General features: G+C 60.8%; 204 protein-coding genes and 2 pseudogenes. 88 read left to right on the forward strand and 118 right to left on the reverse strand.

Annotation, left to right across the window (positions count from 1 at the left end):
- Positions 1-117 precede the first annotated feature (117 nt).
- Entirely contained in the window at positions 118-1,782 is a 1,665-nt protein-coding gene (gene ettA, locus PseAD21_RS03200; protein WP_102354473.1) for an energy-dependent translational throttle protein EttA, read from the reverse strand.
- A 286-nt stretch (positions 1,783-2,068) separates the two neighbouring features.
- On the opposite strand from ettA, the gene morA reads away from it, so the two are divergent.
- The 5 genes from morA (at position 2,069) to PseAD21_RS03225 (ending at position 10,491) form a co-directional block, all read left to right on the forward strand.
- A complete protein-coding gene (gene morA, locus PseAD21_RS03205; RefSeq protein WP_102354474.1) occupies positions 2,069-5,917 on the forward strand; it encodes a cyclic di-GMP receptor MorA in 3,849 nt (1,282 codons plus the stop codon).
- Positions 5,918-6,158: 241 nt separating this feature from the next.
- Complete coding sequence (gene glyA / locus PseAD21_RS03210; RefSeq protein ID WP_007963781.1) at positions 6,159-7,412, forward strand: serine hydroxymethyltransferase; 1,254 nt, start codon at positions 6,159-6,161, stop codon at positions 7,410-7,412.
- Between the two features lie 276 nt (positions 7,413-7,688).
- Complete coding sequence (locus PseAD21_RS03215) at positions 7,689-9,002, forward strand: C4-dicarboxylate transporter DctA (protein ID WP_102354475.1); 1,314 nt, start codon at positions 7,689-7,691, stop codon at positions 9,000-9,002.
- Positions 9,003-9,051: 49 nt separating this feature from the next.
- Positions 9,052-9,756 (forward strand): FadR/GntR family transcriptional regulator, encoded by a 705-nt coding sequence (locus PseAD21_RS03220; RefSeq protein WP_025108765.1) that lies wholly within the window; start codon positions 9,052-9,054, stop codon positions 9,754-9,756.
- A 24-nt stretch (positions 9,757-9,780) separates the two neighbouring features.
- On the forward strand, positions 9,781-10,491 hold the full coding sequence (locus tag PseAD21_RS03225) for a GntR family transcriptional regulator (RefSeq protein WP_102354476.1): 711 nt from the start codon (positions 9,781-9,783) through the stop codon (positions 10,489-10,491).
- A gap of 113 nt (positions 10,492-10,604) precedes the next feature.
- Here PseAD21_RS03225 and yjiA read toward each other — a convergent pair whose 3' ends face one another.
- From yjiA to PseAD21_RS03245, 3 genes are all read right to left on the reverse strand, one after another.
- Positions 10,605-11,582 (reverse strand): GTPase, encoded by a 978-nt coding sequence (gene yjiA / locus PseAD21_RS03230; RefSeq protein ID WP_102354477.1) that lies wholly within the window; start codon positions 11,580-11,582, stop codon positions 10,605-10,607.
- Between the two features lie 153 nt (positions 11,583-11,735).
- Positions 11,736-11,933, reverse strand: a complete 198-nt coding sequence (locus tag PseAD21_RS03240) for a YbdD/YjiX family protein (RefSeq protein ID WP_003228401.1) — start codon at positions 11,931-11,933, stop codon at positions 11,736-11,738.
- Between the two features lie 15 nt (positions 11,934-11,948).
- Positions 11,949-14,015 (reverse strand): carbon starvation CstA family protein, encoded by a 2,067-nt coding sequence (locus tag PseAD21_RS03245; protein WP_025108762.1) that lies wholly within the window; start codon positions 14,013-14,015, stop codon positions 11,949-11,951.
- A gap of 159 nt (positions 14,016-14,174) precedes the next feature.
- Between PseAD21_RS03245 and PseAD21_RS03250 the strand changes: the two genes are divergently transcribed.
- The gene (locus tag PseAD21_RS03250) at positions 14,175-14,543 is read left to right on the forward strand and encodes a PilZ domain-containing protein (RefSeq protein ID WP_102354478.1); all 369 of its coding nucleotides are present in this window, start codon (positions 14,175-14,177) and stop codon (positions 14,541-14,543) included.
- 156 nt (positions 14,544-14,699) lie between these two features.
- Here the strand turns inward: PseAD21_RS03250 and radA are convergent, their stop codons facing one another.
- Genes radA through katB form a run of 3 tightly spaced genes read right to left on the reverse strand, consistent with a single transcriptional unit; the run spans position 14,700 to position 18,249 of the window.
- The gene (gene radA, locus PseAD21_RS03255) at positions 14,700-16,067 is read right to left on the reverse strand and encodes a DNA repair protein RadA (RefSeq protein WP_095181861.1); all 1,368 of its coding nucleotides are present in this window, start codon (positions 16,065-16,067) and stop codon (positions 14,700-14,702) included.
- Positions 16,068-16,110: 43 nt separating this feature from the next.
- Positions 16,111-16,647 carry an ankyrin repeat domain-containing protein gene (locus PseAD21_RS03260; protein WP_102354479.1) on the reverse strand — a complete coding sequence of 179 codons (537 nt, stop codon included), beginning with the start codon at positions 16,645-16,647 and terminating at the stop codon, positions 16,111-16,113.
- Between the two features lie 60 nt (positions 16,648-16,707).
- A complete protein-coding gene (katB, locus tag PseAD21_RS03265; RefSeq protein ID WP_102354480.1) occupies positions 16,708-18,249 on the reverse strand; it encodes a catalase KatB in 1,542 nt (513 codons plus the stop codon).
- Between the two features lie 286 nt (positions 18,250-18,535).
- Here katB and mscL point away from each other — a divergent pair, with 286 nt between their 5' ends.
- The gene (mscL, locus tag PseAD21_RS03270; RefSeq protein WP_102354481.1) at positions 18,536-18,949 is read left to right on the forward strand and encodes a large-conductance mechanosensitive channel protein MscL; all 414 of its coding nucleotides are present in this window, start codon (positions 18,536-18,538) and stop codon (positions 18,947-18,949) included.
- Positions 18,950-18,992: 43 nt separating this feature from the next.
- Here the strand turns inward: mscL and PseAD21_RS03275 are convergent, their stop codons facing one another.
- Entirely contained in the window at positions 18,993-19,769 is a 777-nt protein-coding gene (locus PseAD21_RS03275) for a ferredoxin--NADP reductase (protein WP_102354482.1), read from the reverse strand.
- A 323-nt stretch (positions 19,770-20,092) separates the two neighbouring features.
- Between PseAD21_RS03275 and PseAD21_RS03280 the strand changes: the two genes are divergently transcribed.
- Both PseAD21_RS03280 and PseAD21_RS03285 read left to right on the forward strand, forming a co-directional pair.
- A complete protein-coding gene (locus tag PseAD21_RS03280; RefSeq protein ID WP_102354483.1) occupies positions 20,093-20,821 on the forward strand; it encodes an autoinducer binding domain-containing protein in 729 nt (242 codons plus the stop codon).
- A gap of 146 nt (positions 20,822-20,967) precedes the next feature.
- Positions 20,968-22,092: a class I SAM-dependent methyltransferase gene (locus PseAD21_RS03285; protein WP_102354484.1), complete on the forward strand. Its 1,125-nt coding sequence runs from the start codon at positions 20,968-20,970 to the stop codon at positions 22,090-22,092.
- Positions 22,093-22,166: 74 nt separating this feature from the next.
- On the opposite strand, the gene PseAD21_RS03290 is transcribed toward PseAD21_RS03285, so the two are convergent.
- The 3 genes from PseAD21_RS03290 to PseAD21_RS03300 form a co-directional block, all read right to left on the reverse strand.
- Positions 22,167-22,334, reverse strand: coding sequence for a DUF2474 domain-containing protein (locus PseAD21_RS03290; protein ID WP_102354485.1), 168 nt, complete (start codon positions 22,332-22,334; stop codon positions 22,167-22,169).
- An 84-nt stretch (positions 22,335-22,418) separates the two neighbouring features.
- Positions 22,419-23,426, reverse strand: coding sequence for a cytochrome d ubiquinol oxidase subunit II (cydB, locus tag PseAD21_RS03295; RefSeq protein ID WP_102354486.1), 1,008 nt, complete (start codon positions 23,424-23,426; stop codon positions 22,419-22,421).
- Positions 23,427-23,429: 3 nt separating this feature from the next.
- Positions 23,430-24,872, reverse strand: coding sequence for a cytochrome ubiquinol oxidase subunit I (locus PseAD21_RS03300; RefSeq protein WP_102354487.1), 1,443 nt, complete (start codon positions 24,870-24,872; stop codon positions 23,430-23,432).
- A 545-nt stretch (positions 24,873-25,417) separates the two neighbouring features.
- On the opposite strand from PseAD21_RS03300, the gene PseAD21_RS03305 reads away from it, so the two are divergent.
- Entirely contained in the window at positions 25,418-26,656 is a 1,239-nt protein-coding gene (locus PseAD21_RS03305; RefSeq protein ID WP_102354488.1) for an MFS transporter, read from the forward strand.
- 97 nt (positions 26,657-26,753) lie between these two features.
- Here PseAD21_RS03305 and PseAD21_RS03310 read toward each other — a convergent pair whose 3' ends face one another.
- Together PseAD21_RS03310 and PseAD21_RS03315 are read right to left on the reverse strand one after the other, a co-directional pair.
- Entirely contained in the window at positions 26,754-27,305 is a 552-nt protein-coding gene (locus PseAD21_RS03310; protein WP_102354613.1) for a DJ-1 family glyoxalase III, read from the reverse strand.
- A gap of 67 nt (positions 27,306-27,372) precedes the next feature.
- Complete coding sequence (locus PseAD21_RS03315) at positions 27,373-27,822, reverse strand: DUF4879 domain-containing protein (RefSeq protein WP_102354489.1); 450 nt, start codon at positions 27,820-27,822, stop codon at positions 27,373-27,375.
- 222 nt (positions 27,823-28,044) lie between these two features.
- Between PseAD21_RS03315 and PseAD21_RS03320 the strand changes: the two genes are divergently transcribed.
- On the forward strand, positions 28,045-29,340 hold the full coding sequence (locus tag PseAD21_RS03320; protein ID WP_102354490.1) for an NCS2 family permease: 1,296 nt from the start codon (positions 28,045-28,047) through the stop codon (positions 29,338-29,340).
- Positions 29,337-30,416, forward strand: a complete 1,080-nt coding sequence (gene trmA, locus PseAD21_RS03325) for a tRNA (uridine(54)-C5)-methyltransferase TrmA (protein WP_102354491.1) — start codon at positions 29,337-29,339, stop codon at positions 30,414-30,416. The genes PseAD21_RS03320 and trmA overlap by 4 nt, the downstream gene beginning before the upstream one ends.
- A gap of 56 nt (positions 30,417-30,472) precedes the next feature.
- Here the strand turns inward: trmA and PseAD21_RS03330 are convergent, their stop codons facing one another.
- Both PseAD21_RS03330 and PseAD21_RS03335 read right to left on the reverse strand, forming a co-directional pair.
- The gene (locus PseAD21_RS03330) at positions 30,473-30,919 is read right to left on the reverse strand and encodes a DUF2442 domain-containing protein (RefSeq protein ID WP_102354492.1); all 447 of its coding nucleotides are present in this window, start codon (positions 30,917-30,919) and stop codon (positions 30,473-30,475) included.
- Positions 30,916-31,344, reverse strand: a complete 429-nt coding sequence (locus PseAD21_RS03335) for a DUF4160 domain-containing protein (RefSeq protein WP_102354493.1) — start codon at positions 31,342-31,344, stop codon at positions 30,916-30,918. Before PseAD21_RS03335 ends, PseAD21_RS03330 begins: the two co-directional genes overlap by 4 nt.
- A 331-nt stretch (positions 31,345-31,675) precedes the next feature.
- On the opposite strand from PseAD21_RS03335, the gene aroQ reads away from it, so the two are divergent.
- Positions 31,676-32,125: a type II 3-dehydroquinate dehydratase gene (gene aroQ, locus PseAD21_RS03340; RefSeq protein WP_102354494.1), complete on the forward strand. Its 450-nt coding sequence runs from the start codon at positions 31,676-31,678 to the stop codon at positions 32,123-32,125.
- On the forward strand, positions 32,122-32,976 hold the full coding sequence (locus tag PseAD21_RS03345) for a shikimate dehydrogenase (RefSeq protein ID WP_102354495.1): 855 nt from the start codon (positions 32,122-32,124) through the stop codon (positions 32,974-32,976). Before aroQ ends, PseAD21_RS03345 begins: the two co-directional genes overlap by 4 nt.
- Before the next feature lie 110 nt (positions 32,977-33,086).
- Here the strand turns inward: PseAD21_RS03345 and PseAD21_RS03350 are convergent, their stop codons facing one another.
- Both PseAD21_RS03350 and quiC read right to left on the reverse strand, forming a co-directional pair.
- The gene (locus tag PseAD21_RS03350) at positions 33,087-33,764 is read right to left on the reverse strand and encodes a TetR family transcriptional regulator (protein ID WP_102354496.1); all 678 of its coding nucleotides are present in this window, start codon (positions 33,762-33,764) and stop codon (positions 33,087-33,089) included.
- A 102-nt stretch (positions 33,765-33,866) separates the two neighbouring features.
- Positions 33,867-35,768 (reverse strand): 3-dehydroshikimate dehydratase QuiC, encoded by a 1,902-nt coding sequence (quiC, locus tag PseAD21_RS03355; protein WP_102354497.1) that lies wholly within the window; start codon positions 35,766-35,768, stop codon positions 33,867-33,869.
- A 263-nt stretch (positions 35,769-36,031) separates the two neighbouring features.
- Here quiC and PseAD21_RS03360 point away from each other — a divergent pair, with 263 nt between their 5' ends.
- Complete coding sequence (locus tag PseAD21_RS03360) at positions 36,032-37,369, forward strand: MFS transporter (protein ID WP_102354498.1); 1,338 nt, start codon at positions 36,032-36,034, stop codon at positions 37,367-37,369.
- 127 nt (positions 37,370-37,496) lie between these two features.
- Here the strand turns inward: PseAD21_RS03360 and PseAD21_RS03370 are convergent, their stop codons facing one another.
- A complete protein-coding gene (locus PseAD21_RS03370; protein ID WP_102354499.1) occupies positions 37,497-38,375 on the reverse strand; it encodes a DMT family transporter in 879 nt (292 codons plus the stop codon).
- A 340-nt stretch (positions 38,376-38,715) separates the two neighbouring features.
- On the opposite strand from PseAD21_RS03370, the gene PseAD21_RS03375 reads away from it, so the two are divergent.
- The 3 genes from PseAD21_RS03375 to PseAD21_RS03385 all read left to right on the forward strand — a co-directional run bounded on the left by PseAD21_RS03375 (position 38,716) and on the right by PseAD21_RS03385 (position 41,559).
- On the forward strand, positions 38,716-39,567 hold the full coding sequence (locus PseAD21_RS03375) for a neutral zinc metallopeptidase (RefSeq protein WP_102354500.1): 852 nt from the start codon (positions 38,716-38,718) through the stop codon (positions 39,565-39,567).
- Positions 39,568-39,705: 138 nt separating this feature from the next.
- Entirely contained in the window at positions 39,706-40,605 is a 900-nt protein-coding gene (locus PseAD21_RS03380) for a neutral zinc metallopeptidase (RefSeq protein WP_102354501.1), read from the forward strand.
- Positions 40,606-41,559 (forward strand): alpha/beta hydrolase family protein, encoded by a 954-nt coding sequence (locus PseAD21_RS03385; RefSeq protein ID WP_102354502.1) that lies wholly within the window; start codon positions 40,606-40,608, stop codon positions 41,557-41,559. It begins immediately after the preceding gene.
- Positions 41,560-41,695: 136 nt separating this feature from the next.
- Here PseAD21_RS03385 and PseAD21_RS03390 read toward each other — a convergent pair whose 3' ends face one another.
- The 3 genes from PseAD21_RS03390 to PseAD21_RS03400 all read right to left on the reverse strand — a co-directional run bounded on the left by PseAD21_RS03390 (position 41,696) and on the right by PseAD21_RS03400 (position 43,830).
- Positions 41,696-42,289, reverse strand: a complete 594-nt coding sequence (locus PseAD21_RS03390; protein ID WP_102354503.1) for an HAD family hydrolase — start codon at positions 42,287-42,289, stop codon at positions 41,696-41,698.
- Positions 42,286-43,155, reverse strand: a complete 870-nt coding sequence (tesB, locus tag PseAD21_RS03395; protein WP_025108735.1) for an acyl-CoA thioesterase II — start codon at positions 43,153-43,155, stop codon at positions 42,286-42,288. The genes PseAD21_RS03390 and tesB overlap by 4 nt, the downstream gene beginning before the upstream one ends.
- Before the next feature lie 105 nt (positions 43,156-43,260).
- Positions 43,261-43,830 carry a GNAT family N-acetyltransferase gene (locus PseAD21_RS03400; protein ID WP_102354504.1) on the reverse strand — a complete coding sequence of 190 codons (570 nt, stop codon included), beginning with the start codon at positions 43,828-43,830 and terminating at the stop codon, positions 43,261-43,263.
- 96 nt (positions 43,831-43,926) lie between these two features.
- Here PseAD21_RS03400 and PseAD21_RS03405 point away from each other — a divergent pair, with 96 nt between their 5' ends.
- Positions 43,927-44,847, forward strand: a complete 921-nt coding sequence (locus PseAD21_RS03405) for a histone deacetylase (protein WP_102354505.1) — start codon at positions 43,927-43,929, stop codon at positions 44,845-44,847.
- A 281-nt stretch (positions 44,848-45,128) separates the two neighbouring features.
- Complete coding sequence (locus PseAD21_RS03410; RefSeq protein ID WP_102354506.1) at positions 45,129-46,370, forward strand: TIGR03862 family flavoprotein; 1,242 nt, start codon at positions 45,129-45,131, stop codon at positions 46,368-46,370.
- Positions 46,371-46,476: 106 nt separating this feature from the next.
- On the opposite strand, the gene PseAD21_RS03415 is transcribed toward PseAD21_RS03410, so the two are convergent.
- Both PseAD21_RS03415 and yedA read right to left on the reverse strand, forming a co-directional pair.
- Positions 46,477-47,817 (reverse strand): DEAD/DEAH box helicase, encoded by a 1,341-nt coding sequence (locus PseAD21_RS03415; protein ID WP_102354507.1) that lies wholly within the window; start codon positions 47,815-47,817, stop codon positions 46,477-46,479.
- Positions 47,818-47,882: 65 nt separating this feature from the next.
- Complete coding sequence (gene yedA / locus PseAD21_RS03420) at positions 47,883-48,824, reverse strand: drug/metabolite exporter YedA (RefSeq protein WP_102354508.1); 942 nt, start codon at positions 48,822-48,824, stop codon at positions 47,883-47,885.
- A gap of 163 nt (positions 48,825-48,987) precedes the next feature.
- Between yedA and PseAD21_RS03425 the strand changes: the two genes are divergently transcribed.
- Positions 48,988-49,440, forward strand: a complete 453-nt coding sequence (locus tag PseAD21_RS03425) for an Lrp/AsnC family transcriptional regulator (protein WP_102354509.1) — start codon at positions 48,988-48,990, stop codon at positions 49,438-49,440.
- Between the two features lie 135 nt (positions 49,441-49,575).
- Here the strand turns inward: PseAD21_RS03425 and PseAD21_RS03430 are convergent, their stop codons facing one another.
- From PseAD21_RS03430 to PseAD21_RS03440, 3 genes are all read right to left on the reverse strand, one after another.
- Positions 49,576-50,181 (reverse strand): PolC-type DNA polymerase III, encoded by a 606-nt coding sequence (locus PseAD21_RS03430; protein WP_102354510.1) that lies wholly within the window; start codon positions 50,179-50,181, stop codon positions 49,576-49,578.
- A 41-nt stretch (positions 50,182-50,222) separates the two neighbouring features.
- Positions 50,223-50,702: an NYN domain-containing protein gene (locus PseAD21_RS03435; protein ID WP_102354511.1), complete on the reverse strand. Its 480-nt coding sequence runs from the start codon at positions 50,700-50,702 to the stop codon at positions 50,223-50,225.
- Positions 50,703-50,883: 181 nt separating this feature from the next.
- The gene (locus PseAD21_RS03440) at positions 50,884-51,639 is read right to left on the reverse strand and encodes a DUF2076 domain-containing protein (RefSeq protein ID WP_102354512.1); all 756 of its coding nucleotides are present in this window, start codon (positions 51,637-51,639) and stop codon (positions 50,884-50,886) included.
- Between the two features lie 178 nt (positions 51,640-51,817).
- Here PseAD21_RS03440 and PseAD21_RS03445 point away from each other — a divergent pair, with 178 nt between their 5' ends.
- Both PseAD21_RS03445 and PseAD21_RS03450 read left to right on the forward strand, forming a co-directional pair.
- Positions 51,818-52,492 (forward strand): YciC family protein, encoded by a 675-nt coding sequence (locus tag PseAD21_RS03445; RefSeq protein WP_102354513.1) that lies wholly within the window; start codon positions 51,818-51,820, stop codon positions 52,490-52,492.
- A gap of 74 nt (positions 52,493-52,566) precedes the next feature.
- Positions 52,567-53,646: an endonuclease/exonuclease/phosphatase family protein gene (locus tag PseAD21_RS03450; RefSeq protein ID WP_102354514.1), complete on the forward strand. Its 1,080-nt coding sequence runs from the start codon at positions 52,567-52,569 to the stop codon at positions 53,644-53,646.
- 126 nt (positions 53,647-53,772) lie between these two features.
- Here the strand turns inward: PseAD21_RS03450 and PseAD21_RS03455 are convergent, their stop codons facing one another.
- The 4 genes from PseAD21_RS03455 to PseAD21_RS03470 form a co-directional block, all read right to left on the reverse strand.
- Positions 53,773-54,609 carry an ABC transporter ATP-binding protein gene (locus PseAD21_RS03455; protein WP_102354515.1) on the reverse strand — a complete coding sequence of 279 codons (837 nt, stop codon included), beginning with the start codon at positions 54,607-54,609 and terminating at the stop codon, positions 53,773-53,775.
- Positions 54,597-55,400 (reverse strand): ABC transporter permease, encoded by an 804-nt coding sequence (locus tag PseAD21_RS03460; protein WP_047602568.1) that lies wholly within the window; start codon positions 55,398-55,400, stop codon positions 54,597-54,599. Before PseAD21_RS03460 ends, PseAD21_RS03455 begins: the two co-directional genes overlap by 13 nt.
- 9 nt (positions 55,401-55,409) lie before the next feature.
- On the reverse strand, positions 55,410-56,396 hold the full coding sequence (locus tag PseAD21_RS03465) for an ABC transporter substrate-binding protein (protein WP_102354516.1): 987 nt from the start codon (positions 56,394-56,396) through the stop codon (positions 55,410-55,412).
- Between the two features lie 363 nt (positions 56,397-56,759).
- On the reverse strand, positions 56,760-58,250 hold the full coding sequence (locus PseAD21_RS03470; RefSeq protein ID WP_102354517.1) for an aldehyde dehydrogenase: 1,491 nt from the start codon (positions 58,248-58,250) through the stop codon (positions 56,760-56,762).
- Between the two features lie 222 nt (positions 58,251-58,472).
- Here PseAD21_RS03470 and PseAD21_RS03475 point away from each other — a divergent pair, with 222 nt between their 5' ends.
- Positions 58,473-59,387, forward strand: coding sequence for a LysR family transcriptional regulator (locus PseAD21_RS03475; protein WP_102354518.1), 915 nt, complete (start codon positions 58,473-58,475; stop codon positions 59,385-59,387).
- Positions 59,388-59,484: 97 nt separating this feature from the next.
- On the opposite strand, the gene hrpB is transcribed toward PseAD21_RS03475, so the two are convergent.
- Positions 59,485-62,004: an ATP-dependent helicase HrpB gene (hrpB, locus tag PseAD21_RS03480; protein ID WP_102354519.1), complete on the reverse strand. Its 2,520-nt coding sequence runs from the start codon at positions 62,002-62,004 to the stop codon at positions 59,485-59,487.
- 363 nt (positions 62,005-62,367) lie between these two features.
- Between hrpB and PseAD21_RS03485 the strand changes: the two genes are divergently transcribed.
- Entirely contained in the window at positions 62,368-62,787 is a 420-nt protein-coding gene (locus PseAD21_RS03485) for a hypothetical protein (RefSeq protein WP_025108718.1), read from the forward strand.
- 15 nt (positions 62,788-62,802) lie between these two features.
- Complete coding sequence (locus PseAD21_RS03490; protein WP_102354520.1) at positions 62,803-63,711, forward strand: cation diffusion facilitator family transporter; 909 nt, start codon at positions 62,803-62,805, stop codon at positions 63,709-63,711.
- Here PseAD21_RS03490 and PseAD21_RS03495 read toward each other — a convergent pair.
- Complete coding sequence (locus PseAD21_RS03495; RefSeq protein WP_102354521.1) at positions 63,705-64,772, reverse strand: DUF6515 family protein; 1,068 nt, start codon at positions 64,770-64,772, stop codon at positions 63,705-63,707. The two genes, PseAD21_RS03490 and PseAD21_RS03495, sit on opposite strands and share 7 nt — an antisense overlap.
- Positions 64,773-65,227: 455 nt before the next feature.
- Here PseAD21_RS03495 and PseAD21_RS03500 point away from each other — a divergent pair, with 455 nt between their 5' ends.
- Together PseAD21_RS03500 and PseAD21_RS03505 are read left to right on the forward strand one after the other, a co-directional pair.
- On the forward strand, positions 65,228-65,707 hold the full coding sequence (locus tag PseAD21_RS03500) for an Lrp/AsnC family transcriptional regulator (protein ID WP_007909658.1): 480 nt from the start codon (positions 65,228-65,230) through the stop codon (positions 65,705-65,707).
- Positions 65,708-65,924: 217 nt separating this feature from the next.
- On the forward strand, positions 65,925-66,134 hold the full coding sequence (locus PseAD21_RS03505) for a DUF2788 domain-containing protein (protein WP_003228500.1): 210 nt from the start codon (positions 65,925-65,927) through the stop codon (positions 66,132-66,134).
- On the opposite strand, the gene PseAD21_RS03510 is transcribed toward PseAD21_RS03505, so the two are convergent.
- The 4 genes from PseAD21_RS03510 to PseAD21_RS03530 form a co-directional block, all read right to left on the reverse strand.
- Positions 66,129-66,764: a pseudouridine synthase gene (locus tag PseAD21_RS03510; protein ID WP_102354522.1), complete on the reverse strand. Its 636-nt coding sequence runs from the start codon at positions 66,762-66,764 to the stop codon at positions 66,129-66,131. The two genes, PseAD21_RS03505 and PseAD21_RS03510, sit on opposite strands and share 6 nt — an antisense overlap.
- A gap of 72 nt (positions 66,765-66,836) precedes the next feature.
- The gene (gene amn / locus PseAD21_RS03515; protein WP_178082085.1) at positions 66,837-68,336 is read right to left on the reverse strand and encodes an AMP nucleosidase; all 1,500 of its coding nucleotides are present in this window, start codon (positions 68,334-68,336) and stop codon (positions 66,837-66,839) included.
- 182 nt (positions 68,337-68,518) lie between these two features.
- Complete coding sequence (locus PseAD21_RS03525; protein WP_102354523.1) at positions 68,519-70,168, reverse strand: acyl-CoA dehydrogenase family protein; 1,650 nt, start codon at positions 70,166-70,168, stop codon at positions 68,519-68,521.
- Between the two features lie 97 nt (positions 70,169-70,265).
- Positions 70,266-72,614: a hybrid sensor histidine kinase/response regulator gene (locus PseAD21_RS03530; RefSeq protein ID WP_102354524.1), complete on the reverse strand. Its 2,349-nt coding sequence runs from the start codon at positions 72,612-72,614 to the stop codon at positions 70,266-70,268.
- A gap of 487 nt (positions 72,615-73,101) precedes the next feature.
- Between PseAD21_RS03530 and PseAD21_RS03535 the strand changes: the two genes are divergently transcribed.
- The 4 genes from PseAD21_RS03535 (at position 73,102) to PseAD21_RS03550 (ending at position 76,638) form a co-directional block, all read left to right on the forward strand.
- On the forward strand, positions 73,102-73,899 hold the full coding sequence (locus PseAD21_RS03535; RefSeq protein ID WP_102354615.1) for a hydroxymethylpyrimidine/phosphomethylpyrimidine kinase: 798 nt from the start codon (positions 73,102-73,104) through the stop codon (positions 73,897-73,899).
- A gap of 18 nt (positions 73,900-73,917) precedes the next feature.
- Entirely contained in the window at positions 73,918-74,541 is a 624-nt protein-coding gene (gene thiE, locus PseAD21_RS03540) for a thiamine phosphate synthase (protein ID WP_102354525.1), read from the forward strand.
- A gap of 33 nt (positions 74,542-74,574) precedes the next feature.
- Positions 74,575-75,858: a glutamate-1-semialdehyde 2,1-aminomutase gene (hemL, locus tag PseAD21_RS03545; protein WP_102354526.1), complete on the forward strand. Its 1,284-nt coding sequence runs from the start codon at positions 74,575-74,577 to the stop codon at positions 75,856-75,858.
- Positions 75,859-76,083: 225 nt separating this feature from the next.
- Positions 76,084-76,638, forward strand: a complete 555-nt coding sequence (locus tag PseAD21_RS03550) for a tetratricopeptide repeat protein (protein ID WP_003228518.1) — start codon at positions 76,084-76,086, stop codon at positions 76,636-76,638.
- Positions 76,639-76,759: 121 nt separating this feature from the next.
- On the opposite strand, the gene PseAD21_RS03555 is transcribed toward PseAD21_RS03550, so the two are convergent.
- Positions 76,760-77,089, reverse strand: coding sequence for a DUF1820 family protein (locus PseAD21_RS03555; protein ID WP_003185742.1), 330 nt, complete (start codon positions 77,087-77,089; stop codon positions 76,760-76,762).
- Between the two features lie 133 nt (positions 77,090-77,222).
- Between PseAD21_RS03555 and miaB the strand changes: the two genes are divergently transcribed.
- The 5 genes from miaB to lnt all read left to right on the forward strand — a co-directional run bounded on the left by miaB (position 77,223) and on the right by lnt (position 82,702).
- Positions 77,223-78,551 (forward strand): tRNA (N6-isopentenyl adenosine(37)-C2)-methylthiotransferase MiaB, encoded by a 1,329-nt coding sequence (gene miaB, locus PseAD21_RS03560; RefSeq protein WP_102354527.1) that lies wholly within the window; start codon positions 77,223-77,225, stop codon positions 78,549-78,551.
- Between the two features lie 281 nt (positions 78,552-78,832).
- Positions 78,833-79,831, forward strand: a complete 999-nt coding sequence (locus PseAD21_RS03565; RefSeq protein ID WP_102354528.1) for a PhoH family protein — start codon at positions 78,833-78,835, stop codon at positions 79,829-79,831.
- On the forward strand, positions 79,824-80,318 hold the full coding sequence (ybeY, locus tag PseAD21_RS03570) for an rRNA maturation RNase YbeY (RefSeq protein WP_102354529.1): 495 nt from the start codon (positions 79,824-79,826) through the stop codon (positions 80,316-80,318). Before PseAD21_RS03565 ends, ybeY begins: the two co-directional genes overlap by 8 nt.
- Before the next feature lie 5 nt (positions 80,319-80,323).
- Positions 80,324-81,163: an HlyC/CorC family transporter gene (locus PseAD21_RS03575; protein ID WP_102354530.1), complete on the forward strand. Its 840-nt coding sequence runs from the start codon at positions 80,324-80,326 to the stop codon at positions 81,161-81,163.
- A 15-nt stretch (positions 81,164-81,178) separates the two neighbouring features.
- A complete protein-coding gene (lnt, locus tag PseAD21_RS03580) occupies positions 81,179-82,702 on the forward strand; it encodes an apolipoprotein N-acyltransferase (RefSeq protein ID WP_102354531.1) in 1,524 nt (507 codons plus the stop codon).
- Positions 82,703-82,825: 123 nt separating this feature from the next.
- On the opposite strand, the gene PseAD21_RS03585 is transcribed toward lnt, so the two are convergent.
- The gene (locus PseAD21_RS03585) at positions 82,826-83,593 is read right to left on the reverse strand and encodes a YdcF family protein (RefSeq protein WP_102354532.1); all 768 of its coding nucleotides are present in this window, start codon (positions 83,591-83,593) and stop codon (positions 82,826-82,828) included.
- A 106-nt stretch (positions 83,594-83,699) separates the two neighbouring features.
- Entirely contained in the window at positions 83,700-84,023 is a 324-nt protein-coding gene (locus tag PseAD21_RS03590; protein WP_102354533.1) for a hypothetical protein, read from the reverse strand.
- A 255-nt stretch (positions 84,024-84,278) separates the two neighbouring features.
- Between PseAD21_RS03590 and leuS the strand changes: the two genes are divergently transcribed.
- From leuS to arfA, 4 genes are all read left to right on the forward strand, one after another.
- Positions 84,279-86,885 (forward strand): leucine--tRNA ligase, encoded by a 2,607-nt coding sequence (gene leuS, locus PseAD21_RS03595; protein ID WP_102354534.1) that lies wholly within the window; start codon positions 84,279-84,281, stop codon positions 86,883-86,885.
- An 88-nt stretch (positions 86,886-86,973) separates the two neighbouring features.
- The gene (gene lptE / locus PseAD21_RS03600; protein ID WP_102354535.1) at positions 86,974-87,579 is read left to right on the forward strand and encodes an LPS assembly lipoprotein LptE; all 606 of its coding nucleotides are present in this window, start codon (positions 86,974-86,976) and stop codon (positions 87,577-87,579) included.
- Between the two features lie 39 nt (positions 87,580-87,618).
- Complete coding sequence (holA, locus tag PseAD21_RS03605) at positions 87,619-88,656, forward strand: DNA polymerase III subunit delta (RefSeq protein WP_102354536.1); 1,038 nt, start codon at positions 87,619-87,621, stop codon at positions 88,654-88,656.
- A 137-nt stretch (positions 88,657-88,793) separates the two neighbouring features.
- Complete coding sequence (gene arfA, locus PseAD21_RS03610) at positions 88,794-88,958, forward strand: alternative ribosome rescue factor ArfA (RefSeq protein WP_102354537.1); 165 nt, start codon at positions 88,794-88,796, stop codon at positions 88,956-88,958.
- An 11-nt stretch (positions 88,959-88,969) separates the two neighbouring features.
- On the opposite strand, the gene PseAD21_RS03615 is transcribed toward arfA, so the two are convergent.
- Complete coding sequence (locus PseAD21_RS03615; RefSeq protein ID WP_102354538.1) at positions 88,970-89,908, reverse strand: halovibrin HvnA; 939 nt, start codon at positions 89,906-89,908, stop codon at positions 88,970-88,972.
- A gap of 230 nt (positions 89,909-90,138) precedes the next feature.
- Here PseAD21_RS03615 and PseAD21_RS03620 point away from each other — a divergent pair, with 230 nt between their 5' ends.
- Positions 90,139-91,461 (forward strand): lytic murein transglycosylase, encoded by a 1,323-nt coding sequence (locus tag PseAD21_RS03620; RefSeq protein ID WP_102354539.1) that lies wholly within the window; start codon positions 90,139-90,141, stop codon positions 91,459-91,461.
- Between the two features lie 133 nt (positions 91,462-91,594).
- Here the strand turns inward: PseAD21_RS03620 and PseAD21_RS03625 are convergent, their stop codons facing one another.
- From PseAD21_RS03625 to PseAD21_RS03685, 13 genes are all read right to left on the reverse strand, one after another.
- Entirely contained in the window at positions 91,595-92,545 is a 951-nt protein-coding gene (locus PseAD21_RS03625) for an LD-carboxypeptidase (RefSeq protein ID WP_102354540.1), read from the reverse strand.
- A gap of 175 nt (positions 92,546-92,720) precedes the next feature.
- Positions 92,721-93,719 (reverse strand): lipoyl synthase, encoded by a 999-nt coding sequence (gene lipA / locus PseAD21_RS03630; RefSeq protein ID WP_160768663.1) that lies wholly within the window; start codon positions 93,717-93,719, stop codon positions 92,721-92,723.
- Positions 93,720-93,744: 25 nt separating this feature from the next.
- Positions 93,745-94,392, reverse strand: coding sequence for a lipoyl(octanoyl) transferase LipB (lipB, locus tag PseAD21_RS03635; protein WP_102354541.1), 648 nt, complete (start codon positions 94,390-94,392; stop codon positions 93,745-93,747).
- Positions 94,392-94,667 carry a DUF493 domain-containing protein gene (locus PseAD21_RS03640; protein ID WP_025108694.1) on the reverse strand — a complete coding sequence of 92 codons (276 nt, stop codon included), beginning with the start codon at positions 94,665-94,667 and terminating at the stop codon, positions 94,392-94,394. Before PseAD21_RS03640 ends, lipB begins: the two co-directional genes overlap by 1 nt.
- 86 nt (positions 94,668-94,753) lie before the next feature.
- Entirely contained in the window at positions 94,754-95,911 is a 1,158-nt protein-coding gene (locus tag PseAD21_RS03645) for a D-alanyl-D-alanine carboxypeptidase family protein (protein WP_102354542.1), read from the reverse strand.
- 187 nt (positions 95,912-96,098) lie between these two features.
- Positions 96,099-97,109: a septal ring lytic transglycosylase RlpA family protein gene (locus PseAD21_RS03650; RefSeq protein ID WP_025108692.1), complete on the reverse strand. Its 1,011-nt coding sequence runs from the start codon at positions 97,107-97,109 to the stop codon at positions 96,099-96,101.
- Complete coding sequence (gene mltB, locus PseAD21_RS03655) at positions 97,109-98,119, reverse strand: lytic murein transglycosylase B (RefSeq protein ID WP_102354543.1); 1,011 nt, start codon at positions 98,117-98,119, stop codon at positions 97,109-97,111. Before mltB ends, PseAD21_RS03650 begins: the two co-directional genes overlap by 1 nt.
- A 17-nt stretch (positions 98,120-98,136) precedes the next feature.
- Positions 98,137-99,240 (reverse strand): rod shape-determining protein RodA, encoded by a 1,104-nt coding sequence (gene rodA, locus PseAD21_RS03660; protein ID WP_047296919.1) that lies wholly within the window; start codon positions 99,238-99,240, stop codon positions 98,137-98,139.
- Between the two features lie 31 nt (positions 99,241-99,271).
- The gene (gene mrdA, locus PseAD21_RS03665) at positions 99,272-101,167 is read right to left on the reverse strand and encodes a penicillin-binding protein 2 (RefSeq protein ID WP_102354545.1); all 1,896 of its coding nucleotides are present in this window, start codon (positions 101,165-101,167) and stop codon (positions 99,272-99,274) included.
- A gap of 10 nt (positions 101,168-101,177) precedes the next feature.
- Positions 101,178-101,645: a 23S rRNA (pseudouridine(1915)-N(3))-methyltransferase RlmH gene (rlmH, locus tag PseAD21_RS03670; RefSeq protein WP_003185785.1), complete on the reverse strand. Its 468-nt coding sequence runs from the start codon at positions 101,643-101,645 to the stop codon at positions 101,178-101,180.
- Positions 101,646-101,654: 9 nt separating this feature from the next.
- On the reverse strand, positions 101,655-102,149 hold the full coding sequence (rsfS, locus tag PseAD21_RS03675) for a ribosome silencing factor (RefSeq protein ID WP_007960601.1): 495 nt from the start codon (positions 102,147-102,149) through the stop codon (positions 101,655-101,657).
- 72 nt (positions 102,150-102,221) lie between these two features.
- The gene (gene nadD, locus PseAD21_RS03680) at positions 102,222-102,944 is read right to left on the reverse strand and encodes a nicotinate-nucleotide adenylyltransferase (RefSeq protein ID WP_102354546.1); all 723 of its coding nucleotides are present in this window, start codon (positions 102,942-102,944) and stop codon (positions 102,222-102,224) included.
- Entirely contained in the window at positions 102,913-104,184 is a 1,272-nt protein-coding gene (locus tag PseAD21_RS03685; protein WP_102354547.1) for a glutamate-5-semialdehyde dehydrogenase, read from the reverse strand. Before PseAD21_RS03685 ends, nadD begins: the two co-directional genes overlap by 32 nt.
- 177 nt (positions 104,185-104,361) lie before the next feature.
- Between PseAD21_RS03685 and PseAD21_RS03690 the strand changes: the two genes are divergently transcribed.
- Both PseAD21_RS03690 and PseAD21_RS03700 read left to right on the forward strand, forming a co-directional pair.
- Positions 104,362-105,081, forward strand: a complete 720-nt coding sequence (locus tag PseAD21_RS03690; protein ID WP_102354548.1) for a DNA-3-methyladenine glycosylase — start codon at positions 104,362-104,364, stop codon at positions 105,079-105,081.
- Between the two features lie 133 nt (positions 105,082-105,214).
- A complete protein-coding gene (locus PseAD21_RS03700; RefSeq protein ID WP_102354549.1) occupies positions 105,215-106,531 on the forward strand; it encodes a bifunctional DedA family/phosphatase PAP2 family protein in 1,317 nt (438 codons plus the stop codon).
- A gap of 3 nt (positions 106,532-106,534) precedes the next feature.
- Here the strand turns inward: PseAD21_RS03700 and PseAD21_RS03705 are convergent, their stop codons facing one another.
- Genes PseAD21_RS03705 through PseAD21_RS03715 form a run of 3 tightly spaced genes read right to left on the reverse strand, consistent with a single transcriptional unit; the run spans position 106,535 to position 108,214 of the window.
- On the reverse strand, positions 106,535-107,125 hold the full coding sequence (locus tag PseAD21_RS03705; RefSeq protein ID WP_102354550.1) for an LON peptidase substrate-binding domain-containing protein: 591 nt from the start codon (positions 107,123-107,125) through the stop codon (positions 106,535-106,537).
- A 10-nt stretch (positions 107,126-107,135) separates the two neighbouring features.
- A complete protein-coding gene (locus tag PseAD21_RS03710) occupies positions 107,136-107,852 on the reverse strand; it encodes an LrgB family protein (protein WP_007960614.1) in 717 nt (238 codons plus the stop codon).
- On the reverse strand, positions 107,852-108,214 hold the full coding sequence (locus PseAD21_RS03715; RefSeq protein ID WP_102354551.1) for a CidA/LrgA family protein: 363 nt from the start codon (positions 108,212-108,214) through the stop codon (positions 107,852-107,854). The genes PseAD21_RS03710 and PseAD21_RS03715 overlap by 1 nt, the downstream gene beginning before the upstream one ends.
- Before the next feature lie 180 nt (positions 108,215-108,394).
- On the opposite strand from PseAD21_RS03715, the gene PseAD21_RS03720 reads away from it, so the two are divergent.
- The 3 genes from PseAD21_RS03720 to PseAD21_RS03730 all read left to right on the forward strand — a co-directional run bounded on the left by PseAD21_RS03720 (position 108,395) and on the right by PseAD21_RS03730 (position 111,358).
- Complete coding sequence (locus PseAD21_RS03720; RefSeq protein WP_003228575.1) at positions 108,395-108,850, forward strand: MaoC family dehydratase; 456 nt, start codon at positions 108,395-108,397, stop codon at positions 108,848-108,850.
- 111 nt (positions 108,851-108,961) lie between these two features.
- Positions 108,962-110,689: a C13 family peptidase gene (locus PseAD21_RS03725; protein WP_102354552.1), complete on the forward strand. Its 1,728-nt coding sequence runs from the start codon at positions 108,962-108,964 to the stop codon at positions 110,687-110,689.
- Positions 110,690-110,716: 27 nt separating this feature from the next.
- Entirely contained in the window at positions 110,717-111,358 is a 642-nt protein-coding gene (locus PseAD21_RS03730) for an oxidoreductase (protein WP_053124198.1), read from the forward strand.
- 127 nt (positions 111,359-111,485) lie between these two features.
- Here PseAD21_RS03730 and PseAD21_RS03735 read toward each other — a convergent pair whose 3' ends face one another.
- The 4 genes from PseAD21_RS03735 to PseAD21_RS03750 all read right to left on the reverse strand — a co-directional run bounded on the left by PseAD21_RS03735 (position 111,486) and on the right by PseAD21_RS03750 (position 115,823).
- Positions 111,486-111,770 carry a YceK/YidQ family lipoprotein gene (locus tag PseAD21_RS03735; protein ID WP_102354553.1) on the reverse strand — a complete coding sequence of 95 codons (285 nt, stop codon included), beginning with the start codon at positions 111,768-111,770 and terminating at the stop codon, positions 111,486-111,488.
- Entirely contained in the window at positions 111,763-112,410 is a 648-nt protein-coding gene (gene ubiX / locus PseAD21_RS03740) for a flavin prenyltransferase UbiX (RefSeq protein ID WP_102354554.1), read from the reverse strand. The genes PseAD21_RS03735 and ubiX overlap by 8 nt, the downstream gene beginning before the upstream one ends.
- Positions 112,407-113,756: a UDP-N-acetylmuramate:L-alanyl-gamma-D-glutamyl-meso-diaminopimelate ligase gene (gene mpl, locus PseAD21_RS03745; protein ID WP_102354555.1), complete on the reverse strand. Its 1,350-nt coding sequence runs from the start codon at positions 113,754-113,756 to the stop codon at positions 112,407-112,409. The genes ubiX and mpl overlap by 4 nt, the downstream gene beginning before the upstream one ends.
- Positions 113,757-113,915: 159 nt before the next feature.
- The gene (locus PseAD21_RS03750; protein ID WP_102354556.1) at positions 113,916-115,823 is read right to left on the reverse strand and encodes a sigma-54-dependent Fis family transcriptional regulator; all 1,908 of its coding nucleotides are present in this window, start codon (positions 115,821-115,823) and stop codon (positions 113,916-113,918) included.
- Between the two features lie 480 nt (positions 115,824-116,303).
- Between PseAD21_RS03750 and PseAD21_RS03755 the strand changes: the two genes are divergently transcribed.
- The 12 genes from PseAD21_RS03755 to PseAD21_RS03810 all read left to right on the forward strand — a co-directional run bounded on the left by PseAD21_RS03755 (position 116,304) and on the right by PseAD21_RS03810 (position 128,141).
- Positions 116,304-117,824, forward strand: coding sequence for an aldehyde dehydrogenase family protein (locus PseAD21_RS03755; RefSeq protein WP_102354557.1), 1,521 nt, complete (start codon positions 116,304-116,306; stop codon positions 117,822-117,824).
- Positions 117,825-118,130: 306 nt separating this feature from the next.
- On the forward strand, positions 118,131-119,501 hold the full coding sequence (eat, locus tag PseAD21_RS03760) for an ethanolamine permease (protein WP_025108674.1): 1,371 nt from the start codon (positions 118,131-118,133) through the stop codon (positions 119,499-119,501).
- Positions 119,502-119,685: 184 nt separating this feature from the next.
- Positions 119,686-121,080, forward strand: a complete 1,395-nt coding sequence (locus tag PseAD21_RS03765; RefSeq protein WP_102354558.1) for an ethanolamine ammonia-lyase subunit EutB — start codon at positions 119,686-119,688, stop codon at positions 121,078-121,080.
- 5 nt (positions 121,081-121,085) lie between these two features.
- On the forward strand, positions 121,086-121,910 hold the full coding sequence (gene eutC, locus PseAD21_RS03770; protein WP_102354559.1) for an ethanolamine ammonia-lyase subunit EutC: 825 nt from the start codon (positions 121,086-121,088) through the stop codon (positions 121,908-121,910).
- A 115-nt stretch (positions 121,911-122,025) separates the two neighbouring features.
- Complete coding sequence (locus tag PseAD21_RS03775) at positions 122,026-122,487, forward strand: N-acetyltransferase (RefSeq protein ID WP_007958617.1); 462 nt, start codon at positions 122,026-122,028, stop codon at positions 122,485-122,487.
- A 231-nt stretch (positions 122,488-122,718) separates the two neighbouring features.
- Positions 122,719-123,369: a DedA family protein gene (locus tag PseAD21_RS03780; RefSeq protein WP_102354560.1), complete on the forward strand. Its 651-nt coding sequence runs from the start codon at positions 122,719-122,721 to the stop codon at positions 123,367-123,369.
- Positions 123,370-123,373: 4 nt separating this feature from the next.
- The gene (locus PseAD21_RS03785) at positions 123,374-124,186 is read left to right on the forward strand and encodes a zinc-dependent peptidase (RefSeq protein ID WP_102354561.1); all 813 of its coding nucleotides are present in this window, start codon (positions 123,374-123,376) and stop codon (positions 124,184-124,186) included.
- Between the two features lie 112 nt (positions 124,187-124,298).
- Positions 124,299-124,826, forward strand: a complete 528-nt coding sequence (gene ppa / locus PseAD21_RS03790; protein WP_008052339.1) for an inorganic diphosphatase — start codon at positions 124,299-124,301, stop codon at positions 124,824-124,826.
- A 222-nt stretch (positions 124,827-125,048) separates the two neighbouring features.
- Positions 125,049-125,795: a S24 family peptidase gene (locus tag PseAD21_RS03795; protein ID WP_102354562.1), complete on the forward strand. Its 747-nt coding sequence runs from the start codon at positions 125,049-125,051 to the stop codon at positions 125,793-125,795.
- A 433-nt stretch (positions 125,796-126,228) separates the two neighbouring features.
- The gene (locus PseAD21_RS03800) at positions 126,229-126,468 is read left to right on the forward strand and encodes a type II toxin-antitoxin system RelB/DinJ family antitoxin (protein WP_102354563.1); all 240 of its coding nucleotides are present in this window, start codon (positions 126,229-126,231) and stop codon (positions 126,466-126,468) included.
- Positions 126,458-126,754, forward strand: a complete 297-nt coding sequence (locus PseAD21_RS03805; protein WP_102354564.1) for a type II toxin-antitoxin system RelE/ParE family toxin — start codon at positions 126,458-126,460, stop codon at positions 126,752-126,754. The genes PseAD21_RS03800 and PseAD21_RS03805 overlap by 11 nt, the downstream gene beginning before the upstream one ends.
- 211 nt (positions 126,755-126,965) lie before the next feature.
- Positions 126,966-128,141, forward strand: coding sequence for a diguanylate cyclase (locus PseAD21_RS03810; protein ID WP_102354565.1), 1,176 nt, complete (start codon positions 126,966-126,968; stop codon positions 128,139-128,141).
- Here the strand turns inward: PseAD21_RS03810 and PseAD21_RS03815 are convergent.
- Genes PseAD21_RS03815 through PseAD21_RS03840 form a run of 6 tightly spaced genes read right to left on the reverse strand, consistent with a single transcriptional unit; the run spans position 128,128 to position 138,313 of the window.
- Positions 128,128-128,940 carry a YfaP family protein gene (locus PseAD21_RS03815; RefSeq protein WP_102354566.1) on the reverse strand — a complete coding sequence of 271 codons (813 nt, stop codon included), beginning with the start codon at positions 128,938-128,940 and terminating at the stop codon, positions 128,128-128,130. The genes PseAD21_RS03810 and PseAD21_RS03815 overlap by 14 nt on opposite strands.
- A 3-nt stretch (positions 128,941-128,943) precedes the next feature.
- Positions 128,944-130,563 carry a DUF2300 domain-containing protein gene (locus tag PseAD21_RS03820; RefSeq protein WP_102354567.1) on the reverse strand — a complete coding sequence of 540 codons (1,620 nt, stop codon included), beginning with the start codon at positions 130,561-130,563 and terminating at the stop codon, positions 128,944-128,946.
- Between the two features lies 1 nt (position 130,564).
- Positions 130,565-135,139: an alpha-2-macroglobulin gene (locus PseAD21_RS03825; protein ID WP_102354568.1), complete on the reverse strand. Its 4,575-nt coding sequence runs from the start codon at positions 135,137-135,139 to the stop codon at positions 130,565-130,567.
- Positions 135,136-135,786 carry a DUF1175 domain-containing protein gene (locus tag PseAD21_RS03830; protein ID WP_102354569.1) on the reverse strand — a complete coding sequence of 217 codons (651 nt, stop codon included), beginning with the start codon at positions 135,784-135,786 and terminating at the stop codon, positions 135,136-135,138. Before PseAD21_RS03830 ends, PseAD21_RS03825 begins: the two co-directional genes overlap by 4 nt.
- Positions 135,771-137,483, reverse strand: coding sequence for a DUF2138 domain-containing protein (locus PseAD21_RS03835; RefSeq protein ID WP_102354570.1), 1,713 nt, complete (start codon positions 137,481-137,483; stop codon positions 135,771-135,773). Before PseAD21_RS03835 ends, PseAD21_RS03830 begins: the two co-directional genes overlap by 16 nt.
- 38 nt (positions 137,484-137,521) lie before the next feature.
- Positions 137,522-138,313 (reverse strand): YfaP family protein, encoded by a 792-nt coding sequence (locus PseAD21_RS03840; RefSeq protein WP_102354571.1) that lies wholly within the window; start codon positions 138,311-138,313, stop codon positions 137,522-137,524.
- A gap of 278 nt (positions 138,314-138,591) precedes the next feature.
- On the opposite strand from PseAD21_RS03840, the gene PseAD21_RS03845 reads away from it, so the two are divergent.
- The 5 genes from PseAD21_RS03845 (at position 138,592) to PseAD21_RS03865 (ending at position 144,991) form a co-directional block, all read left to right on the forward strand.
- On the forward strand, positions 138,592-139,737 hold the full coding sequence (locus tag PseAD21_RS03845; RefSeq protein WP_102354572.1) for a Fic family protein: 1,146 nt from the start codon (positions 138,592-138,594) through the stop codon (positions 139,735-139,737).
- 112 nt (positions 139,738-139,849) lie between these two features.
- Entirely contained in the window at positions 139,850-140,092 is a 243-nt protein-coding gene (locus PseAD21_RS03850) for an exodeoxyribonuclease VII small subunit (protein WP_003228627.1), read from the forward strand.
- The gene (ispA, locus tag PseAD21_RS03855) at positions 140,089-140,976 is read left to right on the forward strand and encodes a (2E,6E)-farnesyl diphosphate synthase (RefSeq protein WP_102354573.1); all 888 of its coding nucleotides are present in this window, start codon (positions 140,089-140,091) and stop codon (positions 140,974-140,976) included. Before PseAD21_RS03850 ends, ispA begins: the two co-directional genes overlap by 4 nt.
- Positions 140,977-141,067: 91 nt before the next feature.
- Positions 141,068-142,966, forward strand: coding sequence for a 1-deoxy-D-xylulose-5-phosphate synthase (gene dxs, locus PseAD21_RS03860; RefSeq protein WP_102354574.1), 1,899 nt, complete (start codon positions 141,068-141,070; stop codon positions 142,964-142,966).
- A gap of 141 nt (positions 142,967-143,107) precedes the next feature.
- Positions 143,108-144,991, forward strand: a complete 1,884-nt coding sequence (locus tag PseAD21_RS03865; protein ID WP_102354575.1) for a TonB-dependent receptor domain-containing protein — start codon at positions 143,108-143,110, stop codon at positions 144,989-144,991.
- A gap of 138 nt (positions 144,992-145,129) precedes the next feature.
- On the opposite strand, the gene PseAD21_RS03870 is transcribed toward PseAD21_RS03865, so the two are convergent.
- The 12 genes from PseAD21_RS03870 to nrdR all read right to left on the reverse strand — a co-directional run bounded on the left by PseAD21_RS03870 (position 145,130) and on the right by nrdR (position 154,088).
- Positions 145,130-145,930, reverse strand: coding sequence for a cobalamin-binding protein (locus tag PseAD21_RS03870; RefSeq protein WP_102354576.1), 801 nt, complete (start codon positions 145,928-145,930; stop codon positions 145,130-145,132).
- Positions 145,930-146,349: an MFS transporter gene (locus PseAD21_RS03875; protein ID WP_102354577.1), complete on the reverse strand. Its 420-nt coding sequence runs from the start codon at positions 146,347-146,349 to the stop codon at positions 145,930-145,932. The genes PseAD21_RS03870 and PseAD21_RS03875 overlap by 1 nt, the downstream gene beginning before the upstream one ends.
- Positions 146,346-146,963, reverse strand: coding sequence for a GTP cyclohydrolase II (ribA, locus tag PseAD21_RS03880; protein ID WP_102354578.1), 618 nt, complete (start codon positions 146,961-146,963; stop codon positions 146,346-146,348). Before ribA ends, PseAD21_RS03875 begins: the two co-directional genes overlap by 4 nt.
- A 231-nt stretch (positions 146,964-147,194) precedes the next feature.
- Complete coding sequence (locus PseAD21_RS03885; RefSeq protein WP_102354579.1) at positions 147,195-147,932, reverse strand: ABC transporter substrate-binding protein; 738 nt, start codon at positions 147,930-147,932, stop codon at positions 147,195-147,197.
- Between the two features lie 34 nt (positions 147,933-147,966).
- The gene (locus tag PseAD21_RS03890; protein WP_003228639.1) at positions 147,967-148,470 is read right to left on the reverse strand and encodes a phosphatidylglycerophosphatase A; all 504 of its coding nucleotides are present in this window, start codon (positions 148,468-148,470) and stop codon (positions 147,967-147,969) included.
- On the reverse strand, positions 148,467-149,432 hold the full coding sequence (gene thiL, locus PseAD21_RS03895) for a thiamine-phosphate kinase (protein WP_102354580.1): 966 nt from the start codon (positions 149,430-149,432) through the stop codon (positions 148,467-148,469). Before thiL ends, PseAD21_RS03890 begins: the two co-directional genes overlap by 4 nt.
- Before the next feature lie 18 nt (positions 149,433-149,450).
- Positions 149,451-149,951 (reverse strand): transcription antitermination factor NusB, encoded by a 501-nt coding sequence (nusB, locus tag PseAD21_RS03900; RefSeq protein WP_102354581.1) that lies wholly within the window; start codon positions 149,949-149,951, stop codon positions 149,451-149,453.
- Positions 149,948-150,424, reverse strand: a complete 477-nt coding sequence (ribE, locus tag PseAD21_RS03905; RefSeq protein WP_003228649.1) for a 6,7-dimethyl-8-ribityllumazine synthase — start codon at positions 150,422-150,424, stop codon at positions 149,948-149,950. Before ribE ends, nusB begins: the two co-directional genes overlap by 4 nt.
- A 233-nt stretch (positions 150,425-150,657) precedes the next feature.
- Positions 150,658-151,749 (reverse strand): bifunctional 3,4-dihydroxy-2-butanone-4-phosphate synthase/GTP cyclohydrolase II, encoded by a 1,092-nt coding sequence (gene ribBA / locus PseAD21_RS03910; RefSeq protein ID WP_025109536.1) that lies wholly within the window; start codon positions 151,747-151,749, stop codon positions 150,658-150,660.
- A 31-nt stretch (positions 151,750-151,780) separates the two neighbouring features.
- Entirely contained in the window at positions 151,781-152,446 is a 666-nt protein-coding gene (locus PseAD21_RS03915; protein ID WP_102354582.1) for a riboflavin synthase, read from the reverse strand.
- Between the two features lie 47 nt (positions 152,447-152,493).
- Positions 152,494-153,627: a bifunctional diaminohydroxyphosphoribosylaminopyrimidine deaminase/5-amino-6-(5-phosphoribosylamino)uracil reductase RibD gene (gene ribD, locus PseAD21_RS03920; RefSeq protein WP_102354583.1), complete on the reverse strand. Its 1,134-nt coding sequence runs from the start codon at positions 153,625-153,627 to the stop codon at positions 152,494-152,496.
- The gene (nrdR, locus tag PseAD21_RS03925) at positions 153,624-154,088 is read right to left on the reverse strand and encodes a transcriptional regulator NrdR (RefSeq protein ID WP_007910946.1); all 465 of its coding nucleotides are present in this window, start codon (positions 154,086-154,088) and stop codon (positions 153,624-153,626) included. Before nrdR ends, ribD begins: the two co-directional genes overlap by 4 nt.
- A 127-nt stretch (positions 154,089-154,215) precedes the next feature.
- On the opposite strand from nrdR, the gene PseAD21_RS03930 reads away from it, so the two are divergent.
- The 3 genes from PseAD21_RS03930 to trxA all read left to right on the forward strand — a co-directional run bounded on the left by PseAD21_RS03930 (position 154,216) and on the right by trxA (position 156,400).
- Positions 154,216-154,680, forward strand: a complete 465-nt coding sequence (locus tag PseAD21_RS03930; protein ID WP_025109533.1) for a YbaY family lipoprotein — start codon at positions 154,216-154,218, stop codon at positions 154,678-154,680.
- On the forward strand, positions 154,677-155,330 hold the full coding sequence (locus PseAD21_RS03935; protein ID WP_102354585.1) for a methyltransferase: 654 nt from the start codon (positions 154,677-154,679) through the stop codon (positions 155,328-155,330). The genes PseAD21_RS03930 and PseAD21_RS03935 overlap by 4 nt, the downstream gene beginning before the upstream one ends.
- A gap of 197 nt (positions 155,331-155,527) precedes the next feature.
- Positions 155,528-156,400 (forward strand): thioredoxin, encoded by an 873-nt coding sequence (trxA, locus tag PseAD21_RS03940; protein ID WP_102354586.1) that lies wholly within the window; start codon positions 155,528-155,530, stop codon positions 156,398-156,400.
- 4 nt (positions 156,401-156,404) lie between these two features.
- Here trxA and PseAD21_RS03945 read toward each other — a convergent pair whose 3' ends face one another.
- On the reverse strand, positions 156,405-156,764 hold the full coding sequence (locus tag PseAD21_RS03945; protein WP_102354587.1) for a hypothetical protein: 360 nt from the start codon (positions 156,762-156,764) through the stop codon (positions 156,405-156,407).
- A gap of 184 nt (positions 156,765-156,948) precedes the next feature.
- On the opposite strand from PseAD21_RS03945, the gene PseAD21_RS03955 reads away from it, so the two are divergent.
- The 7 genes from PseAD21_RS03955 to PseAD21_RS03985 all read left to right on the forward strand — a co-directional run bounded on the left by PseAD21_RS03955 (position 156,949) and on the right by PseAD21_RS03985 (position 162,765).
- Positions 156,949-157,872: a CHAP domain-containing protein gene (locus tag PseAD21_RS03955; protein WP_102354588.1), complete on the forward strand. Its 924-nt coding sequence runs from the start codon at positions 156,949-156,951 to the stop codon at positions 157,870-157,872.
- A complete protein-coding gene (locus PseAD21_RS03960; RefSeq protein WP_102354589.1) occupies positions 157,869-158,435 on the forward strand; it encodes a hypothetical protein in 567 nt (188 codons plus the stop codon). The genes PseAD21_RS03955 and PseAD21_RS03960 overlap by 4 nt, the downstream gene beginning before the upstream one ends.
- A 158-nt stretch (positions 158,436-158,593) precedes the next feature.
- Positions 158,594-159,196 (forward strand): DUF2796 domain-containing protein, encoded by a 603-nt coding sequence (locus PseAD21_RS03965; protein ID WP_102354590.1) that lies wholly within the window; start codon positions 158,594-158,596, stop codon positions 159,194-159,196.
- A 138-nt stretch (positions 159,197-159,334) separates the two neighbouring features.
- Positions 159,335-160,045, forward strand: a complete 711-nt coding sequence (locus tag PseAD21_RS03970) for an ABC transporter ATP-binding protein (protein ID WP_102354591.1) — start codon at positions 159,335-159,337, stop codon at positions 160,043-160,045.
- A gap of 1 nt (position 160,046) precedes the next feature.
- Positions 160,047-161,312 (forward strand): ABC transporter permease, encoded by a 1,266-nt coding sequence (locus PseAD21_RS03975; RefSeq protein ID WP_102354592.1) that lies wholly within the window; start codon positions 160,047-160,049, stop codon positions 161,310-161,312.
- An 11-nt stretch (positions 161,313-161,323) separates the two neighbouring features.
- Complete coding sequence (locus tag PseAD21_RS03980) at positions 161,324-161,842, forward strand: DUF3299 domain-containing protein (protein WP_102354616.1); 519 nt, start codon at positions 161,324-161,326, stop codon at positions 161,840-161,842.
- 224 nt (positions 161,843-162,066) lie between these two features.
- Positions 162,067-162,765 carry an OmpW family protein gene (locus PseAD21_RS03985; protein ID WP_102354593.1) on the forward strand — a complete coding sequence of 233 codons (699 nt, stop codon included), beginning with the start codon at positions 162,067-162,069 and terminating at the stop codon, positions 162,763-162,765.
- 179 nt (positions 162,766-162,944) lie between these two features.
- On the opposite strand, the gene PseAD21_RS03990 is transcribed toward PseAD21_RS03985, so the two are convergent.
- Positions 162,945-163,874: an NAD-dependent epimerase/dehydratase family protein gene (locus PseAD21_RS03990; RefSeq protein WP_102354594.1), complete on the reverse strand. Its 930-nt coding sequence runs from the start codon at positions 163,872-163,874 to the stop codon at positions 162,945-162,947.
- A complete protein-coding gene (locus PseAD21_RS03995) occupies positions 163,867-164,751 on the reverse strand; it encodes a sugar nucleotide-binding protein (protein WP_102354595.1) in 885 nt (294 codons plus the stop codon). Before PseAD21_RS03995 ends, PseAD21_RS03990 begins: the two co-directional genes overlap by 8 nt.
- A 296-nt stretch (positions 164,752-165,047) precedes the next feature.
- Here PseAD21_RS03995 and PseAD21_RS04000 point away from each other — a divergent pair, with 296 nt between their 5' ends.
- Positions 165,048-169,481, forward strand: a complete 4,434-nt coding sequence (locus PseAD21_RS04000) for a DEAD/DEAH box helicase (protein ID WP_102354596.1) — start codon at positions 165,048-165,050, stop codon at positions 169,479-169,481.
- A 143-nt stretch (positions 169,482-169,624) separates the two neighbouring features.
- Here the strand turns inward: PseAD21_RS04000 and PseAD21_RS04005 are convergent, their stop codons facing one another.
- Complete coding sequence (locus PseAD21_RS04005) at positions 169,625-171,718, reverse strand: mechanosensitive ion channel family protein (RefSeq protein ID WP_102354597.1); 2,094 nt, start codon at positions 171,716-171,718, stop codon at positions 169,625-169,627.
- Positions 171,719-172,120: 402 nt separating this feature from the next.
- Here PseAD21_RS04005 and PseAD21_RS04010 point away from each other — a divergent pair.
- From PseAD21_RS04010 to PseAD21_RS04030, 5 genes and pseudogenes are all read left to right on the forward strand, one after another.
- Positions 172,121-173,313: pseudogene (locus PseAD21_RS04010) on the forward strand (MFS transporter).
- 215 nt (positions 173,314-173,528) lie between these two features.
- The gene (locus PseAD21_RS04015) at positions 173,529-174,455 is read left to right on the forward strand and encodes a DUF72 domain-containing protein (RefSeq protein WP_102354598.1); all 927 of its coding nucleotides are present in this window, start codon (positions 173,529-173,531) and stop codon (positions 174,453-174,455) included.
- The gene (locus tag PseAD21_RS04020) at positions 174,452-175,249 is read left to right on the forward strand and encodes an endonuclease/exonuclease/phosphatase family protein (RefSeq protein WP_102354599.1); all 798 of its coding nucleotides are present in this window, start codon (positions 174,452-174,454) and stop codon (positions 175,247-175,249) included. The genes PseAD21_RS04015 and PseAD21_RS04020 overlap by 4 nt, the downstream gene beginning before the upstream one ends.
- The gene (clsB, locus tag PseAD21_RS04025; RefSeq protein ID WP_102354600.1) at positions 175,246-176,520 is read left to right on the forward strand and encodes a cardiolipin synthase ClsB; all 1,275 of its coding nucleotides are present in this window, start codon (positions 175,246-175,248) and stop codon (positions 176,518-176,520) included. The genes PseAD21_RS04020 and clsB overlap by 4 nt, the downstream gene beginning before the upstream one ends.
- Positions 176,517-177,491: a lysylphosphatidylglycerol synthase domain-containing protein gene (locus PseAD21_RS04030; protein ID WP_102354601.1), complete on the forward strand. Its 975-nt coding sequence runs from the start codon at positions 176,517-176,519 to the stop codon at positions 177,489-177,491. The genes clsB and PseAD21_RS04030 overlap by 4 nt, the downstream gene beginning before the upstream one ends.
- 113 nt (positions 177,492-177,604) lie before the next feature.
- Here PseAD21_RS04030 and PseAD21_RS04040 read toward each other — a convergent pair whose 3' ends face one another.
- From PseAD21_RS04040 to PseAD21_RS04050, 3 genes are all read right to left on the reverse strand, one after another.
- Positions 177,605-178,363: a S9 family peptidase gene (locus tag PseAD21_RS04040; protein ID WP_102354603.1), complete on the reverse strand. Its 759-nt coding sequence runs from the start codon at positions 178,361-178,363 to the stop codon at positions 177,605-177,607.
- Complete coding sequence (locus tag PseAD21_RS04045) at positions 178,353-179,462, reverse strand: DUF3182 family protein (RefSeq protein ID WP_102354604.1); 1,110 nt, start codon at positions 179,460-179,462, stop codon at positions 178,353-178,355. Before PseAD21_RS04045 ends, PseAD21_RS04040 begins: the two co-directional genes overlap by 11 nt.
- A gap of 298 nt (positions 179,463-179,760) precedes the next feature.
- Positions 179,761-180,741, reverse strand: coding sequence for a GlxA family transcriptional regulator (locus tag PseAD21_RS04050; protein ID WP_102354617.1), 981 nt, complete (start codon positions 180,739-180,741; stop codon positions 179,761-179,763).
- A gap of 100 nt (positions 180,742-180,841) precedes the next feature.
- Here PseAD21_RS04050 and PseAD21_RS04055 point away from each other — a divergent pair, with 100 nt between their 5' ends.
- The 7 genes from PseAD21_RS04055 (at position 180,842) to PseAD21_RS04085 (ending at position 186,090) form a co-directional block, all read left to right on the forward strand.
- Entirely contained in the window at positions 180,842-181,390 is a 549-nt protein-coding gene (locus PseAD21_RS04055) for a cysteine hydrolase family protein (RefSeq protein ID WP_102354605.1), read from the forward strand.
- A 151-nt stretch (positions 181,391-181,541) separates the two neighbouring features.
- Positions 181,542-182,210: a YjfI family protein gene (locus PseAD21_RS04060; protein WP_102354606.1), complete on the forward strand. Its 669-nt coding sequence runs from the start codon at positions 181,542-181,544 to the stop codon at positions 182,208-182,210.
- Positions 182,211-182,227: 17 nt separating this feature from the next.
- Entirely contained in the window at positions 182,228-182,926 is a 699-nt protein-coding gene (locus tag PseAD21_RS04065) for a PspA/IM30 family protein (RefSeq protein WP_102354607.1), read from the forward strand.
- Positions 182,927-183,135: 209 nt separating this feature from the next.
- Complete coding sequence (locus PseAD21_RS04070; protein WP_102354608.1) at positions 183,136-183,786, forward strand: DUF2491 family protein; 651 nt, start codon at positions 183,136-183,138, stop codon at positions 183,784-183,786.
- A 14-nt stretch (positions 183,787-183,800) separates the two neighbouring features.
- The gene (locus PseAD21_RS04075; protein WP_025109509.1) at positions 183,801-184,226 is read left to right on the forward strand and encodes a DUF350 domain-containing protein; all 426 of its coding nucleotides are present in this window, start codon (positions 183,801-183,803) and stop codon (positions 184,224-184,226) included.
- Between the two features lie 17 nt (positions 184,227-184,243).
- Complete coding sequence (locus PseAD21_RS04080) at positions 184,244-184,930, forward strand: DUF1190 domain-containing protein (RefSeq protein WP_102354609.1); 687 nt, start codon at positions 184,244-184,246, stop codon at positions 184,928-184,930.
- A 2-nt stretch (positions 184,931-184,932) separates the two neighbouring features.
- Complete coding sequence (locus tag PseAD21_RS04085) at positions 184,933-186,090, forward strand: glutathionylspermidine synthase family protein (protein ID WP_102354610.1); 1,158 nt, start codon at positions 184,933-184,935, stop codon at positions 186,088-186,090.
- Between the two features lie 76 nt (positions 186,091-186,166).
- On the opposite strand, the gene PseAD21_RS04090 is transcribed toward PseAD21_RS04085, so the two are convergent.
- A complete protein-coding gene (locus PseAD21_RS04090) occupies positions 186,167-186,685 on the reverse strand; it encodes a single-stranded DNA-binding protein (RefSeq protein WP_007966163.1) in 519 nt (172 codons plus the stop codon).
- Between the two features lie 9 nt (positions 186,686-186,694).
- Positions 186,695-188,092 (reverse strand): MFS transporter, encoded by a 1,398-nt coding sequence (locus PseAD21_RS04095; protein WP_025109506.1) that lies wholly within the window; start codon positions 188,090-188,092, stop codon positions 186,695-186,697.
- A 191-nt stretch (positions 188,093-188,283) separates the two neighbouring features.
- Here PseAD21_RS04095 and uvrA point away from each other — a divergent pair, with 191 nt between their 5' ends.
- Complete coding sequence (uvrA, locus tag PseAD21_RS04100) at positions 188,284-191,118, forward strand: excinuclease ABC subunit UvrA (RefSeq protein ID WP_025109505.1); 2,835 nt, start codon at positions 188,284-188,286, stop codon at positions 191,116-191,118.
- 63 nt (positions 191,119-191,181) lie between these two features.
- Here the strand turns inward: uvrA and bfr are convergent, their stop codons facing one another.
- The 31 genes and pseudogenes from bfr to PseAD21_RS04255 form a co-directional block, all read right to left on the reverse strand.
- A complete protein-coding gene (bfr, locus tag PseAD21_RS04105; protein ID WP_025109504.1) occupies positions 191,182-191,646 on the reverse strand; it encodes a bacterioferritin in 465 nt (154 codons plus the stop codon).
- Positions 191,647-191,796: 150 nt separating this feature from the next.
- Positions 191,797-193,251: a catalase gene (locus PseAD21_RS04110; RefSeq protein WP_102354611.1), complete on the reverse strand. Its 1,455-nt coding sequence runs from the start codon at positions 193,249-193,251 to the stop codon at positions 191,797-191,799.
- A 240-nt stretch (positions 193,252-193,491) separates the two neighbouring features.
- Positions 193,492-193,878, reverse strand: a complete 387-nt coding sequence (gene rplQ, locus PseAD21_RS04115; RefSeq protein ID WP_003176402.1) for a 50S ribosomal protein L17 — start codon at positions 193,876-193,878, stop codon at positions 193,492-193,494.
- A gap of 42 nt (positions 193,879-193,920) precedes the next feature.
- Positions 193,921-194,922, reverse strand: a complete 1,002-nt coding sequence (rpoA, locus tag PseAD21_RS04120; RefSeq protein WP_003186012.1) for a DNA-directed RNA polymerase subunit alpha — start codon at positions 194,920-194,922, stop codon at positions 193,921-193,923.
- 22 nt (positions 194,923-194,944) lie between these two features.
- Entirely contained in the window at positions 194,945-195,565 is a 621-nt protein-coding gene (rpsD, locus tag PseAD21_RS04125) for a 30S ribosomal protein S4 (RefSeq protein WP_003176404.1), read from the reverse strand.
- A gap of 18 nt (positions 195,566-195,583) precedes the next feature.
- Positions 195,584-195,973 (reverse strand): 30S ribosomal protein S11, encoded by a 390-nt coding sequence (rpsK, locus tag PseAD21_RS04130; RefSeq protein WP_002555466.1) that lies wholly within the window; start codon positions 195,971-195,973, stop codon positions 195,584-195,586.
- A 30-nt stretch (positions 195,974-196,003) separates the two neighbouring features.
- Positions 196,004-196,360: a 30S ribosomal protein S13 gene (gene rpsM / locus PseAD21_RS04135; RefSeq protein ID WP_008374135.1), complete on the reverse strand. Its 357-nt coding sequence runs from the start codon at positions 196,358-196,360 to the stop codon at positions 196,004-196,006.
- Between the two features lie 130 nt (positions 196,361-196,490).
- Positions 196,491-196,607: a 50S ribosomal protein L36 gene (gene rpmJ, locus PseAD21_RS04140; protein WP_002555468.1), complete on the reverse strand. Its 117-nt coding sequence runs from the start codon at positions 196,605-196,607 to the stop codon at positions 196,491-196,493.
- A gap of 27 nt (positions 196,608-196,634) precedes the next feature.
- Positions 196,635-197,963 carry a preprotein translocase subunit SecY gene (secY, locus tag PseAD21_RS04145; RefSeq protein ID WP_003228718.1) on the reverse strand — a complete coding sequence of 443 codons (1,329 nt, stop codon included), beginning with the start codon at positions 197,961-197,963 and terminating at the stop codon, positions 196,635-196,637.
- A complete protein-coding gene (gene rplO, locus PseAD21_RS04150; protein WP_003228720.1) occupies positions 197,964-198,401 on the reverse strand; it encodes a 50S ribosomal protein L15 in 438 nt (145 codons plus the stop codon). It lies immediately after the preceding gene.
- A gap of 3 nt (positions 198,402-198,404) precedes the next feature.
- Positions 198,405-198,581 carry a 50S ribosomal protein L30 gene (gene rpmD / locus PseAD21_RS04155; RefSeq protein WP_003176408.1) on the reverse strand — a complete coding sequence of 59 codons (177 nt, stop codon included), beginning with the start codon at positions 198,579-198,581 and terminating at the stop codon, positions 198,405-198,407.
- 2 nt (positions 198,582-198,583) lie between these two features.
- The gene (rpsE, locus tag PseAD21_RS04160; protein WP_003186035.1) at positions 198,584-199,084 is read right to left on the reverse strand and encodes a 30S ribosomal protein S5; all 501 of its coding nucleotides are present in this window, start codon (positions 199,082-199,084) and stop codon (positions 198,584-198,586) included.
- 3 nt (positions 199,085-199,087) lie between these two features.
- Positions 199,088-199,438: a 50S ribosomal protein L18 gene (rplR, locus tag PseAD21_RS04165; protein ID WP_003186037.1), complete on the reverse strand. Its 351-nt coding sequence runs from the start codon at positions 199,436-199,438 to the stop codon at positions 199,088-199,090.
- Between the two features lie 10 nt (positions 199,439-199,448).
- A complete protein-coding gene (rplF, locus tag PseAD21_RS04170) occupies positions 199,449-199,982 on the reverse strand; it encodes a 50S ribosomal protein L6 (RefSeq protein ID WP_003176412.1) in 534 nt (177 codons plus the stop codon).
- Positions 199,983-199,994: 12 nt separating this feature from the next.
- Positions 199,995-200,387, reverse strand: a complete 393-nt coding sequence (rpsH, locus tag PseAD21_RS04175) for a 30S ribosomal protein S8 (RefSeq protein ID WP_007918458.1) — start codon at positions 200,385-200,387, stop codon at positions 199,995-199,997.
- Between the two features lie 209 nt (positions 200,388-200,596).
- The gene (gene rpsN, locus PseAD21_RS04180; protein WP_003228726.1) at positions 200,597-200,902 is read right to left on the reverse strand and encodes a 30S ribosomal protein S14; all 306 of its coding nucleotides are present in this window, start codon (positions 200,900-200,902) and stop codon (positions 200,597-200,599) included.
- 13 nt (positions 200,903-200,915) lie between these two features.
- A complete protein-coding gene (rplE, locus tag PseAD21_RS04185; RefSeq protein ID WP_003210069.1) occupies positions 200,916-201,455 on the reverse strand; it encodes a 50S ribosomal protein L5 in 540 nt (179 codons plus the stop codon).
- A 20-nt stretch (positions 201,456-201,475) separates the two neighbouring features.
- A complete protein-coding gene (gene rplX, locus PseAD21_RS04190) occupies positions 201,476-201,790 on the reverse strand; it encodes a 50S ribosomal protein L24 (protein ID WP_003186046.1) in 315 nt (104 codons plus the stop codon).
- Between the two features lie 11 nt (positions 201,791-201,801).
- On the reverse strand, positions 201,802-202,170 hold the full coding sequence (rplN, locus tag PseAD21_RS04195) for a 50S ribosomal protein L14 (protein WP_002555479.1): 369 nt from the start codon (positions 202,168-202,170) through the stop codon (positions 201,802-201,804).
- Between the two features lie 23 nt (positions 202,171-202,193).
- Complete coding sequence (rpsQ, locus tag PseAD21_RS04200) at positions 202,194-202,460, reverse strand: 30S ribosomal protein S17 (protein WP_003194644.1); 267 nt, start codon at positions 202,458-202,460, stop codon at positions 202,194-202,196.
- Positions 202,461-202,462: 2 nt separating this feature from the next.
- Positions 202,463-202,654: a 50S ribosomal protein L29 gene (gene rpmC, locus PseAD21_RS04205; protein ID WP_002555481.1), complete on the reverse strand. Its 192-nt coding sequence runs from the start codon at positions 202,652-202,654 to the stop codon at positions 202,463-202,465.
- Entirely contained in the window at positions 202,654-203,067 is a 414-nt protein-coding gene (gene rplP / locus PseAD21_RS04210) for a 50S ribosomal protein L16 (protein WP_003228729.1), read from the reverse strand. The genes rpmC and rplP overlap by 1 nt, the downstream gene beginning before the upstream one ends.
- 12 nt (positions 203,068-203,079) lie before the next feature.
- Entirely contained in the window at positions 203,080-203,766 is a 687-nt protein-coding gene (gene rpsC / locus PseAD21_RS04215) for a 30S ribosomal protein S3 (RefSeq protein ID WP_003176422.1), read from the reverse strand.
- Positions 203,767-203,779: 13 nt separating this feature from the next.
- Positions 203,780-204,112: a 50S ribosomal protein L22 gene (gene rplV / locus PseAD21_RS04220; RefSeq protein WP_003103908.1), complete on the reverse strand. Its 333-nt coding sequence runs from the start codon at positions 204,110-204,112 to the stop codon at positions 203,780-203,782.
- 11 nt (positions 204,113-204,123) lie between these two features.
- On the reverse strand, positions 204,124-204,399 hold the full coding sequence (rpsS, locus tag PseAD21_RS04225; protein ID WP_003228731.1) for a 30S ribosomal protein S19: 276 nt from the start codon (positions 204,397-204,399) through the stop codon (positions 204,124-204,126).
- 16 nt (positions 204,400-204,415) lie between these two features.
- Positions 204,416-205,240 carry a 50S ribosomal protein L2 gene (gene rplB, locus PseAD21_RS04230; RefSeq protein WP_003228734.1) on the reverse strand — a complete coding sequence of 275 codons (825 nt, stop codon included), beginning with the start codon at positions 205,238-205,240 and terminating at the stop codon, positions 204,416-204,418.
- 14 nt (positions 205,241-205,254) lie between these two features.
- The gene (gene rplW, locus PseAD21_RS04235) at positions 205,255-205,554 is read right to left on the reverse strand and encodes a 50S ribosomal protein L23 (RefSeq protein WP_002555488.1); all 300 of its coding nucleotides are present in this window, start codon (positions 205,552-205,554) and stop codon (positions 205,255-205,257) included.
- Positions 205,551-206,153, reverse strand: a complete 603-nt coding sequence (gene rplD, locus PseAD21_RS04240) for a 50S ribosomal protein L4 (protein WP_003228735.1) — start codon at positions 206,151-206,153, stop codon at positions 205,551-205,553. Before rplD ends, rplW begins: the two co-directional genes overlap by 4 nt.
- A 12-nt stretch (positions 206,154-206,165) precedes the next feature.
- Positions 206,166-206,801 (reverse strand): 50S ribosomal protein L3, encoded by a 636-nt coding sequence (gene rplC, locus PseAD21_RS04245; protein WP_102354612.1) that lies wholly within the window; start codon positions 206,799-206,801, stop codon positions 206,166-206,168.
- An 80-nt stretch (positions 206,802-206,881) separates the two neighbouring features.
- Positions 206,882-207,193 (reverse strand): 30S ribosomal protein S10, encoded by a 312-nt coding sequence (gene rpsJ, locus PseAD21_RS04250; protein ID WP_003186070.1) that lies wholly within the window; start codon positions 207,191-207,193, stop codon positions 206,882-206,884.
- 158 nt (positions 207,194-207,351) lie between these two features.
- Positions 207,352-207,420: pseudogene (locus tag PseAD21_RS04255) on the reverse strand (elongation factor Tu); the annotation flags it as partial.

Below are 207,420 nucleotides of genomic sequence, written 5' to 3' on the forward strand. Positions count from 1 at the left end.
GCATTTCAAATGTAGGAGTGAGCCTGCTCGCGATAGCCGCGCCTCGGCCTCACTGAAAAACCCAGGCAAAAAAAAACGGAGCCCGGGGGCTCCGCTTTCTCATGCAACCAACCCGAATCAGGCCAGTTTCTTGTGGCGTACCCGGTGTGGCTGGGCAGCCGCTTCGCCGAGGCGTTTTTTGCGGTCGGCTTCGTACTCGGTGTAGTTACCTTCGAAGAACACTGCTTGCGAGTCGTCTTCGTACGCCAGGATGTGGGTCGCGACGCGATCCAGGAACCAGCGATCGTGAGAGATCACAATGGCGGCGCCAGGGAAGTCCAGCAGGGCTTCTTCCAGCGAACGCAGGGTTTCAACGTCGAGGTCGTTGGACGGTTCGTCGAGCAGCAGGACGTTGCCGCCCTCTTTCAGGGTCAGCGCCAGGTGCAGACGACCGCGCTCACCACCGGACAGGTCCTTGACGAACTTCTGCTGATCGCCGCCCTTGAAGTTGAAGCGACCGACGTAAGTACGCGACGGGATCTCGTAGTTGCCGATGCGGATCTGGTCCGAACCGTCGGAGATCTGCTGGAACACGGTCTTGCTGCCGTCGAGGTCTTCGCGGCTCTGGTCAACGCAGGCCAGTTGCACGGTTTCGCCGACTTCGATGCTGCCGGAATCCGGAGTTTCCTTGCCCATCAGCATGCGGAACAGGGTCGACTTACCGGCACCGTTACCGCCGATCACGCCGACGATCGCGCCTTTTGGCATGGAGAACGACAGGTTGTCGATCAGCACGCGGTCGCCGTAGCCCTTGGTGACGTTCTTGAATTCGATGACCTTGTCGCCCAGGCGAGGACCGGCCGGGATGTAGATCTCGTTGGTTTCCGAACGTTTCTGGAATTCCTGCGACTGCATTTCTTCGAAACGCTGCAGACGTGCCTTGGATTTGGACTGGCGGGCCTTGGCGCCTTTGCGCACCCACTCCAGTTCTTCCTTCATGGCTTTTTCGTGAGCCGACTGCTGCTTGGATTCGGCCGCCAGACGATCGGACTTGGCTTCGAGCCAACCCGAGTAGTTGCCCTCGTAAGGAATGCCCGCGCCGCGGTCGAGTTCCAGAATCCAGCCCGCAACGTTGTCGAGGAAGTAACGGTCGTGCGTGATCGCGACCACGGTGCCCGGGAAGTCGTGCAGGAAGTGCTCCAGCCACGCCACGGAGTCAGCGTCCAAGTGGTTGGTCGGTTCGTCGAGCAGCAGCATGTCCGGAGCGGACAGCAGCAGACGGCACAGGGCCACACGACGTTTTTCACCACCGGAGAGGAATTCAACCTTGGCGTCCCACGCCGGCAGACGCAGGGCGTCGGCGGCGACTTCCAGCTGGCGGTCAAGGTTGTGGCCGTCGCTGGCTTGCAGGATCGCTTCGAGTTTGGCTTGCTCGGCAGCCAGTTTGTCGAAGTCGGCATCTTCTTCAGCGTAAGCCGCGTAGACCTCGTCCAGGCGGGCCTGGGCGTTCTTGATCACGCTGACCGCTTCCTCGACCACTTCACGCACGGTCTTGGTCGGATCCAGTTGCGGCTCTTGCGGCAGATAACCGATGTTCAGGTCCGGCATCGGACGGGCTTCGCCCTCGAACTCGGTGTCGACGCCGGCCATGATTTTCAACAGCGTGGACTTACCCGAACCGTTGAGGCCGAGTACGCCGATCTTGGCGCCGGGGAAGAACGACAACGAAATGTTTTTCAGGATTTCCCGCTTCGGCGGAACAACTTTGCCCAGCCGATGCATGGTGAATACGTATTGAGCCATGGAGAACCTTGGGTCAGTGACAGATGAATGATTGGAGCGCAGGCGATGCCCGGCCAGACCATGCGCGTCGTTCACTTAATGGTGATCAATGCGTGCGCGCTGAAAAAAGTCTGATTCTAGGAGCTGGAACGCTCCCGCGTAACCGGCAAAGCTACCTTAATGACGGAAGGCAGTCCAGCCGAGTGGGGCTGGCACTTCGCCACAACTCAAGGCATGCTAGCCGCCCTTCGGGCGTCCGGCTTATAGTGCACGTCGCGCCAGTCCAGCCAAACCGCAGGATTTCAGCTTGTCCAATGTCTCTCCGCCAGCCTCTGTGAGCAGCACCCAACCGGCGCCCGGCTCGCCCCTGCGCGGAACATTGAAGGGCGCACTGGCGACACTCGTGCTTTTGTTGCTGGCATTGCTGTTCTGGCAACTGCTCGACCAACTGCGCGAGACCCAGAAAAACCAGCGCCAGTACACCATCGATTACACCGCCGACCTCGCCTCGCAGGTCAGCCTGAACATGTCGCTGAATGCGCAAATCGCCCTCAACCTGCTACCGATCGTCGAACAGCCGCAGTCGTCCGACGAACAGCAGGCGCTGTTGCACAAGCTCCAGCAATCGCTGCCAGACCTGCGCAGCCTGGCCCTGCTCAGCCCTTCCGGCAAAATCATCAGCGACAGTGCCGGCGACAGCCACGACGCCGACTACCTCAGCGAACTGGTGCGCCGCAGCCGCGCCCAGGCGCATTACTTCAGCAACGCCGACGACGGTTCGGTGGTGCATCTGTTATTGCATCAGGCCAGCGGCAACACACGCGGCTACTGGGCGCTGCGCCTGACCCCGACGTTCTTCGACTCACTGACCAAACAGGGCGAAACCGGCATCCGTCCGTTGTGGCTGGTGGAAAACCGCCTCAACCATCAGATCATCAGCCGCGACGAAGCACTGTCTTCGGCCCGGCCCGGCGTGCTGAGCCCGGACGACATGACCAACACCGTACTGACTGTGCCACTGAGCAGCAGCGACTGGCAGTTGCGCGGGCTGTTCGATCGCCAGCGCGTGCTCGAAGAACTGCTGCCGGCGTTCATTGGTAAATGTCTGTTGGGCCTGGCGTTCTCGATGTTGCCGGTGATCGCCCTGCTCAACATGCGCCGGCGCCAGCGCCAGTTGCATGAAGGCCGCCGACGTTATCAGGACATCTTCGAAGGCACCGGCGTCGCCCTGTGCGTGCTGGATCTGTCGGGCCTCAAGCAACTGTTCGACAAGGCGCAGATCCAGACCAGCGACCAGCTCAAGGCCTGGCTCGACCAGCCGGCCCAGCGCCAGCAACTGCTGCAAGAGCTGCGTGTCACCGAGGTCAATCAGGTGGCGCTGCAACTGCTCAACGTCAATTCCTGCGAGCACACCTGGCAACTGCTGATCGACGGTCATCCGCACCACCAGTGCGCCATCGGCAATCAGGTGCTCGACGCAGTCCTGCAGCAACAAAAGCAGCTGGAACTGGAAATCAAGCTGCCGGACATCAATGGGCGCGACCAGCACCTGTGGATGGTGCTGCGCCTGCCGCAGGAACAGCACGACTATAAAGCGGTGATCCTCAGCATCAGCGACATCACCAGCCGCAAGCTGATCGAACTGTCGCTGCTGGAGCGCGAAGGCTTCTGGTCGGACGTGGTGCGCACCGTGCCGGATCACCTGTACGTACAGGACGTGATCAGCCAGCGGATGATCTTCAGCAACCACCACCTCGGCCAGACCCTCGGTTACAACCGCACCGAGCTGCACCAGATGGGCGAGTATTTCTGGGAAATCCTCCTGCACCCGGAAGACGCCGACTATTACCACCGTTCGCGGCAGATGCAGCGGCACGCCGGCTACAGCCAGTTGCTGCAATGCCAGTTGCGCTTTCGCCATCGCGACGGCAAGTGGCGGCGCTTCGACATCCGTGAGCAGGCGCTGGCCCGGGACAAGCACGATCAGGTCACGCGAATCATTGGTGTGGCCAAGGACATCACCGAGCAGATCGAGGCCAGCGAATCGCTGCGTGACAGCGAGCAACGCTACCGGATGCTCGCCGAAAGCATCAGCGACGTGATTTTTTCCACCGACAGCAAACTGTCGCTGAACTACGTCAGTCCGTCGGTGCAGGCGGTATTGGGTTACAACGCCGAGTGGATTTTCCAGAACGGCTGGCAATCGACCATTGCCAACCCGCAGCAACTGAGCGGCATCTACACCCTGATGGACCGGGTCAGCAAAGCGCTCGACAAGCCTGAGCAACTGACGCAGCTGCGAAGCCAGGTGCAGACCCAGATGTTCCTGTTCGACTGCCTGCGTGCCGACGGTCGCAAGATTCCGATCGAGCTGCGTCTGGTGCTGGTGTGGGACGAACACGGTGCGTTCGAAGGCGTGCTCGGCGTCGGTCGCGACATCAGCCAGCAGCGCCGCGCGGAGAAAGACTTGCGCATGGCCGCGACGGTTTTCGAGCACTCGACCTCGGCGATCCTGATCACCGACCCGGCCGGCTACATCGTGCAGGCCAACGAGGCGTTCAGCCGGGTCAGCGGTTACGCGGTGGCCGAAGTCCTCGACCAGTTGCCGAACATGCTCACCGTCGACGAACAGCAGGACGCGCACCTGCGCTACGTGCTCAAGCAACTGCATCAGCACAGCACCTGGGAAGGCGAAGTCTGGCTCAAGCGGCGCAATGGCGAGCATTACCCGGCGTGGGTCGGCATTACCGCAGTGCTCGACGATGAAGGCGACCTGGCCAGTTACGTGTGCTTCTTCAGCGACATCAGCGAGCGCAAGGCCAGCGAGCAGCGGATTCACCGCCTCGCCTACTACGACGCCCTGACCCACCTGCCCAACCGCACGCTGTTCCAGGATCGCCTGCACACCGCGCTGCAATCGGCCGAGCGGCAGAAGTCGTGGGTGGTGCTGATGTTCCTCGACCTCGACCGCTTCAAACCGATCAACGACTCACTCGGCCACGCCGCCGGCGACCGCATGCTCAAGGACATGGCCACGCGCCTGCTGGCCTGCGTCGACGATGACGACACTGTGGCGCGCATGGGCGGCGACGAATTCACTCTGCTCCTGCAACACCGCTCCAGCCGCGAGATGGCACTGAACCGAGCGATTCACGTCGCCGAGCAGATTCTCGCCAGTCTGGTGAAACCGTTCGTGCTCGAAAGCCGCGAGTTCTTCGTCACCGCCAGTATCGGCATCGCCCTGAGCCCGCAGGACGGCAACGAACTCAGCCAGTTGATGAAAAACGCCGACACCGCGATGTACCACGCCAAGGAGCGTGGCAAGAACAACTTCCAGTTCTATCAGGCCGACATGAACGCCAGTGCGCTGGAGCGTCTGGAGCTGGAAAGCGACTTGCGCCACGCCCTGGAGCAGAACGAATTCGTCCTGTATTACCAGCCGCAATTCAGTGGCGACGGCAAACGCCTGACCGGTGCCGAAGCCCTGCTGCGCTGGCGTCATCCGCGTCGCGGGCTGGTGCCGCCGGGGGATTTCATTCCGGTGCTGGAAGAGCTCGGTCTGGTGGTCGACGTTGGCGACTGGGTGATCGGCGAGGCGTGTCGCCAGTTGAAAACCTGGCATCAAAACCGCGTGCGCGTGCCGAAGGTGTCGGTGAACATTTCGGCGCGGCAGTTCTCCGATGGCCAACTCGGCACGCGCATCGCCACCATTCTCAGGGAAACCGGTCTGCCGCCGGCGTGCCTGGAACTGGAGCTGACTGAAAGTATCCTGATGCGTGAAGTCAGCGAGGCGATGCAGATTCTCGCCGGGCTGAAGAACCTCGGCCTGAGCATCGCGGTCGACGACTTCGGCACCGGTTACTCGTCGCTGAACTACCTCAAGCAATTCCCGATCGACGTGCTGAAGATCGACCGCACCTTCGTCGACGGCCTGCCGTCCGGCGAGCAGGACGCGCAGATCGCCCGCGCGATCATCGCCATGGCCCACAGCCTGAACCTGGCGGTGATCGCCGAGGGCGTGGAAACCCATGAGCAACTGGACTTCCTGCGTGAACACGGTTGCGATGAGGTGCAGGGCTACCTGTTCGGCCGGCCGATGCCGGCCAGCCGGTTCGAAGCGCAGTTCAGCAATGATGCGCTGTTCATGTTTGACTGAAAATCTGTGGCGCATCTATCGCGAGCAGGCTCACTCCTACAAGGGATTGATGTCGGTCACGGTTTTTGTGTACGCCTCAGATAATGTAGGAGTGAGCCTGCTCGCGATGAAGCCGGCGCAATCACCATCTATCTGCGCATGAACGCCACTTGTCTGCGACATGATGTCGTTTCATATGCCATCCAAAACCCATTGAGTTAGAATGCCCCCCTTTTCTGCCCCCCGATCCTTGAGGACCGCCATGTTCAGCCGTGATTTGACTATTGCCAAGTACGACGCCGACCTTTTTGCCGCCATGGAGCAAGAAGCTCAGCGCCAGGAAGAACACATTGAGCTGATCGCTTCGGAAAACTACACCAGCCCAGCGGTGATGGAAGCTCAAGGCTCGGTCCTGACCAACAAATACGCCGAAGGTTACCCAGGCAAGCGCTACTACGGTGGTTGCGAGTACGTCGACGTTGTCGAGCAACTGGCTATCGACCGCGCCAAAGAACTGTTCGGCGCCGATTACGCCAACGTTCAGCCGCACGCCGGTTCGCAAGCCAACGCCGCTGTTTACCTGGCCCTGCTGCAAGGTGGCGACACCATTCTGGGCATGAGCCTGGCCCACGGTGGTCACCTGACCCACGGCGCCAGCGTTTCGTCCTCCGGCAAGCTGTACAACGCCGTGCAGTACGGCATCGACGCCAACGGCCTGATCGACTACGACGAAGTCGAGCGTCTGGCGGTTGAACACAAGCCGAAAATGATCGTGGCCGGTTTCTCTGCCTACTCGCAGATCCTCGACTTCCCGCGCTTCCGTGCAATCGCTGACAAAGTCGGTGCCTACCTGTTCGTCGACATGGCTCACGTAGCCGGTCTGGTCGCCGCTGGCGTCTACCCGAACCCGGTACCTTTCGCTGACGTCGTGACCACCACCACCCACAAGACCCTGCGCGGTCCACGTGGCGGCCTGATCCTGGCTCGCGCCAACGCCGAGATCGAGAAGAAGCTGAACTCCGCAGTATTCCCGGGCGCCCAGGGTGGCCCGCTGGAGCACGTGATCGCCGCTAAAGCGATCTGCTTCAAGGAAGCCCTGCAGCCTGAATTCAAGGCTTACCAGGAACAAGTGGTGAAGAACGCCCAGGCCATGGCCGAAGTGTTCATCGAGCGCGGTTTCGACGTGGTGTCCGGTGGTACCAAGAACCACCTGTTCCTGCTGTCGCTGATCAAGCAGGACATCTCCGGTAAAGACGCCGACGCCGCTCTGGGCAAAGCGTTCATCACCGTGAACAAGAACTCCGTGCCAAACGATCCACGCTCGCCGTTCGTCACTTCCGGCCTGCGCTTCGGTACTCCGGCTGTGACCACTCGCGGCTTCAAGCAAGCCGAGTGCAAAGAGCTGGCCGGCTGGATCTGCGACATCCTGGCTGACCTGAACAACGAAGCGGTGATCGACGCCGTACGTGAGAAAGTAAAAGCCATCTGCAAGAAACTGCCGGTCTACGGCGCTTAATTGCAACGTTAAATCCGCAGCATGAAAAACCGGCCAGTGATGGCCGGTTTTTTTTCGCCTGCAAAAAAGTTTCCAACCGCAAATGGCTCAAGCACGCGGCATTGCACCAAACTGGTCAGACCGGTCATGCCAATTCGTCATTTTTTACTTGCGAGCTTCTGAAAACAGCGCCTAGACTGCGCCTGCACTGGACATACCGGTAAGACCACAATAATTAAGTCCTGAATCTGATGTGCCCCGCACACGGCAGCCAGGACACCGACCAGGATTCCTCCCATGCTCAGATGGTGCTCGCGTTCAATCTTCCTCCAAGTGGTTCTCGGACTGGTGCTCGGCATCATCTGCGGGCTGACCCTTCCCGAATATTCCGCTCAGCTCAAACCGCTGGGCGACGGTTTCATCAAACTGATCAAGATGCTTATCGGCCTGATTGTGTTCTGCGTGGTGGTCAGCGGCATCAGCGGCGCCGGCGATCTGAAGAAGGTCGGGCGCATCGGCCTCAAGTCGGTGATCTACTTCGAAGTGCTGACCACCATCGCGCTGGTGATCGGTCTGGTATTCGCCTTCAGCACCGGGATCGGCAACGGCGCGAATATTCATCTGGAGCAGTTGTCCGCCGCCGACATGGGCGATATCGCCGAACGCGGTCAGCATATGCACACCACCACCCAGTTTCTGATGGACCTGATCCCTACCTCGGTGATCGGCGCCTTTGCCGACAACAACATCCTGCAAGTGCTGCTGTTTTCGGTGTTGTTTGGCAGTGCGTTGAATCTGGTAGGCGAAACAGCTTCCGGGATCTCGCGCCTGATCAACGAACTGAGCCATGTGATCTTCCGGATCATGGGCATGATCGTGCGCCTGGCGCCGATTGGCGTGTTCGGTGCCATCGCTTTCACCACCAGCAAGTACGGCCTCGATTCGCTGCAACACCTGGGCAGCCTGGTCGGCTTGTTCTACCTGACCTGCATGGCCTTCGTCAGTGTGATCCTCGGCTTGGTGATGCGTGCCTCCGGCCTGCGCATGTGGCCACTGCTCAAGTACCTGCGTGAAGAGCTGCTGATCGTCATGGGCACCGCTTCTTCCGACGCCGTGCTGCCGCAGATCATGCGCAAACTCGAACACCTGGGCATTGGCAGCTCGACGGTTGGCCTGGTGATTCCCACCGGCTATTCGTTCAACCTCGACGGCTTTTCGATCTACCTGACCCTGGCCATCGTGTTCATCGCCAACGCCACCGGCACGCCATTGGCAATGACTGATCTGCTGACGATTCTGCTGGTGTCGCTGATCACCTCCAAGGGTGCCCACGGTATTCCCGGTTCGGCGCTGGTGATTCTGGCGGCAACGCTGACCGCGATTCCGGCGATCCCGGTGGTGGGTCTGGTGCTGGTGTTGGCGGTTGACTGGTTCATGGGCATCGGCCGGGCGCTGACCAACCTGATCGGCAACTGCGTCGCTACCGTGGCCATCGCCCGTTGGGAAAAGGACATCGATGTGCAGCGCGCGAACAAGGTGCTCAACGGCGAGCAGGGCTATACCTTTCAGCCGAGAAAACCGCTCGCCCAGGCGGCGGCCAAAGAATTCTGAATGACCGCCGTGCCTGCTCCACCGCAGGCACGGCACAGGGAGCCAATACGTGATTACAACATCAACCGTCGTCAACTCAGTGGTAGAGAAACTTCGGGCCGCACTGGCCCGTGGTCAGTGGCGCTCCGGCGACATGCTGCCGGGCCAGCGCGAACTGGCCGAACAACTGGGCATCAGTCGCCCGAGCCTGCGCGAAGCGGTGATCGTCCTGGAAACCCTCGGCCTCGTCCGCTCGATGCCGGGCAAGGGCGTGGTGGTGCTCGACGCCCAGCTCAGCGACAGCCAGAGCCATGACAGCGCCGTGGCCGGCGCGAGCCTCGAAGACGTGCTGCAACTGCGCTACACCCTTGAGCCGTTCATCGTCGGTCTGGTTGCACAGTCGATCAGCAGCAAGGAAGTCGGGCAACTGCGCCTGACCCTGATGGACATGCGCGAAGCTCTTGAAGCGGGCGACAGTGAAGCCGGGGTCAGCGCCTACATCGCCTTTCACGAAGAGCTGTTCACCCTGACCTCGAACCCGATCTTCCAGAGTGTGGTGCAGCAAACCAGCAACGCCCTCAAGCAAAGCGCCGAGGTGCTGCGCAATTCGCCTGAGCACCTGGCCGAGCGCCTGGAAGAAAACGAAGCGGTGGTGCGCGCGATCCGCAGCAAGAACAGCGCCCAGGCCAGCGCCGAAATGCGTCGGCACATTCTGCGCGAAGGCCAGCGGATGGGCATCGAATTGAATATTCCGGAAGACAACTTGAGCCACTGAATTTACTCACTCTGGAGACCGGCCATGAACAGCCTCGCCACGTCGTCGCACAATCGCCAGATGTCGACGGCCCTGCCCTTCTCCCGCCTGCACGCGCCGGTGGATGATCTGTATCCCCGGCTGTTCGATGCGATTCTCGAACAACGTCTTGATGCTGCCAGCCGCTTCACCGAAGACAGCCTCAAGCAAATGTTCGGCGTCAGCCGCGCGGACGTGCGTCGGGTGTTGACGCAGTTGTCCCATGAGCAAGTGATTGTGTTGCGCTCCAATCATCGGCCGCGGGTGGCTGCGCCCGATACAGAGCAGACGCGGCAGACCCTGCACGCACGACGCTTGACCGAGAACACGTTAGTGCGACTGGCGTGTCAGCACGCGCAACCTGATGACTTGAAACGCCTGCGCGCATTGATCGAACGCGAGCGCCAGGCTGTGGATAAAAATCGACGCGCTGCGGCAATTCGCCTGTCCGGGGAGTTTCATCTGCAGTTGGCGAAGATGGCCGGAAATGCACCGTTGGCGCATTTTCTTGGCAGCCTGGTACCGCTGACATCATTGGTAATTGCGCGAAGTGAGTGCCAAACGCACAGCTGTTGCGCATGGCACGAGCATTTGGCGTTGGTAGAGGCGGTGGAACGAGGCGATGCTTCAAGGGCCGGGATGCTGATGAATCGGCATCTGGATCATCTTGAGCAAACACTGCTGGGTTCAGAGCCTGGATATTGTGTTGTTGGTTAGATCGCCTTCGCGAGCAAGCCCGCTCCCACAGTAGACTGCATTCCTCCTGACAGAATGCGGTCGACTGTGGGAGCGGGCTTGCTCGCGAAGAGGCCCTTCCAGCCGCCACAAATTCAGTTTTGCTGTGCAGCCACCCGAGCAAACCCCGCCCGAATTTTCTCTTCCGGCAGATCATCGGCAATAAACACAATCACACTTTCCCGCACTTCACCCTCGGCCCATTCGGTATCCCAGTCGAAACCGTAAAGTTTCAACACGCCCTGAAACACCAGCCGCCGATCCTCCCCGGCAATGCTCAGCACACCCTTGTAACGCAGCAATTGCTTGCCATGCTCTTCGAGCAGCTCATTCATGAACTCGCTGAGTTGATCGATATCCAGCGGCTGCTCAGTGCGCAGCACCAGGCTGGAGATACGGTCGATCGAGGGCGCCTTGCTCACCGGACGCAGGCTCATCCCGCCGCCCAAGTCGGCGTTGAGATTGAAGCCACGCACGTCGAGCAGTTCCGCCAGATCGATGTTGCCATGCTCGACTACCCGGATCGGCGCACGGCGGTTGATCCGCGTCAGGCGTTCACTCAGCGCGGTGAACATCGCCTCGTCCACCAGATCGGTCTTGCTCACCAGCAGGCGGTCGGCGAAACCGATCTGCGCCTGGGCGATGGTCTGGGTCAGGTGCAGGTCGGCGTGGGCGGCGTCGACCAAGGTGATGATGCCGTCGAGCAGATAGCGCTCGCGCAGTTCTTCATCGATGAAAAAGGTCTGCGCCACCGGGGCCGGATCGGCCAGCCCGGTGCACTCGATCACCAGCCGGTCGAAAGCGATTTCGCCGCTGTCCAGGCGCTCGAGCAGCAGGTACAGGGCCTTGGTCAGATCGGTGTGAATGGTGCAGCAAACGCAGCCGTTGGCCAGGGTCATGACTTGCACCGGCTCGTCGCCGAGCAACTGGGTGTCGATGCCGGCATCGCTGAATTCGTTTTCGATCACGGCGATTTTCAGGCCGTGCTCGGCCTTGAGCAAATGGCGCAGCAAGGTGGTCTTGCCGGCACCGAGGAAACCGCTGAGTACCGTTACGGGTATGGGAGAAGACAAAACACGATCTCCTGAAAGAAACACAAAACAAATGTGGGAGCGGGCTCGCTCGCGAAGGGGTCTTGTCAATCGACATCATTGCTCGATGACATACCGCTTTCGCGAGCAAGCCCGCTCCCACAGGGGGATTACCTCAACCCTCTGGCTGTCAGCTCAACAGCACTTGGGCCCACCCTTGCCACCGTAACGCGCCTCCTGACGTTCGCGAAAGAACATCTCGTAGCTCATCACCGGTTTGTCCGGGTGTTTGGTTTGCATATGCTCGACGTAGGTGTCGTAGTCGGGCATGCCGACCATCAGGCGCGCGGCCTGACCGAGGTATTTACCGAGGCGACTCAGGTCATTGAACATGGTGCAATCCTCTGGTTACGCGTCCGGCAGTGCCTGGAATGGCGATTCTTTATCCGTACGCTCTTTTTTGCCCCAGGCGGCGATGCCGACCTTGAGCGCATAGAACAGGATGCTGAAGACCACGAACAGGAACAGCGCGGTGAGCGTTGCGTTGGTGTAAGCGTTGAAGATCACGTGCTGCATCTGGTCGATGCTCTTGGCCGGCGCGAGGATCTGACCGTTGGCCAGTGCATCGCTGTATTTCTTGGCCAGCGACAGGAAGCCGATCGCCGGGTTGGCGTCGAACAGCTTGATGAAGCCTGCAGTGGTGGTGCAGATCAGCAGCCAGGCCGCTGGCAGCAGAGTGACCCAGATGTAGCGTTGACGCTTCATCTTGATCAGCACCACCGTGCCGAGCATCAGCGCGATACCGGCCAGCATCTGGTTGGAGATACCGAACAGCGGCCACAAGGTGTTGATGCCGCCCAGTGGATCGATCACGCCTTGGTACAGCAACCAGCCCCACATCGCCACACAACCGGCGGTGGCGATCAGGTTGGCGGTCCACGATTCGGTACGTTTCAGCGCCGGCACGAAAGAACCGAGCAGGTCCTGCAGCATGAAGCGCCCGGCACGGGTGCCGGCGTCCACAGCCGTGAGGATGAACAGCGCTTCGAACAGGATCGCGAAGTGGTACCAGAACGCCATGGTGTTTTCACCCGGCAGGACACTGTGCAGGATCTGCGCAATACCGACCGCCAGGGTCGGCGCACCGCCGGCACGGGCCAGGATGGTGGTTTCGCCGATGTCGTGAGCCACGGCTTGCAGCGCCTCAGGCGTGATCGCAAAACCCCAGCTGCTGACCATTTGCGCGACCGATGCCACGTCACCGCCGACCACGGCGGCCGGGCTGTTCATGGCGAAGTACACACCCGGCTCGATCACCGAAGCGGCAACCATGGCCATGATCGCCACGAACGATTCCATCAGCATGCCGCCGTAACCGATGTAACGCGCGTTGGTTTCGTTATCCAGCAGCTTCGGCGTGGTGCCCGAAGCAATCAGTGCGTGGAACCCGGACACCGCACCGCAAGCGATGGTGATGAACAGGAACGGGAACAGACCGCCCTTCCACACAGGACCGGTGCCGTCGACGAACTGGGTCAGCGCCGGCATTTTCAGCTCGGGCATGGTCACCAGAATACCGATCGCCAGGGCGATGATGGTGCCGATCTTGAGGAAGGTGGAGAGGTAGTCACGTGGCGCGAGGATCAGCCACACCGGCAGCACTGCCGCGACAAATCCGTAACCGATCAGCATCCAGGTGATCTGGATACCGGTAAAGCTGAAAGCCTTGGCCCAGACCGGATCGGCGGCAATCTGCCCGCCCAGCCAGATCGAACCGAGCAGCAGCAAGACGCCAATAACCGAGATCTCGCCAATGCGCCCCGGACGGATGTAGCGCATGTAGATGCCCATGAACATCGCGATCGGGATGGTCGCCATCACGGTGAAGATGCCCCACGGGCTCTCGGCCAACGCCTTGACCACGATCAGCGCCAGCACCGCGAGGATGATGATCATGATCAGGAAGCAGCCGAACAGCGCAATGGTGCCGGGCACGCGGCCCATTTCTTCACGCACCATGTCGCCCAGGGAACGGCCGTTGCGCCGGGTGGACATGAACAGGACCATGAAGTCCTGCACCGCACCCGCCAGCACTACCCCGGCAATCAGCCACAGCGTGCCGGGCAGATAGCCCATCTGCGCCGCCAGCACCGGGCCGACCAGAGGGCCTGCGCCGGCAATCGCGGCGAAGTGGTGACCGAAAAGAATGTGTTTGTTGGTTGGTACGTAGTCCAGACCGTCGTTGTTGAGCACGGCGGGGGTGGCCCGACGCGGATCGAGTTGCATCACATTGTTTGCGATGAACAGACTGTAGTAGCGGTACGCAACCAGATAAATGGCCACTGCCGCGACCACGATCCACAAGGCGTTGATCGCCTCTCCTCGGCGCAATGCCACTACGCCCAGGGCGCACGCTCCTACGATTGCCAGCACTAGCCAGGGTAAGTGGCGTAGCAGGCTATTATTATTTTTCATTTTATTATTCCAGCCAGGGTGGACAAGAAAGACAGCCACCCCGAGTTTAGCGCTACTGGCGGCAAAGACCATACCCCGACATTGGTCTAGACGCCTGTCTGCACTGGCACGGTTGAAGAATGCGGGTCTATAGTCAGCGAACCTTTGGAGGATTGCGCCATGAGCGAGCACCCAGCCAACCGTCGTCGCTTCAAACGTATTGCGTTCGATGCCAGCACCGATCTGAGTCAGGGGCAATACATCTGGCCGGTGAAACTGATCGATCTGTCACTCAAGGGGCTGTTGATCGAGCGGCCGGAGCCTTGGCTCGGGGATAAGGAGCATGATTTTCATGTCGACATTCATCTGAGCAAAGACGTCGAGATCAAGATGGATGTACATCTGGCCCATGAAGATCACGGGCAACTGGGATTTGTCTGCCGGCATATCAGCCTGGAATCGATCCAGTGCTTGCGGCGCTTGATCGAGCTGAATCTGGCGGATGAGGCCGAGCTTGAGCGCGAATTGGGCGCCCTGATCGAAATCTAGAACCCACCCAAAAAACAAATGTTGGAATGAACCCTGTGGCGAGGGGATTTATCCCCGATGGACTGCGCAGCAGACCCGTTTCTTCAGGGCCGCTCCGCGCCCCATCGGGGATAAATCCCCTCACCACAGGATTTCATTCATACAAGGGAATTGTGGTTATTCGAAGAGTGCGTCCAGAGCCTGCTCCAGACGAGTCACCGCGATGATCTGCAACCCCGCCGGCGACTCTTTCGGTGCATTGCCCTTGGGCACGATCGCTCGCTTGAAACCATGCTTGGCCGCCTCCTTCAAGCGCTCCTGCCCGCTTGGCACCGGGCGCACCTCGCCCGACAGCCCGACCTCGCCAAACACCAGCAGATCATGCGGCAACGGCCGGTTACGCAGGCTCGACATCACCGCCGCCATCAGCGCCAGGTCAGATGCGGTTTCCAGCACCTTCACCCCACCCACCACGTTGAGGAACACGTCCTGGTCGTGGGTCGGAATGCCGCCGTGGCGGTGCAGGACCGCGAGCAGCATTGCCAGACGGTTCTGATCCAGGCCCAGGGTCACCCGACGCGGGTTCGCCAGATGGCTGTCATCGACCAGCGCCTGCACCTCCACCAGCATCGGCCGGGTGCCTTCCCACGTGGCCATCACCACGCTGCCCGGGACCTCTTCCTGAGCACGGGTGAGAAAAATCGCCGACGGGTTGGAGACTTCTTTCAGGCCCTTGTCGGTCATGCCGAACACGCCGAGTTCGTTGACCGCGCCGAAACGGTTTTTCACCGCACGCAGCAGTCGCAATCGGCCATCGGACTCGCCTTCGAAATACAGCACGGTATCGACCATGTGCTCCAGCACCCTGGGGCCTGCGAGCGCGCCTTCCTTGGTGACGTGACCGACGAGAAAAATCGCCGTACCGCTCTGCTTGGCATAGCGCACCAGCAGCGCCGCACTTTCGCGCACTTGCGAGACGCCACCGGGAGCCGACTGCAATTGTTCGGTGAAGATGGTCTGGATCGAGTCGATCACCATCACCTTGGGTTTTTCCTGGCGGGCCGTGGCGATGATGGTTTCGATGCAGGTTTCGGTCATCACCCGCAACTGGTCCTGCGGCAGTCCGAGGCGTCGGGCGCGCATGGCCACTTGCTGCTGGGATTCTTCACCGGTGACGTACAGCGCCGGCATGCTCTTGGCGAGGTTGCACAGGGTCTGCAGCAGAATCGTCGACTTGCCGATGCCCGGGTCACCGCCAATCAGCACCACCGAACCGTCCACCAGACCGCCGCCGAGCACCCGGTCCAGCTCACCGGAGGCGGTGGAAAAACGCGGAATCTCTTCAATGCTGACTTCGGCCAGCGTCTTGATCTGCGCCTGTTGCCCGGCCCAGCCGGTGCGCCCGGTGGGGGCCGTGGCACCGCCGCTCTCGATCATGGTTTCGGTCAGGGTGTTCCAGGCGCCGCACTCGCCGCACTGGCCCGCCCACTTGGGAAAGGTTGCGCCGCACTCGGTGCAGCCGTACATGCGCTTGGCCTTGGCCATCTGGATCCCCCGGCAAAAACCGCGATGATAACGCAGCCACCACTCAGCGCGGCGCGGCGGTGCGGATTTCGCCGTTGGCCAGACGCGCGGCGCTGTTGCCCAGCGGATCTTCGGCATTGAGGTCGGCGCCCTTGGCTTTGAGTGCATCGAGCAATTCGACGCGCTTGAACAACCCGGCGTACATCGCGGCAGTTTGTCCCGCGCCGTTGCGCTGATCGGGGCTGCAATCGGTGGCCATCAGCCGTCGGGCAATCTGGAGCTCGCCCTTGAAGATCGCCCCCATCAACGCCGTATTGCCGCGCTGATCCTGCGCGCAGGCATCCGCGCCTGCCGCCAGCAAGCGATCCACCGCCGCGCCCTGGCCGTGATACGCCGCCAGAATCAGCGCGGTGTAGCCCTTGTTGTCACGGGTATCGAGGGAATAACCGGATTCGATAAACGTCTCGAGCATCGGCACGTCACCGCGCCGGGCGGCATCAAAGTAGTAATCCTGCAACTGGGCCTTGATCGCCTCAGGGCTCTGCCCGGCCTGCGCAGTAAAGGACAGGCAGCCAAGCAACAGTAAAAGATAAGGACGCATATGTGCTCTCCTTGGGCAGAACGGGGCCTGACTCAGGCCCCGCGGTGCATGGCGTCGAGATCAGTCGATCAATTTCGCTGCCAGCGCCTTGACCCGGCCCAGGTCGCCCTTGGCCACTTTGGTCACACCGGTGCCGTATTCCGGGTCGGCCTTATAAAGGAAGGACAGGATGATGTGCTTGCTCTCGTCATCGGTGGTCGCCAGCGAGCCGCCGAAGCTGTCGATCAGGTCCTGACGCTCCTGCTGGCTGAACGAGCGATACAGATCACCCGCCTGCTTGAAGTTCTGCTCACGCTGGATCTTCGCCTGTTGCGTGCTGCCGGACAGTGCCAATTGGCTGTAACGCGCACTTTGCGGCTCTTCGCGCGGCTGCAGGCGGCTCGGCTGATAGTTCACGCCAGACTGGGTCGCACCGAAGTTCATTGCACCGTCCTGATTGCCATTATTGACGGCAACTTTCGGCGCATTGATCGGCAGTTGCAGAGCATTGGCGCCCAGACGATACATCTGCGTATCGGCATAAGAGAACACTCGGCCTTGCAACAGACGATCTTCGGAAGGTTCGATACCCGGTACAACATTGGCGGGGGCCATGGCAACTTGTTCGGTTTCCTGGAACACATTCGCCGGATTACGGTTCAACACCATTTGTCCAATTTTTCGTTCCGAAATATTGGGCCAGATCTTGGTCGCGTCCAATGGATCGAAATCAAACTTGGACAAATCTTGTGGATTCAGCACCTGGATGTACAAGTCCCACTTCGGGAAATTACCTTTATTAATGTTGGTTACCAAGTCATTGGTCATATGACTGTAATCTTGACCCTGAACGGTTGCGACTTGTTTTGGCGAAAGATTTTTAATGCCCTGCAAACTCTTCCAGTGAAACTTCACGTAGTGAACTTCACCTTTGGCATTGACCAACTTGTAGGCATGTACACCATTGCCATCCATCTCCCGATAACTGGCAGGCGTGCCCGAATTCGAGTACAGCTCGGTCAGCGTACGGGTGGCTTCCGGTACGTGGGAGAAGAAGTCGAAACGACGCGAGTCATCGTCAAGGTTGGTACGTGGATCGGGCTTGAACGCATGGACCATGTCCGGAAACTTGATCGCATCGCGTATGAAGAACGTCGGGAAGTTGTTGCCGACCAGATCCCAGTTGCCATCGGCGGTGTAGAACTTGGTGGCGAAACCCCGCGGATCCCGCAGGGTTTCCGGGGAGTGGTTGCCGTGCACCACTGCGGAGAAACGCACGAACACCGGCGTTATCTGGCCTGCGGCAAACACCTTGGCCTTGCTCAGGTCACTGAGGTCGTTGGTCACAGTGAAGGTGCCATGGGCCCCCGTGCCGCGTGCATGAACCACGCGCTCGGGAATGCGCTCACGGTCGAAACGCTGCAGCTTCTGAATGAGTTGCACATCCTGCAGCAGCACCGGGCCATTGGCGCCGGCAGTTTGCGAGTTCTGGTTGTCGCCGACCGCTGCGCCGTTGTCCCGGGTCAGGGGGGCGGCGTGCACGGAGAAGGTCAACAGGCTGGCGGCGAGTACGCCAAGGGTACCGCGATGGGGAAAAGCCCCCAGTCCAAGAGTGGAATTCATATCAGGTTCCTCTGGTTCTTTTGGGCGCATCCAGGTGCGCCAATCAGAGGCTAGAGGGCTATGTCCGAGAACATAAATAGAAAGTTCGCAACTCCATGATTGAAAATTTTAGCTTCCCGATCAGCGGTTTACGGCGTATTTCGCGCGCGATTAGTGGCACTTTGCAAACTAATCGTCGATTCATGTGTCGATAAAAACGGGCATTGTAAGAAGGTGTTTCGCGCAGGACGCGTTTTGCTGATTTACACTGCGTACACCAACCTCATCTGTAACAAGGAAATAACCTATGGGCGTGCTAAGTGAGTTCAAGGCCTTCGCGGTCAAAGGCAATGTGGTCGACATGGCCGTCGGTATCATCATCGGTGCCGCCTTCGGCAAAATCGTTTCGTCGTTTGTCGGTGACGTGATCATGCCGCCAATCGGCCTGTTGATCGGTGGGGTGGACTTCAGTGATCTGGCGATCACGCTAAAAGCCGCCGAGGGCAGCGCCCCCGCAGTGGTCATGGCTTACGGCAAATTCATCCAGAGCATTCTGGACTTCGTGATCGTCGCCTTCGCGATTTTCATGGGCGTCAAAGCCATCAACCGCCTGAAACGCGAAGAAGCCGTGGCCCCTACCCTGCCACCGGTTCCGACCAAGGAAGAAGAGTTGCTCGGTGAGATCCGCGATCTGCTCAAAGCCCAGAACAACCGGCCTTGAAGGCTTCATGAATGAAAACGGCGCCTGTGATGGCGCCGTTTTTTTACCAGTAGTTTTCCACCGCCACCTGCCCCGGCCGCCGCGTCAGGCTCAGGCTCATGTGCCGTTGTTTCAGCAGCGCCCGGGTGTCATCGATCATCTGTGGATTGCCACACAACATCACACGCGAATGCTCCGCGGTCAGTGCAGCTCCTGCAACACGCTCCAGCTCGCCATTTTCGATCAGGCTGGTGATGCGGCCATGCAGGGCGCCAGGAAAATGTTCGCGGGTAACCGTGGGGATGAATTGCAGTTTATGCGCGTGCTCGGCCAGGTAATCACGCTGAGCCAGCTCCGCGATCAGCGACTGATAGGCCAACTCCCGTGCTTCGCGCACGCTGTACACCAGGATGATTCGCTCAAACCTCTCCCACACCTCGAAATCCTGCAGGATCGACAGAAACGGCGCGACGCCGGTCCCTGTGGATAACAGCCAAAGATCCCGACCGTCGACAAAACGATCCAGCGTCAGATAACCAAAGGCCTGACGCTCCACCAGCAAGGCATCGCCCGCCTGCAATCGGCTCAGCTCACTGGTGAACTCGCCCCCAGGCACCACGATGGAAAAGAACTCGAGAAATTCATCGAAGGGTGAGGAGACCATCGAGTAGGCACGCCACACCGTGCTGCCATCAGCCTTGGTCACCCCCAGGCGGGCGAATTGTCCTGCACGGAACCTGAAACCTGCATCACGGGTGGTACGCAGGGTGAACAGACTGGGGGTCAAGGGCTGCACATCGACCAAGGTCTGGGCGGTAAATTTCTCTGCGCTGACAGTCATGGGCCACTCCACTGAAAGGACCCTGCCAGTTTCGCGCAAACCGGCACCCTAAAACACCACTGCTTTTATAATGTCTTTTCATTCATCGAGACCAATGAGAAAAAAACCCAGATACAACTAATAGCGAGATCTCCACGGCCAAATTGAATGGCAGCCTGAACAAAACGCGCTATCCCCGACTAATAACTTTCTCCCAATTAAAGCTCATTCCAAAGAGCAAAAAAATTCAACGACACGTGTAGGACTTGTCCTACACTCGACTCCGTGCACGATCCATTGGATCCAAAAATGCGCCCCAGGAAACGACTCACGGAGAGTTTGTGATGGAAATATGGAAGGAGTCGCAATTAAAGCAACTGACTTTTGCAAGAGAAATAGAGACCGCATATCCGATCTTGCTGCAATTCGCGCAAAACATTGGCTTCAATTTTTGTGCTGTCTCATTGACATCAAATAATCGGAACGCCGACTTTAAAATCTTGCAAATCAATAACTACCCCAAAGAGTGGAATCAACTCTATGAAAAAGAAAGCTACAGGAAAGTTGACCCGGTAGTCACACACTGCAATCGCTCCATGCTGCCCATTGTCTGGACAGAAGAGCTGTTTTCGCCGACCCCACTGCTGTGGGACGCTCAACAGGAACATGGATTGAGACATGGCTGGTCCCAGTCGTTCCATCATGAAGCCAGTGGGCTGTGCAGCATACTGAGTCTTGCGAGAAAAAATGGCCCGCTGAGCCCGCTCGAGTTGTACGAGCATTTTGGCTACATGTTTTACGCGACCAGCCATCTGAGTGATCTGTTTGCCAGATCCCTGCCCAAACTGCCAAAAAAGCCCGAGCACCCGCACCTTTCACCGCGGGAGCTGGAAGTGCTAAAGCTCTCGGCACTCGGCAAGACGGCCTACGAGATTGCCCGGATCCTTTGTCTGAGCGAGCGCACCGTGAATTACCACGTGCAAAACGTGATCATCAAACTGAACGTCTGCAACAAGATTTCCGCCGTCATTGCCCCCAGCCGTTGTGGTCTTCTCGACGCGCCCAACCCGTAAAAGCTGCAAGTATTTCAACGGAAAAAAACGTACCATTTGCGACCTTCCTGAGTGATGACGTTAAACGTCGTATTCCACTCGGACGGTTCCGCTGCGCAACAACCCGGGCTGCGGGCCACCCGTTGATTAACCAGAGTTCCCGCATCATGCCTTTGCTCGACACGCCCTTCGCCCAACTCGACCTGATTCGCCAGCCCGAGCAGCAGAATGAACCGCTGCAAGCATTCGATGCGGCTGACGAATACCTGCTCAATCACCTGGCCGCTCAGCAACCGACGGCGGACACTCGGGTGTTAGTGCTCAACGACAGCTTTGGGGCGTTGGCGGCAAGTCTGGCGGGCAAGGTTCAGGTCAGCAGCAGTGGTGACTCGTTTCTGGCGTTCCAGGGGCTGGAAAAGAATCTGGTGCGCAATGGCCTGGCGTTCGATGCGGTGCGCGGCATTGCGGCCAGTGAACCGTTGGTCGGTCCGTTTGACCGAGTGCTGATCCGAGTCCCCAAAACCCTCGCGTTGCTGGAAGAACAACTGATTCGCCTGCAAGGGCAACTGGCGCCTGGCGTCGAAGTGGTGGCGGCAGCCATGGTCAAGCACCTGCCGCGTGCGGCCGGGGATCTGTTGGAGCGTTACATTGGCCCGGTACAGGCTTCACTGGCCGTGAAAAAGGCCCGCTTGTTGATCGCCACACCCGAGGCCAAAGCCCCGGCGATCTCGCCCTTCCCGTCGCGCTACCAACTCGACGAGCCGGCCATCGAATTACTCAACCACGCCAACGTGTTCTGCCGTGAAGGCCTGGATATCGGCACCCGGGCCTTTCTGCCATACCTGCCGCAAAATCTGGGCAGCGCCCGCGTCGCCGACCTTGGCTGTGGCAACGGCGTGTTGGCCATCGCCAGTGCCTTGCAGAACCCTGACGCGCATTACACGCTGGTCGACGAATCGTTCATGGCCGTGCAATCGGCCGCTGAAAACTGGCACGCCGCCCTCGGCGAGCGCGAAGTGATCGTGCGCGCTGGTGATGGTCTGGCCGGGCAAGAGCCGCAGTCGCTGGACGTGGTGCTGTGCAATCCGCCGTTCCATCAACAACAGGTGGTCGGCGACTTCCTCGCCTGGCGCATGTTCCAGCAGGCGCGTGAGGCGCTGGTGGTGGGCGGTGCGTTGTACATCGTCGGCAACCGTCACCTGGGTTATCACAGCAAACTGGCGCGGCTGTTCCGTGGCGTCGAGCAAGTGGCGGCAACCCCGAAATTCGTGATCCTCAAGGCGCGCAAGTAAACGCCAGGCAAAAAAAACCCTCCGCGGTACAGAGGGTCATGAATCCGTGCCCAAGGGCAACGGGACGGGATGTTTCAGTGCGTGGTCAGACCGGCCGCGTTCATGAACAGGCGCATCAGGCTGGCGACAATGAACAGTGCGCCGACGCTACCAATCCAGATCAGGGCCAACCAGCCGAGCCGCTGCCACAGCGGCTTTTTTTCGGCCTCTTCAATCTCGTGCAAGGAATGCTTGCTGCTCATTGCATCAATCCTCCGTCAGGCGATGGCGTCACTGAAGACACCATCGCGGGCAGACTCGCTCCCACAGGGTGAGCAGAGCGCAGATTAGTGGTAACCATCTTCATGGGTGACCTTGCCGCGGAACACGTAGTAGCTCCAGAAGGTGTAGCCCAGGATGAACGGGATGATGAACAGCGTACCGACCAGCATGAAGCCCTGGCTCTGCGGCGGTGCGGCAGCGTCCCAGATCGAGATCGACGGCGGCACAATGTTCGGCCACAGGCTGATGCCCAGACCGCTGTAGCCGAGGAAAATCAGCACCAGGGTCAGCAGGAATGGCATGTAGTTGGCGTTGCGCGCCACGGCGCGGATCAAGCCGTACATCGTCACCAGCACCAGAATCGGCACCGGCATGAACCAGAACAGGTTCGGCGTGCTGAACCAGCGTGTGGCGATTTCCGGGTGTGCCAGCGGCGTCCACAGGCTGACGATGCCGATCACTGCCAGCAGCACGAACGCCAGTGGTCGCGCCAGGTTGTGCATCTGTTCCTGCAGCTTGCCCTCGGTTTTCATGATCAGCCAGGTGCAGCCGAGCAAGGCATACGCCACCACCAGCGCGGCGCCGCAGAACAGGGTGAACGGCGTCAACCAGTCCAGTGAGCCACCCGCGTATTGCCGATTGACCACCGGCAAGCCGTCGATGAACGCCCCCAATGCGACACCCTGGAAGAACGTCGCCGCCACCGAGCCACCGATGAACGCCTTGTCCCACAGGTGGCGCTTGTCGTCCTTGGCCTTGAAGCGGAATTCGAACGCCACACCGCGGAAAATCAAGCCGATCAGCATGAAGATCAGCGGCAGGTACAGTGCCGAGAGCACCACCGAATAGGCCAGCGGGAACGCGCCGAACAACGCCGCGCCGCCCAGTACCAGCCAGGTTTCATTGCCGTCCCACACGGGGGCGACGGTGTTCATCATCACGTCACGGTCGGTCTTGCCCGGGATGAACGGGAAGAGAATCCCGATCCCCAGGTCGAAGCCGTCCATGACCACGTACATCATGATGCCGAAGATGATGATCACGGCCCAGATCAGCGGAAGATCAATACCCATGATTCAAATCTCCTTGGTCAGGCTGGGGCGATGGTCTGCGTCGGCACCATCGTCGTCGGCAGCGGACATCGGCCGGGCCGGCGTGCGTTTCTGGCCGGGACCACCGTCGTTGGTTTCCTTGCCTTCATCGGTTTTCGGCCCTTTGCGCACCAGGCGCATCATGTAGCCCAGGCCTGCGCCGAACAGGGCGAAATACACCACGACGAACATGATCAGGGTGATGCTCATCTGCATGAAGCTGTGGTTGGAGGACGCATCCGCCGTGCGCATCAGCCCGTAAACCACCCAAGGCTGACGACCGATCTCGGTGGTGAACCAGCCGGCGAGGATCGCGATCAGGCCGGATGGCCCCATCCACAACGCCAGGTACAGGAACGGTCGCGAGGTGTAGAGCGAATCGCGCTTGCGCAGCCACAGGCTCCACAGACCGGTGAAGATCATCAGGAAACCGAGGCCGACCATGACCCGGAACGACCAGAACACAATGGTCGAATTCGGCCGGTCTTCAGGTGGAAACTCCTTGAGCGCCGGCACCTGCTTGTCCAGCGAGTGGGTCAGGATCAGGCTGCCGAGGTACGGGATCTCCACGGCGAATTTGGTTTTTTCTTCTTTCATGTCCGGCCAGCCGAACAGGATCAACGGCGTCGCTTCGTTGCCTTTGTTTTCCCAGTGGCCTTCGATCGCGGCGATTTTCGCCGGCTGATGCTTGAGGGTGTTGAGGCCGTGGAAGTCACCGATGACCGCCTGGATCGGGGCGACGATCAGCGCCATCCACATCGCCATCGAGAGCATGGTGCGAATCGCCGGGTTGTCCTTGCCGCGCAGCAGATGCCAGGCCGCCGACGAGCCGACGAAGAAGGCCGTGGCAACGAACGCAGCGGTCGCCATGTGCATCAGGCGATACGGGAACGACGGGTTGAAGATGATTGCCAGCCAGTCAGTCGGGATCACCTGACCGTTGATGATTTCGAAGCCTTGGGGCGTCTGCATCCAGCTGTTGGAGGCGAGAATCCAGAACGTCGAGATCAACGTGCCAATGGCCACCATCACCGTGGCAAAGAAGTGCAGGCCGCGCCCGACCTTGTTCCAGCCGAACAGCATCACCCCGAGGAAACCGGCCTCAAGGAAGAATGCCGTGAGCACCTCGTAAGTCAGCAGCGGCCCGGTGACGGAACCGGCGAAGTCCGAGAAGCGGCTCCAGTTGGTGCCGAACTGGTAGGCCATGACCAACCCTGACACCACGCCCATGCCGAAGTTGACGGCAAAGATCTTCGACCAGAAGTGGTAGAGGTCTCGGTAGGTGTCATTGTGGGTCTTCAACCACAGGCCTTCGAGCACCGCCAGGTAACTCGCCAGACCAATGGTGATGGCCGGGAACAGGATGTGGAACGAGATGGTGAACGCGAACTGAATTCGGGCGAGATCGAGTGCCTCTAAACCGAACATATGGCTTCCTCTGTCAGGTAATACTGGCGTTGGGGCGCGAGGCCCCTGTACCTACTGCCCCCACGGATATGGAGTGCGGCGAATTCTGATTCGTTCTTTTTAACAGCCATCGCAACGCAGGGAGTCTGGCCAACGGGCCACCAGACCATGGCCCGGGAGGGTCTTGATCTGGATCAAGCAACGTTGAAAGAGTAGTCCCATTTCCGACGAACAACCGCGTGGTCGTTTGCCGCGTGACAAGTTGCCTCAGGATTGGGGAACTGATCTGAAATACATTCCCTGGGACAGCGCGATCCCTTGTGGTGAGGGGATTTATGCCCGATGGGTTGTGAAACAGCCCCAGACGCCTCCCGTTTTCTGGTCGCTTCGTTGATTTTTTATGACTGCTGCGCAGCCGATCGGGGATAAATCCCCTCGCCACGGAGGATTGAGGCGCGCCGGGGAACGATAGATGTCTGGCTAACTAAATTTTTTGTCATGGCAACTTCCTGTTACAGACTGGTGATAACCTCGCCGTTCCCCCCCCAAGCCAGACCTGCCTTCAGATGCCCAGCCAAGAGCCCCTGCTGTTACGTCACCATCGCCCGTTTCTCGCGTTCTGGTTCGCCCGGATCTTCACCGCCAGCGGCTTTCAGATGCTCACCGTGGCGATCGGCTGGAATCTGTATCAGTTGACCGGCAACGTGCTCGACCTGGGTCTGGTCGGTCTGGTGGAGTTCGCACCACGGGTGCTGTTCATGCTGCACACCGGGCATGTCGCCGACCGCTATGACCGGCGTCGTGTTGCGGCGATCTGCCAGTCGTTGCAGGCGTTGATCGCCCTGGCACTGGCGATCGGTAGCGCCACTGACCACATCACCCGGGAAATGATCTTCATCCTCGCCTTCCTGCTCGGCGGCGCGCGCTCCTTCGAGCTGCCGACCACCCAGGCGCTGCTGCCGAGCATCGTGCCCACGGCGTTGTTCCCTCGGGCCGTTGCTGCGGCGCAGTCAGCGCAACAGTCGGCCACCATTGTCGCCCCGGCGATGGGCGGCCTGCTCTACGCGTTTGGCAGTGTCTGGGTCTACGGCCCGACCGTGTTGCTCTACGTCATCGCCTGCACATTGATGCTCAACCTGCCCGCGCGACAGACGCCGCTGAACAAAGGCAAAGCCACGCTGGACTCGTTGCTGGCGGGGATTCGCTTCATTCGCAGCCGCCCGGACATCCTCGGGGCGATCTCGCTGGATCTGTTCGCCGTACTGCTCGGTGGCGCCACGGCGTTGCTGCCGGTGTTCGCCAAGGACATCCTGCTCACCGGCCCGTGGGGCCTGGGCCTGTTGCGCTCGGCGCCGGCGGTCGGGGCGCTGGGGATGTCGCTGTTTCTGGCGCGATTTGCGGTAGAGCGCAATGTCGGTCGGGTAATGTTTACCGCCGTCGGCGTATTCGGCGTCGCGACCATTGCCTTCGGCCTGTCGACCTCGTTCTGGTTCTCGCTGGCGGTGCTGGTAGTGCTGGGCGCAGCGGACATGATCAGCATGGTGATCCGCGCCTCCTTCGTGCAACTGGAAACCCCGGACGAAATGCGCGGCCGGGTCAGCGCGGTGAACGGCCTGTTCATCGGCGCCTCGAACCAGTTGGGCGAATTCGAATCCGGTCTCACTGCCCACTGGTTCGGCACCGTGCCAGCGGTGGTGATGGGCGGGATCGGCACGCTAGTGGTGACCGGGACGTGGATCAAACTGTTCCCGACCTTGGCCAGACGCGACCGGATGCATGTGCCGGTGGAAGAGGCGAAGGTCTGAGTCACATCAGCGAAATCAAATTATCTGGACGATCACCGACAGGAGGCGGGCTCATGCCCATGCACAACCCGCCTATTGCCGCCCACGCCTGATCCCTTCAAACCAGCATCTCCCCCGCCACCTTGGCCCGCAACGCCTTGCCGCCAAGCTGCTCCACCAGCGTCAGGGCAAACGCCAGTGCGCCGCCAGAGCCCTGGGCGGTAATGCAATTGCCGTCGACCACCACCGGTTGATCAACAAACGTACAACCCGACAGTTGATGGCTGGCACTCGGCAGGCAGGTCATGCGCCGTTGGCGTAATAAGCCTGAGGCTTGCAGAGCGATGGCCGGGGATTCGGCGATGGCGGCGAACAGGCGTCCGGCGCTGGCCTGATCCTTGAGCAGCTGTTGCAGCGGCTGATGCGCCGCCAGGTGCTGGGCGCCGATGGCGCCGCCGGGCAGGACGATCAGGTCAAAAGTCTGCGCCAGCACGTCGACCAGCATGCCATCCGCCGTCAGGCGCGTGCCGCGCGCGCAGGTCAGCATGCGCCGACCTTCGATGCTGGCTGCCACCACTTCGACGCCGGCGCGGCGCAGCACGTCGATCAGGGTCACGCATTGCAGATCATCGATGCCCTCGGCGAGGGTAATCAGGGCTCTAGAGGTCATGGCCGCCATCCGCTGGGTGATCTTCCAAGCGTAGTCAGCTTTGCCCTGCCCTGTTCGGTGACAGCCGTTACTTGATGTAAAGCTGGGTCGACATCGTGTTGCGTGGCGCGTTGATCGAGGTATTGCTGAAGGTGAAAGTGCCTTCCTGCTTGCCCGCCAGATCGAAGGTATACAGCGAGCCGACGGTATTGCGACCGGGCGTGCACTCGGTCAGGTTGCCGTTATCGAAGGCGCACACCGGGGCCCGGGTGCCATTCACTTCAAAACCGTCCAGCGTGGCGTGTGGCTGATTCTGGCCATAGCCGACTTCCAGCACATACACCTTGATGCTCGGTCCGGCGTGATTGCATTGGGTCTGGGTCTGTCCATCACCGATGTCTTCCAGGCCACACGCCGGCGACTGGACCTTGATGACTTTCACTTGCGTCAATGGCTGCGCCGAGGCGGCAAGTGCCACGGGCGCCCCGACCATCAGCGCTGCAATCAACCCCCAAGCCTTCATCCCGCGCGCGCTCATGCGTTTCCCATCCCGAAAAAATCAGCGCGCAGTATGGCGCAGTTGGCCGTGTGGCAAAACTTCGACGACGTTCGGCACCAACAACCGCCATATTCCTCACGCTGCTGGTATGATGCGCGGCTTTTTCCGGCCCACCACAAATTCCCAGGCGCTTGCGACGGTCTGTGCTTTGCTGTTGAGGTCGATACATTCACGGCGCCGCGCGCGCCACGGGGAGCAGACATGCTGGAAAGGCTGTTTCAACTCAAGGCACACAACACCAACGTGCGTACCGAGATTCTGGCGGGCGTCACGACCTTCCTGGCCATGGCCTACATTCTGTTCGTCAACCCGAGCATCCTCGGCGAGACCGGCATGGACAAGGGCGCGGTGTTTGTCGCCACCTGTCTGGCAGCCGCCATCGGCTCGACCATCATGGGCCTGATCGCCAACTACCCGATCGCCCTCGCACCGGGCATGGGCCTGAACGCTTTCTTTACCTACACCGTGGTTCTGCACATGGGCCACACCTGGCAAGTGGCGCTGGGCGCGGTGTTCATCTCGGCGGTGTGCTTCTTCCTGCTGTCGATCTTCCGCATCCGCGAATGGATCATCAACAGCATCCCGCTGCCATTGCGTTCGGCGATTGCCGCCGGTATCGGCCTGTTCCTGGCCCTGATCGCCCTGCACAACGCCGGCATCGTGGTCAGCAACCCGGCGACCATGGTCGGCCTCGGTGACCTGAAAGCCCCGGCGCCGATCCTCGCCACCCTCGGCTTCGCCCTGATCGTCGCCCTCGAAGCCCTGAAAGTGCGCGGTGCGGTACTGATCGGCATTCTGGCAGTAACCATCGTGTCCATCGCCATGGGTTTCACCCCGTTCGGCGGCGTGACCTCGATGCCTCCTTCGCTGGCCCCGACCTTCATGCAACTGGACATCAAGGGCGCCTTGGACATCGGTCTGGTCAGCGTGATCTTCGCCTTCCTGTTCGTCGACCTGTTCGACAACTCCGGTACCCTGATCGGCGTCGCCAAGCGCGCCGGCCTGATGGGCAAGGACGGCCACATGCCGAAAATGGGCCGTGCTCTGATCGCCGACAGCACCGCAGCCATGGCCGGTTCGCTGCTAGGTACCTCGACCACCACCAGCTACATCGAATCCGCTGCTGGCGTGAGTGCTGGTGGGCGTACCGGTCTGACGGCCGTCGTCGTTGCGATCCTGTTCCTGCTGGCGCTGTTCTTCTCGCCACTGGCGGCCAGCGTGCCGGCCTTCGCCACCGCTCCAGCGCTGCTGTTCGTCGCCGTGCTGATGACGTCGGGCCTGGCGGAAATAGACTGGGAAGACATTACTGTTGCCGCGCCAGTGGTCGTCACTGCGCTGGCAATGCCGTTCACTTACTCGATCGCCAACGGCATCGCGTTCGGCTTCATTTCCTGGACCGTGATCAAGCTGCTGTCGGGCCGCGCCCGTGAGCTGAACCCGGCGCTGGTGATCCTGTCGATTCTGTTTGTGATCAAGTTGGGTTGGTTCAACGCATGACTTTCGATTCCCAGGCCTACGCCACTCAGCTCGAAGACAAGGTCACGCGATTGCGTGACCTGCTCGCCCCGTTCGATGCGCCGGAGCCGACGGTGTTCGACTCGCCGCTGCAGAACTTCCGCCTGCGCGCCGAATTCCGCCTGTGGCGCGAGGCCGGTGAGCGGCACTACGCAATGTTCTCCCAGGACGACAAACGCACGCCGATCCTGATCGAAGAGTTTCCGATTGCCAGCCTGCGCATCAACCAGTTGATGCCGCAGCTCAAGGCTGCCTGGCAGGCAAGCTCAGCTCTGAGCCACAAGCTGTTTCAGGTGGAGTTCCTGACCACCCTGGCCGGCGACGCGATGATCACCCTGTGCTACCACCGTCCGCTGGACGAGCACTGGCATGCGGCGGCTACTCAGTTGGCCGCTGATCTCAACGTCAGCATCATTGGTCGCTCGAAGGGCAAACGCGAAGTGCTCGGCCTCGATTACGTGGTCGAGAAACTCGACGTCGGCGGCCGCACCTTCAGCTATCGCCAACCGGAAGGCGCGTTCACTCAGCCTAACGGCACCGTGAACCAGAAGATGTTGAACTGGGCATACGAAGCACTCGGCGATCGCAGCGACGACCTGCTGGAGCTGTACTGCGGCAACGGCAACTTCACCCTGCCGCTCGCCACGCGCGTGCGCAAAGTGCTGGCCACCGAGATCAGCAAGACCTCGGTCAACGCCGCATTGAGCAACCTCAGCGAAAACGCTGTGGATAACGTCACGCTGGTGCGCCTGTCCGCCGAAGAGCTGACCGAAGCACTGAACGACGTGCGCCCGTTCCGTCGCCTGCAAGGCATCGACCTGAAAAGCTACGAGTTCGGCAGCGTGTTCGTCGACCCGCCGCGCGCCGGCATGGACCCGGACACCTGCGAGCTGACCCGGCGTTTCGACAACATCCTGTACATCTCCTGCAACCCGGAAACCCTGGCGGCCAACATCGCCCAACTGCACGACACGCACCGCATCACCCGCTGCGCGCTGTTCGACCAGTTCCCGTGGACGCATCACATGGAGTCCGGAGTGTTGCTGACCCGGCGTTGATTGCCGGTTCCCGGATGCAAAAAAGCCGTCGTGATTGACGGCTTTTTTGTGGGTGCTCACGGTGCGATATCGGTTTTACGGGGGCGCCCGCCCTTTTTGCCATTCGCGCGTGCAGCTTCAGACTTCGCAGCACTGCTTTGACGACCGTTACGCGAAGCAACCACCGAAGCCGCCATCCTCATGAGTGACGGGCTCGCCGAAATCATCCCGGCAATGGAAACATCGAGGTCTTTGCCCTCATGGCAAAGCGCAGTGCCTGCGAAACCGACTGTCACTCCCTCATAGTCGCCTGCCTCAAACCCGTCGAACTCCGGATACTGATCCACCGGCAGTAACACACCGCTACCGTCATCAAAACGGATGACCAGCGATGGTTTTTCAAAGCTCACCGAAACAGCCTGCAAACTGCTGGCTTGTCGTGTTTCGCCACGCTTTATGGCTGCATCGAGCATGTCTTCCGTCATTGGACGAGGTACAGACGGCTTGGCCTTGATGATTTTCATAAATGGATTTCAACTCCTTCCAGTTTGCCGACCAATGTCAGAAGCACTTTGTCTTCTTCTGGCTCATAGCGCGCGGCACCGATCCTGTAGGTCGTCTCGGTAACAGGTTTCATCACGGGAACTTCGTTTGATTTGCAGTCCCACACCTGATTGTCGAGACAAACGGTCCGCACGCCTGACCACCAGATCCCTCGTGCGCGACGCAAATGAGCAGTTTGCCCCAGTGATCGACACAAGCCTTGCAGCACGGCCATCGGCGGTCGACGAGAAATCGGCACGACATCCCACAGATCAATGTCGTTGTGCCAGAAGCTGAACTGCAATCGGGCATTCCAGGCACCCGCATCCACATGAGCGTGCGGTGGGCAATGTTCACCTCGCAGCATGATGCGTATCGACAATCCCTTGTAGCTGCATACCTTCATGCTAACCCATCCGTTAGGTTAATAAGTTTCAGGATTCGATGATCTTTTCAAATCCGACGACCGGAGCTGCACAGCAAGCGCTACTTCTCACCACTCTCAGGCTAGCGTTGGCACGGGTCAGGAGTCGGTAAACCTTCGAAGGAAAACGTAAGCAAAGCTGTCGTTACAATTAGAACAACCCTGTCCACAAAAATGGCTTGTGTGCGATCACCGAACAAAACCCCCCCGGGTTCAAGCACTGCAATTGACCATGGTAACCATCTAGTACATTTTACCTCCACAGGCTGAAACCCTCGGCCCAAGCCAACAACAATAAGTGGAGTTTGCCCCCATGCCCCCTATCGTTCTGGTGCTCAACGGCCCGAACCTGAACCTGCTCGGCACCCGTGAACCGGCGACCTACGGTCACGAAACCCTGGCTGATATCTCTGCACTGTGCGGCCGCGCCGCCGAAGAATTCGGCCTGGCCGTGGAGTTTCGCCAGACCAATCACGAAGGCGAATTGCTCGACTGGATTCACGCTGCACGCGGACGCTGTGCCGGGATCGTGATCAACCCGGCGGCCTGGACTCACACCTCGGTGGCGATCCGCGACGCGCTGGTCGCCAGTGAGTTGCCGGTGATCGAAGTGCACCTGTCCAACGTCCATGCACGCGAGCCGTTCCGGCATCACTCGTTCGTCTCGGCGATCGCCACGGCGGTGATGTGCGGCTTCGGCAGTCATGGCTATCGCCTGGCCCTGGAACACTTCAGGCAACGGCTGAAGGGGCGCGCAGCATGACCCGCAAACCGGTAATACTGGCCGGCCTGATCGGCGCAGGCATTCAGGCCTCGCGCACGCCATCGCTGCATGAACACGAAGGTGACGCCCAGGGCTTGCGCTACTTGTATCGCCTGATCGACCTCGATCAGTTGCACCTGGACAGCAACGCCCTGCCCGACCTGCTGCTGGCGGCGGAGCGGATGAACTACACGGGCCTGAACATCACGTTTCCGTGCAAGCAAGCGATCCTTGCGCTGCTCGATGAACTGTCGCCGGAAGCCCGGGGCATCGGCGCGGTCAATACCGTGGTGCTCAAGGACGGCAAACGCATCGGCCACAACACCGATTGTCTGGGCTTTGCCGAAGGTTTTCGTCGCGGCTTGAAGGATGCTGCCCGAGCGCATGTCGTCCAGATGGGCGCTGGCGGTGCGGGGGCAGCCGTGGCCCACGCGCTGCTGAGCGAAGGCGTCCAGCAACTGAGCATTTTCGACGTCGACCGCGAGCGCGCCGAAAGTCTGGCGAACAACCTCAATCAGCATTTCGGCTTCGGTCGCGCCGTCGCCGGGCAAGACCTGCCGGGCACACTGAATCAGGCCGATGGTCTGGTGAACACCACGCCGATGGGCATGGCCAAACTACCGGGCATGCCGGTGCCAGTCGAACTGCTGCGCAAGGAATTGTGGGTCGCGGAGATCGTGTATTTCCCGCTGGAAACCGAACTGCTGCGCAACGCCCGCGCCTTGGGTTGCCGCACGCTGGACGGTGGCAACATGGCAGTGTTTCAAGCGGTGAAGGCGTTTGAGCTGTTCAGCGGCGTGGTGCCGGATGCGCAGCGAATGCTCGCGCATTTTCAAAGCATGAATGACTGAATTACCGCCCTTGTGGGAGCGAGCCTGCTCGCGAAAGCGGTGTGTCAGCTAACAGATGCATTGACTGACAGTATGCTTTCGCGAGCAGGCTCGCTCCCACAGGAATAGTGTTACGGCTGCAAGTAGCGCAACACCGACTCGCAGATCATCTCGCGATGGCGCTGCTTGATGGCTTCGTCCGGCAGGTCGATCTGAAAGATCTCACCGAACGTGTGGCGGTTCGAGACGCGATAGAAGCAAAACGAGCTGATCAGCAAATGCACGTCCAAGGCATTCAAACCGCGGCGGAACACCCCCTCCTCGGCGCCACGGCGCAAAATCTCGCCCAGCGAATCGAGGATGGTGTTGTTCATCGCCTTGATCGCGTCGGAGCGCTTCACGAACTCGGCGTTGTGGATATTTTCGATGCAGACGATGCGCACGAAATCGACGTTGCGATCGTGGTGATCGAAGGTGAATTCCACCAGCCGCCGGATCGCCACCACCGGCGGCAACTCGGCCAGGTGCAAGCGGTTTTCGGTGCTGCGGATGTCGCCGTAGAGTTTCTCCAGCACCTCGACGTACAACTGCTCCTTACTGCCGAAGTAGTAATAGATCATGCGTTTGGAGGTGTGGATACGCTCGGCGATCGCGTCGACGCGGGCGCCGGACAACCCCTGCTGGACGAACTCGACAATCGCCTCCTGCAGGATGTTCTCGCGGGTCTTTTCCGGGTTGTTTTTGCGACTCTTGCGCGGCTCCATGCCTGATACGACGGGAGCGGCGGGGAGTTCTGATGTCATTGTCATTGCGGGCTCACGGCCATCACTGCACAGGTTGGCGATTATGGGCCGCGCCGCACAGTGAAGGAAGCCACGTGGCCCGTGTTTAATCCCGCGCTTACGAATTTCCTACAACTTCGCCTGGCGCACCGCTCCGCTGCGTGATTTGGCCATTGCTGCCAGACGCACCGCGACGTTCGCCGCACCGTAACCGGCGTAACCGTTTTTACGCTGGATGATCTCGAAGAAGAAGCGCCCTTCGAACGGCTCGGTGTACACATGGAACAGCTCGCCGCCCTGCGCATCACGGTCGTAGAGCACGTTGTAATACGCCAGTTCGCTGAGGAACTCGTCATCAAAATCGAAGCGCGCAGCGAGGTCGTCGTAATAGTTGAGCGGGATATCCAGCAGCGGTACTCCAGACTCTTTGGCGCGACTGACTTCGGTGAAGATGTCGTCACAATCGAAGGCGATGTGATGCACACCGGAACCGCGATAACTCGACAGCGCATGGGAGATCGCGGTGTTGCGGTTCTCGGAGATGTTCAGCGGCAGGCGGATCGAGCTGTCGCGGCTGCGCAACGCGCGGCTCTTCACCAGACCGTAAGGGTCAGGCAGCACCACTTCATCGTCGGCCTCGAAATCCAGCAGGCTCTTGTAGAACAGCACCCAACTGTCGAGGCTGTCGGCCGGCAACGCCATGGCCATGTGGTCGATGCGCTTGAGGCCGCCACGGGCGACGGCATCTGGCAACAGATTGAAGTCGGTGCCATAGACGTCCGCCGCCTCATCCACCAGATAAATCAGGCTGCCGTCCGGCGCGCGTACGGCGGCCAGCTCAAGTTCATTGGGGCCGACCAGTCCGCGATAGGGCTGGCCCTTGTAGGCGACCGCGCGGGCCAGGGCACTGGCACTGTCCTTGACCCGCACGGCAGTGGCGCACAGTGACGGGCCATGGGCCTCGAAAAAACTGTGGCCGAACGAATACGGCTCAGCGTTGAGGATCAGATTAATGTCGCCTTGACGCAGCAGACTCACGCTCTTGGAACGGTGCTGTCCGGCCTTGACGAAGCCCAGGCGTTCCAGCCAGTTCGTCAGTTTGGCGCCGAGGCTTTCGTCAACGGCGAACTCGAGAAACTCGATGCCGTTGTACTCGCTGGCCTTCGGTGTTTCGAAAAGGATTTCGCGGTTAGCCACCGGGGGGACTTGTTGTTCCAGACGCTGACGGGTTTTCTCCTCCAGATACAGCAGCGAACGCAGACCGTCGGCGGCGTTGGCCCGTGGCGGCGCAGCGCGGAAGCCATCATTGAAAATTTCCAGCGACAACGGCCCGGTGTAACCGCTCTGGATGATCGGCGCGAGAAACCCCGGCAGATCGAATTCGCCCTGCCCCGGGAAGCAGCGGAAATGCCGGCTCCACTCCAGTACATCCATGGCGAGAATCGGCGCATCGGCCATTTGCACGAAGAAGATCTTGTCGCCGGGAATGTCCGCAATCGCGCCTGGATCGCCTTTCAGCGACAAGGTGTGGAAGCTGTCGAGCAGCACGCCGAGCGCCGAGTGATCGGCCTCGCGCACGATGTCCCAGACCTGTTGATAGGTATTGACGTGCCGACCCCAGGCCAGCGCTTCATAGCCGATGCGCAGCCCGCGAGCGTCCGCATGTTCAGCCAGCAGCCGCAGGTCATCGACGAGAATCTGCCGATCGCCGACGCTGTCCGCCGAGGCGTTGCTGCACACCAGCACCAGGTCGGTACCCAGTTCCTGCATCAGGTCGAACTTGCGCTCGGCCCGCTCCAGGTTGCGCGCCAGACGCTCGCGCCGGCAGCCTTCGAAGTCGCGAAACGGCTGGAACAGGGTGATCGCAATGCCCAGGTCAGCGCACATCTGCCGGATTTCCCGAGGGCTGCCGTCGTAATACAGCAGATCGTTTTCGAAGATCTCGACGCCGTCGAACCCGGCGGCGGCGATGGCTTCGAGCTTTTCCGGCAGGGTGCCGCTCAGGGAAACGGTGGCAATGGAACGCTGCATGCTTGAACTCCCGGTCTGCACTGCTCTGATTCAGGGATGTTTTTATCGTCCGTAAATTATTGGCTGCATGACTGCGCACAGCAATTTAAAGTGTACTACCCGGTTAGTTTTGCGTGCGATTATCGAACACTAAGGCGTTTCGACGAATTGACGATTTTTCGTCCACTGCCCACCATCGACGTCACATTGAGTCCGGATGTGAACCCTCGGTCGCAGTGCCTTGCAAACAACACCACATAACAAATTCAAAAACGGGTGGAACAATGATTCCTTCACAGACTTCCCGCATGGCCCCGGCCATGAGCACTGCCACGGGTGGCATCGGCGATAAGATCCGCGGCGCCATGGCCGTCGGCAAGACCCGTTGGGGCATGCTGGCGCTGGTGTTTTTCGCCACGACCCTGAACTACATCGACCGCGCCGCCCTCGGCGTCATGCAGCCGATCCTCGCCAAGGAAATGAGCTGGACGGCGATGGACTACGCCAACATCAACTTCTGGTTTCAGGTCGGCTACGCCATCGGCTTCGTCCTGCAGGGACGCCTGATCGACCGTGTCGGCGTCAAACGCGTGTTCTTCTGCGCGGTGCTGCTCTGGAGCCTGGCCACTGGTGCCCACGGCCTGGCGACGTCGGCCGTCGGCTTCATGGTCTGCCGCTTCATCCTCGGTCTGACCGAAGCAGCCAACTACCCGGCCTGCGTGAAAACCACGCGCCTGTGGTTCCCGGCCGGTGAACGTGCGGTCGCCACCGGCATCTTCAACGCCGGCACTAACGTCGGCGCAATGTTCACGCCGATGCTGCTGCCGCTGATCCTCCACGTGTGGGGCTGGCAGGCGGCGTTCCTGTGCATGTCGGCGCTGGGCGGGATCTGGCTGCTGTTCTGGGGCCTGAAGTACTTCAACCCGGAAGACCATCCAGGCGTTAAACAATCGGAACTGGACTACATCCAGCAGGAAGTCGAACCGGAACACGCCCGCGTACCGTTCTCGCGCATCCTGCGCATGCGTGGCACCTGGGCCTTCGCCCTTGCCTACTCGCTGACGGCGCCGGTGTTCTGGTTCTACCTGTACTGGCTACCGCCGTTTCTCAATCAGCAATACAACCTGGGCATCAACGTGACCCAGATGGGCATCCCGCTGATCATCATCTACGTGACGGCCGACTTCGGCAGTGTCGGCGGCGGCATTCTGTCTTCGTTCCTGATCGGTCGCGGCATGAACTCGATCAAGGCGCGGCTGCTGTCGATGTTCCTGTTCGCCTGCTGCATCATCGGCGTGATCATGGCGGCCGGTTCGAGCAACCTGTGGGTCGCGGTGGCGGCGATTTCCCTGGCGATCGGCGCGCATCAGGCCTGGACCGCGAACATCTGGAGCCTGGTGATGGACTACACGCCCAAGCACATGATGAGCACGGTGTTCGGCTTCGGCGGCATGTGCGCCGCGATCGGCGGGATGTTCATGACCCAGATCGTCGGCCACATCCTGACCGTCACCAATAACAACTACACGGTGCTGTTCACGCTGATTCCGGCGATGTACTTCCTGGCGCTGACATGGATGTATTTCATGGCGCCGCGCAAGATTCCTACCGTTACCGAGTAACTTCCTGCACCACATCCCCCCCTGTGGGAGCGGGCTTGCTCGCGAAAGCGTCCTGTCAGTCATTGAAAATGCCGACTGAAACACCGCCTTCGCGAGCAAGCCCGCTCCCACAGGGATCTGCGTTTCATCAGCGGCGGCTTTGCTGCCAGGCTGCCGCCAGGCCACTGCAACAAATCACCGCGATCCCGATCACCGTCAAAAGACTCGGCGTGTGATTGAACACCACCCAGCCCAGCAACCCCGCAAACACGATCTGGCAGTAGCCAAACGGCGCCAGCAAGGCCGGCGCGGCGTGGCGGAACGCCTGGGTCAGAAACAGGTGCGCAGTCATCCCGCAGGTGCCCAGCGCCAGCATCAACACCCCGTGCCCCAGGCTCGGCACTTGCCAGAAGAACGGCACCAGCGCGCTCATCACCAGCGTGTTGCACAGGCCGGCGAAAAAGTTACTGGTGGTCGGACTGTCGAATTCGCTGAGCTTGCGGGTGAGCAGTTGATAGAAGCAGAAGAACAGCGCCGAGCAGAACGGCAGCAGCACCGCCGGGGTGAACAACTCACCGCCCGGGTGGACGATGATCAGCACGCCGATGAACCCACAGATCACCGCGATCCACTGGCCGCGCGTCACCCGTTCCTTGAGCAACGGCACCGACAGCGCCGTGACCAGCACTGGCGCGAGAAAGTTGACCGCCGTGGCTTCGGCCAGCGGGATGTACAGCAGCGCGGTGGTGAAAAACAGACTGGTGCCCAACAGGCACAATGCCCGCGCCAACTGCCATGACGGTCGCTTGGTGCGCAGCACCCGCAACCCCGACTGCGGCAGAAAGATTCCCGCCATCAACAAGGTATGCACCAGATAACGCGCCCAGACCACCATCACGATCGGATAGAAACTGGACAGGTATTTCGACAGCGCGTCATGACTGGAAAACAGAAAGGTGGCCAGGACAATCAGCAAGATCCCTTTGAAGGGTTGGTTGACGCCGGATAACGGTGTGCTGACGGTCATGGGCTCTCCTGTAAACACTGCGCAACAATCTAGAGCCCGGCGTCAGACTCTCACAGACAACAATCGAAATAGTGGGCGAATAGCGCACGACATCGTCAGCAAATACCTCAGCCACTGCACGAAGGCTTGGTCCATGCCCCTTGCGTCCAACACATGCGGCCAATCCGATGCCCATTGGGACGTCGGACTTTTCGACAAGTTAATACCGAAAAAAGCCACTTTCATCTTTCAGGCAAATAACGCCTTACGCCCGCTTACAGAATCGTCCTGCAAGTGCCGACCGCTGCCGCTATTCATAGGCACGGCAATAATGCCCATCAACCGATCAGAGAGCACCACTATGTTATGGAACAAAGCACGACGCAGCGATAACGTCGACGATACTCGACAGGGCAAGGATGCCCGCCGCCCCACAGGGAAAATCATCGGCACCGGCCTGGCCGCCAGCATACTGGCTGGTGCAGCGCTTTATTCGACATTCAGCAACGGGCCTGAAGCCCCCTCCGCCCCCCATGAACAGACACTGTTACAGACCTTATCGCCCGAGGAGACTCAACTGCATTTCATCGAATCGATCCTCGGGGACACTGAAGACACCTGGAAACAGTTGTTTGCCCAAACCGGACGCCACTACCCGGCCCCTACGCTGACGCTATTCAGCGACGGCGTAGTGTCGGGCTGTGGATATGCTGCTGCGTCCAGCGGCCCGTTCTTCTGCCCGGAGAACACACGGATTTATCTCGACCCGCAGTTCTTCGCCCAGATGGCTCGGCAGTTTTCGGTAGTCGGCGACTTCGCCCAGGCCTTCATCATCGCCCATGAAGTCGGTCATCACGTGCAGCTTGAGCTGGGCCTTTCCAGACCGTTCGAAGAGGCCCTGGCGGCCCGCCGCCCCTTCACTGGCGATGCCGGCCTCGAGGTACGTGCCGAGTTGCAGGCCGATTGCCTGGCTGGAGTCTGGGCCCACCACGCGCAACAACGTCTGGCCTGGCTGGAGCCTGGCGACATCGAAGCCGCCTTGAATGCCGCGACCACCTTCGGCGACGACTTTTTGCAACGTGCGCGCAATCAGACAGTCCGTCCGGAGACCTTCAGTCATGGTACATCGACGCAACGCAGTGACTGGTTCACCTCCGGATTCGACAGCGGTCGTATCGATGCCTGCGATACTTTCAACGCCGCGAAGCTGTAACCTTGGACGCGCGCGGACGCGCCGGTGCAGAACCGTCGCACCGCCCGGCTGTCTGACGACCGGACTGGCGCCGCTTCCGCGCACCAGCAACACTCATCACCACGCAACGTTCACCCTGCACAAATAGAGGATTCCCACATGCTATGGAAAAAAGGCCGACGCAGTGACAACGTCGTCGACGCCCGGGGTGATGAAGGCGACAGCGGTGTCGGTGGCGGTGGCATGCGTTTCGGTGGCGGCAAGGGCCTGAGCCTCGGGGCGATTCTGCTGATCGTCGGCATCGGCTGGATCACCGGACAGGACCCTTTGCAGATCCTCGGCCAGCTCACCGGGCAGATGACCGAGCAATCGGCACCGGCCACGACGCAAACCCGCCAGGCGCCACCGGCCAATGACCAACAGGCCGAATTCGTCCGCTCGATCCTGGGCGACACCGAAGACACCTGGGGTGCGATCTTCCAGCAGGCCGGGCGCCAATATAAGGACCCGACCCTGGTGCTGTTCAGCAACCGGGTGAATTCCGCCTGCGGTCTGGCCACCTCGGCCACCGGCCCGTTCTATTGCCCGGCGGATCAGAAAGTCTATCTGGACATGGCGTTCTTCCAGGAAATGGCCCAGCGCTTCAAGGCCGCCGGTGACTTCGCCCAGGCCTACGTGATCGCGCACGAAGTCGGCCACCATGTGCAGACGCTGCTCGGCGTCTCGGCGAAAATTCAGGCCGCGCGCCAGCAGGGTCGGCAGATGCAGGGCGATGGCGGTTTGCTGGTGCGTCAGGAATTGCAGGCCGACTGCCTGGCCGGCGTCTGGGCCTACCATGCGCAGAAGCGCCTGAACTGGCTGGAACCCGGTGACGTCGAAGAAGCCTTGAACGCGGCCAACGCCATCGGTGATGATCGCCTGCAACAACAGGGTCAAGGCCGCGTAGTGCCGGACTCGTTTACCCATGGTACGTCGGCGCAACGAGTGCGCTGGTTCAAAACCGGATTCGCCCAGGGCCAGGTCGGCCAGTGCGATACCTTTGCCGCGAAAAACCTGTAAATGCGCAAATGGCTTTTGGCTTTACTGATCATCGGCGGCAGTGCCCAGGCCGCCGGCGTCGATGCGATCAGTCCCGGGCGCCTGCAACTGAAGGCCGGGGAAATGGCCGTCGGCATCGGCCCGGCTCCGGAGAAGATCGAACGGGTGCTGATCGTCATTCACGGTCGTCTGCGCAACGCCGAGACCTATCGCAAAAGCGCCGAGAGCGCCGCCGAACTGGCCGGGCAAACCGCGCACACGCTGGTGATCGCTCCGCAGTTTCTCAACGAAAGTGACGTCGCCCTGTATTCCCTGCCGAACACGTTGTTGCGCTGGAAAGGCAACGAGTGGATGGGTGGCGGGTTATCCACAGGGCCGAACCCACTGAGTTCCTACGCTGCACTGGACGAAATCGTCGCCCGGATCAGCGATCGCAAGCAGTTTCCGGATGTGCAGCAGATCGTGATTTTCGGCCATTCCGGTGGCGGTCAAGTGGTGCAGCGCTACGCCCTGCTCGCCAAGGATCAGCCGGCGCTGAAAGCCAACGGCATTCGTCTGCGGTATGTGGTGGCTAACCCGTCGTCGTACGCTTATTTCAATGAACAGCGGCCGGTGGCGTTCGATCACGCACAGTGCCCGGGCTTCAATCGCTGGAAGTACGGTCTGAGCGACATGCCGGTGTACGCCGGTGGGCAAACGCCGTTGCAGCTTGAAAGCAGTTACATCAAGCGCGAGGTGATTTATCTGCTCGGCCAGCAGGACATCGACCCGCAGCATCCGGCGCTGGACAAGAGTTGCGCCGCCGAAGCCCAGGGCGCGTATCGCCTGGAACGCGGCAAACTGTTTTTCGGCTACCTGCTGCGCCGCCATCCGGAAGGGGTCAATCAGCGGCTGGTCGAGGTGCCGGGGGTGGGGCATAACGGTGATGGGATGCTGACGTCGCCGGAGGGGCAGAAGGCCCTGTTCGATCAGTAAATCCTTGCGGTGGCAGTTCTGGCCTCTTCGCGAGCAAGCCTGCTCCCACAGGGGGAGTGCATTCCCCCTGGATGAATGCGATCAAACTGTGGGAGCGGGCTTGCTCGCGAAGGCAATCTGGCAGGCACCGAAGATCTCAGGCCGAAAGCATCTGCCGCAACGCCACACAATCCTGTGCATGCCAATCCGTCAGCTCCGGCCACGGGTTATCCGGCAAATTCACCAACACCGTCCGCGCCCCGGCCGCTCGCCCGCAATCCAGATCGAAGCGGTAATCACCGACCATCACCATCTCGCTGGCCGGCACCTTCCAGGCCTCGGCCAGTTTCAGCAACCCGCCAGGATGCGGCTTGGGCGGAGCTTCATCGCGGCCCAGTACATCTTCCACCGCGAAGCAGTCGGCCAGGCCAATCGCTTCGAGCGTCACATGCGCCAGCTCCCGTGCATTGCGCGTCAGGATGCCAAGGCGATAACCGCGCCCGTGCAGGTCGCGCACCAGCTCCACCGCTCCCGTCGCCGGTTTTGAACCCAGCGCCAGATCACGCTCATGCTCCAGCAGCCACGCATGCTTCGCTGCAGCTTCATCGGTCGGCAGCGCCGCGAGATGGGTGAGAATGTCGTCCTCGGGCGGAATCGCCAGCGCCACGCGGATCGCTGCAAAATCGTGCACCGCGACGGTCAGGGTGCCGTCCATGTCGAACACCCAGTGCTTCACATCGCTCAGGCTCATGCCCAATCCTTGCGGTGACGAATCAAGCCTTCCTGGGTCACCGACGCCACCAGTTGCCCGGCGCGGTTGTACACGCTGCCACGGGAGAAGCCACGGGAATTGCCGGCCCACGGGCTGTCCATCGCGTAGAGCAGCCAGTCATCGGCGCGCAGATCGTTGTGGAACCACAGCGCGTGATCGAGGCTGGCGACCTGCATGTCTTTCTGCCAGACCGACTTGCCGTGGGGCAGCATCGAGGTGGTCAGCAGGCCGAAGTCCGAGGCGTAGGCCAGCAGGTATTTGTGCAACGCCGGAATATCGGCCAGAGCACCGTCGGCACGGAACCACACGTACTTCACCGGATCAGCCGGCTGCGGGTTGTACGGGTCCTTTTCGGTGACCGGGCGCACTTCAATTGGTTTCGGGCACAGCAGTTTTTCGCGCATGTGCTCGGGGATCAGATGCGCGCGTTGCTGGGTCAGTTCCAGCTCCGACGGCAGGTTTTCCGGGCCGACCACCACCGGCATCTGGCTCTGGTGCTCGAAGCCTTCCTCGTCGTACTGAAACGACGCGCTGCAGGTAAAGATCGGGTGCCCCTTCTGGATTGCCGTCACCCGGCGGGTGCTGAAGCTGCCGCCATCACGCACGCGATCCACCGAATACACCACCGGCAACTTGGCATCGCCCGGGCGCAGGAAATAGCCATGCATCGAATGCACATGGCGCGCCTCTTCAACCGTCTGACTGGCCGCCGACAGCGACTGGCCGAGCACCTGACCACCGAACAACTGACGGAAACCCAGGTCCTGGCTGCGGCCACGGAACAGGTTTTCCTCGATCGGCTCCAGGGTCAGCAGGTCGACCAGATCATCCAACACTTGGCTCATTCAGACTCTCCTCACACAACGCTATGCCGCGCAGTCTTGGCTGCGGCGGCCCATTCAGGTTCTGGCGCGAGCCACTGTCGCGCCATTGTAAACGTCCGTGTCGGCTTAGCCATGCAAGGTCTGTAGCCATTGCTCCCGGGTAATGCGATACAACAGATGCCGACGCAACGGGTGATCGGCTGCAAGCTTGGGATGATCGAAATCATCGGCCGGATCGTGATGCATGCCAATCGCCTGCATGACTTTCTCCGACGGCAGATTGCTCTGCGCGGTGAAGGACACGATCTCCTTCAGCGCCAGCCGATCGAAACCTGCGCGCAATGCCGTCCAGGCCGCCTCACTGGCGTAGCCCAGGCCCCAATGTTCCTTGGCCAGACGCCAGCCGATTTCCACGGCCGGGGTGAATGGCGCCTCGAAGCCAACCACACCGAGGCCGGTAAACCCGATGAACTCGCCGCTGTCCTTGCGCTCCAGCGCCCACAGGCCGAAACCGTGCTCGGCAAAATGCCCGCGCACCCGGCCGATCATTGACGCACTTTCCAGACGACTCATCGGCGCCGGAAAATAGCGCATTACCTGAGGATCGGCGCACATCGCTGCAAATGCCGGCAAATCCTCGTCGCGCCACTGGCGCATCAACAGGCGTGCGCTTTCGAGTTCGTTTATCGGCTCCATCGTGCCCCTCCGTTTGCATGCCGCAAGTCTACATCGCTGGTAGGATCCTTCACGCTTTCCTACGTTCCTGATCCCACGTTCTGATAAGAAATCACCATGCCTCTGCCGCTGATCTACCACGAAGACTACAGCCCCGAGTTTCCGGCGGATCACCGCTTTCCGATGGACAAGTTCCGCTTGCTGCGCGATCACCTGGTGGACAGCGGCCTGACCCGCGACGCCGACCTGCTGCGCCCGCAGATCTGCCCCAACGACATCCTCGCCCTCGCCCATGACCGTAGCTATATCGAACGCTACATGAGCGGCGAGTTGTCCCGCGAAGACCAGCGGCGCCTTGGCCTGCCGTGGAACGAAGCACTCGCCCGACGCACCGTGCGGGCCGTCGGCGGCTCGATTCTGGCGGCCGAAAAAGCCCTGGAACACGGACTGGCCTGCCACTTGGCAGGCGGCACGCACCACGCCCACTACGATTACCCGGCCGGGTTCTGCATCTTCAACGACCTGGCGATCATCAGCCATTACCTGCTGCAAAGCGGTCGGGTAAACCGCGTACTGATCTTCGATTGCGACGTGCATCAGGGCGATGGCACCGCGCGAATTCTGCATGACACGCCGGAGGCGATCACCGTTTCCCTGCACTGCGAAAAGAATTTTCCTGCACGCAAGGCCGAAAGCGACTGGGACATTCCACTGCCCAAAGGTATGGGCGACGCCGATTACCTGAAAGTGGTGGATGACACGCTCAACTACCTGTTGCCGCTGTATCAACCGGATCTGGTGCTGTACGACGCCGGGGTCGATGTGCACAAGGACGACGCCCTCGGTTATCTGCAGCTGACAGACACAGGCGTCGCCGCCCGCGATGAAAGCGTGATGCGCCATTGCCTGGGCCGCGACATCCCGGTGGTCGGCGTCATTGGCGGTGGCTACAGCAAGGATCGCCACGCCCTCGCCCGCCGCCACGGCATCCTGCATCACAGCGCGCAGCGGGTCTGGCAGTCACTGGGTTGTCATTAAGGTGTGCTGCGTTACCCACAATGGCTGTGGAACGGCCTGTGGATAACCTGAGCGAAAGGGACTACAGGCCATAACGAACATGGCGTACAGCGTGGTGATCATTTTTTAACCACATACCGAATTCACCTCGATCTCCTTGTAGGAGTGAGCCTGCTCGCAATGGCGCACTGACATTCAGCGTTTATGTCGTCTGATAAACCGCCATCGCGAGCAGGCTCACTCCTACAAAGGTCTGCGCTGTTAGAATGCGCGCCTTATCCCGCCATACCGCAGCGCACGCCATGACCCAGACATCCGCCCCCCTCCCCGCTCACGTCACCATCATCGGCGGTGGCCCCGCCGGCCTGATGGCCGCCGAAGTGCTGAGTCAGGCCGGCGTGCGCGTCGACCTGTACGACGGCATGCCGTCGGTGGGGCGCAAGTTTCTGCTGGCCGGGGTCGGCGGCATGAACATCACCCATTCCGAAGCCTACCCGGCGTTTCTCTCACGCTACGCCGAACGCGCACCGCAGATCGCGCCGTTGCTGCGCGCCTTTGACGCCGATGCGTTGTGCCGCTGGATTCATGAACTGGGCATCGAGACCTTTATCGGCAGTTCCGGCCGGGTGTTCCCCACCGACATGAAAGCCGCCCCGTTGCTGCGTGCCTGGCTCAAGCGCCTGCGCGATAGTGGCGTCGTTATCCACACCCGCCATCGCTGGCTCGGCTGGGATGAACACGGCGCACTGCGTATCGCCAGCCCCGACGGCGAAATCACCCTGAAGCCCGACGCCACCCTGCTCGCCCTCGGCGGCGGCAGTTGGTCGCGCCTGGGTTCAGATGGCGCATGGATGCTGCCGCTGGAGCAAAAAGGCGTAGGACTGGCGCCATTGCAGCCGAGCAATTGCGGCTTCGAGGTGCAGGCCTGGAGCGATTTGCTTGTGAGCAAATTCGCCGGCGCACCGCTGAAAAATGTCGCGATCGGTTTGAACGACGATATCCCGCGCTTGGGCGAATGCGTGATCACCGCAACAGGCGTTGAAGGCAGCCTGATCTACGCACTGTCGGCGCCGATTCGCGAGGCGATCAACGCGCATGGCTCCGCCACGGTGCACATCGACCTGCTGCCGGGCCGGCCTGTGGATAAATTGCAGGCGGCACTGAGCAAACCGCGAGGTTCACGCTCGATGGCCAAGCATCTGCACAGTCAGGTCGGGATCGATGGGGTGAAAGCGGCGTTGTTGCGTGAATTGACTGACGCGGCAACCTTTGCCGACCCGGCGCTGTTGGCCCGGGCGCTCAAGGCGTTGCCGTTGACCCTGGTGAAAACCCGTCCGCTGGACGAAGCGATCAGCAGCGCCGGTGGCGTGACGTTCGAGGCGATGGATGAGCGCTTGATGCTCAAGGCGTTGCCGGGGGTGTTTTGCGCAGGGGAGATGCTGGACTGGGAGGCGCCGACGGGCGGCTATCTGCTGACGGGGTGCTTTGCCAGTGGGCGGGCTGCGGGGTTTGGGCTGTTGGAGTGGTTGCAGCGCAAGGGCTGAAGACCGAGGTGCACCCAATCGCGAGCAGGCTCACTCCTACAGGGGAATGCGTTCCAATGCAGGAGTGAGCCTGCTCGCGATAGCGGTCTGACAAGTGCAGCGAATACTACGGTTTGCGCTTGCGCGGCCCGGTATTGAACACCGGCACTTTACGCACAGGCTTGATCGAAGGTTCCGGCGCCTGCGTCTCGCCGCTGTCGACCCACTTGCCGAGATTGCGCTTGCCGCCACCGCCGCCTGATGCCTTCGGCTTTTTCGGTTTCTTTGGCTTCTTGATCACCTGACCGCTGGCATCGGTATCCGGCACGCGGTGCTCAGGCTCGAAATCCGGCTCGTTCTGACGCTTGAGCGTCTGGCGAGTCAGCATTTCAATCGCCGACAACATGTTCACTTCATCCGCGCACACCAGCGAGATCGCCTCGCCCGTAGCGCCAGCACGGCCGGTACGACCGATGCGGTGAATGTAATCCTCGGCCACGATCGGCAAGTCGAAGTTGACCACCAGCGGCAGGTCTTCGATGTCCAGACCACGGGCAGCCACGTCGGTCGCTACCAGAATCTGCACTTCACTGAGCTTGAAACGATCCAGAGCACGCTGACGGGTCGCCTGCGGCTTGTCGCCATGGATGCCGTCGGCGTTCACGCCCAGGCCCTGGAGTTTTTCCACCAGCGCGTCCACGCCGTTGCGGGTCTTGGCGAACACCAGCACTTGCTTCCACTTGTTCTTGCGCATCAGGTGCACGAACAGTTCCGGCTTGCGCTTCTTGTCCACCGTCACCACCCACTGCTTGACGGTGTTTGCAGCGACGTTGCGCGGGCTGACTTCGACGCTCAGCGGATCGTTGAGCATCTGCCCGGCCAGCAGGCGAATGTCATCGGAGAAGGTCGCGGAGAACAGCAGCGTCTGGCGCTTCTTCGGCAGCATGCGGTAAATGTTCGCCAGTTCTTCGGAGAAGCCCAGGTCGAGCATACGGTCGGCTTCATCCAGCACCAGGGTTTGCAACTGATCGAGTTTCAACGCGTTCTGACGGAACAGGTCGATCAAGCGACCAGGCGTGGCGACAAGCACATCAACGCCGCCGCGTAGCTTCATCATCTGCGGGTTGATGCTGACGCCGCCGTACACCGCATAAGTGCGCAATGGCAGGTTTTCAGCGTATTGGCGCACCGACTCATGAACCTGCTCCGCCAGCTCGCGGGTCGGTACCAAAATCAGCGCACGCGCCGAATTAGCGGCCACTTTCGGCCCTTCCATGGCCAGCAACTGCAGCAGCGGCAAGGCGAAACCGGCGGTCTTGCCGGTGCCGGTCTGGGCCGCAGCCATCAGGTCGCGACCGGCCAGAACGGCCGGAATGGCTTGCGCCTGGACCGGCGTTGGAGTCTGGTAGCCGAGCGTCTCGAGGGAGCGCAGCAAGGGTTCGATCAGGCCAAGGGTGGCGAAAGTCATGGGAATACCGTAGGAAAAATCAGCGCGGTTGCGCAAAACAAGGGTGCAATGGCGCGCAGTTTACCCTAATTCACACGTTGCTCAGTCGCAATGGCTGACTTCGGCGCCTCCACGACGAGCGGCTGCGCCGGCCGCCGCCACTGCGGCAGACCGATCAGCACCACCGCACTGATGATCACCAGCATCGCCAGCGCTTCTTCCATGCCGATGGTCTCGCCGACAAACACGATCCCCAGCAATACCGCCACCGCCGGGTTGACGTAGGCATAACTGGTGGCCGCTGCCGGACGCACGTGCTTGAGCAGGTACATGTAGGAATTGAAGGCGATGATCGAGCCGAAGAAGATCAGGTACGCCAACGCCATCCAGCCTTCCACCGGCGGCACGGCTTGCAGGTGTTCGCCACTCACCGCGCTGCCGATCAGCAGCACCACGCCCCCCACCAGCATCTCCACGGCACTGGCCATCGCCCCTTGCGGCAGCGGCAGGGGTTTGCTCCAGACCGAGCCGAACGCCCAGGTCGCCGCCGCGAAAATAAGCAAAGCCGCGCCCATGGGGCTCGATTGCAGGTTGGAGCCCATGTTGAGCATGGCGATACCGATAATCCCCAGTGCCACCCCGGCCCACTCCAGCCGCGTATTGCGCGCGCCCCAGAAATACCCGCAGAGCAAAGTGAACAACGGCACCGTCGCCACCGCCAGTGCCGCCACACCGGAAGCCACGCCCGTGTGCTCGGCCACACTCACCGCGCCGTTACCGAAGCTAAGCAGCAAAATCCCGATGATCCCCGCCGCTTTCCACTGCGCCCAGGTCGGTGCCGGCGCCCCGCGCCAGCGCAGGAAGGCGTACATCAGGCTGCCAGCAATCACAAAGCGTACCCCGCCGAGCATCAGCGGCGGCCAGTATTCGACGCCAATGCGAATCACCAGATAGGTCGATCCCCAAATCACATACAGCGCGAAAAACGCGGCGATCAACGGCAAGGAAAAACGGCGCAAGGCAGGCATGGGCAGCTCGAATGTCAGAGGTAGCGGATGAATTATTCTAGAAAGGCCGGCGTGCAAAAATAAGCTACAAAACCTGTTTATAGCGCCGGTACACTTTTGAAAGAACGGAGATCGGCGGGATAAACAGCGATTTCGAAAGTCTGGCAATTTAAGGAGTCCGGCCTTGGACAAATACGACCGCATGCTGCTCAGCGCTCTGCTGGAAAACGGCCGAGCGTCCTACGCCGACCTCGCGCGCAAAGTGAACCTGTCCGCTCCGGCCGTGGCCGAACGCGTGGCCAAGCTCGAGGCGTCGGGGGTGATCACCGGGTATCAGGCGAACATCGACCTGTCGAAAATCGGCTTGCCGATCCAGTGCATGATCGAGTTGCGCCTGCACCAGAACGGCAGTCAGAAGGTCTACGACGAACTGGCGAAAATCCCGCAACTCATCGAGTGTTTTCGAGTGACGGGCGATCCCTGCGTGATGATGAAGGGCGCGGTTGGTTCGATGACGGAGCTGGAGGAGTTGATCAATCGGGTGGCGAAGTTCGGCTTCAGCAAGACTTCGATTGTGCTATCGAGTGCGATCGAGAAGCGTGTGCCGCTCGGCCACATCGAAAACAACGGCAAGTAATCAGGAACTCAGAAGATCCAAATGTGGGAGCGGGCTTGCTCGCGAATGCGGTGTGTCAGACAACATTTTTGCCGAATGACACACCGCTTTCGCGAGCAAGCCCGCTCCCACAGGGGATTTGTGTTGGGCCGGGGATCAGCGATAGCGCTGCAGGTGTTCGCTGACTTTGGCCGCCGGGACTTTCTGCAGTTTGCACAACAGGTCGTGGTTCAGCTCACGCACCCCATGCTTGTGCCGCAGCTCTTGCGCCAGATGCGCCATCAGATTGGCCGCCATCTCCGCATCCGCCATCGCCCTGTGCGCCTGGCCGGTGTGCGGCAAACGCGCGAAGGTGGTGAGAGTACCGAGCTTGTGATTCGGCGCCGCCGGCATCAGGCGGCGTGCCAGCAGCAGCGAACAGGCAAAATTCTGCAAACGGGTGCGTTTGATCCGCCCCAGTTCGAAGTCCCAGAACTTCTGGTCGAAAGAGGCGTTATGCGCGACCAACGGCGTGCAGCCAACGAATTCGTTGACCTCTTCCATCACCCGTTCGGCCGATGGTGCGGTGCGCAACATGGCGTTGCTGATGCCGGTCAGTTGTTCGATGAAGGCCGGGACGCGCACGCCAGCGTTCATCAGGCTCTGGTAACGCTCGACGATGCGTCCGTTTTCCAGCATGACCACGGCGATTTCCGTGGCACGACAGCTGCTGCTCGGCGACAGGCCAGTGGTTTCAAAGTCGATGACTGCAATGCGTTCCAAACCGGGTTCAACTCCGTACAAATCAATTCTTCAGTAACAGCTCAATTCTTCAACAACAACACGCCTTCGATCGGCACGTAACGGCTGGCGGCGCGGATCAGCGAATTGGCGGTCAGGCCAGGCACACCATAGGCCACTGCCTGTACGCCGTGTTTGCTGATGATGCGTTCGAGCAGCATGTCGAAGTCGCCGTCACCGGAGGCCAGGACGATTTCGTCGACGTGGTCGGCGGCGTCCATGATGTCGAGGGTGATGCCCACGTCCCAGTCACCCTTGGCCGAGCCGTCGCTGCGCTGGATGTAGGGCTTGAGCTTCACGGTGAAGCCGAGGTTGCGCAGGATCTGCTGGAACTGCTGCTGCTTGCTGTCACCACGGTCGATCGCATAGGCATAAGCCTCGACGATCTGCCCGTCCTTGCTGATGTCTGCCCACAATGCGGCGTAGTTGAAGTGACAACCATAGGCCTGACGCACGGTGTAGTAGAGGTTCTGCACGTCGGCGAACACTGCGATTTTTTTCACCGGGATTCCTGTGAGCGCATAGCGCACGAAGCGGGATCAGGCGCCAGGCCCGAAAAAGGCGCTCAGTATGCCAGTCCTCAGGAAGGTGGCGCGAATAATCGACCCACCACTCCGGACGGATGGTGGGTTGTGGTGAGGGGATTTATCCCCTCACCACAGGTTGGTACGGGCGGCTGATCAGTCAGACGAAGGAGTCGTCGTCATCGAAGAACGACGAGTTGTCGTCGCTGTAGTCGGTGTCGGCAAGACCGCCCTGGTCGTTACCGAAGCTGTCGTTGCCAGCCATGCGCTGATCATTGCCCCAGTCGTTGTTGCTCTGGTCAGCCACTTGCGCCGGCTCTTCCTTGATCACCTCAACGATTTCTTCAGGCTGCTGGTTGTGATGGAACAGGCTGCTGATGCCTTGCGCCAACATCACACCACCGGCCACGCCAGCGGCAGTTTTCAGGGCGCCGCCAAGGAAGCTGCTGCCCGCTGCCGGGGCGGCTTGCTGTGCGTAATTTGGCGGTGGCGCGGCATAGTTCTGTTGTGGCGGTGGCGCAGCGTAGTTCTGCTGCGGTGCCGGCTCACGCCAGCCGCCGGTGGAGGCCGGAGCGCTCTGGGTCGGCGCCGGACGCGAACCGCCGCCGAAGATGCTCGACAGGAAACCACCGCCGCCACTCGGTGCCGGTGCCGCGCCCTGGGCCTTGGCCGCTTGCAGTTCAGCCTGCAATTGCTGGATTTGCTGGGTCAGCTGCTTGTTCTGTTCGTCGAGGCTCTTGATGGCCGCCTCTTGCACCAGAATCGCCTGGGTCATGAAATAACCTGCCGCCGGCTGGCGGGTCAGGTGTTCCTTGATCCGCGCCTCGGCCTGGGCGTCACGCGGGGCTGCCTCCGTTTCGGCCTGTTGCAGCCGGGAAAACAGTCCATCGATCAGGGTTTGCTCTTCGCTGTTCATGGCGACCTCGTAGATTGCCGGGGATAACGTTGCCCGTGTCCACTGTGGACAAGGCGCACCTCTGTAATGGAGGCAGTGACAGGATGTTTCAACGACCTTTACCGAATGTTTACGTTTGTGTCGGCCCGCGCATCATCGGTTAAAGTGAGCCACTGTTTTCGACCTGCGATACCGACTGATGAATGCCTTCGATGTACTGCGTGACTCTCTGTATTTTTTCAAACGCCATCTGGCCAGCATCGTGCAGTTGTGCCTGCCACTGGTGATCTTCGAAGCGGCGCTGCAGCAAGTGGTGGATCATGTCACCGACCCGGACAGTTTCTCCGCCGCCAGCGTGGTGGTCGGTCTGCTGGTGTATCCGCTGTACACCGCCGCGCTGATCCTGTTCCTCGATGCCCGCACCCGTGGCGAAGCCCCGCGCACCCTCGACCTGCTGGCGATGTCCGCCCGGCTGTGGCCGCGCTTCGCCCTGCTCACGGCGCTCAACACCTTGCTGATTCTGCTCGGGCTGTCGCTGTATTTCCTGCCAGGCCTGATGCTGATGGTGATGCTGGCGTTCGCCGAATATCTGCTGGTGCTGCGCGGCATGGGGCCGTTGCAGGCGATGAAGGAAAGCCTGCGCCTGACCCGAGGGCATTTCTGGCGGATCCTGCTGTGCATTCTCTGCGTGATGGGACCATTGTGGCTGCTCAAGGGCGCGACCCTGGCGGTGTACCCCGACCCGCAGAATCCGCTGATCGCGGTACTGATCGACAGTGCGCACAGCTTCCTGCAACTGTTCACCAGCGTAGTGCTGTTCCGTCTGTTCATGCTGATCAGCGAATTGCCTGACAAACGTAACGGAGCGGTCTGACTTCAGGGGCCTTGGGCCAAGCGTCTGCGGTCGGGTATGCTCGGGGTCACTTTTGTAACGCGATAAGCCGAGCCATGCCCCGTCTGCTGCGCTACACCCTGTTGCCGTTTTTGCTCGCCATCGTCCTGATCGGCGGGCTGATCCACAGCCTGACCTGGCGCCCCGATGCCCGGGAAACCCTGCCGGTCACCTGCACCGGTACCCCGCCGAACCTGGTGCCCGGGCAGGCGTTGAAAGTCATGACCTGGAACGTGCAATACCTCGCCGGCAAGCGCTACGTGTTCTGGAACGACCAGGCCCAGGGCAACGATGAAGCGCCAACCCCGGAAGACATGGCCTTCAGCCTCGACGAAGTGGCGCGGGTGATCCGCGATGAGCAGCCCGACGTAGTCCTGCTGCAAGAGCTGGACGACGGCGCCAAGGCCAGTGATTACCAGAATCAGCTCAAGCTGCTGCAGGAACGGGTCACCGACCTCTACCCGTGCAGCGCCCACGCCTTCGACTGGAAGGCGGATTTCGTCCCCGAACCACACATTTTCGGCAGCGTTGGCCGACAACTGGCAACCCTGAGCCGCTACCGCATCGAACACGCCGAACGCCTGCAATTGCCGGCGCCCCCGGCGAACATCATCAGCCGCCAGTTCCAACCCAAGGACGCCCTGCTCGCCACCAAGCTGCCGCTGAGCGACGGCGGGCAACTGACGGTGTTCAACACGCATCTGGATCGCGCCAGCCAACCCGACGACACCTTGCAGGCGCAAGTGACGGCGGTGGCCAAGGTGCTCGACAAGTACGAAAGCCAGGGCCTGCCGTGGCTGATCGGCGGTGACTTCAGCCTGTTGCCGCTGGGCCAGTATCAACGCCTGCCTGCTGATCAGCGCACGCCCTACTCGATCGACAGCGCACTGCACCTGTTGTGGGACAAGTACCCGATGATCCCGACCAACAACGAAGCCAGCGGCATCGACCGCGCCCACTGGCTGACGCACTACCCCAACGACCCCGGCCTCAATGGCCCGGATCGCACGGTCGACTATCTGTTCTACAGCCCGAAAATCAAACGGGTCGAGGCCAGGGTGCGGCAGGACGATACCTTGCGCATTTCCGATCACTTGCCGGTGATTGCGCGCTTCCTGCTCCCCGCCACCCCGTAGCCAGCGAACACAATACCCCCCTGTGGGAGCGGGCTTGCTCGCGAAAGCGGTGTGTCTTCAAAGTTGATGACGGCTGACACTACGCCATCGCGAACAGGCGAAGGCCTACAAAAGAGCGTGCTCGACTTAGTGGACTTCTTCGAGGTCATCGTGCAGCAGCCCGAAGATCTCCCGTTTCATGTCGATGAACGAGCGCTCCATGACCATGTCCAGTGAGCGCGGGCGTTCGATCGGCACGTCGAGGATCTGCTTGATCCGCCCCGGTTTGGCGCCCATCACGTAGACCCGGTCCCCGAGCAGAATCGCTTCGTCAATGTCATGAGTCACGAACAGCACGGTCTTCTTGCTGTTACCCCAGACCCGCAGCAACAACTGCTGCATCTGCAAGCGGGTCTGGCTGTCCAGTGCGCCAAACGGTTCGTCCATCAACAGGATCTGCGGATCATTGGCCAGCGCCCTGGCAATCGCCACGCGCTGCATCATGCCGCCCGAGAGCTGCTTGGCGTAGCTGTCGGCAAACCCGGCCAGGCCCACTTCGTTGACGTAATAGTCGACGATTTCCTTGCGCCGCGCCGCCGGCATGCCGCGTCGTTTGAGGCCGAATTCGACGTTCTGCCGTACCGTCAGCCACGGAAACAGCGTGTAGCTCTGGAACACCATCCCCCGATCGGCACCGGGGCCCTGCACTTGCTGACCGCCGACGTAGATCTCGCCGGACGTCGGCTCGGCCAGGCCAGCGGTCAGGTACAACAGGCTCGATTTGCCGCAACCCGACGGCCCCACCAGCACCGCGAACTGCTGGTCCGGCACTTCGAACGACACCTGCTCCAGCGCAGTGAACGTGCCGCCATCGGGTTTCTTGTAGCGCAGACTGACCTTGTCCACTTGCAGGCGCGCAGCGGCTTGCGGCGCGGCAGCTCGCGGTTCGATGAAACGATGATTGGCAGCGGTTACTGAGCCCATGCGGCAACCCTCAAGCGAAGAAAACGGAACAGTTGATCGGTGACCAGACCGAGCAGGCCGATGATCGCGATGGCGAGGAAAATCACGTCGACCTGAAAGCCGCGCATGGCTTTGAGGCTCAGGTAACCGAGGCCACTGGAGGCCGCGACCAGCTCGGCCACCACCAGATACGTCCAGGCCCAGCCCATGGTCACGCGCAGGGTGTCGAGCACACCGGGCACCGAGGCCGGGGCGATCACATGCAGCACTGCGTCGCGACGGTTGGAACCGAGGGTGTAAGAGGCGTTGATCAGATCCTTGGAAATCCCTTTGGACACGTCAGCGATCATCACCAGTTGCTGGAAGAACACGCCGAAGATAATCACCGACACACGCTGCTCCAGACCGATACCAATCCACAGGATGAACAGCGGCACGAACGAGGTCACCGGCAGGTAGCGAATGAAGTTGACCAGCGGTTCGAGGAACGCCTGGACGATGCGGAAGCTGCCCATCAACAACCCCAGCGGCACCGCCACCAGCGACGAGACAATGAAGCCGACCATCACCACTTCGACGCTGGCCCACACATGGGTGCCGAGGGTGCCGTCGCGGCTCAGGCGTACGGCCGCCTCGAGCACCGCGCCGGGGGTTGGCAGAAACATCCCCGGCACGATGCCGCCGTAGGACAACCCGGCCCACAGGCCGACCAGCAACACCCACGCCAGGCCGCTGGCGCTCCACACCACTGGCACCGGTAATCCGGTCTTGGGCGTGAGGCAGCGGCTCAGCCATGATTTGCGCTTGAACATGCAGACCTCCTAGAGCGGGCTGACGAAACGGTTGTCGACCAGATCGTCATGGCTGACGTTGTAGGGCTTGCCCTGCAGTTCGCTGGCGGTTTCGTTGGCGAGTTTGATCAACGCCGCGCTGTCACCCGGCTTGCCCGGCGAACCGAGAAGTTTTTCGCTCATCGCCTGATCGTAGAAGCGCACGCCTTTGGCGGCAGCGGCCAGTTCCTTCGGATCGGAGAGATAGCCGCCAACGCCTTTGGCCATGATCGCGTAAGCCTCGTCCGGGTGTTCCTGGGTGTACTTGACCGCCTTGTACAAACCGCTGACCAACGCCTTGACGTCCTGCGGCTGTTTTTCGATGACGCTGCAATTGAGCGCCACCACATCGACGATCACCCCCGGGGTACTGCTGCTGTCGATCAGCACCTTGCCCTGCTGCTTGTCGCGTACCATCGACAGGTGCGGTTCCCAGGTCACGGCGGCCGGCACGCGACCGGCGATGAACGCGGTGGCGGCATCGTCGGCGGTCATGTTCTGCACGGTAATGTCGCTCATTTTCATGCCGTTCTTTTTCAGCAGGTACGACAGCCAGAACTGCGACGTCGAGCCTTCGTTGACCGCCACGGCCTGGCCCTTGAGTTCCTGCAACGACTTCACGTTCTTGCCGACCAGCACGCCGTCGCCACCATGGCTGTCATCCAGCGCCGCAACTGCCTTGAAGCAGAACTGCGGACGGTATTTGAGCACCTCGTCGATAGTCGACGCCGAGCCTGACAGTTGGCCGGACGCCTGCGCGGCCATGTACATCGAAGCTTCTTCGACCACCGGCAGTTCAACGGTCAGGCCGTTTTCCTTGAAGTAGCCCAGGTCCTGAGCCAGGTAGAGGGTGCCGTAGCCAACCCAGGTGGTATGGCCGATGGACAGGGTGCCGGCCTGGGCGCTGGTCGCGACCGTGGCTGCAAGGGCGGTGATCGCCAGAGGGTGGGTGAGACGAATACACAAGGACTTGATCATGGAGCACTCCCGACGCTGTTGATTTAGTTTTGTCATGGGCAGTACGGCCGGCACCAATGATGTGAATCCACGCTGCGGTCTCTGCTGGACTCTGGCGTGAAACACCGGGCTGGCGAGATCGATGGTGGCCCATGTGCGGGCCGAGGAAAATCAGGAAATTGTTGGCAGCAAATGATGAAAAAACTGGGTAGCGCGCACTGCTGAAGGGCAGGGTTGGCGGGGATGCTCAAAGGGGGGGCAGATCAAGGATTTTCTGTGACTGACCCACCGCATTCGCGAGCAAGCCCGCTCCCACAGTGGTTCTGTGTTGATCACAAATCCAATGTGGGAGCGAGCCTGCTCGCGAAAAGGGGTGACGCGGTATCAGCGCAACTGAAACCAGGTGGTTTTCAGCTGGGTGTATTTGTCGAACGAGTGCAGCGACAGATCGCGGCCAAAACCCGATTGCTTACCGCCGCCGAACGGCACGGTCACGTCCAGCGCATCGACGGTATTCACCGACACCGTGCCCGCCCGCAGCCGTCGCGCCACACGGTGCGCGCGATGCAGATCATCAGTCCACAGCGACGCCGCCAGCCCGTAGACACTGTCATTGGCCAGACGCACCGCTTGGTCTTCATCGTCGAACGGCACCACCGCCAGCACTGGCCCGAATACCTCTTCGCGAAACAACGGCATGTCGGCGCGGACGCCAGTAAAAATCGTCGGTTCGATGAAGTTGTCCGTGCCATTGAAGCGCCGCTGCTGGCCGCCACACACAAGGGTCGCACCCGACTGCTCGGCGCTGCGAATGGCACGCATGATGCTCGCCGTCTGCCGGTGATCGACGATCGCCCCGGCACGGCTTTGCGGATCGAGCGGATCACCCGGCAGCCAGCGCTCGGCCTGAGATTTCAGGCGTTCGACAAACGCGTCGTGAATCGAACGCTCTACCAGCAACCGCGAGTTGGCCGAACACACTTCGCCCTGATTGAAGAAGATCCCGAACGCGGCTTTTTCCGCCGCCAGATCCAGATCGCGGCAATCGGCAAACACCAGGTTGGCACTCTTGCCGCCGCACTCCAGCCACACTTGTTTGAGGTTGGATTGCGCCGAGTACTGCATGAAATATTTGCCGACCTGCGTCGAGCCGGTGAACACCAGGCAATCGACGTCCGGGTGCAGGCCCAAGGCTTTGCCGGCCTGTTCACCAAGCCCCGGCAATACGTTGAGTACGCCCGCCGGCAACCCCGCTTCCAGCGCCAGCTCGGCCAGACGCAACGCCGAAAACGGTGATTGCTCGGCCGGTTTGAGGATCACCGAGTTACCCGCCGCCAGCGCCGGCGCGAGCTTCCACGCGGCCATGTCCAACGGGAAATTCCACGGCACCACCGCCGCCACCACGCCCAGCGCTTCGCGGGTGATGGTCGCCAGCACATTGGCGGCGCCGGGGGCGATCTGGTCGTAGAGTTTGTCGATGCTTTCGGCGTACCAGCGAAACCCCCCGGCGGCGCCCGGCACATCAATGCTGTAAGCGTCCATCACCGGTTTGCCCATGTTCAGCGAATCGAGCAGGGCCAATTCTTCACGATGCGCCATCAGCAGATCAGCCAGGCGCAGCAGCACTTGCTTGCGCTCGGCGGGCGGACGTTGCGCCCAGGTGCCGGTCTCGAACACCTGTCGCGCGTTACGCACCGCCGCGTCGACATCCTCCTCGCCACAGGCGGCGACATTGGCCAGTAACTGGCCAGTGGCGGGATTGATCGCGGCGAAGGTCTGCCCCGATTGCGCGGCGCAGTGTTGACCGTTGATCACGGCTTGATCGGGAAACTTCAATGCAACGGCCTGGCGCTGCCATTCTGCAAGCTCGAACACGTCGGATGCTCCTTGGACGTTATTGTGCAGTCGATGGTCGCTCAGGCCCCAGCGGGCTAAAACCAGTAAAAACATCTTCGCAGGCAATGAAAAAACTGCTCAATCGGTTTCCCCAAAACCTGCGCGGATGACTAAGGTTCAAGGACAAAAACATCGTCGCGCAGCGGACGTGGCGGCGCACAAATTGCCTGGAAGTCGAGTCCGCTCGTCCTGAGGTTTGCCGTGGCCGCCTACAATTTGCGTCAACTCAAATACTTCATCACCACCGTCGAATGCGGCAGCGTTGCCGAAGCTTCACGCAAGCTGTACATCGCGCAACCGGCGATCTCCACGGCAATCAAGGGCCTGGAAGACAGCTTCGCCGTGCAGCTGCTGATCCGCCATCACGCTCAGGGCGTGTCCCTGACGCCCAGCGGCGCACGGTTTTTCCGCAAGGCGCAGGAGCTGTTGCGCATGGCCCGGGAGTTCGAACAGAACGCCCTCGCCGACAACGACATCGTCGCCGGGCAGATCGACATTGGCTGTTTCGAAACCGTCGCCCCGCTGTATTTGCCGCAATTGATTGCCGGGTTTTCCACGCTCTATCCCGGGGTGAAAATCCGCATCCGTGACGGCGAACAACAGGAACTGGTGCTGGGCCTGACCTCGGGCACGTTCGACCTGGTCATCCTTTATGAACACGAACTCGACGCCACCATCCAGACCGAACCACTGATGCCGGCGCAACGCCCGTATGCGCTGCTGCCGGCCGACCACCGTTTCGCCCAGTACAAGCAAGTGTCGCTACGCGATCTGTGCCTGGAGCCAATGATTCTGCTGGACGTACAGCCGAGCCGGACCTACTTCGTCAGCCTCTTCGAAGAGCTGGGCCTGACCCCGCGCATCGAGTTCAGCTCGCCGTCAATCGAGATGGTCCGCGGCATGGTCGGCCAGGGATTCGGCTTCTCGGTGCTGGTCACCCGTCCGCATTCGGAATGCACCTATGACGGCAAGAAAGTGGTGTGCGTGGAGATAGCCGAAGACGTCACCGGCTCAGGGCTGGTGGCGGCGTGGCTCAAGCGTGGGCAACTGACCAAGCCGGCGCAGTTGTTCGCCGATTACTGCCGGGAACAACTGACGGGCAAAGCGCGTATTTAGCAGCGAACACGCTCCGACCCATTGCGGGAGCGGGCTTGCTCCCACAGTAGATCGATGTCGCACCGTCAATGAATGGCAGGTTGCGATGTTTTGATCTTCACGTGCCGCGCGGTTTGGCCCGCGCAGTGGCCTCGGCCACCAACGGATCATCCGGCCAATAGTGCTTCGGATACCGCCCCTTCAAATCCTTCTTCACCTCGGCATAGGTACTGCGCCAGAAGTTGGCCAGATCCTGCGTCACCTGCACCGGCCGCCGCGCCGGGGACAATAGGTGCAACTTGACCACTTGCCGCCCGCCGGCAATCCGTGGCGTCTCGGCGAGGCCGAACAACTCCTGCAGACGCACCGCGAGAATCGGCGGCTGCTCGCTGTAATCCAGACGAATCGATGACCCGGACGGCACACTGATGTGATGCGGCGCCAGCTCATCGAGCCGCTGTGGTAACGGCCACGGCAGCAGGTTACGGACGATGCTCGACAGGTCCAGATTGGCGAAATGACTGAGCCGCGAGACCTTGCCCAGATATGGCATCAGCCAGTCTTCGAGGTTTTTCAGCAACGTCGCGTCGCTGACATCCGGCCATTGGCTTTCGACCTGAGCGTTCAGATCCAGCTGCCGCAGCAGGGCGACCCGCGCCTGCCACTGACGCAGCTCCGGCGTCCACGGCAGCAACTCCAGACCTTTGCGCCGCACCAGATTGACCAGCGCCTGACTGCGTGCCGCTTCGTCGAGACCGGTCAACGGTTCGCGGCTGAGGATCAGCTCGCCGACCTTGCGCTGACGCTCGGCGCGCAGCACGCCTTCGCGTTCGTCCCAGTCCAGTTGATCGACGCAACTGACCTGCTCAGCCAACACTGAATCGAACAGCGCCGGATCGAAATCCGCCGCCAGATAAATCCGTTCCTCGCGCTGACCCTGACGGCTGCCGAGGTCGGCAATCACAATCCATGGCTCCTTCATCAGGCTGTCGGCTTCAGCGAACAGCGCGGCGCGTCCATTGGCCAGACGATATTCCGCGCCACCGGCACGCCGCTGTTGGGCGACGCGGTCCGGGTAGGCCAGCGCCAGCAGCGCGCCGAGCCAGCGCGGATGATCGGGATCGCTGACCGGCGCGCTCGCCTTGCCGCGCAAGTAACCGCGATACTGTCGCGCCAATTGCCGGGCCCGTTGCACGCCACCTTGTGCACCGCGCGCCGCACGTTCTTCACCGCAGAGCAGGACCAAGCGGCTGTGCAGATCAGCGCCGGCACCGCGCAGGATATCGCGCTCGCCGAGCAGTGCCGCAACGTCGCACGCCATGTTCGCCAGCCCCAGCGCATGACCGCGCAGCAACAGATGGGCGATGCGCGGATGCGCCGGCAGTTCAGCCATGGCCTGACCGTGCGCGGTCAACGTTTCGCCTTCGAGCGCGCCGAGTCGCTGCAACAGATCCTGTGCCTGTGCATAAGCCGCCGTCGGTGGCACATCGAGCCAGACCAGTTCGCCCGGAGTCACGCCCCAACGCCCGAGTTGCAGCGCCAGGCTCGCCAGGTCCGCCGAAAGAATTTCCGCGCTGCCGTAAGCGGCGAGTTGTTCGTGCTGGTCCTGTGACCACAGGCGATAACACACCCCCGGCTCCAGACGCCCCGCCCGGCCGGCGCGTTGGGTGGCGCTGGCCTTGGAAATGCGTTGGGTGTCGAGGCGGGTCATGCCGCTGCCAGGGTCGAAACGCGGCACCCGCGCCAGCCCGGCATCGATCACCACACGCACGCCATTGATGGTCAAACTGGTCTCGGCGATGTTGGTCGCCAGCACCACTTTGCGCTGGCCGGTGGGAGCCGGGTCGATCGCGGCGCGCTGCGCATTCAGATCCAGTTCGCCGTGCAGCGGGCAGAGCAACACGTCGCTGCGCTCGCCAATGGCATCGCTCAGTTGCTGATGCACGCGACGGATTTCCGCCTGCCCCGGAAGGAACACCAGCAGGCTGCCGGTCTCATCGTGCAGGGCTTCAAGTACGGTCTGGGTCACGCGCTGGTCGATGTATTCGCCGGGCTGGAACGGCCGCCCCCAGCGCATCGTCACCGGGAACATGCGCCCTTCGCTGCGCAGGATCGGCGCGTCATCCAGCAAGCCGGCCAGACGTTCGCCTTCCAGCGTTGCCGACATCAGCAAAATCTTCAGCGGCTGTTCAGCTCGGAACAGTTCACGACCGTTCAAACTGAGCGCCAATGCCAGATCGGCATCGAGGCTACGCTCGTGGAATTCGTCGAAGATCAGCAGGCCCACGCCTTCCAGCGCCGGATCGTCCTGCAGGCGCCGGGTGAGAATGCCTTCGGTGACCACCTCGATACGGGTGTTGGGGCCGACCTTGCTGTCGAGGCGGATGCGATAACCGACGGTTTCACCGACCTTCTCGCCCAGTTCGCTGGCCAGTCGTTCAGCCGCCGCACGCGCTGCGAGACGCCGCGGTTCGAGCATGAGGATGGTCTGCCCGGCCAGCCACGCTTCATCGAGCAAGGCCAGGGGCACGCGGGTGGTTTTACCGGCGCCGGGCGGTGCTTCGAGCACAGCTTCGTGGCGTGTCGCCAACGCTTCACGCAGGGCAGGTAAAACTTCATCGATCGGCAAAGAAATCATGCTGGCTCCCCAGGGCGTGCCCACCGTAAATTGCGAGTCGCGTTAAAGCTGTGAGCGTGCCAGGCAAGGCGCGGGACGCAGGTGAGGGTCGTTTCCTTGCCAAGTCCCGCAACGCAGCATGGCGTGCTCACAGCATTAGCCCGGAGGGCCGAACCCCGACAGGATTCATCAGCCTTCACGCGGTGTCGATCTGGAGAAAACAACTTCAATCCTCAACATATTTCGGTAGGGGTGAGACGAGGCCGCAATTTACTGTGGGCATGCCCTGCCAGCCGCGAGTATAACGGCGAACTGCTTGGCGTTCGTCAGGGTCTTAACTTCACAAGACGAAGCTTCGTTAATAGATGACTCAGGAGATTTTCCATGCGCTTACCTTCTCGCCTGATCGGCGGTGTACTGGTCGCCACCCTGCTCACTCAACTCACTGCCTGCGGTTCGATTTTCTACCCGGACCGTCGCGGCCAGATCGACGGCAAGATTGACCCGGCGATTGCCGTGCTCGACGCTGTGGGCCTGCTGTTCTACGTGATTCCCGGCCTGATCGCCTTTGCGGTCGACTTCACCACCGGCGCGATCTATTTCGAACCGGGCCACACCGCCCAGGTCGATCCGGCCAAGCTGAAACAAGCCATTGGCCCGGACGGTCAGGTCGATAACCTCAAGTTGCAGGCTATTCTCGAAACAGAACTGGGCCGCAACCTGCCACTGGACGATCCACGTCTGATCCAGCACAAGGGCAGCACTCAACAACTGGCGATGTTTGGCCTGCAACCTGCCGCATAAGGACATTACGACCACATGACCACCAGCCCCGAACACGCCCGCCTGCTGCGGCTGGCGACCCGCGCCTCGGTCGCGGTGGCCTGCACGCTGATCATCGCCAAAGCCATCGCCTGGTGGCTCAGCGGTTCGGTGAGCATGCTCGCCGGCCTCACCGACTCGGCGCTGGATGGCGTTACCTCGCTGCTCAATCTGCTGGCGGTGCATTACGCGCTGCGCCCGGCCGATGACGATCACCGTTACGGTCACGGCAAGGCCGAGTCGCTGGCGGGTATGGCTCAGGCACTGTTCATCGGTGGCAGTGCGGTGCTGATTGCCTTTCAGGCGTACGAACGCATCCAGCAACCAGAGCCGCTGGGCGCGCCTTGGTTGAGCATTGGGGTGATCGTATTCTCGCTGCTGCTGACCGCTGCGCTACTGACATTGCAACATCGGGTGATCAAGCAGACCGGCTCCAACGCGGTGCGCGCCGACTCGCTGCACTACCGCTCGGACATGCTGCTCAACGGCAGCATTCTGATCGCGCTGGTCCTCGCCGGCATGGGCTTTCATCAGCTCGATGCATGGTTCGGCCTGGGGATTGCGGCGTACATTTTGTGGAGTGCGGTTCAGATCGCCCGGGAAAGTTTTTCGGTGCTGATGGATGAAGAGCTGCCAACGGACGTCAGTCAGCACATGCTCGAACTGGCCTGCGGCGTACCCGGCGTGCTGGGCGCACATGATCTGCGCACGCGGATCTCGGGCAATCACTGGTTCGTGCAGTTGCACCTGGAGTTGCCGGGAGAGCTGACCCTGTCAGTCGCCCACGGCATCAGCGATCAGGCGGCGGATGCGATTCACGCCGCCTACCCGCGAGCCGAGGTGCTGGTGCACGCCGACCCGCAGGAAGTGGTCAAGACCGAACGGGCGCAAACCCGGCTTCAGTAAGACACCTGATAACCGCGACTGCTCAGGCAATTGCCCTGAGCCTGACGGTAGGCCTGCACCACTTCGGGCGCCGGTTGATACGTCGCGGTACGCGGATCGAAACCGCTTTGCTGTACCGCGTATTGGTAGCACTGGTAACCGTCCTGCTGGACTTGTTCCGGCGACTGACCGTTGGCGGGATAAGCCTCGACGTCATAACCCTGGGATTGCGGCTGGGGTTGCGGCGGTTGCTGCACCGGCGGCTCGACCACCACGTAATCCTGGGTGGCTTCCTGATAGGCGTAATAGGAGCCGGCAGCGAGGAACAGCAGCGCACCGCCGATCCACACTTCACGCGCATAGTCCGGCAGATACTGGGTACGAATCCCACGTGGCGGTTGCACGACGATGTAGCGCGGGCCTTGCGGGCGATACCAGTAGCCACCGGAATAGAAGTAATCCTGGCCGCGATACGGCACACGGTATTCGCGATCCGGGAAGCGGTCGATCACATGCCCCGGGCGGTACTGCGGGCCTGGGCCCCAGCCGTTGCCATGCCCGTCCGGGCGGCCCGGCCAGCGATTGTCATTGGGCCGGTTGCCGGTTTGCCATTGCTGGTTGTGGTAACCATTCTGCGGACGCTCGTCGCGGTAGTAACCCTGGCGCGGTTCCTGGGTCTGACGCACGGCGTCGGGCCGTGGCTGGATCGGCAGATTGTTCGCCGGTGGCGGTGGCGCCTGATGAACCGGAGCAGGCGGGTTGGGCGCGCGGTTCTGGTTCTGCCACTGACCGTTGTTTTGCCATTGACCGTTATTATTGTGCTGCTGGCTGTTGTGCTCGAACTGGCGGCTGTTGTCGCCACGAATGATTTCGTTGTTCTGCGGCCGCGGCTGATTTTGCGGCGGCGGATTGTTCTGCCCGTGCGGCTGACGCTCGCCGCCATGCCCCTGATTGCCCTGATGTTCACCACCGTGCCCGTTATTCTCGGGACCACGATTCTGTGGCTCGTCGGCAAGCGCTTGCGCACTGACACTCACACACAGCAAACCAACACCGGCCAGACGCCAGATGCGCGACTTCATGCTTTTCCTCACTGCGGGTAATAAGGGGCTTGTAACTAAGACCGGGAATACACACACCGGGTTCTGCGACAGGTTATCAGTCACGAAACTTATTTATTGAGGATGGCGGCGCTGCAAGGCACAAAAATCGCAGGCAAGAAAAAAGGGAGACCCGTCGGCCTCCCTTCTAGAGAACTTCGTCCTGGCTCGACGCTTTTGACGTCGGCTCACCTCACGCCGTCTTCTGGACAGTGTGCAGCTCGGGGGCCGGCACATCCCCGGTGGGGGTGGCGGCCGCGGCGGGCCTGATTGGGCGGGCCGCAGTGGACTGTGTTACCGAGCAGTGATTCTGGTGATAAGAATAGGCCGGAGGCCGCGACAGAGGATTGCGAAGATTGCTCAAATAAACACCACTTGCGCAATTTTTAACCCTGGATAGATAATCCGCCGCAATAGTTACAACCAAGGACAGATTCATGAGCAAACTCGACCGTTATGACCTGAGTATTTTGGCTGAATTGCAGCGCGACGCCCGCATCTCCAACCAGGAACTGGCCGAGCGCATCGGTCTGTCGCCCTCGCCCTGCTCGCGCCGGGTCAAGCAACTGGAGGACGACGGCTACATCTCACGCCAGGTCGCCCTGCTCGATCGCAAGATGCTCGGCCTGAGCCTGACCGCCTACGTGCTGATCGGCATGGACCGGCACACACCGGAGCGTTTCGAAAACTTCGAAGCGGCGATCCGCACCCTGCCGCAGGTACTGGAATGCAGCCTGGTGACCGGCGTCGATGCCGACTATCAGTTGAAAGTGGTGGTGCCGGACATGGATCACTATCAAAAGCTGCTGCTGGGGCACCTGACCCGGATTGAAGGGGTGACCAGCGTGCGCTCGAGTTTTGTGCTGAATCAGGTGCTCAACAGCACTGAATTGCCGCTGACGCATCTGCGCAGCTGAAACCGCTTTCGCGAGCAAGCCCGCTCCCACAATTGGTCTTCGTCGAGCACACAATTTGTGTACCACCGAGCTCACCTGTGGGAGCGGACTTGCTCGCGAAGAGGCCGGTACAGGCAGCCCCTCACTGCGGCACACCGACGCAGGTCAATGCGGCCTCAGCTACCCTCGGCGTATAATCGCCAAGCCCTTTCAGCCGCGCCTGCGCCGGAGATGCCCGATGGATCCTGCAGTATTCGAAGAGTGGATGATGACTGGCCTGGTCAGCATCCTGATCATTTTCATGGGTTTCATCGTCTGGGATCTGGCGAAGAAGTCCAAGGCCGGGCGCTTCGGCTCGTTCATCCTGTTCTTCGTGCTGGGCCTGGGCGTGGCCGCGTTCATCATCAAGAGTGTGGTGATCGGCCTGATCGAATCCGGCGCGCTATAGACGCGCCGGCACTTCCTTCCATTGGCCCTGATCGAGCCCTTCGATTGTCCAGTCGCCAATCCTGCCCCGCCCCAGCCGCAACGTCGGCAGCCCGACCGCTGCGGTCATCCGCCGAACCTGACGGTTACGCCCTTCGCGAATCACCAGCTCCAGCCAGGTTGTCGGAATCGTCGCGCGAAAGCGTACCGGCGGATTGCGCGGCCACAGCTCGGGCTCATCCAGTTGCCGCGCTTCGGCGGGCAAGGTCATGCCGTCATTCAGTTCGACGCCGTCACGCAGACGCTGCAACTGCTCAGCCGTCGGCACGCCTTCGACCTGCACCCAATAGGTTTTCGCCAGCTTGTGCTTGGGATCGGCGATCCGCGCCTGCAACTGGCCGTCGTTGGTCAGCAGCAGCAAACCTTCGCTGTCGCGGTCCAGCCGTCCGGCCGGGTAGATGCCCGGAACGTCGATGTAATCCTTGAGCGTCGCTCGCCCTTCGCCATCGCTGAATTGCGTCAGCACATCGAACGGTTTGTTGAACAGGATCAGCTTCGGCTCGGCCGGCGGCGCCTTGGCGACACGGCGCGGTGAGGAAGACTGAGACTTCACGCCAGGGCGACGGGAAGGTGGACGCGGGGGACGGGACATAAGAGAACAGACATTTAGCGATCAGGGCTGACAATGCTAGTGCCCCGACCACCAAATGACCACGACTAACCGTTATCGGAACGGCGGCTCGTCGAAGCTGCGCAGTTTGCGCGAGTGCAGCGAGTTGAGTTCGGTGCGCAGCAGATCCACCGCCTCGATGCCGATCTTCAAATGCTGGCTGACCGCACGCTCGTAGAACGCGTTGGCCGAGCCCGGCAGCTTGATTTCACTGTGCAGCGGTTTGTCCGAAACGCACAGCAACGTGCCGTACGGCACCCGCAGGCGATAACCCTGGGCGGCGATGGTGCCGCTTTCCATGTCCACGGCCACGGCGCGGGACAGGTTGATTAGCGGACGTTCCTGGGCCCAGCGCAGCTCCCAGTTGCGGTCGTCGTAGGTCAGCACGGTACCGGTGCGCAGACGCTTTTTCAGCTCTTCGCCCTTCTCGCCGGTGATGTTGGCGGCTGCTTGCTGCAGCGCCATCTGCACTTCGGCCAGCGCCGGGATCGGAATGTTCGGCGGCACTACGCGATCGAGAATCCCGTCACGACGCATATAGGCGTGAGCGAGTACATAGTCGCCGATGGTCTGCGACTGACGCAGCCCGCCGCAGTGACCGATCATCAGCCAGCAATGCGGACGCAGCACCGCCAGGTGGTCGGTGATGTTCTTGGCGTTGGACGGGCCGACGCCGATGTTGACCAGGGTCACCCCATGGCCATCGCTGGCGATCAGGTGATAGGCCGGCATCTGGTAACGGTGCCAGACCACGCCGGCGGCAATCGCCGAGGCTTCGCCGTGATCCATACTTTTCTCGATGATCACGTTACCCGGCAGAACCATGCGCACGAAACGCGGGTCTTTGCGCAGTTGTTCCAGGCCATGGACGATGAACTGGTCGACATAGCGGTGGTAGTTGGTCAACAGGATCCATGGCTGCACATGGCGCCAGTCGCTGCCGGTGTAGTGCACCAGGCGACGCAGGGAGAAGTCGACCCGTGCGGCGTCGAACAGTGCCAGTGGCAGCGGATCGGTGTTTTCCCAGTCATAGAGACCGTCGGCGATGCCATCGGTGGCAGCGGACAGGTCGGTACTCGGAAACACCCGCGCCAGCACGGCAGCGGTGACGCCCGAGCCGGCCAGCTCATCGCCCTGCTCGACCACATACGGGTACGGGATGTTCTGTTGGCTGACGCCGACTTCCACGGTCACGGTGAAGTCGTGCATCAACGGCACCAGTTGTTCCAGCAGGTATTTGCGGAACGCCTTGGGGTGGGTGACGGTGACGCTGTAGGTGCCCGGCAGTTGCACCTTGGCGTACGCGCGGGTGGTCTGCGGGACTTCGCCCTGGCACAGGTAGGTCAGACGCAGTTCGGGATAACGAAACAGTGCGCGCTGCGCAGCGTCAGGCTCGACGCGATCCTTGAGGTAACGCTTGAGCGCCGAGTTCAGCGCAGTGGTGGCCCGCTCGTGCAGCTCGGCCAGACGGTCCACGGCTTGTTCGGCGGTTTGAACGACAATAAACGCTTCGGTCACGATCAGCTTCCTGTGTTCTGACTTGCAGAGCTTCATCTTGCCTGCATCGTGACGCCACGGGAACAGTGGCATGTTGGCAACCGCACAATATATGGACACACCCACGATCCCTGTAGGAGTGAGCCTGCTCGCGATAGCGATGTATCAGTCGACATTTGCATTGACTGGTACACCGCTATCGCGAGCAGGCTCACTCCTACAGGGGGATTTTTGGTGTGTCAGAAACCTTGCGGGGTTGAGCGGGTGACGATGGCTTCGACGTCCAGCCCACGCGGCAAAGTGCCATAAACGCGAGCGCCGCCGCTCAGCCGGCTGGCAATAAAGGCATCACTCACCGCTGAGTTTCCGGCTTCCAGTAACAGCTTGGCCTGCAGCCCCAGCGCAATATCCTCGGTCAGCTGCCGCGCGCGGTACTGAATATCGCTGGTGTCCTTGAACTGCGCCTGCAACTGCTGGATGTGCGCGGCCAGGCGCTTGTCGCCATGGCCGTCACCCAACTCGCTGAACAGCACATCGAGCACGCCCGGCTCCTTCGACAGCGCGCGCAACACGTCCAGGCACTGCACGTTGCCCGAGCCTTCCCACGTCGAGTTGACCGGCGCTTCGCGATACAGGCGCGGCAGAATGCTCTCTTCTACATACCCGGCACCGCCCATGCATTCGGCGGCTTCGTTGATCATTGCCGGCGCGCGCTTGCAGATCCAGTACTTGCCCACCGCCGTCACCAGCCGGGCGAATTGCGCTTCGTGGCGGTCGCCCAGATGATCCAGCGCCTGGCCCATGCGCAGGCTCAGGGCCAGCGCGGCTTCGCTTTCCAGAGCGAGGTCGGCCAGTACGTTCTGCATCAACGGTTGCTCGCTGAGCAGTTTGCCGCCGACCTTGCGGTGCACGCAGTGGTGGCTGGCCTGGGTCAGCGCCTGACGCATCAGCGAGCTGGAGCCGACCATGCAATCGAAACGGGTCATCGCCACCATCTCGATGATGGTCGGCACGCCACGCCCTTCTTCGCCGACCATCCACGCCAGGGCGCCACGGAACTCCACTTCGCTGGAGGCGTTGGACTGGTTGCCGAGTTTGTTTTTCAGGCGCTGGATGTAGAACTGATTGCGCGTGTCGTCCGGCCGATGGCGTGGCAGCAGGAAGCAGGTCAGGCCCTTGTCGGTTTGCGCCAGCGTCAGGAACGCATCGCACATCGGCGCCGAGCAGAACCACTTGTGGCCGACCAGTTCATAGGCCTGGCCCGGGCCACTGGCACCGACCGGATAAGCCTTGGTGGTGTTGGCCCGCACATCGGTGCCGCCCTGCTTCTCGGTCATCGCCATGCCGATGGTCACGCCGGCCTTGTGCGCCATGCCGATGTTGCGCGGGTCATATTCGGTGGCGAGGATTTTCGGCAGCCACTGCTCGGCCAGATCCGGCTGCAAGCGCATCGCCGGGACGCTGGCGAAGGTCATGGTCAATGGGCAACCGCTACCGGCCTCGGCCTGGCTGTGCAAATAGCTCATCGAGGCGCGGGCGACATGCGCGCCATCCTGCGGATGGGTCCATGGCGAAGAAGTCAGGCCATGCTCGATCGCGGTGCGCATCAGCTCGTGATAAGCCGGATGAAACTCCACCAGATCGATACGATGACCGTAGCGGTCATGGCTGACAAAAACCGGTTTGTTCTGGTTGGCGAGGAACCCCGCTTCCATCAACGGCCCGCCGGCCAGCGCACCGTAGACATCGATCCGCGACTCGGCCCAACCGGCGCCGAAACGGCGCGACCACTCCTGTAACGGCAGGTCGATGCGGTACAGATTGGCGCCGTCCAGCGACGGTGGCTGGTTGGTGACTTCGTGGGTTTCGGCGAACTGATGCAGGTTCATGACGGGGCTCCTTTGGTCAGCCAAGGAATTCAGTTAAGCACCGCCCCGTGGCTGATCAAAGTGTCATATACGCCGAACTGCCGGCGCTTTCGCCCTATTATGCGCTGAGCACCCGACGCTCCAGCGCCGTTTGCAGGTCTTCGAATTTCACCGGTTTGTTCAGGTAATCGATACGCGTGCCAGGCGCGCAATGCTCGCGATCCGTGCCCTGGGCCAGCATGAACACCGGCACATGGGCACAGCCCGGCAAGGCGTGGATCTGGCAGCACAACGAAGCCCCCTCATGGCTGGGCAACTGGCAATCAATCAGTACCGCGTCGAAGGTTTCCCGTTGCAGGCAATCGACTGCCGCCGTGCCGTTGTCGGCCGTGCGCACGCGGAAACCGAGCTTGAGCAGCATGCCGCGCATCACCAGCTGATTGACGCTGTTGTCGTCCACGAGCAGCACCGTGCAGTCCTGCGGCGCACGGCTGCGATCGTGCAGCGGGCTCGGCGCCGTCTCGACCACTGGCAGCTCGAATTCGACATCCAGCTGAAAGCGGCTGCCGCGTCCGGGTTCTGAACGGTGGGTGAGCTTGCCGCCGAGCAACTCGACCAGTTGCCGACAGATCGCCAGGCCCACGCCCAAGCCACCGTATTCGCGAGTCATCGAGCCGTCGAGCTGGAAGAAACGCTGATACATCGTCGCCTCGCCCAGATCGGTGAAACCGATGCCGGTGTCGATCACTGCAAACGACAGGGCCAAGCGGTTTTCCGCCGCCGGTTTGCCAGTCACCCGCAGCGCCAGGCCGCCGACCCGGGTGAACTTGATCGCGTTGTCCAGCAGGCACTCCAGGCATTGCGCGAGTTTGGCGCTGTCGCCGTGCAAACGGTCCGGCAGGGTCGGGAGCACCTCGACCTTGAAGTCCAGCGACTTGCCCGCCGCATTGCCATCGAACTGAACGCGCAAGGCCTCGACCACCGCACGCAGACTGAAACTGCCCGGCGTCGCCTTGAGCTTGCCAGCCTGCAGTTCGGTGAGGGTGAGGATGCCGTTGACCATGCGCATCATTTCCCGGGCAGAACCGGCGGCGGTTTGCTGGTACTGCTCCAGCTCAGGTTCCAGCTCGACCGTCTGCATCAGCTCCAGCGAACCGATCACCCCGTTCATCGGCGTGCGCAATTCGTGAGTCAGGGTCGCGAGGAATTCGTCCTTGAGCTTGTTGCTGTGGGCCAGTTGCTGGTTGAGCACTTCGAGCTTCTGCCCGGCGTCGAACAGAGTTTGCGCCTGCTGCTCGCGCATGGCATTGATGCGGTCGGCCAGCGCCAGCGACAGCAATGCCACTTCAATCGCCGAACCGATCTGACTGGCGTACATGGTCAGGAACACGTTCGGCAGCAAGCCGAGCACCATTAGCGTGTTGACGATGCCGCCGAGCAAAAACGCCGACCAGGCAATGATGAAATAACGCGCCACGCGCAGGCCGCGCCACCAGGCCAGAATCCCGGCGGCGAAAATCACCACGGTGAAGGTCAGCGCCAGTATCGTCGCCAGACGCAGTGACAACGCGTAACTGGTCATCAGCGACAGGCCGATCACCAGGGCGCCGAACGCGATCAGGGCGATCAGCAAGCGGTCGAGCCAGCGGCTGTGGTTTTTGGTCTGCAGAAAACTGCGGGCGAACTGGCTGCCGAACAGGCCGGCACAGCCGATGAAAAACGGTGTGGCGGCGTTGGCCCACCACGGATTGTCCGGCCAGAAATACTCGACCGCCGCGCCGTTCACCGACAGTTGATAAAGGCCGAACGAGGCAATGTAGAAGATGTAATAGAGGTAGCTGGTGTCGCGCACGCTCAAGTAGATGAACAGGTTGTAGACCAGCATCCCCAGCAGCACGCCATAAATGATGCCCAGCACATACAGGCGCACGGGTTGGTCTTCGAGGTACGCGGTGCTCGACCATAACGTCACCGGCGCCTGAATCGAGCCTTCGCTGGCCAGGCGCAGATAAAGGGTTTGTTGCTGGTCGGGGGCGAAACTCAGGTCGAACAGGTAGTTGTTCTGACGGATCTCGCGACTGGCGAACGGCAAGGCGTCGCCGGTCTGCCGGATCAGGCGATAGTCGCCGTTGGCATCGGCCATGTACAGATCAAGGTGATCGAGCGGCGGGGACGCCAGCTCCAGCAGCCAGGGGCGCTGTGCGGCCGGATTATTCGGACGGTAACGCAGGTCGATCTTCAGCCAGAACGCCGAACGCGAGTAACCGGCATTGAGCGTGGCTTTATCGTGGGCTTTGAAATTACCCGCCGCCGCTTGAGCGCGGACGTCGGCGATGTTCGCCTGACCGCTCGGGTCTTCGAACACCTGCAAGGAGCGACCCAGGGGAAGGCTCTGGGTATTTTCGTCGAACTCGACGGCGCTTGCGAAGAGGGGCAAGCAGAACAGCAACATCAGCAAATAGCGCATTGAAGCCCCAGCGTGGCTCGTCCGGTTGTGTCAGGAAGCCCCCCATTCCCTTTGAGTAGACGTAAAACCGGTATTACCTGTTATTGGTTTGGATCCAGACTAGCATAGCCGTTGATGGCCATTGAGCACCATCAAAATCTTTACGACAAAGGCTCTAGAACGGGCGTTTCAGAGCAAAGCAGCGGGCTAGAGCTGTTGAGTTGGTCAGCTCACTACTACACCCGATATGTGAATACCTTTGTGGTGAGGGGATTTATCCCCGATCGCTTGCGAAGCAGTCGCAAAGTCAGCCAGCGCGGTGCGCCAGCAGAAATCGGGTTGCAGGGTCTGGGGCCGCTTCGCGACCCATCGGGGCGGTGCGACGTTTCGCTAAATCCCCTCGCCACAGTTGTGAGTGAACTCAGGGTGGCAGCTTGTCAGACAATCTATCGGCGAACGCTGTCAGGACTGAACCCCAAAATCAGGTTTGGTGGTAAGCTCGCGCACCATGAATATCTACAGCTCCCGCCCCGTTGTCCTCTGTCTCTCCGGCCACGACCCCAGTGGTGGCGCCGGCTTGCAGGCAGATATCGAAGCCCTGCTCGCGCAGGGTTGCCATGCGGCTCCGGCCGTCACCGCCCTGACCGTGCAAGACACCGTCAACGTCACTGACTTCCGCGTCCTCGACCGTGAGTGGGTACTGGCCCAAGCCAATGCCGTGCTCAACGACTCCGAAGTCGCTGCGGTCAAACTGGGCATGCTCGGTTCGCTGGAAATGGTCGACACCGTTGTCGAACTGCTTGCGGCGCACCCGCACTTGCCAGTGGTCTGCGACCCGGTGCTGCGTGCCGGCGGCGGTGGACGCCTGGGCAAGGACGAGGTCGGTTATGCGATGCGCGAGCGTCTGCTGCCGCTGTCGATCATTGCCACTCCCAACCTGCCTGAAGCCCGGATCCTCGCCGAGCTGCCCGAAGGCACCGCGGACGAGTGCGCTGAAAAACTCCTGCCGTTCGTCAAAAACCTGCTGATCACCGGCGGTCATGGCGACGAAACTGAAATCCACAATCGCCTGTACAGCCGTGATGGTTTGCGTGAAACCTTCTACTGCCAGCGTTTGCCAGGCAGCTATCACGGTTCCGGTTGCACCCTGGCCAGCGCCCTCGCCGGTCGCCTGGCCCAAGGTGAAAACCTCGCCAGCGCCGTACGCACCGCGCTGGATTACACCTGGCGCACCCTGCGCGATGCCGAACAACTGGGTAAAGGCCAGTTCGTGCCGCGTCGCCTGCCGCTGGATTTTTGCTCGTAACGTCGTGAGGTCTGCCTGATGAAACTACGTGGTCTGTATGCCATCACCGACAGCACACTGCTCGCGGGCAAGTTTCTGTCGTACGTGGAGGCGGCGCTGGAAGGCGGCGTCACCCTGCTGCAATACCGCGACAAAAGCAGCGATGAGGCGCGCCGCCTGCGCGAGGCCGAAGCGCTGCGTGACCTGTGTGAGCGCTACAAGACTCATTTGATCATCAACGATGACGCCGAACTGGCCGCGCGCCTGAACGTCGGCGTGCATCTGGGCCAGACCGACGGCCCGCTGTCGCCGACCCGTGCGCTGCTCGGTTCGAAAGCCATCATCGGTTCGACCTGCCACGCGCAAATCGCGCTGGCCGAACAAGCCGCCAAAGAAGGCGCGAGCTATGTCGCCTTCGGCCGTTTCTTCAATTCCAGCACCAAGCCCGGCGCGCCGACGTGCAGCCTCGATCTGCTCGACGAAGCCAAGCGCACGCTGCACCTGCCGATCTGCGCGATTGGCGGCATCACCCTCGACAACGCCGCCCCGCTGGTGGCCCATGGCGTCGACCTGCTCGCGGTGGTGCATGGCCTGTTCGGCGCCGACAGCAGCGCCGAAGTGACCCGCCGCGCGCGCGCCTTCAACGAACTGCTTTCTATTTAAGTAGCTTAGAAAATCTGATTTGAGAGCCCGATCATGTCTCGTTCCGAAACCCTGTTTGCCGATGCCCAGAAACACATTCCCGGTGGTGTGAACTCGCCGGTTCGCGCGTTCAAGAGCGTGGGCGGCACGCCGCTGTTCTTCAAGCACGCCGAAGGCGCCTACGTCACTGACGAAGACGACAAGCGCTATGTGGATTACGTGGGTTCGTGGGGTCCGATGATCCTCGGCCACAGCCACCCGGACGTGCTCGACGCGGTACGCAATCAACTGCAACACGGTTTGTCGTACGGCGCGCCGACCGCGATGGAAACCGAGATGGCCGATCTGGTCTGCTCGCTGGTGCCGTCGATGGACATGGTGCGCATGGTCAGCTCCGGCACCGAAGCGACCATGAGCGCGATCCGTCTGGCCCGTGGTTACACCGGTCGTGACAGCATCATCAAGTTCGAAGGCTGCTACCACGGTCACTCCGACAGCCTGCTGGTCAAGGCCGGCTCCGGCGCACTGACCCAAGGCGTGCCGAGCTCCGCCGGTGTACCGGCCGCGTTCGCCAAGCACACCCTGACCCTGCCGTTCAACGACATCGACGCGGTTGAACAGATGCTCGCTGAAGTCGGCCAGGACGTTGCGTGCATCATCGTCGAGCCAGTGGCAGGCAACATGAACTGCGTACCGCCGGCGCCGGGCTTCCTCGAAGGCCTGCGCTCGCTCTGCGACAAGCATGGCGTGGTGCTGATTTTCGACGAAGTGATGACCGGTTTCCGTGTCGCCCTCGGCGGTGCCCAGGCCTACTACGGCGTCAATCCTGACCTGACCACTTTCGGCAAGATCATCGGCGGCGGCATGCCGGTCGGCTGCTTCGGCGGCAAGCGTGAAATCATGGAGCGCATCGCGCCGCTGGGCCCGGTGTATCAGGCCGGCACCCTGTCGGGTAACCCGCTGGCGATGGCCGCCGGTTTGACCACCCTGCGCCTGATCAGCCGCCCGGGTTTCCATGCCGAGCTGACCGACTACACCACGCGCCTGCTTGACGGCCTGCAACAACGTGCCGATGCCGCGGGCATTCCGTTCGTGACCACGCAGGCCGGCGGCATGTTCGGTCTGTACTTCAGCGGCGCCGACGACATCGTCACCTTTGAAGACGTGATGGCCAGCGACGCAGCCCTGTTCGGTCGCTTCTTCCACCTGATGCTGGAAGGCGCCGTGTACCTGGCGCCGAGCGCCTTCGAAGCCGGTTTCACCTCGATCGCCCACGGCGAAGCCGAGCTGAAAATCACTCTGGACGCTGCCGAGCGTGCCTTCGCTGCACTGAAGTAATGGCCGTGACGCTGACGTTGGCCATTGCCAGCGTCAGCATTCACCTACACTTGCGTCGTTTTTCCCACGCCTCTGCTAAAAATCTGCCAGAAAGTGGCCGATATATTCCCCGCGCAGCAGAAAAACGAGTAAAGACTTTGTAAGGTTGGCCCTGCTTATTTCATAATGCGCGCTTATTGGATCCCTCGATGGGTCCGCGTGCCCTTCAGAGGTAAGTCGATTCCCATGAACCGCACCGGCCGCACCCTTGCCTTGGGCTGCCTGTTGCTCCTTCAGCCCCTGCTCGCGCATGCACAAGCAGGCGGCAACTCGTTGTTGATCCCGGCGATGGGTCGTTGCACCCTCAACACTCAGCCGCAAGACGTCACGCAGGCACTGGCCGCCTGCCAGAAAGCGGCGGACGAAGGGGACGCGCAAGCGCAGTACGAGTTGGGTGAGTTCTACTACGACGGCAAGAATGCGCCACGCGACCTCAATCAAGCCCTGAGCTATTTCGAAAAGGCCTCGCTGCAAGGCCACGCTCAGGCGCAGTTCAAGCTCGGCACCATGTTCTTCCACGGCGAAGGCGTGCAGGCCAACAACATTCAGGCGTACATCGTGCTGAAGATGGCCGCGGTCAACGGCGCTGAAGATGCATTGGACACCGCCGACGAAGTCTCCGAAAAAATGTCCCGCGAAGATCTCGAAACCGCCACCCAGGTGCTCGGGCAAATTTTCCGTAAATACCTGATGGAACTGCAGAGCGCCGATGGGCGTACGCCGTTTTCGCCCCTACCCTGATAAGCGATAGTTCCCACGCTCTGCGTGGAAATTCATCCCGTGACGCTCCGCGTCACCGACGCAGAGCGTCGAAGGCGGCATTCCCACGCGGAGCGTGGGAACGATCAATCCAGGTTCGGTTTTACTTCTCAGGCATCGGCATCGGAAACGGCATCACATTGCCGACCGCGCCGCGGGCTTCGCTGATTTTCGGGGTGCCCAGACGTTCCACCTCGTCGATGCGCACGATCGAATGCATCGGCACAAAGCTGCGCACCACGCCTTCGAACTGCGCCTTGAGCTTCTCTTCGCTCGGATCGACCACCACTTGCGTGCGCTCGCCAAAGACGAACTCTTCCACTTCCAGAAAACCCCACAGATCACTTTGATAGATCTGCTTGGCGTACATTTCGAACACCTGGCCCTGGTTGAGGAAAATCACCTTATAGATTGGAGCTTCGCGTTTGGTCATGGCGGGGGGATAACATCGGGGATAAAAATGAGGGCGCAAACTATAGCATAGCCACTGGACGCACAGCGGTAGGAACCTGAGGGCTTGTTCCCTATAATGCGCGGTTCTTTGAATCACGTGACGACCCTACTCCATGGCCAAGAAGCTTTACATCGAAACCCACGGTTGCCAGATGAACGAGTACGACAGCTCGCGCATGGTCGATCTGCTGGGCGAACATCAGGCCCTGGAAGTCACGGCGCGCGCGGAAGATGCCGACGTGATTCTGCTCAACACCTGCTCGATCCGCGAACGCGCCCAGGATCGGGTGTACTCGCAGCTCGGCCGCTGGCGCGAACTGAAACTCGCCAACCCGGAGATGGTGATCGCCGTCGGCGGTTGCGTGGCCAGCCAGGAAGGCGCGGCGATCCGTGATCGCGCACCGTATGTCGACGTGGTGTTCGGCCCGCAGACCCTGCACCGCCTGCCGGAAATGATCGACGCTGCGCGTATCACCAAGCTGCCGCAAGTCGACGTCTCGTTCCCGGAAATCGAAAAATTCGACCACCTGCCCGAGCCGCGCATCGATGGCCCGAGCGCGTACGTGTCGGTGATGGAAGGCTGCAGCAAGTACTGCACGTTCTGCGTGGTGCCCTACACCCGTGGCGAAGAAGTCAGCCGGCCGTTCGACGACGTGCTCGCCGAAATCATCCACCTCGCCGAAAACGGCGTGCGTGAAGTGACCCTGCTGGGGCAGAACGTCAACGGCTATCGCGGCACCACCCATGACGGTCGCCTGGCCGATCTGGCGGAGTTGATCCGCGTAGTGGCCGCCGTTGATGGCATCGACCGCATCCGCTACACCACCTCGCACCCGCTGGAGTTCTCCGACAGTCTGATTCAGGCCCATGCCGACGTGCCGGAGCTGGTGAAACACCTGCACTTGCCGGTGCAGTCGGGTTCCGACCGGATTCTGGCGGCAATGAAGCGCAACCACACGGCGCTGGAGTACAAGTCCAAGCTGCGCAAACTGCGTGCAGCGGTGCCGGGCATCTGCATCAGCTCGGACTTCATCGTCGGTTTCCCGGGCGAAACCGAGAAAGACTTCGAACAGACCATGAAGCTGATTGCCGATGTCGGTTTCGACTTTTCCTACTCGTTCGTCTACAGCCAGCGCCCGGGCACCCCGGCAGCCGATCTGGCCGATGACACTCCGGAAGAGTTGAAGAAAGAACGCCTGAACGCCTTGCAGCACCGTCTGAATCAGCAAGGGTTCGAGATCAGCCGACAAATGGTCGGTTCGATCCAGCGCATTCTGGTCACCGACTACTCGAAAAAAGACCCGGGCGAGCTGCAAGGACGTACCGAGAATAATCGTATCGTCAACTTCCGCTGCGATAATCCGACCCTGATCGGCCAGTTCGCCGACGTGCACATCGACGCGGCACAACCGCACTCGCTGCGCGGCTCGCTGGTCCAATAACACCATTGCATTGTGGATAGGCTTTTGTGGCGAGGGGATTTATCCCCGATGGTTGGCGCAGCCGACCCAAAGCTGAAGTTACGGTGAATCTGCCATACCGAGAGCTCTGGTTTTGGGGCCGCTCCGCGGCCCATCGGGGATGAATCCCCTCGCCACAGATAACTCCACCCGCCACAGAAAGGCGTTCCAAACTCGCATCCATATTTAAGAGCTTTCGCACCCAAGCCTCTGGCGTTATCCTTGATTTCATCTTAATTGCCCCAGGGCGGCTAAATACGACCTTGAACGCACCCATAGAACCACATCGTTTTATCCTCGAGCCTTTTGAGGCTCGCCGCTTCGCCAATCTGTGCGGGCAATTCGACGAGCATTTGCGCTTGATCGAACAGCGCCTGACCATCGAGATCCGCAACCGCGGAAACCAGTTCGAACTGATCGGCGAACCCAAGCACACCACGTCTGCGGAAAACCTGCTGCGCCGCCTGTACCGGGAAACCAAAGGTACCGAGCTGTCGCCGGACCTGGTGCACCTGTTCCTCCAGGAATCGGCCGTGGTCGAGCTGGACAATCACGCCCCCGCCGAAGCCTCCGTCGCCCTGCGCACCAAGAAAGGCATGATTCGCCCACGCGGCTTGAATCAGCTGCGCTACGTGAAGGAAATCCTCGGTAACGACATCAACTTCGGCATCGGTCCGGCCGGTACCGGCAAGACCTACCTGGCCGTGGCCTGCGCGGTCGATGCACTGGAGCGCGAGCAGATCCGCCGCATCCTGCTGGTGCGTCCGGCGGTTGAAGCGGGTGAAAAACTCGGCTTCCTGCCCGGCGACTTGAGCCAGAAGATCGACCCGTACCTGCGCCCGCTGTACGACGCCCTCTACGAAATGCTCGGCTTCGAATACGTGGCCAAGCTGATCGAACGTCAGGTGATCGAAGTTGCGCCGCTGGCCTACATGCGCGGTCGTACGCTGAACAACAGCTTCATCATTCTCGACGAAAGCCAGAACACCACCGTCGAGCAAATGAAGATGTTCCTGACCCGCATCGGCTTCGGCTCCACCGCGGTCATCACCGGTGACATCACCCAGGTCGACCTGCCGCGCGGCACCAAGTCCGGCCTGCATCATGTGATCGAAGTGCTCAAGGACGTGCCGGGCATCAGCTTCACGCACTTCCAGCCCAAAGACGTCGTGCGCCACCCATTGGTGCAGCGGATCGTCGAAGCCTACGAGCGCTTCGAAAGCCGCGCCGATGCCCCCAAGGAAACCTCGCGCGATGCTTGAGCTGGATCTGCAAATCGCTACCGAAGCGAAAGCCCCGAGCGAAGCCGAGTTCCGCCAATGGTGCGAACTGGCCCTGCGCCAGCGCACTGCTGACTCGGAAATGACCATTCGCCTGGTCGACGAGGCAGAAGGCCGCGAGCTCAACCACACCTGGCGCCACAAGGACTACGCGACCAACGTCCTGTCGTTTCCTGCCGAAGTACCCGACGAGTTTCTCGACATCCCACTGCTCGGCGATCTGGTGATCTGCGTGGCCGTGGTCGCGCGCGAAGCCGCCGAACAAGGCAAGGAACTTAAAGCGCACTGGGCACATCTGGTCATTCACGGCTGCTTGCATCTGCTTGGTTACGACCATATAGATGACGACGAAGCCGAAGAAATGGAAGCACTGGAACGCGAGTTGCTTGCCGAATTGGGCTATCCCGATCCGTACGCGGACGACGAAACCGAAACATCCCCTATCGTTACAACAAAGGATTCAGAGTAATCGCTATGAGCGAAGATCGATCGAGCAACGGGCAGAAGTCATGGCTGGGCAAACTGACCCAGGCTTTTGCCCACGAGCCGAAGAACCGTCAGGAGCTGCTTGAGCTGCTGCGTGATGCACATCAGAACAAACTGCTGGACAGCGAAGCGCTGGCCATCGTCGAAGGCGCCATCCAGGTGGCTGACCTGCAAGTACGCGACATCATGGTCCCGCGCTCGCAGATGATCAGCATCAAGGCGACCCAGACCCCTCGTGAATTCCTGCCCGCCGTGCTGGACTCGGCCCACTCGCGCTATCCGGTCATCGGCGAAAGCCATGACGACGTGATGGGCGTGCTGCTGGCCAAGGATCTGCTGCCGCTGATCCTCAAGGAGAACGGCGACAGTTTCAACATCAAGGATCTGCTGCGCCCGGCCACATTCGTGCCGGAGTCCAAGCGTCTGAACGTGTTGCTGCGTGAGTTCCGCGCCAACCACAACCACATGGCCATCGTCATCGACGAGTACGGCGGCGTGGCAGGTCTGGTGACGATCGAAGACGTGCTGGAACAGATCGTCGGCGACATCGAAGACGAGCACGACGTCGAAGAAGACAGCTACATCAAGCCGCTGCCCAGCGGTGACTTCCTGATCAAGGCCCTGACGCCGATCGAGAACTTCAACGAGTTTTTCGACAGCGAATTCTCCGACGACGAGTTCGACACGGTCGGCGGCCTGGTGATGAGCGCGTTCGGGCACTTGCCAAAACGCAACGAAACCACTGAAATCGGCGCCTATCGTTTCCGCATCCTGAACGCCGACAGCCGTCGGATTCATTTGCTGCGACTGACGCCAATCGCTCGGTAATCATTAAGGATAGAAATGCGCTGGACAACCCGCCCCGGCTGGCCCGGTAACCTGCTGGCCGTGGCGGCCGGTGCAATCACCACCTTCGCCCTGGCCCCGTTCAACATCTGGCCGCTGGCCCTGCTGGCGGTCGGCCTGTTCTACGCCGGCCTGCGTGAGCTGAAACCGCGTCAGGCGCTGGGCCGTGGCTGGTGCTTCGGTTTCGGCCTGTTCGGCGCCGGTACCAGCTGGATCTACTACAGCATCCACCATTTCGGTGGTGCCTCCGTGCTGCTGGCCGGGTTCCTGATGCTGCTGTTCACCGCAGCGATCGCTTTTTTCTTCGCGCTGCCCGCGTGGCTCTGGGCACGCTGGTTACGCCGCAACGAAGCACCGCTGGCCGACGCGCTGGCGTTTGCCGCGCTGTGGGTCGGCCAGGAGGCATTTCGCGGCTGGTTCCTCACCGGTTTCCCGTGGCTCTATTCCGGATACAGCCAGCTCGACGGCCCATTGTCCGGGCTCGCGCCGGTCGGTGGCATGTGGCTGGTGTCCTTCGTATTGGCCCTGACTGCGGCACTGATCTACAACGCACCGCGCCTGCTCAGCAGCGGTCGAAAAGGTTTTATCGCGGCTGGTTTGCTGTTGCTGGTCGGGCCGTGGGTTGCCGGCATTGCCCTCAAGGGTCACGCCTGGACCAGTCCGTCCGGCGCGCCGCTGACGGTTGCCGCGATTCAGGGCAACGTCGCACAAAGCATGAAATGGGACCCGGCCGAGCTCAACGCACAACTGGCGCTGTACCGCGACCTGAGCTTTCGCTCGAAGCGGGTGGACCTGCTGATCTGGCCGGAAACCGCTGTGCCGGTCCTCAAAGAGTCTGCCGAAGGCTACCTGAGCATGATGGGCACGTTCGCCGCCGAGCGTAAATCGGCGCTGATTACCGGCGTGCCGATCCGCGAAATGGTCCGCCACGAAAAACGCTTCTTCAACGGCATTACCGTGGTCGGCGAAGGCGATGGCACCTACCTCAAGCAGAAACTGGTGCCGTTCGGCGAATACGTGCCTTTGCAGGAGCTGCTGCGTGGCTTGATTGCGTTCTTTGACTTGCCGATGTCCGACTTCGCTCGCGGTCCGGCCGACCAGCCGTTGCTGCAAGCCAAGGGTTATCAGATTGCGCCGTTCATCTGCTACGAAGTGGTGTACCCGGAATTCGCCGCGGGCCTGTCGGCGCGCAGTGATCTGCTGCTGACGATCAGCAACGACACCTGGTTCGGCACCTCGATCGGCCCGCTGCAACACCTGCAGATGGCGCAGATGCGTGCACTTGAAGCGGGCCGCTGGATGATCCGCGCCACCAACAACGGCGTGACCGGGCTGATCAACCCGTTCGGGCAGATCACCGAGCAGATTCCGCAGTTCGAGCAGGGTATTTTGTACGGTGAGGTGGTGCCGATGCACAACCTGACGCCGTACCTGCAATGGCGCTCATGGCCGCTGATCATTGTGTGTGTGCTGCTGTTTGGCTGGGCGCTGATGGCGAGCCGGATGTCGAAAACCCTTTAAAGCCCCCCGACAATGATCGTTCCCACGCTCCGCGTGGGAACGCCGCCGGGGACGCTCCGCGTTCCGCTTCGGATGTGGCGCACAGCGCCACGGGATGCGTTCCCACGCAGAGCGTGGGAACGATCAATCACCGCGGTAGAACAACGAATACCCCACCTGCCCTACCGCCTCATTCAGCAACTGCCCACTCTGCCAGATCGACTTGAACTCCGGCAGCCAGCCACCAAACGGTCGCGCATTATCGGTCCCCAGAAACCCTACGGGGGCCGGCACCACTTCAAACCCAGCCTGCTGAAAACACCACACGGCGCGCGGCATATGCCAGGCCTGCGTCACCACCACGACGCGCTTGATGCCTTGGGGCAACAGGATATCGGCGCTGAGTCTGGCGTTCTCCCAGGTGGTGCGGCTTTCACCTTCCTGCCAGCGCGTTGTCACGCCGAAATCATCGCGCAGCGAATCGGCCATCAGCTTCGCCTCGGTCGGCGGCGTGCCGTAATGCAAGCCACCGCTGGTCAGGATCGGCAATCCGGAGGCCTTGGCCAGCCGCGCGGCATAGCGCTGACGCTCCAGGCCCACACCGGTCGGCTGATCCTCGCCCCAGGCCAGATCGCCGCGCTCACGCCCTGAACCCAGGACCACGATGGCATCGGCCCTTTGTGCCAGCGCCGTCCACGCATCGCGGGGCAGCGGCGGCTCACGTTCAAGCGCTTTGGCGCCCCACTGCACGACCACCGGCAGGCTCATCAGCCAGAAACCACCCAGGCCAATGGCAAAACACAGGCCGGCCAGCCGCGGCCGGGAGCGGCGCAGCCACCAGGCGACCAGCAACAGCAGCAAAAGAATGCCGGGCGGCAATAGAAGTTGTTTGATGAAGTAACGAAAAGGCATCGGGGCATCTCCAGAGATGCCCGAAGCCTAAGAGTGTTAATAAAGCGTTACAACCGATAGGTAGGATCCCTGTGAAAAAGATCCGTTTTTTTGACCTGCCATGCGCTTACTTGGCCTGTACAGAACGAACCTTGACGGGGTCTCTGCCGGGCGCCTTGTCCTTGAGCCAGATGACCTTGGCCGAATGTGCTGCATCGAGTTGCTTCACTGCCTGCGACAGGTATCCATGCGATTCACGTTCACTGCGATCCAGATAGGCCTTGACCAGTTTGAACTCGGCGGGGCTCAAGCCACGCAATTCCAGTTCCAGGGGGCGCTCATCGCGCAGCCGGCCAGCGGTTTTGGCAGCGTCCAGAGCCATGCCCAGACGATCCATCAACCGTTCGTACAACTCGGGTTTCGTCACGTTTTTTTGCCGTTGCTCCACCATCCCTCACCTCATTGAAGATAAGACTCACTCCCCAATTAGAGCTTAGCTTCGCTGCACAAACCGGCTGCACGCCGCGACCAACGGCCCTCGCCACGTTTTTAACCGGCCAAACAGCTGTAATCAGGGTTTCCCTAGGCCAAGCGCGGTCATGTATGCTACGGCGCTTCCTGTAATTCCACTTCCAGCTTGTCCGGTGCATCCCCGGATGGCGCGTTGAAGAGGATTAGGCCACCCCTATCCAGTACAAAAGTAGCCATGCACGAACAATATCAGCCCCGTGAAATCGAAGCCGCCGCCCAGTCGTTCTGGGACGAGCAAAAGTCCTTTGAAGTCAGTGAACAGCCAGGCAAGGAGACCTACTATTGCCTGTCGATGTTCCCTTACCCCAGCGGCAAGCTACACATGGGGCACGTGCGCAACTACACCATCGGCGACGTGATCTCCCGCTACCAGCGCATGCAAGGCAAAAATGTTCTGCAACCAATGGGTTGGGACGCTTTCGGCATGCCGGCGGAAAACGCCGCGATGAAGAACAACGTGGCACCTGCCAAGTGGACCTACGAAAACATCGCCTACATGAAGTCCCAGCTGCGCAGCCTGGGCCTGGCGGTGGACTGGTCCCGTGAAGTGACCACCTGCAAGCCTGATTACTATCGCTGGGAACAATGGCTGTTCACTCGCCTGTTCGAAAAAGGCGTGATCTACCGTAAAAACGGCACCGTGAACTGGGACCCGATCGACCAGACCGTTCTGGCCAATGAACAGGTGATCGACGGTCGCGGCTGGCGTTCCGGCGCGCTGATCGAAAAGCGCGAAATCCCGATGTACTACTTCAAGATCACCGCTTACGCGGATGAGCTGCTGGAGAGCCTCGACGAACTGACTGGCTGGCCTGAACAGGTCAAGACCATGCAGCGCAACTGGATCGGCAAATCCCGCGGCATGGAAGTGCAGTTCCCGTACAACATCGACTCGATCGGCGAAGAAGGCACGCTCAAGGTCTTCACCACCCGTCCGGACACCCTGATGGGCGCGACCTACGTCGCCGTGGCCGCCGAGCACCACTTGGCCTCGCTGGCCGCCAAGAACAACCCTGAGCTGCAAGCGTTCATCGCTGAATGCAAGGGCGGCAGCGTTGCCGAAGCCGACGTCGCCACTCAAGAGAAGAAAGGCCTGCCGACCGGCCTGTTCGTCGAGCACCCGCTGACCGGTGAAAAACTGCCGGTGTGGGTCGCCAACTACGTGCTGATGCATTACGGCGACGGCGCCGTGATGGCCGTGCCGGCCCACGACGAGCGCGACTTCGAGTTCGCTCACAAGTACAACCTGCCGGTCAAATCGGTGGTGCGCACCAGCTCCGGTGACACCAACCCGGCCCCGTGGCAGGGCGCCTACGGCGAGCACGGCGCGCTGATCAACTCCGGCGAGTTCGACGGCCTGGACTTCACCGGCGCGTTCGACGCCATGGAAGTCGCCCTGATCAAGAAAAACCTCGGTGCCTCGCGCACCCAGTTCCGCCTGCGCGACTGGGGCATCAGCCGTCAACGCTACTGGGGCTGCCCGATCCCGATCATCCACTGCAACACTTGCGGTGACGTGCCGGTGCCGGAAGACCAGTTGCCGGTGGTGCTGCCGGAAGACGTGGTGCCGGACGGCGCCGGTTCGCCGCTGGCGCGCATGCCGGAATTCTACGAGTGCAGCTGCCCGAAATGCGGCCAGCCTGCCAAACGTGAAACCGACACCATGGACACCTTCGTCGAGTCCTCGTGGTACTACGCCCGTTACGCCTCGCCACACTTCGAAGGCGGTCTGGTGGAAAAATCCGCGGCTGACCACTGGCTGCCGGTGGATCAGTACATCGGCGGTATCGAACACGCCATCCTCCACCTGCTGTATGCGCGCTTCTTCCACAAGCTGATGCGCGACGAAGGCCTGGTAAGCTCCAACGAACCGTTCAAGAACCTGCTGACCCAGGGCATGGTGATCGCCGAGACCTACTATCGTCGCGAAGCCAACGGTGCCTACACCTGGTTCAACCCGGCGGACGTGGAACTGGAGCGTGACAGCAAGGCCAAGGTCATCAGCGCCAAACTGAAATCCGACGGCTTGCCAGTGGAAATCGGTGGCACCGAAAAAATGGCCAAGTCGAAGAACAACGGCGTCGACCCACAGTCGATGATCGACCAGTTCGGGGCCGACACCTGCCGCCTGTTCATGATGTTCGCCTCGCCGCCTGACATGAGCGCCGAATGGTCCGACTCAGGCGTTGAAGGCTCGCACCGCTTCCTCAAGCGCGTCTGGCGTCTGGCTCAGGCCCACGTCACCCAGGGCCTGCCGGGCAAACTGGACGTCGCCGGCCTGAACGACGAGCAGAAGGCCGTTCGCCGCGCCATCCACCTGGCCATCAAGCAGGCCAGCCACGACGTCGGCCAGAACCACAAATTCAACACTGCCATCGCTCAGGTGATGACACTGATGAACGTGCTGGAGAAAGCTGCGCAAGGCACCGAACAGGATCGTGCGCTGATTCACGAAGGCCTCGAAGCCGTGACCTTGCTACTGGCGCCAATCACACCACACATCAGCCACGAGCTGTGGAACCAGTTGGGCCACGATGACGCGGTCATCGACGCCAGCTGGCCGGCAGTGGACGAAAGTGCTCTGGTGCAGGACAGCCTGACGCTGGTTATCCAGGTCAACGGCAAGCTGCGTGGCCAGATCGAAATGCCGGCCAGCGCGACCCGCGAAGAAGTGGAAGCGGCAGCCCGCATCAACGAAAACGTGCTGCGTTTCGTCGACGGCCTGACCATTCGCAAAGTGATCGTCGTGCCAGGCAAACTGGTCAACATCGTCGCCAGCTAAATTGGATTGAGCGCCAGGTCTGCCTGGCGCTCTGTAAAACCTTTCGGGCCGCAGGGTCGGCCCACATGGTTTCAAGGGGAGCAACACAATGATCAAACGCAATCTGCTGGTGATGGGCCTCGCCGTTCTGCTGAGCGCCTGCGGTTTCCAGCTGCGTGGCACTGGCACCACCGAACTGGCGATCAAGGAACTCGACCTGAGCGCCCGCAACGCCTACGGTCCGACCGTCACTCAGCTGCGTCAGGTACTGGAGTCCAGCGGCGTCAAGGTCTACAACGGTGCGCCGTTCAAGCTGTACCTGTCTGACGAGCAGGAAAACCAGCGCATCCTCAGCTACGCCGGCGCTGGCCGTACTGGCGAGTACCAGGTCAGCACCGTGCTGAACTACGACATCGTTGGCGAACACAATCTGAACCTGCTGAGCGACAAGCTTGAAGTGCAGAAGGTGTTCATCCACGACGGCAACAACCTTGTCGGCTCCGACCAGGAAGCTAACGACGCCCGCAATGAAACCCGTCGCGAGCTGGTTCAACGCATGATTCTGCGCCTGCAACAGCTGACTCCGGGTCAACTGCAGCAATTGCAGCAAGCGGCCAACGACCGGGCCAGAGCAGAAGCCGACGCGCTGAAGGCGGCACAGAAGGCTGAAGCGGAAACCCCGCGTCAGTCGCCACTCGAACTGCCGCAGCAGTAAGACGTACGGGGCGCTCAGGCGCCCCGTTCGCCCTTTCTTATGAAGCTCGCTCCCGCTCAACTCGGCAAACACCTGCAAGGTGCGCTAGCGCCTGTCTATATCATCAGCGGCGATGACCCGCTGTTATGCCAGGAAGCCGCCGACGCCATCCGCGGTGCTGTACGCCAGCAAGGCTTCGACGAACGCCAGGTGTTCGCCGCCGACGCCAATTTCGATTGGGGCACGTTGCTACAGGCCGGCGCCAGCATGTCGTTGTTCGCCGAAAAACGCCTGCTGGAACTGCGCTTGCCTTCAGGCAAACCCGGTGACAAAGGCGCTGCCGCGCTGATCGAATACTGCTCGCGCCCCGCCGAGGACACCGTGCTGCTGATCAGCTTGCCCAAGCTCGATGGCAGTGCGCAGAAGACCAAATGGGGCAAGGCGCTGGTCGAAGGTCAGCAGACCCAGTTCATCCAGATCTGGCCGGTGGACGCCAATCAGTTGCCGAGCTGGATTCGTCAGCGTCTGTCACAGGCCGGATTATCGGCCAGTCAGGACGCGGTCGAATTGATTGCCGCACGCGTCGAAGGCAACCTGCTCGCCGCCGCGCAGGAAATCGAAAAGCTCAAGCTGATGGCTGATGGTGGACAGATCACCGTCGAAACCGTGCAGGCCGCCGTGGCCGACAGTGCCCGATTCGACGTGTTCGGACTGACCGATGCCGTACTCAACGGCGAACCGGCCCATGCACTGCGCATGCTCGAAGGGCTACGCGGTGAAGGCGTCGAGCCACCGGTGATTCTCTGGGCGCTGGCGCGGGAGTTGCGCCTGTTAGCCAATATCTCGTTGCAGTACAGCCAGGGCACGCCGCTGGACAAGTGCTTCAGCCAGGCGAAGCCACCGGTCTGGGACAAGCGAAAACCGCTGATGAGCAAAGCCCTGCAACGCTACTCGGCGCCACGCTGGGCGCAGTTGTTGCTCGAAGCCCAGCGCATCGATGCGCAGATCAAGGGACAGGCTGCCGGTTCCCCGTGGATGAGCCTGAGTCGGTTGGCGTTGTTGATGGCCGGGCAGCGTCTGTCTTTGCCTGCTGAATAAAAGTAAAAGATCGCAGCGTGCCGCAGCGATCTTTTGATCTTTTTTCCTACACCTCGCCTCTACATCTGCCCTATAGACAGACGCCTGATATCGGCAGATTATTCGCCCCGTAACACCCACCCACCGAGAGATCCAGCATGAGCAAAAAGCCATCGAAACATGGCCCGAACAAGGCCAAATCCATCATCGCCCAACCCCTGTTCCGCAGCCGCCAGGAACGACCAACCAAGGGCAAAGGCAGCTACCGCCGCGAAGCCTTCCAGTCTAATAGCTGGGAGGCTTCTTGCTTTCTGGCTGCCTGAAAGTCGGGTCATTACTTTGTCTGATCCCCCTCCTGATAAACGAAGGTCATGCTTTCATCCAGTGTTCTGGGAAAGGTGGTCTTGATGATCGGAATCGAAATACCCGTCAGCTCCTTGAATCGACGCTGATCTATCTGGACGTCTGCCAAACCAGACTTGCCATCCCTCACGTAATAGAAAAACGCCTCGATCGGTAGCGTTTTCGCCAGACCCGGCGCCCAAGTCTTGAGTTTTACATCATTGGGGATTTCAAACGTTCTGGGCGATATCGCCCTGCCCCCGATCATTCCCTGATAAAAGTTCGGCCCTGCCAGGTTATTGGCCGCGTCCCTGACATCAAAACTGCATACACCACGGTAGTTGTGGCTCGTAGGGGCATATTTGAGATAGTTCGCCGCCCATTGCTCACCCGTACGAATATTCTGCGCAGCACAAGCTACCGTACCGGGGTTCCCCGCTATTTCACCGCATCCATTTGAAGTACGTAAGTCGGAACTTCCATCGATCGGGAAGAAACACAAAATCTCAATTTTTTCCTTTCCCGCCGGCAAGCTCAGAACCGGATAGAAAATCAGCCCCTTGTTATAGGTGAACGCCATACGCCGCATTTTGTAGTCGGAGCGAACATAGGAAAACGATGTTCCGCCCACCCTTATCGCGGTGGGGCTGGGGTCCCACACATCAAACCCGGCAGCCCGCGCTGTGCCTCGAAGCAAAATACCTGAGCAGAGGAATGCCGGCATGGAGTCGTTGCCACAGTTGACACGAGTATCGCGATAACGCCGGGTCAACTCAGCTGCCAGTTCAGGGCCGGTAGCGTTGGTAGCCATTGACTGCACCGAACTTGCCACTGCGATGTTGTTATCGACAGACGACTTCTGCTCAGTGGTTGATTGGGACGAACAGCCAGCCAGCACGCTTATTAAAATGGGTAACAGCAGCTTTTTCATCTCGATACCCTCGGTGGGTGTCAGCCGAAGCAATCAGCCACGAGATGCGAGTGAACCTCCGATAATGGTCCCTCGACAACTGTCAGATATGACAGTTGAACAGCATGCAAGGAAAGGAATAAGGTGACCCGCATACGGGTCTATCGCTGATCAAATACCCGTACCGAATCCCGATTTTCAGGGCCGGCATGTTAAGGTCTGTACCTGAATAGTATTCCCTGGAACTGTGCATGCCCTTTAGTCTTTCCCGTCGTTGGCCCGTTCGCCAACTGATCGCTGCCTCCAGCTTCATTCTGCTTGTCGCCTGTGCGGAAAAACCGACCGCCGCCGATGCGCAACCGTTACAGAGCGTCCCCGCAGTCACGGCCCCAGCGATCATCCCGCCGGTAGTGCCGTCCGGTGACAATCTTGATATCCAGCCGACCCAGACCTTTGCCGAGTGGCAGGCAGGTTTCCGCAAGGACGCCCTGGCCGCCGGGATTCGTGCAGATGTGTTCGACCGTGCCTTCGCCAATGTCAGCTTCGACGACAGCGTGATTCGCGCCGACCGCAGCCAGCCGGAATTCTCTCGTCCGGTGTGGGAATACCTCGACGGCGCCCTGTCGCCGCTGCGCGTGCGCAAGGGCCAGGCGCTGATCAGTCAGTACGCCGACATCCTGCAAAGCATCGAGCAGCGTTATGGTGTGGACCGCCAGGCACTGGTGTCGGTGTGGGGCATGGAAAGCAATTTCGGCCAGTTCCAGGGCACCAAGTCAGTGATCAACTCGCTGGCGACGCTGGCCTACGAAGGCCGTCGCCCGGGCTTTGCCCACGCGCAATTGATCGCGGCGCTGCAGATCCTGCAACAGGGTGATATCACCCCAGAGAAGATGTTGGGCTCGTGGGCCGGTGCGATGGGCCAGACCCAATTCATTCCGACCACCTACAACACCCACGCCGTGGATTTCGACGGTGACGGTCGCCGCGACATCTGGGGCAGCCCGGCGGATGCCCTGGCTTCCACCGCGCATTACCTGCAAAGCTCCGGCTGGCAGCGTGGTCAGCCGTGGGGCTTTGAAGTCCAACTGCCGAGCGGCTTCAACTACACCCTGGCCGATGGCGCGATGCGCAAGACCGTAGCCGAATGGCGCCAACTGGGGGTGATCCTGCCCAATGGCAATCAGGCCCCGGCCGGTTCGGAACAGCTGTCCGCAGCCCTGCTGCTGCCGGCCGGTTATCGTGGCCCGGCGTTCCTGATCCTCGACAACTTCCGGGCGATCCTCAAGTACAACAACTCCTCGTCCTATGCACTGGCGGTGAGCTTGTTGTCGGAGCGGTTCAATGGCGGCGGCTTGATCGATGGCAACTGGCCGAAAGATGACCTGCCGCTGAGCCGTACCGAGCGTATCGAGTTGCAGTCGCTGCTCAGCGCCCGCAATTACGATGCGGGTACGGCGGACGGGATTATCGGCGCGAATACGCGCAAGGCGATTCGCAGTGCACAGCAGTCGCTTGGCTGGCCGGCGGACGGGTATCCGACGCATAAGTTGCTGGAAAGCCTGCGGACCCAATAATGGGCAGGCTGTATGGCTGATGACGCCTTCGCGAGCAAGCCCGCTCCCACAGTTGACCGAGTTCCAGCATAAGAACAGGGTCGAATGTGGGAGGGGGCTTGCTCCCGAAGACTGACTATCAGGCAATAAACCTTTAAGCCTTGATCACCACATCCTGCTCCAGCATCAATTCCTGCTTCCCGGCATCCAGCCGCACCAGCGCCCCCAGCGGTAGCGTCAGGTTCGGATCACAGTGCCCGCTACGCCATCCCGACAACACCGGAATCCGCAACGGTTCGAAAGTCTGTTTGAGCAAGCGGTTCAATGCCACGACATCCACGCCTGCCATGTCCCCCACCAACACGCCACGCAATTTGGCCAACTTGCCAGCCAGACGCATCTGCGTCAGCAAGCGGTCAATGCGATACAGCGGCTCGTTGATGTCCTCGATGAGCAAAATCACCCCTTCAACATCAATTTCATAAGGCGTGCCCAAGGTAGCGGCGATCATCGCCAGATTACCGCCGAGCAAGCGCCCGTGGGCGATACCGGGCTCGACCGTGGTCAACGGATAAGCCACTGGATGGCTCAGCACACTCCCCGCTTTCAATTGCCCGCGCAGCATGGCGAAGAATGAGCTGACGGTCGGCGGCTCCTTGTCGCCCAGCAGGTCGGCGTTGAGCAGCGGCCCGTGAAAGGTCACGAATCCGGCATAACGACTGATAGCCAGGTGCAGCGCGGTGATATCGCTGTAGCCAACGAATGGCTTGGCGTTGCGGCTCAGCAGGTCGTAGTCGATCCGGTCGAGCAAGCGCGGCGTGCCGTAGCCGCCACGCAGGCAAATGATGGCGTCGACTTCAGGATCAGCGAACGCCGCGTGCAGATCGCGCAGTCGAACTTCGTCACTGCCGGCCAGGTAGCCGTCCTTCTCGTAGACACCGGGAAACACCTTCAGCCCATAACCACGGGCGCGCATCCATCGCATCGCCTCATCGGTGTCCAGAGCGCCGGGGCCGGCAGGCGCGATGACGCCAATCAGCCCTTCCGAGCGCAACGCGGGCACCGCTCTGTGCGGACAAAGTGTGTGGGTCGGTCGAACAGTCATCCTTGGATCTCCGTGCGTAAAATCTTGCTCACACAGTAGTCAGGAACGGCGACAAACAGAAGAGGCTACATGCCCCCGCTGGTTGCGGGAAAAATAAGCACCTGCCGTAGGACAGGCAAAAAAATGCCCGCCAGACATTGAAATCTCGGCGGGCATTCTTTCATTCAGCGCGGGATCAGGAACCCAGCAGCTCGGCTTTGACCAGTTTCGCTTGCTCGTCGGCGTGGTACGACGAACGTACCAGCGGGCCGGAAGCGACGTTCTTGAAGCCCATCTTGTAACCTTCCTCGGCGAACCAGGCGAAGGTGTCCGGGTGTACGAAACGCTGCACCGGCAAGTGGCTGCGGGACGGTTGCAGGTACTGGCCGAGGGTCAGCATGTCGATGTCGTGCTCGCGCATGCGCTTCATGACTTCGATGACTTCCTCGTCAGTCTCGCCCAGGCCCAGCATCAGGCCGGATTTGGTCGGAATGTGCGGCATCATCTGCTTGAAGCGTTGCAGCAGGGTCAGCGACCACTGGTAGTCCGAACCCGGACGCGCAGCCTTGTACAGGCGTGGCACGGTTTCCAGGTTGTGGTTGAACACATCCGGCGGCTCGGCGGCGGTGATTTCCAGGGCGATGTCCATGCGGCCACGGTAGTCCGGGACCAGGGTTTCCAACTGCACGTTCGGCGACAGCTTGCGGATTTCGCGGATGCAGTCGGCAAAGTGCTGGGCACCGCCGTCGCGCAGGTCATCGCGGTCAACCGAGGTGATCACCACGTACTTGAGCTTCAGGTCGGCGATGGCGATCGCCAGACTTTCCGGCTCGTTGACGTCCAGTGGCTTCGGACGGCCGTGGCCGACGTCGCAGAACGGGCAGCGACGGGTACAGATGTCGCCCATGATCATGAAGGTCGCGGTGCCACCGGAGAAGCACTCACCCAGGTTCGGGCAGGACGCTTCTTCGCAGACGCTGTGCAGTTTGTGCTTGCGCAGCAGGCTCTTGATCCGGTCGACTTCCGGTGAAACCGGGATGCGTACGCGAATCCAGTCAGGCTTCTTCGGCAGTTCGGTGGTCGGAATGATCTTTACCGGGATGCGTGCAACCTTCTCGGCGCCGCGCAGCTTGACGCCGGCTTCAACCTTGGGACGCGGGGCCGGGCGCTCGGTCACGTCGAGCGTCGGGATCATGGTTTGCACTGCATCAGTAGTCATATCAGTCGATTCCGCCCGTCAGGGTCGTCTGCTCAGCATAGTCGAGGTGTTTGACGAGCTGCGCACGCAGCCGGGCACTTACCTCGGCAAATTCAATCGATCCTGCGTGATCGCTCAGCTGGGTCATCGCCAGCCCGGCATAGCCGCAGGGATTAATTCGTCGAAACGGTTCCAGGTTCATATCCACGTTCAGGGCCAGGCCATGAAAGGAACAACCGTGGCGAATCCGCAAACCCAGAGAAGCGATTTTCGCTCCATCGACGTAGACGCCGGGAGCATCTGGTTTGGCTGCAGCGGTCACGCCGTAGCTGGCCAAAAGTTCGATCAGGCACTGCTCCATGCGCGTGACCAGATCTCGTACGCCGAAACCCAGCTTGCGTACGTCCAGCAACAGATAGGCCACCAGTTGGCCGGGGCCATGATAGGTCACCTGCCCGCCGCGATCGACCTGTACCACCGGGATATCACCCGGCAGCAGCAGGTGTTCGGCCTTGCCGGCCTGGCCCTGGGTGAACACCGCAGGGTGCTCGACCAGCCAGATTTCGTCGGCGGCATTGCTGCCGCGTTCGTTGGTGAAGCGTTGCATGGCATGCCAGACCGGCTCGTAAGCCATCTGGCCAAGTTCGCGAAAGCCCAGCGTGCCCGGCATCACAACACCATGTGTACGAAACCGGTCGCCCGCAGTTCGCTGTTGATGTTGTACAGCTGATCCTGGTCGGTCGCGACGATGTGCAACTGGATAGTAGTGTACTTGCCGTTGGTGCTTTGGCGCTCGTCGACACGCTCATCGTTGATGGTCGCGAATTTCTTCACAATCTCGATGATCTTGTCCTTGTGACCCACACCCGTATCGCTGATTACCTTAACCGGATAATCAACCTGAGGAAATTCGATCTTTGGCGCCTTTACTTCGGTATCGGTCATGGCGTAACGGCCTCGTAAGCGTAAGCCGTGGTAACGCACATGGCCCCGAACCGGACAGGAACGGGGCCATGCAGGTCAACACTCAATCAGTTGAACAAGCCGTAGAAGAATAGACGGATGCTATCCCACATGCGGCGGAAGATACCACCCTCCTCGACAGCGTCCAGAGCGATCAGGTCGGCGCTGTGCACCACTTTGTCGTCCAGTTTCACTTCGACTTTACCGATCACGTCGCCCTTGGCGATTGGCGCGGTCAGTTGCGGGTTCATGGTCATGCTGGCAGCGAGCTTTTTCAGCTGGCCTTTTGGCAGAGTCATGGTCAGGTCTTCAGCCAGGCCGGCCTTGACTTGACTGGTGGTGCCTTTCCACACCGGGGCCTGAGCCAGTTCGGTGCCCTTCTGATAGAAGGTCTGGGTTTCGAAGAAGCGGAAGCCGTAGGTCAGCAGCTTCTGGGTTTCGGAGGCGCGAGCCACTTCGCTGTTGGTGCCGAACACCACGGCGATCAGACGCTGGCCGTCACGGACAGCCGAGGACACCATGCAGTAGCCGGCTTCATCGGTGTGACCGGTTTTCAGACCGTCAACGGTCTTGTCGCGCCACAGCAGCAGGTTGCGGTTAGGCTGCTTGATGCCGTTCCAGAAGAACTCTTTCTGCGAGTAGATCGCATAGTGAGCCGGGTCTTCGTGGATGATCGCACGGGCCAGGATCGCCATGTCATGAGCCGACGAGTAGTGCTCAGGGTTTGGCAGACCGGTCGGGTTCATGAAGTGGGAATTGGTCATGCCCAGATCAGCCACGGTCTTGTTCATCAGGTCGGCGAACGCGTCTTCGCTGCCGGCGATGTGCTCGGACAGCGCAACGCTGGCGTCGTTGCCGGACTGAATGATGATGCCGTGCAGCAAGTCGCTGACAGTTACCTGCGAGCCGACTTTGATGAACATCCGCGAACCGCCGGTGCGCCAGGCGTTTTCGCTGACGGTCACCGGGTCATTCTCACCGATCTGGCCGCGACGGATTTCCAGCGTAGCGATGTACGCGGTCATCAGTTTGGTCAGGCTGGCTGGCGGCAGACGCTGATCACCGTTGTTCTCCACCAGCACGTTGCCGCTGCTGGCGTCCATGAGCACGTAGGCTTTTGCAGCCAGTTGAGGTGGCGACGGCATCATCTCGGCCGCGAAGGCGGCTGGCGAGAGGAGCAGCGGGACTAGCAGACACAGGCGTTTGGCAAAGGTGGTGATGTTCATCCGTCTCTCGAAATCGCTAATGGAAACTTGCCCAAAGGCAAAACTATTCAGACAGCCTTCTAACGGGCCATCGCGTGTTCAGTTGCTCACTCAAGTCACCCTTGCCGGGCTTTTGTTCTTCGACGAGCCAACAACCTGGTCCACCCCCCAAAACCGCAAGTGAACCGTCAATCAAGTGCTACGTTTCTTACTCTGTGACCACGCTCGGCGAGCCGAGGTTGGCCAGGCGCACGCTGTTCTGCACCTGGGCGATTTCACCCGGCGAACCGATCGGCCCCAGGCGTACCCGGTGCAGGGTCTGCTGATTGCGCACGATCGAGCTGATGAACACCGGAGCGCTCACCATCCCGCTGAGCTTCGACCTCAGGAGTTCTGCAGCGTCCGGGTTGGCGAACGCGCCCACCTGCAGATACTGGCCAGACGCTGGTGCAGAAGCGTTTTTTTTTGCACTGATCGGTACGGGAACCGTGTCCGAGGCGTGCTGCTGCGGTGGCGGAGTCCATTGCTCGACAGTGCCGGCCGACGCCGTGATCACCGGGGCGCTATTCTGCGCGACTTGCGGCTCGTTGAGCATCAAAGGCGCCGGACGGCCCTTCGCGGCCCACCATTGCTGCGGATCGATACCTTCGACCTTGACCCGCGCGGTGCCGATTTCGGCATAACCGAGTTTCTTGGCTGCGGCGTAAGACAGGTCGATGATCCGGTCCGAGTAGAACGGCCCGCGATCGTTGACCCGCAGGATCACGCTCTTGTTGTTGTCCAGGTTGGTCACCCGGACGTAACTTGGCAGTGGCAGAGTCTTGTGAGCGGCACTCATGCCGTACAGGTCATACACCTCGCCGTTGGCGGTGTTCTGGCCATGAAACTTGGTGCCGTACCAGGACGCCGTGCCCGAAGCGACGTAAGTCTTGGATTCCTGCAACGGGAAATAGGTCTTGCCCAGCACGGTGTACGGGTTGGCCTTGTACGGGCCGGTGTGCAGGGTCGGCGTGGCATCGGGGATTCGTGAAACATCCACATCCCACCACGGCGCGCCATCTTTATGCGCGCGGTTGATGTCCAGCCCCGGCTGCGCACGCACCGCGGTAGAGGATGTTTTCTGACTTGGCGCGCGACTGGTCGAACAACTGGCGACCAGCACCGCCAACGCAGCGAAAGCCACCAGCTTCAGGGGTTTATTGATAGGCAATGCCCGCATTACTTGACGCCCCGTGCTTTTACCAGCTCTTCAGACAGTTGATATACGGCCATGGCGTACATCACGCTGCGGTTATAACGCGTGATCGCGTAGAAATTCTTCAGGCCCATCCAGTATTCAGGGCCGCTGTCGCCTTCGAGGCGAAATGCAGTAACCGGCATATCATCGCGCAGCGCATCATGACTTGACCAGCCCAGCGCCCGCAACTCTCCAACCGTCTTTGTCGGCTCGATCCCGGTGGTCAGGCCCTCATCGACCTGCTCGCCACGCACATCCGCGCGGCTGACCACCGGTTCGCCGGCTACCCAGCCGTGACGCTTGAAGTAGCTGGCAACGCTGCCGATCGCATCATCCGGATTGGTCCAGATGTTGATGTGGCCGTCACCGTCGAAGTCCACCGCATAGGCGCGAAAGCTGCTCGGCATGAACTGCGGCAAGCCCATTGCCCCGGCGTACGAGCCTTTGAGGGTCAACGGATCGACCTGTTCTTCGCGGGCCAGCAGCAGGAATTCACGCAGTTCCTTGCGGAAAAATTCGGCACGGGGAGGATAGTCGAAACCGAGCGTGGACAAGGCATCGATCACCCGATAATTACCGGTATTACGTCCGAAAAAGGTCTCGACGCCGATGATCGACACGATGACTTGTGCCGGCACGCCGTATTCCTGCTCGGCACGGGCGAGTACGGCCTCGTGCTGACGCCAGAAGTCCACACCGCGGGCAATGCGTGCGTCGGTCAGGAACATCGGGCGATATTCTTTCCACTGCTTGACCCGCTCGGCAGGTTTGGAGATAGCGTCGAGAATCGCCTGCTTGCGCTGGGCCTCGCGGAACACCGCCATCAGTTGCTCGCCGGCAAAACCGTAGTCGCGGGTCATTTCACCGACGAATTCGGCCACCTGCGGCGAACCTTCGTAATCGCCGGCCAGCGCTTCCTGCGCGCTGCCAAGGATGCCGACCAGGCCGACCCACGGCGCGTAACGAGTCGCCCAGCTGCGCATGACTTGCATTGAACTCTTCACCTTATTCAAACCTGTGCGATCCACTTGCGATGGGTATGGATCGACATCAAAACCCCAAACGCTGACAGCAGTGTCACCAGCGAAGTTCCTCCGTAGCTAATGAAGGGCAACGGCACCCCCACCACCGGCAACAGGCCACTGACCATACCGATGTTGACGAAAACGTAAACAAAAAACGTCATGGTCAACGCACCGGCGAGCAATTTGCCGAACAGCGTCTGCGCCTGGGCGGTAATCACCAGGCCACGACCGATCAACAGCAAATAGATCAGCAGCAGTGCGCAGATGCCCACCAGACCGAACTCTTCGCCCAATACAGCGATGATGAAGTCGGTGTGGCTTTCCGGCAAAAAGTCCAGGTGCGACTGGGTGCCCAGCAGCCAGCCCTTGCCGAACACACCGCCGGAACCGATGGCGGCTTTCGACTGAATGATGTTCCAGCCAGTGCCCAATGGATCGCTTTCCGGGTCGAGAAAGGTCAGGATCCGTTGCTTCTGGTAGTCGTGCATGATGAAGAACCACATGGCGATCGCCACGGGTACCGCAGCGGCCAGCACGCTGAGGATCCAGCGCCAGCGCAGTCCGCCCATGAACAGCACGAACGCGCCGCCGGCCAGAATCAGCAGCGACGTACCGAGGTCGGGCTGACGCACGATGAGAATGAACGGCACGCCGATCAGCATCAGGCTGATACCAACGTGCTTGAGCTGCGGCGGCAGCGTGCGCTTGGACAGATACCAGGCAATCGTCGCCGGCATCAGGATCTTCATGAACTCCGAGGGCTGAAAGCGGATCACCCCGGGGATGTTGATCCAGCGCGTGGCGCCCATGGCGTTGTGGCCCATGATGTCCACCACCATCAGCAACACCACGCCGACCACGTAACCGAGCGGCACCCAGCGGGCCATGAAACGCGGCTCGAACTGGGCGATGACGATCATCGACACCAGGCCGATGCCGAACGAAGTGGCTTGTTTGCCCAGCAGGTCCCAGCTCTTGCCGCTGGCCGAATACAGGACGAACAGACTGCCTGCGGCGAGGATCAGCAGCAGGATCAACAAAGGACCATCGATATGCAGACGTTGCAGCAGCGTCGCACGGCGACGCATCACATCCTCGCTGGAGAGCATGCGATCGAAATTATTCTTCACGGGCCGTAGCCTCCGCACTGATAGGACCGGCGTATTCAGCCTTCAACCGACCATCCTGGTCCAGAAGCCAGGCATCCATGACCTGACGCACGACTGGCGCGGCCACACCGGAGCCGGACTCACCGTTCTCGACCATCACCGAAACAACAATTTTCGGGTTGTCGGCTGGGGCAAAACCGACGAACAAGGCGTGGTCGCGGTGGCGTTCCTGAACCTTGGAGCGGTCGTATTTCTCACCCTGTTTGATCGCCACCACCTGGGCCGTACCCGACTTGCCGGCGATCCGGTATTGCGCACCGATCGCCGCCTTGCGCGCGGTACCCCGGGCGCCGTGCATCACCTGCTGCATGCCGTGGTTGACCTTGGTCCAGTCCGACGGATCGCGCAGGACGATGTCCGGCATCGGGTTCTCGTCCAGCGGCTTGGCGCCTTCGATGGTCTTGGCCAGGTGCGGGCGGTTCCAGATGCCTTTGTTGGCCACCAGCGCCGTGGCCTGCGCCAGTTGCAGCGGCGTGGACTGCATGTAGCCCTGGCCGATCCCCAGAATCAGGGTTTCGCCCGGGAACCACGCCTGCTTGCGGGTCGCGCGTTTCCACTCGCGGGACGGCATCAGGCCGGGAGATTCTTCGAACATGTCCAGCGAGACCTTCTGGCCGATTCCGAACTTGTTCATATAGGCCGACAGCCGATCGATGCCCAGCTTGTGTGCCAGGTCATAGAAATAGGTGTCGTTGGAACGCATGATCGCCGTGTCGAGGTCGACGAAGCCGTCACCCGTGCGGTTCCAGTTGCGGTATTTGTGATCGTAGTTGGGCAGCATGTAGTAACCGGGGTCGAACACCCGGCTCGACGCTGTCACCACGCCCGAATCGAGACCGGCAATCGCCACCGCCGGCTTGATCGTCGAGCCCGGCGGGTACAGACCACGCAGCACCCGGTTGAACAGCGGCCGGTCGATGGAGTCGCGCAACTCGGCGTACGCCTTGAAGCTGATACCAGTGACGAACAGGTTCGGGTCGAAGCTTGGCTGGCTGACCATCGCCAGCACTTCGCCAGTCTTCGGATCGAGCGCCACCACCGCGCCGCGACGCCCGCCCAGTGCGGCTTCGGCCGCTTCCTGCAACTTGATGTCCAGACTCAGGACGATGTCCTTGCCGGGAATCGGATCGGTACGCTTGAGTACGCGCAATACGCGGCCCCGGGCGTTGGTCTCGACTTCCTCGTAACCCACCTGCCCGTGCAGTTCCGGCTCGTAGAAACGCTCGATGCCAGTCTTGCCGATGTGATGGGTGCCGCTGTAGTTGACCGGGTCGAGGGTCTTGAGCTCTTTCTCGTTGATCCGCCCCATGTAACCCACCGAATGCGCAAAATGCGCACCCTGCGGGTAGTGGCGGACCAGTTGCGCGACCACTTCCACCCCTGGCAGGCGGAACTGGTTCACCGCGATCCGGGCGATCTGCTCTTCGGTCAGCTCGAACAGGATCGGCACCGGCTCGAACGGCCGGCGCCCCTGACGCATGCGTTTCTCGAAGATCACCCGGTCCTCGGGTGTCAGTTGCAGCACTTCGACGATCGCATCGAGCACCTGCTGCCAGTCGCCGGAGCGCTCGCGGGTCATGCTCAGGCTGAAGCTGGGGCGGTTGTCCGCCACCACCACGCCGTTGCGGTCGAAGATCAGCCCGCGGGTCGGCGGAATCGGCTGCACATGGACGCGGTTGTTTTCCGAGAGCGTCGAGTGGTACTCGTACTGGATCACCTGCAAGTAGTACAGCCGTGCAATCAGTACGCAGATCAACAGCATGACCGCAATGGCCCCGAACACGACGCGGCTACGCACCAGGCGGGCGTCCTTTTCGTGGTCCTTGATGCGGATCGGCTGAGACATGAGGGCAGGACTACTTGTGGTAAGGGTGACCGGACAGCACGGTCCAGGCACGGTACAGCTGTTCGCCGATCAGGATCCGCACCAACGGGTGCGGCAAGGTCAGCGGCGACAACGACCAGCGCTGATCGGCGCGGGCGCAGACTTCCGGCGCCAGCCCTTCGGGGCCGCCGACCATGAAGTTGACCGTGCGCGAATCCAGCCGCCAACGGTCGAGTTCGACCGCCAGTTGCTCGGTGCTCCAGGGTTTTCCATGGACTTCCAGCGTGACGATCCGCTCGTTCGGCCCGACCTTGGCCAGCATGGCTTCGCCTTCCTGGCGGATGAAACGGGCCACGTCGGCGTTCTTGCCACGGGTATTGAGCGGAATTTCCACCAGTTCCAGCGCCAGCTCGGACGGAAGACGCTTGGCATATTCATGCCAGCCTTCTTCCACCCACTTGGGCATGCGTGAACCGACGGCGATCAGTCGCAGTCGCACAGCAATCCCTTACAACTGGTCTTTGTTGAGCTTGGTGAAATGCTCGTGGGTGTTTTCCGGGCTGTGGTGCTTGGCGTCTGCCGCACGGCTCTGCTCGGCACCGGCCCACAGGCGCTCCAGGTCGTAGAACTGACGTGCCGAGGCGGTCATCATGTGCACGATCACCAGATCCAGGTCCAGCAGTACCCAGTCGCTGTCGCCCTTGCCTTCTTCGCCCAGCGGCTTGGCGCCCTGTTTTTTGACTTCTTCGCGGACCTTGTCCAGCATCGCGTTGATCTGGCGATTGGACGTACCGGTGGCGATGATCATGTAGTCAGTGATGCTCTGCTTGTCGCGAACATCGATGATCTGGATGTCTTGTGCCTTGACGTCCTCCAGGGCTGCCACGGCAACCTTGACCAGCTCGTCGCCCTTGAGCGGCTCGTTGGTGTTGGCGACTTCCGGCAGCGGCGCGCTCTTGAACGTGCCTTTGCGCTTAACTTTGCTTACGTCTTTGTCAGTCATATAAAACTCGTTTTGCTCGTATATTCGGCGGCTTGGCGATACGTGGATTCGTATCAGTGAAGCACGCCTTGTTCAGTTCGACGCACGGTACAGACCGTGCGCATCGATGTAGGCCAGGACCGCGTCGGGCACCAGGAAACGTACCGACTTACCGCTGGCCAGCAGTTGACGGATCTGGGTGGCGGAAACCGCGAGCGGTGTCTGCCAGACGAATGCAATCTGTCCGCTCGGCCCTTTCAGGGCCAGCGGGTCGCTCACCGAACGCGCTGCCAGCAGGTTGCGCAAGGCATCCGGCGGTTCGCTGTCGGCGTCCGGGCGCTGTAGCACCAGGATGTGGCAATGCTGGAGCAACTCCTCCCAGCGGTGCCAAGTGGGCAGGCCGCAAAATGCGTCCCAGCCCAAAAGCAGAAAAACCTGGGTTTCAGCGGCCATTTCGGCACGCATCAACTCCAGGGTATCGATGGTGTAGGACGGTTTGTCCCGCTGTAGCTCGCGGGCGTCCACCACCAGCGGCGGCACTCCGGCCACCGCACACTCGACCATCGCCAGTCGATCCTGCGCCGACACCTGCGGTGTATCGCGGTGCGGCGGCCGGGCGCTGGGCATCATGCGCAGTTCGTCGAGCAGCAGCGCTTCGGCCACTTCCAGCGCACCGCGCAAATGACCGATGTGCACCGGATCGAACGTGCCGCCCAGTACGCCGATGCGCCGGGGTCGGAGTTCGCTGTCAGGCAGCGGCGCTGTCAGGTCGAGGTCGGTCAAGTCAGACCGTCGCCTGGCCGCGCAACTGGCCATCACCGACCACGATGTACTTCTCGCAGGTCAGTCCTTCGAGGCCCACCGGGCCACGGGCGTGCAGCTTATCAGTAGAAATGCCGATCTCGGCACCCAATCCGTATTCGAATCCATCGGCGAAGCAGGTCGGGGTGTTGATCATCACCGACGCCGAGTCGACTTCGGCCACGAAACGACGGGTGTCGGCGAGGTTTTCGCTGACGATCGAGTCGGTATGGTGCGAGCCGTAATGGTTGATGTGTTCGATGGCCTGATCCAGATCGTCGACCACCCGAATCGACAGGATTGGCGCCAGATACTCGGTGCTCCAGTCGTCTTCGCTGGCCGCCACGGCGCCAATGATCGCCCGGGTACGCTCGCAACCACGCAGCTCGACGCCTTTTTCGCGGAACTGGGCAGCCATCGGCGGCAGGAAATCCTTCGCAACACTCTGATCGACGAGCAAGGTCTCCATCGCTCCACAGATGCCATAACGGTAGGTCTTGGCATTGAAGGCGATGCGCTGGGCTTTCGCCAGGTCGGCGTGAGCACTGACATAAACGTGGCAGATACCGTCCAGGTGCTTGATCACCGGCACGCGGGCATCGCGGCTGATGCGTTCGATCAGGCCTCGGCCGCCGCGCGGCACAATCACGTCGACGTACTCGGGCATGGTAATCATTGCGCCAACGGCGGCACGGTCGGTGGTTTCGACCACTTGCACCACGGCTGCCGGCAATTCGGCCTCGGCCAGACCGCGCTGGATGCACACGGCAATCGCCCGGTTGGAATGAATCGCTTCGGAGCCACCGCGCAGGATGGTCGCGTTGCCCGACTTCAGGCAGAGGCTGGCGGCATCGATGGTCACATTGGGACGGGATTCGTAGATGATCCCGATCACACCCAATGGCACGCGCATCTTGCCGACCTGAATCCCGGACGGGCGAAAGCTCATGTCGCGGATCGCGCCGACCGGATCCGGCAGTGCGGCGACCTGACGCAAGCCGACGATCATGCCGTCGATGCGCGCCGGAGTCAGTTCCAGACGTTCCAGCAGGGCCGGCTCCAGACCATTGGTGCGGCCGGCAGCCAGATCCAGTTCATTGGCGGCGGCCAGCTCGGCGCGCGCGGCGTCCAAGGCATTGGCAGCAGCCTGCAGGGCGCGGTTTTTCTGCGCGGTGCTGGCACGGCCGATGACCCGGGAAGCTTCGCGGGCGGCGCGACCCAATCGGGTCATGTAGTCAAGAACGGACTCAGTCATGGTCTGCTGGGGTCTTGGCAAAGAGGAAAGCGGCAGATTATAGCTGTCGCGTCCCGGGACTAACAGCGGTGACAGGCGGATGGTCGAAATGGACTGCAATTTGCCGATGTTCAGCCGTAATTAAGCCTCGGATTGTTATCATCACGACCTCCTTCGCCTGGATAAACACCGTTTGCCATGTCCAACCTGACCGTTCGAGCGACCGCAGAGCGCCTGCCACTGGGCCTTCCGGACGCTTTTTTCGACCGTGACGCGCAAATGCTGGCCCGCGACCTGCTCGGCAAAGTCATCCGCCACCGGGTCGGCGATCTGTGGCTGAGTGCCCGGATCATTGAAACCGAGGCCTATTACTGCGCGGAAAAAGGCAGTCATGCGTCCCTCGGCTACACGGAAAAGCGTAAGGCTTTGTTTCTGGATGGCGGGCACATCTATATGTATTACGCCCGCGGCGGCGACTCGCTGAACTTCAGCGCTCAAGGGCCGGGCAACGCCGTGTTGATCAAATCCGCCTACCCATGGATCGATGAGCTCAGCGGGCCGGCGAGTCTGGCGCAGATGCTGCTGAACAACCCCGATGCTCAGGGCCGACCACGTTCTTCGCAAAAGCTGTGCGCCGGCCAGACCTTGCTGTGCAAGGCACTGGGGTTGAAGGTGCCGGTATGGGACGCCAAGCGTTTCGACCATGAACTGCTGCTGGTGGAAGACACCGGGGCGGCGCCAGCGCAAATCATTCAGACCACCCGCCTGGGCATCCCTCATGGCCGTGACGAACATCTGATGTACCGGTTTGTCGACGCCACTTACGCGCAATGGTGCACACGGAACCCGCTGCGCCGGGGTCAGGTCGAAGGTCGCGATTATTTCCTGTTGCCGAGGTTAGAGGCAGGTCTGAAGTAAAAGGAATTCACTGTAGGAGTGAGCCTGCTCGCGATAGCGGTGTATCAGTCAACGAAGAAGTCGACTGACCAAGCGCCATCGCGAGCAGGCTCACTCCTACAAGGATCAATTGAAGATTTGATGGAGTGGTTTTATGGGCCCATGGCTCGATAGCGTGACCGGTTGGCTGGCCGCCAATCCGCAGTGGCTGGCGGCTGCGGTGTTTATCGTTGCCTGCGTGGAGTGTCTGGCGATTGCCGGGCTCATCGTGCCGGGCACGGTGCTGCTGTTTGCCGTCGCCGTATTGGCCGGCAGCGGCGCGCTGTCGTTGAGCGAAACCCTGCTGCTGGGCTTTCTCGGCGGGATTCTGGGCGATGTGATTTCGTACTTCCTCGGCCGCCATTTCCACCAGAACATCCGCCGTTTGCCGGGGCTGCGTCACCATCCGGAGTGGATGGCCGGCGCCGAAACCTACTTCCAGCGCTACGGCATCGCCAGCCTGCTGGTCGGGCGCTTCATCGGCCCGTTACGGCCGATGCTGCCGATGGTCGCCGGGATGTGCGACATGCCCTTCCCGCGCTTTGCCGCGGTCAGCCTGCTGGCCGCCGCCGGCTGGAGTGTCGCCTACCTGCTGCCGGGCTGGGCCACAGGCGCGGCGATCCGCTTGCCGCTGCCGGAAGGTTTCTGGCTGCAGGCCGGCATCGTCGCCGCCAGTATCGCAGTGATGCTCGGCCTGAGCGTCAACAGCAGCTTGCGTCAGCACCGCCGGGCGACGATCTGGATCAGCAGCATGAGCCTGTTGATTCTGCTCGGCCTGTTCGTGGGCTATCCGTACCTGAGCGCCCTCGATCAGGGCGTGATGACCTTGGTGCAGGAACATCGTCAGCCGCTGCTGGATGAAATCGCGGTGACGTTCACCCTGATCGGTGAATTCCGCAACATGCTGATGTTCAGCGCCCTGCTCACCGGTCTGTTGCTGCTCTGCCGGCAATGGCGCCAGGCAATCTTTGCCGGCGGCACGCTGCTGTGCACCGCGCTGCTGAACACCGTCACCAAACAGTTTTTCGCCCGGGTGCGCCCGGAGGTGCTGACCGATCCACTGACCAGTTACAGCATGCCCAGCGGCCACGCTTCGGGTTCGTTCGCGCTGTTTCTGGTGCTCGCCGTTCTCGCCGGTCGTGGCCAGCCACCGCGCATGCGTCTGACCTGGCTGCTGCTCGGCTGTATTCCGGCGCTGTCGATTGCCTTGTCACGGGTGTATCTGGGTGCGCACTGGCCGACCGATATTCTGGCTGGCGCAATGCTCGCCGCATGCGTGTGTGCGGCAGGTTTGTGGTTGAGTCAGCGCCAGGCGCCGCTCAAGCCGATGCCGGTCAAGGTCTGGTGGCTGATTCTGCCGGCGCTGCTGGTGCTGTTCAGCCTGTTCGTCTTCCGGCATCTGCCGCAAACGATGCTGCGTTACGCCTACTGACGTTCAGGCGAACAACTCGCCCTGCAACTCATCGAGCAGCGCCTGGATCGCATCCAGCCGTTGCTGCGGATCGTCGAGTTGTAGCAGGTCGATCTTGTCCTCTTCGGCGAATGGCAGCAGATACGCCAACTGATTGGCCAGCGACTGCTGCCCCAGCGCTTCGTTGCCCATGTTCAACGCCTCGACCATCGGGTGCTCGGCCAAGGCCTTGAGCAGCGCCACCAGATCGGCGTCTTCATCCTGCAACGGTTGCTCCGGTTCATCGTCCAGCCACTCGACGTCGGCGAGAATCAACTGATCGCGCTGCACCTCGGTGCGCAGCACCTGAAAGCGCCGCCCGCCCTGCACGCGAATCCCCAGCAGGCCATTGTCCTGCTGCTGGAAATCGGTGATCCGCGCTTCGCAGCCGACCTGGGCAAAGCCCTCTGGTGCGACGCCGACTTCGTGCCCCTCAAGGATGCACACCACGCCGAAACCGCCGCCCTGTTTCATGCAGCGGCCGATCATGTCCAGGTAGCGCGCCTCGAAGATCTGCAAGTCGAGATTGCAGCCGGGAAACAGCACTGTGTTCAGCGGGAAAAGCGGCAGACTCATAGACATTTCCTTAGACCACCATCGACACCGCCAACGGCAGGAACACTGCCGTGGCCACGCCCATCAGACTCATCGCCAGCGCCGCGAAGGCGCCGCACTCATCACTTTCCTGCAGTGCCACCGAAGTGCCGACGGCGTGCGCGGTCATGCCCAGCGCCATGCCACGCGCCTCGGGGCTGTGCACGCCGAGGCGGGTCAGCAACGCCGGGCCGAAGATCGCGCCGATCACCCCGGTGATCAACACGAACACCGCCGCCAGCGCCGCGACACCACCGATCTGCTCGGCCACCAGCATGGCAATCGGCGAGGTCACCGACTTCGGCGCCATGGTCATCAGAATCATGTGCTCGGCACCAAACCACCAGCCCAGTAACACGCCCATGCCCGTCGCGACCACCCCGCCTATCACCAGCGTAGTAAAAATCGGCCAGAACAATTGGCGGATACGCTTGAGGTTGAGATACAGCGGCACCGCCAGCGCAACTGTCGCCGGGCCCAGCAGAATGCTGAGGATCTCGGTGCTCTTGCGGTACTCGGCGTAAGTCAGGCCACAGCCGACCAGCACGCCGATCACCAACAGCATGGAGACCAGCACCGGTTGCAGAAAGATCCAGCGGGTTTTCTCGAACGCCGCCAGCACCAGTTGATAGGCACCCAGGGTGATGCCGATGCCAAACAGCGGATGATGGATTACCGAGGCCCATGCCCCTTGCCAGTCGAAGAGCATCAGGACTCCTCCGACCGGTGCGCGTGTCGCTTGACCATGCGCTGCATCAGCACCCCGGCGAAGGCCATCGACAGGATCAACGACAGGACGAGCGCGCCGACAATCGCCCAGAAATCGGCGGCAATATCACTCGCATAGACCATCACACCCACCGCCGGCGGCACCAGCAGCAACGGCAGATAACGCAGCAGACTGCCGGCCGCAAGGTTCAGCGGCTCGCCGACTTCACCGCAAATGATCAGGAACACCAGCAACAGCAGCAGGCCGATGATCGGCCCCGGCAGCACCGGCAACAGCAAATGGTTGAGTGCCGTGCCGAGCAGTTGGAACAGCACCAGCATGGTCAGGCCACGTAACAACATCAGACATCTCCCCCCGCAAGTCATCGGCATTATAAGCACGGCAGCGCTATGGATCGGCATTCGCCAAAAGCATGGCAGGTTGACCGGAGCAAATCGTCATGTTGATCTACAGTGGTTCGCAGGGCGGTCAAATCCCCCACCTGAAAAACTATAAAACCGATGAACCCAAGGAGAGTCTCAATGCCCTATGTTCCCGTTGCAGAGCTCAAAGATTATGTCGGCAAGGAACTCGGACGTTCCGAATGGCTCACCATCGATCAGGAGCGTATCAACCTGTTCGCCGAAGCCACCGGGGATTATCAGTTCATCCATGTCGACCCGGTCAAAGCCGCGCAAACGCCATTTGGCAGCACCATTGCCCACGGTTTCCTGTCGCTGTCGCTGATCCCCAAATTGATGGAAGACATCCTCGTGCTGCCGCAAGGCCTGAAGATGGTGGTCAACTACGGGCTGGACAGCGTGCGTTTCATCCAGCCGGTGAAGGTCAATTCAAAAGTTCGGCTGAAGGTCGATCTGGCCGAAGTGACCGAGAAGAAACCCGGGCAATGGCTGCTCAAGGCCACCGCCACGCTTGAGATAGAGGGCTCGGACAAACCGGCCTATATCGCCGAACCGCTGTCGCTCTGCTTCGTTTAAGTCACTGGATGCGAAACAGCGCACGCTGTTTCGCATCAGCGCTGTTTTTACCGGCTGTATAAGGTCACATAGCTGCGGCATACTCGGTCGCCTAATTGCCCGGATCCCGCTATGCGCCCACTCGCTTCCCTTGCCCCCCTTGCCCTGACCCTGATGCTCACTGCGTGCGGCGACGGCGAATCGCTGCTGCCTCCGGATGCGCGCCTGCCGGACGGCGGACGCTATCGCGGCGAGCTGGTCAACGGCTTGCTGCAAGGCCAGGGTCGCGTCGACTACCCCAACGGCAGCTGGTACGCCGGGCAGTTCGACAAGGGCCAATGGCACGGTCAGGGTGAGTGGCACGGCAGCAACGGCGAGGTCTATCGCGGCCAGTTCCAGCAGGGCCTGTTCGATGGCCAGGGCAGCCTGACCACCAACGCCAGCAGTTACACCGGCGGCTTCAAGCAGGGCCGGCGCGACGGCGAAGGCACCCTCAAGGAAAACGCCATGACCTACCGTGGCGAGTTCAAGGCTGACCAGTATTCCGGGCTGGGCCGTCTGGAAATGGACGACGGCAGCTCCTATCAGGGCCAGTTCACCCACGGCAAACCCAATGGCGAAGGCCAGCGCGGCGACGCCAGCGGCAATACGTTCAGCGGTCATTTCGTCAACGGCCAGCTCGAAGGCAACGGCACGTTCAACAGTGCCGATGGCGACATCTATGTCGGCGGCTTCAAGAACAGTCAGCTGCACGGCAAGGGCCGCTATGAAAACGCCGATGGCGACGTCTGGCTCGGCCAGTTCAAGGAAGGCGCGCTGACCGGAAAAGGCGAATTGATTGGCGCTGACGGCAGCCATTACATCGGCTACTTCAATGACTGGCGCTTCAGTGGTCAGGGCCGCTTGAACCTGTCTGACGGCAGCTTCTACATCGGCGAGTTCGACAGCGACAGCTACGCCGGGCGCGGCACCCTGGTGCTGACCGATGGCACCGTGCTCAGCGGCACCTGGATCAACGGCCAACGCGTGCGTGACGCCGACGGCAAGCTCCTGCCCGACACCCTCGAACTCGGCCTGCTGGCTCAGGGCCGCCTGCTCGATGAGGCGCTGGCCGCCGTGCCCGCCTCGACACCGGCCGTTGAGCTGTACACTCTGACCCTCGGTGGCGACGGCAAGCAAAGCGTGTTCCTGCGCGAGTCCGACTACGTCGCCAATATGCTCACCACACGCTTCGGTGCCTATGGCCAGATTCGCCTGGTCAACCACCGCGACCATCTCGCCGATCGGCCGATGGCCACCCGCGAAAACCTGCGCCGCGCAGCGCAAACCCTGGCCGAACGCAGCGGCCCGGAAGACCTGGTGTTCATTTACCTGACCAGCCACGGCACCGCCGAACACGAACTGGTGCTCGACCAGCCGCGCATGGAGCTGGCCGATCTGCCCGCCGATGAGCTCGCCGCCGTGCTCGCGCCGCTGAAAAATCGCGACAAGGTGATCGTGATTTCATCGTGCTACTCCGGCGGTTTCATCCCCGCGCTGAAAGACGAGCGCACTCTGATCATGACCGCCTCACGTGCCGATCGGGTGTCGTTCGGCTGCTCGGAAGAAGCCAACTTCACCTACTTCGGCGATGCCTTGTTCGCCCAGGCGCTGAACCAGACCGACGACCTCGAACAAGCCTTCAAACTGGCCAAGGCCACGGTTGCCGAGCGTGAGCTGGCTGACAGTTTCGAAGCCTCGGAACCGCAGATCTGGGCGCCCAAGACCGTGCTGTCGCATTGGCAACTGCTACGCAAACAGCAAGCAAGAAAAGCTTTGCAAAGCGCTGCATTGAACGACGGAGCGACAAACAGCAACTAAGCTGAACAGTATCAAGGGAGAGACACAATGTACTTGACGCCTCAGCACGTATTGCTTGCCGGAGCCACCGGATTGACCGGTGAACACCTGCTCGACCGCTTGCTCAACGAGCCAACGATTTCTCGCGTGCTCGCCCCTTCGCGTCGACCCTTGGCGGAACATCCACATCTGGAAAACCCGGTCGGTGATCCACAGGCGTTTCTGCCTCAACTAAGTGGCCGGGTCGATATCGCCTATTGCTGCCTCGGCACCACGATCAAGCAGGCCGGTTCAGAAGCGGCGTTTCGTGCGGTGGATCTGGACATGGTCGTGGCGTTCGCCAAACGCGCGCGGGAGATGGGCGCGCGGCACCTGATTGTAATCAGCGCGATTGGCGCCGATCCGAAATCGTCGGTCTTCTACAATCGGGTCAAAGGCGAAATGGAGCAGGCATTGCGTGCGCAGGACTGGCCGCAACTGACCATTTGCCGGCCTTCGCTGTTGTTGGGCGAACGCACGGAGCCACGCTTGGCCGAACAGCTGGCCGGGCCGTTGTCGAAACTGATTCCGGGTAAATACCGTGGCATCGAGGCCTGCCAATTGGCGCGGGCGATGTGGCGGTTGGCGCTGGAAGAGCAGGATGGTGTGCGGGTGATCGAGTCGGATGATTTGCGCAAGCTAGGCAAATAATCTTCCGCCGCATGATCTTTCCCACGCTCTGCGTGGGAATGCAGCCATGGACGCTCTGCGTCCCAAAGCGTGACGCAGAGCGTCACCGGAGGCGTTACCACGCAGAGCGTGGGAACGATCTGTCTAACTACAATCCGCCCGTTGCCTGAAACCCCACGCCGATAACCGTCAGCAATGACAACGGCAACAGCAGCGTATCGAGCAATGCACTCGCCGGCAGGTCCACCCCCGGATAGCTCGGCGCTTCAGCCCCGAACCGATCCATCGCACAGCACCCGCCATTCATCGCGTACAAATCCAGCCGCGTCCCGGAGTACACCACTGGCGCACCCGGCTTGGCGGCATCCAGCGTCCGCGCCGTGGCGCAGCCGGCCAGTTGCAGCGCCAGCACCATCGTCAGCAGCTTATTCATCGCTGCTCAGATGATGCTCGCCCCAACGCGGCAGCATGTCCTGAGGAATGCCCAGCAGATTGAGAATCCGCGCCACGACGAAATCGATCAGGTCATCGATGGTCTGTGGCTGGTGATAGAAACCCGGCGAGGCCGGCAGGATGGTCACGCCCATGTTCGACAGCTTGAGCATGTGCTCCAGATGAATGCTCGAATACGGCGCTTCGCGCGGCACCAGAATCAACTGGCGACGTTCCTTCAGCGTCACGTCCGCAGCCCGCTCGATCAGGTTGTTGCAGGCGCCGGTGGCAATCGCCGACAAGGTGCCGGTGGAACACGGCACCACGACCATCGCCGCTGGCGCGCCGGAGCCCGAGGCCACCGGCGACATCCAGTCTTCCTTGCCGTACACGCGGATCTGCCCGGCCGCCGCCCCGGTGTACTCGGTGAGGAACGCCTGCATCATCTGCGGCTTGGGCGGCAACGTGACATCGGTCTCGGTGGCCATCACCAGTTGCGCCGCCTTGGAGATCAGGAAGTGTACTTCGCGATCTTCACGCACCAGGCAATCGAGCAGGCGCAATCCGTACTGCGCGCCGGACGCGCCGGTCATCGCCAGCGTGATGCGTTCCGGGCCGCCGTCCTGGGAAAGAGTGTTCATTGCAACGCCTCGGCGAGTTTGCCGTGCAGGCCGCCGAAGCCGCCGTTGCTCATGATCACCACGTGAGTGCCAGGCTGAGCCTGGCTCTTCACGCGTTCGATGATGCCTTCAAGCGAATCGCTGACAATCGACGGCACGGTGCACAGTGCGGCGGTACCGGCCAGATCCCAGCCGAGGTTGGCCGGGGCGTACCAGATCACCTGGTCGGCATCGACCACGCTGTCCGGCAGACCGTCACGGTGCGCGCCGAGCTTCATCGAGTTGGAGCGCGGCTCGATGATCGCGATCAGCGGTGCGTCACCGATACGTTTGCGCAAGCCATCGAGGGTGGTGGCGATCGCGGTCGGGTGGTGGGCGAAGTCGTCGTAGATGGTGATGCCGCGTACTTCGGCGACTTTCTCCATCCGGCGTTTGACGTTCTTGAATGCGCTCAATCCGGCGATGCCCATCGATGGCACCACACCAACATGCCGCGCAGCCGCCAGGGCAGCCAGGGCGTTGGCGACGTTGTGCTGACCGGTCAGTTCCCATTCGACGGTGCCTTGAGACACGCCTTCGAACATCACTTCGAACGCCGAACCATCGCCTTTCAGCAACTTGACCTGCCACTGACCGCCGGCACCGGTGGTTTGCACCGGGGTCCAGCAGCCCATTTCGATCACGCGCTGCAAGGCAGGCTCGGTGGTCGGGTGAATCACCAGACCTTCGCTCGGGATGGTCCGCACCAAGTGGTGGAACTGCCGCTCGATCGCCGGCAGATCGGGGAAAATGTCCGCATGATCGAACTCAAGGTTGTTGAGGATCGCGGTGCGCGGGCGATAGTGGACGAACTTCGAACGCTTGTCGAAGAACGCGCTGTCGTATTCGTCCGCCTCGATCACGAAGAACGGCGTGCCGCCCAGACGCGCGGACACCGAGAAGTTCTGCGGCACACCGCCGATCAGGAACCCCGGGCTCATGCCGGCGTGTTCCAGTACCCAGGCGAGCATACTGCTGGTGGTGGTCTTGCCGTGCGTACCGGCGACCGCCAGCACCCAGCGACCCTGCAGCACGTGATCGGCCAGCCACTGCGGGCCGGAGACGTAAGGCAGGCCTTTGTTCAGCACATATTCCACCGCCGGGTTGCCGCGGGACATGGCGTTGCCGATCACCACCAGATCCGGCGCCGGATCGAGCTGAGCCGGGTCGTAGCCTTGGGTCAGTTGAATGCCCTGAGCCTCAAGCTGCGTGCTCATCGGCGGATAGACGTTGGCGTCGGAGCCAGTCACGTGATGGCCCAGCTCTTTGGCCAGAACCGCCATCGAGCCCATGAAAGTCCCGCAGATACCCAGAATATGAATGTGCATAGTCGACCTCGTAAAACATGGCCGCAGGTTAGCGTAGGGTGGGGAAAATCGCACCTTGTGTTTCGCCTTTGCCGACGCCTTCGCGAGCAAGCCCGCTCCCACAAAATCAGCGCTGACCCTGTGGGGGGACGGGCTTGCTCGCGAATGGCGCGACTCGGTTCAGCGGCTAATCGCGTGTTTACGCAGCTTTCTATAAAGGGTGTTGCGGCTGACCCCGAGTTGTTGCGCGGTCTGGGTCATGTGCCAGCGGGTCTGCTCCAGCACATTGAGCAACGCCAAACGCTCGGCGCCCTCCAGCGGATGCTCGGACTCAACCGTCTTCAGCTCCAGTGGCGGCCGCACCTGACGAATCATCGCCGGCAGATCCTCCAGCCCGATCCGACCGTCATCGCACAACGCCGCCAGCGTACGCAGAACATTGCGCAACTGCCGCACGTTGCCCGGCCAGTTGAAGGCCAGCAACGCCTGGCGCGCCGGTTCGTCGATCACGATAATTTCCCCACCCGCCTCCTCGGCCAGCAGGAAATCCAGCAATTGCGACTTGTCGCTGCGTTCGCGCAACGCCGGTAGCGCGACTTCGAGGCCGTTGAGCCGGTAATACAGGTCTTCACGGAAACTGCCGTCTTCGACCCGCTCGAGCAGATTGCGGTGGGTGGCGCTGATGATCCGCACGTTGACCGCCTCCGGTTCGCCGCCGATCGGCACCACTTGGCGGTCTTCCAGCACCCGCAACAAACGGGTCTGCAACGCCAGCGGCATGTCGCCGATTTCATCGAGAAACAGCGTGCCGCCATCGGCCTGCTGCAACTTGCCGCGCATGCCGTCCTTGCGCGCGCCGGTGAAACTGCCGCCGCGATAACCGAACAACTCGCTCTCGATCAGACTCTCGGGAATCGCCGCGCAGTTAAGGGCGACGAAAGCTTTGTTGGCGCGTTGACTGGCATGATGCACGGCCTTGGCGAAAGCCTCCTTGCCGGAGCCGGTTTCGCCGTTGACCAGCAGCGGCACATCACGCTCGAACACGCGCAGCGCCTTGCGGAAATCGGCCTGCAGCGCCGCGTCACCGAGGCAAATGCCCGCCAGTGGTTGAGCCTTGACCACCACCGGCGCCGGCATGATCGGCAGCGGCTTGCGTGATTCGCCGCGCAGCAAGGCAAACAGAGGCCGCCCGTCACGGGTGCGCAACGGCCAACTGGCGCTGGCATTGGCACTGGCGCGGCCAAGCAGTTCGTCCAGCGAGCAATCGAAAAACGCTTCCACCGGTTTGCCGAGCAAGCCACCGCGAATATGCCCCAGCAGGTTCAGCGCACTCTGGTTGACCGCGCTGATCCGCCCTTCCCCGTCAAACGCCAGCAGCCCTTCGCTGAACAAGCCGACGGACTCGGCCTGCAGATGAAATCGCAGCAACCACTGGTTATCGAAGCAACGCAGGAAATAGCAGCTCTCGATCATCTTCGCCGACAGATTGACCAGCGCCATGGTGTGGAACTGGCTCTGGCGTGAAACATCGTGGCGCGCCGAGGACACGTCGAGCACCGCGAGCAATTCGCCGTGCGGGTCGAACACCGGGCTCGCCGAGCAGGTCAGCCCGGTGTGGCGGCCGCGAAAGTGTTCGTCCTGGTGAATGGTCAGCGCCTGGCGCTCGACCAGGCAGGTGCCGATGCCGTTGGTGCCTTCGCAGGCTTCGCTCCAGTCGGCGCCGAGCCAGAGCCCGGCACGTTCGAAAATCTTGCGCTCGGCGGGTGCGGTGACACAGTTGAGGATCACCCCGCGCGCGTCGGTCAGCAGCACCGCGTGGCCGGCCCCGGACAGTTGTTGATGCAGGCTGCTCATTTCATTGCCGGCAATCTGCAACACCTGTTGCAGCCGCTCGCGGCTTTCGAGGACGCGCCCGTGCTCGAGCACGGTGGGCGCCATGGCCAAGGCCGGGTCGAGGTGATAGTCCTCAAGACAGCGCAGCCACGAACGGGCAATCGACGGATCGGCACCGGGCCCGTGCAAGTGCGGCTTGCCCTGGGTCACGGTGAGCACCTGTTGGGCATGGCGACTCAAATGGTTGTCGTGCATTTCTTATTATTCTCCCCGAGATCAGTGCCGCCTCTTGGTTGGCTGGCACATACCTTGTGGTGAGGGGATTTATCCCCGATGGGTTGCGAAGCACCCCCAATCAAACCAACGTGGCTTCTTAGATTCACCGCGTACACCGGATTTACGACTGCTGCGCAGCCGATCGGGGCGGTGCGACGTTTCGCTAAATCCCCTCGCCACAAGGGGTACATCTGGGCGATTTGCAGCCAGCATCCTCCAGCCGTCGGCGCATTGCAATGCTGGCGAGACCGCTCGGTCACAGGCTGTGCCAAAAGCGGTACAAACTGTCACCCAGGCTGTACCGAAACCGTCACAGGCGCCGTCCGCCTGTCCGACAAAAAATACGCAAGGCCTTGATTTGCCTGACCTGCACGGCAATGGCCCGAGCTTTGCTCTACGCTTATATCAAGCGCACTTGCGCGTTTCTCTAATAAGTACAAAGCCAAGGAGAACATCATCATGCGTTACGCTCACCCCGGTACTGAAGGCGCCAAAGTCTCGTTCAAGAGCAAGTACGGTAACTACATCGGCGGCGAGTTCGTCGCGCCTGTCAAAGGTCAGTACTTCACCAATACCTCGCCAGTGAATGGCCAGCCGATTGCCGAATTCCCCCGTTCCACTGGCGAAGACATCGACAAGGCACTGGACGCCGCCCACGCTGCTGCCGATGCATGGGGTTCGACCTCGGTGCAGGCGCGCTCGCTGATCCTGCTGAAAATCGCCGACCGCATCGAACAGAACCTCGAACTGCTGGCGATCACCGAAACCTGGGACAACGGCAAAGCCATCCGAGAAACCCTCAATGCCGACATCCCGCTGGCTGCCGACCACTTCCGCTACTTCGCTGGCTGCCTGCGCGCCCAGGAAGGCAGCGCTGCCGAAATCGACGGCAACACCGTGGCCTATCACATCCATGAACCGCTGGGCGTGGTCGGCCAGATCATCCCCTGGAACTTCCCGCTGCTGATGGCCGCGTGGAAACTCGCCCCGGCGCTGGCCGCCGGCAACTGCGTGGTGCTCAAGCCTGCCGAGCAGACTCCGCTGGGCATCTGCGTACTGATGGAGCTGATCGGTGATCTGCTGCCACCGGGCGTGCTCAACGTGGTGCAAGGTTTCGGCAAAGAAGCCGGTGAAGCGCTGGCCACCAGCAAACGCATCGCCAAGATCGCGTTCACTGGCTCGACCCCGGTCGGCTCGCACATCATGAAATGCGCGGCCGAGAACATCATTCCGTCCACCGTGGAACTGGGTGGCAAGTCGCCGAACATCTTCTTCGAAGACATCATGCAGGCCGAACCGACCTTCATCGAGAAGGCTGCCGAAGGTCTGGTGCTGGCGTTCTTCAACCAGGGCGAAGTCTGCACCTGCCCGTCCCGTGCGCTGGTACAGGAATCGATCTACGACGAGTTCATGGCCGTCGTCATGAAAAAAGTCCTGCAGATCAAACGCGGCGACCCGCTGGACACCGACACCATGGTCGGCGCACAGGCGTCCGAGCAGCAGTTCGACAAGATCCTGTCGTACCTGGAAATCGCCAAGGGCGAAGGTGCCGAGCTGCTGACCGGCGGTAAGGTGGAAAAACTCGAGGGCAATCTGGCGACCGGGTATTACATCCAGCCGACCCTGCTCAAGGGCACCAATAAAATGCGCGTGTTCCAGGAAGAAATCTTCGGCCCGGTGGTGAGCATCACTACCTTCAAGGACGAAGCCGAAGCCCTGGCGATTGCCAACGACACCGAGTTCGGCCTCGGTGCCGGCCTGTGGACCCGCGACATCAACCGCGCCTACCGCATGGGCCGCGCGATCAAGGCCGGTCGCGTGTGGACCAACTGCTACCACTTGTACCCGGCGCACGCCGCGTTCGGCGGGTACAAGAAGTCCGGCGTCGGCCGTGAAACCCACAAGATGATGCTCGATCACTATCAGCAGACCAAAAACCTGCTGGTGAGCTACGACATCAATCCGTTGGGCTTCTTCTAAAACCCTGGGCAACACAGATGATTCTGTGTTGCCTGTTCAATCGCCTTCGCGAGCAAGCCCGCTCCCACAGGGGACTTGCGTCGACCCACACTGTTGGATTGGGCACAAATCCAATGTGGGAGCGGGCTTGCTCGCGAAGGCGTCCTTAATGACACAACACACAAGGCCTGGCCGCTCTGGCACGGCCCTTGCGTACCCGTCATTCAGGTTTTTGCCGAAAACTGCCGCTGCGTGAACAGCATCCATCCACCCAACCTCTGCACCCGAAAGTCCAACAGATCGAACAATAAAAAACAGAGAGGACTTATGACTTCCACCACACAGCTCAAACCCACACTCGGCACCCTGCACCTCTGGGGCATTGCCGTCGGCCTGGTGATTTCCGGCGAATACTTCGGCTGGAGTTACGGCTGGGGCACTGCGGGCACCCTCGGTTTTCTGGTCACGGCGCTGATGGTCGCGACCATGTACACCTGCTTCATCTTCAGCTTTACCGAACTGACCACCGCGATTCCCCACGCGGGCGGGCCGTTTGCCTACAGCCGTCGGGCCTTCGGCGAGAAAGGCGGATTGATCGCCGGCATCGCCACCCTGATCGAGTTCGTTTTTGCACCACCGGCGATTGCCATGGCGATCGGCGCCTACCTCAACGTGCAGTACCCGGAGCTTGATCCGAAGGTTGCGGCGGTCGGCGCCTACTTCGTGTTCATGACCCTGAACATTCTCGGCGTGAGCATCGCCGCGACCTTCGAACTGGTGGTCACCGTGCTGGCAGTCGCCGAATTGCTGGTGTTCATGGGCGTGGTCGCACCGGGCTTCAGCTTCAGCAACTTCGTGCTCAACGGCTGGTCGGGTTCCAATGAGTTCACCATGGGTTCGATCCCCGGGATCTTCGCGGCGATCCCGTTTGCGATCTGGTTCTTCCTCGCCATCGAAGGCGCCGCCATGGCGGCCGAAGAAGCCAAGGACCCGAAACGCACGATTCCCAAGGCGTACGTCAGCGGCATCCTGACCCTGGTGTTCCTCGCCATCGGCGTGATGGTGATGGCCGGCGGTGTCGGCGACTGGCGCCAGCTGTCGAACATCAACGATCCGTTGCCACAGGCGATGAAAGCCGTTGTCGGCAACAACTCTTCGTGGATGCACATGCTGGTGTGGATCGGCCTGTTCGGCCTGGTGGCGAGTTTCCATGGGATCATCCTCGGCTACTCGCGACAGTTCTTCGCCCTTGCCCGCGCGGGTTATCTGCCGAAAAGCCTGGCCAAGCTGTCACGTTTCCAGACCCCACACCGCGCCATTCTGGCCGGCGGCGTGATCGGCATCGCGGCGATCTACAGCGATGGACTGGTCAATCTACAGGGCATGACCCTGACCGCCGCGATGATCACCATGTCGGTGTTCGGCGCGATCGTGATGTACATCATCAGCATGCTCAGCCTGTTCAAACTGCGCAAAACCGAACCGAATCTGGAACGTACCTTCCGCGCCCCGGGCTACCCGGTGGTGCCGGCGATTGCGCTGTTCCTGGCGGTGGTGTGCCTGGTGGCGATGGCGTGGTTCAACACGCTGATCGGTTGTGTGTTCCTGGGCTTCATGGCCGCTGGTTACCTGTACTTCCAGCTGACCGCCAAGCAACGCGCCGAAGCCCCGGCAGACGCTATGCTCGAAGGTATCTAGTTGCACCGGCACCGGGCCTGACGCCCGGTGCCCGCCATATAGAAGTGCACACAATACCTGTAGGAGTGAGCCTGCTCGCGATCGCATCGACGCGGTATGACTGTTGTTCCGAGTTGCCTGCATCGCGAGCAGGCTCACTCCTACACAAAAGCAGATTGCAGTAATTACTGGAGGACCCCGCCCCATGGCCGCATTTGCCCATTCCGTCGGCGCCCAGACCTACCGCTTCGACAGCCTCAAGGACGTCATGGCCAAGGCCAGCCCGGCGCGCTCCGGGGACTTCCTGGCAGGCGTCGCCGCGCTCAATGACGGCGAGCGCGTGGCCGCGCAAATGGCGCTGGCCGACATCCCGCTCACGCATTTTCTGCAGGAAGCGCTGATTCCGTACGAAGCCGATGAAGTCACCCGATTGATCATCGACACCCACGACAAACAAGCCTTTGCCGTGGTCAGCCACCTCACCGTCGGTGGATTTCGCGACTGGCTGCTCAGCGACGCGGCCGACGAAACCAGTCTGCGCGCGCTCGCCCCCGGCCTGACCCCGGAAATGGTTGCCGCCGTGTCGAAGATCATGCGCGTGCAGGATCTGGTGCTGGTGGCGCAGAAGATCCGCGTGGTGACGAAGTTTCGCGGCACCCTCGGCCTGCGTGGGCGCCTGTCGCCCCGCCTGCAACCCAATCACCCGACCGACGAGCCGTCCGGCATCGCCGCGAGCATTCTCGACGGCCTGTTGTACGGTAACGGCGACGCGATGATCGGCATCAACCCGGCCACCGACAGCATCGCCTCGATCTGCGCGATGCTGGAGATGCTCGACGCGATCATCCAGCGCTACGACATCCCGACCCAGGCCTGCGTGCTGACCCACGTCACCACCTCGATCGAAGCGATCAACCGTGGTGTGCCGCTGGATCTGGTGTTCCAGTCGATTGCCGGCACCGAAGCGGCCAACGCCAGTTTCGGCATCAACCTGAATGTATTGCAGGAAGGCTATGACGCGGGGCTGAGCCTGAAGCGCGGCACTCTCGGGCAGAACCTGATGTATTTCGAGACCGGCCAGGGCAGCGCGCTGTCAGCCAACGCCCACCACGGTGTCGACCAGCAGACCTGCGAGACCCGGGCCTACGCCGTGGCACGGCATTTCAAGCCGTTTCTGGTAAACACCGTGGTCGGCTTCATCGGCCCGGAATACCTCTATAACGGCAAACAGATCATCCGCGCCGGCCTCGAAGACCATTTTTGCGGCAAGTTGCTCGGCGTGCCGATGGGCTGCGACATCTGCTACACCAACCATGCCGAAGCCGATCAGGATGACATGGACACCCTGCTGACCCTCTTGGGTGTCGCCGGGATCAACTTCATCATGGGCATCCCCGGCTCCGACGACATCATGCTCAACTACCAGACCACCTCGTTCCACGACGCGCTCTACGCGCGCCAGACCCTGGGCCTGAAACCTGCGCCGGAGTTCGAGCAATGGCTGGCGAACATGGGCATCTTCACCCAGGCGGACGGCAAGGTTCGCTTTGGCAACAACCTGCCGCCGGCCTTCCGCCAGGCGCTGGCGCAACTGGGATGAGTGTTATGGAAAAACCGCCTGTGGACCCGCAAAACCCGTGGCTGGAGCTGCGTCGCCTGACCCCGGCGCGCATCGCCCTCGGCCGTACCGGCACCAGCCTGCCGACCAGCGCCCAACTGGATTTCCAGTTCGCCCACGCCCAGGCGCGGGATGCGGTGCATTTGCCGTTCGATCATGTCGGGCTCAGCGCGCAACTGAACGAGCGCGGGCGCGACAGCCTGTTGCTGCACAGCGCCGCGACCGATCGCAATAGCTACCTGCAACGCCCGGATCTTGGACGCAAGCTCAGCGAAGACTCGGCGCAGAGCCTGCGTGATTACGTTTCGGCGCATCCCGGGGGCGTCGATCTGGCGATTGTGGTGGCGGACGGACTGTCAGCGCTGGCCGTGCATCGGCATACCCTGCCGTTTCTGACCCGCCTGGAGGAGCAGATGAGCGCCGACGGCTGGTCGATTGCCCCCGTGTTGCTGGTGGAACAGGGGCGGGTCGCCGTCGGTGATGAAATCGGCCAGTTGCTCGGCGCAAAAATGGTCGTGATGCTGATCGGAGAGCGTCCGGGCCTCAGCTCGCCAGACAGCCTGGGGTTATATTTCACCTACAATCCAAAGATCGGGCTGACCGATGCCTACCGCAATTGCATCTCCAACGTGCGGCTTGAGGGCTTGAGTTACGGCATGGCGGCGCATCGCTTGCTGTACCTGATGCGCGAAGCCTGCCGGCGGCAGTTGTCAGGGGTCAATCTGAAGGACGAAGCACAGGTTCAGACGCTGGAGTCGGACGCAGGCGCGGACATGAAGGGAAACTTCCTACTGGGCCCGTCGACAACCTGAACCGTTTCCGCATTGCGTTTCTGCGCTACTTTCAGGCAGGATCGATGCACGGCCGCCAGGGTTTCCCATCGCCGTCAGAGCAGTTGAAGACAGCCACTTGAAGACGAGACCTATCATGCGGATTATTCAAGCGACCCTCGAACACCTGGATTTGCTGACCCCGTTGTTCGTCAAATATCGCGAGTTCTACGGTTCCCTGCCTTACCCGGATTCCTCCCGCGCGTTTCTCGAAAAACGCCTGCGGCGCAAGGAATCGGTGATTTATCTGGCCTTGGCCGACGATGACGACAAGAAGCTGATGGGCTTCTGCCAGTTGTATCCAAGCTTTTCCTCGCTGTCGCTCAAGCGCGTGTGGATCCTCAACGACATCTATGTCGCCGAAGACGCCCGCCGCCAACTGGTGGCTGACAACCTGATCCGCACCGCGAAGAAAATGGCCAAGGAGACCCAGGCCGTGCGTATGCGCGTCTCCACCAGTGCCGACAACGAAGTGGCGCAAAAGACCTACGAATCCATTGGCTTCAAGGAAGACACCGAGTTCAAGAACTACGTGTTGCCGATCAGCGACGAGCTGTAAATCGCCCAAGCCTCAGTGATGAGGGAGTGAGCTCCCTCATCACCATTAATCCCTGCCTGACAAAAATTCACACCCCGACATTCCCCGCTACAAAACCAACGCGCTTTTCACCTCTCAGACCGTATAATCCCGAGCTTTCCGGCTTGTAAGAAAAACTACACCCCGCTGTAGGCTTACACCCGAATCATCCGCACAGGCCTGCCGAGTCGGGCCGCCACCACAGGTGCCCCCATGGATTTCAACCCGCTCGACCTTATCCTGCATCTCGACGTGTACCTCGACTTGCTGGTAACCAACTACGGGCCGTGGATCTACGCGATTCTGTTCGCTGTCATCTTCTGTGAAACCGGCCTGGTGGTGATGCCGTTCCTGCCGGGTGATTCGCTGTTGTTCATCGCCGGTGCCGTGGCGGCGGGCGGCGGCATGGACCCGGTACTGTTGGGCGGTCTGTTGATGCTGGCGGCCATCCTCGGCGACAGCACCAACTACGTGATCGGACGAACAGCCGGGGAAAAACTCTTCAGTAACCCGAACTCGAAAATCTTCCGTCGCGACTACCTGCAAAAAACCCACGATTTCTACGACAAGCACGGCGGCAAAACCGTGACCCTCGCACGTTTCCTGCCGATCATCCGTACGTTTGCACCGTTTGTCGCCGGCGTCGGGAAAATGCCCTACCCGCGTTTCTTCGCGTTCAGCGTGTTCGGCACCATCCTCTGGGTCGGCGGCCTGGTGACCTTGGGTTACTTCTTCGGCAACGTGCCATTCATCAAGAAGAACCTGTCGCTGCTGGTCGTCGTCATCATCCTGCTGTCGCTGGTGCCGATGATCATCGGTGTGGTGCGCAGCCGTTTCGGCGGCGCCAAAGCCGAAACCCACTGATCCGATGTGGTCACTGAGCGCCTGGCGTCGCCGGCGCATTCTGGCCAGACACCCGATTGCCGACGACCTGTGGCAACGGGTGCGCCACCACCTGAGTTTCCTCGATGGCATCAGCGCCACCGAGGATCAGTGGCTGCGTGAAGCCTGTGTGCTGTTTCTCGAAGACAAACACCTGACCGCCCTGCCCGGCGTCGAACTGCATCAGGAGCAACGCCTGCTGCTCGCCGCCCAGGCCCAGTTGCCGCTGCTCAATCTGGGCGATTTGAACTGGTATCAGGGCTTTCACGAAATCATCCTCTACCCCGACGACTTCCTCAGTCCGCAACGGCATCGCGATGCCAGCGGGATCGAGCACGAATGGGATGGCGAACACAGCGGCGAAGCCTGGCAACAGGGACCGATCATCCTCGCCTGGCCCGGGGTGATGTCCAGCGGTGGCTGGGAAGGCTACAACCTGGTGATACACGAACTGGCGCACAAGCTCGACATGCTCAACGGCGACGCCAACGGCCTGCCGCCACTGCACGCCGACATGCGCGTCAGCGATTGGGCCGAGGTCATGCAACACGCCTACGACGACCTCAACCGCCAGCTCGACCGCAATCCCGATGCCGAAACCGCCATCGACCCGTATGCCGCCGAGAACCCTGGCGAGTTCTTTGCGGTCACCAGCGAATACTTCTTCAGCGCCCCGGATCTGCTGCACGAAACTTATCCACAGGTCTACTTGCAACTGAAGCTTTTCTACCGGCAGGATCCGTTGGGCAGGCTGCGGCAACTTCAGGCCACAGACCCGGTCTATCAGGCGCACGACTAAGCTCTGCACGACTTCTGGTACGTGGCGTCGGCGTAGGAATGTGCCTATAATCGCCGCCACTTTTTGGTCAATCCGGCCAAGTGTTTTTGGTCAACTACGGGGGCAACGCCCAATGAGCTACAGCAAGATTCCGGCTGGCAAAGACCTGCCGAACGACATCTACGTCGCGATCGAGATCCCTGCCAACCACGCGCCGATCAAATACGAAATCGACAAAGACAGCGATTGCCTGTTCGTTGACCGTTTCATGGCCACCCCAATGTTCTACCCGGCCAACTACGGTTACATCCCGAACACCCTGGCTGACGACGGTGATCCCCTCGACGTGCTGGTTGTGACCCCTTACCCGGTTGCTCCAGGCTCGGTGATCCGCGCGCGTCCGGTCGGCATCCTGAACATGACCGACGACGGCGGCGGCGATGCCAAAGTCATCGCAGTCCCACACGACAAGCTGTCCCAGCTGTACGTCGACGTGAAGGAATACACCGACCTGCCACCACTGCTGATCCAGCAGATCGAGCACTTCTTCGCGAACTACAAAGATCTCGAAAAAGGCAAGTGGGTCAAGATCGAAGGCTGGGCTGGCGCTGATGCCGCTCGCGACGCGATCACCAAGTCGGTTGCTGCCTACAAGGGCTAAGCACTGCTTGCTGCGTGAAGCCTGAAGAAAACCCCGGTTGATCCGGGGTTTTTTGTGCCTGAAAGAAGCCGCTTTAAACAGTACGTTTATGACGGACTACAGAAAAGTTTCGAAGTGAGTGATTTCCCACAAGGACGTCTTACATCCAGTCGCAAAATACAGCCATTTTTTGAACACTCGGTTTATTCAAACCGCTCTGGCACGGCCGTAGACTCGGTGTTTATGAGAAAGAACACTAGCGGTCCAAGATTCAAGGCACTCCTGGAAGCAGCGAACATCACCACCACGGGATTCGCAAAGTTCTGGGGCACGGAAGCCCAAAACATTCATAACTGGTACACCCGGGGAGTCCCGGCGTATCGCATGGAGGAAGTCTCGCGCCTGCTGTCGGTCAACAGCGACTGGCTGAAAACCGGCGAAGGCAGCAAGGAGTCGCCCCACCTGCAGACCCCTGCCAGCAACGGCGACACCTTCGACGCCCAGGCCATCCGTGGCGTCTACACGGTCATCGATCCCAAAGACATCGAATTGCCGTTTTTCAAGGAAACGCCGCTCACCACCGGTGCCGGCAAGACCCACGTCATCCTCGACCCCGAACAAACCATCCGCCTGCCCCGCGCCCACCTCGATCAACTGGAAATCCGCCACACCGACGCCATCTGCGCGCACATGATCGGCAACAGCATGGCCGAGCGCATCGAAGACGGCTCCATCGTCGGCATCGACCGTGGCCTGACCCAAGTGGTCGACGGCGAAATCTACGCCATCGAACACGACGGCATGCTGCGCATCAAATACCTGCACCGCATGCCCGGCAACGCCCTGCGCCTGCGCAGCCACAACAGTGCCGAACACCCGGACGAAATCTTCCGCGCGGCGCAGATCGACGAGCAGCGGATACACATTCTTGGCTGGGTGTTCTGGTGGTCGACCCTGGGCAAACGCCGGCCGGTGGTGCCGTTTCTCTGACCTCTCCCGTGCCACATCCTCCCCTGTAGGAGTCAGCCCGCTCGCGATGAGGCCCTGATAATCGGTACAAATCCCGATTTTGTTCGACTGCGGTCGCTCTAAACCGCACTTCAGGCTGGGAATCCCCAACAAAACTCAGTATCCTGCGCCCCACATTTGCGCATCGACCCGCTCCCGCGGCTCAGATGACGCCTGACGCGGCAGACCAACGTCTGACCAAGTCCCACAGCCGGACGCAGATCCGGGTGTACGTTTTGAAGGCTGACGCGGTTTACCAAAAATAAACCAAGCCAGTCCCCGAGAAGCCGGCCACAAGCCGGCTTTTTAATGCCTGACAGAAAGCCAAGCCTACCATCTGAAACCTGAATTCCAGCTTGTCGCGTACGGCTCCCCTTGTTACCGTAACGACAATCGTCATTACAGGTATAACATCATGGCCTCCATCAACATCCGCATTGATGATGAGTTGAAACAACGCTCCTTTGCCGAGCTGGAAAAGCTTGGTGTCACACCTTCGGAGCTTTTGCGCCAAACACTTCAATACGTTGCCGAGCGGGGCAAACTGCCCTTCAAGACCGCACTCATCAGCGAAGAAGATGAGGCGCTAATCGCCGTAGTCACCGAGCGCCTCGCCGCTCCTCAGCGAGTCAAGGTTAGTCTGGATGACCTATGACCTTGAATTTGATCGTCGTGCGTTAAAAGAGTGGAGCAAACTGGGCGATACGATTCGCCAGCAGTTCAAAAAGAAGCTCGCGGTGGTATTAGAGAATCCTCGAATAGAAGCCAATCGACTTCGTGATTTGCCAGATTGCTACAAAGTGAAGCTGAAAAGCGCTGGCTATCGCTTGATCTATCAGGTGCTTGATCAAGAGATCGTGGTGTTCGTAGTCGCTATCGGGAAACGAGAGCGAGAGGCCGCCTACAAGGATGCTCAAGATCGATTGGAGTCTCAATCCTGAGCTCCCCGCACTGTCGGGCACACTGAAATTGTGCAGCAAGCCACTGCACAATTTGATTACCCCCTTCACTTTTGTCTTGCCTCGGCAACCCAACACTTGCCAACCCCAACCCCCACAGTGCTAAATCCCGCCCAACACCCACCCCTCTGTTTTTACCCGCATTCCCGCCACCGGCCGGATTCCGGTATTGAGCCTCACGGGAATCCATGGAATGGCCCTGCATATCCCGACCCTGCTGGTCGTTTCGGTCTTCGTTTTTTTTCTGATGGGGTTGCTGACCCTGCATGCCTGGTATCGCGAATCCCGCGAGCGGCCGTTGGCTTATCTCGGCAGCATGATGCTGCTGGGCGCTTTGGGCGTGGTGCTGGTCAGTTGGCGTGATCGTGGGGTGGATTTCATCCCCATCGTATTTGGCAACGTGGTGTTGCTGCTCAGTGCGGCGATGAACTGGATGGCCATGCGCACGCTGGTGGGCCGTGCGCCTTCAATGGCGGGGATTCTGGCCGGCTCGCTTGTCTGGCTGACGCTGTGTCTGATTCCAGCCTTCTACGATTCGATGTCGAACCGGGTGCTGGTCTACTCGCTGCTGGCATTCGCCTATGGCGTGCTGACGACGCTGGAGCTGTGGCGCAGTCGCAACAGTCTGGACGTCGCGTTCATGCCGGCACTGGTGCTGACGGTTTTGCACACAGTGTTCTACGCCGTACGCAGCGCCACCGATGAAGGTCTGCCGTTGACCAAAGACCTGCTGGGCAGTGGTGAAGGCGTCCCGTTTTTCTCGTTCATGCTGTTCGAGTCGATGCTGTACGTGATCGGCATCGCTTACGTGACGCTGGCGATGGTCAAGGAACGCGCCGAACTCAAGCTCAAGGCGGCAGCATTCAGCGATCCGCTGACCGGCATCGGCAACCGCCGGGCGTTCATGTTGCACGCGGGGCGATTGCTATCCGACAGCAAGCAGCACACGGAACCAGCGGCGTTGCTGCTTTGCGATCTGGATAACTTCAAGCGTCTGAATGACACCTATGGTCATCCCGTTGGGGATCAGGCGTTGATTGCGTTCGGCCGGATCGTGGTCGAGAGCCTGCGCAAGGAAGATGTTTGCGGGCGGATCGGTGGTGAGGAGTTTGCTTGCTTGCTCAACGATTGCGATGAGCAGACTGCATTGGAGATTGCCGAGCGGATCCGCCGCTCATTCTCCCAACTGTCGATTCTTGAGCCGGGCCTGCTCAGCGTCAGCATCGGCGTGGTGACCACTCGCGAGTCCGGCTATGACTTGTCGCGCCTGCTCTCGGAAGCGGATCAGGCGCTATACGGCGCCAAGGATCAGGGGCGCAATCGTGTGCAGACGCTGCGCTCGCTGTACCTCAGCCTCACGGATAACTGAACGACTTCACCAACGTCAACTCCCCCACCGCCCGCATCGGCACCACAAACGTCTCCATCTTCTCGCTCGGCGTGCCTTCCTCGGTAATCACCGTCACCTGCGCCGTGGTCAGCGGCTGCACCGCCTCTTCGCCGCCCTCGTCATCCCCGCGATACCCGCCGCCGAAGTAGTTCACATACACCAGATACTGGCCCTTGATCGGCGCCGGCATGGCGAAGATTTCCGGGCCGTAGCCGGTGGTGACGTCGACGTCGAGTGCTGCGCCGTTGGGGGCGACGCGGTCGCCGTACCAAATGTGGGCGCCGTCGGGGGTGATCAGGTGCAGGTCGAGGTCGGTGCCGTCGCTGTCCCACGACAGCAGCACGCGCAGCTTGGCCGGGGTGGCGCCGCCGCTGGCGTTGAGGAACTGAGTGCGGTGGCGTTGCTGGCCGTCGGGGCTGCGCACTTCGACGCTGTTGCTGCCGTTGGGGAAGGAGAACGGACGGTCGAAGCGGCCGCTGTCGTCGATTTTCAGCGGCATGCTGACGCCGTTGACGATCAGTCGGCCAGGTTCCTCGCTCTTGGGTGTGGCTTTGATTTCGCCGCTGATGCGCGCGGTGTTGGCCTGGCCGACCGGGGTGTTGACCGAGGAGGCCGGGTAGTTGACGGTCTGGCGGAAGTTTTCGCCTTCGCCTTCGGACGCGCCGGTGCGCCAGCCGCCGACCGGGGTGTCGAGTTTGACGCTGTCGGCGGCCATTGCCAGGGGCAACGCATTGAACGCGCAGAGCAACAGCAAGACCTGTGGATAACGGAGTGTCATGGTCTATTCCAGCAAGAGGTGACGGGCGAGCCCTTCGATGTAGGTTTCATCCTGACCATTGGGATGTGCTTCAAAGGCCAGGTGCAGGTATTCGTGAGTCAGGTCGAGGCGATCCTGCAGCGTCAGCACGCCGCGCACGTAAATGCGCTGGCGTTCGCGGTCGACAAACGGGCGACCGAAAGCCAGTTTGCACACGGCGAAGGTGCTGACTTCGTTGTAGCCGGTTTCGCTTTCCAGCCTCGGACGCCAGCCGCGACGCTGCTTTTGCAGCCAATCCTGGGCGGCGGGCAGTGCTTCGCAGGAGGCGACCGGGTTGCCCCAGCGGCTGAGGCTGGCGCGCGGATAGGCGTGCAGCAGAATCGCGTCGTAACGCTGTCCGGCGTTGGCTTGCTCGACGGCTTGTTGCCAGGCGAGTTTGTCCGGGCCGGGTTGATCGGAGTGATAGGTGACGGTGCTACCGGCCAACACCAGATCCGCCGTCCACGCCGCGATGTTGCGCGACTCGGCGGAAGCCGGGCGTGGGGCGACGCGCTGACGGTTGCTGCTGTCGTCGATGCTCAGGCAATCGCCGTTGCGCGTGGCGTTTTGCAGCAGATAGGTGCGGATGGCCACGGCCAGTGCCTTGGCCGCTTCGGCAGGTTCCGGCTTGGCTTCGCGCTCAAGGACGCGGGCAACGTATTCTTCGCGATCAAGTCTGGCGACCAGTTTGTCGTTGAGCAGAAACAGTTCGCCGGCGCTGTGGATATCCAGCGCGTTGCCGTTGGCGAATTCGACGCGGTAGTCGCCCAGCAGCGGGCCGGACGTCACCACCCGCTCGCCCGCCAACACCCGCGTCAGCGGATAGCGCGAGAACAGGCCGACTTCGACACAACGCCCCGCCTCGGCCGGCCATGCCGCTGGCAATACCGTCGACATCGCCTGCCCGTAATGGCGCAAGACCATCTGACTGGTACCGCGCCCGCCAGCCCAGACCGGCGAACCGTCCGCCGTCCAACCGGCGAAGCCACCCTGGCGCGATTGCGGATCCTGATCGCCGAGCCAGCTCCAGGTTTTCACCCGCAAGCGCCCGCCCAGTTCACCGACGACGTTGCCGTCCGCCGCGTTCAGCACGACGTCGAGCAACACGCGGCGCATCTGATCCTGCGCCGGCAGCAAAGCCAGAACGCCCAATAACTCAGCGACCGAGACTCTTGTTGCCGGTTGCACAGTTGGCAAATCCAGCAACCACGACGGCGCCTGCCGCGCCTGCCAATACGTGCGCCAATCGGCAGAAGCAATGCCCAGCCGCGCCGGTTCAAAGTACAACCCGCAGGATTTCACCAACGCCTGATCGCGCTCGATCTTGCCGCCCGCCGAGCAGCAATAAACTTCGTCCTTGGACTGCCCACGACATTCATACGCCGGCTCGCGAGCACCGGTATCCACCAGCCATGCGTACACGAACAATTTCCACAGGCTGCCCAGCGGTGTATCCAGCGTCGATGGCAATGGCTCGCGAGACACGAGTTGCGTGTGATTCAACGACAACAACTCGCCCTTGTACGCCAGCCGCAGCGGCTCATCCTGCGCCGTCGCCAGCGCAGGAATCACACACATCAGCAGCCACAGCAGCGGCCGGTTCATGTCAGTTGACCGTGACCTGACCGAGGGCGGCTTTCGCTTCCTGGGCCTGATGCTGCGGCGCGTACACCTGCGTGAAACGCACCGGCGGCAGGTTGAACTGGCCCTTCTGCGAGAAACGCACCAGATGGCGCAGACGCAATTCGCCGCTCAGTGCATCCACCGGCACCGCGTAGGCCAGTTGCCCCGGCTCGAAACGCGCCTTCTCCAGCGCGGTCGGCTCGGTGCCGTCCTTGCCCTGCAACTTGATGCCCCAGGTGGTGCGCTCGACATCGGCACCCGGTGGCAGCGGCACTTCAAGCATGCCGTAGCGCAGCGGTTTCGGTGCCTTGCTGGTGAGGATCACTTCGTCCAGGTACAGGCTGTCGCTAGACAGCGGCTTGGTGCCGACCGGCTCCAGTTTGAAGGTGAACGCTTCATCGCCCGGCACCAGTCGCGACAGGCGACGGGTGATGGTCACGGCCATTGGATCGACCGCCGGTTGCTGGGTCTGGAAGCTCAGCGCCGCACGCAGTGGACGCTCCTGAGTGCCGGACACCGACAACACACTCGGCACCGGTGTCGCGCCCTGCCACGTCCAGAACATCTCGCCGGTTGCGCCATAGTTTTTCTTCCAGCCTTCACCCGGCATCAGCGCGATGGTCGGCGAGGCCTGAGCGATGCTGCGTTGCAGCCAGCTCAGCGCCAGTGCGCGTTCGAGGGTCGATTGCTGTGGCAGCAGGCGTTGCAATAACGCCGTCGCCCGCGCCTGATCGAAGGCTTGCAGCGACAGGTTCAGCGCCTCGGCAAACGGCTGCGAACTCACCGCCAGACGCTGTTGCGCAGCGCCGACCTGACGATTGAAAGCATCCGGCAACGCCACTTTCGACTGGGTCGCCAACGATGCGGTCAAGGCCCGCGCTGCCGCCAGACCGAGTGCCGAATCCGGGTCGCTCATCACCAGACTGTCTTCGCCGTCGTCCATCAGGGTTTCGGCGTTGCCCTCACCGGCCTTCGCCAGATCGTCCATCAAACCGCTGAGCAAGGTGTTCACCGGCAGGTGCATCTGCTTGGCGAACGACAGGATCAGCGCCCGTTGCAGCAGCGGCGTGTTCGGCGCTTGCTTGGCGTAGACCTCCAGCACCCGCTGCCAGTGCTCCGGCGGCAGGGTCAGTTCCAATACCTGACTGGCGTTCCAGTCGGCGTAGTAGGCGTAGGCGGTGAGGAACGCGTCCGGCTCACCGTCATAACCCCACCAGGTGAAGCTCGCCGACGGGCCGGCCATTTGCACCAGACGCAAACGACTGTTCTGCATGATCAGGCGCAGGTGATCACGGATCTGCGGGCTCGACGCCAGCGATGGATAAGCGATGCTCAACGGCAGCAAACGGCTGGCGGTCTGCTCGACGCCACCGTACGGGTAGCTCAGCAGATCATCGAGGGCCGAACGGAACAGCGCTTGCGGACTGTCATCCAGGCGCAGGCGAATGTCGGTGGCGTCGGCCGGCAGGCTCAACGGGGTATCGCCGCTAGCCACATCAAGACTCTGGGCTTGCGTGACTTGCCAGCCGTCACCGGTCGCGCTCAGGTGTACGGCGAGGGAGTCAGCGATTTTGCCGTCCTGCACCAGTTCTGCAGTCCACGCACCCGACGCCAGGACGAACGCTGGCAGTGGCACGTAGTTGATGCCGTTGTTCAGGGTCACCGGCAGGCGCTGTTCGGTGCCGGCGTAATGAGTAACCAGTTCAATCTTGACCGGTTTCTCGGCCTGGCTGAAGGCGAACACGCCGAGTTGCGGCTGATCGCCCTTGCGGAATTTGCTCGGACCGCTCCACTTCAGGTACAGCGGTTTTTCCGAACGCACGAACTGCTTCTTCTGCCCGACCTGACCGTCATCGGCGATGGCGCGGGCGGTGATGCGCCAGCGCGTCAGCGAGTCCGGCATCTTGAAGGTGAAACGGGTTTTGCCGTCAGCACCTGTGAGCAATTCCGGCTGCCATGCAGCGGTGTCGACGTCTTCACGACGCGGACGCTCCAGCACTTTCACCCCGCGCTCGCTGCGGTTGGCCTTGCCCGGCGCACCGGGGCTGCCCGGCAGTGCCACGTCGTAACTGATGAACGCCAGACTGGCGCTGGTGCGCACGTTGTTGCGGCGCGGGTGGTAGAAGAACTGGTCGATGCTCGGCGCGACTTCCGGTTGCAGCGCGTAGACCATTTCATCGACGACGCTGACGGTCAGGTGCGCCGGCACCGCCTTGCCGGCGAACTGCGTGGTCAGGTCGACGGTAACGGTATCGCCCGGTTGATACACCGCTTTGTCGGTGCTGATCGCCACGTCGATTTGCGGCGCGACCACCTTGATCCCGGCGTTCTGGAAGCTGTACTGACCACCCTTGGTGTACAGCACCGAGAAGGTCAGGTTCGGCGCGAAGTTGTCCTTCACCTGAATGCGCGCGCGGTATTGGGTATCACTGAGTTTTTCCAGCTTCAGCCAGTCGCCGCCCTTGCCCAGCAGCGCGGTGGCTTCGACCTTGTCGCGCTCCAGCGACAGCAGTGCATCGCTGACCGGCTCAGGGAACGTGATCAGCGCCAGCGCTTCATCGCCGGCCTTGTACTCGGGTTTGTCGAGGACGATTTCCACGGTGCCCGGCACCGCTTTGACGCCCTCGCCCGTCACCGAATGACCGGTAGCGCCAAGGACGCGACCGTGCTGATCTTTCAGCGTCAGGTTGTAAGTGCCCGGACGTTCGAAGGCAATGCTGAAGCCCTTGTCAGTCGCCGCAAGTTTGCCTTCGCCGGTGCTCTGATCCTCCAGACGCACCCAGCTGTAGCTGCTCGGAGTGACCGCTTTGCTCTGCTCGCTGCCGCCCTCGTTGGCGTAACTGAACGCGACTTTGTCTTTGACCGCGCTGAAGCGTTGCGGCGCGCTCAAGCGCAAGCTCGCGGCGCCACGGTCGATGAGGATTTCCTTGGTGGTCTTGACCCGATACGCCGCACCATCGCTGGCAAACACGGTGAGCATGTAGCGGCTCGGTTTGTCGGCGGCCGGCAGGTCGAGGGTCGCGTTGCCTTTGCTGTCGGTGGTCAGTTCGGTGCTGGTCAGCTCCACCGGAAATTGCCCGAGGTATTGCAGCTCGTTGTCGACCATCGACAGTTGCTGGGCGCGCAGGCTCAGGGTCAACTTGGCGTTGGCCACCGGTTTGCCGTCCGGGTACAGCAGCACCAGACTGCCCTTCACTGGTTCACCGGTGCGGTAATCCTGCTTGGCCAGATTCAGTGAAATCTCGAAGTGCGGCCTGATGTACTCGGCCACGCGGAAGGCACTGCTGTAGGCCTGATCCTTGTAGTTGAAACGGATCTCGTAACCACCGGCCACGGCGTTGTCCGGCAACTGGAAGCGGCCCTGAGTACCGGCCTTCGAATCGAGTTTCAGGTCGAGGTGCTGCAGCTCGGTGCCGGTGGCGTCGAGCACGCTGACCGTGACATCCGCCGCGCCTGGCAATACCGAATCCCGCGCATTCTTGAACTCGCGACCAACGATCTTCAGCGACACCCAGTCCCCCGGGCGATACAGCGGCCGGTCGGTGAACGCGTAGAGTTTGGTGTCGTAGATTTCGCTGTCGTAATAGAAGTTTTCGGAGACAAACACCCCGCCCTCTTCGTCCTCACCGATCACGAACGAACGCTCGGGGCTGACGTGTTTCAGGCGCAGCAAGCCATCGGCATCGGTGGCACCGCTGCTCATCACGCCGAGGCCGTCGGTCCACAGCACATTGACCTTCGGCACCGAACTGCCTTCGTGTTTGCGCGCCGCCCACACCAGCAATTCATCGCCAGCAATCTTGCTCACCGCCACGGTGTTGGAGACGAAGACCATGGTGGTCGCGCGGTACTTGCCGATCAGCGCTTCGACCAGATACAGACCCGGTTTCAGGTTGCCCAACGGGATATAGACGTTACCCGGCGCAACGCTGACAAACTCGCTGGAAGACCCGGCCAGATTGACCCCGGCCGGCGGCTGGATCGGTTTGGCCTGCCACAGCGGATAGCGGAACTGGCTGACCACCGGCAGACCCGGGATCAGCGCAAACTGCGGCTGCGCGTCATACGGAGTCGGCGCGGCAATGGCGTTGCCCATCTTCAGCTCCGGCACTTCCTCGGTGACCTGCTTGCGCGACTCGTAGGAGAACGCGCGCTGCATCACCCGACGGGATTTGCGGTACCAGTTGTCCCACAGGTACGCGAGGGTGTTGGACAGCCCCTCGCCCTTGAACTGGCCGTCGCTGACCACACGGTGCAGGTTCTTCTGGCGCTTGAGGAAATCCAGCGGCTTGTCGATGCGGTACACGCGAATGTCGGCGCCGCCATAGGGTTCCATGCGGAAGCGGCGATAGTCGCGGCCCGGTGCTTCGAGGCGCACCATCGCCTGTTCGTCGGCAGCAAAACTGCTGTCGGCGAGCAGGAAGAAGCTTTCACCGGCGACCGGCGTGTAGCCGCTCGGCTCCACCGAATCTTCAGCGTTGACGGTCGCCAATGGCAGCAACAGCGCCAGCAGCAGGGGAATTCGAGCGCAGAGTCGCAGCATGCGGGCACCGGTCATTGGGAGAGAAAGTTCAGTCGATAGACGCCGATGAAGTTGGGGTTGGCTGCGTCGGGTATCCATCGGGTGTCCTTCCATGTCATGAGTTGCTGCAGGCTTGCCGAACGCATGCCGTTGTCAGTGGGGGTGGTCGTGCCGGTGTGATAGGCGATGTAGCGGCCCATCCAGATCATCAGGTGCTGGTCGTCGCCCTGATCGAAAAACATCAGGTCGCCGGGGCGTGCCTGGGACACGTCGCGGCTGACCAGATGGCTGTTGAACTGAATCAGTTTGATCGCGTTGACGTACGGCCCGACTTTTCCGCCGCCCTGCTGCCACTGCTGGGCGAGCTTGCGCTGCTCATCGCTGAGCGACAGCTCCGGCGGCAGGTAGCGATTGGACAGGCCGTTGCTGCGCAGCCACTTGTCGTCGTGGACTTTCAGCGCTTCGTTGGCGGCAAAACGCACCAGCCCGGCGCAGTCCTGCTGATACCAGCGCGGGCTCGGGCCCTGGCTCAGTTGCTCCTGAGCAATGCGCACGAACCAGGCGCGGAACACCTGGGACTGCGCCGGATCCAGCGCAGGCGTTTCGACCGCTCGGGCCTCCGCGCTGAGCAGCAACGCAAGCAGGCCGAGGCTGCGGATCAGTGCCGTCACAGCGCTTTCCATTCCAGCGGCAGCCATTGCCAGTGGCCGTCAGGCTCGCTGCCTTCGGGCAAGGTCAGGGCGTATTTGCCGTAGCCGCCGAGGGTGCGCAGTTTCGGGATCAGGTAGGTTTGCGCGGCGTTGTAGAACACCGGCTCCATGTCCTGCGGCAGGCTGTCGAGGGTTTCCTGCTGCATCAGTTGCGCCATCGAATTCGGGCCGAAATAGATCGGCATCAGCACGTCTTTGGGCAACACGTCGGCCATCGGCGGGAAGCGTTTGTCGAGGGTGCCGAGGGCCTTGTCGACCAGTTTGTCGTCAAGGGAAAACAGCAGCGTCGAACCGTGACGGGCGAGACTGACTTTCATGAAAGCGCGGCCGCTGATGGCGTCCGGGTTCTCGGCCGTCTTGGCGGCGTACGGACCGAAGTTAGAGCTGACCTGACGCTGCCAGACATGGCTCTGGCCTTGCTGTTTCTCGACCACCGGGAACGCGTGTTCATCGACATTCGACTCATAAGCGCCAACCATCGAACCGAACAGCGTACCCAGGTCACCGTCGAGCTTGCTGCTGTCCTCATCCTTCAGGCTGGCGACCAGCAATGGCGTGTACAACCGCGAATCGGCGTACCAGCACAGCCCCGCCGCGCCGGCGACGTGCTCAGTGAGCTTCTGCGCCACCGCTTCGTCGGCGCCGAGTTTCACCAGCAGCGGTTTCTGCGGTTCGGCCGCCACCGGTAAGGTCACGCAGGCACTGGCGCCCAGCGGCATGGCTTGCCACACCGGTTTGAAATCGAAGTCCGGCTGGTTATCCAGCTCGTCCATGGCGAGGAAGCTGTGCCAGCCCTTGTCGTCCATGTCGAAACGCAGCCCGGCGAAGTTCGGGATGAAGCGCTGATAGCCCATCGCGAGGACGCTGGAATTAACCGACAGACGCTGTTTGATGTCCGGCGCCTTGGCCGGCAGTCCGAAGGCCTCGGGGAACAGTTTGTCACCGTTGAGCAAGGCCGCCAGCGCTTGCGGCGAAACATGCCCCGACTCTTCGGACTCGCCGTTGGCCGGGTCGTAATACTTGTTCGGATTGGACAGCACTACCAGTTTGTCGCCGCGCGAAGCGAACAGCAGCGATTTGCTGGCGTTGTAGCTGAGTTGGTACAGCGGCACTTCGTCGCTGCCGACCTTGAGGCTGCCGAAAACGCTGAACTGCGAATCGTCCAGCGCCACTTTCGCCAGGGGCTCGAGCAGCTTGGCCAACCCGCCGCGATCCATCACCAGCAGGAAATCCTTGAGCCGGCCATCGGCACCGCGCCACAGCGCGACATCGGCCGGCTGATCGAAAAGCTGCTCGATCAGGCTGTCCTGCAGCTTCAGGTCGTGCTCGTAGATGATCCGCCGCAGACTGCCGATCAGTCCCAGGCGGTCAGCGTGGGTTTCGTAATAGAAGACGAAATCTTCGGTGAGCGTGGCCTTGAGGAACGGCACCGTCAACAGATCCTTGGGCAACTGGCTCAGAGAGCGGGTTTCCAGCAGCGCGTCCGGGCGGCTCAGGCCGAGCTTGTCGCTGGCAAGTATAGCCGCCGGCACCTTGGGCTTGTGCAGCAGCCAGCCGAGACCACCGGCCACGCCGGCCACCAGGACCAGGCCGATCAGCAGCGCCGGCCAGCGCCGGGAAGGTTGGCCGGCAGGTGTAGGGACGGCCGGAGAAGCAGCGTTATCACTCATGTTCACAAAACCCGAAGTTCATCCGTGGTGCGGGATGCTTAATAGTTGAAAGTCTTGACCAGCAGCAGATCACCGATCGCCCGCAGGGGCACGATGAATGTTTCGCGTTTTTCGTCGACCGTGTTTTCGTTGAGCACCAGCGTTATTTGCGAGGTGATGACCTCGTTCTGATTGCTGGCCTCCTCGAAGTTATAGCCGCCGTCGCCGAAGTTGCCCCAATAGTTGACGTAAACCAGATAGGTGCCATGCAGCGGCGCGGTCATGGTGAACATTTCCGGGCCGGGGCCATCGACGCCATCCGGGTCCAGACCGCCGCCGTTGGTCAGCGCTGTGTGGGCGAAGAACGCATGCTGGCCGTCGGGAGTAATGATGTGCAGGTCGAGTTCGGCCTTGGGATCGTCCCAGCCAAGCACCACGCGGATCTTCACCGGGGTGCGCAGGTTATTCGCTTCATAGAACTGCACACGCTTGAGCGACTGGCCCTCGGCGCTGCGTACTTCGACACTGTTGGAGCCGGCGCCGAACGCATACGGCCGGGCGAAATGCCCATCGTCGTCGGTGTACAGATTCAATGGATTGCCGTTGACCGCCAGCGTGTGCGGCCCGCGCTCATTGCCGATGGCCTTGAGCTGGCCCTGGATCATCGTGCGATTGCGCTGGATACCGCGATCGATCGGCGGCGTAGGGTAAGCGACTTGCGGGTTTTCACTGCGATCAAGCAGGCCGTGATAACGCCAGCCGCCGGACGGCTCCGACAGTTCAGCGCTCGGCGCCGCCAGCAGCGCAGGGGCGCAAGCCAAGCCGATCAGCAGCCAAAGAAATGAACGCATGTAATGCCTCCTGCCATGCCTGAACGAAACCTTGCACCCGATCCTCGGTACTTCACAGCGGTGAAAACTGCGTTTCGTCTGAAAGACCCGTGACTATGGGGTCGTAGAAGGCGCGAAGATTAGCCATTTGGCAGTTTTTTAACAATCGGATACATGTGCTTTTGCTGTAGGAATCAAGCCAACGCGGTGGACGGTGAGCCGAATAGCCGTCATATTCGGCTCACTAAATGAGCCGAATAGCATTTCTATTCGGCTCACGGACTCAAGGCAGGCAACGAATGGCAGCTCACTGGATCTGGCAACAGCCCGACTGGCCCGACTTCAACTGGCAGGCAGAACGCCTGGCACCGTTGTTGCGCGAGTGTGTACAGGCACAAGGTCAGTTGATGGGTATGGCCGGTTCAGTAGGAGACTCCTTGGGGGCTCAGACCGAACTGGATGCCCTTCTGCAGAATATCGTGACGTCTTCGGCCATCGAAGGTGAGCAACTGAATGTTGGCTCCGTACGGTCGTCGCTGGCGCGACGATTGGGCCTGGAGTTGATCGACGGCGATAAAGTCAGCCAACGCAGTGAAGGTCTGGCGCAGCTCATGTTTGATGCCACCCGTCGATTTGCCGAACCGTTGACGCTGGAACGCTTGCTGGAATGGCACCAGTGGCTGTTTCCCGATCAAGAGGCAGACCTTACTGCGCGCTCAATGCACGTGGGTGCTCTACGCGGTGACGAGCCAATGCAGGTGGTATCGGGTCGCATTGATCGTCCAACGGTTCATTTCGAGGCGCCACCTCGCAAAGGTATTGAGCAGCAGCTCGAGCAATTTCTCCAATGGTTCGAGGCCAGCCAGCATCAGACAGCACTGGACCCTATGCTACGCGCGGGCATCGCCCATTTCTGGTTTGTCACTTTGCATCCATTTGACGATGGCAACGGTCGCCTCACCCGCACCATCACTGATCTGGCGCTGGCACAGGGCGAAGCGCAAGCCATCCGTTTCTACGCCATGTCGGCGAGCATTCTGGATGATCGTTCCGGCTACTATCGGATTCTGGAGTCGAGCCAGAAAGCCACGCTGGATATCACCGAGTGGCTCACTTGGTTCCTGCAAACCTTGCTACGCAGTCTGCAACAAGCCATCAACCGCATTGAAAGCGTGCTGGGCAAGACGCGTTTCTGGCAGGCCCACCGCGAGTCCGAACTATCGGCAGAACAGGTCAAAGTGCTTAACCGCCTGCTCGATGGCGGCGAACGGGGCTTTGAGCACGGCATCAGCGCCGGTCAATACCAAGCGGTGGCGAAAGTGTCGAAGGCCACGGCGACCCGACACCTCGCGGAGTTGCTGGAGAAAGGTTGCCTGCAACGCTTGCCGGGGGGCGGTCGTAGTACGCGCTACCAGATCAACTATCCCGACAGAGCCAGACATTAATCTCACTCACCACAGTGTCATTTTTGCCCTTGAGAGCCACCCCGCTCATTTGCCCATAAACCCCCTATCTGCTAGTGTCGCGCCGGTTTAACGTCAACCGGAAATCGCCGCCATGGCCCGCAAAAAAGCTGCACTGGATTTCGAACAGTCCCTCGCCGACCTGCAAACACTGGTCGAGCGTCTGGAGAACGGTGAATTGTCGCTGGAAGACTCGCTGACCGCTTTCGAGCAGGGCATCGGTCTGACCCGTGACTGCCAGGCAGCGCTGGCCCAGGCCGAGCAGAAGGTGCAAGTGCTGCTGGAGCGCGATGGCGAACTCGCCGAGGAACCCTTCGACGCGGAACAGCCAGAATGATTGCTGCGTATTCGGCGACCAGCCAGGCGCGGGTCAATGCGGCACTGGAAATCCTCTTCAAGGCGCCGCTGCCAGAGCTGTCGCGCCTGTATGAGGCAATGCACTACAGCGTGATGATCGGTGGCAAACGCGTGCGTCCGCTGCTGGCCTACGCGGCGTGCGAAGCGCTCGGCGGCAAGGCCGAGCAAGCCAACGGCGCGGCGTGCGCGGTGGAGTTGATCCACGCCTACTCACTGGTGCACGACGATTTGCCGGCGATGGACGATGACGATCTGCGTCGCGGCCAGCCAACCACCCACAAGAAATTCGACGAAGCCTGCGCGATCCTGGCCGGTGACGGCTTGCAGAGCCTGGCCTTCAGCGCCCTGCTTGACCCGCGCCTGAGCAGCCTCGACGCCGACATCCGTCTGCAACAGGTCACGGCGCTGGCGCACGCGGCGGGCCCGGCGGGTATGGTCGGTGGTCAGGCCATCGACCTCGGTTCGGTCGGCCTGAAGCTGGATCAGAAAGCGCTGGAGCAGATGCACCGGCACAAGACCGGCGCGCTGATCGAAGTCAGCGTCAAGCTTGGCGCCCTGGCCAGCGGCCGTGCCGAGAAGGACGAACTCAAGGCCCTGCAGACTTATGCACAGGCCATTGGCCTGGCATTCCAGGTCCAGGACGACATTCTCGACGTCGAAAGCGATACCGAAACCCTCGGTAAACGCCAGGGTGCCGACATCGCCCGCGACAAACCGACCTACCCGGCCCTGCTGGGTCTGGACGCGGCCAAGGCCTACGCCCTGGAACTGCGCGATCAGGCGCTGCACGCGCTGCGACCGTTTGACGCGGCAGCAGAGCCTTTGCGCGACCTGGCCCGGTATATCGTCGACCGGCGTAACTGAACGCCCACCTGCCAAAAAAGACCAACGCGTGGGCAGGGGGCGATGCATCAGGTAAACTGCCGCATCTTTTATACCTATAACGATTCGCCTGATGCCCACGACGTTTCATGAGATTCCCCGCAAGCGCCCGACCACGCCCCTGCTCGACCGCGCGAACACGCCGGACGGCCTGCGCCGGTTAGGCGAAGCCGAGCTGGAAACCCTGGCCGATGAGTTGCGCCTGGAATTGCTCTACACGGTCGGTCAGACCGGTGGGCATTTCGGTGCCGGCCTGGGCGTCATCGAGCTGACCATCGCGTTGCATTACGTCTTCGACACCCCGGATGACCGGCTGGGGTGGGACGTCGGTCATCAGGCGTACCCGCACAAGATCCTCACCGGTCGTCGCCAGCGCATGGAAACCCTGCGTCAGAAGGACGGCATCGCTGCCTTCCCGCGTCGCGCCGAGAGCGAATACGACACCTTTGGCGTCGGCCACTCCAGTACCTCAATCAGTGCAGCGCTGGGCATGGCGATTGCCCCCCGCCTGCAAAACAGCGATCGCAAGGCGATTGCCGTGATCGGTGACGGCGCGCTGACTGCCGGCATGGCCTTCGAGGCGCTGAACCACGCGCCGGAAGTCAACGCCAACATGCTGGTAATCCTCAACGACAACGACATGTCGATCTCGCGCAACGTCGGCGGTCTGTCGAATTACCTGGCGAAGATCCTTTCCAGCCGCACCTACGCGAGCATGCGTGAGGGCAGCAAGAAAGTCCTGTCGCGCCTGCCCGGCGCCTGGGAAATCGCCCGTCGCACCGAAGAATACGCCAAGGGCATGCTGGTACCCGGCACCCTGTTCGAAGAGCTGGGCTGGAACTACATCGGCCCGATCGATGGCCACGACCTGCCGACCCTGATCGCCACCCTGCGCAACATGCGCGATCTGAAAGGCCCGCAGTTCCTGCACATCGTCACCAAGAAAGGCAAAGGTTTCGCCCCGGCGGAAGTCGACCCGATCGGTTACCACGCGATCACCAAGCTCGAACCGGTCGACGCCCCGGCCGCTGCGCCGAAAAAGGCCGGTGGGCCGAAGTATTCGGCAGTGTTTGGCGAATGGCTGTGCGACATGGCTGCGGCTGATCCGCGCCTCGTCGGGATCACCCCGGCGATGAAGGAAGGCTCGGACCTGGTGGCGTTCAGCGAACGCTTCCCGCAGCGCTACTTCGACGTGGCGATTGCCGAGCAGCACGCGGTGACGTTCGCTGCCGGCATGGCCTGCGAAGGCGCGAAACCGGTGGTGGCGATCTACTCGACGTTCCTGCAACGCGGCTACGACCAACTGGTGCACGACGTCGCGGTGCAGAACCTCGACGTGCTGTTCGCCATCGACCGCGCCGGTCTGGTGGGCGAAGACGGCCCGACCCACGCCGGCAGTTTCGACCTGTCATACCTGCGCTGTATCCCGGGCATGGTCATCATGACCCCGAGCGATGAAAACGAACTGCGCAAGATGCTCACCACTGGCCACCAGTACAACGGTCCGGCGGCGGTGCGTTACCCGCGCGGCACCGGCCCGAACGCGAGCATCGACAAAGACCTCGAGCCAATCGAAATCGGCAAGGGCATCGTCCGTCGTCAGGGCAGCAACGTCGCCCTGCTGGTATTCGGTGTGCAACTGGCTGAAGCGCTGAAAGTCGCCGAGAAGCTCGACGCGACTGTGGTCGACATGCGTTTCGTCAAACCGCTGGATGAACAACGGGTGCGCGAGATCGCCGGTAGCCACGAGCTGCTGGTGACTATCGAAGAAAACGCGATCATGGGCGGCGCCGGTGGCGCGGTCAGCGAGTTCCTGGCGCGCGAGAACATTCTCAGGTCGATGCTGCATCTGGGCTTACCGGACATCTACGTCGAGCACGCGAAACCGGCGCAGATGCTGGCTGAGTGTGGGCTGGATGAGGCCGGGATCGAGGCGTCGATTCGCGAGCGCCTGGAACTGCTCAACAAGTAACACGCAACACCCATGTGGGAGCGGGCTTGCTCGCGAAGGCGTCGGATCAGTCGATGATGAGTTGACTGACACACCGCCTTCGCGAGCAAGCCCGCTCCCACATTTGATTTGTGTACGTCAGAATTACCCAATGGATCACCGATGAACCTCTCGCGCCTCGCCCTGCCCTTTCTTCTGCTGCCAGCCGCCAGCGCCCTCGCCGACACCTTCGAGCGCGATGCAGCCCTGAAGCTGCCGGACACGCTGATCAGCGCGAACCGCCAGGTCGAAGCGCGTAATGACAGCAGCGCGGCCAACACCGTGTTCACCCGCGAAGACATTGATCGCCTGCAACCGAGCAGCGTCACCGACCTGCTGCAGCGGGTGCCGGGCGTGCAGGTGGCGCAGACCGGTGGACGCGGCAGCCTGCCGGGGATCTACATTCGCGGCACGCAGTCGGCGCAAAGCCTGGTGCTGGTCGATGGGCAGCGCATCGGCAGCTCGACCTCCGGCGACAGCAACCTGCAGCACCTGAACATCGACCAGATCGAGCGCGTCGAGGTGCTGCGCGGTTCACGCTCGGTGATTTACGGCAGCGATGCGATTGGCGGGGTGATTCAGATCTTCACCCGACGCGGCAACGAGCAAGGCCTGCAGCCGCGCTTGCACGTCGGTTTCGGCAGCCACCAGACCTGGGAGCGTAGCCTTGGTTTGTCGGGGGGCGATGACAAAACCCGCTTCAATCTGGGTGCCAGTCTCGATGACACCGCCGGCCTCGACCGCACTCACGAGTCCTACCCCAGCGACAGCGATCACGATGCCTACCGCAACAAATCCATCAGCCTGAGCCTCAGCCATGCGCTGACCGATGACATCGAGGTCGGCGCCAATCTGCTGGATAACCGCGGCAAGAGCGAGTTCGACAATCCGTTCGGCCGCTTCGACACGACCACCTTCGAGTCGGTGCAACAGCAGCCCTACAGCGATTTCAACGTCAGCAGTGTCAGCAGCTACGTCGATGCCCGGGTCAACGAAAACTGGAAAACCCGTGTCGAGTTCGGCCACGCCGAGAACCGCGAGAAGACCCTCGACAAGCTCAGCGACGAGCGCACGGTGTTCAACACCTACCGCGACTCGCTGACCTGGCAGAACGACCTGACTCTGGATGCACGCAACAGCCTGATCCTCGGCGGCGACTGGTACGAAGACCGGATCAACAGCAGCACCGCGTACAACGAGGACAGCCGCTGGAACCGCGCCGCCTTCATCCAGCATCGCTATCAGGCCGACAGTTTCTCGACTGAACTGGGTCTGCGTCACGACGACAACCAGCAGTTCGGCAGCCAGAACACCTGGAGCGGCACCTTTACCCTGCCGCTGAATCCGGACAACGATCTGCTGCTGAGCTACAGCGAAGGCTTCCGCGCGCCGACCTTCAACGACCTGTACTACCCGGACTTCAGCAACCCGGACCTGAAACCGGAAACCTCGAAAAGCTACGAGCTGCAATGGCGCAGCCAGTTGAGCGACTCCAGCCGCCTCGAAGCATCGATTTACCGCACGGACCTGGAAGACGCGATCATCTTCGGCAGCAACTCACGTCCGGAGAACGTTGCCTCGGCGCGGATCAATGGCTTTGAAGCGGCGCTGAAACAGGAACTGCTTGGCTGGCAGAGCAACCTCGGCGTGGCGATTATCGACCCGCGCGATCGCGCTACCGGACACACACTGGCACGTCGTGCGCGGCGTACAGCGAGTTGGGATCTGGATCGCCAGTTCGACCGGTTAGGGTTGGGCGCCAGTTGGCAATTGGTCAGCGGCAGTTACGACGACCTGAACAATACCCAGCCGCTGGGGGGCTACGGCACGCTCGGATTGCGCAGCAGCTGGGCGCTGAACCGCGAGATCAAACTGGATCTGAAGCTGGATAACCTGCTGGACAAGGGTTACAGCCGCGCGCTGTACAGCTATGACGGCAGCCAGTATGGCTATCGCGAGGAAGGTCGGACGTGGATGTTTGGGGTGACCTGGACACCGGAGCTCTGATCCACAATTCACGCTGCTTTGACTGGCCTCTTCGCGAGCAAGCCCGCTCCCACAGTAGATCGGGGCCTGCCCTGAAACGCTGGCAACACACAGATCCCATGTGGGAGCGGGCTTGCTCGGGAAAAATTCACCTCGGTCTCAGCGGTCTGGCGCGATCGAATGGCAGAGCTTGGCGGTGGCCTCGATCATCTGCCCACTCGGCCGCTCCAGGCCTTTATCCGTGACCAACAGCAACTCCCCCCTCCTCACCGCATCGACCTGCGTCCAGGCTTTCCAGGCATCAAGCTGGGCCTGATCACCGGCCAGAATCACCTCGGGATTGCGCTGCAACACCGCCTCGATACTGACCTGCGGCGCCGGCAAGTTCAGATCGGCGAACACGTTGCGCGCGCCGCATACCTCAAGCGCATCGCTAATGATCTGCCCACCACCGATGGTGTACAGCGGCTTGTCCCAGACTTGATAGAACACTTTCAGCGGCGTGTCCCGGCGATAGCGTTGGCGCAGGTCAACGAGTTTCTGGCGCAGCTCCGCCGCCAGTTTCACCCCACGCTGAGGTCGACCCAGTTGAGCGGCAATCGCTTCAATCTGCGCAGACAGCTGTTCGAGATCATGCGGTTCGGCAACGTAAGTCGCAATGTTCAGGCGCTTGAGTTGATCGCGTTGCGCCGGGCCGACACTGCCGGGCCACAGCAGCAATAAATCAGGTTTGAGGCTGAGCAGGCGCTCCATGTCCAACTGACCGTAGCGCCCCACTGACGGCACATCCTTGAGCGCAACAGGACGCTCACCAGCATCGAGCACGCCGATCAGCAAATCAGCCGAATCCAGTTCAACAACGATTTCAGAAAGAGAAGGCGCGAGGCTGACCACCCGCAGGCTCGCCAGCACCGGGCCGGCGCAGGCCAGCAGCAGAACCGCCAGCCACAGACGACGCATCAGCCGAGTTGACGCGGGATGCGATAGAGGTAGAACAGCACGGCTGTGGACAACGCCAGCAGCATCAACGGCACCGCCTCGAGGCCGACGAACACTGCCAGCGCACCAATCCACGCCGGTAATGCTGCTGCAAGGAATGCAATACGACGCCGGGCCGCAAGAGCGATCCAGGCCGCCGGTTCGCCAGGCGTATCGAGGGCTTTCTGGGTGGCGATCAAAGCATGTTTGTAGCCACCGAAAAACTTCAGACTGACAAACATCGAGGCAACACCGGCGATGAACATCGGCATCGTCAGCACCGGCAGAAACGCCTCATATTGGCCGAACAGTGCGTTGAGCACGAACAACGGCACCAGCGCCAGCGCCAGGTATTTCCACCAGTCGATCGCCAGACGGCGGCGCACCTGACCGCGGGTCACGCGCGGTCTGCCTCGCCCTGATGCTCGTTGCCCATCATGTGGTCGAGCTTGCTGGCCTTGGTCGCCAGGTACAGTTTGTTGTGCGGGTTGTGGCCGGTGTGCAGCGGCACGCGCTCGGCGACAACAATGTTCATGTCGGTCAGGGCTTTGACCTTGCGCGGGTTGTTGGTCATCAGGCGCAGGGACTTCACGCCCAGATGCTCAAGCATCGGCAGGCACATGGCGTAGTCGCGCTGGTCGGCGGCGAAGCCCAGGCGCTCGTTGGCTTCAACGGTGTCGGCACCGCCGTCCTGCAACTCGTAGGCGCGGATCTTGTTCAGCAGACCGATGCCGCGCCCTTCCTGGCGCAGGTACAGCAGCACGCCACGGCCTTCACGGGCGATGGCCTTGAGCGCCGCTTCGAGCTGCGAGCCGCAGTCGCAGCGCTGGCTGAACAGGGCGTCACCGGTCAGGCACTCGGAGTGCAACCGGCCGAGGACCGGGGCACCGTCGTCAATTTCACCGAGGCTCAGCACAACGTGCTCGCGGCCGGTGGCTTCATCGAGAAAACCGTGCATGGTGAATTGCGCAAAAGGCGTTGGCAGCTTGGAAGCGGCGACAAAAACGACAGGCACCGGTGTGCTCCTGATCTAAAAAGTCTGAAGATTCGCAGGCCGGCATTGTAACAGCAGGTTCCTGCAGACGCTTAGGCTGAATTATCGGGCATAACGATCAAAAAGTTTGATAACACTGCCCCTTTGTAGGAGTGAGCCTGCTCGCGATGATGGCGTGTCAGCTACAGCAACGTTTGAATGAGACCGCTATCGCGAGCAGGCTCACGCCTGCAGGGGGACCTGTGCAGATCCTTAGTTCGCCTCGAACGGATACGGCTGCTTCCACTTCTCGAACAGCGGCTTCAGCTCGCCGCTCTTCACCAACTGCTCCATGCGCTTGTCGAACACCGCCATCAACGTGCGCGCTTGCGGGGTGTCGGCGAAGCACAGGTACAGCGGCAATTCGGCGATGTGGGTCTTGCGAAACTGCGTCGGATCCTTGGCCCGACCGACCACATAATCGATTTCGGTCTGCGCATCGATGTAATAGTCAGCGCGGTTGTGGGTGAGCATCGACAGGATCCCGGTACGCCGTATCACTTCATTGTAGTTGCGCACATTGGGCAGGTACTTCTGATAGTCGTAACCGCGAACCCAGGCCAGTCGATAGTTGCCGAGGGTGTCCGGGCTCGGCGGCGGATTGCTCGCAAGGCCCAGGGCGTAGATGTGGTCGGTGTCGAAATTCCAGCGTGGATACAGCAGATCACTGTCCTCGTCGTGATAGGAGCCGACGCAGGCGTCGATTTCGCCGCGCTCTGCCAGCCCGACCGCGCGGGTGTACGGTTCGCTGCGAATGTCGAGCTTCACCCCGGCCGGTTCGAACACCTTGCGCAGCACGTCCCAGCCCAGACCATGGCCGTCGGCGGCGGTGTAGTCTTCCCATTCTTCGCTGGCGAGATGGATGACCGACGGCGCATGCGCAGCCTCCTGCGCACTGGCGACAGTGCCCAGCAAGGTCAGAAACACCAGCGCCAGCCAACGTCGCGCCATCCCTAGTCTCCTCACTGAACCCGGACCCTGCGGATCAGGCGAAAATCCACACCAGCCCCTGCATCGCCAGCCAGGCGAACACGCCGGCCAGCACGTCGTCGAGCATGATGCCGACGCCACCGTGGACATGCCGGTCGATCCAGCGGATCGGCCATGGCTTGAGAATGTCGAAGAAACGGAACATCAGGAAACCGGCCAGCAACCAGTACCAGCCTTCCGGTACCAACCACAGGGTGATCCACATCCCGACCATCTCGTCCCAGACGATGCCTTCGTGATCGTGTACCCGCAGATCGTCGGCAACCTTGCCGCACAGCCAGAAGCCGAACAGCATAGTGATCCCGAGCATCAGCCAGTAACCCCAGTCGGGCAGCATCTGCCACAACGGGATAAAGGGTAGCGCAACTAACGAACCCCACGTGCCCGGCGCTTTCGGCAAGGTGCCGGAACCGAAGCCGAACGCGAGGAAATGCCAGGGATTGCGCCAGACCGACGGCGGAACGAATTCGGCCGGAACCTGTTTCGGGTGATCTGTCACGGTGTCTCCTGAAAATGTTGATAACCCCGGATTTGCGGGGTGATGTCGTGTCCTTCGCGATCCAGCAGCACCACACCCTGGCCCTGCACCACCCGCCCGATCACATGGATCGGCCAGCCATCGGCCAGCAAAGCCGGCAACTCGACGGACGGCAGGGTGAAGGCCAGCACGTAGTCGTCGCCGCCGCTCAACGCCGCCCGTTCCGCGCCGCGCTGGCCGAGAAACGCCACCAAGGCGTTCGACAACGGTACGCGCTCACGTTCCACCTCAAGCCGCACTTGCGAGGCCAGGGCGATATGCCCGCAGTCGGCGAGCAAGCCGTCGGAGATATCCAGTGCCGAGGTGGCCTTGCCGCGCAACGCCTGACCGAGGGCCAGTTGCGGCTGCGGCGACCAGTAATGACTGAGCAGCGGTTCGGCTATCTCAGCATCCGCCTCACGCTGGCCGAGCACCAGCGGCAAGGCACCGGCGGCATTGCCCAGCTCACCGCCGACACACAACAGATCGCCCGGCTGCGCACCGCTGCGGGTCAAGGCCTGGCCGGCCGGAACGCGACCGAACACCGTGACCGTCAGACTCAACGGCCCACGCGTGGTATCACCGCCGATCAGTGCCACGCCACAGCTCTGCGCCATGCGGTTCAAACCGTGGGCATAGGCTTGCAGCCAATCGGCAGTCACCGTCGGCACAGTCAGGGCAAGGGTAAAGGCAACGGGCGTGGCGCCCATGGCGGCCAGATCGCTGACCGCGACGGCCAGCGAGCGCTGACCGAGCAGAAACGGATCGCAGGGATCGGCGAAATGCACGCCGGCCACCAGCGTATCGGTGGAAATCGCCAGCTGTTCCCCGGGGGGAACCGCCAGCAAGGCGCAATCGTCGCCGATCCCCAGTGCAACGCCCTCGCCGCCCTGCGCACAAGGCGCGGCGGCGAAGAAATTGCGGATCAGCTCAAACTCGCCCATTGCGATATCAAGCGCTGATCAGCGCTTGAACGCCTTGACTTCAGCTTCACGCAGGCGCGGAGCCAGCTTGTCGAGTACGCCGTTGACGAACTTGTGGCCGTCGGTCGAACCGAAGACTTTCGCCAACTCGATACCTTCGTTGATCACCACACGGTACGGCACGTCGACGCGCTTGAGCAGTTCCCAGGTGGACAGGCGCAGAACCGCCAGTTCAACCGGGTCCAGCTCTTCGATTTCAATGTCCAGGCAAGGCTTGAGCGCGGTGTCGATTTCGCTCTTGAACTGCGGAACCCCGTGCAGGATCTCGCGGAAGTAAGCGCCATCGACATCGGTGAAATCGTTATCGACCCGGAACTGCGCTTCGATCTCGTTCAGCGATTGCTTGGCCATGTGCCATTGATACAGGGCCTGCGTCGCGAGCTGACGGGCTTCGCGGCGCTTGACGCTCTTGGATGGCTTGCCGGCGGCCGCAGGTTTTGGATCGCGCGGGTTGAAACGATCGCTTTCGTCGCTAATCACTTGGCCTCCAACTGCGCCAGCAGGCTGACCATTTCCAGAGCGGACAGGGCAGCTTCAGCACCTTTGTTGCCGGCCTTGGTGCCGGAACGTTCGATGGCTTGCTCGATGGAATCAACGGTCAGGACGCCGAACGCGACCGGCACGCCGAACTCCATGGACACCTGGGCCAGGCCCTTGGTGCACTCGCCTGCCACGTATTCGAAGTGCGGGGTGCCGCCACGAATGACCGCGCCCAGCGCAATGATTGCAGCGAACTCGCCTTTCTGGGCGACTTTCTGCGCAACCAGCGGGATTTCGAAGGCGCCAGGTGCGCGGATGATGGTGATGTCGCTTTCGCTCACGCCGTGGCGAACCAGGGCATCAACTGCACCGCTGACCAGGCTTTCAACCACGAAGCTGTTGAAGCGGCCCACTACCAGAGCGTAGCGGCCTTTAGGGGCGATGAAGGTACCTTCGATGGTCTTCAGGGTCATTCGTCAGATCTCTTAAAGAGCCGGGACGCGTCTCGTACGCATCCCTCAGTGATATTAGCCACGATTTCATGGCCGGAAAAAACCGCATTGCTGCCTGATCCCCCCCCTGTGGCGAGGGGATTTATCCCCGATGGACTGCGCAGCAGTCCCAAAAACAGGGCCGCTACGCAGCCCGTCGGGGATAAATCCCCTCACCACAAGGGTACACACCAGCAATACGATTCACCGGGTCATTATTCGGAGGGCACGTATTCTACAACTTCCAGATCGAAACCGGATATCGCATTAAATTTCATCGGTGCCGACATCAGGCGCATTTTGCGTACACCGAGGTCGCGAAGGATCTGCGAACCGGCACCGACGATGCTGTAGGTGGTCGGTTTTTTCACCGCTGCCTGATCACCGGTCTCACGGATATGCGCCAGCAGCACGTCGCCATCGAGCGGGTGACCGAGCAACAGCACCACACCGCTACCCGCCTCGGCGACCGCGGCCATCGCGGCGCGCAGGCTCCAGCGGCCCGGTTGCTTGACCATCAGCAGATCGCGCAGCGGGTCCATGTTGTGCACGCGAACCAGCGTCGGTTCTTCGGCGCAAACGGTGCCCAGCGTCAGGGCCATGTGCACGTCGCCTTCCACCGAATCACGATAGGTCACCAGGTTGAATTGGCCCAGTTCGCTGTCCAGCGGCTGCTCGGCAATCCGCTGAACGGTACGTTCGTGGATCATCCGGTAGTGAATCAGGTCGGCGATGGTGCCGATCTTGATGTTGTGTTCGGCCGCGAACGCTTCCAGCTCGGCGCGACGGGACATGGTGCCGTCGTCGTTCATCACTTCGCAGATCACGCCGCTCGGCTCGAAACCGGCCATGCGCGCCAGGTCGCAAGCCGCCTCGGTATGGCCGGCGCGAGCGAGGGTGCCGCCGGCCTGAGCCATCAGCGGGAAGATGTGGCCCGGGCTGACGATGTCTTCAGCCTTGGCGTCTTTGGCGGCAGCCGCTTGCACGGTGCGCGCACGGTCGGCGGCGGAGATCCCGGTGGTCACGCCTTCGGCCGCTTCGATCGACACGGTGAACTTGGTGCCGAAACCGGAACCGTTGCGCGGGGCCATCAGCGGCAGCTTCAACAGTTCGCAGCGCTCGCGGCTCATCGGCATGCAGATCAGGCCACGGGCGTGCTTGGCCATGAAGTTGATGTGCTCGGCCTTGCAGCATTCGGCGGCCATGATCAGGTCGCCTTCGTTCTCGCGGTCTTCGTCATCCATGAGGATGACCATCTTGCCTTGGCGGATGTCTTCAACCAGTTCTTCGATGCTATTGAGCGCCACAAGGCACCCCCCTTCTTTCGAATTTAGAGCTTCAGGATTTGAGGTAGCCGTTTTGGGCCAGAAAGCTTTCGGTGATGGTGCCGCCGGATGCCGACTCTGCAGCCTTGTCGCCGAGGAGCAAACGCTCCAGATAACGCGCCAGCAAGTCGACTTCCAGATTGACCCGGCGACCTGGCGTGTAGGACGCCATGATGGTTTCGCTCAGGGTGTGCGGAATGATCGTCAGCATGAATTCGGCGCCATCGACCGCGTTCACGGTGAGGCTGGTGCCGTCGACGGTGATCGAGCCTTTGTGGGCAATGTACTTGGCCAGTTCTTTCGGCGCGCGGATACGAAATTCCACGGCGCGGGCATTGTCGCTGCGCGAGACGATTTCGCCGACACCGTCGACGTGACCGCTGACCAGGTGCCCGCCGAGTCGGGTGGTCGGGGTCAGGGCTTTTTCCAGATTGACCGGACTGCCGCTTTTCAGGTCGTTCATGGCGGTGCAGTCGAGGGTTTCACGACTGACGTCGGCGGCAAAGCCGTCGCCCGGCAGTTCAACCGCCGTCAGGCACACGCCGTTGACCGCGATGCTGTCGCCGAGTTTGACGTCACTCAGGTCGAGCTTGCCGGTTGCGACGTGCACCCGCACATCACCGCCCTTGGGGGTCAGTGCACGGATACTGCCGATGGATTCGATGATGCCGGTAAACATGGGGTTCTCCTTGAGAACGAAGCCAGCGCTAAGGCGATGGCCGGGAATTATACGCTCGCCGAAAGGACCGGCGTCGCGGTGACTCGCCAGTCATCGCCAACCGCGCGAATTTCAGTGATTTTCAGCTCGGGAGCGTCTTTCATATAGGCCAGCGGCCAGTCCAGCAGCGGACGCGCCGTGGAGCCGAGGAACTTGCCAGCGATGAAGATCACGAATTCGTCGACCAGCCCGAGCTGGGCAAACGCCCCTGCCAGTCGCGGGCCGGCCTCGACCAGCACTTCGTTGACGCCACGGTTGGCCAGTTCGACAAGCAGCTGATGCAGATCGACCTGACCGTCATCACCCGGCACGATCAGGCATTCCGGGCCGTTGGCGTATTGTTCTTCGACCGCCATGCAGGTGGCGACCAATGCCGGGCCAGCCTTGAAGAACGGCGCATCCAGCGGCACCCGCAGACGCCCGTCGATCAGCACCCGCAGCGGCGGACGGCTCATGACCAGAGCGGTTTGTTCGGCATCCAGTCCCAATTCTTCGGCGCGCACGGTCAGGCGAGCACCGTCAGTCAGCACGGTGTCGGCGCCGGTCAGCACCACGGCTGCCTGTGCGCGCAAACGCTGCACGGCGGAACGCGCGGCCGGCCCGGTGATCCACTGGCTCTCGCCGCTATCCATCGCCGTACGACCATCCAGACTCATCGCCAACTTGACCCGCACGAACGGCAAGCCGTGTTCCATGCGTTTCAGGAAACCTTGATTGAGTTTGCGTGCCTCGGCTTCCAGCACGCCGCTTTGCGTGGCGATGCCGGCATCGGCCAGACGCTGCAAGCCGCGCCCGGCGACCTGCGGGTTCGGATCGCGCATGGCCGCGACCACCCGGCCAACTCCAGCATTCACCAGCGCATCGGCGCACGGCGGCGTGCGCCCATGATGGCTGCACGGCTCAAGGGTGACGTACGCCGTCGCGCCCCGGGCCAGTTCACCGGCGGCGCGCAGGGCGTGGACTTCGGCGTGGGGTTCACCGGCACGCTCGTGGAAGCCTTCGCCGACAATTTGCCCGTCGCGCACGATCACGCAGCCAACCCGGGGATTGGGGTGCGTGGTGTAGTGGCCCTTGCGCGCCAGTTCCAGCGCGCGCGCCATGAAGTGAGCGTCGAGGATGGCCTGCTCGGCGGCGCTGGTCATTCCTTCACCGGTTCGCGGGCGAGGCGGTCGATCTCTTCGCGGAACTCGTTGAGGTCCTGGAAGCGCTTGTACACCGAAGCGAAACGGATGTAGGCCACTTCATCAAGCTTTTGCAGCTCGGCCATCACCAGTTCGCCGACCACGAGAGATTTGACCTCGCGTTCGCCGGTGGCGCGCAGCTTGTGCTTGATGTGGACCAGAGAGGATTCGAGGCGCTCGACGCTCACCGGACGTTTCTCCAGCGCGCGTTGCATGCCGGCGCGGAGTTTTTCTTCGTCGAACGGTTGGCGGCTGCCGTCGGTTTTGATCAGGCGCGGCAACACCAGTTCGGCCGTCTCGAACGTCGTGAAACGTTCGCCGCAGGCCAGGCATTCACGCCGGCGGCGCACCTGTTCGCCCTCGGCGACCAGACGCGAGTCGATGACCTTGGTGTCGTTGGCACCGCAGAAGGGACAGTGCATGGTGGCTGGCAACAAAAAAAGGGAGGGCCATGGTAGCGCATCCCGGTGGCAAGACAAGCCATAGGGTTTGCGGTATACAGACTGCCATGATCGTTTGATCCACGGATTTCATTTTCTGGAGCTGCCAATGCCGCTACGACCGCTCGTTTTGCTCAGTCTTTTCGCCCTGCTGGTGGCCTGCGGCAGCGATAAGCCCAAGCCGCAGCCGCCAACACCCGGCCCGGCGCCGCAACAGGCGCAGAAAAAAGCCAAAGAGGCCGCCGACCTCGGTCCGCTGCCGGCCTATCAACGTGAGCTGAGCGGCACTTTGCAAGGCGTGCCGGCCGGTGCCGAAGTCGAACTGGCGTTACTGGTGATCGACGAGAAGTCACGCCCGCAGCAACTGCTCGCCAGTTCCAGCCTGATTGGCAACAACCAGATCCTGCCGTTCCGCCTGCGCTTCAATCCGGAAGCTTTTCCGGCAGGCGCACGGGTTGAACTGCGCGGTCGGGCCACGCAGTCCGGCCAGTTGATCCTGCATCTGCCGTCGCAAACCATCACCCAGCCGACCACTCAGGCGCTGGGCCAACTGCAATTTGTCAAAGCACCATGACGGCACCGCTCGACCTGCAACAGGCGTTAGGTGAATTGCTCGGCGATGCCAGGCTCAAGGCCTGTGCATTGCCGGGCACTGACTTGCAGCTATGGCTGATCGACGGCGACAACATGCACCGCGAATTCAGCCCCGACGAAACCCGCCGTATCCTCCACGAGCCACCGTATTGGAGCTTCTGCTGGGCCAGTGGTCTGGCGGTGGCGCGTTATCTGGCGGCGTTTCCCGAGTGGGTACGCGGCAAGCGGGTACTGGATTTCGGCGCTGGTTCCGGGATTGCCGGGATTGCCGCCGTGAAGGCCGGCGCGCTGGAAGTGGTGGCCTGTGACCTCGATCCGCTGGCGATTGCTGCATGCCGGGCGAATGCCGCACTCAACGATGTGCAGATGAGTTACTCGACGGACTTCTTCGCCGAGGCCGATCGCTTCGATCTGATTCTGGTGGCGGACGTGTTGTACGACCGCGAAAACCTGCCGCTGCTCGATGCGTTTCTCAGCCGTGGGCGTGAGGCGCTGGTGGCGGATTCGCGGGTTCGGGATTTTCACCATCCGCTGTATGAGCGCATCGAAATGCTCGAAGCCATGACCCTGCCGGATCTGGCCGAGCCTGAAGAATTCAGACATGTAAGCCTTTACCATGCGCGGCGCTAGCTAAAAGCATCGCCAGCAGGCTGGCTCCCACAGGGGTTTTGTGAACGACACAGATCCAATGTGGGAGATCCAATGTGGGAGCGAGCTTGCTCGCGAAGGCATCCGCCCATGCAACACACCTCTAAAACCCGCCCCGCTTCCGGCCACACCCCGCCAAGCCGTATAGTTGCCCCATCCACGCTTTTACGAGATCCCCCATGAGTCAGCAAACGCCGTACATCTTCGACGCCACGACTGCCGATTTCGACCAGTCGGTGATCGAAGCTTCCTTCAACAAACCGGTGCTGGTGGATTTCTGGGCCGAATGGTGTGCGCCGTGCAAGGCGCTGATGCCGATGCTGCAAGGTATCGCCGAGAGCTATCAGGGCGAACTGCTGCTGGCCAAGGTCAACTGCGACATCGAGCAGGACATCGTCGCCCGCTTCGGTATCCGCAGCCTGCCGACCGTGGTGCTGTTCAAGGACGGCCAACCGGTGGACGGTTTTGCCGGTGCGCAACCGGAATCCGCGGTGCGCGCCCTGCTCGAACCGCATGTGCAGATGCCGGCGCCAACCGCTGCCGATCCGTTCGAGCAGGCTCAGGCGCTGTTCGATGAAGGGCGTTACGCCGATGCCGAAGCGGCACTGGTGGTGATGCTCACCGAAGACAACAGCAACGCCAAGGCGCTGATCCTCTACGCCCGCTGCCTGACCGAACGCGGCGAACTGGGCGAAGCGCAAACCGTGCTCGACGCGGTCAAGAGTGATGAGCACAAGGCTGCACTGGCCGGGGCCAAGGCGCAGATCAAGTTCCTCGGCCTGGCTCGCGACCTGCCGGATGCCGCTGACCTCAAGGCGCGTCTTGCGCAGAATCCGCAGGACGACGAAGCGGTGTATCAACTGGCGATCCAGCAACTGGCGCGCCAGCAATACGAGGCGGCGCTGGAAGCCTTGCTCAAGTTGTTCATCCGCAACCGCAGCTACGGCGAAGGGTTGCCGCACAAGACCCTGCTGCAAGTGTTCGAACTGCTGGGCAACGATCACCCGCTGGTGACCGCTTACCGGCGCAAGATGTTTGCCGCGCTGTACTAAGCGCTCACTCGATCCAGCTGTAGAGCGGCGTATCCCCGCCGCTCGCCACCTTCACCCCAGCACTGTGGCGCAAGCGCACCAGCAGTCGTTTGCCCGCCGCCGCGCTGCCGGTCAGGCCCTCAAGCTGATCCAGCAGGTCCGGCCCATTGAGTTGACCGGCCTTGCGCAACAGGTCCTGCGCGACTTGCCACAACGCATCGTCCTGGTTCAGCGGTTTCGCTGCCGGGGTCAGCTCTGCCGCCTGCGGCTGCTCGCTCTGTGTGTGCGCCCCAAGCGCTGCGCCCAGCTTCGCCCAATCGCTGTCATCCAGCTCTACCGTCAAATCCACCGGCATCGCGCCGACGGTTCCGCGTATCCGCAACATCTGCTTCGCTCCTGCACATTTCTGACCTGCATGCTCCCACGGGACTTGTGCAACGCCAAGTGTCGGTGACTGGCAGAACCCGGAGTATCCACTACATTCTCTTTTTCCATGGGAAGGATGCCCATGTCTTCAGGACGAAAACTGGTGTCAAAGGGAGGCCAGACCTCAACGGGCGGCGTGGTTCTTGAGGGGAACGAAAACGCCACCCAAGGGCGTCAAGTTTCAGTTGCCGGTGGATGGACTGGTCATTGACGACAACATCATCCAGAACGATGACAAACCCCGAATTTACTCACTCATATCTGCCAAGGGGCAGACCGAAATCACTCTCTCGGGCACAAAGAAATTACCGTCGGTAAAAACCCGCGACAGCCATGATGTTACTGTTCAAATCGTCGGTGCATCCGGGGCGACAAAGGCGATGCACACGACCACATTGACCGAAGGTAAATCGCTGTCGATCGTCGCCGTCTCACCCTGGGTGAAAGTGCCCTTGTCCACCAGCGGCGCTGTTTCCAATGACACTTTTTACGAGGTGGAATACGGGGTCAAGCGCAGAAACCAGACGCGCACCGTTAAGGTGGTTATCCAGGATATGCCGCGCCGGATACTGATGGAGGCGCTTTCACACCGGGGTTCCACCGTATGGGCCGGTGGCATCAGCAAAAAATCGTTGCCACACCCGACCCTCAAGGAAACGGTGGAATTCCCCGCCGAAACGAACAAATGCAACCTGTTCGTCTATGACGTACTGACCTCGATAGGTATCAATGTCGCGTGGATTGAACACGGCAAGGCAAAATTCCTGCCCTGGATGATAAAAGTCAGCCCACCACTGGCAGGTGAATGGGCGGACAACGAACGCCTTCTCGCCAGCTGGAAAGTGGAGAGTTCACCTTTACCCGGCGATATCGGTGCGTATGCTGTCACCTACTCTAACGCCAGCGGTCACGTCGGCTTCGTACTCACTAATGGCGTCTGTATTTCCGCAGGCTGGGACAAAATCGAAGTCAATGACGCCGGTTTTCGAAATGCCTCGGGCAATGCGGTACCCGATGACCATGACTTCACCATTTTCCGACGGTACAAGCACAGCACGCCACGATGAAACGACTTTTATGGATACTTTTTGCAATCCCACTTCTGCTGATCGTGGCATGGCGTCTCTGCTTGCCTGTAGACCTTTCATCCTGCGCGAACAATGCCGCTGCACAAGGGCCGCTCAGCGTATTCATTCGTGACTACTTCGATCGCAACGCTCGCACCGACTGGCGGGACATGGATGATCGTTTCGACGTTCTCTCCACTCCCGAAGGCCAGAAAATTGCCGGCCGACCACAGGCGTATGTTTGCGAAGCATTGCAGATCCTGCAAAGTCCGGCGTTCAGTCAGAGTGAGAAAATCTTCACCACGGCGTTGATGTTCCAGTTGCCGATCAGTCAGTACATGGGTTTTATGGATCGCAGCCATCAACTCTACGCAAAGGACAGCATTGATCGGGAGGTGATGAAGCTGGTGGTTCTGCCGCGCGGGACGGCCATCAATTACTGGTGGCTGCCGGCCTGGCGCCAGCGTTTCACTCGCGATGCCCCGAGCGTACTCGATGCAAATCTGATCAATCATGTGCTCTCGGGACGCTACTGGTTCGACTATCCCGGCGCAGGCTTCTGACTCTAAAAGCGTGACCTCCAATCGACGCACCGCCCCGGAATCTGTCCCGGGCGGTGCTCAGTCATGCCTTGCGCAAAACGGAGCGCACGGGCAAACTCTGCGCACTTTCGTTATAAGATTACATAACAAACTCTTCACTTTACTTTCCGGAGATCGCCATGCGCCGTCTGCTGCTCGCTTTGCCGTTTGCCCTGTTGCCGCTGGCCATCGCCCACGCCGCCGATGAGCACGATCATGACCACGAGCACGGCAGCCTCGGCGCCCATGAACATGGCGTCGGCCGGCTGAACGCTGCGCTCGACGGCCAGACCCTGGAGCTGGAACTGGAAAGCCCGGCGATGAACCTGGTCGGCTTCGAACACGCCGCCACCACCGACGCCGACAAGGCCAAGGTCGCTGCCGCCCGCAGCAAACTGGAAAACCCGCTGGCATTGTTCAACCTGCCAGCCGCCGCCGGTTGCAAAGTCACCAGCCAGGAACTGCAAAGCCCGCTGTTCGGCGACAAGCCGGATGCCGACGACCATGACGATGATGACCACGACGAAGCTGCCAAGGGCGGTGAAGCGCATCACCACGATCACAGCGAAATCCACGCGCACTATCAATTCAGCTGCGCGACCCCGGGTGCTCTGAAGTCGCTGGATCTGGCGAACATCTTCAATACCTTCCCGGCGACCCAGAAAATTCAGGTACAACTGATCGGCCCGAGCGGCCAGCAAGGGACGGAAGTGACGGCCAAGGCGGCTGCCCTGAAATTCTGAATCCTATGGAAATCCCCTGTAGGAGTGAGCCTGCTCGCGATAGCGGACTGTCAGTCGAATAAATCCTGACTGCCCCACCGCCATCGCGAGCAGGCTCACTCCTACACAAGGGCCACTCAACTATCCGACCGGTTTCAAATGACCCAAGCACTCATCGAACTGTCCGACCTGGGCTTCAACTGGCCCGGTCACCCGCCGCTGCTGGACATCCCGGCGTTCCGCCTGGAGCCGGGCGAAACCCTGTTCCTCAAAGGCCCCAGCGGCAGTGGCAAGACCACCCTGCTCGGCCTCCTCGGCGGGGTGCAGAAACCCGGGCGCGGCAGCATTCGCCTGCTCGGCCAGGAGCTGACCGAACTCGGTGCCGGCGCCCGCGACCGCTTTCGTGTCGATCACACTGGCTACATCTTCCAGCAGTTCAACCTGCTGCCGTTTCTCTCGGTGCGCGAGAACGTCGAGCTGCCCTGCCACTTCTCGAAACTGCGTGCCGAACGGGCGAAACAACGCCACGGCAGTGTTGATCAGGCGGCGGCCACCCTGCTCGCCCACTTGGGTCTGAAGGATGAAAGCATCCTCGGTCGACGCGCCGACTCGCTGTCGATCGGTCAGCAGCAACGGGTCGCCGCCGCGCGCGCCTTGATCGGCCAACCGGAACTGGTGATCGCCGACGAACCGACCTCGGCCCTCGATTACGACGCCCGGGAAAACTTCATCCGTTTGTTGTTCGCCGAATGCCGCGAGGCCGGTTCCAGCCTGTTGTTCGTCAGCCACGATCAAAGTCTGGCGCCGCTGTTCGATCGTCACCTGTCCCTGGCCGAGCTCAATCGCGCCGCCATATCTGCCGAGGTCTGAGATGTATCTGTTTCGTCTGGCCATGGCCAGCCTGGCCAACCGCCGTTTCACCGCCCTGCTCACCGCGTTCGCCATTGCCTTGTCGGTGTGTCTGCTGCTCGCCGTCGAGCGCGTGCGCACCGAAGCCAAAGCCAGTTTCGCCAGCACCATCAGCGGCACCGACCTGATCGTCGGCGCCCGCTCCGGCTCGGTGAACCTGCTGCTGTACTCGGTGTTCCGCATCGGCAACGCGACCAACAACATTCGTTGGGACAGCTTCGAACACTTCGCCAGCAACCCGAAAGTGAAGTGGGCGATCCCGATGTCCCTCGGCGACTCACATCGTGGCTACCGGGTGATGGGCACCACCGAGGCGTATTTCGAGCATTACCAGTACGGCCGCCAGCAGCATCTGGAGCTGGCTGATGGCCGGGCGTTTGCCACCGACCCGTTCGAAGTGGTGCTCGGCGCCGAAGTGGCCGAGGCGCTGCATTACAAGCTCGGCGACCAACTGGTGCTGGCCCACGGTGTGGCGGCGATCAGTCTGGTCAAACATGACGACAAACCATTCACCGTGGTCGGCATTCTCAAACGCACCGGCACCCCGGTGGACCGCACGCTGCACATCAGCCTCGGCGGCATGGAGGCGATCCACATCGACTGGCACAACGGCGTGCCGGCCCGGGGCAACGGGCGGATCAGTGCCGATCAGGCGCGCAACATGGACCTGACGCCACAGGCAATCACCGCGTTCATGCTCGGCCTCAACAGCAAGATTTCCACGTTCGCCCTGCAACGCGAGATCAATGAATACCGAGGTGAGCCGATGCTGGCGATCCTGCCGGGCGTGGCTTTGCAGGAGTTGTGGAGCCTGATGAGCACCGCTGAAAAAGCACTGTTCGTGGTCTCGCTGTTCGTGGTGCTGACCGGGTTGATCGGCATGCTCACGGCGATTCTCACCAGCCTCAACGAGCGTCGCCGCGAGATGGCGATTCTGCGTTCGGTCGGTGCGCGGCCGTGGCACATCGCAAGCCTGCTGGTGCTGGAAGCCTTCGCCCTGGCGCTGACCGGGGTCATCGCCGGAGTGGCGCTGCTGTACATCAGCATCGCCGCTGCGCAGGGTTACGTGCAGGCCAATTACGGGCTGTATCTGCCGCTGGCGTGGCCGAGCGAGTATGAATGGACGCTGCTCGGTGGCATTCTGGCAGCCGCGCTGCTGATGGGCAGCGTGCCGGCCTGGCGTGCATATCGCCAATCCCTGGCTGATGGCCTGTCGATCCGTTTATGAGGATGTTCACCATGCCCCGCGCTGTACTTGCGCTGCTGTTGCTGGTTGCCCTGCCCGTGTGGGCAGCGGCGCCGAAAGACCTGACCTGGTCGGAAATGATCCCGCCCGACGCCGCGCCGGAAGTGCCGAACATGACGCCTCTGCACGACATGTCGAAGATGAGTGACGCGCTCTCGGCCGAATCCGCGCCAGCGGCCAAGCAGGATCTGCCCAATGCGCCAGTGGTGCAGAGCCTCGACGGGCAGAACATCCGCCTGCCGGGCTACATCGTGCCGCTGGAGGTCAACGAAGAGGGGCGCACCACGGACTTCCTGCTGGTGCCGTACTTCGGCGCCTGCATCCACGTGCCGCCACCGCCGTCGAACCAGATCGTTCACGTGAAAAGCGAAGTCGGCGTAAAGCTCGACGAGCTGTATCAGCCGTACTGGGTCGAGGGACCGTTGCAGGTCAAGGCGTCCACCAGCGAGCTGGCCGATGCCGGGTATCAGATGGCGGCAGACAAGATTTATGTGTATGAGCTGCCGGAGTAATACCCGGAGGTTTTGAGTTGCCGGATCAATGGCTATCGCGAGCAGGCTCACTCCTACAGGGGAACGCATTCCAAATGCAGGAGTGAGCCTGCTCGCGAAGGGGCCCACAAAGGTTCCACAAAAAAACGGGGCATCACTGTTTCATTGAGCTGAGTCAAAAGACCGTATCAGTTGGCTTCGTACCATAGGACATCAGACATTTTAAACGTCCTTTTGGAGCTCCCATGAACAAGTCCTTGCTCAGCGCTTCGCTGTTTGCATTCGCGCTCGCAGCCCCGCTCGCCCACGCCCACGAAGCCGGCGACATCATCGTTCGCGCGGGTGCGATCACCGTCAACCCGAAGGCCGACAGCTCCAGCGTCAAGGTCGATCAGGGTCCGTTGAGCGGTGCAAACCTGGGCGGCAAAGCGACCATGAGCAGCGACACCCAACTGGGTCTGAACTTCGCGTACATGCTGACCAACAACATCGGTATCGAGTTGCTGGCCGCCTCGCCATTCGAGCATGACGTCAAACTCAAAGGCACCGCGCTGCCAGCCGCCAACGGCAAACTCGGCACCCTGAAACACCTGCCGCCAACCCTCAGCGTCGTGTACTACCCGCTGGATGCGAAGTCGCCGTTCCAGCCGTACATCGGCGGCGGCATCAACTACACCTGGATCTACGACGAGCACGTCGGCAGCGAAGCCCAGTCCAACGGCTTCAGCAACTTCAAGGCGAAAAACTCCTGGGGTCTGGCCTGGCAGGTCGGCGCCGACTACATGCTGACCGACAACATCATGCTCAACGCCCAGGTGCGCTACATCGACATCGACACCCGCGCCACCGTCGAGAACAACGCCGTAGCGCCGGGCACGCGTGCCAAGGTCAATGTTGATGTCGATCCATTTGTGTACATGGTGGGTCTGGGCTACAAGTTCTAAGGCAGATCGACAAAGAACGTTCACGTGGTGGTGAATGAGGCTTTGGGTGAGCAGGCTTAGAACTGACGACGATCATGTGATCGATCGGGGATAAATCCCCTCGCCACAGGGATAACGACATATTCCGGCCGTGAAAAAGGCGCCTGTAAAAAGGCGCCTTTTTCATGTCTGCAATAAACCTATTTGCCCAGCAACCGCGCCAGTCCGACGCTCATCGGTGTCTGCGCCGGCAGCTCGAAGCGTTCGAGCAAACGGCGGTTGTTCGCCCGAGAATGGCGGATGTCGCCGGAACGTGCCGGGCCGTAGCTGATCGGCGGAAGTTCGCCGACGACCTTTTCCAGTTCGGCCAGCATCTGCTTGAGATTGGTCGCCTGATTCCAGCCCACGTTCACCGCGCCGACTTCCACCTCAGGCTTGTCGATGGCCTGCACCAGCAGGTCCACCAGATCCTCGACGTAGAGAAAATCACGTGTCTGCTCACCATCGCCGAACACTGTGATCGGCAAGCCTTTCTGCGCCCGCTCACTGAAAATGCTGATGACCCCGGAATACGGCGAGGACGGATCCTGGCGTGGGCCGAAGATGTTGAAGAAGCGGAAGATCACCGGCTCCAGAGCGTGCTGGCGGCGGTAGAAATCGAAGTAATGTTCGCCGGCCAGTTTGTCCGAGGCATACGGGGTCAGCGGGGCTTTCGGCGTGTCCTCGTCGATCGACTCGCCTTCACCGTTGTTGCCGTAAACGGCAGCGCTGGAAGCGAACAGCACACGCTTCACCCCGGCCTGGCGCATGGCTTCGCAGACATTCAGGGTGCCGATGAAATTGCTCTGGTGAGTCTTCACCGGGTCGTCCACCGAAGCCTGGACCGAGGCCACCGCCGCCAGATGCGCCACCGCGCTGCAACCTTGCATGGCCTGCGCGACCAGCGCGGCATCGGCGACGTCACCGACGATCAGCTCTACCTTCGGGTTCGCCAGTGGCAGGTTGGTACGTTTGCCGGTCGACAGATCATCGAGAATCCGCACCGAATGGCCCGCGGCGAGCAACGCATCCGTCAGGTGCGAGCCGATGAAACCGGCGCCGCCGGTGATTAAAACAGGGCCTTCAGCCATGACGATAAAACCTATCCAGTAAAGCCGGGAGCGCCGCGCGCCAGGCGCGAGGCTTGATCCCGAAAGTGTGCAGAATTTTTTTACAGGCAAGCACCGCGTGTTGCGGCTCCTCAGCGGCGTCCGGCCGCGCGGCATGTGCCTGGGCGGTCGGGGCTTCGATCGCCAGCTGATGCAAATTGCGAGCTTCGGTCAGAATCGCCTGCCCCAACGCCAGCGGTGTGGTCGCCTCATGGCCGGCGTAATGGTAAGTGCCCCACAGCGGCGCCGCGCAATCGAGTTGCTTGAGCACCGAAATGATCACCCGTGCCGCGTCATCCACCGGGGTCGGATTACCGCGGCGATCATCGGCCATCAGCAATTCATCCGGTTGTTCGGCGCGGGCGAGGAAGCGCCCGAGGGTGCCCTCAGGGCTGTCATCGAGCAGCCAGCCGAAGCGCAACAGCACGTGTTGCGGGCAAGTAGCACGAACGCTTTGTTCGATGCGCCACAACGCCTGACCGCGCAGGCCCAAGGGCACCGGCTCCTCTTTTTTGCTGTAGGCGGTCGCCCGCGAACCGTCGAACACCCGGTAACTGGACGGCTGCACGAGGATGATGTTGTGGTGCTGGCACAGTTCGGCCAACCGCTCGATCGCGCGTTCCTGGCCGGCCAGACGGCTTTCGCTGACGGTTTCGGCCTGAAACCAGTCGAAATAGTAGGCGAGGTTGATCAACGCATCCGGACGGGTGTCGTCGAGCAGTTGCGTCAGGCTCGCGGCATCCCAGCCGTCTTCTGGCGGGCGGGGGGCGAGGAAACCGATGTCTTCCTCCGCACCGAGGCGAATCAGCGCCTGCCCAAGGGCATTTCCGCCGCCCAGTAACATAAGGCGCATTCGCATAGAGTCAGCAGGCCCAGTCTGATTGGAACGATGGCTTTAACGACGGTGTTTGTGACAGCGTCGTCGATAATTGCCGGAATCGTTGCATTTTGCGGGTTTAGTGCGCAACCGTCACCCGTAAAGTGTAGATCGCCGGGAATTGTGCTGAATCAACTGTCCCCACCACGAGCAGGCTCACTCCTACAGGGAAATGCGATCAGCTGTAGGCGTGAGCCTGCTCGCGATGAAGCCCTGCCAACCACTGGAGATCCCCAGCGGTACTTGCATCTTGCCGCCCCCACCCGCATAACTTAAGCATGAATCTGCCCATCCCCACGGACGCGGCCCTGGCAGGCTTTCACCCCGCCGTCAGCGCCTGGTTCAGCAGCACCTTCCCGACGGTCACCGCCGCTCAGGCCCGCGCATGGCCGTTGATCCGTCTGCGCCGCTCGACGCTGATCGCCGCGCCCACCGGCTCCGGTAAAACCCTCACCGCGTTTCTCGCGGTGCTCGACGACCTCGTCCACCGTGGCCTCGAAAACCCCGACGGGCTGCCGGACGAAACCCTGGTGGTCTACGTTTCGCCGCTCAAGGCGTTGTCCAACGATATCCGCATCAATCTGCAGAACCCGCTGGCGGGGATCACCGATCAGTTGCGTCAGATGGGCCTGCCGGAACTGCAGATCACCACGGCGGTACGCACCGGCGACACCCCGCAAAAAGAACGCGCCGCCATGCGCAAAAGCGCACCACACATTCTGGTGACCACCCCGGAATCGCTGTACGTGCTGCTCGGCTCCGAATCCGGGCGCAAAATGCTCGGCACCACGCGCACGGTGATCGTCGACGAAATCCACGCCATGGCCGCCGGCAAGCGCGGCAGTCACCTGGCCCTGAGCCTTGAGCGACTGCAAGCGCTGTGCGCCGAACCACTGACTCGCATCGGCCTGTCCGCCACACAGAAACCGGTCGAAGCCGTGGCGCAATTTCTCGTCGGCCATGATCGCCCCTGCGAGATCATCGACATCGGCCATGCCCGCCCTCGGGACCTGGGCATTGAAGTGCCGCCGGTGCCATTGTCGGCAGTGATGGCCAACGATGTTTGGGAATTGGTTTACGACCGCCTCGCCGAGTTGGCCCACGAGCACCGCACCACGCTGATTTTCGTCAACACCCGGCGGCTGGCCGAGCGCTTGAGCCGACACCTCAGCGAGCGTCTGGGCAAACACGCGGTAGCGGCGCACCACGGCAGTCTGGCCAAGGAGTTCCGCCTCGACGCTGAACAGCGGCTCAAGCGCGGCGAGCTGCAAGTGCTGATCGCCACCGCCTCGCTGGAACTGGGCATCGATATCGGCGAAGTCGACCTGGTCTGTCAGATCGCCTCGCCGCGTTCGATTGCCGGGTTTCTGCAAAGAGTGGGGCGCTCCGGGCACCAGGTCGGCGGCACGCCCAAAGGCCGGTTGTTCGCCACCACCCGTGACGACCTGATCGAATGTGCTGCCCTGCTCGACTGCGTGCGCCGTGGCGAACTCGACATCCTGCACATTCCCGAAGCGCCGCTGGATGTACTGGCGCAGCAGATCATCGCCGAAGTCAGTTGCCAGGAATGGGCGGAAGACGCGCTGCTGGCGCTATTGCGCAAAGCCTCGCCCTATCGCCACCTCGACGAAAAACACTATCAGGCGCTACTGACGATGCTCGCCGAAGGCTACAACGGCCGTCAGGGTATCCGTAGCGCCTATCTGCATCGCGACGCCGTCAGCGCCACCCTGCGTGGCCGCCGCGGCGCACAACTGACCGCCGTGACCAGCGGCGGCACCATCCCGGACAACGCCGACTACAGCGTGCTGCTGGAACCGCAAGGCCTGAACATCGGCAGCGTCAACGAAGACTTTGCCGTGGAAAGCATCGCTGGCGATGTGTTCCAGCTCGGCAATACCTCCTACCGAATCCTGCGGGTGGAAACCGGCAAGGTGCGGGTCGAGGATGCCCAGGGTCAGCCGCCGACCATTCCGTTCTGGCTCGGCGAAGCACCGGGGCGCAGCGATGAATTGTCCTCGGCGGTGGCGCGCCTGCAAGCGACCCTCGACGAGTTACTCGGCGCCCGCCCCGGCAATCTGCAACCGGCACTAGACTGGCTGACCGAAACCCTCGGCCTGAACCGCGCCAGCGCCGAACAACTGGTGGACTACCTCGCCCGCGCACGCCTGACCCTCGGCGCCCTGCCCTCACAGAACACGCTGCTGATGGAGCGGTTTTTCGACGAGTCCGGCGGCACCCAGTTGATCATCCATTCGCCGTTCGGCAGCCGCATCAACCGCGCCTGGGGCCTGGCCCTGCGCAAGCGTTTCTGTCGCACCTTCAATTTCGAGTTGCAGGCTGCCGCCAGTGAAGACGCGATCGTCCTGTCGCTGTCCACCAGCCACAGTTTCGAACTCGATGACGTCTGGCGTTACCTGCACAGCAACAGCGCCGAGCACATTCTGATTCAAGCGATTCTCGACGCACCGTTGTTCGGTGTGCGCTGGCGCTGGAATGCCGGGGTGGCGCTGGCGTTGCCGCGTTTTACCGGCGGCCGTAAAGTCGCCCCACAGTTGCAGCGGATGAAGAGCGAAGACCTGATCGCCAGCGTGTTTCCCGATCAGATCGCCTGCCTGGAAAACCTCGCCGGCGAGCGGGAAATCCCCGACCATCCGCTGGTAGAACAAACCCTCGACGATTGCCTGCACGAGGCTATGGACAGCGAAGGCTGGCTGGCGCTGCTGCGGCGCATGGAGCATGGCGAGGTGCGTTTGCTCAGCCGCGATCTGCCGGCGCCGTCACCGCTGGCCGCAGAAATTCTCAGCGCGCGACCGTACACCTTTCTCGACGACGCACCGCTGGAAGAACGCCGCACCCAAGCGGTGATCAACCGGCGCTGGAGCGATCCGCAATCCACCGATGATCTCGGCGCGCTGGATGCCGACGCCATCAGCGCCGTGCGTGAAGAGGCGTGGCCGACACCGGCCAACATCGATGAAATGCACGAGGCGCTGATGAGCCTGGCGTGCATCAGCGACCTTGAAGTTCAGGCTGGCGAACACTGGCGCGAATGGCTTGACGCGCTGACTGCGAGCGGTCGCGCCTGCCGCTTGGCCGTTCCGCCAGTAACGGCAAAAGAAAAGCTTCGCGAGCAGGCTCGCTCCCACATTCAACCGCGTTCCGCCAGTTGGAACACAGTCAACTGTGGGAGCGAGCCTGCTCGCGAAGACGGCCTCACAGTCACTACACATCAACAGCCTAGCTCGTTGTGGCTGGCCCGAGAACGCCTGACCTGTCTGCTGGCGCTTCATCCACAGGCCACGCTGCAACCGCAGCAGGAGGCCTTGCCCGGTTTCAACGACCCATGGACGTTCGATGACGCACTGGTCGAAGTGATCCGCGCACGGCTCGGCGCGTTTGGCCCGCTGCCGCTCCCCGCGATTGCCGAACCGCTGGCGCTGCCCACTGCGCAAGTCACGCAAGCCCTCGCGCAGCTGGAGCGCGAAGGCTATGTGCTACGCGGTCATTTCACCCCGGGCGTGGCGGTTGAAGAATGGTGCGAACGGCATCTGCTCGCGCGCATCCATCGTTACACGGTCAAGCGTTTGCGCCGGGAAATCGAACCGGTGGCGTTGCAGGATTTCATGCGCTTTCTGTTCGACTGGCAGCACCTGTCCAGCGCCACGCGCGGCCAGGGCAGCGCGGTGTTGCCAGCGATTGTCGGCCAGTTCGAAGGCTACCCGGCGGCAGCCTCGGCGTGGGACAGCGACCTTCTCCCGGCGCGACTCAAGGACTATTCACCGAGCTGGCTGGATGACCTGTGCCGCAACGGCAAACTGGTGTGGACGCGGCTCAGCGCCCGGCAGAAAGTCAGTGGCACGGCCCTGCGCAGTACGCCGATTGTGCTGCTGCCACGCAGTCAGGTCGGGATGTGGAGCGCGCTGGCCGAGCAGACGCCCATCAGCGAACTGTCACCGAAAACTCAAAAGGTCTACGAAGCGCTGAGTCAGCACGGCGCGCTGTTTTTCGATGAGTTGATCTATGAGGCGCACCTGCTGCGCACCGAGCTGGAAATCGCCCTGCAGGAGCTGGTGGGCGCCGGTCTGGTGAACGCCGACAGCTTCGCCGGCCTGCGCGCGCTGATCACCCCGGCGAGCAAGCGCCAGCAACGCAGCAGTCGTCGCGGGCGCGGGGCGTTTGTCGGTGGTATGGACGATGCCGGGCGCTGGGCATTGTTGCGCCGAGGGCCACTGGTGGAGAACAGCCCGACGCCTTCGCCGGAAACCCTTGAGCACGTTGCCATGACCTTGCTGCGGCGCTACGGCGTGGTGTTCTGGCGCCTGCTGGAACGCGAAGCGGACTGGCTACCGAGCTGGCGCGAATTGCTGCGCACATTCCATCGACTGGAGGCCCGCGGCGAGATTCGCGGCGGACGGTTTGTCAGTGGTCTTGCGGGTGAGCAATTTGCCTTGCCGGAGGCGATTCCGCTGCTGCGTGAAGTACGGCGACAGCCGCATGACGGCAGTTTGATCGCGGTGTGCGGGGTAGATCCGCTGAATCTGGCCGGGACGCTGTTGCCGGGGGCGAAAGTGCCGGCGCTGGCGAGCAATCGGCTGGTGTATCGCGATGGTCTGCCGGCGGCGGCGGAGATTGCCGGCAAGCAGGTTTTCTGGACAGAGCTGGATCAGCTTGCCATGGAACAGGTGCGCAGCAAGCTGATCCGGCATTGATGTCCACAGGTCTGGCCTCTTCGCGGGCAAGCCCGCTCCCACAGTGATTTTTGGTGTGCCTCCTATTTCCGCATCACCCAGAACCTTGTGGGAGCGGGCTTGCCCGCGAAGAGGCCGGCAAATCGCGCCACAAAATCCAGCAGTCAGGTACTCGACCGTTGCGGCACCTCGCTCGCCACCAACTCCCCCTCACCCTGCCGCTTGGGCAACAAAACCTGCTGTGGATAAGTCTGCGCGAAATGCACCACAGGGCTGTTATCCACAAGCTTTTTCAAACGCTGGTTGAACGCCCGGCTCACCGCATATTGCCCACCCGACACGGTACGAAACTGCGCCGTCAGCACCACGCCGTTCAAGTCCATCCTGTCCACCCCGAAGACGTCCAGCGGCCCTTGCAGGTTGTACTTGAGGAACGGGTCTTCGCGGATCGAATCGCCGGTCTCGCGGATCAGTTCGATGGCCTTGTCGACATCGGTGTCGTAAGTGAACTGCACCGAGAAAAACGCGTAGGCAAACTGCCGTGACTGGTTGGTGACCGCCTTGATCTGACCGAACGGCACCGAGTGCACGAAGCCCTTGCCGTCGCGCAGGCGCAGGGTGCGAATGGTCAGGCCCTCGACCGTGCCGGCGTGCCCGGAATCGAGTACCACCCAGTCGCCGATCGACAGGGTGTCTTCGATAATGATGAACAGCCCGGTGATCACGTCCTGTACCAGTTGCTGTGAACCGAAACCGATCGCCAGACCGACCACCCCGGCGCCGGCCAGCAACGGCGCGACGTTGATCCCCAGGTTGGCCATGGTGGTGATCGCGCAGATCACCACCAGGATGATTTTGATCGCGTTGCGCAGCAGCGGCAGGATGGTTTTCACCCGGGTGCTGGGCTGACGTGACGAGCGTTTACTGACCGGTGGTTTCAGCGCTTCCTGAATCGCCGTGTCGAGCACCACCCACAACAGCCACGTGACGAGGAAGATCAAGCCAATGCTGCCCAGCGCGTTGCTGATCGCCCGGCCGACCGCACTGCTCTGGGCGAAATCGAGCAGCGAAATGCCCCAGATCCGCCCGAGAACATCGATGAAGGCAATCGCAATGACGATCCGCAGCAAGGCGTGCAACAGGCTGAGAAAACGTTCCTTGTAGGCGCTGCTGCGCTGGATCGCTTCGGCCTTTCGCGACTTGAACACGTGCTGGAGGATGGTGCTGAGAAACACTGTGCCGATCAGCAACACCGTGGTGAACAACGCACAGCGCAAGGCTTTCTGATTGTCCTCGCCGATACCGATCAGATTGACCGCCGAGACCAGCACCATCAGCACGATCGGCCAGTACCAGAGCCCGGAAAAAATCCGCAGCGACTCCTGCAGCGACGGTTGTTTCAGGCGCTGCGTCAGCGGTCGGTTACGGATCAGGTGCGCTACCGGACGGCGCAGGCGGATCACCAGCAGGCCGAAAATGATCGAGGCGATCAGCCCGGTGAACACGGCGATGCTGCTGGTGATGTTGCCGCCCAGTTGGCGGGCGATCTGCGGGCTGGTCAACGCGTCACTGAGGGCGGCGAGGAAGCCGATCAGGAACAGCGGTTTCGGGCAGTAGTCGCGGATGATCCGCGCGGCGGGCCGTTTGTGGCCGACGTTGAACATCACCACCACGCACAACAACATCGAGGTGGAGAAAATGCCGCTGCTGGTGGCATACGCCAGACACAGCGCCAGCGCTCGCCCAACCGAGGCTTGCAGAAAGTGGCTGACGTACAGCGTCAACGGCAGACAGATCAGCGCCGGCAGCGTGTACGGCAGCAGATAGCCGAGCAGGTCCTGGCTGCGCTGGCGGGGGCGCAGCCAACGACCTTCGCGCAGGCGTTTGGCCAGCAGGCTGCCGAGTACCGTGAGCAGCGCAAAGGCGCCAAGCCACACCCCGGACAACATCAGGAAATCCCCGGCGATGCTCCAGCCCGAGCGGTCCGACGGCTGGTTGACCAACTTGTCGACCTCGTCCGCCGCACGGTCGGCACGCAGACGCCAGGCGTCGACCAGGTGTTCGTTGAGATCGAGTTTGTCCTGCACCTCGTCGATGCTCGAACTGATCGCGCCGAGCAGACCGCCCTGCACAATCGGCTCGGGTTTGGCGGCCTTGGTGGCAGCGGCCGGCACGCCGGGCAGCGCTGCGGCCTCCAGTTCACTGGCGCCGAGAAATAACAGTGCTCCCAGCAGAATGGCGATCCATAACTTGATCAAAACTCCGTTCTCCGTTGGCTGAACCTGTAAGGAACTGATCGGTGAATGGCGGACAAGTTCGGTTTTTGCCTGAATAACCCTCCCTCTCAGCTGAATGCCACTTTTGAAACCCCTCTCGCCCTGTGGCGAGGGGATCCCCGATGGGCGGCGAAGCGGCTCCAAACCTGAATCCCCTACTTCCTGTCAGAGCGAATTGGCTGGGTTTTCGACTGCTGCGCAGCCGGTCGGGGATAAATCCCCTCACCACAAAAGCCCTCCCCCAAGGACCTTTCATAAATTGATGAGCTTCTGGTATTGCGATCTTTGCGCGCAAGGCAAATATCAAATGCCCACCCCCGTATTTTTCCGCACAACCCAAACCTCGACACTGCGCTCCACTCAAACCTCTACCGGAGTGCTGTCATGCCCATTGCCTTGCTCGCGCTGACGCTCAGCGCATTCGCCATCGGGACGACCGAGTTCGTCATCGTTGGCCTGTTGCCCACCATTGGCGCCGATCTCGGTGTCAGCCTGCCGTCCGCCGGGCTGTTGGTCAGTCTGTATGCGCTGGGCGTTGCCATTGGCGCGCCGGTGCTGACCGCCCTCACCGGCAAGGTCCCGCGCAAACTGTTGCTGCTATCGCTGATGGTGTTGTTCACCCTCGGCAACCTGCTGGCGTGGATGGCGCCGAGTTATGAATCGCTGGTGCTGGCACGGATCGTCACCGGGTGTTCTTCTCCATCGGCTCGACCATCGCCACCAGCCTGGTGCCCAAGGAAAAAGCCGCCAGCGCGATTGCGATCATGTTCACCGGCCTCACCGTGGCCCTGGTCACTGGCGTGCCGCTGGGCACGTTCATCGGTCAGCATTTCGGCTGGCGCGAAACCTTCCTCGCCGTCTCGGCGCTGGGTGTGATCGCCTTCATCGGCAGTCTGCTGTATGTGCCGCACAACATCGCCCACAGCAAACCGGCATCCTTGCTGCAACAACTGCAAGTGCTGAAACAACCGCGCCTGTTGCTGGTGTATGCCATGACCGCCATCGGTTACGGCGGCTCGTTCATCGCCTTCACCTTCCTCGCGCCGATCCTTCAGGACATCTCCGGCTTCAGCGCCGGCACCGTCAGCCTGGTGTTGCTGGTGTACGGCGTGTCGGTGGCGGTCGGCAACCTCTGGGGCGGCAAACTGGCGGACAAACGCGGACCGATCAGCGCCCTGAAAATCATCTTCGCCCTGCTCGCCGCTGTGCTGTTCGTGCTGACCTTCACCGCCGCCAATCCATGGCTGGCGCTAGCCACGGTGCTGGTGTGGGGCGCAGTGGCGTTCGGCAACGTGCCGGGGCTGCAGGTGTATGTGGTGCGTCAGGCTGAACATCACACACCGCAGGCGGTGGACGTGGCATCGGGACTGAACATCGCGGCGTTCAACCTGGGGATTGCTGGCGGCGCGTGGGGCGGCGGCCTGATCGTCGAGCACGTTGGCCTGATTCATACGGCGTGGATTGGTGGACTGGTGGTGTTGGTGGCGTTGGCACTGACTGCTTGGAGCGGTCGCCTGGATCGCCTCGGCCCGACCTATGCCGAACCGGCTCAAGGCCGAGTATTCACGGGTCACTGAGTAACCCTGTGGGAGGGGGCTTGCTCCCGAAAGCGGAGGGTCAGTCAGCATCGATGGCGACTGAACCACCGCTTTCGGGAGCAAGCCCCCTCCCACATTGCGATCCGTGCTTTTTGCAGAATGTGTACCGTCCGTAACGCCATCGAAACTTTCCCGAACCGCCCACAGTCATCAAAAGACACAGGCAACACGAGGACTGACAACGGGAGGGCGGCATGGCAACGATTCACATCGGTATTTCCGGCTGGCGCTACGCTCCGTGGCGCGGGGATTTCTACCCGAAAGGACTGACCCAGAAACGCGAATTGCAGTTCGCTTCACGGGCGGTCAACAGCATCGAAATCAATGGATCGTTCTACGCCCTGCAACGGCCCGAACGTTACGCCCAGTGGTACGCCGAAACGCCCGACGACTTCGTGTTCAGCGTCAAGGCGCCGCGTTTCATCACGCACATCCGGCGCTTGCGCGAGATCGAAAAACCGCTGGCGAATTTCTTCGCCTCCGGGGTGCTGGAGCTCAAGGAAAAGCTCGGGCCGATCCTCTGGCAGTTTCCGCCAAACTTCAAATTCGACCCCGAGCGTTTCGAACACTTCTTGTCATTGTTGCCCCACGACACTGAGGCCGCAGCCGCCCTCGCCCGTCAGCACGACGCCCACCTGCATGGTCATGCCAGCCTCAAAGCCTGGCGCAAAAAGCCGCTGCGCCATGCCGTGGAAGTGCGCAATGACACCTTCATCGATCCCGACTTCATTCGGTTGTTGAAACGCTACAACACCGCCCTGGTGATCGCCGACACCGCCGGCAAGTGGCCGTACCGCGAAGACCTCACCAGCGATTTCGTCTACCTGCGCCTGCACGGGGCCGAAGAACTTTATGCCAGCGGCTACACCGACTCCGCGCTGAACGACTGGGCTGAACGCATCGATGCCTGGCATCACGGTCGACAGCCGGGCGATGCGCACCTGATCGCCCCGCGCCTCAAGCCTCGGGCGCGTAAATCCCGCGAAGTGTTCTGCTATTTCGACAACGACATCAAAGTCCGCGCCCCTTACGACGCCCGCCATCTGCTGCAGCGTTTCGACCTCGACAAACACCTCGCGACCACCCCCGGCGAACCCGCTGGCGAAGGGGTGCTGACATGAGTATTCCAGAGCCGGTGGGCTTCACCGATGAAGGCTCGGTGATCGCACCGTCAGTGCGCAGTTTCACCGTACTGACGGTCAACACGCACAAGGGCTTCACCGCCCTCAATCGACGCTTCATCCTCCCGGAGTTGCGCGAAGCGGTGCGCAGCGTGGCCGCCGACGTGGTGTTTCTGCAGGAAGTCCACGGCACCCACGAGCACCATCCCAAGCACTACAGCAACTGGCCGACGATGCCGCAGTACGAGTTCCTCGCCGACAGCCTCTGGCCGCAATTCGCCTACGGGCGCAACGCGGTGTACCCGGAGGGCGATCACGGCAATGCGCTGCTGTCAAAATTCCAGATCATCCGCCACGACAACCTCGACGTCTCGATCAGCGGCCATGAAAACCGCGGCCTCTTGCATTGCGTGTTGCGCCTGCCCGGCGATGGTGTCGAGGTGCATGCGATCTGCGTGCATCTGGGCCTGCGCGAAAGCCATCGCAATGCGCAACTGAAGTTGCTCGGTCAGCGTCTGGCGGAACTGCCGGATGATGCGCCGGTGATCGTCGCCGGTGACTTCAACGACTGGCGCCAGCGCGCCGATGCGTTGCTCAAACCCTGCGGTCTGCGCGAGGTGTTCGCCGAGCATCACGGCAAACCGGCGCGCAGCTTTCCGGCGCGCCTGCCAACCCTGCGCCTGGACCGCATTTACGTGCGCAACCTCAAGACCCGCCAGCCGACAGTTCTGGCAAACCGGCCCTGGTCCCACCTTTCCGACCATGCACCGCTGTCGGTGGAGATCGAGTTATGAGCAGCGCGCCGCTGGAGAAATCCACCGTGGAACCGATCAGCATCACCCCGCCGATACGCGAACCCGGCCATGTCGATGTCGAGTACAGCTGGCAAGGTAACAACCGCGTCGAGTTGCTGGAAAACGGCGAGGAATATTTCCCCCGGGTGTTCGATGCCCTGCGTGCGGCGAAGAGTGAAATCCTGCTGGAGACCTTCATCGTTTTCGAGGACAAGGTCGGCGAGGAACTGCAGCAAATTCTGATCGACGCCGCCCGACGCGGCGTGCGCACCACCGTCAGCCTCGACGGCTTCGGTTGTGGCGAGTTGAGCACCGGTTATCTCGCGGCATTGAGCGACGCCGGTGTACACCTGCAGATGTTTGATCCGGCGCCCAAACACCTGGGCTTTCGCACCAACTGGTTCCGCCGCCTGCACCGCAAGATCGTGGTGGTCGACGGACTGATCGCATTCATTGGCGGGATCAATTTTTCCGGCGATCACCTGGCCGATTTCGGCCCCGAGGCGAAACAGGATTATGCGGTGCAGGTTCAGGGGCCGGCAGTCGCTGACATCCATCATTTCGCGCTGCTGCAAAGCGGTCGTCCGGGACGCGCACGGTTCTGGTGGCAGCGTCGGCGCCAGCGTCGCGCAGAAATGGCCTTCAGCGACCACGACGGTCAGGTGCGTCTGGTGTTTCGCGACAATGATCAGCATCACACCGATATCGAAGATGTGTACTTGCAGGTACTGCGCCGGGCCAAACGCCGGGTGGTGATCGCCAACGCCTACTTCTTCCCCGGCTACCGCCTGCTGCGCGAGATCCGCAATGCCGCACGCCGTGGCGTCGAGGTGCGGCTGATCCTGCAAGGCCAGCCGGACATGCTGGTGGCGAAACTGGCGGCGCGCATGACCTACGACTACCTGCTCAAGGCCGGCGTGCAGATTCACGAATATTGCCAGCGTCCGCTGCACGGCAAAGTCGCGCTGGTGGACGAGGAATGGAGCACGGTCGGCTCGAGCAATCTCGACCCGCTGAGCCTGTCGCTGAACCTGGAAGCCAACGTGCTGATCCGCGATCGGGCGTTCAATCAGCATTTGTTCCAGCGCCTCGAAGACCTGAGCCGGAACCACTGCAAAACCATGGACCCGGGCATGTCCCCGCGCGGGCGGATCTGGCACATGACCGTGGGGTTTCTGGTGTTCCACTTCCTGCGGCATTTCCCGGCGATGGCTGGTTGGTTGCCGGCACATAAACCGCGGCTCAAGCCGTTTCGAGGTGGCACGCCATGAGCCATTCCCATGCGCAATCGGCGCCGGCCACGCACTCGCGATGGCATCGCTGGAAACGCCCGCTGACCTTGCTGTTCTTCATCGCGTTGATCGCTCTGTTGACGCTGTTCGCCACGCGCATCGAATGGGCGGAAGTGCTGCAGACCTTGACCGAGTCCAAGGTGCGCACGCTGTTCATCGCCGCCAGCCTGACCTTGCTGAGCTTTCTGGTGTACGCCAGTTTCGACCTGATCGGACGCACCTACATTCGCCAGGACCTGACCTGGAAACAGATCCTCCCGGTGGGGATCATCAGCTATGCCTTCAACCTCAATCTCAGCGCCTGGGTCGGCGGTATTGCCATGCGCTATCGGCTGTATTCGCGCCTGGGTGTGAGCAAAGGCAACATCGCCAAAATCCTCGGCCTGAGCCTGGCGACCAACTGGTTCGGCTACATGACGATTGCCGGCGCGGTGTTCAGCAGTGGCCTGGTGAGCATGCCGCCGGGCTGGAAAGTCAGCAGCGATGCGTTGCAGGGCATCGGCATGCTGTTGTTGCTGTTGAGTGCCGGTTATCTCGTCGCGTGCCGATTCTCGAGGCGTCGCGAATGGTCGGTTCGCGGGGTGGAAATCAACCTGCCGTCACTGCGCATGGCCGTCCTGCAATTGCTGCTCGGCGCGTTGAACTGGTCGCTGATGGCGGCGGTGATATTCACTCTGCTGCCAGGCAAGCTGGACTACCCGCTGGTGCTTGGCGTGCTGTTGATCAGTGCAATTGCCGGGGTTATCACGCACATTCCCGCAGGGCTCGGGGTGCTGGAAGCGGTGTTCGTCGCGCTGCTGCAACACGAGGTTTCACGCGGGAGTCTGGTGGCGGGGTTGCTGGCGTACCGGGCGATTTATTTTCTGCTACCGTTGTTGATCACGGTGGTGATGTATCTGCTGGTAGAGGCGAAGGCCAAGGCGTTGCGGATCGAGAGGAAACCTTCCTGAATTTGCTGTGAGGCTGCCGGCCTCTTCGCGAGCAAGCCCGCTCCCACATTTGGAATACGTACAACCTGTGGGAGCGGGCTTGCTCGCGAAGGCGCCCGAGAGGACACCACCGTTCATGAGGACTGAATAATGCTCAAGCGCTCACCGACCACCATCTCGGTTATCCAGTCCACCAGAATCGAAGTGTAGGCCTGCTGCGAAACCGGCTCGCTCAACGCATGGTCGGCGCCGTCGATGATCCGGTGCGTCAGCGAATGCGTCTGCTGACACGCCGCGCGGTAACTCATGATCGCCGCGTGAGGCACGTAATCATCGATTTCCGATTCCACCAGCAATACATCCCCCGTGAATTGTGAGCAGGCATGCAGCGCACGATTGGTATCGGCACGCACCAGCGTGCTCCGATAATCACGCAGATCCGCCTTGTCCAGATCACGCTTGGGCGTGTGCCATTGCTCGTCGCGATACAGCGCCGGCACCCGCAGCGCCAACCAGCGCACCGGGCGCAATGAAGTAAGGATCGAGGCGAGATAACCGCCATAACTGGTGCCGACCACCGCAATCGCCGAAGTATCGAGCGCCGGGTGCGCGAGCAGACGATCATAGGCCGCGAGGAGGTCGCGCAGGTTGTCTTCGCGCGTCACCCGGGTCAGCGGAATGCCGGTGCCGCCGGTATGGCCGCGCAGGTCGAAGGTCAGGCATACGCAGCCAAGCCCGGCGATGCCCTTGGCGCGCTCAAGATCACGCTCCTGGCTACCGCCCCAACCGTGGACAAACAACACCCCCGGGACTTTCGACTTGGGACTGAGAAACGTCCCGCTCATCTGTTCGTCATCAATGTCGATCTGAATGCTTTCGCTTCTAGCCGTCATAGGATTTGACCGTTACGTATTTGAGGAGAAAGTCACTGTTCTCGGCCGGCCCGCGGTAGATTTCGATGGCATCTGCCGGCAGACTTTGATCGCTGTAGGTTTCCACTGTCGACACACGGATCGCCGGCATCTGCGGATCATTGACGAAGCTTTGCAGCGCGGCCAGTTCCGCACTGCTGGCACCGCCCATGCGCCAGGATTGTTCGAGCACACCGCTGCGGGGTTTGCCATTGCTGTCCAGGCCCTGGGCAATGTCGTAGTTGCGCCGTGAGGCGTAGAAATCCGGATAGGCCTCATCTGCCGCCCGGTCGAAAATCTGCGCCTGCTCGATGGCCAGACGGACTTCGTCCGGCAACTCCAGCGCCAGCAGCTCTGCGTAACCGCCCTGCACCACCAGCAGATTCGAGCCGCCGTAGACGTCTTCGCCGTGAGCGTCCTTGGTCAAGTATTGATCACCGCAGTAGCTCAACACCTTGCCGCCGATGAATGACTGGCCGACGCTGTGGGTGAAGACCTTGCTCAAGTCCTGCTCCAGCACTACACCGTCGCGAAACAACCGGGCTGCCTCCGTACGGGCGAGCACTTCATCGAACGCGTCGAGGCTGTTGATAACTTCCTGGCCGCGACCGGCACAGGCGTGAATCGGCTTCAGACGGATCGGCCCGCTGTACAGCAAATGCTCGGCAGCAGGCCGCGCGTCTTCCAGGGCGAACACGGTCAGGCCATCGAGCACCACGTCACGTACGCGTTCGGAGAACAGCGGCGCCCAGCCTTGAGGCGCGTAGGCCAGATGGCTGCGCAAGCCATGGCTGATGGCTTTGGTGCAGATGAAATCGTGTTCGACGAATCCACCCCACAAGTCGTCCGCGCTTTTGATGCCCAAGGCCTGTGCCTGTCTGGCACCGACAAGGGTTTGCGTCGGCAGCCAGTAAAGGTCACGACCGCGGTGTTTTTCCGGGTCGTAGCTGCCCCCAAAATTGAGCCCGAGAATGTGCGCCAGCCAGCGGGCCAGCGCCTTGTTGGTCTGCACCTCATGTTGCGGCGCGCCAGCGCGCACCGAGTACGCGACGACCATTTTGCTGCTCGGTGTCGGGGTCATGCGTCCCCCTTGCAGCGGTTCGGTGGATGTAGTGATGAACGGTGCAGAGATCAGGCCAACGGTGGCGCTAGCGAAATATTCGACTAATCAAAAACTTGGCGAAAACGTGCTGGCATCAGGCCTGTTTCAATCTGCACGACCGGGCGTCTCCCCCCGGTAATTTGCACGATTTCCGCAGCACAACAATCCAATGTGGGAGGGGCCTGCTCCCGAAGGCGGTGTATCAGTCGACATCAATGTTGACGGCCCCTGCCTCATCGCGAGCAAGCCCGCTCCCACAGGGTATGTCGTGTCGGGACTATCCCGTGACACCAAACCGCGCCCGATAATCACTCGGCGCCAGCCCGGTGATTTTCTTGAAGATCGCGCGAAACGCTCCCGGGTCCTGATAGCCCACTGTCCAGGCAATGTGGTCGATGGTGCCGTTGGTGTATTCCAGCAACTCTCGCGCCTTGCCGACCCGCAGATGTTGGCAGTATTCGGTCGGCTTCAACCCGGTCGCAGCACGGAAGCGACGCAGAAACGTGCGTTCTTCCAGCCCCGCCCGCTCGGCCATCGAAGTCAGCGAAACGTCGGTCGCGCCGGTGCTTTGCAGCCAATGCTGAACCTTGAGAATCGGCGCATCGCCATGACCCAGGATCGGCGCAAAATTGCTGCCGCAGGCACTGGCGCTGTCGCTGTGTTCCATCACCAGAAACCGCGCGGTACCGCTGGCGATGCTCGGCCCGAGCAGGCGATCGACCAGACGCAAACCCAGCTCCGACCAAGCCATCAGCCCGGCCGTGGTGATCAGGTCGCCGTCATCGACAATCGGCGTATCCGCCTTGAGCCGGATGTTCGGATAACGCTCGGCAAACGCCTTGGTCGAGGTCCAGTGCGTGGTGGCGCTGCGACCATCGAGCAAACCGCTTTCGGCCAGCAGCAATGACCCCACACAGACACCGCCGAGGGTTGCGCCACGGGCATGCTGATCCCGCAGCCATTGCAGCAGCGCTGCTGAAACGCTGGCCGCAGAAAAGCCGCCGAGGGACGGTGGAATCAGCACCGCCTGTAAACCACAGTCGCTGCCCGGATGACTATCGTGGATCCGCTGCGGCGCCAGCTCGGCGTCGGCTTGCCAGTGGCTCACGCGCAGCACGGGCAACTGCGCCGCCTGATGCTCGGCAGCTATCCGGTTGGCGACCGCAAACAGATCGGTCAGACCATGCACCGCTGCCAGCTGCGCGCCCGGGTAAATCAGTACGCCCAGTTCCACCGTGGCGGCTCTTTCAACGCCCATGTCAGTTTTCCCCTGCTTATTGTCGGTACGGCCAATCCTCGAAACGCCGGCCAGCGCCAATACTGAATCCACTTCCAGCCCATGCATCGAGGACACACCCATGACCAGACAAGCGCTCATCGTAGTCGATATCCAGAACGACTACTTCCCTCAAGGCAAGTGGCCGCTGGTGGGGGCTGAAGCCGCCGCCGACAACGCCACGCGGCTGCTTGCCGCGTTCCGCGAGGCAGGCGATCCGGTGGTGCACATTCGCCACGAATTCACCTCGGCGGATGCACCGTTTTTCACCCCGGGCTCGGACGGCGCAAAATTGCACTCCAAAGTACTCAATCGCCCGGACGAGGCGGTGGTGCTCAAGCATTTCGTCAATTCGTTCCGTGAGACCGAGTTGCAATCGATCCTCGACGAACAAGGCATCAAGGACCTGGTGATCGTCGGCAGCATGAGCCACATGTGCATCGACGGCATCACCCGCGCCGCAGCGGATCTGGGCTACGGCGTCACGGTGATTCACGACGCCTGCGCCAGCCGCGATCTCGAGTTCAACGGCGTCACCGTACCGGCCGCCCAGGTTCACGCCGCGTTCATGTCGGCGCTGGGTTTCGCCTATGCCAGCGTGGTCTCGGCCGAGGAGTTTCTAGGGCACTGATCCATCACGACACACTTGGCAAAACATGCGCCCGCCCCATCGCGGGCGTTTTTTCGCCTGTCATGAAAATCTCACGTGTGAGCCATTGATGGCACTTTGAATTGGTTGTAGTGTGGCTCACGCGTGAGATATTCATAACGGAGTCATTGCCATGAAAAGCCGCTCCCCCACAGTCGCGTCAGAGAGCCCAAAGGGAGAGCGCTCGAAACCGTCCGCGAAAAAGCCGTCGAGCTTCTACATGAAGCAGATGCGTGCGGGCCTGGCTGCCGCCGGTTATGTGAAACACGAAACTTGGGTGCTTCCGGAAAACCGAAGCTTGCTCAAGCAAATGGAGCAACAGCTACGCCAACCGATTCTGGCTGGCTCATTCATGTCGGAGAATTACATGAGCGCAGGCAACAACTGGAACATCGATAGCCTCTTCAACGCCCTCAAGGCACTGGATGAGGTGGCTTCGCACGAGATTACACTGTCTCTGATCCAGAGCTCCGAACCCAGCATCAAGCTGGAAATGAACGAATTTGGCGGTCTGCCGATTCACATCGCCCTGGCCGGTGCACAGATCATCGTCGACACCGTGCTGGTGGACATCGATTCGATCACTGACGTGCGCGCCTTCAATGACGCCGTGCTGCGTAGCCGGGAAATGTTCCCGCTGTCGTCGATCGGTATCGAGTCGATGCCCAACGGCCAGACCGTTTACAACATGTTTGGCGCCCTCAGCGCCGACTCGAGCCTGACCAACGTCGTCACCGAGGTGAAAACCCTGGTCGACAACGTACAGCGCGCGAGTGAAGCCTTCGAACACTTCTTCAAGTAATCAACAGGGAATATCCAATGACTCAGTCCATCTGGAGCAAGTTGTTCACCGCACTGCGCGGCGGCGCCAATGAAGTCGGCGAAGCGATCGTCGACCAACAGGCCCTGCGCATCCTCGACCAGGAAATCCGCGATGCCGACACCGCGCTGTCCAACGCCCGGCGCGAACTGGTCACCATCATGGCCAAGCACAAGCTGGCCGCCGACCGCGTGAGCGAGTACGACGCCAAGATCAAAGACCTGGAAGCCAAGGCTGTTTCCGCACTGAACGCCGGCCGCGAAGACCTGGCAATGGAAGTGGCGGAAGCGATTTCGACCCTGACCAACGACCTGACCGCTGAAAAGGCCCAGAGCGACGAGTTCGGCACCTACGCCGAAAACATGCGCAAAGACATCAGCAAGGCCGAGTCGCGGATCAAGAGCCTGCGCCAGCAGGTGGACATGGCCAAGGCCCGTGACAGCGTGCAGAAGGCGCAGGTCAGCGCGTCCATCGCCAGCGGCGGCGCCAACGGCAAACTGGAAACGGCCGTCGGTACCCTGAACCGTCTGCAGGCCAAGCAGCAGCAACGCGCCGCCGAACTGAGCGCCGCCGATGAGCTGGCTGACGCTTCGACCGGCAACGACCTGGAGCGCAAACTGCGTGACGCCGGCATCACGCCGAACACAGGCAGCGCCAATGCGATTCTTGAGCGTCTGAAGCAAAAGTCCGCTCAGTAACAGCACGATAAAAAACCTGTGGGAGCGGGCTTGCTCGCGAATACGGTGTGTCAGCGAATAATTTGCCCACTGACACACCGTATTCGCGAGCAAGCCCGCTCCCACATGGTTTGTGCTGTGCAAATGACTCTGCTAGTTCGTCGCCCGGCCCGGTACACTAGCGGCGAATTTTATGACGAACACCTCCACCCGCCTCAAGGAACGTACCCATGGGATGGTTTAAAGACTTGCTGGGCACCAGCAACTGGCAGACCGCTGCGCCAACGCCGACCGTTGCCAGTGGCCCACTCGGGATGGCGCAAGGCAAAGGCGTGCGGTTCGATTCGACCCTGGCATTACTGCTCGATGGCAGCACCTCGGTGCAGGTTCCAGCGGCAGAGGCGATCTGGAGCGCCGGCTGGATCGACCTCGGCCAATCCAACAAACTGCATCGCTACTACCTCAACAACGAGGACTTCTGGCTGCAGATCCACGTCACCGGTGACGACCAGATCGAGTCGGTCACTCTGTTCAACTACCTCAGCTACGTGACCGTCAACAGTGACGCCGAACTGCAGCGCCTGGCCGGCCCTGACAGCCTGATCGGCCTGCCGACCTACAGCCACGACGGCGTCCAGTACAGCCGCGAATGGGGCACCGAGCTGGGCCAGACCGAACTGGTGCCGCTGACCGAGCATGTGGTCAACCCGGACGAGAGCTACACCATCGAACACCACTCCATGCTTTACGCGCGCGAGACCGGCCTGACCGATCGCCGCGAATTGCTGCTGTTCTCCGTCGAACAGGACGAGGAAGGCACCGTCAGCCTGAGCACCTCGCTAGGCATTTCGCTGTACACGACTGATCTGAGCACCATTTAAAAAGGAAGTTTTCCATGCTGGAAGTGCTGGCCGTTTCCCTGAACAAGACCGCGCTGGTCGGTTTCGTCGTCTACCTGATCGGCGCCGTGCTGCTGTTCATGCTGTTTCAGTTCGTCTACACCCGCATCACGCCACACAAAGAGTTCGAGCTGATCCGTTCCGGCAACATCGCCGCCGCCATCGCCCTGTCCGGCGCGATCATCGGCTTTGCGATTCCGGCCAGCAATGTGATCGCGTTTTCGGTCAATGTCCTCGATTTCGTGCTGTGGGCGGTGATCGCCGCCGTCGTGCAACTGCTGGCGTTCCTCGCCACCGGCCTGGTACTCAAGGGCACATCCAGACGCATCGCCAACGGTGAAATCGCCTCGGGTATCTACGTGGCCGCAGTGGCCATCAGCGTCGGCATGCTCAACGCCGCGTGCATGACCCCGTCCAACTGATCGGCAGGAAGCCTTCAATGAAACGCAGCAAGTACGTTCAACTGTCCCTCGCCGCGTCGGTGGCGCTGGCGATTTCCGGCGAGGTTGCCGCGCAGGATCAGCAACGTTTTCAAACGGTCGAGCAGTGCGTCGGCGCCGAAGTGTCCGCCGATGTCTGTTCCAACGCCTACGTCGCGGCATTGACCGAGCACCGACGCATTGCGCCGGCCTACGACGACAAGGCCAAGTGCGACGCAGACTTTGCTGCCGACTGGTGCCAGAAAAACTCCGACGGCCGCTTCGTGCCGAAACTCGGCGGTTTCAAAGTGCCGCAGAACGGCGAGGCGCCACAGGATCTGAATGCGCTCGCCAACGCGCAGATGCCTGCCGGTGAAACCGCCGCCACGCAGAACGTGCAAAGTACTTCCCATTCCTCCGGTGGCGGCGGCGGAGGCAACGGTTGGCTCTCGGGCTGGCTGATCGGCAATGCGATGAGCAACAACGACAACCGCACGGTTTACCGCGACCGTGATACGCGTCAGACCTACAACACCTCGACGCAGTACCGCAAAATCGAATCGGCGCCGTCTACCCGCACCGACAGCAGCTACGATAGCTCTCGAAGCAAACCGGTCAACGTTGCTTCGTCGACGTCCCGTGGCGGTTTCGGCAGCCAGTCTTCCGCTCGCAGCGGTTGGGGCGGCTGGGGCAGTTCGAGCAGCTGACCATGAAGAAGATCCATTGCGCCGAGCGCCCCGACTGGAAACAGACTGCCGAAGGCCTCGGCTTTCTGTTCCACACCATCGACGACGAGCCGTACTGGGACGAAAGCGCCTACTACCAGTTCACGCTCGCGCAGATCGAAAATGATCTGGAGGATCCGACCACGGAACTGCACGAGATGTGCATGGACCTGGTCGATCGCGTGGTGCACAGCGAGGAACTGCTCGATCGCCTGAGCATCCCCTCGCCGTACTACGACATGATCCGAACGTCCTGGATGGAAGGTCATCCGCATCTGTACGGGCGCATGGACTTTTCCTACAACGGCAACGGCCCGGCCAAACTGCTGGAGCTCAACTACGACACGCCGACCAGTCTCTATGAGGCCTCCGCGTTTCAGTGGGGCTGGCTGGAACAATGCATCGAGCGCGGCATGCTGCCGCGCCATGCCGACCAGTTCAACAGCATCGATACCAAGCTGCATCAGGCGTTTGCCGAATTGCAGCTCAAGCGGCCGTTCTACTTTGCCTCGATGAAAGACTCGGTCGAAGACAAGGGCACCACTGATTACCTGCGGCTGATCGCGGAAAAAGTCGGCATCGAATCCCGGCACATCGACATCGAAGACATCGGCCTGACCGCCGAGGGTCGCTTCGTCGACCTCGAGGATCGCTGGATCCCGCATTTGTTCAAGCTGCATGCCTGGGAGTTTATCTTCCACGAACCGTTCGGCGCGGCGATTGCCGAGTGCGATACGCAGTTTTTTGAACCGGCGTGGAAGTCGATCCTGTCGAACAAAGGCGCACTGCCGCTGCTGTGGGAGCTGCACAAGGGACACCCGAACCTGCTCGCGGCGCACCTTGATCCGAATCCGGGCAGTGCCGTGCCCAAGGGCTGGGTACGCAAACCGTACTTCTCCCGCGAAGGCGCCAACATCGAGCTGCAAACGGCGCAAGGTCTGATCGTCAAAGAGGACGGGCCCTACACCGATGCGCCATTCATCCTGCAGGAATTTGCACCATTGCCGAAATTCGACGACAGCTACACGCTGATCGGCTCATGGGTGATCGGCGATCAGGCGGCGGGGATTGGCGTGCGGGAGGACAACAGTCTGATCACCAAGGATTCGAGCCGGTTTCTGCCGCACCTGATCCTTGATTGAAAAACCAGCGTCCACAAAAAAGGCCCGTCGTGTTCAGCGACGGGCCTTTTTTATTCAGCGCGGATGCAGCAGCGAATCAGAACGGAATATCGTCATCGAAGCTGTCGAAATCCGGAGCCGGTTGCGGCGCGGCTTGCTGTGGAGCCGGGGCCGGGCGCTGTTGCGGAGCCGACTGCTGCGGGCGTGGAGCCTGCTGACGTGGAGCCTGTTGCTGGTAGTTGTTGCCACCGCCTTGTTGGTCGCCCTGTTGTGGACGGCCGCCGAGCAGTTGCATGGTGCCTTGCATGTCGACCACGATTTCGGTGGTGTAACGCTTGATACCGTCTTTTTCCCACTCGCGGGTCTGCAGCTTGCCTTCGATGTACACCTGCGAACCTTTACGCAGGTATTCGCCGGCGATTTCGGCAACCTTGCCGAACATCGAAACACGGTGCCATTCGGTCTTCTCGACCTTCTGACCGGTTTGCTTGTCGGTCCACTGTTCGCTGGTTGCCAGACTCAGGTTGGTCACGGCGTTACCGTTAGGCAGGTAGCGAACTTCGGGATCCTGGCCGCAAGTGCCGACCAATATGACTTTGTTAACCCCACGGGCCATAACGTTCTCCTAGGCTTCGCAAGCAGCCTCGGCCGGGTTGTTCACCAGGCGTTCGAGGGTGTCGCGATCCACTAATTCTTTGTCCAGTTTGATGTAAACAGCCGCTTCATCAGCGACTATCACTGCATCTGTTACCCCTACGAGGGCCTTGAGGCGCTCGACCAGACCCGCTTCGCGGATCGCCTCGGGCGACAACGGCAAGCGCAGGCTCGTCACGTAGGGAGGTTCGCGCATGGTAACAGCAAAGGCCAGCCAGATGGCAGCCAGACCGGCACATCCGAGGAACACAACCGACAGACCGCCATGCTGAAACAGCCAGCCGCCGAGTATCCCGCCGAGTGCCGAACCGAGGAACTGGCTGGTGGAATACACGCCCATCGCCGTGCCCTTCCCGCCTGCCGGTGAAACCTTGCTGATCAACGACGGCAACGAAGCTTCCAGCAGATTGAACGCGGTGAAAAACACCACCGTGCCGATCACCAGCGCCCGCAAGCTGTCACCGAACTGCCAGAAGAATAGCTCAGTGAGCATCAACGTCAGGACGGCGCCGAGCAAAATTCGTTTCATTTTGCGTTTCTTCTCGCCGTAGATAATGAACGGGATCATGGCGAAGAAGGAAATCAGCAGCGCCGTCAGGTAGACCCACCAGTGTTGCTCCTTGGGCAGCCCGGCTTTTTCCACCAGAGCCAGCGGCAAGGCAACGAAGCTCGACATCAACATGGCATGTAACACAAAGATGCCCAAGTCCAGGCGCAGCAGATCCGGATGCTTGAGCGTCGGCATCAAGGCCTGACGCGCCACGCCGGACTCACGATGCTGCAACGGTCCGGTGGATTTCGGCACCATGAACATGATGATCAGGATGCCTACCAGCGCCATGCCGCCTGTGGCAAGAAACAGTCCGGACAAACCGAATGCGCGGGTCAACAGCGGACCGACGACCATCGCCACGGCGAACGACAGCCCGATGGTCATGCCGATCATGGCCATGGCCTTGGTGCGATGCTGTTCGCGGGTCAGGTCGGAGAGCAACGCCATGACCGCGGCGGAAATCGCCCCGGCGCCCTGCAGGATACGACCGGCGATCACGCCCCAGATCGAATCGGCCTGAGAGGCCAGCACACTGCCGAGGGCAAACACGATCAAGCCGATATAAATCACCGGACGACGGCCGATGCGGTCGGAAATGATCCCGAACGGAATCTGAAAAATCGCCTGGGTCAGGCCATAGGCACCGATGGCCAGGCCGATCAGGGCCGGAGTCGCTCCCGCCAGATCCATGCCGTAGGTCGCCAGTACCGGCAACACCATGAACATGCCAAGCATACGGAAGGCGAACACCAGGGCCAGACCGCTTGCCGCGCGGGTCTCGCTGCCACTCATGCGTTCGCTGTGGGGATCGTGCATGGAAAAACCTCGTGTGAACCGGCGGCGATTCTACCAGTCCCATCGAAAGACGGGGTATATCGCGACGCTATGACGCGTATAGATGAAACTCTCTTCATCCAAGGTAAAAAACCCTTCGTTTGATAGTGTGCATCCATCCAGTATTTGGCCGTATACTCCTACGTTTTCGACGCCCGCCGAGCGAGGCCACTTTGGACAAGATCCTGATACGTGGGGCCCGTACCCACAACCTGAAGAACATCGACCTGACCCTGCCACGGGACAAACTGATCGTCATCACCGGCCTCTCCGGATCCGGCAAGTCGTCCCTGGCCTTCGACACACTGTACGCCGAAGGTCAACGCCGCTATGTCGAATCGCTGTCGGCCTATGCCCGACAGTTCCTGTCGATGATGGAAAAACCCGACGTCGACACCATCGAAGGTTTGTCGCCGGCGATCTCCATCGAACAGAAATCGACCTCGCACAACCCGCGATCCACGGTTGGCACCATCACCGAAATCTACGACTACCTGCGCCTGCTTTATGCACGCGTGGGTACGCCGCGCTGCCCGGATCACGATATTCCGCTGGAAGCGCAGACCGTCAGCCAGATGGTCGACCTGGTGCTGGCTCAGCCGGAGGGCAGCAAACTGATGCTGCTGGCGCCGGTGATCCGCGAGCGTAAAGGCGAACACTTGTCAGTGTTCGAAGAGCTGCGCGCCCAGGGTTTCGTCCGTGCGCGGGTCAACGGTCGCATTTGCGAGCTCGACGAACTGCCGAAACTGGACAAGCAGAAGAAGCACTCGATCGATGTGATCGTCGACCGCTTCAAGGTCCGCGCCGACCTGCAGCAGCGCCTGGCCGAGTCGTTCGAGACCGCACTGAAACTGGCGGACGGCATCGCCCTGGTCGCGCCGATGGACGATGAGCCGGGCGAGGAGATGATCTTCTCCGCGCGCTTCGCCTGCCCGATCTGCGGCCACGCCATCAGCGAGCTGGAACCCAAGCTGTTCTCCTTCAATAACCCGGCCGGCGCCTGCCCGACCTGCGATGGCCTGGGCGTGAAGCAGTTTTTCGACATCAAGCGCCTGGTCAACGGTGAACTGACCTTGGCCGAAGGCGCGATTCGCGGCTGGGACAGGCGCAACGTCTATTACTTCCAGATGCTCGGCTCACTGGCCGCGCACTACGGCTTCAGCCTGGAGAAGCCGTTCAACGAACTGCCGGCCGATCAACAGAAATACATCCTTCACGGCAGCGGCTCGCAGAACGTCGACTTCAAGTATCTGAACGACCGTGGCGACATCGTCAAACGTTCGCACCCGTTCGAAGGCATCGTGCCGAATCTGGAACGCCGCTACCGCGAAACCGAATCGGCCAGCGTGCGTGAAGAGCTGGCCAAGTTCCTCAGCACCCAGGCCTGCCCGGACTGCCGTGGCACCCGCCTGCGTCGTGAAGCGCGGCACGTGTGGGTAGGCGAGAAAACCCTGCCGGCGGTGACCAACCTGCCGATCGGCGATGCCTGCGAGTACTTCGGCGAGCTGAAGATGACCGGGCGACGTGGCGAGATCGCCGACAAGATCCTCAAGGAAATCCGCGAACGCCTGCAGTTCCTGGTCAACGTCGGCCTCGACTATCTGTCGCTCGATCGCAGCGCTGACACTCTGTCCGGCGGTGAGGCGCAGCGGATTCGTCTGGCCAGCCAGATCGGCGCCGGTCTGGTCGGGGTACTGTACATCCTCGACGAACCGTCCATCGGTCTGCACCAGCGCGATAACGACCGGCTGCTCGGCACCCTCAAGCACCTGCGCGATATCGGCAACACCGTGATCGTGGTCGAACACGACGAAGACGCGATTCGTCTGGCTGACTATGTGGTCGATATCGGCCCAGGGGCCGGTGTGCATGGCGGGCAGATCGTTGCCGAAGGCACGCCTGCAGAAGTCATGGCGCACCCGGATTCCCTGACCGGCAAATACCTGTCGGGCCGGGTCAAGATCGAAGTGCCGGCCAAACGCACACCGCGCAACAAAAAGCTGACGCTGTCGCTCAAGGGCGCACGCGGCAACAACTTGCGCAATGTCGATCTGGAAATTCCGATCGGTCTGCTGACCTGCGTGACCGGCGTTTCCGGCTCGGGCAAATCGACGCTGATCAACAACACGCTATTCCCGTTGAGCGCTACCGCCCTCAATGGAGCGACCACGCTGGAAGCGGCCGCGCACGACAGCATCAAGGGCCTGGAGCATCTCGACAAAGTCGTCGATATCGACCAGAGCCCTATCGGCCGTACGCCGCGCTCCAACCCGGCGACTTACACCGGGCTGTTCACCCCGATCCGCGAACTGTTCGCTGGCGTGCCTGAGTCGCGCTCCCGTGGTTACGGCCCGGGACGCTTCTCGTTCAACGTCAAGGGCGGTCGCTGCGAGGCGTGTCAGGGCGACGGTTTGATCAAAGTCGAAATGCACTTCCTGCCGGACATCTACGTGCCGTGCGACGTGTGCAAGAGCAAGCGCTACAACCGCGAAACCCTTGAGATCAAATACAAGGGCAAGAGCATCCACGAAACCCTCGAGATGACCATCGAAGAAGCCCGGGAGTTCTTCGACGCGGTACCGGCGCTGGCGCGCAAGCTGCAGACGTTGATGGACGTAGGCCTGTCGTACATCAAGCTCGGGCAATCGGCGACCACGCTGTCTGGCGGCGAGGCGCAGCGGGTCAAGCTGTCGCGCGAGCTGTCCAAGCGTGACACCGGCAAGACCCTGTACATCCTCGATGAGCCGACCACTGGCCTGCACTTCGCGGATATCCAGCAATTGCTCGATGTGCTGCACCGCTTGCGCGACCACGGCAACACCGTGGTAGTGATCGAACACAACCTGGACGTGATCAAGACTGCCGACTGGCTGGTCGACCTGGGGCCGGAGGGCGGCTCCAAGGGTGGGCAGATCATCGCCACCGGCACCCCGGAGGAAGTGGCCGAGATGAAGCAGTCTCACACCGGCCATTACCTCAAGCCGCTGTTGATTCGCGATCGAGCCTGATCGCCGGGCATGAAAAAGCCCCTGTCACTTCAACCGTGACAGGGGCTTTTTTGTATCTGGCAATCAGGTGTGGGATTGCAGGTAATTCTCGAGACCGATGAGTTTGATCAGGCCCAACTGCTTTTCCAGCCAGTAGGTGTGATCTTCTTCGGTGTCGTTGAGTTGAATGCGCAGGATCTCGCGACTGACATAATCCTTGTGCTGCTCGCACAGCTCAATGCCTTTGCACAGTGCGGCGCGGACTTTGTACTCGAGACGCAGATCGGCTTCGAGCATCTCCGGTACGGTGGTGCCGACGTCCAGATCGTCCGGACGCATGCGCGGCGTGCCTTCGAGCATCAGGATCCGACGCATCAGCGCATCGGCGTGGCCGGCCTCTTCTTCCATCTCGTGGTTGATTCGTTCGTAGAGCTTGGTGAAACCCCAGTCCTCATACATCCGCGAGTGCACAAAATATTGGTCACGCGCGGCCAGTTCGCCGGTCAGCAACGTGTTGAGGTAATCGATAACGTCTGGGTGGCCCTGCATCGCCCTACATCTCCCTGCTTGAAAGTCTGTAGTTTGAACCAAGCTGACCCGAAGGTCACCCCGTTTTGCGCAATAAAATCGAAGATATTCGGAGAAAAGCGGCCTAAATAACGCAAAAACCGCCCTAATGAGGGCGGTTCTGCTTCTCGTTTAGACTTCGTTAAGCTGTACGTTGAGCAGCTTTGCGATTGCTTCTCCATACGCCGGATCGGCTTTGTAGAAATGCTGCAACTGACGGTCAACCACATCCGGCGAAACACCGCTCATGGCGCCGGCAATATTGCTGACCAGCAAGGCTTTCTGCTCATCGCTCATCAGACGGAACAGAGCACCAGCGTGACTGTAGTAATCGGTGTCTTCGCGATGATCGTAACGGTCAGCAGCACCGCTCAAGGCCAATGCAGGCTCAGCGTAGTGCGGCGCTTGCTTTGGCGATTCGATGTAGCTGTTCGGCTCGTAGTTTGGTGCAGCGCCACCATTGCTGCCGAAAGCCATCGAGCCATCACGCTGATAGGTGTTCACCGCGCTACGTGGGGCATTCACCGGCAATTGCTGGTGGTTGGTGCCGACACGGTAGCGGTGCGCATCCGCATAGGCGAAGACGCGGCCTTGCAGCATGCGATCCGGCGACAGACCAACACCCGGCACCATGTTGCTCGGGCCAAATGCAGCCTGCTCAACTTCAGCGAAGTAATTCATCGGGTTGCGGTTCAACTCCAACTCACCGACTTCGATCAACGGGAACTCTTTCTGCGACCAGGTCTTGGTCACGTCGAACGGGTTCTCGTAGTGAGCTGCAGCCTGTGCCTCGGTCATGATCTGAATGCACACACGCCATTTCGGGAAGTCACCACGCTCGATGGCCTCGAACAGGTCACGCTGGGCGTAATCCGGATCGGTGCCCGCCAGACGCGCAGCATCGGCCGGCGCCAGGTTCTTGATGCCCTGTTTGGTTTTGTAGTGCCACTTCACCCAGTGGCGCTCACCTTTAGCATTGATCAGGCTATAGGTGTGGCTGCCGAAGCCGTGCATGTGACGGTAGCCGTCGGGAATGCCGCGATCGGAAAACAGAATGGTCACCTGGTGCAGCGCTTCCGGCGAATGCGACCAGAAGTCCCACATCATCTGGGCGCTTTTCAGGTTGCTCTGCGGCAGACGTTTCTGGGTGTGGATAAAGTCGGGAAACTTCAGTGGATCACGAATGAAGAACACTGGGGTGTTGTTACCAACGATGTCCCAGTTGCCTTCCTCGGTGTAGAACTTCAGGGCGAAGCCGCGCGGATCGCGCTCGGTGTCGGCCGAACCACGCTCGCCACCAACGGTGGAGAACCGCAGGAATGTCGGGGTTTGCTTGCCGACAGACTCGAACAATTTGGCGCTGGTGTACTCGGTGATGTCGCGAGTCACGGTGAACGTACCGTAAGCACCCGAACCCTTGGCGTGCACACGACGCTCAGGAATGTTTTCACGGTTGAAGTGGGCAAGCTTCTCGATCAGATGAAAATCGTCGAGCAGCAGCGGGCCACGAGGGCCGGCGGAGCGAGAATTCTGGTTATCCGCGACAGGTGCGCCACTGGCGGTCGTAAGCGTTTTGATCTGGCTCATACGGTCTTCTTCCTCTGTCAGTCTTGAAACTGCCGGCTAATCGGCTTGCTGAGAAGTATTGATCATCAATGTGACACCTACAAATTCATTAACTTGTAGTCATCGATAGATAATTACTAATTATGTTTCCCGGCACATAGTGGCAACAGAACAATGTCAGAAGCTTGTACGAACAGCGCGTTTTCTTACGGGCACAAAAAACCGGGCACTAGGCCCGGTTTTTCGTTTCAGACTGACGTCTTACTCGGCGGATACAGCTTCGCCAGCAGTAGCACGATCAACCAACTCGACGTACGCCATAGGCGCGTTGTCGCCAGCGCGGAAACCGCACTTGAGGATGCGCAGGTAGCCACCCTCACGGGTAGCGTAACGCTTGCCCAGGTCGTTGAAGAGCTTACCAACGATAGCTTTCGAACGAGTACGGTCGAAAGCCAGACGGCGGTTAGCCAGGCTGTCTGTCTTGGCCAGAGTGATCAGCGGCTCGGCAACGCGGCGCAGTTCTTTGGCTTTTGGCAGAGTAGTCTTGATCAGCTCGTGCTCGAACAGCGACACCGCCATGTTCTGGAACATGGCCTTGCGGTGCGAGCTGGTGCGGCTCAGGTGACGCCCACTTTTACGATGACGCATGGTTCATTCCTTACCAAACACTACGTTCGGTGATTACGACGATCAGGCAGTCGCCTTGTCGTCCTTCTTAAGACTTGCAGGCGGCCAGTTGTCGAGGCGCATGCCGAGGGACAGACCGCGGGAGGCCAGAACGTCCTTGATTTCAGTCAAGGATTTCTTGCCCAGGTTCGGAGTCTTCAACAGCTCTACTTCGGTACGCTGAATCAGGTCACCGATGTAGTAGATGTTTTCCGCCTTAAGGCAGTTAGCCGAACGTACAGTCAGTTCCAGATCGTCAACCGGGCGAAGCAGGATCGGATCGATCTCGTCTTCCTGCTCGACAACCACTGGCTCACTGTCACCTTTGAGGTCGACGAACGCAGCCAACTGCTGTTGCAGGATGGTTGCAGCGCGGCGGATAGCCTCTTCAGGATCCAGGGTACCGTTGGTTTCCAGATCAATAACCAGCTTGTCCAGGTTGGTGCGCTGCTCGACACGGGCGTTTTCCACCACGTATGCGATACGGCGAACCGGGCTGAACGAAGAGTCGAGCTGCAAGCGACCAATGCTGCGGCTTTCGTCTTCATCGCTCTGACGCGAGTCGGCTGGTTCATAACCACGACCACGAGCTACGGTGAGCTTCATGTTCAGGGCGCCGTTAGACGCCAGGTTAGCGATTACGTGATCGGGATTAACGATCTCGACATCATGATCCAGCTGAATATCGGCAGCGGTAACCACCCCCGAACCCTTCTTCGACAAGGTCAGCGTAACTTCGTCACGACCGTGCAGCTTGATGGCCAGACCTTTAAGGTTCAACAGGATTTCAATTACGTCTTCCTGTACACCTTCGATGGCGCTGTACTCGTGGAGCACACCGTCAATCTCGGCCTCGACTACTGCGCAGCCGGGCATTGAGGACAACAGGATGCGGCGCAGCGCGTTGCCCAGGGTGTGGCCAAAACCACGCTCGAGAGGCTCGAGAGTGATCTTGGCGCGGGTTGGACTGACAACCTGCACATCAATATGGCGGGGTGTCAGGAACTCATTTACCGAAATCTGCATGGATGCACCTATTTTCTAGCCCTTACTTGGAGTAGAGCTCGACAATCAGGCTTTCGTTGATGTCGGCGGACAGATCACTGCGAGCAGGAACGTTCTTGAAAACGCCCGACTTCTTCTCAGTGTCTACTTCTACCCATTCTACGCGGCCACGTTGGGCACACAGATCGAGAGCTTGGACAATGCGAAGTTGGTTTTTTGCTTTCTCGCGAACTGCAACCACGTCACCAGCACGAACCTGATACGACGGAACGTTTACGGTCTGACCGTTAACGCTGATCGACTTGTGCGATACCAGCTGACGGGATTCGGCACGAGTCGAACCAAAGCCCATACGGTATACAACGTTGTCCAGACGGCATTCGAGCAGTTGCAGCAGGTTTTCACCGGTTGCACCTTTCTTGCCAGCAGCTTCTTTGTAGTAGCCGCTGAACTGACGCTCGAGAACGCCGTAGATACGACGGACCTTCTGCTTTTCACGCAGTTGGGTGCCGTAGTCGGACTGGCGACCGCGGCGTTGGCCGTGGATACCAGGTGCTGCTTCAATGTTGCACTTCGATTCGATCGCGCGCACGCCGCTCTTCAGGAAGAGATCGGTGCCTTCGCGACGAGCGAGTTTGCATTTTGGACCAATGTAACGAGCCATTCTTTACAATCTCCTGGATTACACGCGGCGCTTCTTCGGCGGACGGCACCCGTTGTGCGGGATTGGCGTCACGTCGGTGATGCTGGCGATCTTGTAGCCACAGCCGTTCAAAGCGCGGACTGCGGATTCACGACCTGGACCTGGGCCCTTGACGTTAACATCAAGGTTTTTCAGGCCGTATTCCAGCGCAGCTTGACCAGCACGTTCAGCAGCTACTTGAGCAGCAAACGGGGTGGACTTGCGGGAACCGCGGAAACCCGAACCACCGGAGGTAGCCCAGGAAAGAGCGTTACCTTGACGGTCGGTAATGGTCACGATGGTGTTGTTAAAAGAAGCATGGATGTGGGCGATGCCATCAACCACTGTCTTTTTAACTTTTTTACGAGGACGAGCAGCAGGTTTTGCCATGATTAAATTCCTGTCGATTCGCTGGGGCGATTACTTGCGGATCGGCTTACGCGGACCTTTACGGGTACGCGCGTTGGTCTTGGTACGCTGACCGCGCACTGGAAGACCGCGACGATGACGCAGACCGCGATAGCAACCGAGGTCCATCAAGCGCTTGATTTTCATGTTGATTTCGCGACGCAGGTCACCTTCAGTGGTGAACTTCGCCACTTCGCCACGCAGCTGTTCAATTTGCTCGTCGCTCAGATCTTTGATCTTTGCTGCTGGGTTTACCCCAGTGTCTGCACAGATTTTCTGTGCAGTAGTGCGACCGACACCATAGATGTAGGTCAGCGAGATAACAGTATGCTTGTTATCTGGAATGTTAACGCCTGCAATACGGGCCATTCAGTGGGACTCCAATTGACAGCTACCTACGCCCCGGAAGCCAAGAAATAGGGCGCGAGATAATATCGCTGTAATAACAAATAATCAACCCGGCAGCGCACTAGCTGCCGGGCTTGAAGCACAATCACACTCAGCCTTGGCGCTGTTTGTGACGCGGTTCCGCGCTGCAAATTACTCGAACAACACCTTCGCGGCGAATAATCTTGCAGTTACGGCACAGCTTTTTCACCGATGCACGAACTTTCATCACCAACTCCTCGAACCTTATGGGTACTCAGCGCAACATGCCGCTGCCGTAACCCTTCAGGTTGGCTTTCTTCATCAGGGATTCGTACTGGTGCGAAACGAGGTGCGATTGTACTTGGGACATGAAGTCCATCACAACCACGACCACGATCAGCAACGAGGTCCCGCCAAGGTAGAACGGAACGTTTGCTGCAACCACCAGGAACTGGGGCAACAAGCACACGGCCGTCATGTAAAGAGCACCGAACATGGTCAAGCGAGTCAGAACGCCATCAATGTAGCGCGCAGACTGCTCACCTGGACGGATGCCCGGAATAAAGGCACCGGACTTCTTCAGGTTTTCCGCTACGTCTTTCGGATTGAACATCAACGCCGTATAGAAGAAGCAGAAGAAAATAATCCCTGCACTAAACAGCAGAATATTCAACGGCTGACCAGGAGCGATCGACTGCGAGATGTCCTGCAACCAGCCCATACCTTCAGACTGACCAAACCAGGCACCCAGCGAAGCCGGGAACAGCAAAATGCTGCTCGCGAAAATAGCCGGAATAACACCGGCCATGTTCACCTTCAGCGGCAAGTGGCTCGTCTGCGCAGCAAAAACCTTGCGGCCCTGCTGACGCTTGGCGTAGTGAACAGCAATACGACGCTGACCACGCTCAATGAACACCACAAAACCGATAATCGCTACTGCCAGCAAACCGATGGCAACCAAGGCGAAAATATTGATATCACCCTGACGTGCAGACTCGAAAGACTGCCCGATCGCTCTCGGAAGACCGGCGACGATACCCGAAAAAATCAACATCGAGATACCGTTGCCTACACCACGCTCAGTAATCTGCTCCCCCAGCCACATCATGAACATCGCACCAGCCACAAACGTGGATACCGCGACGAAATGGAAGCCAAAGTCACCAGTGAACGCAACGCCCTGCCCCGCCAGACCAATGGACATGCCAATAGCCTGAACGAGAGCGAGAACGACGGTGCCGTAGCGGGTGTACTGGCTGATCTTGCGACGGCCAGCTTCACCTTCCTTCTTCAACTGCTCCAACTGCGGGCTGACGGCGGTCATCAGTTGCATGATGATCGATGCCGAAATGTACGGCATGATCCCCAGTGCAAAGATGCTCATCCGCTCCAGCGCGCCGCCGGAGAACATGTTGAACAAGCTAAGAATGGTCCCCTCATTCTGTCGAAACAGGTCTGCGAGTCGGTCCGGGTTGATACCTGGAACCGGGATGTGTGCGCCTATTCGGTAGACGATAATCGCCAGGAATAGAAAACGCAGACGAGCCCAGAGTTCAGACATACCGCCTTTGCCGAGCGCAGAGAGAGCACCTTGCTTAGCCATTTATTCCTCGAACTTGCCGCCAGCTGCTTCGATAGCCGCACGCGCACCTTTGGTGGCGCCGATTCCCTTGCCGATAGTGACAGCGCGAGTCACTTCACCGGACAGCATGATTTTCACACGCTGTACGTTGACGTTGATCACGTTGGCATCTTTCAGGGACTGCACGGTGACGATGTCGCCTTCCACTTTAGCCAGCTCGGACAGACGCACTTCTGCGCGATCCATGGCTTTCAGGGAAACGAAACCGAACTTCGGCAGACGACGATGCAGCGGCTGTTGACCGCCTTCAAAGCCTGGAGCAATGGTGCCACCGGAACGGGAGGTTTGACCTTTGTGGCCACGGCCACCAGTCTTACCCAAACCGCTACCGATACCACGGCCCGGACGATGCTTTTCGCGACGGGAACCCGGCGCTGGACTCAGATCATTGAGTTTCATCGATTAACCCTCGACACGCAGCATGTAGTAGGCCTTGTTGATCATCCCGCGATTCTCGGGAGTATCCTGGACTTCTACAGTGTGACCGATGCGACGCAGACCCAGACCCTTAACGCACAGTTTGTGGTTAGGGATGCGGCCGGTCATGCTTTTGATCAGCGTTACTTTAACGGTAGCCATGATCAGAAGATCTCCTTGACGCTTTTGCCACGCTTGGCGGCAATGGATTCAGGAGACTGCATAGCTTTCAAACCTTTGAAAGTGGCGTGAACCACGTTTACCGGGTTAGTCGAGCCGTAGCACTTGGCCAGAACGTTCTGAACGCCAGCAACTTCGAGGACAGCACGCATAGCGCCGCCAGCGATGATACCGGTACCTTCAGAAGCAGGCTGCATGTACACCTTCGAAGCGCCGTGAGCGGACTTCATTGCGTACTGCAGAGTGGTGCCGTTCAGGTCAACTTGGATCATGTTACGGCGAGCAGCTTCCATTGCCTTCTGGATCGCAGCAGGCACTTCACGCGACTTGCCACGGCCGAAGCCAACACGCCCTTTACCATCACCTACCACGGTCAACGCGGTGAAAGTGAAGATACGGCCGCCTTTAACGGTTTTGGCTACGCGGTTAACTTGAACCAGCTTCTCAATGTAGCCTTCGTCGCGCTTTTGGTCGTTATTTGACATAACTTAGAACTCCAGCCCAGCTTCACGAGCAGCATCAGCCAGCGCTTTAACGCGGCCGTGGTACTTGAAGCCAGAGCGGTCGAAAGCCACTTGCGAGACGCCAGCGGCCTTAGCACGCGTAGCGACCAGCTGGCCAACCTTTGTGGCCGCGTCGATGTTGCCAGTGGCACCATCACGCAGTTCTTTATCCAAAGTCGAGGCGCTTGCCAGGACTTTGTTGCCGTCGGCCGAGATGACCTGGGCGTAGATGTGCTGCGACGAGCGGAACACGCAGAGACGCACGACTTCTAGTTCGTGCATTTTCAGGCGTGCTTTGCGAGCGCGACGCAGTCGAGTAACTTTTTTGTCGGTCATTTGCTATGCCCTACTTCTTCTTGGCTTCTTTACGACGGACGACTTCGTCCGCGTAGCGCACACCTTTGCCTTTGTACGGCTCTGGTGGACGGAAGTCGCGGATCTCAGCGGCCACTTGACCTACCAGCTGCTTGTCGATGCCCTTGATCAGGATATCGGTCTGGCTAGGAGTCTCAGCGGTGATGCCTTCCGGCAGTTCGTAATCCACTGGGTGCGAGAAGCCAAGGGCCAGGTTCAAAACCGTGCCTTTTGCTTGCGCCTTGTAACCAACACCGACCAGCTGGAGCTTACGCTCGAAGCCTTGGCTTACGCCTTGGACCATGTTGTTTACCAACGCACGCGTGGTACCGGCCATTGCGCGAGTTTGTTGATCGCCATTGCGAGCAGCGAAACGCAGCTCACCAGCTTCTTCAACGATCTCAACGGACGAATGGATGTTCAGTTCAAGAGTACCCTTGGCACCCTTCACCGAAAGCTGTTGGCCTGCGAATTTTACTTCGACACCGGCTGGCAGCTTAACGGGGTTCTTAGCGACGCGAGACATGCTTATCCCCCCTTAGAACACAGTGCAAAGAACTTCGCCGCCGACACCGGCAGCGCGCGCAGCACGATCCGTCATCACACCTTTGTTGGTGGAGACGATAGACACGCCAAGACCGCCACGAACTTTCGGCAGATCTTCAACGGACTTGTACTGACGCAGGCCTGGACGACTAACGCGCTTCACTTCTTCGATAACCGGACGGCCTTCGAAGTACTTCAGCTCGATGGACAACGACGGCTTAGCGTCGGTGGTGATCTGAAAATCCGCGATGTAACCTTCGTCCTTCAGGACTTTTGCTACAGCCACCTTCAGCGTGGAAGACGGCATGCTTACGACAGACTTTTCAGCCATCTGGGCATTACGGATTCGAGTTAGCATGTCCGCTAACGGGTCCTGCATACTCATGGGCTAGACGCTCCTAATACAGAAAAATTAGCCTTACGGCTACTACTTGTCGCCGAGAAACTCCGGGCATGAAAAACACGGGCTCAGGCGAGCCGGTCATTCTAGACATACCCCAGAAATGAATCAAGCCCCAAAAGGGGCTTGATTCAGATTCAAGGCCACCGATGGTCAGGTTCTTGCGAACCCGAACATCGAGACTTTGACAGCGATTACCAGCTGGCTTTAACCAGACCTGGAACGTCACCACGCATTGCCGCTTCACGCAGTTTGTTACGGCCCAGGCCGAACTTGCGGTAAACGCCGTGCGGACGACCAGTCAGGCGGCAACGGTTACGCATGCGCGAAGCGCTTGCGTCACGTGGTTGCTTCTGCAGAGCTACGGTAGCTTCCCAACGCGCTTCTGGACTTGCGTTCAGATCGACGATGATAGCTTTCAGCGCTGCACGCTTGGTGGCGTACTTGGCAACAGTGAGCTGACGCTTCAGCTCACGGTTTTTCATGCTCTTCTTGGCCATTTTCCTACTCCAATCAGTTGCGGAACGGGAATTTGAAAGCACGCAGCAGAGCGCGGCCTTCATCATCGTTCTTGGCAGTGGTGGTCAGGGTAATGTCCAGACCGCGGAGAGCATCGATCTTGTCGTAGTCGATTTCCGGGAAAATGATCTGCTCTTTCACGCCCATGCTGTAGTTGCCACGACCATCGAAGGACTTGGCATTCAGGCCGCGGAAGTCGCGAACCCGAGGCAGGGAGATCGACAGCAGACGATCCAGGAACTCGTACATACGCTCACGGCGCAGAGTCACTTTGACGCCGATCGGCCATCCTTCACGGACTTTAAAGCCAGCGATGGATTTACGAGCGTAGGTCACAACGACTTTTTGGCCGGTGATCTTTTCCAGGTCAGCAACAGCGTGCTCGATGACTTTTTTGTCGCCGATCGCTTCGCCCAGACCCATGTTCAGGGTGATTTTGGTAACGCGCGGAACTTCCATCACGTTCGAAAGCTTAAGTTCTTCCTTAAGTTTCGGAGCGATTTCCTTCCGGTAAATCTCTTTTAGTCGTGCCATGGTCTTCTACCTAGCAGTGTTCAAGCATCAACCGCTTTTTGGGTCGACTTGAAGACACGAATTTTCTTACCGTCTTCTACTTTGAAACCAACGCGGTCAGCCTTGTTGGTTTCGCCGTTGAAGATGGCGACGTTGGAAGCGTGCAGTGGCGCTTCTTTCTCGACGATACCGCCCTGTACGCCCGACATCGGGTTAGGCTTGGTATGACGCTTGACCAGGTTCAGACCACCAACAACCAGACGGTTGTCAGCAAGAACCTTCAGCACCTTACCGCGCTTACCTTTGTCTTTGCCGGCGATCACGATGATCTCGTCGTCACGACGAATCTTTTGCATGTCGGATCTCCTTACAGCACTTCTGGGGCGAGCGAGACGATCTTCATGAACTTCTCAGTACGAAGTTCACGGGTCACTGGCCCAAAGATACGGGTGCCGATCGGCTCTTGCTTGTTGTTCAGAAGAACAGCAGCGTTGCCATCAAAGCGGATAATGGAGCCATCAGCACGACGTACGCCGTGACGAGTGCGGACTACAACAGCAGTCATCACTTGGCCTTTTTTCACTTTACCGCGAGGAATTGCTTCCTTCACGGTAACTTTGATGATGTCACCGATACCAGCGTAACGACGATGGGAGCCACCCAGCACCTTGATGCACATAACGCGGCGAGCGCCGCTGTTATCGGCCACATCGAGCATGGATTGAGTCTGAATCATATAATTTCTCCGACCCCTAGCCCTTAGACTTCCACAGCGCGTTCGAGAACATCAACCAGTGCCCAAGACTTGGTCTTGGCCATCGGACGAGTTTCACGAATAGTGACTTTGTCGCCGATGTGGCACTGATTGGTTTCGTCGTGCGCGTGCAGCTTAGTCGAACGCTTAACGTATTTACCGTAGATCGGGTGCTTAACGCGACGCTCGATCAGAACGGTGATGGTTTTGTCCATCTTGTCGCTGACAACACGGCCAGTCAGCGTACGGACAGTTTTTTCGGCTTCAGCCATGATCACTTACCTGCCTGCTGGTTGAGCACAGTCTTCACGCGAGCGATGTCACGCTTAACTTGCGAGAGCAGATGAGACTGCCCCAACTGGCCAGTTGCTTTCTGCATGCGCAGATTGAACTGGTCGCGCAGCAAGCCGAGCAGTTGCTCGTTCAGCTGCTGTGCGGATTTTTCACGAAGTTCATTCGCTTTCATCACATCACCGTCCGTTTAACAAAGGAGGTGGCGAGCGGCAGCTTTGCAGCAGCCAGGGCGAAAGCCTCACGCGCCAGCTCTTCAGAAACACCCTCGATTTCATACAGGACTTTGCCTGGCTGAATCTGGGCAACCCAGTACTCCACGTTACCCTTACCTTTACCCATACGAACCTCGAGAGGTTTTTTGGAGATCGGCTTGTCCGGGAATACACGGATCCAGATCTTGCCGCCACGTTTTACGTGACGGGTCAGAGCACGACGCGCTGACTCGATCTGACGAGCGGTGAGACGACCACGAGCAACAGACTTCAGCGCGAACTCGCCGAAGCTGACTTTGCTACCGCGCAGTGCCAGACCACGGTTGTGGCCGGTCATCTGCTTGCGGAACTTCGTACGCTTTGGTTGCAACATTTGGCGTACCCCTTACTTAGCAGCTTTTTTACGAGGCGCTGGTGCTTGTGGCTTCAGCTCTTCTTGGCGACCACCAATTACTTCGCCTTTGAAGATCCAAACCTTTACACCGATCACACCATAAGTGGTGTGAGCTTCGTAGTTGGCATAGTCGATGTCGGCACGCAGGGTGTGCAGTGGCACACGACCTTCGCGATACCATTCAGTACGTGCGATTTCAGCACCGCCGAGACGACCGCTCACTTGGATTTTGATGCCTTTGGCACCAATGCGCATGGCGTTCTGTACTGCGCGCTTCATAGCGCGACGGAACATTACACGACGCTCCAGCTGCTGAGCTACGCTCTGCGCAACCAGCATACCGTCGAGCTCCGGCTTGCGGATCTCTTCGATATTGATGTGCACAGGCACACCCATTTGCTTGGTCAGGTCCTGACGCAGTTTCTCAACATCTTCACCTTTCTTCCCGATAACGATACCTGGACGAGCGGTGTGGATGGTGATGCGTGCAGTTTGGGCCGGACGATGGATATCGATACGGCTTACGGACGCGCTTTTTAGTTTGTCTTGGAGATACTCACGCACTTTCAGATCTGCGAACAAGTAGTCCGCATAAGTCCGACCGTCTGCGTACCAGACGGAGGTGTGCTCCTTGACGATTCCCAGGCGAATGCCAATGGGATGTACTTTCTGACCCATCTCTTCGACTCCGTTACTTGTCAGCAACCTTGACAGTGATATGGCAAGACCGCTTGACGATGCGATCAGCACGGCCTTTGGCTCGTGGCATGATGCGCTTCAGCGAACGCCCTTCGTTGACGAAAACGGTGCTGACCTTCAGGTCATCAACGTCTGCGCCTTCGTTATGCTCGGCGTTGGCTACGGCCGACTCCAGCACTTTCTTCATGATCTCGGCGGCTTTCTTACTGCTGAAAGCCAACAGGTTGAGCGCTTCGCCCACCTTCTTCCCGCGGATCTGGTCGGCGACCAAGCGGGCTTTCTGGGCGGAGATTCGAGCGCCCGACAACTTAGCGGCTACTTCCATTTCCTTACCCCTTAACGCTTGGCTTTCTTGTCAGCCACGTGCCCACGATAAGTGCGGGTACCGGCGAACTCGCCCAGTTTATGGCCAACCATGTCTTCGTTCACGAGAACTGGGACGTGCTGACGGCCGTTGTGTACTGCGATGGTCAGACCGACCATTTGTGGCAGGATCATCGAACGACGCGACCAAGTCTTAATTGGTTTGCGATCGTTCTTTTCCGCCGCCACTTCGATCTTCTTCAGTAGGTGAAGATCAATAAAAGGACCTTTTTTCAGAGAACGTGGCACTGTCGTATCCCTCTATTTACTTGCGACGACGGACGATCATTTTGTCGGTACGCTTATTACCACGAGTCTTCGCGCCCTTAGTCGGGAAGCCCCATGGCGATACCGGATGACGACCACCAGAGGTACGACCTTCACCACCACCATGTGGGTGGTCAACCGGGTTCATGGCAACACCACGAACGGTTGGGCGAACGCCACGCCAGCGCTTGGCACCAGCTTTACCCAGCGAACGCAGGCTGTGCTCGGAGTTCGAGACTTCGCCCAGGGTCGCACGGCATTCAGCCAGGACTTTACGCATTTCACCGGAACGCAGACGCAGGGTCACGTACACACCTTCACGAGCGATCAGCTGAGCCGAAGCACCAGCAGAACGAGCGATCTGTGCGCCTTTACCTGGCTTCAGTTCGATGCCGTGTACGGTAGAACCGACTGGAATGTTGCGCAGTTGCAGAGCGTTACCTGGCTTGATTGGAGCCAGAGCGCCTGCGATCAGCTGGTCGCCAGCACTCACGCCTTTAGGGGCGATGATGTAGCGGCGCTCGCCGTCTGCGTAGCAGAGCAGTGCGATGTGAGCAGTACGGTTTGGATCGTATTCGATACGCTCGACAGTGGCGACGATGCCATCTTTGTCGTTGCGACGGAAATCGACCATACGGTAATGCTGCTTATGACCACCACCGATGTGACGAGTGGTAATACGGCCATTGTTGTTACGACCACCAGTCTTCGATTTTTTCTCGAGCAGCGGTGCGTGAGGAGCGCCTTTATGCAGCTCCTGGTTGACCACCTTGACCACAAAACGGCGGCCAGGGGAAGTCGGTTTGCATTTAACGATTGCCATGATGCACCCCTTCCTTACTCAGCACTGCTGCTGAAATCGAGATCTTGGCCTGGCTGAAGGGAGATAACTGCCTTCTTCCAGTCATTACGCTTGCCCAGACCGCGAGCAGTGCGCTTGCTCTTACCCAGAACGTTCAGGGTAGTGACGCGCTCTACTTTCACGCTGAACAGGCTTTCGACGGCCTTCTTGATTTCCAGCTTGGTTGCGTCAGTAGCAACCTTGAAAACGAACTGGCCTTTCTTGTCTGCCAGAACCGTAGCCTTCTCGGAAACGTGCGGGCCAAGCAGAACTTTAAATACGCGTTCCTGGTTCATCCCAGCAGCTCCTCGAATTTCTTCACGGCCGACACGGTGATCAACACCTTGTCGTATGCGATCAGACTAACTGGATCGGAACCTTGCACATCACGTACATCTACGTGTGGCAGGTTACGAGCAGCCAGGTACAGGTTCTGATCAACAGCGTCCGACACGATCAGAACGTCGGTCAGGCTCATGTTGTTCAGCTTGCCCAGCAGATCTTTGGTTTTCGGAGTTTCAACAGCGAAATCCTGAACCACGACCAGACGATCAGTACGCACCAGCTCAGCAAGGATGGAACGCATTGCTGCGCGATACATCTTCTTGTTCAGCTTCTGGGAGTGATCCTGTGGACGAGCTGCGAAAGTGGTACCACCGCCACGCCAGATTGGGCTACGGATAGTACCGGCACGAGCACGGCCAGTACCTTTCTGACGCCATGGGCGCTTGCCGCCACCACGAACGTCGGAACGGGTCTTTTGCTGCTTGCTACCCTGACGGCCGCCGGCCATGTAGGCCACGACTGCTTGGTGAACCAGCGTCTCGTTGAACTCGCCGCCAAATGTCAGTTCGGAAACTTCGATCGCTTGAGCGTCATTTACATTTAATTGCATGTCAGCTTCCCCTTAACCGCGAGCCTTGGCTGCTGGACGTACAACCAGGTTGCCGCCAGTAGCGCCAGGAACAGCGCCCTTGACCAACAACAGATTGCGTTCAGCGTCCACGCGCACTACTTCCAGGGACTGCACGGTCACGCGCTCAGCGCCCATATGACCGGACATTTTTTTGCCCTTGAATACACGACCAGGAGTCTGGCACTGGCCGATAGAGCCTGGGACGCGGTGGGATACGGAGTTACCGTGGGTGTTATCTTGCCCGCGGAAATTCCAACGCTTGATCGTACCCTGGAAGCCTTTACCTTTGGACTGACCGGTTACATCAACCAGTTGACCAGCGGCGAAGATTTCAGCGTTGATCAGATCGCCAGCTTGGTACTCGCCTTCTTCAAGACGGAATTCCATGATGGTGCGACCAGCGGCTACGTTCGCCTTGGCGAAGTGGCCAGCTTGAGCTGCTGTTACACGCGAAGCGCGACGCTCGCCGACAGTGACTTGCACTGCACGATAGCCATCGGTCTCTTCAGTTTTGAACTGGGTGACGCGATTCGGTTCGATCTCAATGACCGTGACCGGAATGGAGACACCTTCTTCGGTGAAAATACGGGTCATACCGCATTTACGACCGACTACACCAATAGTCATGTTGTAAACCTCATGAGTGTACGGGGCTTTCACCCGCTATGGCCGCCCATTTCAGAGCGTTACACGACTAAGACCGAGTCTTAGCCGAGGCTGATCTGCACTTCCACACCGGCCGCAAGATCAAGCTTCATAAGAGCATCAACGGTTTTATCCGTTGGCTGGACGATGTCCAGAACGCGCTTATGAGTGCGGATTTCGTACTGGTCGCGCGCGTCTTTGTTGACGTGCGGGGAAACCAGAACGGTGAACCGCTCTTTACGGGTAGGCAGTGGAATTGGACCACGCACTTGAGCACCAGTACGTTTCGCGGTTTCCACGATTTCCTGGGTTGATTGGTCGATCAGGCGATGGTCGAAAGCCTTCAACCTGATACGGATTTGCTGATTTTGCATTGGATTTCAGACTCCGGCTGCTATTCCCACCGGGCGCAATACGCCCGTTAAAAGGAGGCGCAATTCTATAGACGCCCCAGATAGGTGTCAACCCAATAAAAAAGCCCCCGCTAAGCGGGGGCTTTTTCAATTCATCAAGCAGACTCTATAAAAAAGAATTACTCGATGATTTTTGCTACGACACCAGCGCCGACGGTACGACCGCCTTCACGGATAGCGAAACGCAG

This window comes from Pseudomonas sp. AD21 (assembly GCF_002878485.1).
In the GTDB taxonomy this organism is placed as follows: Bacteria; Pseudomonadota; Gammaproteobacteria; order Pseudomonadales; family Pseudomonadaceae; genus Aquipseudomonas.

Bases quoted from the DNA above. Each gene is read 5' to 3' on its own strand.
- radA (WP_095181861.1), bottom strand. From the start codon at position 16,067: ATGGCCAAGGCCAAGCGCATGTACGGCTGCACCGAGTGCGGCGCAACC.
- mltB (WP_102354543.1), bottom strand. From the start codon at position 98,119: ATGCAAGTCATGCGCAGCTGGGCGACTCGTTACGCGCCGTGGGTCGGC.
- bfr (WP_025109504.1), bottom strand. From the start codon at position 191,646: ATGCAGGGCCACCCAGACGTTATCGATTACCTCAACACGTTGCTGACC.
- PseAD21_RS03310 (WP_102354613.1), bottom strand. From the start codon at position 27,305: ATGACCTCTAGAGCCCTGATTACCCTCGCCGAGGGCATCGATGATCTG.
- holA (WP_102354536.1), top strand. From the start codon at position 87,619: ATGAAGCTCGCTCCCGCTCAACTCGGCAAACACCTGCAAGGTGCGCTA.
- PseAD21_RS04095 (WP_025109506.1), bottom strand. From the start codon at position 188,092: ATGCACGATCCCCACAGCGAACGCATGAGTGGCAGCGAGACCCGCGCG.
- rpsK (WP_002555466.1), bottom strand. From the start codon at position 195,973: ATGGCAAAACCTGCTGCTCGTCCTCGTAAAAAAGTTAAAAAGACAGTG.
- PseAD21_RS03455 (WP_102354515.1), bottom strand. From the start codon at position 54,609: ATGGGCTCAGTAACCGCTGCCAATCATCGTTTCATCGAACCGCGAGCT.
- PseAD21_RS03450 (WP_102354514.1), top strand. From the start codon at position 52,567: ATGCCCCGTCTGCTGCGCTACACCCTGTTGCCGTTTTTGCTCGCCATC.
- rplP (WP_003228729.1), bottom strand. From the start codon at position 203,067: ATGTTGCAACCAAAGCGTACGAAGTTCCGCAAGCAGATGACCGGCCAC.
- mscL (WP_102354481.1), top strand. From the start codon at position 18,536: ATGGGCGTGCTAAGTGAGTTCAAGGCCTTCGCGGTCAAAGGCAATGTG.
- PseAD21_RS03750 (WP_102354556.1), bottom strand. From the start codon at position 115,823: ATGCACGACAACCATTTGAGTCGCCATGCCCAACAGGTGCTCACCGTG.
- rplO (WP_003228720.1), bottom strand. From the start codon at position 198,401: ATGAAACTCAATGATCTGAGTCCAGCGCCGGGTTCCCGTCGCGAAAAG.
- rplR (WP_003186037.1), bottom strand. From the start codon at position 199,438: ATGACCGACAAAAAAGTTACTCGACTGCGTCGCGCTCGCAAAGCACGC.
- PseAD21_RS03530 (WP_102354524.1), bottom strand. From the start codon at position 72,614: ATGCGCTATTTGCTGATGTTGCTGTTCTGCTTGCCCCTCTTCGCAAGC.
- rpsE (WP_003186035.1), bottom strand. From the start codon at position 199,084: ATGTCAAATAACGACCAAAAGCGCGACGAAGGCTACATTGAGAAGCTG.
- PseAD21_RS03780 (WP_102354560.1), top strand. From the start codon at position 122,719: ATGGATTTCAACCCGCTCGACCTTATCCTGCATCTCGACGTGTACCTC.
- lptE (WP_102354535.1), top strand. From the start codon at position 86,974: ATGATCAAACGCAATCTGCTGGTGATGGGCCTCGCCGTTCTGCTGAGC.
- PseAD21_RS03830 (WP_102354569.1), bottom strand. From the start codon at position 135,786: ATGGAAAGCGCTGTGACGGCACTGATCCGCAGCCTCGGCCTGCTTGCG.
- PseAD21_RS03350 (WP_102354496.1), bottom strand. From the start codon at position 33,764: ATGACAATGACATCAGAACTCCCCGCCGCTCCCGTCGTATCAGGCATG.
- tesB (WP_025108735.1), bottom strand. From the start codon at position 43,155: ATGAGCCAAGTGTTGGATGATCTGGTCGACCTGCTGACCCTGGAGCCG.
- PseAD21_RS03800 (WP_102354563.1), top strand. From the start codon at position 126,229: ATGGCCTCCATCAACATCCGCATTGATGATGAGTTGAAACAACGCTCC.
- PseAD21_RS03300 (WP_102354487.1), bottom strand. From the start codon at position 24,872: ATGTTCGGTTTAGAGGCACTCGATCTCGCCCGAATTCAGTTCGCGTTC.
- clsB (WP_102354600.1), top strand. From the start codon at position 175,246: ATGAGCAGCGCGCCGCTGGAGAAATCCACCGTGGAACCGATCAGCATC.
- rpmJ (WP_002555468.1), bottom strand. From the start codon at position 196,607: ATGAAAGTTCGTGCATCGGTGAAAAAGCTGTGCCGTAACTGCAAGATT.
- PseAD21_RS03795 (WP_102354562.1), top strand. From the start codon at position 125,049: ATGAGAAAGAACACTAGCGGTCCAAGATTCAAGGCACTCCTGGAAGCA.
- PseAD21_RS03215 (WP_102354475.1), top strand. From the start codon at position 7,689: ATGCTCAGATGGTGCTCGCGTTCAATCTTCCTCCAAGTGGTTCTCGGA.
- amn (WP_178082085.1), bottom strand. From the start codon at position 68,336: ATGAAGCTCTGCAAGTCAGAACACAGGAAGCTGATCGTGACCGAAGCG.
- PseAD21_RS03385 (WP_102354502.1), top strand. From the start codon at position 40,606: ATGCGCAAATGGCTTTTGGCTTTACTGATCATCGGCGGCAGTGCCCAG.
- PseAD21_RS03930 (WP_025109533.1), top strand. From the start codon at position 154,216: ATGCCGCTACGACCGCTCGTTTTGCTCAGTCTTTTCGCCCTGCTGGTG.
- rplD (WP_003228735.1), bottom strand. From the start codon at position 206,153: ATGCAATTAAATGTAAATGACGCTCAAGCGATCGAAGTTTCCGAACTG.
- lipB (WP_102354541.1), bottom strand. From the start codon at position 94,392: ATGCCGGGCACGCTGGGCTTTCGCGAACTTGGCCAGATGGCTTACGAG.
- rpsM (WP_008374135.1), bottom strand. From the start codon at position 196,360: ATGGCCCGTATTGCAGGCGTTAACATTCCAGATAACAAGCATACTGTT.
- ribE (WP_003228649.1), bottom strand. From the start codon at position 150,424: ATGACCCTGAAGACCATCGAAGGTACCTTCATCGCCCCTAAAGGCCGC.
- rplB (WP_003228734.1), bottom strand. From the start codon at position 205,240: ATGGCAATCGTTAAATGCAAACCGACTTCCCCTGGCCGCCGTTTTGTG.
- ribD (WP_102354583.1), bottom strand. From the start codon at position 153,627: ATGACCAGCGCCGCCGAGCAGGCCATCCTCGACGCTCACTTCATGGCG.
- PseAD21_RS03990 (WP_102354594.1), bottom strand. From the start codon at position 163,874: ATGGCTGAAGGCCCTGTTTTAATCACCGGCGGCGCCGGTTTCATCGGC.
- secY (WP_003228718.1), bottom strand. From the start codon at position 197,963: ATGGCTAAGCAAGGTGCTCTCTCTGCGCTCGGCAAAGGCGGTATGTCT.
- ppa (WP_008052339.1), top strand. From the start codon at position 124,299: ATGAGCTACAGCAAGATTCCGGCTGGCAAAGACCTGCCGAACGACATC.
- PseAD21_RS04085 (WP_102354610.1), top strand. From the start codon at position 184,933: ATGAAGAAGATCCATTGCGCCGAGCGCCCCGACTGGAAACAGACTGCC.
- PseAD21_RS03690 (WP_102354548.1), top strand. From the start codon at position 104,362: ATGTCCAACCTGACCGTTCGAGCGACCGCAGAGCGCCTGCCACTGGGC.
- PseAD21_RS03360 (WP_102354498.1), top strand. From the start codon at position 36,032: ATGATTCCTTCACAGACTTCCCGCATGGCCCCGGCCATGAGCACTGCC.
- eutC (WP_102354559.1), top strand. From the start codon at position 121,086: ATGGAAAAACCGCCTGTGGACCCGCAAAACCCGTGGCTGGAGCTGCGT.
- PseAD21_RS03965 (WP_102354590.1), top strand. From the start codon at position 158,594: ATGCGCCGTCTGCTGCTCGCTTTGCCGTTTGCCCTGTTGCCGCTGGCC.
- PseAD21_RS03550 (WP_003228518.1), top strand. From the start codon at position 76,084: ATGAACCGCACCGGCCGCACCCTTGCCTTGGGCTGCCTGTTGCTCCTT.
- PseAD21_RS04110 (WP_102354611.1), bottom strand. From the start codon at position 193,251: ATGAGCCAGATCAAAACGCTTACGACCGCCAGTGGCGCACCTGTCGCG.
- PseAD21_RS03725 (WP_102354552.1), top strand. From the start codon at position 108,962: ATGCGCCCACTCGCTTCCCTTGCCCCCCTTGCCCTGACCCTGATGCTC.
- PseAD21_RS03380 (WP_102354501.1), top strand. From the start codon at position 39,706: ATGCTATGGAAAAAAGGCCGACGCAGTGACAACGTCGTCGACGCCCGG.
- PseAD21_RS03275 (WP_102354482.1), bottom strand. From the start codon at position 19,769: ATGACTGTCAGCGCAGAGAAATTTACCGCCCAGACCTTGGTCGATGTG.
- PseAD21_RS03330 (WP_102354492.1), bottom strand. From the start codon at position 30,919: ATGAAAATCATCAAGGCCAAGCCGTCTGTACCTCGTCCAATGACGGAA.
- PseAD21_RS03500 (WP_007909658.1), top strand. From the start codon at position 65,228: ATGAGCAAACTCGACCGTTATGACCTGAGTATTTTGGCTGAATTGCAG.
- cydB (WP_102354486.1), bottom strand. From the start codon at position 23,426: ATGGGTATTGATCTTCCGCTGATCTGGGCCGTGATCATCATCTTCGGC.
- PseAD21_RS03945 (WP_102354587.1), bottom strand. From the start codon at position 156,764: ATGTTGCGGATACGCGGAACCGTCGGCGCGATGCCGGTGGATTTGACG.
- ettA (WP_102354473.1), bottom strand. From the start codon at position 1,782: ATGGCTCAATACGTATTCACCATGCATCGGCTGGGCAAAGTTGTTCCG.
- PseAD21_RS03820 (WP_102354567.1), bottom strand. From the start codon at position 130,563: ATGAACCGGCCGCTGCTGTGGCTGCTGATGTGTGTGATTCCTGCGCTG.
- rsfS (WP_007960601.1), bottom strand. From the start codon at position 102,149: ATGACTGACAAAGACGTAAGCAAAGTTAAGCGCAAAGGCACGTTCAAG.
- rplV (WP_003103908.1), bottom strand. From the start codon at position 204,112: ATGGAAGTAGCCGCTAAGTTGTCGGGCGCTCGAATCTCCGCCCAGAAA.
- PseAD21_RS03460 (WP_047602568.1), bottom strand. From the start codon at position 55,400: ATGTTCAAGCGCAAATCATGGCTGAGCCGCTGCCTCACGCCCAAGACC.
- rpsJ (WP_003186070.1), bottom strand. From the start codon at position 207,193: ATGCAAAATCAGCAAATCCGTATCAGGTTGAAGGCTTTCGACCATCGC.
- PseAD21_RS03985 (WP_102354593.1), top strand. From the start codon at position 162,067: ATGAACAAGTCCTTGCTCAGCGCTTCGCTGTTTGCATTCGCGCTCGCA.
- PseAD21_RS03935 (WP_102354585.1), top strand. From the start codon at position 154,677: ATGACGGCACCGCTCGACCTGCAACAGGCGTTAGGTGAATTGCTCGGC.
- PseAD21_RS03980 (WP_102354616.1), top strand. From the start codon at position 161,324: ATGCCCCGCGCTGTACTTGCGCTGCTGTTGCTGGTTGCCCTGCCCGTG.
- PseAD21_RS03495 (WP_102354521.1), bottom strand. From the start codon at position 64,772: ATGAAGTCGCGCATCTGGCGTCTGGCCGGTGTTGGTTTGCTGTGTGTG.
- PseAD21_RS03375 (WP_102354500.1), top strand. From the start codon at position 38,716: ATGTTATGGAACAAAGCACGACGCAGCGATAACGTCGACGATACTCGA.
- PseAD21_RS04060 (WP_102354606.1), top strand. From the start codon at position 181,542: ATGAAAAGCCGCTCCCCCACAGTCGCGTCAGAGAGCCCAAAGGGAGAG.
- trxA (WP_102354586.1), top strand. From the start codon at position 155,528: ATGAGTCAGCAAACGCCGTACATCTTCGACGCCACGACTGCCGATTTC.
- PseAD21_RS03590 (WP_102354533.1), bottom strand. From the start codon at position 84,023: ATGGTGGAGCAACGGCAAAAAAACGTGACGAAACCCGAGTTGTACGAA.
- PseAD21_RS03585 (WP_102354532.1), bottom strand. From the start codon at position 83,593: ATGCCTTTTCGTTACTTCATCAAACAACTTCTATTGCCGCCCGGCATT.
- PseAD21_RS03465 (WP_102354516.1), bottom strand. From the start codon at position 56,396: ATGATCAAGTCCTTGTGTATTCGTCTCACCCACCCTCTGGCGATCACC.
- PseAD21_RS03405 (WP_102354505.1), top strand. From the start codon at position 43,927: ATGCCTCTGCCGCTGATCTACCACGAAGACTACAGCCCCGAGTTTCCG.
- rplF (WP_003176412.1), bottom strand. From the start codon at position 199,982: ATGTCTCGCGTCGCTAAGAACCCCGTTAAGCTGCCAGCCGGTGTCGAA.
- mrdA (WP_102354545.1), bottom strand. From the start codon at position 101,167: ATGTCTCAGCCGATCCGCATCAAGGACCACGAAAAGGACGCCCGCCTG.
- PseAD21_RS03825 (WP_102354568.1), bottom strand. From the start codon at position 135,139: ATGACCGGTGCCCGCATGCTGCGACTCTGCGCTCGAATTCCCCTGCTG.
- PseAD21_RS03525 (WP_102354523.1), bottom strand. From the start codon at position 70,168: ATGAACCTGCATCAGTTCGCCGAAACCCACGAAGTCACCAACCAGCCA.
- rplQ (WP_003176402.1), bottom strand. From the start codon at position 193,878: ATGCGTCATCGTAAAAGTGGGCGTCACCTGAGCCGCACCAGCTCGCAC.
- rpmC (WP_002555481.1), bottom strand. From the start codon at position 202,654: ATGAAAGCGAATGAACTTCGTGAAAAATCCGCACAGCAGCTGAACGAG.
- PseAD21_RS03840 (WP_102354571.1), bottom strand. From the start codon at position 138,313: ATGCGTTCATTTCTTTGGCTGCTGATCGGCTTGGCTTGCGCCCCTGCG.
- glyA (WP_007963781.1), top strand. From the start codon at position 6,159: ATGTTCAGCCGTGATTTGACTATTGCCAAGTACGACGCCGACCTTTTT.
- PseAD21_RS03510 (WP_102354522.1), bottom strand. From the start codon at position 66,764: ATGTCCCGTCCCCCGCGTCCACCTTCCCGTCGCCCTGGCGTGAAGTCT.
- rpmD (WP_003176408.1), bottom strand. From the start codon at position 198,581: ATGGCTACCGTTAAAGTAACGCTGATCAAAAGCATGACCGGCCGCATC.
- lipA (WP_160768663.1), bottom strand. From the start codon at position 93,719: ATGATCCCGACGCTCGACGTGACCGAGCGCCCGGCCCCGCGTCCCAAG.
- PseAD21_RS03730 (WP_053124198.1), top strand. From the start codon at position 110,717: ATGTACTTGACGCCTCAGCACGTATTGCTTGCCGGAGCCACCGGATTG.
- rpsD (WP_003176404.1), bottom strand. From the start codon at position 195,565: ATGGCTCGTTACATTGGTCCAAAATGCAAACTCGCTCGTCGCGAAGGC.
- trmA (WP_102354491.1), top strand. From the start codon at position 29,337: ATGACTTTCGATTCCCAGGCCTACGCCACTCAGCTCGAAGACAAGGTC.
- PseAD21_RS03870 (WP_102354576.1), bottom strand. From the start codon at position 145,930: ATGCGTCGTCTGTGGCTGGCGGTTCTGCTGCTGGCCTGCGCCGGCCCG.
- PseAD21_RS03720 (WP_003228575.1), top strand. From the start codon at position 108,395: ATGCCCTATGTTCCCGTTGCAGAGCTCAAAGATTATGTCGGCAAGGAA.
- quiC (WP_102354497.1), bottom strand. From the start codon at position 35,768: ATGCAGCGTTCCATTGCCACCGTTTCCCTGAGCGGCACCCTGCCGGAA.
- PseAD21_RS03415 (WP_102354507.1), bottom strand. From the start codon at position 47,817: ATGACTTTCGCCACCCTTGGCCTGATCGAACCCTTGCTGCGCTCCCTC.
- PseAD21_RS03320 (WP_102354490.1), top strand. From the start codon at position 28,045: ATGCTGGAAAGGCTGTTTCAACTCAAGGCACACAACACCAACGTGCGT.
- ybeY (WP_102354529.1), top strand. From the start codon at position 79,824: ATGCTTGAGCTGGATCTGCAAATCGCTACCGAAGCGAAAGCCCCGAGC.
- PseAD21_RS03280 (WP_102354483.1), top strand. From the start codon at position 20,093: ATGGAAATATGGAAGGAGTCGCAATTAAAGCAACTGACTTTTGCAAGA.
- hemL (WP_102354526.1), top strand. From the start codon at position 74,575: ATGTCTCGTTCCGAAACCCTGTTTGCCGATGCCCAGAAACACATTCCC.
- PseAD21_RS03845 (WP_102354572.1), top strand. From the start codon at position 138,592: ATGGCAGCTCACTGGATCTGGCAACAGCCCGACTGGCCCGACTTCAAC.
- PseAD21_RS03620 (WP_102354539.1), top strand. From the start codon at position 90,139: ATGCCCTTTAGTCTTTCCCGTCGTTGGCCCGTTCGCCAACTGATCGCT.
- rpsQ (WP_003194644.1), bottom strand. From the start codon at position 202,460: ATGGCTGAAGCCGAAAAAACTGTCCGTACGCTGACTGGCCGTGTTGTC.
- nrdR (WP_007910946.1), bottom strand. From the start codon at position 154,088: ATGCACTGTCCCTTCTGCGGTGCCAACGACACCAAGGTCATCGACTCG.
- PseAD21_RS04050 (WP_102354617.1), bottom strand. From the start codon at position 180,741: ATGGGCGTTGAAAGAGCCGCCACGGTGGAACTGGGCGTACTGATTTAC.
- PseAD21_RS03400 (WP_102354504.1), bottom strand. From the start codon at position 43,830: ATGGAGCCGATAAACGAACTCGAAAGCGCACGCCTGTTGATGCGCCAG.
- katB (WP_102354480.1), bottom strand. From the start codon at position 18,249: ATGAATTCCACTCTTGGACTGGGGGCTTTTCCCCATCGCGGTACCCTT.
- PseAD21_RS03250 (WP_102354478.1), top strand. From the start codon at position 14,175: ATGAGCGAGCACCCAGCCAACCGTCGTCGCTTCAAACGTATTGCGTTC.
- eat (WP_025108674.1), top strand. From the start codon at position 118,131: ATGACTTCCACCACACAGCTCAAACCCACACTCGGCACCCTGCACCTC.
- PseAD21_RS04065 (WP_102354607.1), top strand. From the start codon at position 182,228: ATGACTCAGTCCATCTGGAGCAAGTTGTTCACCGCACTGCGCGGCGGC.
- rplE (WP_003210069.1), bottom strand. From the start codon at position 201,455: ATGGCACGACTAAAAGAGATTTACCGGAAGGAAATCGCTCCGAAACTT.
- rplC (WP_102354612.1), bottom strand. From the start codon at position 206,801: ATGACTATTGGTGTAGTCGGTCGTAAATGCGGTATGACCCGTATTTTC.
- PseAD21_RS03835 (WP_102354570.1), bottom strand. From the start codon at position 137,483: ATGAGTGATAACGCTGCTTCTCCGGCCGTCCCTACACCTGCCGGCCAA.
- PseAD21_RS04020 (WP_102354599.1), top strand. From the start codon at position 174,452: ATGAGTATTCCAGAGCCGGTGGGCTTCACCGATGAAGGCTCGGTGATC.
- PseAD21_RS03260 (WP_102354479.1), bottom strand. From the start codon at position 16,647: ATGCGTCCTTATCTTTTACTGTTGCTTGGCTGCCTGTCCTTTACTGCG.
- PseAD21_RS03685 (WP_102354547.1), bottom strand. From the start codon at position 104,184: ATGACTGAGTCCGTTCTTGACTACATGACCCGATTGGGTCGCGCCGCC.
- PseAD21_RS03240 (WP_003228401.1), bottom strand. From the start codon at position 11,933: ATGTTCAATGACCTGAGTCGCCTCGGTAAATACCTCGGTCAGGCCGCG.
- PseAD21_RS04040 (WP_102354603.1), bottom strand. From the start codon at position 178,363: ATGACGGCTAGAAGCGAAAGCATTCAGATCGACATTGATGACGAACAG.
- PseAD21_RS03765 (WP_102354558.1), top strand. From the start codon at position 119,686: ATGGCCGCATTTGCCCATTCCGTCGGCGCCCAGACCTACCGCTTCGAC.
- PseAD21_RS03700 (WP_102354549.1), top strand. From the start codon at position 105,215: ATGGGCCCATGGCTCGATAGCGTGACCGGTTGGCTGGCCGCCAATCCG.
- PseAD21_RS03710 (WP_007960614.1), bottom strand. From the start codon at position 107,852: ATGCTCTTCGACTGGCAAGGGGCATGGGCCTCGGTAATCCATCATCCG.
- yedA (WP_102354508.1), bottom strand. From the start codon at position 48,824: ATGCCTGCCTTGCGCCGTTTTTCCTTGCCGTTGATCGCCGCGTTTTTC.
- PseAD21_RS04080 (WP_102354609.1), top strand. From the start codon at position 184,244: ATGAAACGCAGCAAGTACGTTCAACTGTCCCTCGCCGCGTCGGTGGCG.
- PseAD21_RS03490 (WP_102354520.1), top strand. From the start codon at position 62,803: ATGACCACCAGCCCCGAACACGCCCGCCTGCTGCGGCTGGCGACCCGC.
- PseAD21_RS03705 (WP_102354550.1), bottom strand. From the start codon at position 107,125: ATGAGTCTGCCGCTTTTCCCGCTGAACACAGTGCTGTTTCCCGGCTGC.
- ispA (WP_102354573.1), top strand. From the start codon at position 140,089: ATGATTGCTGCGTATTCGGCGACCAGCCAGGCGCGGGTCAATGCGGCA.
- PseAD21_RS03505 (WP_003228500.1), top strand. From the start codon at position 65,925: ATGGATCCTGCAGTATTCGAAGAGTGGATGATGACTGGCCTGGTCAGC.
- PseAD21_RS03640 (WP_025108694.1), bottom strand. From the start codon at position 94,667: ATGACCGATACCGAAGTAAAGGCGCCAAAGATCGAATTTCCTCAGGTT.
- hrpB (WP_102354519.1), bottom strand. From the start codon at position 62,004: ATGATTTCTTTGCCGATCGATGAAGTTTTACCTGCCCTGCGTGAAGCG.
- thiE (WP_102354525.1), top strand. From the start codon at position 73,918: ATGAAACTACGTGGTCTGTATGCCATCACCGACAGCACACTGCTCGCG.
- PseAD21_RS04015 (WP_102354598.1), top strand. From the start codon at position 173,529: ATGGCAACGATTCACATCGGTATTTCCGGCTGGCGCTACGCTCCGTGG.
- PseAD21_RS04070 (WP_102354608.1), top strand. From the start codon at position 183,136: ATGGGATGGTTTAAAGACTTGCTGGGCACCAGCAACTGGCAGACCGCT.
- leuS (WP_102354534.1), top strand. From the start codon at position 84,279: ATGCACGAACAATATCAGCCCCGTGAAATCGAAGCCGCCGCCCAGTCG.
- PseAD21_RS03315 (WP_102354489.1), bottom strand. From the start codon at position 27,822: ATGAGCGCGCGCGGGATGAAGGCTTGGGGGTTGATTGCAGCGCTGATG.
- PseAD21_RS03285 (WP_102354484.1), top strand. From the start codon at position 20,968: ATGCCTTTGCTCGACACGCCCTTCGCCCAACTCGACCTGATTCGCCAG.
- PseAD21_RS03485 (WP_025108718.1), top strand. From the start codon at position 62,368: ATGCGCTTACCTTCTCGCCTGATCGGCGGTGTACTGGTCGCCACCCTG.
- PseAD21_RS03735 (WP_102354553.1), bottom strand. From the start codon at position 111,770: ATGAATAAGCTGCTGACGATGGTGCTGGCGCTGCAACTGGCCGGCTGC.
- rplW (WP_002555488.1), bottom strand. From the start codon at position 205,554: ATGAACCAGGAACGCGTATTTAAAGTTCTGCTTGGCCCGCACGTTTCC.
- PseAD21_RS03445 (WP_102354513.1), top strand. From the start codon at position 51,818: ATGAATGCCTTCGATGTACTGCGTGACTCTCTGTATTTTTTCAAACGC.
- mpl (WP_102354555.1), bottom strand. From the start codon at position 113,756: ATGCACATTCATATTCTGGGTATCTGCGGGACTTTCATGGGCTCGATG.
- arfA (WP_102354537.1), top strand. From the start codon at position 88,794: ATGAGCAAAAAGCCATCGAAACATGGCCCGAACAAGGCCAAATCCATC.
- PseAD21_RS04000 (WP_102354596.1), top strand. From the start codon at position 165,048: ATGAATCTGCCCATCCCCACGGACGCGGCCCTGGCAGGCTTTCACCCC.
- PseAD21_RS03290 (WP_102354485.1), bottom strand. From the start codon at position 22,334: ATGAGCAGCAAGCATTCCTTGCACGAGATTGAAGAGGCCGAAAAAAAG.
- PseAD21_RS03575 (WP_102354530.1), top strand. From the start codon at position 80,324: ATGAGCGAAGATCGATCGAGCAACGGGCAGAAGTCATGGCTGGGCAAA.
- PseAD21_RS03225 (WP_102354476.1), top strand. From the start codon at position 9,781: ATGAACAGCCTCGCCACGTCGTCGCACAATCGCCAGATGTCGACGGCC.
- PseAD21_RS03625 (WP_102354540.1), bottom strand. From the start codon at position 92,545: ATGACTGTTCGACCGACCCACACACTTTGTCCGCACAGAGCGGTGCCC.
- PseAD21_RS04045 (WP_102354604.1), bottom strand. From the start codon at position 179,462: ATGACCCCGACACCGAGCAGCAAAATGGTCGTCGCGTACTCGGTGCGC.
- PseAD21_RS03645 (WP_102354542.1), bottom strand. From the start codon at position 95,911: ATGAACATCACCACCTTTGCCAAACGCCTGTGTCTGCTAGTCCCGCTG.
- PseAD21_RS03245 (WP_025108762.1), bottom strand. From the start codon at position 14,015: ATGAAAAATAATAATAGCCTGCTACGCCACTTACCCTGGCTAGTGCTG.
- PseAD21_RS04075 (WP_025109509.1), top strand. From the start codon at position 183,801: ATGCTGGAAGTGCTGGCCGTTTCCCTGAACAAGACCGCGCTGGTCGGT.
- thiL (WP_102354580.1), bottom strand. From the start codon at position 149,432: ATGGGCGAGTTTGAGCTGATCCGCAATTTCTTCGCCGCCGCGCCTTGT.
- PseAD21_RS03390 (WP_102354503.1), bottom strand. From the start codon at position 42,289: ATGAGCCTGAGCGATGTGAAGCACTGGGTGTTCGACATGGACGGCACC.
- PseAD21_RS03785 (WP_102354561.1), top strand. From the start codon at position 123,374: ATGTGGTCACTGAGCGCCTGGCGTCGCCGGCGCATTCTGGCCAGACAC.
- PseAD21_RS03970 (WP_102354591.1), top strand. From the start codon at position 159,335: ATGACCCAAGCACTCATCGAACTGTCCGACCTGGGCTTCAACTGGCCC.
- PseAD21_RS03755 (WP_102354557.1), top strand. From the start codon at position 116,304: ATGCGTTACGCTCACCCCGGTACTGAAGGCGCCAAAGTCTCGTTCAAG.
- lnt (WP_102354531.1), top strand. From the start codon at position 81,179: ATGCGCTGGACAACCCGCCCCGGCTGGCCCGGTAACCTGCTGGCCGTG.
- PseAD21_RS03345 (WP_102354495.1), top strand. From the start codon at position 32,122: ATGACCCGCAAACCGGTAATACTGGCCGGCCTGATCGGCGCAGGCATT.
- PseAD21_RS03650 (WP_025108692.1), bottom strand. From the start codon at position 97,109: ATGCGGGCATTGCCTATCAATAAACCCCTGAAGCTGGTGGCTTTCGCT.
- rpsH (WP_007918458.1), bottom strand. From the start codon at position 200,387: ATGAGTATGCAGGACCCGTTAGCGGACATGCTAACTCGAATCCGTAAT.
- dxs (WP_102354574.1), top strand. From the start codon at position 141,068: ATGCCCACGACGTTTCATGAGATTCCCCGCAAGCGCCCGACCACGCCC.
- nadD (WP_102354546.1), bottom strand. From the start codon at position 102,944: ATGGCCAGTTGCGCGGCCAGGCGACGGTCTGACTTGACCGACCTCGAC.
- PseAD21_RS03335 (WP_102354493.1), bottom strand. From the start codon at position 31,344: ATGAAGGTATGCAGCTACAAGGGATTGTCGATACGCATCATGCTGCGA.
- PseAD21_RS03915 (WP_102354582.1), bottom strand. From the start codon at position 152,446: ATGTTTACCGGCATCATCGAATCCATCGGCAGTATCCGTGCACTGACC.
- rodA (WP_047296919.1), bottom strand. From the start codon at position 99,240: ATGCGTCGCCGTGCGACGCTGCTGCAACGTCTGCATATCGATGGTCCT.
- PseAD21_RS03410 (WP_102354506.1), top strand. From the start codon at position 45,129: ATGACCCAGACATCCGCCCCCCTCCCCGCTCACGTCACCATCATCGGC.
- PseAD21_RS03535 (WP_102354615.1), top strand. From the start codon at position 73,102: ATGAATATCTACAGCTCCCGCCCCGTTGTCCTCTGTCTCTCCGGCCAC.
- PseAD21_RS03815 (WP_102354566.1), bottom strand. From the start codon at position 128,940: ATGACACTCCGTTATCCACAGGTCTTGCTGTTGCTCTGCGCGTTCAAT.
- PseAD21_RS03885 (WP_102354579.1), bottom strand. From the start codon at position 147,932: ATGGCGCGACGTTGGCTGGCGCTGGTGTTTCTGACCTTGCTGGGCACT.
- rpoA (WP_003186012.1), bottom strand. From the start codon at position 194,922: ATGCAGATTTCGGTAAATGAGTTCCTGACACCCCGCCATATTGATGTG.
- rplN (WP_002555479.1), bottom strand. From the start codon at position 202,170: ATGATTCAGACTCAATCCATGCTCGATGTGGCCGATAACAGCGGCGCT.
- rpsN (WP_003228726.1), bottom strand. From the start codon at position 200,902: ATGGCCAAGAAGAGCATGAAAAACCGTGAGCTGAAGCGTCAGCTCACT.
- ubiX (WP_102354554.1), bottom strand. From the start codon at position 112,410: ATGAACACTCTTTCCCAGGACGGCGGCCCGGAACGCATCACGCTGGCG.
- PseAD21_RS03865 (WP_102354575.1), top strand. From the start codon at position 143,108: ATGAACCTCTCGCGCCTCGCCCTGCCCTTTCTTCTGCTGCCAGCCGCC.
- PseAD21_RS03555 (WP_003185742.1), bottom strand. From the start codon at position 77,089: ATGACCAAACGCGAAGCTCCAATCTATAAGGTGATTTTCCTCAACCAG.
- PseAD21_RS03615 (WP_102354538.1), bottom strand. From the start codon at position 89,908: ATGAAAAAGCTGCTGTTACCCATTTTAATAAGCGTGCTGGCTGGCTGT.
- PseAD21_RS03995 (WP_102354595.1), bottom strand. From the start codon at position 164,751: ATGCGAATGCGCCTTATGTTACTGGGCGGCGGAAATGCCCTTGGGCAG.
- PseAD21_RS03440 (WP_102354512.1), bottom strand. From the start codon at position 51,639: ATGAACAGCGAAGAGCAAACCCTGATCGATGGACTGTTTTCCCGGCTG.
- PseAD21_RS04055 (WP_102354605.1), top strand. From the start codon at position 180,842: ATGACCAGACAAGCGCTCATCGTAGTCGATATCCAGAACGACTACTTC.
- PseAD21_RS03960 (WP_102354589.1), top strand. From the start codon at position 157,869: ATGAAACGACTTTTATGGATACTTTTTGCAATCCCACTTCTGCTGATC.
- PseAD21_RS03975 (WP_102354592.1), top strand. From the start codon at position 160,047: ATGTATCTGTTTCGTCTGGCCATGGCCAGCCTGGCCAACCGCCGTTTC.
- PseAD21_RS04090 (WP_007966163.1), bottom strand. From the start codon at position 186,685: ATGGCCCGTGGGGTTAACAAAGTCATATTGGTCGGCACTTGCGGCCAG.
- PseAD21_RS03715 (WP_102354551.1), bottom strand. From the start codon at position 108,214: ATGTTGTTACGTGGCCTGACCATGCTGGTGCTGTTCCAACTGCTCGGC.
- PseAD21_RS03810 (WP_102354565.1), top strand. From the start codon at position 126,966: ATGGCCCTGCATATCCCGACCCTGCTGGTCGTTTCGGTCTTCGTTTTT.
- PseAD21_RS03850 (WP_003228627.1), top strand. From the start codon at position 139,850: ATGGCCCGCAAAAAAGCTGCACTGGATTTCGAACAGTCCCTCGCCGAC.
- PseAD21_RS04030 (WP_102354601.1), top strand. From the start codon at position 176,517: ATGAGCCATTCCCATGCGCAATCGGCGCCGGCCACGCACTCGCGATGG.
- aroQ (WP_102354494.1), top strand. From the start codon at position 31,676: ATGCCCCCTATCGTTCTGGTGCTCAACGGCCCGAACCTGAACCTGCTC.
- PseAD21_RS03775 (WP_007958617.1), top strand. From the start codon at position 122,026: ATGCGGATTATTCAAGCGACCCTCGAACACCTGGATTTGCTGACCCCG.
- PseAD21_RS03805 (WP_102354564.1), top strand. From the start codon at position 126,458: ATGACCTATGACCTTGAATTTGATCGTCGTGCGTTAAAAGAGTGGAGC.
- miaB (WP_102354527.1), top strand. From the start codon at position 77,223: ATGGCCAAGAAGCTTTACATCGAAACCCACGGTTGCCAGATGAACGAG.
- rplX (WP_003186046.1), bottom strand. From the start codon at position 201,790: ATGCAAAAGATTCGTCGTGACGACGAGATCATCGTGATCGCCGGCAAA.
- rpsC (WP_003176422.1), bottom strand. From the start codon at position 203,766: ATGGGTCAGAAAGTACATCCCATTGGCATTCGCCTGGGAATCGTCAAG.
- PseAD21_RS03370 (WP_102354499.1), bottom strand. From the start codon at position 38,375: ATGACCGTCAGCACACCGTTATCCGGCGTCAACCAACCCTTCAAAGGG.
- PseAD21_RS03305 (WP_102354488.1), top strand. From the start codon at position 25,418: ATGCCCAGCCAAGAGCCCCTGCTGTTACGTCACCATCGCCCGTTTCTC.